The sequence below is a fragment of the Geothrix rubra genome, from assembly GCF_030268065.1.
GTDB lineage: Bacteria > Acidobacteriota > Holophagae > Holophagales > Holophagaceae > Geothrix > Geothrix rubra.
The window spans coordinates 1-189,087 of sequence record NZ_BSDD01000006.1; the positions used below are offsets into that span (position 1 = coordinate 1).

Below are 189,087 nucleotides of genomic sequence, written 5' to 3' on the forward strand. Positions count from 1 at the left end.
ACCAGGGGAACGCGCCGGAGTGCTTCAAGTGCCATGCGGCGGGTGCGAATTCGGACCTGAAGCCGGCCACGCCGGCCCCCGCCGGGACGGCCCCCGGTTGCTTCAACAACACGATGTGCCACGGGACCAACATCACCGGGCCCATCGCGGCCGGGACGAAGATCGGACCGGCCACGAACTGAGGTGGAGGTGAAGAACTTGCCAAATCCGAATGTGAGCCCTGAAAGCAGATAGCCACTCAAGCAGCAACCAAAACACCCACAAGGAGGACATCACATGCAGTTCACTCCCCTCAAGAGACTCGGCGGGCTGGTCTTTGCCGCCGCGGTCACCTTCGCCCTGGTCGGGTGCAAGGGTGATACCGGCCCAGCCGGCACCAACGGCACCAACGGCACCAACGGGACGAACGGGACCAACGGAACCAACGCAGTCATCACGGTTAACGCGGCGGCCCTGACGCCGGACCAGTGGTCCCAGCTGACGCTGAAGGGCCAGGTCACGAGCGTGACCATGGGCGGGAAGCCCGTCGTGAACTTCACCGTCACCGACGGCAACGGCACCCCCGTCCAGGGGCTGGGCTTCACCTCCCAGTCCAGCACCGCGCTCGCCCCCGGCCTCGCCAACATGGCGTTCACGGTGGCCAAGCTGGTGCCCGGGACCAACGGCAGCCCCAGCAAGTGGGTGAACTACATCGTGACGACGATGCCCACGACCACGGCCGCCGCGGCCCCGACCCGTCCTAGCACGGACAACACGGGCACGCTGGTGGACCATGGTGACGGCACCTACACCTACACCTTCTACCGCGACATCACCCAGGCCCAGGCCTTCCTGGACGCCGCCACCTACACCGGCAGCAACGTCCGCACCGATCTCGGCGACGTGAGCTACCAGCCCACCCTGACCCACCGCGTGGTGGTTCAGATCGGCGGCAACGCCCGTGGCACCAGCACCAACACCCCCGACGGCTCCAACAGCGGCGTGACGGGTGCCCCGATCAAGACCCCCGCCAACATCATCTACGACTTCATCCCCTCCACCGGCAAGCCGGTGGCCGCCACGGACACGCAGCGCCAGGTCACCGCCATCGGAACCTGCAACAACTGCCATTCCAAGCTGGCCTTCCACGGCGGGAACCGAATTGACACGCAGTACTGCGTGATGTGCCACAACGACCAGCGGAAGTTCGGCCGCGCCGCGGCCACGGTGGACGCCTCCGGCAACTTCACCAGCACCACCTACAAGTTCGCGGATGGCTCGGCCGCCGGCGATTTCCCTGTGATGGTCCACAAGATCCACATGGGCGAGGAGCTGACGAAGCTGAACTACAACTACGCCAACGTCCTGTTCAACGAGGTCACCTACCCGCAGGACCAGCGGAACTGCACGATGTGCCACACGGCCACCAACACGGCCACCCCGCAGGGCGATGCCTGGATGAACAACCCCAGCCGCCTGGCCTGCGGCGCCTGCCATGACCAGGTGGACTTCGCCAATGGCGTGAACCACGCGGTCATGCTCGACGACAAGAACTGCACCGGCTGCCATGCCCCCAACGGCATCCAGCTGGCCCACACCCCCGTCGTTCCCCCTGATGTCACGGGCTACGTCCCGGGTTCCCACACCAACGGTTCCGCCATCGCCGCCTACGCCAACCAGCTTCCGGCCGGCGCGCACCGCGTGACATGGGACCTCAAGAGCTTCACGATCGACGCCACCTCGCACCCGGTGTTCGTCTTCCGCTTCCTCGAAGATGGCGCCCGCAAGGACTTCAACACCTACGCGGCCGGCGCCATGGGTTTCTGGGACAACTACGTGGGTTCCCCCTCGTTCTATGTGGCGATGGGCACCACCCAGGACGGCATCACCGCTCCTGCTGATTGGAACACGACCGCGAGTGTGAACCTCTACCGCGTGTGGAACGGGTCCGTGACCACGGCCACCCTGTCCGCCCCGGATTCCAACGGCTACTACACCCTGACGATGACTGGAACCACCGTTCCCGCTGGCGCCACCATGGTCACCGGAGGCATCGGCTACACCTACGGCTACGGCCCCACGGCCATGCCGCTGACCCAGACCAACGTTCCGGGCTATTCCTATGACCCCGTGACCTACATCGGTGGCATCACGGTTCCTGCCCCGAATGTGAACAAGCTCGCGACCGGCTACACGGCCCGCCGCGCCATCGTCACCAACCAGAAGTGCAATGACTGCCACGCGGTGCTGGGCATCTTCACGGCCAAGGTCTACCACGCCGGCGAGCGCAACGATGCGCCGACCTGCACCTTCTGCCATAACGTCAACCGCGTCAACAGCGGCTGGGGTGTCAACATCAAGGATGCCGTCCACGCCATCCACGCCGGCGGCATGCGCGACAACAAGTACTCCTGGGAAGCCACGGCCGGTGACAAGTACTGGAACATCACCTACCCGGCCGTCCAGAACGACTGCGAAGCCTGCCACGTGCCCGGCTCGTACGACTTCAGCAACAGCACCAATGCGGCGGCGATCCCGAACCTGCTCTGGACCACCGTGACGACGGGAACCCCCGCCGCCACCGCCTACTCGATCCAGACCGGCAATGAGACCGTGCTCTCCACTGACAGCGTGATCTCGCCCTTCATCGACCCGGCGAATCCGAACCATGTGGCCAACGCTCTGCCGCTGGGCACCAGCTATGGCACCGGCTACAGCTTCAGCCTGGCCACGGGCACGCCCACCCAGGCGGCCGGCACCACGCTGGTCAACTCGCCGATCACCTCGGCCTGCTCCAGCTGCCACGACAGCAAGATCTCCATCGCCCACATGCAGGGCAACGGCGGCGCCTACTACGAGCCCCGCAGCACCGCCCTCAACAAGGTGGAGCAGTGCCTGATCTGCCATGGCGCCGGCAAGACCGCCGACATCAAGGCCATGCACATGAACTTCTAGCAGCCTGACATCCGGAGCGCGGTCCGCCGCGCCACCGGGTACGAACGGAACGGCCCGGGGGCTTCGCCTCCGGGCCGTTCGCTTGGTGCCCCTCGTCAATCGCCGGGCATGGTTGAATGGGGCCGGTGGGGAAAGCCCAGGAACGGACGGTTCCCTGCCGAATCGAGGAGTCCTTCCCATGATGAGAATCGCCCTGACGCTGACCTTCCTGCTGGCCGGTGGCGTCGGCCTGCATGGCCAGGGAGAATCCCCGGCCCCGAAGCCGGGAACCACGAAGGGGCCGGCCGCCAAGTCGAAGGCCGCCGAGGCCCGGAAGCAGTCCCGCATGAAGGCCAAGGTCGCGGCCGACGCCAAGCGGCTCGACCTCAACACCGCCACCAAGGCCCAGCTGGAGAAGCTGCCGGGGGTCACGCCGGCCTACGCGGACCAGATCATTGCCCATCGCCCCTACCTCACCAACGAGCACCTGGTCATCAACAAGGCTGTGCCCGAGAGCGTCTACTTCTCCATCCGGAGCCTGGTCACCGCCCGTCCGCCCAAGGCGGCCAAGCCGGCGAAATAGGCCGTCGCGACAACCATCACAACCCGCCAGGCCTCGCCCGGCGGGGGCCGGGATTCCGATAGGGTGGGGGGTGTCCCGGAGCCTCCCCTTGTCCTCCCTCCCCGTGTTCGACCCCCGGCAGATCCAGTCCCTCCTCGACCTGGGGGCGGAGCCGGCGCTGGTGCAGGAACTGGTGGATCTCCTGGAGGCGGATGTACCCGCGCGGCTGGAGGCCCTCGGCCAGGCCCTGGCGGAGGGGGACGCCCTCCGGGTCCTAGAGGAAGCCCATCACCTGAAGGGCTCCCTCGGCAACATGGGCCTCCAGCGCTTCGCGGACCTGGCCCGCAGGGTCGAGGAGGGGGCCCGGTCGGGGGCGCTCCCCGGGACCGCCCCCCTGGTGGCGGCGATGCCCGAGGCCTATCGGGAGGGCCTGGCGGCCCTCAAGGCGGCCTTTCCGGACTGACCTACCAGACGAGGCGTTCGTCCTGGCCCAGCAGGGAGAGGCGGGGGTCTCCCAGGGCCTGGAGTTGGGGCAGCATGGTCGCCCGGTCCCCGGGGGTGAGGTGGTAGATCCGCACGGGCACCGGCCGGTGCAGCTTCTTCAGCTCGGCGCCGAGCTTGGCAGGCGTGAGGTGCTTGGAAGCCTCCGCCAGCCAGGCCTGCTCGTTGGGAAAGCTGGCCTCGGCGATGACCAGCCGGAGGTTCTCCGTGGCATTCGCGACCTCCCAGATCCGATCGGTCTCGGCGGTGTCGCTGGTGAAGACGAAGGCATCCTTCCCGTCATCCACCTTATAGCCCACGCAGGGGACGAGGTGGTTCACCCGGATGGGGGTGATGCGCAACCCGCACACCTCGTAGGTGTGCTCGGGTTCGATCTCCGTGTAGCGGATGGTGGGATCGTTGGGGCTGGGGATCACGCTGAAGTCGGGCCACAGCTCGTCGTTGAAGAGATGGCGCCGCAGCACGTCCAGGGTCTCCGGAAGCGCGTGGATCTCCACCGGTTCCTGGGTGTGCCCGAAGATGTTCTTCGTGAAGAAGGGCAGGGTGCAGATGTGGTCCAGGTGGGAGTGGCTGATGAAGACATGGCGGATCCGCACCTGCTCCGCCACCGTGAGGGCGGGCGTGATGGAGCCCGCATCGATGGCCACACAGCCGTTAATGAGCAGCCCCGTCAGGCGCTCCCCGTCGGCCTCGCCCCCGCTGCAGCCCAGCACCCTGAGTTCCATCGTCCCTCGGAAGTTGAGCCATCATAACGGAAGTGAAAAAAAGAGGCACCCGAGCGGGTGCCTCTTCCGGGGACGAATTGCGGATCAGAACCGGATGCCGCCGTAGACGCCGACCTGGAGCTTGGGGGCCAGGGACTTCAGGATGTCCTCGGAGCCCAGGGAGTCGTTGTAGTCCTTCTTCGTGAGGGGGGCCGCCACCTCGATGCCGATGAAGGGCTTCACCAGCGGGGAAGGGAAGGCGTAGCCGGCGTTCACCCGGGCCCAGGGACGGCCATAGGTGGTGCTCAGGCCAGGGGTCGACAGCTTCTCGGAGCGGTACTCCACCCCGGCGCCTACGGCCACCAGGGCCTTGAAGTTGAACATGGCGCCCACGCCCCAGTACTCCTGCCCCAGCTGGGTCGAAGAGGTGACGCCGTTCACCTGCACATCCGTGTCGACCTTGGGCTGATAGACGGCCGTGACCTGGAAGAGGGCCGGGCCCAGATCGACGAGGGCATAGCCGAAGCGACCCGCCACCACCGTCTTGTCCTGGGGCTCGACCTTCATGAGGCCGATCTCGGTGATGCTGGGGTACTGCTGGCGGGAGACGTTCAGCCCCACTTCGAAGCTCTGGGCGGCGAGAGGGGCCACGAGGATCAGGGGCAGGAGCAGCTTCTTCATGGGGATCTCCAGACAGGCGGCTTCAACCCATCCTAGTCGAATTGGAGGCGGCCCGTCTCCCTCAGACCGGCCCATCGGCCCCAGGGTTGACCCTTCAGAACCGGATGCCGCCGTAGATGCCCACCTGGAACTGGGGGGCCAGGGCCTCGGAGAGCTCGCTGTAGCCGCCGCTGTTGTCCTTCCTGGACAGCGGGGCGGCCACCTCGAGGGCGAAGAAGGGGCTCACGATGGGGGTGGGGATGCTGAACCCGACGTTCACCCGGGCCCAGGGCCGGCCGAAGGTGGTGTCCCCGCTCCCGGCGATGGGGCTGGTGGTGCGGTACGTGAGCTTCTCCGAGCGGTACTCCACGCCCGCGCCCAGGTTCACCAGGAACTTCCAGTTCACCATGGCGCCCACGGCCCAGTACTGGTTCTCCAGTTCACCGACCTTGGTGCCCCCGGCCTTGAGGTCGCCGGTGGTCCGGTTGTGCCAGGTGGCGTTGAGCTGGAGGGCGGCGAGCTTCAGGTCCACGAGGTCCACGCCCCCCCGGATCGCGAAGCCCGTGGGGCTCACGGCGTCGTACTCCTGGCCGGTGCCGAAGGTGGCGACCTGGGCCTTGCCCACCTGCTTGTCGAGGAGCACGCCCACCTCCCCCCCCGCCAGAAGCGGCAGGGCGGTCAGCATCGGGATGAAGAGCGTCCTACCTCGCATCACGGCCTCCAGGGGGGATAAACGCAGAGATGCTGCATGATCGGTCCGTGGAGAGGGCGGGTCAACCTCCGGAAGGACTAGATGTTGCTACCCTCTAACCTCATGCGGGCCACCTTGCGCTACCTGCTCCTGGACGATTTCGACCCGGACACCGGGGAGCTCGCCCTGCGCGTGGCTTTCCAGCCCGGGGCCGAGTCCGGGCCCGAGCTGCTGCGGGTCCGTCTGCACCTGGGGCGGTCCGGGAATCCCCTCGATCCGCTGTCCCGGGAGCTCCGGACCCACGTCCAGATGCCGGTGCCCCCGCTCTGGGAGCAGGGCCTGAAGACCATCATCCACGCGGTGGAGGACGAGCTGGCGGGCCCGGAGGGCCGGAACCCCCTCCGGTACCTCTGGGTCCGGACCCAGGTGCTCCACCCCACGGATCCCGCCCGCTGCACCCCGAGCCATGCCGTGTCCCGCCAGGTGGAGATCCTGCGGGACTGGGCCCACCGCCTGGACCAGGATGGCCAGCCCCTGCGCACGGCGGAGTTCCTGGACCGGCTGCTGCTGCTCGCCCCCCGGGACCAGGCCAGCCTCTCCTACCTGGCCTCCTTCTTCCGCTCCCAGGGCATGGCCGAGGAGATGGCCTCCGTGGCCGAACGGTGGCTCAAGGTGGAACCCGGCAGTGCCGAGGCCCGGCTCCGGCAGGGCGAGGCCCTGCTGCGCCTGGGCCGCGCCCAGGAGGCCCGGGCGACCTTCGAGGCGGTGCTGAAGGCGCATCCCGTCCATCTCCTGGCCCACCTGGGCATGGCCCAGGCCCTGGGCCTGCTAGGGGGCAACCCCTTCCCCCACCTGGATGCGGCTCAGGAACTGGATCCCACCGCCACCGCCTCCGTGCTGCGGGAGACCTTCGATTACCGCCTGCTGGCCCCCCCCGGGGGCGAACAGTGCTACGGGCTGGAGGAACTCCCGGGCCTCCTGGGCGTTTCCGGCGCGGAGATCCAGGACTTCGTCCAGTACCTGGGCCTGCCCCAGACGGGCCCCGGTGGCGAGGTGCGGGAATCCGAGCTGGCCCGCTGGGCCGGGATCATGAACCGCTACGCCCTGCTGCCGGGCGGCCTGCACTGGACCGCGCCCACGCCCCGGCGCCTGCCCGAACTGGCCTGACCCCGGGCTTCCCTGAGAAGATGGGGCTCCGAGGTCCCGCATGGCCGTGCTGCTCCAGACCGATCTGCCCTTTCCGATCTTCCGCCGGGGGAAGGTGCGGGACGTGTACGACCTGGGGGATCGCCTGCTCATCGTGGCGACGGACCGCATCAGCGCCTTCGACTGCGTGATGCCCGAGGGCATCCCCGACAAGGGCCGCATCCTCACGGCCGTGGCCAGCTTCTGGTTCTCGGCGACGGAGGACCTGGTGCCCAACCACTTCCGGGGCAGCGCCTCCTGGCCCGCGGACCTGCTGCCCTACCGGGAAGGGCTCGAGGGCCGGGCGGTCATTGTCGAGAAGACCCGCCCCCTGCCCGTGGAGTGCGTGGTGCGCGGCTACCTGGCCGGCAGCGGCTGGAAGGAGTACCAGGCCGGCGGGGCCGTCTGCGGGGTGGCCCTGCCGCCGGGACTCCGGCTCGCGGACCGGCTGCCGGAGCCCATCTTCACGCCCGCCACCAAGGCGGAATCGGGCCATGACGAGAACATCCCCTTCGAGCGCATGGCCGAGATCGTGGGCGCCGACCTGGCGGCGCGGCTGCGGGACCTGAGCCTCGCCCTCTACCGCCGGGGGGCGGAGCTGGCCGCGCGGCGCGGGATCCTGCTCGCGGACACCAAGTTCGAGTTCGGGCTGAGCCAGGAGGGCGAGGTGCTCCTCATCGACGAGGCCCTCACGCCCGACAGCAGCCGCTACTGGCTGGCGGACGGCTGGCAGCCCGGCCGCAACCCGCCCAGCCTGGACAAGCAGTTCCTGCGCGACTACCTGGAGCGGCTGGAGGACTGGGACAAGCAGCCTCCCGCGCCGCACCTGCCGGTGGAGATCGTGGACGGCATCCGCGCCCGCTACCTGGACCTGGCCACCCGTTTCGGCGTCACGGTCTAGGCCCCGCCGCCTCCCCGACGATCGCCCAGCGGATGCGGGCGGGATCGAGCCAGCGCCCCAGGGCGCCGTTCAGGGCCCCAGGGGTTGCCGCCCCCACGGCCCAGGACCGGGGCGCGAGGCCATCCGCCTCCTGGAGGTCCCCGTCCAGCATGGCCTCGGGGTGCAGGGGCCGGACCCGCTGGGCCTCCGCCCAGGCCGTGCGGGCGCGGTCCAGGTCCGCCGCGGTGAAGCCGCGCCCGGCCAGGGCCGCCAGCCGATCCCGGAGGGCCGCCAGGGCGGCATCCGCCTGCTGGCCCGGGGCCCGGAGGGTGAACCGGAGGGTTCCGCCGGGCGAGTCGGGGGCGAGCAGGTCGGCCAGGCGCGGGTCGTTCCGCAGCAGCAGCAGGACCAGGTCCCGGAGGGACGGATCCAGATCCGCCGGCGGAGGGACGGCCGCCTCGACGCGCAGGGGCTCGCCCGGAGCCGGGATCCGCACGGGGGGGGGCGCGGCGGGGGCCGCGGGGACCGGCGGCTCCGGGGCGAGGGGCGCCCCGGTCCAGGTGCCCAGGCTGAGGAGGACGAGGGCCTTCGCCTGCTCCAGACCCAGGTCCCCCTCCAGGACGAGCAGGGCCCGCTCCGGGCGCAGCACCCGCCGGAGGAACGTCTCCAGGTCCGCGAAGGTGAGCTGGCCCAGCCCCTGTTCCGTGGCCGGGGGCGGCCCGTCCAGGCCCAGGGCGGTTCGCAGCCTGGCGTCCGGCGAGGCCAGCGCCGCCTCCTGGTCCCGCCAGCAGGCCAGGCGTTCCGGTTCGAGGGTGGCGGGATCCAGCACCGGGCGGAGGACCCGGTTCGCGAGGAGGCCCAGGGCCCGGTCCTGGTCCCGGCTCCGGGAGACCAGCTCCCAGGTGAGGGCCCCGGCGGAGAGGGTCCGCGTGAGCCGGATCCCGCCCTCGTCCAGGGCCCGGTCGAAGGCCGCAGGGCTGAGCTGGCCGGCCTCCCCCCGGTCCATCATCCGGAGGGCGAGGTCCGCCAGCCCTTCCTTGCCAGGAGGCAGGTCGCCGGGCCGCAGGGCCAGCCGCAGGCGGGCCCGGAACAGGAGGCGGCCCTGGTCCTCCCGGAGCATGACCCGGAGCCCTCCGGGGAGGGTGAAGGTCCGGGGAGGCGCCTGGGCCGCAAGGCGGGGCGCTCCGGTCAGGAGGAGGACGGCCGCCAGGGCCATCGGCCGGGAGGGCCTCATTTCGCGACCGGGGGGAGCTGGGCCGTCAGCAGCTTGAGGGTGCGTCGGCGCTCCTCCAGGGGCAGCATGCGGAGCTGGCGGAGGCCCTCCGCCACCAGCCGCTCCCGCTGGCCGGGGTCCTCGATGCGGCGGGCCGCGAGGGTTCGGAGCGTCTGGGCCATCTCGGCCTCCAGGGGATCCTGTCCCGCCAGGAAGGCGGGCTCGATGAGGGCGGTGGTGCGATGGGCGGGCTGGAGCCAGGTCTGGACCGCGGCCTGAACCGCCTCGGGCTCCAGGGTCCGGAGCCGCTGGGCTTCGGAGTAGAAGGACCGCCAGTCGCCGGATTCCGTCCAGGCCCGACCGAGGGCGCGGGCCAGGCGGCCAGGGGTGTCCTCGGCCAAGAGCTGTTCGGTGTCCAGCTCCGCCTCGGCCCGCTCCCACTCCTCGGGGCTGAGGGCCTCCTGCTGGAAACGGAGGAGCTCCGAGTGGAGGGCGCCCTCCAGCTCGGCCAGGCTGTGGCCCTCCGCGGGCCAGAGGTCGATGGTCAGCAGGCCCGGCTCCCGGGCACCGGGTTCGTCCATCCGGATCGCCACCCGGGTGGCGAGGCCCTTCTGCTGGACGAGCCGGACCGCCAGCCGCCCCGTGCGGCCACCGTCGAGGAGCTGGGCGGCCATCCGGAGGGCCAGGTGGTCCGGCTGGTTCCGGGCCGGGATCCGCCAGCCCACCAGCAGGCGCGAGGTCCCCCCAAGGGCCGCCTGGATGCGCCGGTCGCCCAGGTCGGAACGGAGGCCGGGGAGGACGGGGTCCTCGGCGGCCTCCGGGGCGGGCAGGGCACCCAGGGTGCGCGTGAGGATCGGGAGGGCGGTCTCCACGCCCACGCCCCCCACGAGCACGATGGTGAGGCGGTCCGGACCGCAGGCCCGGCGCGCGTAGGCCCGCAGGTCGGACCACCGGATGGCCTCGAGGCCGGGGATGTGGTCCACCAGGTTCCGTCCGTAGGGATGCCCCGGCAGGGCGGCGCCGCGGAGCAGCGCGAGCCCCTGGTCCTGGCCCGACCGGAGGTCCGCGATGAGCGCGGTCCGGGCCTCGAAGAACCGGCTGAGCTGGAGGCGCGCCAGACGGCGCGTCTCGGTGCGGGCCCAGAGCTCCAGATCCGCCACCGGCAGTTCCGTATCCGCCACCAGGGCATCGGCCTCGGCGGCGGCGGACTGCCGGCCTCCCGCGCGGGCGTAGACATCCGAGAGAGGTTCGGAGGACTGGAGGGCCGCGACCCGCTGCTGCAGGGCCTGGAGACCCGCCTCCAGGCCGGCGGCCTGGGAGGGGGCCGACGGATCCGCCTTGAGGCGGAGGCGCTCCAGGCGGAGGGATTCCTGCAGGCCCTCCTCCTGCTTCAGCAGGGCCTCCAGGGGCGTGGCGGCATCCCCATCCGGCACATCCTCCGGCCAGGTGTGCCCGTAGAGGGCCCGGGCCAGCAGGTCCGTGGCGCCCGCCAGGTTGGTCGGCTCCTCGGTCCGCCCGCCCCGGAACACCAGGGTGGCATGGAAGGCGGGCAGGCCCGGGCGTTCCACCACCAGCAGCCGGGCCCCGTTGGGCAGGCGCCGCTCCTGGACCTCGGCTGCACCGGGGGTCTGGCCCCGGAGGGGCGCCAGGACGAGGAGGGCGAGGAGCGGGGCGAGGGGACGCATGGCCCCCCCAGGGTAGCCGTTTCCGGAAGCCCTCAGCGGATGCGGATGGAGCCGTTGGTGGTCTCCAGGCGGATCTGCTGGGTCCTGCCGGGCACCTTCAGGTGGGCGCTGTGCTTCGAGGTCTCGATGGACTGGGCGCCGGGGACGCTGATGTCCAGGGACCCGTTGGCGTTCTCCGCCAGGATGTCCCCGGTGGCCTTGCCCAGGTCCACCTCGATGCTGCCGTTGGTGGTCTCCAGGTGGATGCCCTCCCCCCAGCCGTCCAGGTTGCGGGCCCGGATGGACCCATTGGTGGTCTCCATGCGGATGCCGCCGGCGATGTCCGCGAGGAGGATGCGGCCGTTGGTGGTCCCGCCCTTGATGCGGGCGAACAGCTGGGAGGCGTCGATGGTGCCATTGGTGGTGTCGGTCTCGACCTCGCCCTTCACGTTCCGCACGACGATGCCGCCGTTGGTGGCCTCACAGCGGGCGTAGCCCTCGAGGTTCTCGGCCTGGACATTGCCGTTGGTGGTCCGGAAGTAGCCGAGCACCTTCCGCGGGACCTGCAGGACCATCTCGCAGCGGGGACTGATGTAGAACCCGAAACTCCAGGAGGGCTGCTGGAAGACGGCCTCGATGTCGAGGTCCGCGCCCTTGTGCTGGACCACCAGCTCCACCCGGCGCTTCCCGCTGTCGCGGATGGTGGCGGTGAGCTGCACCTGCTCCCGGTCCCAGCCGGTGACGTAGATGGCGCCATTGCGGTTCTTCACCCAGAGCTTGGACCCGTAGGCCAGGGGCTCGGTGCGGGTCTCGGTGCGGCCATCGGAGGGCACGTCCACGCCGAAGGAGGGGGCCGGAGGCGCCGGCGGAGCCGGGGGCGGGGGCGGCGGGGGAGGTGCCTGGGCCAGCAGGGCACTGCCGACCAGCAACAGGGGCAACAGGCGACGGCGGGCGTTCATGGGCCACTCCGATGGGAAGAAAGATCCAGGGCGGGCCTGGGATGCCAAGTACACGCTCAAAGGGGAAAGCCGTTTAGTTATACCCTGGAAGGTCCCTGGAGCCATCCATGTCCGTCTACATCCTGTCCGCGACCCGCACCGCCGTCGGTTCCTTCGGGGGCGCCCTCAAGCCCCTCAACGCCGTCCAGCTGGGCGCCCTGGCGCTGACCGAGGCCATGGCCCGGGCGGGGGTGGCCCCGGGCCAGATCGGCGACGTGGTCCTGGGGAACGTCCTCCAGGCCGGCAGCGGCCAGAACGTGGCCCGCCTGGCGGCCCTCAAGGCGGGCCTGCCCCACGCCGTGCCCGCCCACACCCCGAACCAGGTGTGCGGCTCGGGCCTCAAGGCCGTGGCCCTGGGCGCGCAGTCCATCCAGATGGGGGATGCCGACCTGGTGCTGGCCGGCGGCACCGAGAGCATGTCCAACGCCCCCTACCTGCTGCCCAGCGCCCGCTGGGGCGCCCGCATGGGCCACGCCCAGCTCCTGGACAGCATGATCCAGGACGGCCTCTGGTGCGGCCACGGGGACACCCACATGGGCATCACCGCGGAGAACGTGGCCGCCAAGCACGGGATCACCCGCGAGGCCCAGGACGCCTTCGCCCTCCAGAGCCAGACGAAGGCCACCGCCGCCCAGGCCGCCGGCGCCTTCGACCGCGAGGTCTTCACCGTGACCCTGGCCGGCAAGAAGGGCGACGTGGCCTTCAACCGGGACGAGTACATCAAGACCGACGCCTCCGCCGAGGGCCTGGCCAAGCTCAGGCCCGCGTTCCGGAAGGACGGCACCGTGACCGCCGGCAACGCCAGCGGCATCAACGATGGCGCCGCCGCGCTGGTGCTGGCGGCCGAAACCGCCACGAAGGCCCACAGGCCCATCGCCCGCATCCTCGGGTTCGCCCAGGCCGGCGTGGATCCCGCGCTCATGGGCCTGGGGCCCGTCCCCGCCATCCGGAAGCTGCTGCAGAAGACCGGCGTGAAGCTGGCCGACATCGACCTCTTCGAGCTGAACGAGGCCTTTGCCGCTCAGAGCCTGGGCGTGCTGGCGGAGCTGTCGGAGATCGACCCCGCGAAGGTGAACCTGCGCGGCGGGGCCATCGCCCTGGGCCATCCCATCGGCGCCAGCGGCACCCGCATCCTCGTCACCCTGCTGCACCTGCTCCAGGACCAGGACAAGAAGCTCGGCCTCGCCGCCCTCTGCGTCGGCGGCGGCCAGGGGGTGGCCATGCTGGTGGAAAGGATCTAAAGACGGAACCGCGAAGGACGCGAATGGGCGCGAATAGGAAGTGGCATTCATTCGCGTCCATTCGCGAAATTCGCGGTTAAATTTTTTCATGATCACCCTCACCCACGTCGGCAAGCAGTACGACCGCATCCACACGGCCCTGGCGGACGTGAGCTTCGCCATCGAGCCGGGCGAGTTCGTCTTCCTCACGGGACCCAGCGGCGCGGGGAAGTCCACGCTGCTGAAGCTGCTCTTCCGGGAGCAGGTGCCGAGCAGCGGCGAGATCCAGATGGCGGGGCACCGCCTGGCCTCCATGCCCGAGAAGGAGATTCCGCAGCTGCGGCGCAAGCTGGGCGTGGTGTTCCAGGACTTCAAGCTGATCCGCAGCCGCACCATCTTCGAGAACGTGTCCTTCGTCCTGAAGGTGCTGGGCGTCAGCGCGGCGGAACAGAAGCAGCGCACCTTCCGGGCCCTGAAGATGGTGGGCCTCCAGCACAAGCTCAGCAGCTTCCCCCTGCAGCTCTCCGGCGGCGAGCAGCAGCGCGTGGCCATCGCCCGGGCCCTGGTGAACGATCCGCTGGTGCTGCTGGCGGACGAGCCCACGGGCAACCTCGATCCCGACCTGGCCCAGGAGATCATGGCCCTCTTCGAGCGCATCAACGGCCAGGGCACCACGGTGCTGGTGGCCACCCACGACCGCAGCCTCATCCAGCGCATGCGCAAGCGCGTCATCGGCCTCGACCACGGCCGCATCGCCTTCGACCAGCCCGCGCCCACGAGCCTCGTGACGGTGTGATGGAAGTTGGCAGTGGGCGGTAGGCGGTTGGCAGTAGGCTGAAGGACCGCACGCCGCCAACCGCCATCTGCCCACTGCCAACTGCCACCTGCCCACTCCAGAACCGGATCCCCATGGCCCAGCCCCTCACCGATGCCCGCTTCGTCACCTCCGCCTCCGATGTGCGGACGCTGGGCGTGTGCCACGCGGAGGTGGCCTTCGTGGGGCGCAGCAACGTGGGGAAGTCCTCCCTGCTGAACGCCCTGGCCAACCAGAAGCAGCTGGCGCGGGTGTCGAAGACGCCGGGTCGCACGCGGCTCATCAACGTGTTCCTCACGGGGCCTGACCGCTGGATCGTCGATCTTCCGGGCTACGGGTTCGCCACGGGGCCCGCCGCGGAGCGGGCCACCTGGCAGCGGATGGTCGAGGGCTACCTCACGGGCCGGGCCACCCTGCGCATGGTCTTCGTGCTGGTGGATGCGGAGGTGGGTCCCACGAAGCTGGACCACCAGATGATCGAGTGGCTGCGCGCCGAGGGGCTGCCCCATCGCATCGTGGCCACCAAGGCCGATCAGGTGAAGCCCAGCCGGGCCCTCAAGCAGCGCAAGGACGTGGCCGCGGACCTGGGCCTGCACAGCGCCGACATTGCCTGGGTCAGCGCCGCCAAGGGGAGCGGCATCGCGGAGCTCCGGCGCGAGGTGGCGGACCTGCTGGGGCTATAGCGCCTCCACCTTGCCACCCCGCCACACCATGAACGCGCCCTCGTGGGCCCAGGGCAGGGCGATGCCGTTGGCCTCCACCTCGTGGGTGTGGAAGTGGCCGGTGAGGAAGGTCGTTCCGGGGTGGGCCGCGGCGGCGGCCCGGAAGGCTGCCCGGGGAAAGGCCAGCCTGTAGGCGGCATTCGTGGTCCTCATCTTCCGCTCGAGCCAGGAGGACACGCGCCGGGCCAGGCGGGCGGGCATGAGTCGGAACAGCAGCCACAGGGGCCCGGAGCGGGACACGAGGTGCCACAGGCGGTACTGCCGGTCGGCCGTGTTGATGAGGTCGCCGTGCTCCCAGGCGAGGGCTTCCCCCTCCAGCCGGCCACCCATCCCTTCGCCCAGGAGGTCCAAACGGTCGGCATGGCGGTCGAGGAAGTACTCGCGGTTCCCCAGCCAGAGGCCCACCCAGCGCCCCGCCGCGCGCCGCGCGTCCACCCAGGCGAGGAAGGCCCGCTGGGTTTCGGTCTCCAGGCCGGGCAGGCCCACCCACACATCGAAGACGTCCCCCAGGAACAGCCAGTCGGCCTCCGGATGGGCCGTGGTGGCGGCCTCCAGCCCGGTCAGGGCACGGCCCCAGTGGGGGTCGGCCACGAGGACGAGGTCGCGGTCGGGGTGGGGGCGGGCCGGTGTGCCGCGCCGCCACCCGCTCCAGCCGAGCCGCCGCGTGAACACGAGGGGCAGGTAGGCCACCGCCAGGGCCAGTGCGGCGCCCAGGGTGTCCGCGGCCCAGTCCAGCCCGTCACAGTCGCGTCCGGGCACGAAGCGCTGGTGCCACTCGTCCGTGGCGCCGTAGAGGGCCACCAGGGCCACCACGGCGAGGTGGCGCTTGTACATGGGCAGTCCCGGCGAACTGGTGCGCAGGGCCAGGTCCAGGGTCAGGGCCAGCAGCCCGAAGACGGTGGCGTGGGCCAGCTTGTCCAGGGGAGGGGGAAGCTCGAGCCCACCGGGGTAGTGGGACTGGGCGCTCAGCCAGAAGATGGCCGCCGCCGCGGCGAGGGGGAGGAGCCAGGAGGGACGGAAGCGCATGAACCATCGAACCACAGGCCGCGGCCCATGGGCAGATCGTACCCACCGAATGCTTAACAACAATTAACTTGATCGCCCCAGATGGACGCCGATCATCGGGCTTGGAGATGCCATGCGCCTGTCCCCCCACGACCTCCAGATCCTCGACCTCGCCGCCATCAGCCCCGAGGGGAGGATCGGGTTCGGGCTCTCCGAGGAGGGGACCCTCCAGTTCCTGCCCGCCGGTCGCCCAGCCCCCGTGCCGGCGGGAGACGCGCTCCCCAGGCTGGACGACCTGGGCTACCTGCGTCGCGAAGTGAACCGCTCCTACGTCCTGACGCCCGAAGGCTGGGACGCCGTGAGGGAGGCGAGGCAGGGCCACTGAACCGGCCTGCCGGCGCGCCATCCGTGATTCCGATTCCCCTCGGAACATGAAGAAGGCCCGGCGGGTGCCGGGCCTCGTCTGGTAGTCCCAAGGGGAATCCCTCCGCGTCACCCCTGCACCTGCGCTTCCGGGGTGACGCTCCGGCCGCACGGCTGGCTGCGCACGGGCCTCCGCCTGCGGCGGACCCCGCCGGACAGCCCCCCGGGCTGCCCGGCGCTGGCCCTGCCTGCGCGCCATCCGTGATTCCGATCCCCCTCGGAACATGAAGAAGGCCCGGCAGGTGCCGGGCCTCGTCTGGTAGTCCCAAGGGGAATCGAACCCCTGTTTACGCCGTGAGAGGGCGTCGTCCTAACCGCTAGACGATGGGACCGCGAACCGAGTTTTGATTGGTTGGGGAGGAAGGACTCGAACCCTCACCTGACAGAACCAGAATCTGTTGTCCTACCATTAGACCACTCCCCAACGAGTGGAAGAATCAATGTAACAGGTACACGTCAAAAGACAAGGGGGGTTCCTCCCATGTAGGGTGGGGATCACTCGGCAGAGGGGCTTCCATGGCGGATCCAATCAAACTGGCCTACTTCATGGCGGTGAAGGAAGGGGCGAGCTATCTCGGCGGTCTGCTGGTGACGGACCCCTCGGGCATCCCCCTGGATTTCCGTTACACGGAGCCCATCACCCCCACGCGCCTGCAGAGCATCCTCTACGGGAAATCGCTGGAGCCGCACCTCAAGGAGGAGGTCATCCAGAAGACCCTCCTGAAGGAACTGAAGGCCGCGCCGGACCTCTTCATCCTCAGCGCCACCGAGCTGGCCGGCGGCTGGTCGGGGGATCCGCGGTTCCCCGCCCTGGCGGTGCAGAAGAGCCAGGAGCAGCCCCTGGCCAGGCCGGGGGACGCGTTCCGCGCGGGTCCGCGGGAGCTGTTGCTGCAGGTGGCCGAGGGGGCTGCGCCGTTGCGGGTGATCTTCGCGTCTTCGGTGGAGGCCGCCGCGCAGGAGCAGGCCGTGCAGAAACTGCTGGAGGCCGGCTACCACATGGACCTCACCGAGCCCCTGGAGCGGGTCGCGGCGGCGCTCCAGAGCCTCGTCGTGAAGGAAGGCTGATGCTGGGCAAGGTCCGGGATGCCGTGACCGACGCAGCGGAAACCCTGCGGCGGTTGTTCTCGGATCCCCCCGTCAGGGGCGTCCAGGCCGGACGGTTCGACGCCCAGGCCCGTGGCGGGGTGGCCCCTGCGGCGGCGGCGCGATCCGGCCTGGAGCCCCTGGCCGCCGCAGGCGCCGCCATGCCGCCCCTGGTCGAAGCCGCAAGGCTCCGGGAACTCGAACCTTTCCAGGCCCGTCTCCGTTCCGAGGAGGGCTGGGCCCGATGGGGGGCCGAGGCCACCGTGCTGAGGATGGCGCCGCTGGTCCCGGGGGTGGCGGACCGCGTGGCCGTGCCGCCGCTGCCGGCGCGGGCCGAGGTCCGTGGTCGGCACGATCCGCTGGCCCGGCCCGCCACGCGCCGGTCCGCGGAGCCGCTCCCCTCCCCGGCCTCCCGCCGGGTGGAGCCGGCCCTCGCCGGAGGGGGCTCCCGCCAGGGCCTGGAGGCCCTGCTCCAGCTCGCCGTGCCGGTGCAGGGGGAGGATATCCAGCGGCTGCCGAAGGGCCTCTGGATGCGCTACAGCCTCCAGATGGTGCGGGCCACGGGGGAGAACGTGCGGAACCTGGAAGTACTGGGGCTCTACCACCTGCCGCGGAAGGGGGTGGCGGACCTGCGGCACGACGCGCGGCGGGGACGTATCCTGGTGCGCCTGGAGTCGGAGGCCGTGAAGGCCCCCCGCGTTCCCTTCATCCTGGCCCGCCGGAAGGACGACGGCGCGCTGCTCAGCTGCTACCTGGAGGAACCGTGAATTCCAAGGGCGCCCGCAAGCCCACCGCCGCCTCCCTGCCGGCCACCTTCCCGGAGATGCCCACCGTGGTGCGGACGAAGGTCGAAGGCGAGGCGCCGTCGGAGGTCTCCGGCTGGGCGCTGGTGGCCTACGCGGGGGCCTCGCTGGGCCGGATCTTCCCCCTGGCCATGGGGGAGACCCTCATCGGCCGGGCGCCGAACGTGGCGGTGGCGCTCCTGGACAGCGAGGTCAGCCGCACCCATGCCCGCCTCCTGCTCGAGTCCGGGCCGGGGGGGACGCACCTCCACCTGGAGGACCTGGGATCCACCAACGGCACCCGTGTGAACGGGGAGACCCTGCATGGAACCGTCGAGCTGAAGTCCGGCGACCGGCTGGGCATCGGCACCCACGTCCTGAAGCTGGTGGCCATGGATCCCCTGGAACGGGCCTTCCACGAGACCCTGCTGGACCTCAGCACCAAGGATCCCCTCACGGGTCTCGCCAACCGGGGGAAGGCCCTCGCGGAATTCCAGAACCGCTTCGGCCTCAGCCTCCGGTACGACCGCCCGCTCTCGGTGGTGATGTGCGACCTCGACCATTTCAAGCGCATCAACGACACCTACGGCCACGGGGCGGGGGACTTCGTGCTCCAGGCCTTCGGGGAACGGGTGCGGGCCAACCTCCGGGAGGCGGACCTGGCGGGCCGCATCGGGGGCGAGGAGTTCCTGATGGTCCTGCCCGAGACCGACCTGGGAGGCGGGCGCCAGTTCGCCGAGCGCCTGCGGAAGGCGGTGGCGGCCCAGGCGGTGAACCTGCCCACGGGACCCCTCGAGGTGACCTGCAGCCTGGGCGTGGCCGAGCGGCTGGGGTCCGACATGGATCCCGGCCAGCTGCTGGCCCGGGTCGACGCCGCCCTCTACCTGGCCAAGACCGGGGGGCGGAACCGGGTCTGCGTCCACGCGCTTCTCGCCTAGGTCGAGGTAGACTCCAAGGGTCCATGCCCCTCGACCCGAACCTCTCCGAGACCACCGCCTGGGATCCGGCCACCCGCGCCGCGGGGGAGATCCCGTCCGAGCCGGGCGGCGGGGAGCGCGAGTGGGCCCTCATCCGCTACGTGGGCCATCCCCTGGGGGAGCTGGTGCCGCTGCCCGCGGCGGGGCTCACCATCGGACGCTCCCAGGAGAACCTGCTCTGGCTGGACGAACCCGAAGTGAGCCGGCGCCATGCCCGGCTCGACGTGGCCCCGGGGGGTGGGGCCGTGGAGCTCCGCGACCTGGGCTCCACCAACGGGCTCTTCGTGAATGGCCGCAAGGTGGAGGCCCTCCAAGGGCCGGCGGTCCTGGTCCATGGCGACGTGCTCCGCGTGGGCAGCCACGCCTTCAAGCTCAAGCGGCTCGATGCCCTGGAGCGCCGGTACCACGAGGCCGTCGTGGCGCAGACCACGGTGGATCCCCTCACGGGCGTCAACAACCGCGCCACGGTGCTGCACCAGCTGGAGAAGCACTGGGACCTGGCGCGCCGCCACCGCCGGCCCCTGTCCCTCATCCTCGCCGACCTGGACCACTTCAAGCGCATCAACGACACCTTCGGCCATGCCGCCGGGGACCAGGTGCTGCGCGTCTTCGGGGGCCTCCTGGCCGGCCGGCTGCGCGGCTCGGACCATGTGGGCCGGCTGGGCGGCGAGGAGTTCCTCATGGTGCTGCCCGAAACCACGGCGGCCATGGCCCTGAGCCTGGCGGAGGAGCTGCGCCGGAACCTGGAGCGGGAGCCGGTGGAGGTCCTGGGCCGTCCCCTGCTTCCCACCTGCAGCTTGGGCGTGGCGGAGCTGAAGCCGGGCGATCCGGACGGCGGGGCCCTGCTGGCGCGGGCCGACGCGGCGCTCTACCGGGCCAAGTCCGGGGGCCGGAACCGCAGCATCCTGGCCCCATGAACGCCCTCAGGCCCCCGGCGCAGATCGGCAGCGTCCGCCTCCGGGAGCCCCTGGGCGAGGGCGGCATGGCCCTGGTCTTCCGGGGTGAGGATCGCTTCCGCCCGGAGGTCCAGTCCGCCGTGAAGCTCCTCCGGCCTGAGGTCCATGCCGACGAGATGCTGGTCCGGCGCTTCCTGCGGGAGGGCGAGGTGCTCACCCGCCTTTCGCATCCGCACCTGGTGGAGGTCTACGCCTACGGCCGCAGCGGCGCCTGGCCCTACCTGGTCATGGAGCTGCTGCCGGGCGGCAGCGTGAAGGCCTGCCGGGGCGAGGCCCCGGCCCGGCTCGTCCGCCGCCTCGTGCCGACCTGCGGTGCCCTGCAGGTGGCCCATGCGGCGGGCGTGGTGCATCGGGACCTCAAGCCCTCCAACCTGCTCTTCGCCGCGGACGGACGGCTGAAGGTGACGGATTTCGGCGTCTGCTTCTGGGAGGGGGCCGAAGGCCGCACCCGGGCCACCCGCAGCCAGATGGTGGTGGGGACGCTGGGCTACATGGCCCCGGAGCAGCATGGCGATCCGCGCCGCGTGGATGGCCGCTGCGACGTGTACGCCCTGGGCGCCATCCTCTACGAATTCACCACAGGCCAGGCCTACGCCCAGGTCCAGCTGCCCCCGGCCGCGGCGCGACCGGGCTTCCCCCCGCGGCTGGCCGGGCTGATCCTGCGCTGCCTCCAGCCGGATCCCGCCCGGCGGACACCGGACATGGCCACGCTCGGACAGGAGCTGTCGGACTGGCTGGAGAGCGCCGAGGCCGCGGGCTGGGGCGAGGAGCCCCTTCCGGGCTATCGATTGGAGGACCGCGAGACCGCCACCGTCGCCGCGCCGCGCCGGGACGAGGGGCCGGAGGTCCGGCTGGCGCCCTACCTGGATGCCCTGGGCACCGGGCCCGTGGGCGTGCGCCGGGCCGCCGCGGAGGGGCTTCGGGCTGCCGCCCGGCCGGGCGACGGTCCCTGGCTCCTGGCGGCCCTCGGGGCCGCGCCGGAGGGCGCCCGCTTCGCCCTGGCCCTGGCCCTGGGGGACGTGGGCGAGGCCGGGGCCCTGGCGGCCCTGCTGGCCCTGCTGCCGGATCCCTTCGCCCAGCGGGAGGCCGCCGAGGCCGCCGCCGCCCTGGCCCTGCGGTCCGACCGCGCCGCCGAGGCCCTGGCCGCCCTGCGGGAGCCGGGACTGGGCGCCCCCTGGCGATGGGCGCCCCGGGCAACCCTGGGCGATGGGGCCTGGGTCGAGGCCCTCCGCGCCGCCTGGCCGGGCCTCAATGCCCCTTTGCGGCTGCAGGCCCTGGAAGCCGCCCGCCGCCTGCCGGAGGACCTCCGCGCGGCGGTCAAGGCCTTCACCCCCGGAGCCAGCGGCACGCTCCGGGCCCTCTGGGACGATCTCTGACGGAGCCCGACATGACGAACCCCATGCCCGCCTTCACCGCCCTCGCCGTCCGGGTCGAGGACCACATCGCCCAGGTCCACCTGGACCGCCCCGACAAGGCCAACGCCCTGAACGAGGCCCTGTGGCAGGAGCTGCGCACGGTCATGGCCTGGGCCGACGCCACACACGAGGTGCGGGTGGTGGTGCTGGCGGGGCACGGGAAGCACTTCTGCTCGGGCATCGACCTGGCCATGCTCATGGGCGTGCAGCAGGCCATCAAGGACGAGTGCCCGGGCCGCACCAACGAGAACCTCCGCCGCGCCATCCTCGACCTGCAGGACTGCCTCACCAGCCTGGAGCGCTGCCGCAAGCCCGTGCTGGCCGCCATCCACGGCGCCTGCGTGGGCGGCGGGCTGGATCTCGTGGCGGCGGCGGACCTGCGCTACTGCTCCGCGGAAGCCCACTTCTCCATCAAGGAGATCGAGCTCGGCATGGTGGCGGACGTGGGCACCCTCCAGCGGTTGCCGAAGCTGGTGGCGCCGGGCCTCGTGCGCGAATGGGCCTACACGGGCCGGAAGATCCTGGCCGAGGAGGCCCGGGCCTGCGGGCTGGTGAACCGCGTGTTCGACACGCCCGAAGCCCTGGCGGCCGGCGTGCTGGAGCTGGCGCGGACCATCGCGGCCCGCTCCCCCCTCTCCATCCGCGGCACCAAGGAGATGCTGAACCACGCCCGGGACCACAGCGTGGCCGACGGCCTGGCCCACATCGCCACCTGGAACGCCGCCATGCTGGTGTCCCAGGACATCCAGGCGGCGATGATGGCCAGCATGAGCCGACAGACGCCGGAATTCCGGGACTGAAGGGCGGGGGTCAGCGGGCCAGGAGGGACTGGAGCTCCGCCTTCAGGCGCTCGGCGGCCCGCACCTGGGCGGGTGTGGGGGCGACATCCGCCTGCTGGGTGAGCACGAGCAGGGTGCCCAGCTGGCCGTTGAGGGCCTTCAGCTTGTCCACGGGGATGAACCGGCCGGCCGTGCCCTGGGCCACCGCCCGGTGGCTCAGGGCCATGGCGGCCGCGAGGGTCCGGCCCAGGTCGTACTGCCGGGCCAGATCGGCGGCCGGGGTCGTGACGCGGGGATCCATGCGGACCAGGAGGGGCTGCTCGGAGACCTTCCCGTCCACCGTGAGGCGCACCCGGTAGTCGCCGGGGGGCACCAGGACCCCCTGGGGTTCCAGGGGCGTGTCCTCCGGCTCGGCGGCCATGGTGGGCTCGTGGCGGAAGGCGGGCGGGGCGGCCAGGCGCAGGTCCCACACGAAGCGGTGCATGCCGGCGGCGGCAGGCAGGGCCTGGGGCGGCCGGATCCAGAAGGACGGGACGTTCAGGGTCGTGGGATCGACGGCCTTGGGCCGGTCCTGGCTGTCGAAGGTGCGCAGGACCTCGCCCTGGGCGTCGAGGATCTCCAGCCGGACCTCCTTCGCGGGGGCCTTCAGCCAGAAGTCCAGCAGGGCGCCGTCCGGGGGGTTCTCGCCCGCGGGCTCCTCCGGCGGCAGGGGCGTGTCGGTGTTCAGGCTGGCGCGCCAGCGCAGGGCCGCCTGGGGCCGGAAGAGGTGGACCGGAGCGGCGGCCAGGTCCGGGGTCAGCTCGCGGAGGGGCGCCACGTCGTCGAGGATCCAGAAGGAGCGGCCGTGTGTGGCCACCACGAGGTCGTCGTCATGCACCACCAGATCGCGGATGGAGGTGGCGGGCAGGTTCCGCCGGAGGGACTGCCAGTGCTCCCCGGCGTCGAAGCTCACGTAGACCGACTGCTCGGTGCCGGCGTAGAGCAGGCCAGGCCGCACGGGATCCTCGCGCACGACGTTGACGGGCCCGTCGGCCGGCAGGCCGGCCACGACCTCCTGCCAGGTGGCCCCGCCGTCGCGGGTGCGCAGGAGGTGCGGGCGCAGGTCGTCCAGGCGGAGGGCGTTCACGGCCGCGTAGCAGGTGCTCGGGTCGAAGCGGGAGGCTTCCAGGCCTGCGATCTTGCTCCAGGGGGGCAGGCCCTTCGGCGTCACGTCCCGCCAGCTCTTGCCGCCGTCGCGGGTGACGTGGATGAGGCCGTCGTCCGTGCCGGCCCAGATCAGGTTCCCGTCCTTCGGCGAAGGCGCCAGGGCGTAGATGACCCCGCGCCGGCCGATCTTCGCCGCCGGCGTGCCCGCGTAGGTGCCCACGCAGGGGGGGGTGGGCAGGTCCGTGCGGGAGAGGTCCGGGCTGAGGACGTCCCAGGTCTGCCCGCCGTCGGTGGTCTTGAAGAGCACGTTGCCGGCCAGGTAGAGCGTATGCGGATCCACCGGCGAGAACATCAGGGGCATGGTGCGCAGGAAGCGCCAGCCGCCCTGGCGCAGCGGATCGGGGGAGACGTCCACGGTCTGCCCCGTGCGCCGGTCGAAGCGGGTGGCCTTGCCGCCGTAGATCAGGTCGGGGTGCAGGGGATCGGGCGCCACGTAGCCGTATTCCTCCACCCCCACGGGGTGCCAGTCGCGGAAGGTGATGGCGCCGCTGTCGCCGCGGCTGCGGATGCCCACGGACCCGCTCTCCTGCTGCCCGCCGTACACGCGGTAGGGGAACTGGCGGTCTGTGGCCACATGGTAGAACTGCGCCGTGGGCTGGTTGTACCAGCTGCTCCAGGTCTTCCCGCCATTCACCGTGAGCGTGGCGCCCTGGTCGGCGCCCAGGAGGATCTGCTGCGGGTCCTTCGGGTTGATCCAGATGCTGTGGTAGTCGTCCCCGCCGGGCGCGCCCTTGAGGGCCGTCCAGGTGCGTCCGCCGTCCGTGGAGCGGTAGGTGGAGGTGTTGGCGGCGTAGACCAGGTCCGGGTTCCGGGGGTCCACGCGGATCTCCGCGAAGTCGTCGCCCCGGCCGGAGACACGGCGTTCGGCGTTCACGCGGGTCCAGGTCCCGCCGCCGTCCTCGGAGCGGTAGGTGCCCCGGCCTTCCCGGGCCTCCACCTGGGCGTAGAGGCGGGAGGGCCGGCTGGGGGCCACGGCGAAGCCGATGCGGCCCAGGCCCTGGGCGGCGCCGGGCAGCCCCTTGCCGAGGGGGCGCCAGGTGGTGCCGCCGTCCGTGGACTTGTAGAGTCCGCTGCCGCCGCCGCTGAACTCGCCGTCCTCCCAGGGGGCCTGGCGGGCGGCCCAGAGGGCGGCGTACAGGGTGTTCGGGTTGGAGGGATCGAAGGCCAGGGCCACGGCGCCCGTGTCCGCGTCCTTGAAGAGGACCTTCTGGAAGGTGCGCCCGCCATCCAGGCTGCGGAACACGCCCCGCTCGGCGTTCGGGCCGTAGGGGTGGCCCAGCGCGGCCACGAAGAGGCGGTCGGGGTTCTTCGGGTCCACGAGGATCGCCGGGATCTGCTGGGCGTCCCGCAGGCCGAGGTGGGTCCAGGTCCGGCCGGCGTCCGTGGACTTGTAGATCCCGTTGCCCACGCTCAGGTCGGGGCGCTGGAGGCCCTCGCCGCTGCCGGCGTAGATCACGTCCGGGTTCGAGGGGGCCACGGCCAAGGCGCCGATGGAGCCCGTGGGCTGGCCGTCGAAGATGGGGGTCCAGGTCCGGCCGAAGTCCGTGCTCCTCCAGATGCCGCCGTTGTTGGGCGCCATGTAGAAGAGGCCCAGACGGTCCGGAACCCCCTCGGCGGCCACCGTACGCCCCCCCCGGAAGGGGCCGATGCAGCGCCAGCGCAGGCCCTGGAGCAGGGCGGGGTCGGCGGGCTGGGCCAGGGCCGGGGTCAGCAGCAGGGCGGCGAGCAGGGAGGGGCGGATCGGCACGGGGGCTCCGGGAGGGTCCTCCACCCTAGCCGGGGTCGGGGCCCGGATAAACCTCCTACGAAAACAGCCGTAGCCCCCCAAGGCTCTCTGACAACCAGGAGGATTCCATGTCCCTCAACCGGTCCCTGACCCGGCCGCTCGCGGCCCTCGCCCTTGCCCTGGCGCCCCTCGCGGCCCAGTCCGTGGTCATCCAACCCGCCAAGGCGGAGAAGGCCACGGAGACCCGCACGGTCCCGTTGGCCGCCGGCAGCACCCTCCGGGTGCACAACCTCAACGGCCATATCCGGGTGGAGGCCTGGGATCGGGCCGAGGTGCAGTTCACCGGCGAGTTCAAGCCCAGCAGCGAAGGCGAGCAGGTGAAGGTGGTCCTGGAACCCGCCTCCGGCGGATTGGACATCCGGGGCGAATATCCCAAGCACGACGGCTGGGGCTCCTACCGCGGGCCCCAGTGCCAGATGACCCTCAAGGTGCCCCGGGAGGTCCGTCCCACCCTGGACACCGTCAACGGCGAGATCAGCCTCACGGGCACCCGCGGGGAGGCCGCCCTCACCACCGTGAACGGGGCGGTCCGTGCCTCTGGCCTGGACGCGGCCCTCAAGGCGAAGACGGTGAACGGGACCGTCACGCTGGACCAGGTATCCGGGCCCCTGGACCTGGGGACGGTGAATGGCGCGATCAAGGGCTCGGGCCTGGACGGGAAGGGCGGGGGCATCAAGGCCGAGGCGGTGAACGGGGCCATCCACCTGCAGCTCGCGGGCCTCAAGGGGCGGCTGAAGGCCTCCACCATGAACGGGGACATCTCCTTCAGCGCCAAGGGCGCGGAGCAGGTGGAGATCAAGAAGCACCGGGTCAGTGCGGTCTTCCCCGGGTCGGACCAGGTCATCGAGGTGAGCACCGTGAACGGGGGCATCCGCCTGGACTAGACGGACGCCGTGACAATTGTCGGGGGCCGGCGATGCCGGCCCCCGTTGCGTTTGAGGCGGATCCGGACCCCCGCGGCTGTGACAAACATCAATTTAGGATTGACTGGTCCTAATACTATTCCATCCTTTCCTGGCACGAGGCTGGAGCCTCGGCTGCCCCCCCGGATGCCCCATGAGCGGAACGCGCCCCATCGTCCTGTTGAGTGTGCTGGCCAGCGTGCTGGTGGGGGTCTTCGTCGGCTCGGGGAGCTACACCTTCGTCTCGGCCCACGGCACGGCCTATCTCTCCAACGATCCGAAGGCCTGCGTGAACTGCCATGTCATGCGCGAGGAGTATGACGGCTGGCAGAAGGGCCCCCACCACGCCGTGGCCGTGTGCAACGACTGCCACCTGCCGCACGACAACGTCGTCCACAAGCTCTTCGTGAAGGCCAGCAACGGCTACCACCACTCGAAGGCCTTCACGGCCCAGGATTTCCAGGAGCCCATCCGCATCAAGCCGGGCAACGCCGCGGTCCTGGAGGCCAACTGCATCCGCTGCCATGGCGAGCTGGTGGACGAGATCACCGCCCACGGGACCCTGGGCATGCCCACGGATCCGACCCGGAAGGCGGATCTCTACGGCTGCGTCCAGTGCCACCAGGATGTGGGCCACGGGCCCACCCGCTGATTCCCGATTCCCCTGAAGTTCCGATCCCACGCCGGAGGAGGTCCCCGATGACCGACAACCCCACCCCCTTCTTCTCCCGTCCGCCCGTGCGGCTGGGCCTGGTCGCCGCGGGCGCGGCCGTGGCCACCGTGCTCGTGATGGCGCTCTACGCCAACATCGCCGCCCGCAAGGCGGAGGCACGCCAGACCAGCTTCCGGGTGGTGGACCTCGACGAGAAGACCGTCGACCCGGCCGTCTGGGGCAAGAACTTCCCCCGCCAGTACGACGGCTACCTGAAGACCGCCGAGAAGTACAGCACCAAGTACGGCGGCGCCGGCAGCGAGGCCTTCCCCGAGAGCAAGCTGAAGGAGGATCCGCGCCTGCCGGTGATCTTCGACGGCTATGCCTTCGCCATCGACTACAACAAGCGCCGCGGCCACGCCTACATGCTCAACGACCAGAACATGAGCAAGCGCGTGACCGAGCGGCCCCAGCCCGGCTCCTGCCTCCACTGCCACACCTCCAACACGGTGCTCTACCGCCAGGAGGGCCTCAAGTTGGGGGCGCCCGGCACCCTCGACGAGCCCTTCACCAGCGAAGACGGCCAGGCGCAGCTCATGAAGGGCTTCGAGGCCGTCTGCAAGCTGCCCTACGCCGAGGCCGCCAAGCTGGCCAAGCACCCCATGGCCTGCATCGACTGCCACGACCCGAAGACCATGCAGCTGCGGGTGACCAAACCCGGGTTCATCCGCGGCATCGCCGCCCTGGCCCAGAGCGCGGAACCCGTGCCGCACCTGCCCTCCATCGAGACCTGGCGCAAGGGCGACCGCAAGGCCGCCTACGACCCGAACGCCCTGGCCTCCCGCCAGGAGATGCGGTCCATGGTCTGCGGCCAGTGCCACGTGGAGTACTACTGCGGTCCCAAGACCACCCTCTTCTTCCCTTGGAACAACGGCCTGAAGGTGGAGCAGGAGGAGGCGACCTATGACAGCACCAAGTTCCCCGACGGCCACCGCTTCTTCGACTGGAAGCACCCCCGCACCGGCGCCGAGGTGCTGAAGGCCCAGCATCCGGAGTTCGAGATGTGGAGCCAGGGCATCCACGCCCGCTCCGGCGTCTCCTGCGCGGACTGCCACATGCCCTACGAGCGCGAGGGCGCCATCAAGATCAGCAACCACCAGGTGCGCAGCCCCCTCCTCGACGTCAGCCGCTCCTGCCAGACCTGCCACCGCTTCCCCGAGGCCGAGCTGAAGGCCCGCGTCGAGGCCATCCAGGACCGCACGAAGGCCCTGCTTGATCGCGGGGAGGATGCCGTGGTGGCCCTCATCAACGACATCCAGAAGGCCAAGCAGGGCGGCCTGGACGAGGCGAAGCTGCAGCCCGTGCTGGAACTCCAGCGCAAGGCCCAGTGGCGGGTGGACTACATCAACGCCGAGAACTCCATGGGCTTCCATGCCCCCCAGGAGGCGGCCCGCATCCTGGGCGAGGCCATCGACTTCGCCCGCCAGGGCCAGCTCGCCCTGCGGGACCTGCAGGAAGGCAAGGTGGCCGGGAAGTAGGCCGCTTCGAACGGGCGGGGAGGGGCGGCTTCGGCCGCCCCTTCGCCTGTCGCGGGAAAGGCTTGACGGATCCGGCCCGATTCCCGAGCCTGGAGCCCGAATCCACCCATCCTGGAGGCCCCTGTGGAGAAGCTCCCCCTCGCTCCGGCCCTGCTTCGCCTCATCTCGGAAGGCCGCTTCTTCAAAGTCGTCTTCGCCTGGCTGCTGCGCCTGGGGGCCCTGGGCGCCGTGCTGGCGGGCGTCTGGCTCTCCATCGGCCTCTGGAAGGATGGCGGGTCCACCACCCAGGCGGTCTTCGCCCAGCTGGTGTTCCAGATCGCCCTGGCGGCGGCCTTCTACCTGGCGGCCCACCTGGCCTGGCTGCGGGCCCAGGACGTGGCGGCCATGCCGCAGGTGGGCGGCGACGTCATCCTGCCCCTGGCCCGGCTCATCATGCGCCTGGGCGGGGAGATCTATGCGAGCCTCCTGGCGGTGCTGAGCGCCGGCGGGGCCTTCCTGATCTGGATCAGCGCCGGGGACGCCCAGAGCGGACTGGCGGGACTGGGCCCCCTGCTTCCTCTGGCCAGCGGCGAGCCCTTCCCGGCCGGCCTCAGCCTCCTGGCCGCAGGCCTCGCCTCCGCGGCCCTCGGCCTCCTGGGCGCCTACACGGCTTCCGAGGTCCTGGCGCTCCTCTGCGCCATCGAGCGCAACACCCGGGCAGGCGCCTAGGCGACCTTTGGGGTGTTAAATGATGTTAAGTCTTGGGGGCCGTTGCAGGCCTGTGACAATCGGCCTCCGTTCGGATCCAGGGTTTGGGAGGAGCCCCCTCCCATGACCCGATACAGCCTGGTTTTCCTGGATCCATCGACCGGCCGGCTGACCGAACTGCCCTGGCGTTTCGAGCGCCGGGAAGAGGCCGCCTCCAAGGCCGCCGAGCTGGCCCGGGCCCATCCGGACCGGTCCTACGCCGTGAGGATCCTCCCCGCCGCCTGAGCGGATCGGGGCGCTACCGGTACCGCGCGGCCATGTCCTTGAGGGTGGCGGCGAGGTGGCCGCGCAGCGCCTTCGGCTCGAGCACCTCGGCCTCGGCGCCGAACTGCAGGATGATCCGGGTGGGTCCGTTCAGCTCCGTGGCCAGGAAGCTCAAGATCACGCCGCCCTTGTCCTTCAGCACCTCCACCGAGGGCAGGGCGGGGGGGGCGTCCTGGAGGGCCCGGGGCCAGTGGGTGCCGCCCACCCGCACCCGGATGCGGAAGGGGGCCCCGGGGCTGAACCAGCCGCCGATCTGGTAGTCCCGGGCCTGCTCCAGGGGCCCCTTGTCGGTGACCAGGCCCCGCTTCGGCAGGGCCTTCGCCCCCAGGATGCGGGCCAGGCGGAAGTGCCGGGGTTCCTGCTTGGCGGGATCCCAGGCCAGGAGGAAGGCGCCGCCCGAGAAGACATCGTGGGTGAGGGTGAAGGGCACCACGGTGCGCGTGGTCGTTCGGCCCGAGGCGGCCTGGTACGCCAGCTCCAGCTCCCGAGGGCCCTCCGGATGGCCGAGGGCCAGCAGCACCTGGGTGAGCATCCGCGTGTCCAGGGCCTGCTGGTCGTCGGCGCCGCCGCGCACGCAGACGTGGGTCTGCAGCGCCCGGAAGAGGTCCCGGTCCCGGTTGCTGAGGTGGCTGTCGGCCAGGGCCCGCAGGCTCTCCAGCTGGTCGAACCACAGCTCGGTGGCGGTGCCCTCCAGGGTCATGAGGGCCACTTCCAGCGCCATGCGGGCGTGGGGGGTGATCTTGCTGTCCCAGTCCGGGGCCTTCTCCAGGGTGAAGTGGATGAGGGCCGGACGGCCGCTGCGGGCCTTGCCGAAGCGGGCGCCCTGGTCCTCCAGGAGGGCGATGGCGCGGTCCACCGTGCGCAGGGCGGTACCGCCCAGGACGCGGGCCAGGCCCTCCTTGGTGATGCCGCGCTCGCCGGCGTCGCGCACGGCCTCCAGCACGGCCTGGAGCCGCTCGGGCTTCACCAGGCCGCCGCCGTCGGGCCGGGGGGATTCGAGCATCCTGCGGGACGACCTGCGGACCATGGCGACCTCCCGGCCCCATCATTCGCCAGGCACTGTCCAATGGGAAGGGGGAATCGGGATCAGTCCCAGAAGCCGCGGAAGGGGACAGGGTCCCATTCAGGTGGGGGCGCCTCCCGGCCGCCCAGGAGGCGCCGCCAGCCGCTGGGCCGGGAGGCTTCCTCCCGGCCCAGCATCGCGTGGCTTCCCCCGAAGAGGGCGCTCCACAGGGCGGCGCGGACCTCGGTCCCGCCGAGGCGGTCCAGGGGCAGGCGAACGGCGGTCTCGTGGTCCCAGCCCAGGCGCCGGTTCAGGCGCTCGAGGCGGAAGAGCACCGCGCCCTGATCCAGGCCGCCATGGAAGGGGGTCGTCCCGATCACCACCTGTTCCCGCCCGTGGTAGGGGCCTCGGCCCGCCTCGGCGTTGAACAGGGGGCCGCCGAGCGCCGCCGCGGGCACCCGCGCCCCCGTGGCCTCCCAGGCCAGGCCCGAGGTGGCGGCGGCGAGCTCGGCGATCCAGTCCCAGGGGGTGCCGGTGTCCGAGAACTGGACGGCAGGCGGTTCCCCGTCGCCCAGGAGTCCGAGCGCCACGCCTTCCACCCGGTTCCGCAGCTGGGCGTAGGTGAGCGTGCCCCAGTCCGGGGCCGTGAGGGCCGGCCGCTCCTGGAGGCGGGCGGCGCGCTGGATGAGGAGCTCGCGGAGGGTGGAGGCCATGGCCGGCCAGTATCGCAAGACGAGGGGTCAAGGCCAAGCCGACGGACCTTCACCTGACAGGAACGTGAAAAATCATCCCCCCGGATCAACCCTCCGGATCGGATCCCGGTCCCAGGAAGCATCCCGTTCCGTCCCTTTCCGGAGCCCTGCTCCCTTGGAGGCCTGCATGCGTCTCACGCCACGTTCCCTGACCCTCCTGGCCCTGCCTGCGGGGCTCACCGCCCTGGCCCTGCTCACGGCCTGCGGCGGCAGCAGCTCCACCAGCGCGTCGTCCGGCACGTCCACCACGCCCACGGGCACCGCCTCGATCATCCTGACGGATGCGCCGTCGGACCAGTGGTCGGCGGTGGACGTGGTGGTCACGAAGATCACCCTGGTGAACAAGGCCGACCACACCAAGGAGGTGGTGGCCTTCCAGGGCAGCACGGCCAAGATCAACCTGGTGGACCTGGACAGCGTGGGCGAGCTCCTGGCCACGGCCCAGATCCCCGAGGGCACCTATGACGCGGTGCGGGTCAGCATCGATCCCAGCAGCGTCACGCTGGTCAAGAGCGACGGCACCGTCATCCCCTCCAGCCAGGTGAAGGTGGTGGGCGGCACGAACGTGTGGGTGCCCCTCAGCTCCGACCTCGTGGTGACCCAGGGCAGCAGCAATGCCCTCCAGCTGGACTTCGACCTGTCGCACCCGCTGTTCCTGGTGCAGCTGCCGGACGGCAGCTGGGTGATGAACCTCCAGATCCACCACAAGCCCAACGCCAACGGCATGATGGGCATGGCCCAGATGATGTTCCGGGCCCGCAAGGGCACGGTGGCCTCCGTGGGGACCTCCAGCTTCGTGCTGCACACGGACAGCGGCAACGACCTCACGGTGAACGTGGACAACGGGGCGAAGTTCATCGACGTGGACGCCCACGCCGCGGGTTCCTTTGCGGGTCTGGCTGCCGGGAAGAACGCCCTGGTCACCCTCCGCATGCAGGCGGATGGCAGCCTCTGGGCGGTGCGCGTGTGGTACTCCACCACGGCGCTGCCCCAGTGGACCCCTGAGGGCCATGTCTATGGCGTGGATCGCACCAACAACTGGATCGCCGTGAGCACCGACACTGGCGCCCCCCGTCGGATCTACGTGGACAGCGACACGGCCTTCACCTTCCGCACCGCCCTGAGCCTGGGCACGGGCCCCGCGGCCCTGGCCGACATCTGGGGCGGGTTCAAGGTCCAGGTGGAGGTGAAGGATCCCCTGCAGGCCCAGCTCCATGCCGCTTCCGTGAACGTGCAGCGGGCCGTGGACGGCGGCCGGATCACCGCCGCCGACACCAGCTCCTTCACCTACACCAACCCCTTCTTCGGCCTGAGCCGAACCTACGCCTACGCCAACGGGTTCGACTGGTGGTACCTGGGCCTGCCCGGGACGACCTACGCGGACACCGGGGCCTTCGCCGCGGCAGTCACCGGTGCCGGGGACGTACGGGTGCAGGGCCTGAGCGACCTCACCTGGAACACCACCACCTCGGCCTGGGATGCCGCCAACGCGATCTTCCTGCCCGTGCCCCTGCCCATCGGCGCCATCAGCACGTCCTACAATGGTGGCCAGCTGGGCTTCACCTTCACCAACTCCAGCGCCGCGACGCAGACCCTCACCGTGGGCCTGAACACCACCACTGGCCTGCAGCCTGCGGTGGTGGAGGTCCACAACCAGGCCGGAGTCATCACCGTGACGCCTCTGGATGCGAGCACCTGGAGCGCCAAGCTGGTGGCCCCCACGCCTGCCAAGGTGGCCGTGGTGCCCAAGCCCGATGGCACCTTCGCCGCCTACGCCGTGGCGATCTTCACCGGATTCTGACCAGCGGACCCGTTCCGCGACCTGCAAGCGGCGCCCACCGGGCGCCGCTTGTCCGTGTTGAAACACATTGATCGGGAACCCGCCCCCCGCCTGCGCGCATTGGAGGAGGCAACCCCCTCCTGCTGGTTCCGGAATCCGGAGTCCGAGCCGGATCCGATCCCTGTGCCCTTCCGCGAGGACCCATGCCCCGACCCCCCCGTCCGGCCGCGAGGCCACTCCGCCGGTGCGCCAGGATGACCCTGGCCGCCCTGCTCCTCGCAGGCCTGGGAATCCACGCACGCGCCGGCGCGCCGATCCAGGCCCCGCCCCTCGTCGCCCGGACGCTGGACGGCAAGCCCTTCAACCTCGCGGGATTGAAGGGGAAGGTGGTCCTCCTGGACTTCTGGGCCTCCTGGTGCGTCCCCTGCCGCAGGAGCCTGCCGGCCATCGACGGGCTCCAGTCCCGGTTCGGCGAAGGGACGTTCCAGGCGGTGGGGGTGGCCCTGGACACTGACCAGGGCGCGATCTACGACTTCCTCGACCAGACGCCCGTGCACTTCACCATCGTGCCGGATCCCTCGGGCCACCGTGCGGAGGCCTTCGGGGTGGTGGCCATGCCCACCAGCTTCCTCATCGATGCCGAGGGACGCATCGTCGCCCGGTTCGAGGGCGGCGAGCACCTGAAGGAGGAGGCAGACGCCATCGCCGCCCTCATCCGGACCGGGGAGAGCGCACCCGCGGCGGGCTACCGCGTGGCGCCGGGACTGGAGGCCAAGGGCGGCCTGAAGGCCTGGCAGCGGGGCCACCTGGCCGATCCCATCATGAACCTGGACGGCGACCGCCTGACGAGTGTGCTGCGGGAGCACATCCAGGCCAGCAAGGAGGGCGCCGCGGGTACCGGTGGCGCCGCAGGAGGCGGCTGTGGCTGCAACTAGGACCCTCCGCCGCCGCGAGGTGCGCGTCCTGCCGGGGATGCCCTGGCTCGTGGCGGGCCTCGGCCTCCTCGGGGGCCGCCCGCTCCAGGCCCAGTCCTCCGTGGAGCTGCGGTACCTGTTCTACGGCGAGTCCGATGGCCGCACGCAGGTCCAGAACCCGAACCTCCTCCTGCACCAGGAACTCGGCCCATCGCTCGGCCAGTTCGACCTCCTGCTCTCCCACGACGCCATCTCCGGGGCCTCGCCCAGCGGCGCCTACCCGACCCTGGACGTGACCACGACCACCTCGGCCTCGGGCACGAGCGCCACCAACGCCGCGGGAAAGATCCCCATGGTGCCCTACACGGACGAGCGGAACGGCCAGGACTTCAGCTACAGCCGGCGGATCGGCGCGCACCTGCCCACCCTCGACCTCTCGCACTCCGTGGAGAAGGACTACCTCGCCCGGGGCTTCGGCCTCTCCGATGCCTGGACCATGGCGGACGGCCGCGGGACGCTGCACTACGGGCTCTCCTGGGCCGACGACACGGTGGCGCCGGTGACCCAGACCCAGCGCTTCGCCAAGAAGACCCGGGGCTACGCCCTGGGCTGGACCTGGGTGCTGGGCCAGGACGACCTGGTGGATGTCTCCGCCAGCCGCATGGAGCTGAGTGGATACCTGGACGAACCCTACCTCGTGGTGCCCGTGGGGACCGGCACCGTCCGGGACCACCGTCCCGACACCCGCACCCGGGATGCCCTCTTCCTGAAGTACGGCCACTACTTCGACGACTGGGACGGCGCCCTCAAGACCACGTACCGCTTCTACCGCGACGACTGGGGCCTCCGGGCACACACGCTCGACCTCACCTACGACCAGCACCTGGACGGCGGCTGGGTCCTCTCGCCGCGGCTGCGGCTCTACAGCCAGAACGCGGCCGACTTCTACGGGGCCTCCTTCGCCGCCCCGCAGCCCTACGCCTCCGCCGACTACCGCCTGTCGGCCTTCCACAGCGTCCTGCTGGGCTGCTCCGTCTCCACGGATCTCCTGCCGGGGCTGACCCTCAGCCTGGGCGGGACCTACCAGATCCAGCAGGGCCAGGACCCGATCCTGCCGCTGGCGGGGGGGACCCTGGGAACCGCCTCGGCCGCCTTTTCCGGGCCCTCCGTCTCCGCCGCGGACGTGAACACCACCACCTTCACCGTGGGGCTGAAGTGGCAGTACTGACGGCTCCGGAGGCGCGCGTCCTCTACACCACGCGGTTCCCCCTCATGGGCGGCGAGGCCCTGATCCGCTTCGCCGACGACCGGGGCCCGGCCCGGGCCGAGCGGGCCGCCCGGGCGGCCGTGGCGGAGGCGCGCCGCATCGAGGCGAAGTACTCCCGCTACCGGGCCCAGAGCGTGGTCTCGGAGATCAACCGGGAAGCCGGTCGCGGGCCGGTGGTCATCGACGCCGAGACGGAGCATCTGATCCAGTCCGCGCTGGAGCTGTGGAGGGCCACCGGCGGCCGCTTCGACCCCACGGTGGGCGCGCTGCGCCGGGTGTGGGACTTCAAGGCGGCCCGGGTGCCCTCCGCCGCGGAGGTGGCGGCCCTCCTGCCCCTGGTGGAGGCCCGGGCCGTGGAACTCCGGCACGGCACCGTCGCGCTGGGGCGGCCGGGCATGGAACTGGACCTGGGCGGCGTGGGCAAGGAATACGCCGCGGACCGGGTGGCCGAGCGGCTGCTGGAGGAGGGCGTGGCCTCGGCGGTCATCAACTTCCTGGGCGATGTGCGGACCCTGGGCCGGCGCGGGGACGGCCGCCCGTGGCGCGTGGGCGTGCAGGATCCCCGCGACCGGGGCCGCTGTCGGCTGGTGGTCCGGGTCGGGGCCGAGGCGGGCGTGGCCACCTCCGGTGACTACGAGCGGGGCTTCATCGAGGATGGCGTCCGCTACCACCACCTCCTGGACGCCACCACCGGCTGGCCGGCGCGGGGCCTTGCCTCCGTGACGGTCGTCGCCCCCACCGCCTTCGATGCGGGCCGGCTGGCCACGGCCGCCTTCCTGCTGGGACCCACGGCGGGGCTGGACCTGCTGGAGGGCGCGACGGGCGTGGAAGCTGCCATGATCACCGAGGCGGGCGACCTGCTCGCCACCTCGGGCCTGGGCGCCATCGCGGACCTGGCCGGGTAGGAGGGTCCCATGGATCGCCGGATCATCCCGCTGCTGGCCCTGCTCTCCCTCCACGCCTGGGCCTTCGACCCGGCCGTGGATGTGGCCCTCGCAGCCGTTCCCGGGGGCCTCCGGGTGTCGGTGCCTTCAGGAGCCCACCTCAAGCAGCGCACGTTCAAGGTGATTCTCGCCTCGCCCCGGGGACGGTTGGCCGTGGGGCCGCTGCCGCCCCCTTCGGGTCGCGACGAGGCCGGGGACCCGGTCTGGCGCGGCGTGGTGCTCATCCCGCTCGAGGGGCACGGGCTTCCGGATCCCGTGCCCCTGGCTGTCACCTATCAGCCCTGCACCGAGGGGCCGGCGGGTGTCTGCTACCTGCCCCAGCACCGGACGGTGATGGCCCGGGCGGCGGACCTGGAGCCGGGGCCGCGCCCGCCCGCCAAGGCGCGGTGAGCGGCCCGGGGGATTCCTCCTAGGCCTCGTCGGCGCTGGGCCCGTAGAGGGCGGGCACGGGCACGTCGAGCATCCGCAGGTAGCCGGCCAGCTGGGCCCGATGGTGGATGAGGTGGTTCATCACGAAGCTGCGATACACCGCGATGCGGGGCATGGCGAGCAGCGTCTCGCCCTGGTTCTTGAGGGTCCAGACCACCTGGAGGTCCGCGTCGGGGGCCTTGGCGAGGGCCGCCAGCGCCCCCTCGACCCCGGCGTCCAGGGTGTGGAGCAGGCCTTCGACGGTGCTGCTGGGCTTCGGCTGCCGGGCCTGGGTCTCGGGCAGGCCGAGGTCCAGCTCCGTGAGGGTCAGGGTGCTGACGGTCCAACCCGGGATGCTGGCCAGGTGGTTGGCCAGGTCGCCCAGAGTGAAGGACTTGGGATGGGGACGGTAGTCGAACCGGTCCGTGGGGAGGCGCTCGATCACGCGGCGGAGGCCCGCCATCTCGTGCTCGAACTCGGGGATGAGGGTCTTGGCGATGGCCATGCGGGCTCCTTGTGAAGAGAGGGATAGCATGGCCCCTGATCCTGACAGCGTGGTGTCAGGAGGGTTCAGATCCTCGCCTTCCCGGTCCGGACCATGCCCAGGTAGTCCTCGAGGCCGCGTCCGGGGACGGCCTCGAAGGGGTCGAGGAGCTCGACCCCGCGGATCCGGTCCACCCGGAAGGTGCGGAGGGCCTCGCGCAGCTCGCACCAGGCCGCCAGGTGCCAGCGGTAGCCCCAGAAGATGACGCCCAGGGGCTGGAGCACCCGGTCCGTGGCGGTGCCGTCCGCCCGGATGTAGGCCACCCGCACCCGGCGCTGTTCCCGCAGCCCCTGGCGCAGCTCCCCGAGGAAGCGGGCGGTCTCGGGCGGCACATGGTGATCCGGGACGAGGAAGGGGAGGTCCGTGAGCGCCTTCCTCCGGCCCGGGGGCAGGACGCCCTCCACCTTCCGCACCAGGCTCTCGGCGGCCTCCCGCAGCGAAGGGTCCCCCCAGGCGGCCACGATGCGCGCGCCCAGGAGCAGCGCCTCGCCCTCGTCCGCGTTGAACATGAAGGGCGGCAGATCAAAGTGGCGGGGCAGGCTGTACCCCACGCCGGCCTCGCTCTCGATGGGCACGCCGGAGGCCATCAGGTCGGCGATGTCGCGGTAGAGGGTGCGCGCGCTGATGCCGAGCTCCTTCGCCAGGCGGGCCGCCGTGCTGATGCGGTCCCTCCGCAGGAGCTGCACGATCTGGAACAGGCGATCGGCTCGACGCACCGCGCACGCTCCCCCTCAGGCCACGCCGATGATCGCCCCCACGTTGAAGCTGGGGTGCCGGTCCATGAGGGGCCGGGGCGGGGGGATGCAGACGAGGTCGCGGAAGCCGGCGTGGTCCAGGGCCGCCATCCAGGCTTCCGGGGTGAGGAAGCCGTGGACCGGTCGCCAGCGCGGGTCCAGTTCCACGTCCGTGAAGCTGCGCAGGAAGGAGAAGACGAATTCGAGGTAGATGGGGTGGCCGAGGGAGGGTTTCATGCACTCCCCAAGCACCAGGCGGCCGCCGGGTTTCAGGCGGGACCGGAGCTCCCGCAGGACGGCCTCCAGGTTCCGGGCGACGTGGACCACGTTGATGGCCACGATGGCATCAAGGCCGGCGGGTTCGATCCCCTGCTCGTCCATGGACCGGTTCAGGTCCAGGGGGCGGAAGCGGAGGGGGAGCCCGGGCGCGGCGGCCCCGAGATCCCGCTGGGCCCGCCGGAGGAAGGCCGGGGCCACGTCCGTGAAGACGTACTCCGCGATGCGGCCGAGCCAGCCTTCCTCCGCGCCGCGCTGGGCCAGCAGCCGGGCGAAGGAACCCACGCCCCCGCCCAGCTCCAGCACGCGGCTCCCCGCGGGAAGCCCCTCCCGCAGCGCCAGGAGGGCCAGCAGGTTGTTGGGGTAGTACACGGGGTTGTCGTTGCGGAAGTAGGCGAGCCAGAGGGGGAAGAGCGCCAGGTCGAAGAGCAGGCCATCGCCCGGCCTCCCCTCCGTGAAGAAGGGCGGGATATGGGTGCGCACGCCGTCCAGCAGGTCGAAATTGGCACCGTGGCCGGGCGCGGCGGCCTCGGCCGCGGCCCGGATCCCCGCCAGGTCGAGGGTGGGCGAGTCTTCGAGGAAGTAGCGGCCATCCCGGAGCTCCAGCAGGCCCTCCTGGGCGAGGAAGGGGAGCATCCAGGCCAGGGGGACCCGCGCCTGGGCGGGCAGCCCGGCGCAGAGGCCGTCCAGGGTGGTCCCGGCCCGGAGGGCGGCCTCCCACCCCAGGTCGAGCAGCAGGGACAGGGCGGTGCCTGCGGTGTAGAGCTCAGAGGCCCGGTGCAGCAGGAGGAAGGGACGGTCCAGGACCGCCGCGATCTCGGGGCCGTGGGGGCCCAGCAGGCCCGGATCCGGCGGCGTCCCGAGGCTGCCCGGGATCTGGGCCGGCCCGAGGTCCATCAGTCCATCATTTCACTGATGCTGCGGCCCCCGTGGATGCGCAGGATGGCGTCCCCGAAGAGCGCGGCGGTGGACAGCACGCGGAGGCTGGGCAGGCCCTTGGCCCGCTCGGGCGGGATGGGGATGCTGTCGGTCACCACCAGCTCGTCCAGGTCCGCCGAATTGAGGGTCTCGATGGCGCTGCCGGAGAGGACGGGATGGGTGACGCCCACGCGCACGGTGCGGGCGCCGAACTCGCGCAGGATCCGGGCAGCCTCCTTGATGGAGCCGCCGGTGGCGATCTCGTCGTCGTAGATGATGGCGTCCTTCCCCTTCACGTCGCCGATGAGGGCCACGCTCTGGGCCTTCTCCGAGTCGTCGAAGCGGCGCTTGTCGATGATCGCCATGGGCACGGACAGCCGCTTGGCGAAGTGGCCCGCGAACTTGGCCGCGCCGGCGTCCGTGGCCACCACCACAGCATTGGAGAGGTCCTTCGTCCGGAAGTAGTTGGTGAGGATGGGCGTGGCCAGCAGCTGGTCTGCGGGCTTCCGGAAGAAGCCCAGGATCTGCGGGGCGTGCAGGGTCATGGTGAGCACCCGGTCGGCGCCGGCGGTCTCCAGCAGGTCGGCCACCAGGCGCGCCGTGATGGAGATGCGCGCCTCGTCCTTCTTGTCGCTGCGTGCGTAGGGGAAGTAGGGCAGGACGGCCGTGATCCGCGCCGCGCTGGCGAACTTCAGCGCGTCGATGAGGATCAGCAGCTCCAGCAGGTTGTCGCTGACCGGCGGGCAGGAGGTCTGGATGACGAAGACGTCCGATTCGCGGACGTTCTCCTCCACCTTCACCTTGATGTTCTCGTTGGAGAAGCGGGTGATCTTCAGCTTGCCCAGGGGCATGCCCATGTGGGTGGCGATGCCCTTCGCCAGGTCCGGGTGGCTGCTCCCGGAAAACACCTTCATCTCGCCGAACATGCTCGCCCCTGTCGCATCGTCGGTTCCAGTCTAAGGGATTCCAGCCGGGCCGTCCCGCGGTTCTCCCCGCGGCGGGAGCGGCCCCGCGCCGGATGGCCCCTGGATGCTGCGGTAACTGAGTCTGTATCACATGGATATCCGTTTTTCCGTTCCCCGGGACCTGGACTACGATGGCAGTCAGCCAGCGGCCGAGAGAGAGTGCGCCCACCGCTTCCCGCCCTGCGGAGGTCCCATGCGCCTGAACGAGCCGGTCACCCAGCGCGAGGTGTCGTTCGATCCGGAGGAGGTCCTGATCTCCAAGACGGATCTCCGCGGCGTGATCACCTACGCCAACGAAGCCTTCATCCAGGTCAGCGGCTACGGCCCCGGCGAGCTGCTGGGCCAGCCCCACAACCTCCTGCGCCACCCGGACATGCCCCAGGAGCCCTTCCGCGACCTCTGGGCCACCATCCAGGCGGGCCGTCCCTGGACGGGCATCATCAAGAACCGGTGCAAGAACGGCGACCACTACTGGGTGTTCGCGGACGTCACGCCGATCCGCGAATCCGGCCGCGTGGTCGGCTACATGTCCACGCGCAGCCGGCCGGACCCGAAGGATCGCGCGGAGGCGGAAGCCCGGTACGCCCGGCTGGCGAGAGGCGCGGATGTCGGGCCCGACCTGGCGGAACGCCTCGGGGGCGTCGCCCTGGCCACGCGGTTCAGGGTGATCTTCCTGGTGCAGGTCCTGGGCGGACTGGGCTGCCTTCTGTACGCGGGGCTCACGCGGGAGGTGGACGTCCTCCTCGCCGGCCTGCTCTGGCTGGCCACCGCCGCCATCGTCCAGGTCGAATCCAGGCGCATGGTGCGGAACCTCGGCTCGCTCACCCAGGCGATGGAGAGCTGCGACCTGAGGGTGCAGCTTCCCGTGAGGGGGGCGCTGGAACTCCGCAGCATGGCCCATGCCTTCAACGTCCTCAACGGCCGTTTCCGGAGGGTGATCCGCGACCTCGCGCGCATCTCCCGCACCATGGTGGGCCAGAACGCCGCGCTATCCAGCGCGACGGAGGAACTGTCGATGAGCCTGCGGTCCATGGCGGAGAACAGCCGCAGCCAGGGGGCCGCGGGCGAGGTCATGGCTTCCGGCGTCACGCAGCTTGCCGCGAGCGTGTCCGAGATCGCCTCCAGCGCGCGCCTCGTGGAGCAGCAGGCCAGCGAATCGGACCAGACCGCCGCGGAGGAGGAACGGGCCGGGGAGGACCTGTCCGTGGCCATGCAGGGCATCCGGGCCTCCACGAGCCAGATGGGGAAGGCCGTCACGGTGATCGGGGAGATCGCGCGGCAGACCAACCTCCTCAGCCTGAACGCGGCCATCGAGGCGGCGAAGGCGGGGCACCAGGGCGCGGGCTTCGCGGTGGTGGCCGAGGAGGTCCGGAAGCTGGCGGAGCGATCTGCCGAGGCGGCGCGGGAGATCACTGGGCTCATCGCGGTCTGCAACCAGACCGTGGATCGCGGCGGTGAGCTGGTGGGCGTGGCTGTGGGGGTCGGGCGCAAGGGACACCTCCTCGCGGATCGCCTGCTGGGCATGTCCCACGAGATCGAGCACGCCACCGAGGAGCAGACCAGCGCCAGCCTGGAGGTGGCGCAGCAGGTGGAATCCATCCGCCGGGCCCTGGAGTCCCACGTCCATGCCTCCGAGGAGATGAGTTCCGCCTCGCGGGAGATCGCCCGCATCACGATGGAGGCCCAGGCCATCTCCCAGCGCCTGGCCGATACGGTGAACCAGTTCCAGGTCTAGACCCGGCCCCCGCCGACCCGCTCGATGCGGGCCCCGACGCCCTGGAGCTTCCGTTCCAGGCCCGCGTAGCCGCGGTCGAGGTGAATCGTTCGCCGGTGCCCGGAGGGCAGGGCCGCCTGACTCGATGTCAGGTGGCCCAGGCGGGCGATCCTGCCACCAAGACCCTGCCTCCGCCGACGCGCTCGATGCGGGCCCCGACGCCCTGGAGCTTCCGCTCCAGGCCCGCGTAGCCACGGTCGAGGTGAATCGTTCGCCGGTGCCCGGAGGGCAGGGCCGCCTGACTCGATGTCAGGTGGCCCAGGTGGGCGATCCTGCCACCTAGACCCTGCCTCCGCCGACGCGCTCGATGCGGGCCCCGACGCCCTGGAGCTTCCGCTCCAGGCCCGCGTAGCCACGGTCGAGGTGGTAGATGCGGTCCACCACGGTCTCGCCCCGGGCCACGAGGCCGGCGATGACGAGGGCGGCGCTGGCGCGGAGATCCGTGGCCATGACGGTGCAGCCCGTGAGCTCCGCCGGGCCAGCCACGATGGCCGTGTGCCCGTCCGTGCGGAGGTTGGCGCCCAGGCGCTCCAGCTCCATGGCGTGCTGGAAGCGGTTCTCGAAGATGCCCTCGTTGATGACGCTGATGCCGGAGGCCTGGGTCATCACCGCCATGGCCTGGGCCTGCAGGTCCGTGGGGAAGCCGGGGAAGGGCTGGGTGCTGATGTCCTTGGAGTGCAGCTTCTGGCCGCACTCGCGCTGGATGCGGAGCTGCCGGCCCTCCTGGGATTCGCGCTCGGTGAGGACGCAGCCGGCCCGCTCCAGCAGGTCCAGCAGGGAGCGCAGGTGGTCCGGCTCGCAGCGGTCCAGCACCACGTCGCCGCAGGCCGCGGCCACGGCGCAGAGGTAGGTGCCGGCCTCGATGCGGTCCGGAATCACCGCGTGGGCGCAGCCGTGCAGGCCCGCCACGCCCGTGACCGTGAGCGTGCCCGTGCCGATGCCCTCGATCCGGGCGCCCATCTCCACGAGCAGCTGGGCCAGGTCCCCGATCTCGGGCTCCTGGGCGGCGTTGCGGAGCACCGTGGTGCCCTCCGCCAGGGTGGCGGCCATGAGGATGTTCTCCGTGGCCCCGACGCTGACCTTCTCAAAGGTGTGGTCGATGGCCCTCAGGCGGCCCTTCACCGAGGCGTGGATGTAGCCGTGACTGATCTCGATCACGGCGCCCATGCGCTCCAGGGCCTCCAGGTGGAGGTTCACGGGCCGCGCGCCGATGGCGCAGCCGCCGGGCAGGCTCACGGTGGCCTTGCCGAAGCGGGCGAGCAGGGGCCCCAGCACGAGGATGGAGGCGCGCATGGTCTTCACCAGCTCGTAGGGGGCCTTGGGATCCTCGCTGCCCGCGCAGGCCAGCCGGGCGGTCAACTCGAAGCCCTCGCCCTCGGCATCCAGGGTGGCCTCCGTGCCCAGGGCCTGCAGCACCTTCACCATGGTGCGGATGTCCGCCACCGCCGGCAGGTTGGACAGCACCACGGGATCCGCCGTCAGCAGGGCCGCCGCGAGGCAGGGCAGGGCCGCGTTCTTGGCACCCGACACACGGATGCGGCCCCGCAGGGGCTGGCCACCTTGGATCACCAGTCGGTCCATCGAATCTCCAGGCCTCCAGCGTAGCCCATCCGTTCCCAGGGCTTCCGGTTCCGGGGGAGGGGCCTCCGCGGAGGCCGCCGTGGAGCGAGGAGCCCCCGGTGGGGCCTGAATCCATCCAAGCCCGCAGTTCCGCTGGCGCATCCCCCGGGATGAAGCCAGGATTGGATGCATGAAATCATCAGCAGATACAAGACTGATGATGGTTAAAAAGATGTAATCAGATGTGGGCATCCAGGGAGCTTCCTTGGGCGGAATTCGAAGGTCTGGGGTCTGCCAGCTGCTCGGTCTGGTGGCTGTGGTCCTGCCCCTCCGGGCCGCCAATCCCGTCAGGCCCTGGAACGCCCTGGAGGCCCGGAAGGCCACCATCGGGAAGATCACGGTGGAGATCGGCGACGTCTTCGACCTCTCCAAGCCGGCCGAGAACACCTGGGTCGGACGGACGGCCAACCACCTCCACTCGTCCACGCGGGAGCAGGTCATCCGGAGGGTGCTCCTCTTCGCGGAGGGGGATCGGGTGCGGGCCCGGCGCATCTACGAGACGACCCGGCTCCTGCGGGCCCTCCCCTTCGTGCGGGACGCGAGCATCGATCCGGTGCTCCAGCCGGACGGGACCGTGGTGGCCCTGGTCCGGGTCCGGGACGCCTGGACCACCCAGGTGAACGTGGGCTATTCGCAGGTGGGAGGCCAGGCCTCCACGAACTTCGGGGTCGATGAACGGAACTTCCTGGGGACGGGCAAGAGCGTGGCCTTCGATCTGTCGAAGGATTCCGAGCGCAGCACCTGGGGGCTCGCCTACGGGGATCCCCAGCTCTTCGGAAGCCGGTGGACCCTCGCCGCCCACACCCAGTACCTCACCGATGGCTACGTGCGCAGCATCCAGCTGGAACGGCCCTTCTTCGCCCTCGACACCCCATGGTCCACCGGGGTGGTCCTGTCGCAGAGCCACTCCAGCCTCAGCCTCTACGATCAGGGGGTCCAGATCTTCCATGTCCCCTTCATCCAGAATGAAGTGCGCCTGACCGGGGAGCTGCTCCTCGGCGCCTCCGGGGACCGGGTCTGGCGGGGGGGCCTGCTCCTGAAGCGGGAGGACACCAGCTACGGGGTCATCACCCAGACCGGTCCCCCCGGGGCCCTGACGGCGCCCCTGCTTGCCAGCCGGCGCCTCCGGGGGGTGGCCCTCACGTTCTCCACCCAGAAGGACGCCTTCGACACCTTCGTGGACCTGCAGGGCACGGACAGTCCGGAGGACTACAACCTGGCCTGGATCGGGAAGCTGGAACTGGGGGTCTACAGCCGTTCGCTGGGCTCCACCCTGGCTGCCCCCTTTTTCCGGATCCAGACCGGGAGTGGATGGTCCCGTTCCAGCGATGACCTCACGCTCCTGGCCGCCTCCTGGGAGGGGCGGAACCCCCCGGGGGGGCTCGAGGACAGCCGCCTGTCCCTCTCCCTCACGAAGTACCGCAAGCTGACCGAGAAGCAGATCCTGGCGGGCCTGGTGGCCGTGGACCACGCCCGCCGTCCGGATCCCGAGCACTGGTACTACATCGGGGGCGACCAGGGCCTGAGGGGATATCCCAACCAGGTCCACCCCGGGGATGCCCGGTGGACAGCCTCCTTCGACTACCGGCTCCTGACGGATCAGCGGTGGTGGGGAATCGTGAGGATGGGGTACAGCGCCTTCGTGGACCTGGGGGCCATCCGCCGGCTGGATGGACAGGGCTGGTCCAGGACCTATGCCGATGTGGGCGTCGGGCTCCGGCTGGGGAACCTCAAGAGCTCCGTGGGCCGGGTCATCCTCCTGAGCGTGGCCGTGCCCCTGAATCGCGAGCCCTACCAGGCCCGCTGGCAGTTCACGGTCGGCAACGCCATGCGCTTCTGACGGGACCCGGAGGGCGCCGCCGGTTTCAGAGGAGGCGGCCCTGCATCGCCTGGCTGGGAACCGGTCCCCAGATCCGCCCGTCCTGGCTGTCGGGGCGGTTGTCGCCCAGGACCAGGTAGCCCTCGCCGCAGGCCTGCCGACCCGCGCCTCCGCGCTCGGGGTGGACCACCCAGGGCTCGTCCAGGGTGTGCCCGTCCACGCGGAGGTCCGGCCCGTCCCAGGTCACGGTCTCGCCCGGCAGGCCCAGCACGCGCTTGACGGCCTCGCCCTCGGGGCCGGCCACCACCCAGACCTCGCCCCGGCGGGGCGCGGGGCAGGCCCAGGCCCGCAGGACCCAGCGCAGGTCGCCGCTGTGCAGGGTGGGCTCCATGCTGTGGCCCGCCACGCGGACGGGATGGACCACGGCCAGGGGCGAGAGGGTCAGGGCCAGGGCGGCGACGGGGATCCAGGGCTTCATGGTCACGCCCCTAGGGTGCGGGCGGAGGGGGCATCGTTCCCGGTCAGGGCCGCACGGCCAGCCGCCGGCCCTGGCCGTCCGTGAGGGCCACTTCCTTGAGGCCGGCCGGGGGCGGCGCGAAGGGGGCGAGTTCGGCGGCGAGCCTCCGGGCCAGGGCCAGGGGGCCGTCCAGGCCCAGGTCGGAGAGGAGGCGGCCCTGCAGGGGCGCCAGGGCCCGATCGAGGGCGGCCTCCAGGTCGCGGAAGTCCACCACCACGTCGAAGCCATCCAGCCCCTGCCGTTCCGCCACGACCTCCACGGTGTAGTCGTGCCCTTCCCACCGCTCGGCGCTCCGGAACACCACCGACAGGGGGCGGGTCACGGCGGCTTCGAAGTGGAATTCGGGGGTGCCCAAGGCTGACTCCGGGTCGGGCCTTCAGTTTGTCATGGCCACGGCTACACTGTCCGTTCGAGCACGGCATACCTGACAAACGGGTGAATGAAATCCAGCGGACGGCCCCGCGCCGCCCCTGGCGTCACTGGATGCATCTGGGAGGGACCATTCCATGCAGGCCCTGGAAATCGCACTGTTCTGGATCATGACGCTGGGCGCCGGCGCGTTCTTCGTGTGGACCATGCGGAAGCGGCTGGCCACGCTGAAGGCGGGGCTCCCGGACAACCGCTTCGACCGGACCGGCGAGCGCCTCAAGGGCGTGTTCACCCTGGTCTTCGGACAGAAGCGGCTGCTGCGGGACCCGTACGCGGGCCTCTACCACGTCCTGATCTTCTACGGCTTCTGCGTCCTGTCCCTGCGCTCCATCGGCCTCGTCTTCGAGGGGCTCTTCCCGGTCTTCCACATGACCGAGGCCCTCGGCCGCTTCGGCCTCGGCTACCAGGCCACGAAGGACATCTTCGAGGTGCTGGTGCTGGTGGGGCTGGCCATGTCCGCCTTCCGGCGCCTGGTCCTGAAGCCCTGGCGGCTGGAGAACTCCGCGGACGCCTGGCTCACCCTGAGCCTCATCGGCGGCCTCATGGTCACGGACCTGCTGGCCGACGGCGCCTACATCGCCCTGAACCATCCCGCCTGGGCGGCCTGGTCCCCGGCCGGCACCTTGGTGGCCGGCTGGCTGGGCGGCATGAGCCCCTTCGGGCAGCTGGCCCTCTTCAAGGCCATGTGGTGGCTGCACCTGGCCCTCCTCTACGGCTTCGGCAACTTCCTGCCCTACTCCAAGCACTTCCACGTCTTCACGTCGCTCTTCAACATCTACTTCCGCGAGCTGGAGCCCAACAAGAACCTGAAGCCCATGGACCTGGAGGCCGAGCACTTCGGCATCAACCGGATCCAGGACTTCACCTGGAAGCAGATGCTGGACTTCTACACCTGCGTGGAGTGCGGCCGCTGCCTGGAGAACTGCCCCACCACGCTCACCGGCAAGCCCCTCCGGCCCAAGGACTTCGGCACCGACCTCCGCGACTACCTGAAGGCCACGCCCCTGGAGCAGATGGGCCAGGATCAGCCCGTGCCGGAGGGCCGCAAGCTCATCGGCGGTCCCGTGCCCGAGGGCGCCGTGTGGAAGCGGGACGAGGAGCATGCCCCCTGGAGCAAGGAGCAGCTGGAGGGCTGGATCAGCCAGGACACCATCTGGGCCTGCACCAGCTGCGGCTACTGCGAGTGGGCCTGCCCCCTGCAGATCAGCTTCGTGGACAAGCTCGTGGGCATGCGCCGCTACCTCACGCTGGAGGAGAGCGACTTCCCGGCCGAGGCCCAGACCGCCTTCAAGGGCATGGAGCGCCAGGGCAACCCCTGGAACCTGCCCCAGGCCGACCGCGCCAAGTGGGCCGAGGGCCTCGAGGTGCCCACGGTGGAGGAGAAGCCGGATGCCGAGTACCTGTTCTGGGTTGGCTGCGCGGGTTCGTACGACGCCGCGGGCCAGCGGGTCTCCAAGTCCCTCGTGAAGCTGCTGAAGGCGGCCGATGTCTCCTTCGCCATCCTCGGCACCGAGGAGTCCTGCACCTGCGAATCCGCCCGGCGCCTGGGCAACGAGTACCTCTACCAGTCGGCCACCGAGGCCAACATCGAGACCCTCAAGGGCCACGGCGTGAAGAAGGTCGTCACCAACTGCCCCCACTGCCTCAACACCCTGAAGAACGAGTACCCGGCCTTCGGGGGCGATTTCGAGGTGGTGCACGGCACCGAGCTGGTGGCGAAGCTGATCTCCGACGGCAAGGTGAAGCTGGAGCAGACCGTGGACGTGGACCTCACCTACCACGACCCCTGCTACCTCAGCCGCATCAACGGCCAGGTGGAGGCCCCCCGCGCCATCCTGGACGCCATCCCCGGCGTGAAGCTCACCGAGATGGAGAAGCACGGCGAGGCCACCATGTGCTGCGGCGCCGGCGGCGGCCGCTTCTGGCTGGAGGAGCACCTGGGCAAGCGGGTGAACCACGAGCGCTTCGAGCAGGCCCTGGAGACCAAGGCGAACACCATCGCCGTGGGCTGCCCCTTCTGCAACGTCATGCTGAACAACGCCGCCGGCGAGACCGGCCACGAGGGCGTCGCCACCACGGACATCCTCGAGCTGGCGGCCAAGGCCCTGAAGTAGCCTGGGACCTGGAATCGCGAAGGGGGCGCCCCGGCGTCCCCTTCGTGCGATCGGGGCAGGTCAGTGGCGGTCGGCGATCGCCTGGATGGCCTTCACGAACCTGCGGGCGGCCCCGGTGTCGAAGGGCGGCTTGCCGGCGTCGGTGAGCGCCTTGGTGGCCGCGTTGTAGTCCCGCATGGCCGCATCCAGGTCCTGCATGTCCTGGTGGGTGAAGGTGGAACCCTTGGCCGCCAGGTCGGCGAACGCCTTGTTCGCGGCCGGGTGCTCCTCCCTGGGGAGGGCCAGGAGCACGGCGGGCTCCATGCTCCGCACCAGGCCGACCGACAGGCCGAAGGCCACGCCCCTGACGCCGTGGGAGGTGTCCACCTGGATGCCCCTGGCGGCCAGGTCGGCCTTCACCTGACGGACCTTGCGGACGAAGAGGATCCCGGCGATCGCGAGGACCACGGCGAGGAACAGCAGGAAACCGCCGCAGCCGATGAGCCCCCATTTCAGGGCGGGGTTCATGGCCGGCTTCGGAGCCGGAGGCTGGCCTTGGTTCATGGAGGCTCCAGGCTGGGGCCCCCCAGCCTGCCACAGGGCCGGCACGTTGTCCAAAGGCCCCCGGACCGCCTACCGGCTGAACAGGTTCTTCATGACGTACATGGCCATCATGGGATTGGCGGCCAGGCGGCGCTTGAGGTAGTGGATGGCGTACTGCCACTCCTCGGCGAAGGGCACGTAGAGGCGCATCACATGGCCCTTCTTGACGAGCTCCTGCTGGAGCGCCGTCCGGGGCACGCCCAGGAGCATCTGGAACTCGAACTTCCCGGTGGGGACGCCCCGCTGCTCCAGGTAGGCCAGGCAGCGCCGCACCAGGGACTCCTCGTGGGTGGCGATCTCGGGGTAGTGGCCGTGGTCCAGCAGCAGGCCCACGTGCTCGAAGAGCTTCTCCTTCATCGCCGGCTTCTCCTGGAGGGCGATGTCGGCGGGCTCCTTGTAGATGCCGATGCAGATGCGGACCTTGCAGGGCTTGGCGTGCAGGTTCCTGATGTCCTCCGTCGTGCGGAAGAGGCGGCTCTGGAGCACGATGCCCACGTTGTCGAACTCGTCGCGGAGCTTCCGGAAGATCCGGAGGGTCGCGTCGGTGAAGGTGTGGTCCTCCATGTCCACGGTGATGTGCAGGCCGTGGGGCGCGGCGGCGGCCACCACGCGGTGGAGGTTGGCGTAGGCGTAGTCCTCGCTCTCGTTCATGCCCAGCTGGGTGGGCTTGAGGCTGATGGAGGCATAGGGGCGGTCCTTCAGGGCCTCGATCATGCGGAAGTAGATGGCCACCGTGGCCTCCACGTCCTCGCGCTTGAAGACCTCCTCGCCCAGCAGGTCCACGGTCGAGTAGAGCCCCAGGTCCTTCTTGAGCTGGTCCGCCTTGGCCACGCCCACCGCCAGGCTCTTCCCGGCGACGTAGGGCGCGGCGACGAACCGCACGAGCGGGGCGGGCATCAGGTCGATGAGGGTGCGCTTGAGATCCATGGGGGCTCCTTCCCGGCCCTCGTTCCGGCCGGGAAGATGTACCATATCGCAAGGCATCCGGCCCCGCCGGCGCCGGACCGGGAATTGGGATGCGGGTCACAGGGCCCGGCCTTCCGGCAAAAGCCTTGCCCCGCGTGGGCCGGCTTGCGAAATACTGAGCTACAGGTGTCCCCATGCCCCTCGATCCGCGCCTTCTCGAGATCCTCTGCTGTCCGGCCTGCCACGGTGACCTGGTGGAGCGGGTGGACGGGCTCCACTGCCAGGGCTGCGGGCTGCTCTATCCCATCGAGGACGGGATCCCGGTGATGCTGGTGGATCAGGCGAAGAGGGTGGGCCAGTGAGGCTGGACCGTTCGCAGGCCGAGACCCTCCTCCGCCGCATGGAGGGCCGCAAGGTGGCCGTCCTGGGCGACGTGATGCTGGACGAGTACCTCTTCGGCGAGGTGAACCGCATCTCCCCCGAGGCGCCCGTGCCCATCGTGCGGGTGGTGCGTGAGCAGGCCGTGCTGGGCGGCGCGGCCAACGTGGCAGCCAACCTCAAGGCCCTGGGCGCCGAGCCCCTGCTCATGGGCACCCTCCAGAAGGACGCCGCCGGGGACCGCCTGCTGGGCCTCCTGGGCCGCCTGGGCATCTCCATCTCCGGCCTGGTGCTGGACCCCTCCCGTCCCACCATCATCAAGACCCGCGTGGTGGGCCAGCAGCAGCAGATGCTGCGCATCGACCGCGAGGAGGCCGGTCCACCGGAGGCCGCGGTGCTGCTGGGGCTGCGGGAACGCCTCGCCCGGGCGGTGGAGGAGGCCTCGGCCCTGATCGTCTCCGACTACGCCAAGGGGGTGGTCTGCGAGCCGGTGATGGCGACGGTGCGCGAGCTCTGCGCGGCCCGGGACATCCCCTGGATCGTGGATCCCAAGCCCGCCCACAAGGCCCTCTACCGCGGCGCCACGCTCATGACGCCCAACACCAAGGAGGCCTCGGAGCTGGCCCAGCGCCCGGCCAGGAGCGACGCCGAGGCCGCGGAGGCGGGCCGCGCCATCCTGGCGGAGCTGGGGCTGAAGGGCCTGCTGGTCACCCGCAGCGAGCGGGGCATGGCCCTCTTCGCGCCGGGCGGTGACCACGGCGCCCCCTGGATGATCCCCACGGAGGCCCGGGAGGTCTTCGACGTGAGCGGCGCGGGCGACACCGTCATCGCCGCCTTCAGCGCGGCCGTGGCCTCCGGCGCCGACTGGCGCGAGGCCGCCATGCTGGCCAACGCCGCCGCCGGCGTGGTGGTCGCCAAGGTCGGCACCGCCACCGTCACCCCTGCGGAGCTCCTCACCCACTACCACGAGCAGGAGGCGAACTGACCTCCGGCCGGGCCCCGGGGATTCCACCGGGCTGGGGCGGATCGCCCCCCCGTCAGGTCAGTCGCGCAGCTCGATGGCGAGCAGGAAGCGGTCGCCCTTGGAGAGGCGCTCCTTCACCTGGGTGAAGTTCAGGTCGAAGGTCTCGGTGTCGCCGGGCTTCACGGTGCCGAGCTTGGTGCCGCCCGAAGCCACGCCCAGCAGGTTGCCGTCCTTGTCCAGCACGGCCACGGCGAAGCCGGGCACCTTGGGGTACTTCCCGGTGTTGGTGACCTCCACCTGGGCGCGGGTGCCGAACTCGGCGCCCTTGAAGATGTTGAAGAAGCCGGGCTCCACCTTCCGCCGGTTGAAGAAGATGCTCGTGACCTTCAGGCCGTCCAGGTTGACCGTCATGGGGAGGGTGCGGTCCCAGATGAAGGGGAAGCTCCCGCTGTAGAAGGAGAGGGGCTGGGCGGACGCTTCGGGCGCGGCGGCGGGGGCCGAAGCGGGCACTGGGGGAGGCGCCTGCGGGAGCGCCAGGAGCGCGGCGAGGATCAGGGGCTGCATGTCAGTTCTTCCCTCCGAACAGGCCGCCGAACAGGCTCTTCTTCGCGGAGCCGGGATCCCCGGCCGTCGGGAAGGCCTCGCCCATGGATGCCGCGGGCACCGAGGTCCGTTCCCGGCGCAGGCGGTCGAAGACCGGCCGCAGGCCGGGGACCTTGTAGGCTTCGAGCCAGTGCTCGCTGAACTGGCGCGCCACCAGATGCCCCTCCAGGATGCGTCCCTCCTCCACCCACTGCGTGAGCTGGGACATGGTCAGGCCCGGGTAGATCTCCTCGCCGATCTTCAGGCGGAGGAGTTCGGCCTCCGGCGTGCCGGGGACAGGCGCCACCGGGAGGGGCAGGGGGCCCGAGGAGAGCGTCTGGGCCGCAGCCAGGGCCCGGGTGGTGTCCGCCACGGGGCTCTGGCTCTGGGGCGCGGCCTCCAGCAGGTCGCCGGCCCGGAGGGCCACGGTGGGTTCCGACGCGCCGGCGGGGGCGGGGACCGCGTCCGAGGCCATGGCGGCCATCACCTCGTCCCGGGTGAACCGCACGGTCGACCCGGAGGCCGGCATGGCCAGGGGCGAAGCCGGGGGCGCCGGGGTTTCGGCCACCTCCGGCAGCGGCGAGGGTGGCGTGGGATGGGTGCCGCCCAGGGTCTGTTCCAGGGCGGAGAGGGTGGCTTCCAGGTCCATGGGGGAGGGCTGCTTGGGGCCCTTGGCCTCCCCGGCCATGGTGGCCACGTCGCCGAAGAGCTTCTCGATGGCGTCGCGGGCGGAGGTGTAGCCGGACAGGGTGGATTCCGTGATCTCGGGGGGCAGGGGCGGCAGGGCCGGGGCCTCGGGCTTCGCCTCGGGCAGGGCCTCCGGGGTCTCCACCAGCGTCTTCTCCAGGATCTCGGATTCAGCACCCTCCAGATCGCCCAGGGTGAGGGAGGGCGCCTCGAAGGCCTCCGGGGCGGCAGCGGCTTCGGCTTCCGGAGCCGCGGCCAGGAGCCGCTGGACCACGTCGCCGATGGGGAACACACCCTGGCAGGAGACACAGCGTGCGCGGCGGAGCGAAGGCTTCAGTCGCTCCGGCCGCAGGCGGTATCGGGTGGAGCAGCTCGGGCAATGGATCGCTTCGGCCACCTGGAACTCCTGGAATTTCACGAAGCATAACACCGGATAGCGCCAAGGTATGCTCGGAGGTCGGGAGGTCCGGTGCCGGGCGTGTTCATCACCATCGAGGGCGTGGAGGGCTCGGGGAAGTCCACCCAGCTGCTGCGGCTCTCGGAGCGCCTCCGCCACCTGGGCGTGCCCCTGGTGGTCAGCAAGGAGCCCGGTGGCACGGCCCTGGGAAGGGAACTGCGCCGCCTGCTGCTGGAGCCCCACCCCAGCGGGGAGGCCTGGTGCCCCGAGGCGGAACTGCTGCTCTTCTACGCGGACCGGGCCCAGCACCTGCACGCGCTGATCCGCCCCAGCCTGGAGGCCGGGAAGGTGGTGCTGGTGGACCGCTTCGAGGACTCCACCCGGGCCTACCAGGGCGCCAGCGGCGTCCCGGACTCTGCCCTCGACCGCCTGAGCGAGCTGGTATTGCGCCGGCTCCGGCCCCACCTCACGGTGCTGCTGGACATGGACCCGGAGACCAGCCTCCAGCGGGTGGAGGTCCGCAACCTGGCCTACGGGGCGGAATTCGCGGAGACGCGCTTCGACCAGGCCGCCCTGGACTTCCACCGCCGCGTGCGGGCCCGCTTCCTGGCCGTGGCCCAGGCCGAGCCCAACCGGGTGGCCGTGGTGCCTGCGCGCGACCCCGTCGACCAAGTGGAGGCCGCCATCTGGGTGCGCGTGTCGGCGCTGCTCCGCAGCGCCGGGTTCGCGGTGGACTGATGTTCGCGCCCGCCCTCCAGGGCCACCGGCCCATCCGCGAGCGCCTCCTGGCGCGGCTCCAGGCCGGGCGCATCCGCGGTTCGCTCCTCTTCGCCGGCCCCGAGGGCATCGGCAAGCGCCGCGTGGCCCTGGAGCTGGCCCAGCGGGAGATCTGCTTCCGCCGCACGGCCTGCGGGGCCTGCGAGGGCTGCCGCCTGTTCGAGGGGGACGACCTGCCCTACGAGCTGCCCAACCTCCTGCGGATCACGCCGGAGGGCAAGGCGGGCGTCATCCGCATCGACCAGATCCGCGAGGGCCTGGATTCGGCCAACCAGCCCCGCTTCAGCCGCGGGGTCATCGAGTGGGCCTCCCTGGCGCCACCGCCCAACTGCCACCGGTGGATCCTGGTGGAGGAGGCCCACCGGCTGAACGAATCCAGCGCCAACATCCTCCTCAAGACGCTGGAGGAACCGCCCCAGGACACCCACTTCATCCTGGTGACCCACCGGCCCGAGGCCGTCCTGCAGACCATCCGCAGCCGGTGCGAGCGGATCCCCTTCGCGCCGCTTGCCGGCCCGGAGGCCTGGGAGGTGGCCCTCCGGCACGGGTGGACGGACACCGACCGGGCCCGCTGGTCCGCCCTGGGCGAGGGCAGCCTGCGTTTCCTCGAAGAGGACGTCTTCCGCCGGGCCGAGGCCCAGGTGGAGGCCTGGCTGGCCCTGCTGGGCGGGGCCGCCTTCTCGGAGGCCGCGGGGCCCCTGCTGCCCGAGAAGGACGGGGGCGTGGCCCAGGGCGAGCAGCTCCGCCAGCCCCTGGAGCTGCTGCTGCGCCTGCTGGCGGACCTGGCCCGGATCCGCGCCGGGGCCCCGCCTGCCCTGGCCCCCTGGGGGGAGCGGCTCGCCGCCCTCGCCGCCGGTCCCCTGGATCCGCGCCCTGGACAGGAGGCGGCCCTGGAGGCCCTGCGCCACCTGCCCCGCAACCTCAGCCCCGAGCCCCTGCTGCGGGAAGTGGCGCTGGCCCTGCGGACGGCCTGAACCGGCTGTCGTGACCCCCATCACGGGGGCCGAGCCTAGAATGGATTCAGGAGAAAAAACTCCTGAACCGGAGGCCGCCATGTCCGAACCCCTCTATGGCCATGACCTGCTGAGGCTGCTGGTGGCGCGCGGCGGGGCCTGCAGCCTGGAGCAGCTCCGGGCGGATGCCGTGGGCGCCTACGGCTCCGAGGCCACCTTCTGCAACTGCCACGGCGACACCTTCGACCTGGAAGGCGTGCTGGGCTTCCTCGCCCGGAAGGGCAAGCTTGACCTGACCGACGGCCAGGTGCGGATGGGTCCCGCGCCCGCCTGCCAGCACTGAGGTCGCCAGTCGGTCTTGGTGCCCGGGGATGTTGCTAGGATCTCCGTGACCGCACCTCGCCCCTGGACCTCGTGAGCGCCACCCGGAACACCTCCCCTCCGACATCCTCCCACCGCTCCTTCCTGATCCGGCTGGGCGTGGGCATCGCCCTGCTCGACCTGTGCGTCCTCTTCATGGCCATGGCGTCCCTCCGCCAGAGCCTCCGCAGCCACCGGGAGCGGGCCATCGCCACGGCGCAGAACCTGGTGCAGGTCCTCGACCACTACGTGGGGGACACCATCGGCAAGGCCGATCTCGCCCTGTGGGCCGTGAAGGACGAAGTCGAGCGCACAGGCGGGGCCCCCCGCGACCTCGACGGCTTCCTCCGGCGGCAGCACGAGCGCGTCCCTGGGCTGCTGGCCCTCCGCACCACCGACGCCCGGGGGGTGGTCGTTCACGGCAGCGGGGAGGGGGCGGGCCAGGTGGTGAGCCTCGCGGATCGCGAGCATTTCCTCCGGCTCCGGGACGACCCGGATGCGGGCCTGGTGATCTCGAAACCCCTGCTGGGCCGGCTCACGGGAAGCTGGGTGATCGTCGCGGCCCGGCGCCTGGAGGGGCCGGGCCGCCGGTTCGCGGGCATGGCCCTGGCGGTGATCTCCCTGGACCAGTTCCAGCGGGCCTTCTCCGCCCTGGATGTGGGCCCGCACGGTTCCGTGGCCCTGCGGGACCTGGACCTGGGGCTCATCGCCCGGTACCCCGAGGCCGGAAGCGCGGGCACCGCCGTGGGGCAGAAGGTCGTGTCCCAGGCGTTCCGGGACTTCGCGAAGTCGGGACAGCGGGTCGGGATCTACCGGACCACCACGCCCTTCGACCAGGTCCAGCGCACGTTCGCCATCCGTCGGGTCGAGGGCCTGCCCTACTTCATCCTGGTGGGTGTGGCCGATCGGGACTACCTGGCCGGCTGGCGGTGGGAGGTGGCCCAGGAAAGCCTGGAGGTGGCGCTGATCTGGGGGCTGACCCTGCTGGGGTTCGCGCTCATCCGCCGCACCTGGCTGCGGCAGCAGGGCGTCCGGGTGGAACTCGAACGCCTGCTCGCCGAGGTGAAGACGCTCGGCGGCATGCTGCCCATCTGCAGCCACTGCAAGAAGATCCGTGACGACAAGGGCTACTGGAACCAGATCGAGGCCTACCTCAACGAGCACACCGACGCCGAATTCACCCATGGCATCTGCCCGGACTGCGCCCGGGAGGTCTTCCCGCACACCTCCGGGAAGAACACGGTGATCTAGCCTCCGCGCGGATCCCCGCGGACAATGGACCCATCGGGAGGCTCCATGCAGCTGCTGCGCATCAACCACCTGGGCATCGCGGCGCCGGGCCTGGACGAGGCTGTGGCCCGCATGGCTCGGCTTTTCGGGATGGCCGCGGACCACCTGGAGGAGGTGCCGGACCAGAAGGTGAAGACGGCCTTCTTCCCTGTGGGCGAGAGCACCCTGGAATTCCTGGAGAGCACGGATCCGGAGGGCCCCATCGGGAAGTTCCTGGCCAAGCGCGGCCCGGGCCTCCACCACGTCTGCTTCGAGGTGGACGACATCGACGCGATGGTGGCCCACCTCGTGGCCCAGGGCGTGCGCATGATCGACGCCCAGCCCCGGCCCGGGGCCCACGGCTGCCGCGTGGCCTTCATCCACCCGGCCGAGACCGGCGGCGTGCTGATGGAGCTGAGCCAGGGGGGGTAGACCTTGAACCGCGCCTTCATCAAGGATCCGGATGACGCGGGACGTCCGGAAGACGTGCCGGAGCGGCCGCAGAGCCCCCACCCCAACTACGTGACGCCAACGGGGCACCGCCAGCTGCAGGCCCTCGTCGCCGGGCTCGCCGCGCAGCGGGACCGTCTGGTCGAGCAGGGGAAGCTCGCGAATCCGCAGGAGCTCGCCCTGGTCCAGCGGGACCTGCGCCACTACGAGACGCGCCTGGCACGGGCCATCCCCGTGGATCCCCGGGGCAGGCCCGGGGACCGGGTCCACTTCGGGGCCGTGGTGGAGGTCTGCGACGAGACCGGCCAGGCTGGGACCTACCAGATCGTCGGGGAGGACGAGGCCGATCCCGCCCACGGCAAGATCAGCTGGGTTTCGCCCCTGGCGGAGGCGCTGTTGAACGCCGAGCCGGGCGAGGAGGTGGTCTGGCGCCGGCCGGCCGGCACCACGCGGCTGGAAATCCTCGCGATCCGCCCCGGCCCGGCGGAATGAGGGGGGGCCGGTCCTAGCCGGCGGCCCGGCGGGCCAGCAGCTCCCGCTGGGCCGCGCCGTTCGCAATGCGTTGGTAGGACGGGACCATGTCCTCGGTGACGAGTTCGAGCATGATGCGGTTTTCCACCCAGAACTCGTAGAGCTCGAAGAGGCGCACCTGGGGATTCGGACCCCGCCAGAAATGGCGAGTCCGCCAGCCCTCACGGGCGCCGATGCGCGCGATGGTGGCCCGGTCCACGGGGACCGAGACCAGGGCATGGAAGGGGACAGCCAAGGGGGCACTGCGCTGGGCGGCCTCCCCCATGCCGTCGCCCGCGCCGGGCACCAGGACGGTGGTTTCAGGGTAGACCTCGATGCCAGTGCCGAAGGCATCCTCGGCATAGGCCACCCAGGCGCCCGGGATCGGGCCGATGAAGGGACCGGCGTAGCCTCCGATCAGCTCGGCGAGGACCCGGGCGACGTGCTCCGGATCCCGGGCGGGAATCGAGATGTGATGGATCATCCTGCACCCCATTGGTCAGTTGACATGACCAATATGGTCAGGTAGACTTACCAAATGTCAAGCGCGAATCCCGCCCCGTCCCCCCGGCGCCGGGGACAACCGGACGCGACGCCGCTCCTCGGCGCGCTGCTCCGGTTGGCCCACCAGGCCATGAGCCAGGAGCTGGCCCGCTGGCTGGTCGAATCGGGCTACGTCGACCTGCAGCCCGCCCACAGCGCGGCCATCCAGGCCCTGTGGACGGAGCCCGGAGGGGCGCGGCTGACCACCCTGGCACGCAAGGCCCGCATGACGAAGCAGTCGATGGGCGCGCTCGTCGAGCACCTGGGCCGGGCGGGCTACGTCGAGCGTGTCGAGGATCCCGAGGACCGCCGGGCCTCGCTCGTGCGCCTCACCGCGCGGGGCCAGGCCTACACCAGGGAGGTTCGCGCCTTCGTCCGGCGCGTCGAGGCCGACTGGGCGAAGCGGGTGGGCGCCCAGCGCATGCGGGACCTGCGCGAAACCCTGGCGCTGCTGGTGGCCGAGCAGGCCTGAGGCGCGTCTCGGCGGGCGCTGGTCGCGGCTACCCCACCCACCCCAGGTAGCCCAACCAGATCGCCCGGCCGAAGAAGACGACGACGGGGGTGGCGAGGGCCAGGAAGCAGCCGAAGGGCAGCATGGTCTGCGATCCGGTGCGGCGGATCAGCATGAGGGGCAGCCCCACGGCGGCCCCCAGGGCCGCGCCGAGGAAGAGGATCCCCAGCATGGGGCCCCAGCCCCAGAAGGCGCCCAGCCAGGCCAGCATCTTGAAGTCGCCCATGCCCAGGCCGTCGGTCTTGCGGATCCACCTGTAGACGAGGTTCAGGAGGGCGGGGCCGCCGTAGCCGATGGCCAGGCCGATCAGGCTGCCCTTCCAGGTGAGGGCCTCGCTGAAGCTCGGCCAGGCGGGGGCGGGCTGGAGGCCGTTGTGCCAGAGGCTCGCGGAAATGAGGTCCGTGAGCCCGTGGGGTCCCATAACCACCACGGAACGCTCCGCCAGGAGGGCCTGGGGCAGGGTGAAGAGCACGCCGAGGGCCATGAGCGGGAACTGGAGGACATCCGGCAGGATCATCTCCGTGAGGTCCGTGAAGAAGAGCACCAGCAGGGCGAAGGCGCAGAGCACCCCCTTCAGCCAGACCAGGGTGCCGAAGGGGAGGATCCAGTGGGCCCCGCCGAGGATGAGCCCGCCCAGCAGCTCCACCAGGGGGTAGCGGACGGGGATCCGCCAGCCGCAGGCGGCGCACTTCCCCCGCAGCCAGAGCCAGCCGAGCAGGGGCACGTTGTGCCAGGGCTTGATGGCCGCGTGGCAGGAGGGGCAGTGGCTTCCCCGGGTGACGACGTTGCGTTCCGCCGGATCCTCCTGGGGGAGCCGGTGGATCAGCACGTTGCAGAAGGAGCCCGCCGCCAGGCCGAAGGGGGCCAGGAGCAGGCTGAGGGTCCAGGGGGGCAGGTCCAGGAAGGCCATGGGACCACGATACCGGGAGCTTCCCGGCCTTTCGCGGCAGAATGGAGGTGACGCCCTGGAGGCCCCGTGTTCCGTAGCCTGATCCTGTGCAGCACCCTGGCCCTGGCGGCCCAGCAGCCGCCCGCCCCCCCGGCCCAGGCGGCCGCCCCGGCCCCCGCGCCGGAGCCCGCCCCGAAGGTCCACCCCCGGGTCCGGATCGATACCAGCTACGGCCCCATCGTGGTGGAGCTGGATCCCGAGGCGGCCCCGGCCACCGTGGCGAACTTCCTCCAGTACGTGAAGGACGGCTTCTACAAGGGCACCATCTTCCACCGGGTCATCCAGGGCTTCATGATCCAGGGCGGGGGACTGACGGAATCCCTGGACGAGAAGCCCACCCGGGGCGCGGTCACCAACGAGGCCCCCCAGGCCTTCAAGGCCGGCCTGAAGAACACCCGCGGCACCCTCGCCATGGCCCGAACGGACAACCCCCAGAGCGCCTCCTCCCAGTTCTACATCAACACCGTGGACAACCCCGCCCTGGACTTCCGCGACTACACCCCGGAGGGCTACGGCTACTGCGTGTTCGGCCGCGTGGTGTCCGGCATGGACGTGGTGGACAAGATCGAGAAGGTGCATACCGAATGGCGCAAGGGGCAGTCCGGTGTGCCCCAGTTCCCGGTGTTCATCAAGGGGGCCACGCTCCTGCCCCCGCAGTAGCCGTGCCGCCACGCCCGCTTCTCCGGCCCCTCCTGGTCTGGATCCTCGGGGCCCTGGCCCTGGCCCTGGCGGTCCTGACCTGCTTCCTGCTGGCCCCCTTCCTGGGCGGGCCGGGGGCCTTCTGGGCTGTGGCCCCCGGCTACATCCGGGGCACGGCGGCGGCCTTCGGCATCCGGCGGCGCCTGGAGGGCTGGGAGTCCCTGCCGGAGGACCTCCGGTCCGGCGCCCGGGCCGCGGTGTTCATCGGCAACCACACCTCCCAGTTCGACCCGCCCCTGCTCATCTCCACCCTGCCCAGCCGCCCGGTCTTCGTGGCCAAGAAGGAGCTGGCCCGGGTGCCCTTCCTGGGCTGGGTGATCTGGCTGGCGGACTTCATTTTCATCGATCGCGACCGGCGCGAGTCCGCCCTCCGCAGCCTCGCGGCCGCGGCCCGGCGCATCCACGACGGGCAGAGCCTCGCGGCCTTCCCCGAGGGCACGCGGAGCGCCACGGGCGGGCTGCTGCCCTTCAAGAAGGGCGTCTTCGCCCTGGCCTTCGAGGCCGGCGTCCCCGTCGTGCCCCTGGCCATCCACGGCGGCCGGGAGATCCTGCCCCGGGGCACCTGGCGCGTCCGGGGCGGGACCTACCGCATCACCGTCGGCACGCCGCTGGAGACGGGGGCGTTCCCGGATGCCGAGGCCCTGCGGCAGGCGGCCGAGGCGGCCGTCCGCCGATTGCTGGAGGCTGGCGCCCTCAGTTGATGATCTTGATGGGCGGGGGCGGGCCCTGGGGCCGCTCGCGCTCCTTGGGGATGAAGATGCCGCCCAGGATCGAGGCGACGACGCTGGCCACCAGGGCGCCGAAGAAGCCGGCCCAGAAGCCGGAGACGCTGAAGGCGAGGCCCAGCCGGGACGAGAGCGTGCCCGCCAGCCAGAACACCAGGCCGTTGATGACCAGGCTGAAGCAGCCGAAGGAGCAGACCATGGGCACCAGGGCCACGAAGCGGAGCAGGGCCCCCACCGAGGCGTTGAGCAGGCCCAGGATCACGGCCACGGCGAGGAGGTCCACGAAGGCGCCGTGGCGGATGCCCGGAACCACGGCCGACGCCACCAGCAGGCCGAGGGCGGAGAAGAGGAAGCGGAGCAGGGTCTTGATCATGTCAGGGCATCCCGTCCTTCTCGTTGGCCTGGGTGATGACGCTGCCGGGGGGGACGCTGCGGGTGAGCCAGACGTTGCCGCCGATGGCGCTGCCCTTGCCGAGGGTGATGCGGCCCAGCACGGTGGCGTTGGAGTAGACGATGACGTCGTCCTCCACCACGGGATGGCGGGGGATGCCCTTGACGGGGTGCCCTTCCGCATCGAGGGGGAAGCTCTTGGCGCCCAGGGTCACGCCCTGGTAGAGCCGGACGTTGCGGCCGATGACGCAGGTCTCGCCGATGACGACGCCGGTGCCGTGGTCGATGAAGAACCGCTCGCCGATCTGCGCGCCGGGGTGGATGTCGATGCCCGTGAGGCTGTGGGCGTGCTCGGTGATCATGCGGGGCAGCAGGGGCACGCCCAGCTTCAGCAGCTCGTGGGCCAGGCGCTGGCTGGTGATGGCCAGCAGGCCGGGGTAGCTGAAGAGCACCTCGTCGGGGCTGGTGGCGGCGGGATCGCCTTCGAAGCCCGCCTGGATGTCCGTGGCCAGCAGGCGGCGCACTTCGGGGAGGCGGGCCAGGAAGGCGCCGGCCAGGGCCAGGGCGCGGTCCGCGCAGGCGCCGCAGGCGGGATCCGAGGCCATGAGGCCGCGCTCGATCTGCTCGGCCAGGCCATGCAGCACCCGGTCCAGGCGGGCGCCCAGGTGATAGCGGAGGGTGTCGGCCTTGAGCTCGGAGGCGCCGAAGTAGCCCGGGAAGAGCAGCGCCCGCAGCTCCTCCACGAGGCCCGCCAGGGCCGTGCGCGAGGGGAACTCGCGGCGGCCCAGGGGCATCTCCGTGAGGGCCGTCGAGGCCTCGGCCAGGGCCTCCACGACGGCGTGGAGATCGGGGGAGGGGGCGGGTTCATTCGGCATGGGAGTGAGGATACTCCCGGGCCGGGTCAGTAGGTCCAGCTCAGGCTGCAGCCGGTCTCCCTGGCCAGGCGTTCCGCCAGGTTGGGGTCGTGCTTCAGGCGCAGGTCGCGGCCGGCGCGCACGCGGGCCACGAGGCCCTCCTTCGAGCGGTATTCGAAGGTGACCGGGAGCTCGCCCCTGTGGTCGGCGAGGAGGGCGCCCAGGCGGGGCGGGCACTCGCCCACGGGCAGGCGCACGAGGACGCCGGTGAAGCCCCGGCCCTGGAAGCCCTCCAGGGGCTCGAGCTGGGTGGCGAACAGCTTCACCACCAGCTGCTCGTCCTCCTCCTCCGCATCGGGATTGCCGTTGCCGCCCCCGTTCGCGGTGATGGTCTCCACCCGCAGCTCGCCGGTGATGCGCAGCATGGACTCGGGCAGGGCCAGGTGGCCGTACTGCTCGAAGGGGCGGCGGTTGGCCTTCTTGGTGAGGGGATCCCACTTGCTGGCCATGAGCAGGACCTCCATCTTGCCGGTCAGGTCCTCCACCTGGAGGATGGCCCAGGGCTCGCCCTTCTGGTTGGTCTTGAAGGCCACGCTGGTGACCATGACGCCCACCGCCACCTCGTCGCGGTCCCGCAGGCGGCCGGCGGTGGCGTCCTCCAGCACCTTGGCGATGGAGCCGTGGGTGTGCACCTGCAGGGCGTCGGCGAACTCCTCCAGGGGATGGCCGCTGACGAAGAGGCCCAGCACCTCGCGCTCGGCCTTGAGGCGCTCCTTGCGGTCCCAGGGCTCGATGTCCTCGGGCACCCGCCAGTCCTCGCTGAGGCTGGCCATCTCCGCGTCGTCGAAGAGGCTGGTGAGGCCCAGGTCCGTGCCGCCGCCGCGGGAGGCGGCGGAGAGGGCGTCCGGCAGGCCCTCCAGCAGGGCGCGGCGGTTGGGCTCCAGGCTGTCGAAGGCCCCGGCCTTGATGAGGCATTCCCAGACCTTCCGGTTGGCCTTCTGCAGGTCGGTGCTCTTCATGGCATGGAAGAGATCCTTGAAGCGACCCTCGGCCTTCCGGGCCTCCAGGATGGCCTCCAGGGCGGCGTCGCCCAGCCCCTTCACGGCCGCGAAGCCGAAGCGGATCTGGCGGTCGCCGGTCACGGTGAAGTCGAGGCCGGAATCGTTGATGTCGGGGCCCAGCACCTCGATGCCGCGGTCCCGGCAGTTCTGCACGTACTTGGCCACGTCGTCCGTGCGGCCCGACTTGGTGGAGAGCAGGCCGGCCATGAACTCCACGGGGTAGTTGGCCTTGAGGTAGGCCGTCTCGTAGGCCACCAGGGCGTAGGCGGCGCTGTGGCTCTTGTTGAAGCCGTAGCCCGCGAAGTACTCGATGAGGTCGAACAGCTCGGAGACCTTGGCCTTGTCGTAGCCGCGGTCGGCGCCCCGGGCGATGAAGGTGTCCTTCTCCTTGGCCATCTTGGCCTTGTCCTTCTTGCCCATGGCGCGGCGCAGCATGTCCGCCTCGCCCAGGGAGTAGCCCGCCACCAGGCTGGCGATCTGCATCACCTGCTCCTGGTAGAGGATCACGCCGTAGGTGGGGGCGAGGATGGGCTCCAGCTGGGGGAAGAGGTAGGTCACCGGCTCGCGGCCGTGGCGGCGCTCCACGTAGGTGGTGCCCATGCCCGCGCCGAGGGGGCCGGGGCGGAAGAGGGCGTTCAGGGCGATGAGGTCGTCGAAGCGGTCCGGCCCCAGCTGGCGGAGGAGCTGCTTCATGCCGCCGGACTCGAACTGGAAGACGCCGTCCGTGTCGCCGGCGGAGAAGAGGTCGAAGGTCTTCCTGTCGTCGAAGGTGCGGATGGCGGCCATGTCCGCCGGCGCGCCGCGCCGCAGGGCGATGACGCCCTGGATCTTGGCGATCTGGGTGAGGGTCTCCAGGCCGAGGAAGTCCATCTTCAGCAGGCCCGCCCGCTCGGCCTCGGTCATGGTGTACTGCACCATCACCGTGTTGTCCTTGTCCTTCGAGAGGGGCGCGAACTGGGTGAGGTCGTCCGGGGCGATGATGACGCCGGCGGCGTGGACGCCGGTGTTGCGGGCCAGGCCCTCCAGGCGGGCGGAAATGTCGAGGATGTTCTTCACCTCGGGATCGCTCTCGTAGAGCTCCCGCAGCTTGTCGCTCTTCTCCAGGGCCTCGCCCACGGTGATGGGCTTGCCGGGCTCCTGGGGCACCAGCTTGGTGAGGTTGTTGGCGAAGGCGAAATCCTTCTCGAAGACCCGCGCCACGTCCTTGATCACGGCCTTGGTCTTGAGCTGGTTGATGGTGACGATGTTGCTGACGCGGTCCTGGCCGTACTTCTCGGTGACGTAGTCGATCACCTTCTGGCGGCCGTCGCGGCAGAAGTCGATGTCCACGTCGGGCATGGAGATGCGCTCGGGGTTGAGGAACCGCTCGAACAGCAGGTCGTACTGCATGGGGTCGATGTCCGTGATCCGCATGGACCAGGCGACGATGCTGCCTGCGGCGGAACCGCGACCCGGCCCCACGGGCACGCCCATCTCCCGGGCCTTGCGGATGAAGTCCCAGACCAGGAGGAAGTAGCCCGGGAAGCCCATCTTCAGCACGGTGTCGAGCTCGAAGGCCAGCCGCTCGCGGTACTTCTCCTCGGCGTGCTTGAGCTGGCCCCTCTGCCAGAGGGGTCGGCACTCGGCGACGCGGGCCTCGAAGGTCTCCTTCGCCACATGGACGAAGTAGGACTCCAGGTCGAAGCCCGAGGGCACTGGGAAGTTGGGCGTGACCGGTTTGCGCGTGATGGGGAAGTGGTCCACCTTGGCGGCGATCTCCAGGGTGCGCTCCAGGTACTCCGGGTGGTCCGGGAACACCGCGCGCATCTCCTCGGGGGTCTTCACGAAGAACTGGTCCGTGGAGAACCGCATGCGGCGCTCCTTGGCCTTGGTGGTCTTGGTGCCGATGCAGAGCAGGGTGTCGTGGAGGTCCGAGTCCTCGTGGTTGAGGTAGTGGGCATCGTTGGTGGCCACCAGGGGGATGCCCAGCTTCGCGGCCAGCGCCTGCTGGAAGGGGATGATCTCCTTCTCCTTGTCGAAGCCTTGGTCCTGGATCTCCAGGTAGAAGTCCTCGCCGAAGAGGTCGCGGAAGTCCCGGGCCACGCGCTCCGCCTGGTCCAGCCGGTTCTGCAGGATGCGGGCCTGCACCTCGCCGCCCAGGCAGGCCGACAGCGCGATGAGCCCCTCGCTGTGCTCGCGGAGGAGGTCCTTGTCGATGCGGGGCTTGTAGTAGAAGCCCTCGGTGAAGCCCTTGGAGACCAGCTTGCTCAGGTTCGCGAAGCCCGCGGGGTTCTTGGCCAGCAGCACCAGGTGGTAGCCGGCGTCCCGGGAGCCGCTGGGATCCACGCAGTCCTCCAGGCCCTCCTCGCCCGTGGTGTTCCTCGCCTCGAGCTTGCGGTCGAAGCGGGTCTTGGGGGCCACGTACACCTCGCAGCCCAGGATGGGCTTGACCGCCCAGGTCCCGCCCTCGTCCTTCGTCTTCTCGCAGGCGTCGAAGAGCTTCATCATCCCGTACATGTTCCCGTGGTCCGTCACCGCCACGGCAGGCATGCCCGAGGCCTGGCACTTCTTCACGAGATCGGGGATGCGGGTCAGGCCGTCGAGGAGGGAGTACTCGGTGTGCAGGTGCAGATGGGCGAAGCTCATGGGCCCATTGTGGGGCGGGGCGGGGTCTGGCGGGCAAGTGCCGCGCGATCATCCCGATGCGAAGGCCGGGCGGGCGGGGCGCCGGGTCAGGCCTGGCCCAGGAGCCCCTGGAGCGCGGCCCGCAGGCCGGATTCCGTGAGGGGCGGCTCCACCCGGGCGTGGGGGCCCTCCGTCTGGGGCCCGCCCACCTGGATCCACCGGGCCCGGCGGCGCAGCAGGTCGTCCTCGCGCCAGACGGCGAGGATGCTGGGCTCCCGCGCCCAGACCAGGACGCTCGGGTAGGGCCCCTCCCGCGGGGGGACGGTGCCCCAGACTTCGATGTCCGCGCCCCAGCCGCGCAGCCAGGCCTCCACCCGGGCGGCCTCCACGGTGCCGTCCACGCCGATGGCCACGGTCCAGCCGGCCAGGAACCCACCCAGGCCCGGCCGCGTCTCCTCGTCCCGCTCCACCCAGCCCAGGCGATGGCCGCCGGGCAGGGGGTGGCTCCGCAGGCGGTAGGGCGTGCCGTCCTGGGCCACCAGGCGGTCCTCGGCGTCGGTGGCCCGCACGCGCTCGGCCCAGCCTGATCCGAAGAGGGCCTCCATGGGCTCCGAAGGACGATCCGTGCGGAAGGGGCCGCCGGGGACGAGGTCCTCCCAGGCGTCGGCCTCCGCTTCGGCCAGGATGAGCCGCTCGCGCAGCGACTCGGTGACGAGCCACTGCCAGGAGGTGCCGATGGCCATGGCCAGGATGAGCATGCTGAAGCCGGAGAGGCGGATCTTCAGGTTGAAGAGGCTCTCGGCCGCGATCTCCACCACCACCGGCAGGGCCACGCCCAGGAAGCCCAGGAAGAGCCGCCGGCCCATGGGATCGCCCTCGAGGCGGGCCTTCAGGGTGGCCCAGATCAGGGCGCCGCAGCCCACCAGGTAGGTGATGTCGGCCGCATGGTGGAGGGGCGGGTCCAGGGGGTGGAGGGGCGGCAGGGCCAGGTTGCGGAAGAAGTTGGGGATCATGCCCAGGGCGATCCAGAGGGGGAAGCGCGGGGAGAGGTGCCGGGGGAAGAGGCGCACCACCGCCAGGCAGAGGGCGATGAACCCGAAGCAGACCAGCAGGCTCTGGGCCCGCTCCAGGGTGTCGAGGCGCAGGGCCGCGTCCGCCTCCATGGCCAGGGCCCCGTGGCGGAGGCCCACCAGCAGGCAGGTGACGGAGAGCCAGCCCATCATGCGGTCCCGTCGCGCCAGGGCGTCCGCCCCGTAGGCGACGGTCAGGGCGAAGAGGGCCCCGGCCTGCAGGGCGTCGAGAAGGGTCCAGTCCAGGAGCTGCATGCGGAACCGTCCGGCTGGTGGGAGGATGGGAAGTCCGTCCAGCCTAATCCAAACCGGTCCGAGCTCGTAGCCGCAAACATCCTGGAGCCCCCTGTGATCGCCTTCGAGAACCTGGAAGTGCGCTACGCCGCTGCCGCGGCGCCCGCCCTGAAGGGCCTGACCCTGTCCCTCGACCGGGGCATCGTGGGGCTCCTCGGCCCCAACGGCGCCGGCAAGTCCACCCTGCTGAAGGCGCTGCTGGGCCTCCTCCGGCCCTCGGCCGGGGGGGGCACCGTCCTCGGCATCCCCCTCGGGGCGCCGGAATCGGCCCGGCTGCGCGGACGCATCGGCTACATGCCCGAGTACGACGCCCTCATCGAGGACGCCACGGCCTACGAGCAGGTGGCCTTCTGGGGCGAACTCTCCGGCCTCGCGCCCGAAGCCGCCCGCGACCGGGCCCACGAGGTGCTCTACTTCGTGGGCCTGGACGAGGCCCGGTACCGCCCGGTGAGCGGCTACTCCACGGGGATGCGCCAGCGGGTGAAGCTGGCCCAGGCCCTGGTCCACAGCCCCGAGCTGGTCTTCCTGGACGAGCCCACCAACGGCCTGGACCCCGACGGCCGCCGCCGGATGCTGGACCTGGTGCTGCGGGTCCACGCGGAGCTGGGGACGGGCGTCATCCTGGCCTCCCACCTGCTGGGCGATGTGGAGCGCGTGGCCGACCAGCTGGTGATCCTCGACCAGGGCCAGATCAAGGCCGCGGGCTCCATGGCCGGCCTGCGGCGGGCCCTGGCCCGGCGGGTGGAGCTGCGCTTCCTGGACCCCCTGGACGCGGCCCAGGAGGCGGCCCTGGCGGAGCTGGGGGCCGTGCTGGAGAGCCGGAACGGCCTCTACGACCTGGAGCTGGCCGAGGCGGATCCCCCGGCGGTGTTCCGGTGGGCGGAGGCGATGGGGGCCACCCTGATCCAGCTCACCCCACGCCACGACCGCCTGGACGAGGTCCTCCTGCGGGCCCTCCATCCCGCCACCGCCACGACGGGAGCCTGAGCCATGCCCATCTACGCCCCCACGCTGCCCCCGGCGCCGGACCTCAATCAGGGCCAGCCGCCGGCCCTGGTGCTCATGCGGTTCGACCTGGCCCGGCTCTGGCGCCAGAAGATCGGGCGCTTCTTCGGCTTCGCCTTCCTGATGGTGCTGATCGTGAAGCTCACCGTCATCTACGTGAAGTACCTCCTGGACACCAACGCGGCCCTGCGGCCCATGCAGGACTTCGCCAAGGCCGTGCTGTCCCAGGGCGCCGAGTTCCAGGCGGGGCTGCTGGACCCCGCGAGCTACCTGCTGTGGTTCCTCGTGGCCCTGGTGGGCGGGGGCCTCGTGGCCCGCGACACGCTCTACCGGGTGCGCCCCCTGATGTACGCCCACCCCGTCTCGCCGCGGGACTACCTGGTGGCCAAGCTGGGCTTCGCCAGCGCGCTGCCCTTCGCGGTGCTCCTGCCCTTCGTCCTCCTGCCCTGGGCCATGTCCCTGATGGTGGCGGGACTCCACGGCCCCGTCTGGCCCACGGCGCCGCTCCGGCTCCTGCCGGCGGTGGCGGTGCTCTCGCTCCTCATGGGGGCCATGGCCGTGGGGGCCTCCGCCATGGCCGCCACGCCGCGGGCGGGCGTGGGCTGGGTGCTGGGCCTGGTGCTGGGGACCTCGGCCCTGGCCTCCCTGGTCCAGGGGCTCACGGGCTTCGTCGGGGCCCAGGCCCTGAATCCCGTGCTGCTGGCCCAGACCTGGCCGCAGCTGTTCGTGGGGATGGACCGGCCCTTCATGGGCTGGTTCCCCGCCGCACTCGGCACCGCCTTCCACATCGGCCTCTGGACCTTCGTGGCCGCGCGCCGGACCCTTCCCTCGGAGGCGGTGATCTGATGATTTCCCTCGACCGCGCCTCCCTCCGCTACGGCCCCATCCTGGGCCTGAGCCCCACCACCTTCGAGCTGCCGGACGGTGGCGGCATCACGGGCCTGCTGGGGCCCAACGGCGCCGGCAAGTCCTCCCTCCTTCAGCTGCTCTCGGGCCTGCTGCCGCCGTCGGGCGGCGAGGTGCGAGTCTTCGGCCAGGCTCCCTTCCGCAATCCCGCCGTGCTGGCGCGCCTGGGCCTCGTGCCGGAAGGCGACCGCCTGCCCTCGGGGCTCCGCGCCGACCGCTGGCTGCGGATGATGGGCGAGCTGTCGGGTCTCTCCGGCGAGGCGCTGAAGGCCGCCCAGGCCCGCGCCCTCGAGACCGTGGGCATGGCCGACCGGGCCCACCTCACCTTCGCCCGCATGTCCAAGGGCATGCGCCAGCGCATCCGCCTGGCCCAGGCCCTCCTGCACGGCCCCGAGCTGCTGATCCTGGACGAGCCCTTCAACGGCCTGGACCCCGAGGCCCGCCTGGGCCTCATGGACCTGCTCCGGCGCCTGGCGGGAGAAGGGGTCCGGGTGCTGGTCTCCAGCCACATCCTGTCCGAGATCGCCCAGCTCACGGACCGCATCCTCCTGCTCTTCCGCGGGCGCCTGCTCGCGGAGGGCACCGTGACGGAGATCCGCCAGCTGCTGGATCGCCACCCGGTGGAACTGCGGCTCACGGGCGAACCCCTGGACCTGGCGCGCTGGGCGGTGGAGCAGCCGGAACTGGCGGCCCTCCGCATGGAGGAGGGCGCCGTCGTCCTCTCCGTGCGGTCGCCCCGGGACATCCTGCCCCGGCTGCAGCAGGCCGCCGCCGCCGGGCGGATCCCCCTCCGGGCCCTCGATCCCCTGGACCTCAACCTCGATGCCGTCTTCCAGTACCTCACCAAGGATCACGCCTAATGCTCTCCGGGGGTTCCTCGCTGCGCGAACACCCCCGGGCCCCCCGCCCGGGCCAGGCGGAGCCTGTCCCGGGCAAGTAACTGTTTGAGGCCCTACGAGGAACCCATGAGCCAAGCCGCCCCGTCCCCCCTCGCGACGCTCCGCGCCACGGCCTTCGGCTACGCTCCGCGCCTCCTCCAGGGTCGCGGCTGGGCCGTGGCCGCCCTCGTGGCCGTGCCGGTCGGCATCAGCCTGGGCGTCTTCACCTTCAGCCGCCTCCAGGGGCTCGACTCGGATCCGGCCGAGGCCCTGCGGATCTTCCACGACGGCCTCGTGAAGATGATGCTGCCCATCATGGCGCTCGTGGCGGCGCCGGCGGGCATCCGCGAGGACCTGGAGCAGCGCACCCTGCCGCTCCTCCTGGTGCGTCCCGCGGCCGTGTGGGCCTACCCCCTGGGCAAGGGCCTGCCCTGGTTCCTCTGGGGCGCGGCCTGGCTGGTGCTCGGCGCCCTCGGCCTGCAGGTGGTGGGCGGGGATCCCTCCCTCCTGCTCGGGCGCATCGGCGCCCTGGTGGGGGCCTGGTGGGGCGAACTGGCCCTCATGACCCTCGTCGGCCTGCTCTTCAAGCGGGGCACGCTCTGGGGCGCCCTCTACTTCTTCCTGTGGGAGCCGCTGCTGCGGATCTTCCCGCCCTTCCTCCAGCGGCTCACCTTCACGCACTACATCGAGAGCCTGGCCGGCAGCCGCGCTGCCGAGGTGAAGACCCACGAGCTGCTGGCTCAGGAGCAGGTGACGACCCATCCCGCCGTGGCGATCCTCGTGCTGGTCGCCTTCGGCGCCCTCTGCTGGGCCCTGGCGGGCTGGAAGCTGCACCGGACGCCCATCGGGCTCGCGGGGAGCGAGGCGGAAGGCTGATCCGCCCCGCCCCCCCACCGGCCCCTCAGGGGACGAGGATCAGCGCCCCCCGCGTGGCCCGGGACTCCAGCAAGGCGTGGGCGCGACCCGCCTCCCGCAGGGGGAGCCGATCGTGGACGTGCGGCCGGACCTTCCCGTCGGCGTGGGCCTGGAACAGGTCCGCGGCGGCGGCGCGCAGGTCCGCGGGACTGGCGATGTGGTGGAAGATGCTGGGCCGCTGGAAGGCCAGCGAACCCCGGCGCCCCAGGTCCGCGGCGTCCACAGGGGGCACGGGGCCGCTGCTGCGGCCGTACGAGGCCAGCAGCCCGAAGGGGGCCAGGCTGGCCAGGGAGGCGGTGAAGGTGTCCTGGCCCACGGAATCGAATACCGTGCCCGCCCCCACGCCGTCCGAGAGATGGCGGACCTCCGCGGCGAGGCCGTCGTAGGCGCCGCCGCGGGGTACGACCACCGTGGCCTGGGCGCCTTCCGCCGCGACCATGCTCGCCTTCTCCGGGTCGCTCACCACGCCGATGACCTTCGCCCCCTCCCGGGCCAGCCAGCGGGTGAGGAGCAGCCCCACGCCCCCGGCCGCGGCGTGGACCAGGGCCCAGGGGCCACGGTCGGCCCGCCACACGCGACGGACGAGCATGTGGGCGGTCAGCCCCTTGAAGAGCAGGGCGGCGGCGTCCTCGTCGGACAGGCTGTCGGGAAGGGGGATCAGCCGGTCCGCCGGATGGTTGCGCGCTTCGGCGTAGGCACCCGTGGGACCGTCCACGTAGCCCACCCGCTGGCCCATCCGGAGGCCTGTCACGCCCGCTCCCAGCGCCTCCACCACCCCGGCGGCCTCGAAGCCCGGAACGGCAGGCAGGGGCACCGGATAGGCCCCGCTGCGGTGGTAGACATCGATGTAGTTGACGCCGATGGCCCGGTGGCGGATCCGGGCCTCGCCGGGCCCGGGGTCGGGAAGCGGCGCCTCCACCCATGCGAGCACCTCGGGGCCCCCGGTGGCCTGGATCTGGATCTGATGGTTCACGGCTGCCTCCAGTTGTTTGAAATTTATCAAACAATGCATCCATGGTGGCCCGGCCGCGGGGGGCGTCAAGCAAATTGTTAGATAATTGCCTAACTATTTGACTCCTTGGACCTGCGCTGCCATCTTCGGACCATGCGAGTCGTCCAGCAGCCCGAGCGCGACCAGTTCGACCTGGCGGCGGTGCTCTACGCGCTGAGCGACCCCACGCGGCTGGAGCTGGTCCGGCGCCTGGCCCAGGATGGGGAGCGCGCCTGCGGGACCTTCGACGTCTGCGCCACCAAGGCCACCCTCAGCCACCACTTCAAGGTGCTCCGGGAGGCCGGGCTGATCCACACCCGCGCGGAGGGCGTCTACCGCTTCATCAGCCTGCGGAGGAGGGACCTGGACGCGCGGTTCCCCGGGCTCCTCAAGGCGGTTCTCAAGGCGGCCGGAGCCCCTGGGCGATAGACTGGCGGGATGGATGCAACCTTCCGCACCGTCACGTCCGAGGGCACCGAGATCCTGGTGGAGACCCTGCCGCAGGTGCGCAGCTGCGCGCTGGGGTTCTGGGTGCGCCGGGGTTCGCGCCACGAGGGCGCCGCGGAGGAGGGCCTGGCCCACTTCCTCGAGCACACAGTCTTCAAGGGCACCGAGCACTTCCCCACGCCGGACGAGCTGGCCGCGGCCACGGACCGGCTGGGGGGCCACGTGGACGCCTTCACGGGCAAGGAGGTGGCCTGCTTCTACGGCAAGGTGCTGGCGGACCAGCTGCCGGACCTGGTCCGCCTGCTGGGGGACCTGGTCACCACGCCCCGTTTCGATCCGGAGGAGCTGGCCCGGGAGCGGAGCGTCATCCTGGAGGAGATCGCCCAGAGCGAGGACCAGCCGGACGACTGGGTGAGCGAACTGTTCTACGGGCGCTTCTGGGAGGGCTCGCCCCTGGCCCATCCCATCCTGGGTCGGCCCGAGCAGGTGGCCACCTATGGCCCCGCGGAGGCTCGGGCCTTCTTCGAGGCCACCTACCGGCCCGAGAACCTGGTGATCACCGCCGCGGGGGCCCTCGAGCCCGAGCCGCTGATGGCGCTCCTGCGCCCGGTCCTGGACCGGCTCCCGCGGGGGACGGCCCACGGCGCAGGCGGCCCCAGCACCCCCCGGCCGTTCCTCCTGAACGTCCCGCGCAAGGACCTGCAGCAGGTGAACCTGGTGCTGGGATTCCCGGCGCCTTCGCACCAGAGCGCCGACCGCGCCGCGGCCAACCTCCTGAGCCACGTGCTGGGCGGCGGGGCCGCCTCGCGGCTCTTCCTGGAGCTGCGCGAGCGCCGGGGCCTCTGCTACCAGGTGGGCAGCTACCTGAGCCCCTACGCCGACACGGGGGCCCTGCAGATCGCCGCCAGCTGCGCCGCGGCCCAGGCCCGCGAGCTGGTGCAGCGGGCCATGGCCGAGTGCGCCCGGGTGCGGGAGCGCGGCGTGGAGGCCGACGAGCTTGACCGCGCGAAGCTGCAGGCCCGAACCAGCCTGGTCTTCAGCCAGGAATCCAGCAGCAGCCGCATGTTCAGCCTGGCCCACCAGGCCATCCACCAGGGCCGCCTGCAGAGCCTGGACGACCAGATGGCGGAGATCGAGGCCGTCACCCTCGCGGACCTGGCGCGGGTGGCCCGCGAGCTGCTCGAGCCTGGCCGCATCGGTCTCAGCGCCCTCGGCACCCGCAGGGGCGGGGAGATCCGACCGAAGGACCTGGTGGCCTGAGTCAGAGGGCCCGGGCCATCCGGCGCACGGCTTCGGCCAGCTCGCGCTCGTCCAAAGCGGAGAACCCGAGACGGAGGTTGGGCCTCGGGCGGTCCTGGAAGTCGAAGCGGCGGCCGGTGTAGAGGCCGACGCCCGCCTCCCGCGCCCGCGTCGCCCAGGCCTCAATGTCGATGGCAGGATCCACGGACAGCCAGAGGCTCATGCCGCCCGCCGGGAGGTCGAAGGCCACCGCCCCGCCCAGGTGGCGGCGGAGGGCCTCGGCCAGGACCTCGCGCCGGGCCTCGTAGGTCCGGCGCATCTTCCGGGCGTGGCGCTGGAGGAGCCCGTCCTCCAGCAGCTCCGCCACGGCCCGCTGGAGGACGGGGTCCCCCTGACCGTCCGTGGTGGCCCTGCGGGCCGCCAGGGCCTGGACGAGGGCCTGCGGGCCGGAGACGAAGCCGAGGCGGAGGCCCGGCGCCAGGATCTTCGACAGGGTCCCCAGGTAGACCACCACGCCCGCCGGGTCCTCCCCGGCGAGGGGCAGCACGGGCCGGCCCTCGAAGTGGAATTCGTTGTCGTAGTCGTCCTCCAGGAGGGCGATCCGGTGGCTCGCCGCCAGTTCCAGGAGGCGCAGGCGGCGCGCCGCGCCCATGGTTACGGTGGTGGGGAACTGGTGGTGGGGGGTGAGGTAGGCGGCGCGGAGGGGACCCTTCGCCAGGGCCTCCGCCAGCGCCTCCACGCGCAGGCCCGCCGCGTCCACCGGCACGGGCACCAGCTCGGCCCCCGCGGCCCGCAGGGTGGCCCAGGCCGCGGGGTAGCCGGGATCCTCCACGGCCACGCGGTCCCCGGGGCGGATGAGGGTGCGGGCCACCAGATCCAGGGCCCCCTGGCTGCCCCCGGCCACCATCAGGCGGTCCGCGGAGACGGCCAGACCCCGCATCTCGGAGAGGAGCCGGGCCAGGGCGGCGCGGAGGCGGGGCTCGCCGCCGGGATCGCCGTAGCCCAGCAGTTCCGGGTGGCCCAGGGCCCGGCGGTAGGCCCGGGCGAGCAGCTCCGCGGGTACGAGGCGGAGGTCCGGCACCCCGCCGCCGAAATCCAGCCCTCCCTGGCCTGGGCGGAGGCGGGTGGGGGTGGGCGATGCCAGGTCGTAGCCTGGCCCTGTCCCGGTCCGGGCCCTTCCCGGCGGGGGCTCCGGCAGGCCCGGGGCCACCCGCGTGCTGCGTCGCTCGGAGACGATCCAGCCTTCGGCCTCCAGCTCCCGGTAGGCGGCCAGCACGGTATTGCGGTGGACGCCCAGGGTCGCAGCCAGGGTCCGGGAGCCGGGCAGGGCGTCCCCGGGGCGCAGCCGGCCCCGGCGGATGTCGCGCCGGACGGCCTGGGCGATCTGCTGGAAGACCGGCTGGTGGGCCGTTCCGGACTGCAGGGCGATGGGGAAGGTCCAGGGGCGCATGGTCTAGTTGTAATGACAGAAATGGATCTTTTCAATGGGCCATCTTCCCCGAATCCTGGCAGCGGCCCCGTTGGCCGCCGGAGTCCCCATGCGCACCTCCAAACCCCACCCCGAACTCGCCCCCAAGGGTTACCAGGGCTTCCTCCAGGTCGTCGGATACCTTCGCGCCTCGGGCCTGGAATCCGGTCTCCTCCACCTGATCGAAGTCCGGGCCTCCCAGCTGAACGGCTGCGCCTTCTGCATGGACATGCATGCCACCGCGGCCCAGGAGGGCGGCGAGTCCCAGCGGCGGCTGAACCTCCTCGCCGCCTGGCGCGAAGCGCCGCTGTTCACCCCCCGCGAGCGGGCCGCCCTGGCCTGGACCGAGGCGCTCACGGAACTGGGGCGCCACGCCGTGGACGATGCGCTCCACGCGGCCACCCGGCAGCACTTCTCCGAGCAGGAGCTGGTGGACCTGACCTACGCCATCGCCCTCATCAACGCCTGGAACCGCCTGGGCGTGGCCCTGCAGCCGGACCTGCCCGGGGTGTCCGCATGAGCGCCCCGGCCATCGCCTACCGCCAGGACCGGACGCCCGCCCTCGAGGCCATCCGGGCGCTCTACGCCGCCGCGCCCCTGCGGCGGCCCATCCACGACCCGGCGCGCATCCGGCGGATGTTCGAGGGCTCCAACGTGGTGATCTCCGCCTACGACGGGGAGCGCCTCGTGGGACTGCTGCGCGGATGGACCGACTTCGCCTTCGACGGGTACGTCTGCGACCTGGCCGTCCACCCCGCCTACCAGAAGGCCGGGGTCGGGAGGGCGCTCCTGGACCGGGCCCTGGCCCTCGGCGAGGGCGTCCAGTGGGTGCTGCTGGCCTCCCCCATCGCGAAGGACTACTACGCCCACGTGGGCTGGGAGAAGGTGGAGAACGGCTGGAAGCTGAGCCGGGACGGATGGAATCCCGGATCCATGGAGGCCTACCAGGCCCAGCATGCGGAGCTGGCGGCGAAGGCGTGAGGCAGCCTTCGACCTACTTGGGGGGCATGGCAGTTCCCCAGTAGCAATCCCGGAACAGGGGATGGAGATCCTTGTGGGCCGCCATGGAGGCCATCTGCTCGACGGACTGGGTGGTCAGGAACTTCCAACGGAAGTTCGCGAGCAGGGACTTCATGAACACGGCGAAGGTCTTGTCGCCCATTTCCTTATGCAACGTTGCGAGTAACAGCCCCCCCTTCTCGTAGAGCAGGAAGGTGCGGGCCAGGTAGGAGCCCCGCGGGTCATTCAGCCAGCGCAGGCGGTTGGCGAAGGGGATGGGAGATTCCCCAGCATAGGGCGCGGAATCGTTCCGCCACCGGCTCAGCAGGCCCTCGTAGGCGGAGTTGCCCTGGTTCTTCATGCTTCGGATGGCCAGCAGGGAGGCATAATTGGCGAAGGATTCCGTGATCCACTGTTCCTCGTAGGAGGGCATCTTAACCAAGTGCCCAAAATACTGGTGGGCGATCTCGTGGGCGAACCGCTGGTTGATGCCCTTGATGAAGAACTGGCTGATGAAGTCGGTGTGGCTGTTGAAGGCCTCGTTAGTAATGATCATCATCCCGGGCGGTGCCTGGCCGAAGCCCCAGGAATTCACCTGGATAATGTTGAATTCCGGGAAGGGGAACGTTTCCAGGATCGACTCGTAGTAGCGGATGGTCTGCCGGGCCAGGTTGAGGAGCTGCTCCTGGCGACCCCCGAGGTCGGCGTAGGTCGCGATCCGTACGGTGAGCCCATCCTTGGTCTCCTCCTTGAGGGTGTAGGCCCCTGCGAAGGCGGAGAAGAACTGGACAGGCTTGTCGATGCGGACCTCGAGCAGATTCTCACCGCCCTTCACCTCGCGGCGGACCGTGGTGCCGCAGGCGATCGGGACATCGTCCTTGGGTGTGCGAAAGGTTGCGTGGACGGTGTAAGACTGTCCCGAGAGATCGGGCTGCGGGAACCAGGGAGCAACGCCGAGCTCCCAGTAGTTGTCGCCATTGGGGTGGAGAAGGATCTGCCCGCCATATTCAAAGGTCAGGTCGAAGGGATGGCCGGCCGGTTGCGGTTGGGCCAGGGCCACGAGGATGCGGTCGTGCCGGTGGACGAATGGAAGCTCGCGGCCCTGCCCATCCAGCACGCGCCTGACCTGATATACGCCGCGCTTGAAGGCCGGATCCAAGGTGCTGTACAGGTTTAGGGGCACCACCCTCAGGTTGTCGACACTGGCAACCAGAGTCTCCTTGACCCACAGGTCAGCCTGGCTCTTTCCGGCGTGCAGATCGATGTCGACATGGGTGAGGTTCACGGCGGCCGTCATAGGTGCCTCCCAGGACCAGCCGATGGGCTGCTCCGAGATCACCACCCGGCGGAGCCCGTTGTAGAACGTCGGCTGGTAGGGATCACCGACCATGACGAGCTGCTCCAGCATGGAATAGCCGGGGTCGTAGCTGTAGACGAAGGGCGCGTCCACTCCGGAGGCCTCCACGCGGACGGTGGGTTGCTGGGGCGCATCGGCCAAAGCCACGGCGAAGTCCTGGCCGCGGTCGCCGAGGCCATCCCGGTTGAAGAAGGCCCACTCCCGCTCGAAGTCCTTCACGGGAACTGCTCCCAGAGGCCCCTGGGGTGGCACAGGTTCCGTCCCGGCAAACCAGACCGTGAATCCGGTGAGGGCCTCGGTCAGGATCAGGCCGCCATCCGATTCAGCAAGGATGGCCTTCGAGTTGGTCTTGGTGAGGTTGTGGCCGTGATTAGACCGGAGGACGGCCCACTCCTTCGGGGAAGTCGCGGTATAGAGGAGGGATCCCCCGCCGTGGAAGTAGTAGCCCACGAGGCGGTTCTGGGACATCAATGGTGTGACGGTGCCCGTGGCGGCGACCAGCACCAGGTTCCCGACCTTGAACTGCCAGTTGCGGACCTCGGTCGCGGACCCGAATTGCGGCTGTCGGCTGTAGAGGTCCGCATGCTGGATCAGCGGGAACGTACCCTCGACGGGGCCGGTGGCCTGGAGTGCCAGTACGGCGGCAAGAAGGAAATATCCAAGTCTGAACATGAAGCGACTTCCCATCATGAAGGGTTCTGCCAAGGGTGGAGGATTCCCCACTCTACCGGATTCCCCGGCGAGATGGGATCGGGAGGGGCAACGGTACACTGGCTCCGATGACGAATCCCTCCCCCATGCCCTGGGATCGCCCCGCGCCGGAGCGCGCGGGACTGCCCTCGGCCTGGTCCCTGCTGCCGGAGGACCTGGCGGCCCTGGGCTGCCCGGGCAGCGCCCTGGAGACCTTCCGGCGCCTGCACCGCCCCTGGACCTGGGAGGACGGGGCGCCGCGGCTGGGGCCCGCCATCCGGCGCTGGCTGGAGGGCGTGGCCGACCTGCGCCTGCCGGGGATCGCCGAGCGCCAGGCCTCGGGGGACGGGTCCACCAAGCTGGCGCTGGAACTCTCCGATGGGAAGCGCATCGAGGCTGTCCACATGCCCCGGAAGGTGCGGAATCCCCGCGTCACCTACTGCATCTCCAGCCAGGTGGGCTGCGCCATGGGCTGCACCTTCTGCGCCACCGGAAGCATGGGCATCCTGCGCAACCTGCAGCCCGGCGAGATCCTGGGCCAGGTGATGACCCTCATGCGGGACCTGGGGCCGGAGCGGGGGCACGACCTGACGCTGGTCTTCATGGGCATGGGCGAGCCCCTCCACAACCTGGACCACCTGCACCGGGCCCTCCGCCTGCTCTGTCACCCCGCGGGCCTGGGCCTCTCGGCCCGGCGCATCACCGTGAGCACCTCGGGCCTGGTGTCGGGCATCGAGCGGCTGGCGGGGATGGAACCCCGGCCCCTGCTCGCCCTCAGCCTCAACGCCACCACGGACGGGGCCCGCAGCCGCACCATGCCCGTGAACCGGGTCTGGAACCTGGCCCGCCTGCGCCAGGCCCTCGACGCCTGGGGCCTGAAGCGCGGGGAGAAGTTCACCTTCGAGTACGTCCTGCTGGCGGGCGAGAACGACACGGAGGAGGACGCCGAGCGCCTGGCCGCCTGGCTGGGGGACCTGCGCCACCACCACAACCTGAACCTCATCCCCATGAACGAGCACGGCGCCAGCGCCTTCCGCGAGCCCGGCGAGGACCGCGTGCAGGCCTTCTCCGACTGGCTGAAGGCGCGCGGCTGCTTCGTCACCGTCCGCCGCAGCCGTGGCCGCGACGTCCAGGGCGCCTGCGGCCAGCTGGTGAAGGAGAAGTAGCTGTACGCCTGAAAGGCGGAACACAGCGTTCCGCTTTTATCTTTGCCCCGACCCATCCGCCCGTTGAATGATGGATCATGCGCATCCCGGTCCACCAGCTCCCCCACGGCCTCGGCCTCGACCTGCCGGCCTATGCCACGGCCCACGCGGCGGGCATGGACCTGCGGGCGGCGATCCCGGAGGGCGAGACCTGGGAGCTGGCGCCGGGCCGGCGGCGGCTGGTGCCTACGGGGCTGGTGATGGCCATCCCCCCCGGCTTCGAGGGCCAGGTGCGGCCCCGCTCCGGCCTGGCGCTGAAACATGGGGTCACGGTGCTGAACGCCCCGGGCACCATCGACGCGGACTACCGGGGCGAGGTGCAGGTGCTCCTGGTGAATCACGGCGAAGAGCCCTTCCTCCTGCGCCGGGGGGAGCGCATCGCCCAGTTGCTGGTGGCCCCCGTCGCCGCCTGGATCTGGGTGCCCGAGCCCAGCGTGGAACTCCTGGGCGACACCGATCGAGGCGGCGGCGGCTACGGGTCCACCGGCCGATGACAGAAGCGCCCGGCCGGGGCCGGGCGCTTCGTCTTCACGACCAGCTCAGTAGCCGGCCTTCTTGGGGTAGGCGGGCCGGGGCGTCGCCTTCACGGGATGCTTGACCAGGGAGGCCTCCACTTCCTGGATGGCCCGGTCGAGCTGGGGATCCTTGCCCTGGGCGAGCTGGGCGGGGTCGTCCATCACCTCGATGTCGGGATCCACGCCGTGGCCCTCGACGATCCACTTCCCCTCCTTCGAATAGATGCCGAAGGTGGGCACGGTGACCGCGCCGCCGTCGATGAGGCCGGGGGCGCCGCTGATGCCGATGAGGCCGCCCCAGGTGCGCCGGCCGATGAGGGGGCCGAGGCCCGCCTGGCGGAAGTACATGGGGAAGGCGTCGCCGCCGGAGCCGCTCCAGCCGTTGATGAGCATGGCCAGGGGTCCGTCGTGGGCCACAGGGGGCCACTGCCAGTTCATGCCGTCCCGCACGCCCCAGTAGTTCAGGACCTTCCGGCCCAGGAGCTCGATGAAGCGGTCGGGGATCTGGCCGCCGCTGTTGAAGCGCTCGTCGATGACCAGGCCGGGCTTGGTCCACTGGCCGCGGAACTGGCGGACGAGGTCGTCCTGGCCGCCGATGCCCGTGTCGGGCACGTAGACGTAGCCGACCTTCCCGCCGGTGGCCTTGTCCACGTACCGGCGCTGGGCCTCCACCCAGTCCAGGTAGCGGAGCCGCGCCTCGCTGGGCACGGTGTCCACCTGGATGTCGTGGGCGCCCTCCAGGGTGGGCTTGTCGTTCACGGTGAGGAGCACGGTCTTGCCGGCCAGGCCCGCGAAGGCGGCCCAGGGGTCGGTCTTCGGATCCAGCGGGACGCGGTTCACGGCCAGGAGGTAGTCGCCCTCCTTCACCTTCAGGCCGGCCTGGGCCAGGGGGGCCTTGGCCTGGGTGTCCCACTCGGCGCCCCGGAGGATGCGCTTGATGCGGAAGGCCCCGTTCTCCAGGGAGAAGTCGGCGCCCAGCAGGCCCACGCCCAGCCTCGGCCCGGTCTCGAGGTCGCCGCCGCTCCGGTAGCTGTGGGAGGAGTTCAGCTCGGAGATCAGCTCGCCGATGACGAAGTTCACGTCTTCCCGGGTGACGCAGGCGTCCAGCAGCTTCCCGTAGCGTTCATGCATGGCCTTCCAGTCCACGCCGTGCATGCCGGGATCGTAGAATAGGTCGCGCTCCTGGCGCCAGGCGTCGTCGAAGATCTGCCGCCATTCGGCCCGGGGATCGACCTGCATCATCAGCTCGCCGGTGGGGAGCTTCTTGTCCATCTTCTGGTCGGGTTTCAGGTCCACAATGGCGAAGTCGGCCTTCTTGTTCACGAGGACCTTGCTGCCGTCGGCGGAGACGGTGGCCCCGTCCACATCCGGCAGGACGGTCTTCTCCTCGCGCTCCTTCAGGTCGTAGGTGTAGAGGGGGGTCTTCGCCTCGCCGCCCATGGTCATCTGGGCCGCCCGGCGGTAGACCACCTTGCCCTTCACGGCCGCCAGGTCCGCATAGTAGCCCGGTGCCGGGGGCAGCAGCACCATCCGCTCCTCCATCCCGTCCAGGTCGATGTCCACGGCCTTGGGCGTCTCCTGCTTGGCTTCGCCCTTGCCGTTCCCGTTCTTGGTGTCGCCCTCCTTCTTCTCCTCCTTGGCCTTCTCGTCCTTGGCGGCGTCGGCGTCGTTGCGGGACGCCAGCGGGGAGGCCACGTCCTTGCGGAGCGGCAGGGCCGCCAGCTTCGACGTGGCGGAGTACACCCAGGTGTTGTCCAGGTCGCTGTAGGTGGGGCTGAAGTGCTGGCCGGTGGTGAGGAAGAGGTAGTTGCCCTCGGGATCGAAAGTCACGTCCCCGGCGTCGTAGAAGGGCGAGGTCACCTCGTGCCGCTTCCCCTCCTTCGTGTCGTAGAGTACGACCACGCTGTTGCGGTTCTCGGTGTCGCGGACGTAGGTGAACCAGCGGCTGTCGGCGGACCAGCTGACGCGGAAGCCCTCCAGGTTGCCCTCGTACATGAACAGGCCCTTGTCCACCGCGGCGACCTTCCCCGTGGCCACGTCGCAGAGGTTGATGCGCATGGCCTGGTCGGCGAAGACCACGTGCTTGCCGTCGGGGGACCAGGTGATGTGGTAGCGGAAGCCGGGGCCCATGTGGGTGACCTGGCGCTCGGTGCCGGAGCCGTCGGCGGGGCGGACCCACAGCTCGTACTCGCCGCTGCGGTCGCTGAAGTAGGCCAGTTCCCTGCCGTCGGGCGACAGGGCCGGGAAGCGCTCGCCCACGCCCGGGGTGCGGGTCAGGTCGAGGACGTAGCCGCGCTCGCCGGGCACGGAGAAGAGGTCGCCCCGGGCCTCGAAGACCGCCCGCTTGCCCTGGGGGGACAGGGTGACGTTGCGGATCAGCCTGGAGGCGTTCTCCTCGCGGGGCTTGAGGGTGGCCATGTCCGTGGCGACCTCGACCTTCACCTCCACGAGCTTCTCCGAGGGGAGCTCCACCCGGTACAGCCGCCCGCCGGCCTCCAGGACGATGTCCGAGGGCCCGATGGCGGGGAAGTGGACGTCGTATTCCTTGAAGAAGGTGACCTGCTTGAAGGCGCCGGTCTTCAGGTCGTAGGACCAGAGGTTGTTGCGCTTGTTGGCGTCCCGGTCGGACAGGAAGTAGAGGGTGTCCCCGTGCCACATGGGCTGGGCGTCGTTGGAGCCGCCCTCGGCGTGGGGCAGGCGGCGGGCGGTCTTCTGCTCCAGGTCGAAGAACCAGATCTCGGAGGCCATGCCGCCCCGGTAGCGCTTCCAGGTGCGGAAGTCCGTGGAGATGGGCTGGTAGGCCAGGGTCTTCCCGTCCGGGGAGAGGGCGCCGAACTCGCCGTAGGGCATGGGCAGGACCGTCGGCAGGCCCCCCTGGGCGGGGACCTCGAACAGGCGGTTGAAGCGGTCCCGGCCCGAGAGCATGCCGGAGGCGAAGAGCAGGGACTTGCCGTCCGGGGTCCAGTCGAGCACCCGGTCGGGCATGGGGTGGTGGGTGATGCGGGTCGGCACGCCGCCGTCCACCGGCATGACGTAGATGTCCTGGTTGCCGTCGTAGTCGGCGCTGAAGGCGAGGGACCGGCCATCCGGGGAGAACCGGGCGAAGGTCTCCTCCCCCTTGGGGGTGGACAGCCGGTTGGCCAGGCCGCCGGTCTTGGGCACCACCCAGATGTCGCCCGCGTAGGTGAAGGCGATCTGGCTGGCGGAGACATCGGGGTAGCGCATGAGCCGGGCATCGATCTCGGCCTGGGCCGAGGAGGCCAGGACCAGGGCGCAGGCCAGGGAGGTGAGGAGGCGCATCGAATACTCCAGGTGAGGGTGGGGAGAATCCAGGCTACGCCGGAGGGGCCGGGAAGGTTGAGCCCGGCCCCGGGGCGGGGCGGTAGAATGGAGCTCCTGCCGGCCGGCTCCGGGTCATCCCTCGGGGCGGCGGAGTTCGTGGGGTGAGTCATGGGACGCACGGCGTGGATCCAGACGGGAATGGCGATGCCGGTCCTCCTGGCCCTGGCGGCCTGCCGGCCCCCGCAGCCGGCCCTGCCGCCACCGCCGCCCCTGTCCCTGAGCCTCCAGCCCGCGGAGGCCACGGTGACGGCGGGTCACGACCTCCAGTTCGGCCACCGGATCACCAGCGGAAGCGGCACGGGCGTGGATTGGCGGGTGCTGGAACCCGGCGGTGGCACCGTGGACGCCCTGGGCCGCTACCAGGCCCCTGGCCGGGCCGGCGTCTTCACCGTGGAGGCCCGGCCCCAGGCCGATCCGGCCCGCGCCGTGCGGGCCCGGGTGACGGTGGTGCCGGCGCCGGTCGGGACCATCTCGGCGCCCTCCACGGTGGCCCCGGAGGCCACGGGGCTCCGGGCCGGCGTGCCGGTGCAGCCGGGCTGCCGCTTCGCGTGGACCCTCACGGGCGGCACCCTCCTCTCCGGGGCGGATACGGACACCGTCACCTTCCTCGCCGGCGAGGGCCCCAGCCTGGTCCTGGCCTGCCGGATCACCAACGCCGCCGGGGACAGCCTCCGCTCCTCCGTGGAGATCCCGGTGGCCCGGCCCCTCGCCCTCCACATCGGACCGGCCAAGGCCACCCTCACCGTGGGCCAGTCCATGAGGTTCGGCTACACCCTGGAAGGGAACGGCGGCTCCGAGGTGATCTGGAGCGTGGATTCCCCCGGGGGCGGCACCGTCGATCCCGCGGGCACCTACCACGCCCCGGCACGGCCCGGGACCTACACGCTGCAGGTGGCCTCCCGGGTCCACCCGGAGGCCACGGACCGGGCCCAGGTGCGGGTCGTGGCCGCGCCGAAGGCCGGCATCACGGCGCCGGACGCGGTGAAGGCCGGGGCCGCGGGGCTGGTGGCCCGGGTCCCGGAACAGCCCGGGGCCAGGTATGCCTGGGAGCTCCAGGGCGGCACCGCCACGGCCGGGACGCAGGGCCCGGTCCTCACCTTCGCCGCCGGGGACGGGCCCACCCTGACCCTGCGCTGCACCGTCACCAACGCGGCCGGGGACACCGCCTCCGGCACCCTGCAGATCCCCGTCACCCGCTGACCAGCCGGGGCCCGGCCAGACGTGGAGGCTCCAGGACTCCTATCCATATCCATCCTGGATACAGGGCTTTACGGAAGCGCTCCCTGAGGGATCGGGTCGCGGTCAGTCCCGCACCCAGTGGCAGGTGTAGCCGCCGGGGTGCTTGAGGAGGTAGTCCTGGTGGTAGTCCTCGGCCTTCCACCAGGGGCCCGCGGGAACGATCTCCGTGACGACGGGGCGGGGCCACTTGCCGCTGGCATCCACCTCCGCCTTCACCCGCTCGGCGGTGCGGCGCTGGGCCTCGTCGTGGTAGAAGATCGCGCTGCGGTAGGAGGTGCCCAGGTCGTTGCCCTGGCGGTTCAGGGTGGTGGGGTCGTGCATGCGGAAGAAGAAGCGCAGCAGGGCCTCGAAGCTGGTCTTCGTCGGGTCGAAGCGGATGAGCACGGCCTCGGCATGGCCCGCGTGGTGCTCGTACGTGGCGTTCGCCACGCTGCCGCCGGTGTAGCCCACCTCCGTGGCGATCACGCCGGGCTGCTGGCGCAGGAGGTCCTGCATGCCCCAGAAACAGCCGCCGGCCAGGGTGGCGATCTCCTCTTTCGGGGCGGGCTTCGGCGCCGCCGCGGCCCGCCCGAAGAGGGGCAGGAACCGGCCCAGGCCCTCCTTCTCCAGGTCGTCCACGGGCACGAAGCGCAGGGCGGCGGAGTTGATGCAGTAGCGCAGCCCGCCCCGGTCCCGGGGACCGTCATCGAAGACGTGGCCCAGGTGGGAATCCGCCTGCTTCGAGCGCACCTCGGTGCGGACGATGCCGTGGGAGAGGTCCCGCTTCTCGACGACCTCCTCCGCCGCCAGGGGCTTCGTGAAGCTGGGCCAGCCGCAGCCGGAGTCGAACTTGTCCTTCGAGGAGAACAGGGGCTCGCCGCTGACGACATCGACGTAAATGCCCTCGCGGTGGTCGTTCCAGTACTCGTTGCGGAAGGGCGGCTCGGTGCCGGCCTCCTGGGTCACGTGGAACTGCTCCGGCGTGAGCCGCTGCCTGAGGGCGTCCTGGCTGGGTTTCCGGGTGTCGTTCAAGGGAGCCTCGTTGGTCGGTGGGTTCGTGCCGGAGCGGGTGGCGTGGACGCCGGCCAGCACCATCCCGATGCCCGCCAGCGTCACGAGGAGGGTGGTCCCCCATTTCATGCCCACGTTCATGGTACAGGTCCCCCCCGCGGACTTGGATGCCGGCCGAGGACCGGGTGGTACAGCCGGCTCTGAATCCCCCTGGAACGGCTCAGTGTCCGCCTTCTCCGGCGAGCTTCCGGGCCAGGTCGCCCACGACGGCCTTGGCGTCGCCGAAGAGCATGAAGGTCTTGTCCAGGAAGTAGAGCTCGTTGTCGATGCCGGCGAAGCCGGGGTTCTTGGAGCGCTTGATGGCATAGACGGTGCGGGCTTTGTCTGCGTCGATGATGGGCATGCCGTAGATGGGGCTGGTCTTGTCCGTACGGGCGGCAGGGTTCACGACATCGTTGGCCCCGATGATGAGGGCCACGTCCGCCTGGGGCATGTCGCCGTTGATCTCGTCCATCTCCACCAGGTCGTCGTAGGGGATCTCGGCCTCGGCCAGCAGGACGTTCATGTGGCCCGGCATGCGGCCCGCCACCGGATGGATGGCGAACTTCACCGTGATGCCCCGCTTCTTCAGCAGGTCGTAGAGCTCGCGCACCTTGTGCTGGGCCTGGGCCACCGCCATGCCGTAGCCCGGGACGATGACCACGAGGCTGGCCTGTTCCATGATCTGGGCCGCGCTCTCGGTCGTGTCGGCCTTGTAGACCTTCTCCTCCCCGCCCTCGGCCTTCTGCTGGGCCTGGCCGAAGGCGCCGAACAGCACGTTGGTGAAGGACCGGTTCATGGCCTTGCACATGATGATCGAGAGGATGAGGCCCGAGCTGCCGTCCAGGGCCCCGGCGGTGATGAGCAGCTTGTTGTTCAGCACGAAGCCCATGGCCACGGCGGACAGGCCCGCGTAGGAGTTCAGGATGGAGATGACCGTGGGCATGTCCGCCCCGCCGATGGGGATGATGAGCAGCACGCCGAAGGCCAGGGAGAGCAGGACGATGAGCCCGAAGGCCAGGGGTCCCCAGGCCGCGAGGGGATTCAGGACCAGGGCCACGCCCAGGCCCAGGGCGACCGCGAACAGGAGGAGGTTGACCAGGTTCTGGAAGGGGTAGGTCACCGGCCGCTGGGGGATCCAGGCCACCTCCTGCAGCTTCCCGGCGGCCAGCAGCGAGCCCGTGAAGGTGAGGAAGCCCAGGAGGATCTCGGCCACGAGGGCCACGACGATGAAGGGGGCCAGGGCCTCGGCATTGCGCTGCCCGTAGTAGAGGAAGTACTTCGCGGTGCCCACGAGGCCCGCGGCCAGGCCGCCGAAGGCGTGGGAGAGGGCCGTCCGCTGGGGGACAGCCGTGAGGGGCACCAGGGCCAGCGGGTAGCCGATGGCTGAGCCGAGCACGAACGCCCCGAGAATCCACCAGTAGTGGGTGCCGCCCGTGGCGGCCACGCCCGCCAGGGTGCCGGCCACGGCGAGCAGCATGGCGGCGACGCCCGAGAAGACGCCCTTGCGGGCCGTCTCGGGATCACTCATCCACCGCAGCGAGAGGATGAAGAGGGCCGTGGAGACCAGGTACAGGAGCTGGACGAGGGTCTCGGCGCTCATCTGGAGGCCCCTCCATTCACGTCCCGTTTCTTGAACATCTTCAGCATCCGGTCCGTGATGAAGAAGCCGCTGACGATGTTCGTGGTGGAGCAGACGATGGCCACGAGGCCCAGGACCGTGATGAAGGTCGGGGCCTCCTTTCCGGCAGACACGATGATGGCGCCCACCACGGCGATGGCCGAGATGGCGTTGGTGAGGCTCATGAGCGGCGTATGCAGCAGGCGCGACACCCGCTGGATGACCATGATCCCGATGAAGGTCGCCAGCATGAAGACGAACAGGGCGCCCATGAGGTCGAGCTGCCCGTGCCCGCCGCCCGCGGGGTGGGGCGGTCCCTGGACCGCGGTGGTAGGTGTCCCTTCGCGCACGTCGTCCTCCTTCCGATCAGGCCTGGAGCGCCTTCAGGGTGGGCCCGTGGAGGACCTTTCCCTCGTGGGTGATCGCGCAGCCCTTCTGGAGGTCGTCGTCCCAGTCGAGCCGGAACGCCTTCCCGTCCTTGTCCCAGAAGGCCATGACGAAATTCAGCAGGTTCTTCGAGAACAGGGTGCTGGCGGCGCGGGGCACGGTGGCGGGCAGGTTCGTGGGCGCGAGGATGGTGACGCCGCCGGTCTCCACCCGCTCGCCCGGCTTCGAGAGGACGCAGTTCCCGCCGCCGTCGGCCCCCAGGTCCACGATCACCGAGCCGGGCTTCATGGCCCGCACGGTGGCCTCGTCCAGCAGCTTCGGGGCCACCACGCCGCCGATGAGGGCCGTGGTGATGACCACGTCCACCTGCGCGCAGTGCTCGGCCAGCAGCTTGGCCTGCCGGGCCTTATCCTCTGCGGAGAGCTCGGCCGCGTACCCGCCGCCGGCCTGGGCGCTCTGGGCCAGCTCGATGCCCACGTACTTGCCGCCCACGGATTCGATCTGCTCCTTCACCTCGGGCCGCACGTCCGTGGCGGTGACGGCCGCGCCGAGGCGCTTGGCGGTGGCGATGGCCTGGAGGCCCGCCACGCCCGCCCCGATGACGAAGACCTTGGCGGGGAGGGTGGTGCCGGCCGCGGTCATGAACATGGGGAAGTAGGCGGGGAACTCCACGGCGGCCAGGAGGACGCCCTTGTACCCGGTGATGTTCGCCTGGCTGGAGAGGGTGTCCATGGCCTGGGCGCGGGTGGTGCGGGGGATGCAGTCGGTGGAGAAGGCGGTGACGCCCCGCGCCGCCAGGCGCTTCATCGCGTCGAGGTTCCGCGTGGGGAAGAGCGAGGCCAGGAGCAGGGCCCCGGGCTTCAGCAGGTCGGCCTCGTGGGTCCCGTCCGGCCGGGCCTGCGGGGCCTGCACCTTCAGCACGAAGCCGGCCTCCCCGAGCAGGGCCGTGGCGTCCGCGACGATCCGGGCGCCGGCCGCCTCGTAGGCTGCGTCGGGAAACCCCGCCGCAACGCCGGCGCCGGCCTCGAGGGCCACCTCCGCCCCCGCCTGCACGAGCTTCCGGCAGGCGTCGGGGTCCAGGGCGACGCGCCGCTCACCCCCCCTCGTCTCCTTCGGAACAGCGATCTTCATGGTCCCCTCACGATCTCCGGCTCCGGCTGGGCCGGCTCCGGGCGGGTCACTCGTGGAATGGTCTCCAACGTGGCATGGCCGGTCTGCAGGTGTGCCGACACGATACACCGGCTCGGGGGGGCCCGCGCTACCCTTCGTGGATGACGGATGGTGCCGCTCCCCCGGTCCCCCCCTCCCCGGCCCGGGGCCGGGGCGTGGGCCTGCTGCTGGTGGCGGCCTCCGGCCTCTGCTTCGGGATACTGCCCATCTTCAACCGGCAGGCGGCGGCCCTCGGTCTCGGCGTGCCCACCTTCCTGGCGGTGCGCTTCCTCGTGGCCGGGGGCGCCCTCTGGGCCTGGCTGGCGCTGCGGGGGCCGCGGGCCCGCCTGCGGGGCGGACAGGTGGCCGGGTTCGCGGGGATGGGTCTCCTCTACGTGGTGGAGAGCGGCCTCTACTTCGCCAGTTCCCGCCGCATCCCTGTGGCCCTCACGGCCCTCCTGCTCTACCTCTACCCGGTGCTGGTCGCCCTCTGGGAGTGGCTGGCGGGGCGCCACCGCCTGGAGGGGCGGGACCGCGTGGCCCTGGCGGCCTCCCTCCTGGGCACGGCCCTGGCCGTGGGTTCGCCGGGGCGGGGCACGGATGCCCTGGGCCTCGCCATGGGGCTGGCCACGGCCTTCGGGTACACGGCCTACATGCTGCTGGGGGCCCGCCTGCAGAAGGGGGTGCCGGCGCTGGTGGCCAGCGCCTGGATCATGGGCACGGCGGGCGTCCTGTATCTCGCCCTGGCCCTGGCCGCCCACCGCTGGGAGCCCGTCCTGGCCCTGAAGGCCTGGAAACCGCTCCTGGGCCTGGCCGTGGTGGGGACGCTGCTGCCCATCCCCATGCTGTTGGCGGGCATGGCCCGCATCGGCGCGGCGCGGGCCTCGGTGGTGAGCACCCTCGAACCCCTCGGCGCCTGCCTCTTCGGGGCCCTCTTCCTGGGGGAGCTGCTGCGGCCCTGGCAGTGGCTGGGGGCGGCCCTCATCCTGGGCGCGGTGGTGCTGCTCTCGGCCGAACGCTCGGCGGAGGAGCCCCTGGCCGAGCGCTGACTACCGCCGCCGCGTGCGGGGCGCGGCGGGCACCGGCGGCAGGGGGATGGTCACCTCCGCCTCCGGGTCCCGGCGGGTGCCGAGGAAGCGGCGGGTCGCCACGGATTCCAGCAGGGCCTCGAAGCCGTCGGCGGGCAGGGGACGACCCAGGAGGAAGCCCTGGAGGCAGTCGCAGCCCAGCAGCTCCAGCATGTCGCGCTGGCCCTCGGTCTCCACGCCCTCGGCCACCACGGTGAGCTTCAGGCTGTGGGCCAGCTGGATGACGGCCCGGACGATGTGTTCCGACGACATCTCCGGCGGCTCGGCCTGGAGGGCCGCGATGAAGGTCTGGTCCAGCTTCAGGGTGGTGATGGGCAGGCGCTGGAGGTAGCCCAGGGAGCTGTAGCCCGTCCCGAAGTCGTCGATGGCGATGCGCGTGCCGATCTCCCGCAGGCGATGCAGGGGTTCCACGTCCTCGTGGCCCTGGCGCATGACCAGGCTCTCGGTGAGCTCCAGCTCCAGCCGCTCGGCGGCCAGGCCCGAGTCCTCCAGGGCCTTCACCACGCAGGTGTCCCAGTCGCCGTGGGCGAACTGGAGGGCCGAGACATTCACGGCGAGGAGGAGGGGATCCGGGGTCGAGGCCTGCCAGAGGGCCATCTGGCGGCAGGATTCCCGCAGGGCCCATTCGCCGATGGGCAGGATGAGGCGGTTCTCCTCGGCCAGGGGGATGAATTTCACGGGGGGCACAGGCCCCAGGAGGGGATGGTTCCAGCGCAGGAGGGCCTCGGCCCCGGCCAGCCGGCCGTCCATGAAGAACTGGGGCTGGTAGTACATCTGCAGCTCGCCGTTGCGGAGGGCATCCCGCAGGCACTGCTCCAGCTCCTGGCGCTCCAGGGAGTTCTGGCTGAGGGTGGCGGTGAAGCACTCGATCCGGTCGCCGCCCCGTTCCTTGGCGCGGTACATGGCGGATTCGGCGTGGACCTGCAAGGACTCGGCATCCAGGCCGTCCGAGGGGAAGGCGCATACCCCGATGCTGGCGCTGAGGTTCACCTCGCGGGCGCCGGCGAGGAAGGGCGGCTGGAGGGCCTCCAGCAGCTTCTGGGCGGCCCGGGTGGCGCCCAGGGCGTCCTTCAGTTCCGGCAGCAGCACCATGAAGCGGTCGCCGCCCATGCAGGCGAGGGTGTCCTCCTGGCGGAGGGTGCCCTGCAGCCGTCGCGCCACCTGGCGCAGCACCTCGTCCCCGCCGCCATGGCCCAGCAGTTCGTTGACGCGCTTGAAGCGGTCCAGGTCGAGGTGGAGGACGCCCACGGACCCGCGGTGCCGGTGGGCCTGGAGCAGGGCCTGGGTCAGCCGATCGGAGAAGCGGCGGTGGTTGGGCAGGCCCGTGAGGGCGTCCAGCTGATTGAGGTCCGAGAGCCTCCGTTCCAGCTCGGCGATCCGTCCTTCCGCCTTCCGCAGCCGACCCTCCGCATCGAGGCGGTGGATCTCGCGCAGGAAGCCCTTGAGGTTCGGCCCTTGGGGGTTCGGCAATTCGGCTCCGGGATTCTGCAGCCAGGGTAAACCCCCCGGAGGAAACCGGCCAGTCGGAACGGCACCGTGGCATGCTCATCACCAGGAGGTCCCCATGGCCGGGCGCTTCGAAGAGCACGTCGCCACCGCCATCCTCGGCATGGACACCCTCTGGGGTGGGGATGTCATGAACCCCTCCGGGCTGGGCCGCTTCATCGCCGATTCCTGGTTCTCGGACGCCCCCCTTCCCGCCGCCTACACCCACCCGGCCGCGGCCCGGCTGCGGGAGACCGGTGGCGTGTCCGCGAAGGCCCCGGACCGGGCGGCCCTCGAGGCCTACCTCGGGGATGTGGATGTGCGCGGCGCCATCGCCGCCCTGGCCGAGGACGCGCAGGGTATGCCGGGTCTGCGGAGCCGCTATGTGGCGGGCCTCGCCCTCAGCTTCGAGGTGATGTGGGACCTGGCCATGGAGCTGCTGGGGAAGGGCGAGCCCGTGCCCTACGAACGCTGCGTGCGGGCCTCCACGGGCCTACCGCCCTCCCCCTCGCGGCCCGAGGAGAAGCGCCGGGCGGTGCGGGAGCTGCTGGCCGAAGCCGGTCACCCCTCCACCGGCGAGGCGGACCTCCTGGCCGCGGTGGACACCTGGCGGGCCCTCCGCCGCGTGCCCATGGCGTCCGTCCGTTCCGTGGGCGCGGCCTACATCGCCCGCTACGCGGCCCTGGCCGAGCGGCACCTGCGGCCCCACCTGCCGGCGGAGCTGCGGGACGTGCCCATGGACAACATCGAATTCCTGCCCATCAAGGACGCCTGGTTCTCCGGCTCCATGAACTACCTGGGCCGGGCCCGCCGCCCCGACGGCCGGCCGGAGTACGAGGCCACCTACGAGATCAACGCCTCGCTCGAGATCACCGTGCCGGAGTTCGAGCAGCTGGTGACCCACGAGGTGGTGCCCGGCCACGTGACCACCTTCGCGTTCCTGCAGGACCGGTACTGGCGGGGGCGGGTGGGCTTCGAGGCCTCCGTGCTCACCATGAACACCCGTGCCGCCACCCTCTTCGAGGGCATCGCCAACAACGCCATCCTCATCGCCCACGGCGTCACCCGCGTGGACCAGGTGCCCGACCCGGACCTGCGCCTCGGCCTCCTCCTGGCGCTGCTCCAGGACGACGCGAAGAACCAGGCCTCGTACCTCCTCTGGCACGACGGCCTCCCCGAGGCCGAGGTCGCCGCCGCCCTGCGCCCCGACTTCCTCGTGTCGGAGGAGCGCGCCGCCAAGTTCGCAGGCCCCTGGGGGAGGCACCCCCTCATGGGCCGCATGTACCTGCCCTGCTACCGCGCAGGCACGGACCTCGTGGCCCGCCTCCTGCGCACCCACGCGCCCGAGCGCCTGCTGCCCGCCCTGTACGGCTGCGCCGGCCTCGTGGATGCCACCACCATCGAGGACGCCCTGGCGGGGGAGGCCGGGTGAAAACGGACCCTAGTAGAAGACCAGGCTTCCGTTCCTCAGCTTGTGCACCAGCACATCCAGCGGGATGAAGAAGATGCGCAGGGCCCGGTGGTACCGACGACGGTCACCCCTCGACCGGAGCGCGCGCCGTTCCGTGCCGGTCTGCCGGCTGTAGTTGAGGGGATCCTGCCAGGTACGTCGGTCCATCGTCCCTCCGCTCCTTCCCGGAAATATAGGCTGAAGGGGAGGCAGTGCCGAGGAAAAAGGAGCGCGGGCCGGAGGCGGGGGACCCGGGGGTGCGCCCGGCCGGGGTCAGGCTGGGCAGCCTTCGGGACAGGCCCGCCGTGGCCCCCCCAGCAGGCGGAGCGCGTGGGCCGTCACCTCGCGGGGGCCGATCGATTGCAAAGCCCAGCAGCCCCAGTCGCATTTCTCCTCGTACCCCCGGTCGGGCTGGAAGCGGCAGCCGACGCAGGGCTGGCGCGGCACGATGAACGCATTCGAGGTCATCGAGTAGTAGGCTTCCGGGATCTGCTGGGCCTGCAGCACGAGGGTCGGCGTGCCGAGGAGGCCACCGACGTGGGCCAGGCCGCTGTCCCCGGAGATGATCAGGGCGGCGTGGCGGCAGACATTGGCGACCCACGCCGGTGCCTGGCCCCAGAAGTAGTCCACACCCAGCACCTTGCACCGCTCGGGCTGGCCCGGCGCGTCGAGGGCGATGACGTTGAAGCCGGCCGCGGTGAGGTCCCGGGCCACCAGGCGCCAGTTGTGGGCCTCCCAGGTGCGGTTGATCCGCGTCGCGAACGGGGCGAGGACCACATAGGGGCCGGGCAGGTCCGGCGGGACCGTGAAGAGGCGGAGGTTGAGCGGGGGCTTCACGGGCTCGACGCCCAGCTTGCGGGCGTACCACTGCTTCGGATCGTGTCCCCCCCGGAGCTTCTCCCGGTAGTCGGATTCCGTGTCCCCGAGCTGCAGGCTTCCGGCCGGGGGCGGGTGGTGGGCCGCGGGCATGACCTGCAGGCCGGGGATATCGATGAGCTGCATCCACCCGAAGTGGTCCCGCAGGTACAACGCGATGGGCGGGCGATCCAGGGCCAGCGAGAACCCGTTGAGCCCGTACAGCGAGCACAGCAGGTCCCCGATGCCCAGTTCGAGCTGGACCACGTGATGGACACAGGCCGGCGCGACCCCTTCGTTCACGGGGAACCGCCGGGCCTAGGCGAAGGTGGTGCCGTTCCAGACCAGGTTCACCAGCGGCGCGAAGACGCTGTTGACCACGACGTCAGGCCGGTAGAGCAGGCTGAGCTCATCGCCGAGCCGGGTGGTGCCCGGGACGAGTCCCGTGACGTTGGTGAGGCGTGCCCACCCCCGGTCGCCGCTGCTCACCGGCAGGGGCAGGGGCGAGGCCGGGTAGAAGCCGGCCTGGGCCAGGATGGGGGCCACGGAAACGAAGGTCGCACCGGCGAGGGGGGTCGTGGTGCAGGTGGTGGCGGTGCAGGCCAGGGCATCGTAGTTGCCCGGGGGGACCGCCACGCTGCCGGGATTGAGCACGTTGGCCGCGATCACGAAGGGCGTGGCGGAACCGGTCGGCCGGATCAGCGCCAGCGCGTCCGTGGCCGGGGCGACCAGAGCCGCGGAGGTTGCCAGGGTGAGGGTACGTCCCAGGTAGTAGAGGACATCCGTGGGGGCCGTGACGCCGGGCGCGGCGGGGGGCAGGGAGATCACCGGCTGGCCCTGGATGGGCAGGAGGGCCCCCAGGTTGTGGAGGGCCTTCAGGGCCGCCTGCACGGCCGACTGGAAATCGCTCCGGACCAGGAAGGTCAGGGGCAGGCTCGCCTGTGCCGGGCCGGCCGGGCGGTCGTTCGGGAGCTGCACCATGGCCAGGGGCTGCAGGTTGCTGACCCAGCCCAGGGGCTGGGCCGGGCCGGCGACGCCGAGGATGCCCGCCAGGGCCTGCTGCCGCATGGTCGTTTCGTGGAGCGTGGCCAGCAGGTTGAGATAGCCGCCGATCTCGGTGATGTTCCGGGGCGGCGGAACGCGCGAGCCGATGACATCCCCCTCCAGCGCCAGGCGCCGCAGCAGGATGTTCTGGGCCTCCATGGCGTCGGGCGAGGTGGCGTTCTGGAGGACCCCCATCAGGGACTGCACCACCTGCGCGGTGAGGGCGGGATCCACGTAGTAGGGCAGGTTGCTGGGGGCCGAACTGCCTCCGCCCCCCGGCAGCAGGGTGCCCACGCCGAAGCCGGCCCCGGTGCCCGCGGAGCCGCCGGGACCCGTCTGCCCGCCGGGCACGGTCCCGGTCCCGGTCGGCACTGTCCCGCCGCTGGACCCGGACCCGGACCCGGAACCAGACCCGGCTCCGCTCCCTGCTCCGGACCCGGCTCCGGACCCGGCTCCGCTCCCGGCCCCCGTTCCGCTTCCAGTGCCCGCGCCGGTTCCAGAACCGGTTCCTGCGCCCGTTCCGGACCCGGCACCGGTCCCTGAACCTGCTCCAGTCCCGGTTCCGGTGCCAGTCCCGGTTCCGGCCCCAGTCCCTGTTCCGGTCCCGGTTCCAGTTCCGGTTCCGGTCCCGGTTCCAGTTCCGGTTCCGGAGCCGCTGCCGGTCCCACTTCCGCTGCCCGATCCCATGCTGCCTCCTGCGGTGTAGGTGAACTGGTCCGCGGGCGTCGTCGCGGACTGGCCGCCCGGCGTGAAGACCGTGACATCGACGACACCGGTGCCCGTGGGGGCGGTGGCCGTGATGGTGGTGTCGTTCACCACGGTCATGGCGGGCACATTCGTGACGCCGAACCCCACGTCGGTGGCCCCGGTGAAGTTCAGTCCGGTGAGGGTCACGGAGGTGCCCGGGGGGCCGCTGGTGGGGCTGATGGCGCTCACCACCGGCGCCGCCGGCGTGTAGGTGTACTGGGCCGCGAGGACGCTGGGGGAGCTGCCCTGGGGCGTCGTCACGGTGACATCGACGGCGCCGCTGCCCGCCGGGACGATCACACCGATCTGCGAGTCGCCGTACACCTGGAAGTTGCCGGCCGACACGTCGATGGTTCCGAAGGTCACGCCCGTGGCGCCCGTGAACCCGGTGCCGTAGATGTTGACGACGTTGTCCCCGGTGGGCGGTCCGGCATTCGGTTGGAGGCTGGTGATGGAGGGAGTGGCCATGGGGCGTCTCGCGGAGGGGAGGAGGGGGGACGAAGGCCTGCCTGGCACTGGGGTGCGGAGGTTCGCGGGACTAGCTTCCCGAGCCCGAGCCGGAGGTGCTCCCTGAGGCGCTGCCGGAACCGGACCCGCTCCCGGATCCGGACCCGGAGCCGCTGCCGGAGCCCTTGCCGGTACCGGACCCGGTGCCGGAGGCTGGGGTCTGGGTGGCGACCTGGGTGTTGGCGTTGTTTCCGAGCGGCGGCTGGCTGGAGTTCCGCACCGACGAGGCCGCGGAGGATCCCGCCGTGCTGTTGCCGTACATGGCGCCCACGATGTTGCCGACGGTGGCCACCGCCTGGGACGTCAGGTCCTTGGTCGTGTTCAGGGCGTCCTGGCGCGCGGCATTGGCCAGGGTCTGGCCGTTCTGGATGAGCGGGGCCAGCTGGGCGGCTCCGGTCAAGGAGGTGCTGAAGTCCTGCTGGGAGGCTGCGGCCTGTCCCATGGACTGGAGCAGGCTGGTGTTCGGCGTGGGGGCCGTGATCAGGTTGTTGATGAGCGGCGGCAGGTTGGTCAGGGAATTCGGCGCCGTGACGCCCGTGGTGAGGGGCGGGGTCGTGGTGGGGACCTGGACCATGCCGATGCCGGGCGCGGTGTCCGGGGGCGAATCCTGCCAGTTCCAGAACCGCGTGAGGTCGATCTTCTCGGCGGAAGAGCAGTGGCCCAGGACCGCCTCGCCGAGGACGCCGCGGGTGGGCAGGGCGATGGTCGAATGCGGGGGCACGAAGCTGGCCTGCTGGTAGGCCAGGAGCGCCTGCTGCAGCTTGGCCGGATCCAGGCCCATCCCCTCCGCCACGTCCTGCGGGATGATGAAGGGCATGATCAGCGAGTTGCCGAACACGCCGAGCACCTTGTTCTGCACGCAGTTCAGCAGGGGCACCAGCTGGCTGGCGTCCTGGATGCCGCCGCTCGGCACGCCGATGGTGTAGCCGTCGAGCAGGATGGCCCGCTCCTCCGCGGTCATGGACAGCCACACGGCCTTCGAATACAGGGTGGTGTTGCGGACGATGTGGTGGATGGACCGCTCGATCTCGAGGATCTCGTGGTACCGCAGCACCGGAGCGATCTGGATCGCCGGGAGGGGGAACGGCTGCGGCGGGAGCACCGTGTTCGAGAGGGGATCGTTCGCATAGGTCTCGTGGGGCTGGGCGGGCAGGACGTTCCCGCCGCTGTCCAGCTCCTCGATGGCGGCGTAGAAGTAGCTCACCTGGGGGCCCCCCAGGCTGGATTCCAGGTCGTTCGACATCAGCGTGACCGTCGATCGGTGCACGGCGTCGGCGCCCATGGCCGCCTGCATGGCCGAGGCCTCCCAGGTGGCATTCCCGCCGAAGATGGACTGCAGATTGGCCAGCGCCTGCAGCTCCGCCGACCAGAGGGTGTAGCTCACGGTCCTGAAGGCGCGGGTGATCTCGAACCCGATGATGTCGGACCGGTTGAGGGAGGGCAGCAGCGCCAGGCTTCCCTGGAGGGTGCTGCTGGAGGTCTGCCGCTGGCTGAGCAGCCACGCCAGCAGGTCCTCGCGGGAGGTGAAGGTGTCGGGGGGGATCGCCGGAGGCTGCCCTGAGGCGGATGGGGAGAGCTGGACCGGGCCCACCCGGGTGTTCCGCCGGGTGACCGCCGACACCGATACGGTCTCGCAGGAGAGGAAGGAACCGGTGATCCGGAACTGGATGACATCCTCGGCCACGCCGTTCTCGCCTTCGACCATCGCGGACGGATCGGCGACGAACTGGCTGAGCAGGGTCAGGCCGTGGCCGTACCGGCGGGGCACGGCCGCCTGGAGCACATCCAGGTGCTTGATGATGGCGGCGTAGCGGTCCAGCACGGCCTGCCGGGTGGCGGGAACGGTGGCCTCCGTGAGCACCAGCGGCTGCCCCGGCGGCATGAATCGGACGATCTGCATCGGCACCAGGCAGGTCAGCGTGAGGCCGTCGATGCCGGTGGTGACGTCGTACATCCGCAGCACTTCCCAGTACTGCATGGTCAGGGCATGGGCGTGGTTGTGGTTGCTGATGGTCTTCGTGGTGACCCCCATGCTTTCGCTCGAGGAGGCCAGCCGCATGCCGGTGCGGTTGGCGGTACGACGGGCATTGGCCTGGTTCTCGGCCGCCGAGTGGGTGGTCTGCGAGGCCTGCTGGGTCGTGTCGCGCTGGCCCTGCAGCCATTGGCTGGAACTGCCGGACGAACTGGAGGAGCCGCCCCCGCCGGAGAGGAGGATGATGCTGCCTCCCCAGCTCGAGCTGGAGCTGTCGGTCTGGAATTGGCTGCCGCCGCTGGCGGCCTCCTTGAACGCGGAATCGAAGGTGGCATGGGTCGAGGTGTCGGCGAGGGCGACCTGCGTCATCGCCTCCTCCTCCGAGAAGAACTCGGTCTCGAACACCGTGGACGTGTCCCGCCGCTCGAAGACGGCCACCTGCTGCTGCTCCCCCGGCGCGAGGGGCAGGGAATAGACCAGGTCGCCGAGGCCGAGGCCCATGAAGTTCCACCGTTGCGACATCCACAGCACGTAGCCCAGGCCCAGGGAGGCGGCCATGGGCACGGTCTCGTCCGCGGTGAAGGTCCCGCTGGTGTCCAGGCCGGCGATCTGGTCCCGGAAGCCGTCGACCGAGAGGGGCTGCTCGACGGGCACGCGGTCGATGTACGTCGTCGTGGTCGTCGTGCCGCCGCCTCCCATGGCCGCGCCCTTGGCCTGGGTCGCGTAGATGGTCAGGGGCAGGAAGTTCCGGTCCCCGAGGGGAAACCGCTCGACTTCGTTGACGATGCTCATTCTGGGTTCGACCAGACGGAAGAAGACGCCCCAGGGAAAGGAGTCGACCGTCCTGCTGGCGGCAAAGGACTGGGAGCAGACGCTGCCCTGCTCGCCGATCTGGACGCTCGGGAGGTTCGAGGGCGGCGGGGCGGGGGCCGGCGCACCGGGGGCGGTCGAGGGGGCCAGGGCGGCCAGGGCCGCGAGGATGCTCACCGGCAGCGGCTGGATGGCCTGGCTCAGCAGGACGACGCCGATGACGCCGTTGGCCGCGATCTGGGCGGCGGGGATGGTCACCTGGGCGTTGCTGTTCGCCCCATGCACCACGAGGGACAGTCCCGCCGTGGGCAGGGTCGCGCCGGCCGGCAGGGGGAGGGTGAACCCCCCGTCATCCCGGGTGAGCACACTGGCGACCGGGCCGTTCGCGCCCACGCTCTGGGGGTCGAACTGGATCTGGACGCGGGCCGCGGCGGAGCCGTCGGGCTGGTGCAGGGCCCCGATCAGGGCCTGCGGCAAGGTCGGCACCTGGAGCTCCTTGAGGATCTGCCCGAGGCTGGCCTTGATCTGGGACATGCCGAGGTAGACCCGGCTCACCGCCTGGGTGCGCAGGGGCTGCAGGGCGGCACCCAGGGCCGTGCCGCGGTCGCCGAACGGGTCCAAGCTCAGCGGGATGCGCTGGCGGTTGATGGCCGGGGCGATCGTGGCGGCAGGGATCGCCGCCCCTGCGGCGGCCGGTCGGATCGGCTGGCCAGCCGGGACACCGCTCGGGTTCTGGGGATCTTGTGCCATGACCGCCTCCCTTTGTCTTCGGACCTGCCCGGTGGGTCCCGTGCCTTCCCGTGCTTGCGAAATCGCGAACCAGCCACCTTGGTGCAGCATAAAATCAAAAACACAAAAACAGACTGAAAAACAAGAACAGCGGATGTTATAAAACGGCAAAAAATCGGTGTCAACAATTTAATATCAGGGCCGCTAGCTCCCGTCCTGACAGGCATTTGCCCCGGCGGATCCGGACGCCCCGGGCCCGCCCCGGCCCCCGGTCCCATCTCCCGGCTCCGTCCCAGGAGACGGTCTGGCAGGATGCTCCCGGGGGCCTGGCGACGGTGGAACGGATGGACCTGATCTCGGGCATGGGCCTCCCCGGCGGCCGGGCGGTCCTCGCCTACCTGGGCGGCGGTGCGGCCATGCTCTGGGTGCTGGCCCGGGCCCGGCGCTCCTTCTGGCTGATCTCCCTCCTGGCGCTGCCCGGGACCCTCTGCCACGAGCTCTGCCACTGGACCGTGGGCCGCCTGCTCAATGGCCGTCCCGTCCGCTTCACGGTGGTCCCGCGGCGCGAAGGGCGCGGCTTCGTGCTGGGGGCGGTGGCCTTCTCGAATGTGCGTTGGTACAACGCCTTCTTCATCGGGCTGGCGCCCCTCCTGCTGCTTCCCGGGGCCTACGGCCTCTTCCTCTGGCGCCTGGGGCACGCCGGCGCCTTCGGATGGCCTGAGCTGGGGCTGGTGTTCCTCCTGGCCAACCTGGTCTTCGCGGCCGTCCCGTCCGGCCAGGATCTCCGCCTCGCCGCCCGGTCCCCGTTCGGCTGGCTGCTCCTGGCCGGGGCGCTGGCCTGGGGGTGGGGGCGCCTGACGCGGAAGGGGGCACCGGCTGGCATGGATCGCGGCGGGCCCGCCGCTTCCGGTCGCTGGACCGCGGGGAGGGTCAGGGGGCTCCGGCCCGGATGCATTCCTTCGCGCGCGGAGTCATGGCGCGGCTGACCAGCAGTTCCACCTTGGGCGCCACCATCACCTTGATGCGGCCCACCGAGGCGGGGCGGATGCCCTTGACCATCTTGGGGCGGAGCAGCAGGTGGCGCTGGATCCGCAGCAGGCCGTCCTCCGGAAAGGCCTGCTCGACCTCCGCGAGCGCGGCCCAGCGCGTCAGGTAGCGGTTCTGGCCCCGGCAGGCCCACACGCGATCGTTCTCCAGCTCGAAGTGGGTGACGAGGTCCAGCTCCATGTAGATCTCGCCATCCCCGGCCCGGATGGGGAAACGGACAGGCGGCGGCAGGAGGGTCTTGAGCTCGGAGGGGCTGAGGGGGCGGACCAGGCGATCCCGGAGGCGCTGCAGGCACTTCTCGAGCCGGTCTTCGAACACGGGCTTCAGCAGGTAGTCCACCGCCGCGAGTTCGAAGGCGCGGACGGCATAGGAGGAGAAGGCCGTCACGAAGACCACGGGCGGTCCGTCGGGGACCTCGGCCAGCACCTCCATCCCGCTGAGGCCGGGCATCTGGATGTCCAGGAAGATGACATCCACCGGCTCCGGGTCCTTCAGCCAGTGGAGAAGGGACACGCCGTCCCCGAGCTCGCCGACCACCTCGCATTCGGCTTCCTTGAGGAGGCGGGAGAGGCGCTCCCGCGCCAGCGGCTCGTCATCGACGACCAGGGTTCTCAACGGTTTCATGCCAGCATTCTACTTGGGTCGCCTCCAGCCGGATGCAGGCGAGGGTGCCCTGGCCCGAAGGGCCGATGGTCAGGGTGGCATCCGAGCCGAAGTGGAGGGAGAGCCGGGACCGCAGGTTCTTGACGCCGATGCCGCCGCCCGCCACGGCCTCCTTGAAGGGCATTCCGGAATTCCAGACCTCCAGGAGGACGGCTCCCCCCTCGAGCCGGGCCCGCAGCACCAGGTCCCCACCGGGCACGCTCGGCGCGATCCCGTGCTTGATGGCATTCTCCACCAGCGGCTGGAGGAGGAGGGGCGGGACCTCGAAGGCATCCAGGGCCGGGTCCCACTCCCAGGTGACCCTCAGCCGCGGGCCCAGGCGGATGGCCTCCAGGGCCAGGTAATCCGCCACGACCTTCCGCTCCTCCCGGAGGGGCAGGCGCACATGCTCCGAGGCCTGGAGGAGGTTGCGCAGGAGGTCGGAGAGGTGCCGGATGGCCCGCTCGGCGGCCTTGGCGTCCTTGTGGACGAGCTCCGCCAACCCGTTCAGTGCATTGAACAGCACATGGGGGTGGATCTGGCTCTGGAGCAGCCGGTTCTTGGCGATCTGGGCCTCGGCTTCGGAGGCCTCCCGGCGCTCCTCGGAGTGGGCCCGGGCCGCGATCAATCCACCGACGATCATCATGCCGGGGCCCACCAGCGAGGTGTAGAGGTTGATGACCTTGCCCAGGCTGAAGTGCACGCCCCCCTTGGCCAGGAGCCAGCCGTCGAAGAGGGGGAGCAGGACCGCAGCCGTTTCACAGGTGACCAGCGAGAGGACGAATCCAAGGATGAACCGCCAGGGCGGGGCCATCCGCCTGGGCAGGATCCAGGGCAGGGGGGCCAGGAACGCGAAGGCGCCGATGTGGGTGAGGGGCGCCGACAACGCACTGGCCCACCACCAGGGGGCGTCGAGGCGGTGGGCCGCCCAGAGCCCGTAGGCCAGGAATCCGACCCACAGGAGGTAGGTGACACCCATGACGCGCCAGTTCCTGGCCAGGGGGAACCAGGCCTTCCACGGGTCGGATTGTTCGAAGATCGCATCGCTCCAGGTCTCGGCTGCCTCCAAGGGGCGGTCAGTCGAGCGTCGTGAAGGACGTGGTGAGGGAGGGTTCCCAGCGCTCACCGGGGCGCCTCGGATCCTGGCCCTGGGTGGGGGCCGGGACGGCCCGGTTCAGCGCCGCGCTCATGCTGCTGGACTGCTGGATGGATTCCTTCCGGAAGGTGAGGCTGGTGTTCATGGGAGCTCCCAGGTAGCGCCTCGGGGCGCAACCCAGGTTTTGAACCCTGAGGGGACGGGGACCAACCGCTTTCCATGAACGGTATGTAAGCACACCTTCAACCGTTGGGCCCTCACGGCACCACCATTCGGGGATTCCGGCCCCTGCTGGATCAGGGGATGCTCTCCTGGAACGAACCCTCGAGAAAGCGCCCGGTACATGCCGCCTTCACCCTCCTGCCAAGCCGCTGGATTTTTCGTCCTCCGCAGCCCGGCCCTGCCGCTGGATGCGCTCCGCCCCCGAGCTTCCGCGCCAGCGGCGGGAGACGGCGACCTGGAGCGGGATCGGCGCACGCTGCTCGAATGCCTCCGGACGCGGGCGCGGCAGGCCGGCGTCCGGGAGGCCCTCGCCCTGGCCTCGCCGGATCTCGCGGGACGGGTGGGGGCCTGGCTGGACGGCGCGCTGGAGGGCGCCGACGCCCGCGGGGTGGAGCGGTCCCTCCTGAAATACCTGAGCCGCATGAGCCATCGCGCCACGCCTTTCGGCCTCTTCGCGGCCGTTTCCACAGGCACGTGGGGGGTGGCCAGCCGCCTCGAGGTGGGCCCGTGGCTCGACTGCCGCAAGGCGGTGCGGCTGGACTGGGGCGTCCTGGAGCGCCTGGTGGACCACCTGGAGCGGGACCCCGCCCTCCGGTCCGGGCTGGCCTTCCGCCCCAACACGAGCCTCCATGCCTTCGGGGGCTGGTATCGGTACCTGGAGCGCCGGGAGCAGGCCGGGCACGGGCGGACCTACCACCTGGAGGCCGTGGAGGCCACGCCCCACCTCGACTTCGTGCTCGGGCAGGCCGAGGCGGAGCTCCCCCTCGAGGAACTGGCGGTCCGCCTGGCCCGCCATGCCGGCGTGGCCCCGGCCGCCGCCCGCATGTTCCTCGACCGGGTCGTCGAGGCCCAGGTGCTCTGCAGCGCCCTTCACCCGCCCCTCACCAGTCCCGACCCGGTGGGCCATGTGGCGGCCCTGCTGCGGGCCCGCGCGGCCACGGCCCCCGCCGCCGCGCCGCTGGCCGCCCTGGGTTCGCAGCTGGAAGCCCTGCAGGGGGCGCCCCTCGGCTCGCATCCGGAGGGCTACCGCGCCCAGGTGCCGGCCCTGGAGCACCTGGAGATCCCCTCCGGCACCCGGGACGTGCTGCAGGTCGATCTCTACCGGCCCGCGCCGGAGCTGACGCTGTCGGACCGGGTCCGGCGGGCCCTCGAGGAGGGGGCCGAGACCCTCCGGCGCCTGACGCAGCCCCCGGTCGAAGGGCCCCTGGACCGGTTCCGGACGGCCTTCACCGCGCGGTACGAGGCACGGTGGATGCCGCTCCTGGACGTGCTCGACGAGGAGAGCGGGATCGGCTTCGACGGGGCGCCGCCCATGGACGAGCCCCTGCTGGAGGGCCTGCCCCTCCAGCGCCCGGTCCCACCCCGGGGGCTGACGCCGCGGGACCACTACCTGATGGCCCGGCTGTCCGCGTGGCAGGGCGGGCGGGTCTGGGAGCTGGGGGCCGAGGATCTCGAGGCGCTGGCGAACCCGGATCCTCCGCCCTTCCCGTCCTCCTTTGCCGCCCTGGCCTGCCTGGCGGCCCCGGATCCGGCAGCCCTGGACCGGGGGGCGTTCCAGTTCTGGATGGAGCATTACTCGGGGCCCACGGCGGCGCGGTGGCTCGGGCGGTTCGCCGCCGGCGACCCCGGCCTGGAGGAGGCGCTCCGGCACCACCTGCGGAAGGAGGAGGCCGCGCGCCCCGAGGCGGTGTTCGCCGAGGTGGTGCATGTGCCCGAGGGCCGCATGGGCAATGTGCTGGCCCGGCCCGCCCTCCGGGACTACGAGATCCCCTTCCTCGCCGCTTCAGGGGTGTCCGAGGAGCGGACCCTCCCGCCGTCGGATCTCCTGGTGACGGTGCGGGGCGGCCGGGTGTGGCTGGCCTCGGCCCGGCTCGGGCGGGAGGTGGTTCCCCGCCTCTCCTCGGCGCACAATTTCCAGCGCGGGCCCGCCGTCTACCGGTTCCTGGCGCACCTGCAGGACCAGGACGGCCGCCCGGGCGGCTGGTCCTGGGGGGCCCTCGCGGACCAGCCCTTCCTCCCGCGGGTCGTCCGCGGGCGGCACGTCCTCTGCCGGGCCCGCTGGCGGGTGGAGGCCCGCGAGCTGAAGGAGGCCCAGGCGGATGCCGGCCAGGGCGCCTGGGGGGCCCTCCAGGCCCTGCGGGCCCGCCGGGGGCTGCCCCGCTTCGTCCAGCTGACCGATGCGGATCACAGCCTGCGGGTGGACCTGGACCAGGTCCTCGGGGTGGAGACGCTGCACCAGCTCGTGGCGAACCGGCCCGCCTTCACCCTCACGGAAGGCTTCCCGGACCCCGACCAGGCCCTGGTCAGCTCGCCGGAGGGACGGTTCGCCCACGAACTGGTCATCCCCTTCGAGGCCGCCCCCGGGACCCGACCGGGAGGCCGCCCGCTTCCGCCGCGGTTCCCGGAGCCCGACGCACGGGCCTTCGCGCCGGGCTCGGAATGGCTCTACCTGAAGCTCTACTGCGGACCGGCCACCGCGGACCGCCTCCTGGTCGAGCTCGATCCCCTGCTCCGGGCCACCGGGGCGGAGGGGCTCTGGGACCGCTGGCACTTCCTGCGCTACCGCGATCCGGAGCCCCACCTGCGCCTCCGCTTCCACGGCCTCCCGGACCGGCTCCTGGCGGGCCTGCTGCCCCGGATCCACGGCCACCTGGAGGGGCCCCTGGCCCAGGGGCTCCTCTGGAAATGGCAGGTGGACACCTTCGCGCCTGAGCTGGAACGCTACGGCGGCCCGCTGGGCTTCGCGCTGGCCGAGGCGTGGTTCCACGACGACAGCCAGCGGACCCTGGACCGGCTGGTGGCCGGCTTCCCGCCGGAGGCCCGCTGGCGGGCGGGGCTCCGGGACACGGATGCGATCTGGGCGGCCCTGGGGCTCGACCTTCCGGCCCGGAACGCCCTGGCCCTGGCCACCCGCGAGGCGTTCCGAAAGGAGTTCGGGGATACGGGAACGGGAAGCGCCCAGGCGGGAGCCAGGTTCAGGGGCCTGCGCCGGGAGCTGGAGGCGGACTTCCCCCAGCCCTCCGGGCCGCCTCCCCGGGAATTCCAGCGCCTGGCCCGGCTCCGGGAAGCCTTCGACCAGGGCCTGGTGCCGGCGGACCGGGCCACGGTCGCAGGGAGCCTGGCGCACATGCACCTCAACCGCCTGCTCCGGGCGAATCCCCGGGAGCACGAGTGGGTCCTCATGGAATTCCTGACCCGCCTCTACGGATCGCGCCTCGCCCGCCCCCCGGAGGCCTGAGGGCCGCCAGGCGGCGGCATCGGGATCCCCCCGCCTGCATCATCCGTTCGGACAGGAAAAACCACCGTTCGGGGGAAGAATCCGGCCGGATCCCGGGAAAGGCCTAGGCTTCGCTCCATGCAGGGTTCATGGGGAGGCTCTTTTGTTGACGGCGGGCCCAGGCACAGGAGAAGGCATGCCTGATGAATTGATGAGCCACGAGGCCGACGGCCAGGAACTCGTTCATGTCGATCAGATCCATGATTTGCGGGACTGGGCCATCTACTTCAGCGTCTCCAAGGAGAAGCTCAAGGCGGCGGTGGCCGCCGTGGGTCCCCGGGTCGAGGACGTACGGCGCTACCTCGGAAAGTAGGAGGGCGGCATGAGGCGCTACGGCGATCCCGCAGGCGATTCCCGCATCCGGGCGTTCGAATTCAGCGCGGACGGCATCACCGTCGAATTCCAGGATGGGGCCATCTACCGGTATGACCACGCGAACACCGGGCTGGCGAACATCCAGCAAATGAAGCAGCTGGCCCTGAGCGGCAAGGGGCTGAACCGGTACATCGACCGCTACGCCCGAAGGAACTACGCCCTGCGGCTCCGCTAGCCACACCGGGACCGGGGGGCCTGCGTCCTACTCCACGCCGGCTCCCGGGGCGGGTCCCGCCTGCTGGCGCAGCCTGGCCATGTCCCGGGTCGGGGCGCTGCCGAAGTAGCGCCCGTACTCGCGCGAGAACTGGGAGGGGCTCAGGTACCCCACCCGGCGGCCCGCGGTCCCCGCATCAAGCATCGTCATCAGCATGAGGCGCCGGGCCTCCTGGAGCCGGAGGGCCTTCTGGTACTGCAGGGGGCTCATGGACGTGATGGCCTTGAAGTGCTGGTGGAAGGAGGAGGGGCTCATGTGGGCCAGGGTGGCCAGCCGCTCGACATCCAGGGGCTGGTCGAAGTGGCCCTGCACCCAGGCCACGGCCTGGGCCACCCGCTGGATCCGGCTCTCCGCCTGGCCGATGAGGGCGACCCGCGGCCCCAGGGGGCTCCGCAGGAGGCGGAGGATGATCTCGTCGAGCACGAGCGGGGCCAGCAGCTCCGCCTCTCCCGGTCGCCCCATGAGATCCATGAGCTGCACCATGGCGTTCATGACCCCGGCGTCAGCCCGGTCCACGCAGATGGCCCGGCCCGCCAGCCCCTTGGGCAGGCCATGGGGGAAGACCTTCGGGGCGAGCGCCGCGATCCGGGCCGGATCGAGGTCCACCCGCAGGCCGAGGAAGGGGGCGGCTGCGCTGGCCGCCGTCACCTGGGCCGCGATGGGGACGTCCACGGAGTAGACCAGCATGCGCGAGGCGTCGTACTCGAACAGGTCCCCCCCCAGCAGCACCCGCTTCACCCCCTGGGCCACGACGCAGAGCGACGGGCGGAGCACCCCGTGCGCCAGTTCCCGGTGGACGCGGGAGGTCCGGGTGACATGCACCCCGGGCACCCGCAGGTCGAAGCTGCCGTCGCTGGGGGCATGGGCCCTGAGCAGGTCGGCGAGCCTGGCCAGGTCGGGGGCGGGCCCGTCCGGGGCCGCGGCGCGAGGGGAGCTGGGATCCTGGGTCATGGCACGTCCGGTGGACTGTCGCATGCTGGGGTCTTCCTGGCTCAGCGGCCCACCAGCTTCTGGAGATGTTCCGGGTAGCGGGCCCCCTGCAGCTCGACCTTCGACGTGGCCGCCTCGATGCTGGCGAGGTCTTCCGCTGTGAGGGCCAGGGCCGCGGCCCCGAGGTTCTCCTCCAGGCGGTGGAGCTTGGTGGTGCCCGGGATGGGCACGATCCAGGGCTTCCGGGCCAGCAGCCAGGCCAGGGCGAGCTGGGCGGGTGTGGCGCCCTTCTGGGTGGCCAGGGTGCGCAGCACCTCCACCAGGGCGAAGTTCGCCTTGCGGGCCTCGGGGGTGAACCGGGGCACGACCTGGCGGAAGTCGGTGGGGTCGAAGGTGGTGGTCTCGTCGATCTTCCCGGTGAGGAAGCCCTTGCCGAGCGGACTGAAGGGCACGAAACCGATGCCGAGCTCCTCGAGGGTGGGGATGACTTCCACCTCCGGCTCGCGCCAGAAGAGGGAGTATTCGCTCTGGAGGGCTGCCACCGGCTGGACGGCGTGGGCCCGGCGGATGGTCTTCACGCCGGCCTCGGACAGCCCGAAGTGCTTCACCTTTCCGGCGGCGATCAGCTCTCTCACCGCGCCGGCCACGTCCTCGATGGGCACCTCGGGGTCTACCCGGTGCTGGTAGAAGAGGTCGATGGCGTCGACCCGGAGGCGCTTCAGGGAGGCCTCGGCCACGGCCCTGATGCGCTCGGGCCGGCTGTTCAGGCCGCCCGGGTTCTGGCCCGTGACCTGGTCGATGGCAAAGCCGAACTTCGTGGCGAGGACGACTTGGCCCTTGAAGGGGGCCAGGGCCTCGCCGACCACCGCCTCGTTCGTCCAGGGCCCGTAGACCTCCGCCGTGTCGAAGAAGGTGACGCCCCGCTCCACGGCGGCGCGGATGAGGGCGATGGCCTCCGCCTTGTCCACGGCGGGGCCGAGGCCGAAGCTCAGGCCCATGCAGCCGAGGCCGAGGGCGGAGACTTCGAGTCCATGGGTTCCGAGGGTGCGCGTCTGCATGGTCGGGCTCCTTGATGAAGTATGGCGGGGTCAGGGGCTGGGAATGGCCGGCCGGGTTTCCGGCGCAGCCCCGTCCAAGCAGCGGCGCGCGACGGCATCCCCCGGCTTGAAACGGGTCGCCTGCGGCCCCACGGACCCCACGCGGCCGACGATCTCGTGGCCTGAAACGTTCGTGGGCCTGTCTGTTTCTCCCGGGTGATGACGAAGGCGATCCTCCCGGGTGCTCCGAAGGGCGGGCGATCGGGAAGCGGGTGTCCCGCTCCGGTTGGGGTCTTCCAGGGCGGCCGATGGAGGAGGTGGGTGGCCGTGGGAAGGTGCGCTCGGAAGGTCCCGCCGGGAAGCCGGGACCTCCCGGGGGCAGGAAGAAGTCTAGGCGTCCCGGCTCCCCCGGGCTTGCCTGGAACTCCGAACGTTTAGCCGGATCCTCCAACCCGCCCCGGTGGGGGCAGGGCGGATCCCAGCGCTGGCAACAGGGGTCCGGGCAGGGCCTTCGGGGTCGCCACCCGACTCCGGGCCCGATCCAGGCGTGGACTTCGGAACGCTCCCGGCGGGGCGCAAGTTCCTCACAAATAAAGGGAAACGGCCGGTCGGCGGGATTTCACCGTCAAATCCAATTTTTGAGTTTTCTGGACGTTTCTTGTTGTAATGAAGAACGGCCGTCCCCGGAGACCCCCATGCCAAATATCGCCTCGGTGCTCAAGGAAGAGATCCTCCGTCTGGCGCGCAAGGAGGTCAAATCGGAAACGGAGGCGTTGAAGAAGGCCTCCGCCCACTACCGTTCCGAGATCGCCGCGCTCAAACGGCGGGTCACCGCGCTGGAATCCCAACTCGGCCGACTCTCGAAGAAAGCCTCGAAGGCCGGGGCGGAAGAGGGCCCCTCCGCGGGTCCTTCCGGCGCGCGGTTCAGCGCCAAGGGCTTTGCGTCCCGCCGGCAGCGGCTCGGGCTCTCGGCCGCGGACATGGGGGCCCTTCTCGGGATCTCCGCCCAGACCGTCTACAACTGGGAGAGCGGGAAGACCCGCCCCCGCCCCCAGCAGCTCGAAGCCTGGGTCGCGGCCCGGGGCCTGGGGAAACGGCGCATCAAGGCCCAGCTCGAAGCCATGGCCGGCAGGACCGAATAGCCACCCCACCCGGGCCCAGGGGTGCCTTGGGAGGAAGGCCGAACGGAATCATTTCGGCCGTGGGTTCCCCTGGCCACCCACGACCCGGATCGAGGGCGAGGAGCCGGGACGGGTTTTCTGCACCGTTTCTACACGGATGACCCAGGATGGCCCGGAAGGAAGAGTGCAAAAAGAAACCCACTGATAAATCAGTGGGTCTGCTGGTAGGGCTAACGGGATTCGAACCCGTGTTATCGCTGTGAAAGGCGACAGAATGGCATGATCTGACACGCATAGACTCATATTAAAGAAAATCGAACATCAAAAAAAACAATTACTTACGCAATGTGATGCCTGACGGTGTCTGCGCGTGTCAGAAGCGATTTGCAGGATATTTTGGAGAAAAGGGGTGTCAGACTGGTCCCGTAACGGAGCCAAAAATGGCGCAACGGAAACGCCTCGCCAAGATCGACAGCCCCACGGCACGCGCGACCCTGGAACCCCGCAAGACGCCCTACTGGCGGCCCCTCTCGCTGGGCCGGGCCATCGGCTACGCCAAGGGCAAGCGGGGCGGATCCTGGGTGGCCATGGCGCACATCAAGCAGGCGAAACCCGCACGACGCCAGATGGTGCTGGGCGTGGCCGACGACCAGCTCCCCGCCGACGGCCTGCAGGTGCTCAGCTACGACCAGGCCTTCAAGAAAGCGCTCACCTGGTTCGAGGACGAACTCCGCCGAGCCAAGGGGCTGGATGTCCCCACAGGCCCCTTCACCATTGCAGACGCATGCAAGGACTACCTCGCCGATTTCGAGCTGCGCTCCAAGAAGTCGCTCCAGAGCACGCGGGCCACCATCCAGGCCCACATCCTCCCGAGGCTGGGGAAGATCGAAGTGAACGACCTCTCATCCACACGCATCGAGAAGTGGCTGGCGGAGCTCGTGTCGCTCCCCCCGCGGGTCCGGACTCGGAAGGGCGCACCCCAGCAGTACAAGGAACCCAGGAACGACGAGGAGTCCAGGCGACGGCGCATGTGCACCTGCAACCGCGTCTACACGATCCTGAAGGCGATCCTCAACCGGGCCTACCAGCGAGGTCATGCGTCCAGCGACAGGGCCTGGAAGGCCGTGAAAGCCTTCCGGAAGGTGGAGTCGGCGCGCATCAACCATTTGGAGCCTGTCGATCAGATCCGCTTGGTAAACGCTTGCCCGCCCGGGTTGAAGGAACTGGTTCAGGCAGCCCTGTTGACTGGGGCGAGGTACGGGGAATTGGCGCGGTTCCAAGTTCGCGATTTCAGTCGATCCTCCCAATCCTTATTTGTCGAGTACGCCAAATCCATGAAACCGAGACATATCCCCTTGACCGAAGAAGGGATGGCCTTTTTCGAAGCTTTGACTGCCGGGCGGAAGGGAAATGAGCCCCTCTTGGTCAAAGCCAACGGGGAGCCCTGGGGCAAGAACCACCATGTTCGGGTTCTGGAGGAAGTCTTCGAACAGGCCAAGATCCGGCCGGTGTTGACCTTTCACGAACTCCGGCACACCTATGCGGTCACGCTGCTTAGGGCCGGGGTGGATCTTCCGGCTGTGGCCAAGCTCCTCGGGCATGCCGACACCCGGATGGTGGAGAAGCATTACGGGCACTTCACGCCGGATTGGGCGGCCAGTGTGCTCAGGGACAAGGTGAAACGGCTCGGGATTGCGGGTGGCGAGAAGTTAGCCAGCCTGAAGATTCAGGGAGCATGATTTGTTGCTTCTGTGCGACATGGGAATGTGGCATCCGCCAGGGATGTCGCGAACCTATTCCCATATTTTTTCCGGGCAGTCCTTTGCTCGCTGAGTTGATAGGCCAAGAGGGCTAAGAAGATTATGGCTCTCGGGAATCCACACCTGCTGTGGGTTTTCTTGTTTTCAAGATCAGGATGTTGCGACGCCTCAGGGAGGTATCCCAGTGCGGGATTACGAGGGCAGACACCTGGCTCCGCGCATATCCTGTGGTGGATTTTGATTATCTAATTTGTATATCTGGGGTTGTTCTCCGTTGATAGACTTCCCTGAGATCGAGCCGCCTGGAGGTGGTTCGGTCAATGCTGAATTCGAAGACCTCTATTTGAAATTCAGGCAGGTCGAGGTCTGCCATCTTCACAAGATAGGTGAAGTTGCTGTAGAGCGTCACAAGGGCGAACACGGTTGGATGAGAATAGCCAAGCACAACTGTGTGGCCATCACTTGGCATGAAGGCGCTAGGTCCGTACGGAAACGATTGGACGAAGCGGGTATCCACTGTGACATCCTCAGAGCCTTGAAGCGGTTCATGAACGATCTCGTTCCCTCGGATGTACTCCCGTAGGGGGGTGAACTCCGGCTGGAGTACATATTCAGCTCCTTTACACACCGCGAGGAGGTTGTATGCAATCTTGGCAATCGCCCTGTGATTCTCGTCTGGGCAAACTTGAACCTCGACGGCAACAACTCCTGGTGGAGCCGGTTCAACCTTCAATTGGCTCCCCTGGACTTGTGTGTAGATTTGCGACCAAACACGAGTGAGTACAGCAATGAACTCTTCGCCCTCGGCCTGGCTCGCGGCTCGGATATACAGGTCCTTATGCCGGTGAAGGACAATGCGAGGGTCCTTGGACTTGATTGGGTCTCCGACCTTAATAAAGACCTTATTGATGGCCCCGTTTCCGATTTTCTTATCGACCAAAGAAATCAGTACTCGCATCTCATCGGGATCACTTCCTGCAAACGCAATCCGAGGAGGTACCGGCTCGGGTTCCTTTTCGAGGCGGATCTGGGGGAGAATCTCGACTTTCATTCGGTTGGTAATGCGAACATCCTCCCAGCGCCCTTCCGGTGAGACACGAAGGTTGTCACCCCCCAAGTAGGCCGGGAAGGATTCGGGCAAGGCGTTGCCGACCCTTGCTAGGGAGAATATCGAACTCTCCGCAAGACGTTGGTCAATGGTTGAGAAGCCTGTATTACAGTCCTTGCAAACAAGGTTTGTGATGAGGTTCCCCCCGAGGGACTTTTGAACGACATGTTCCTCGGAAGGGGAGCGGTGGTTGCCGCAGTAAATGCAAAGGATTTGCTCCATTTTCTTCGTGTCGGAGCGTTTCATTCTGGCCTCCAGCGGTGAGATTCCTAGCTCCGCGGTTTAGGATTCTCGCCCCATTTCCAGTGGGGCAGGGAGGTCCTATACTTGGCCCTCTCCGTGTGGTTGGTGTGCCAGTGGGTTGGGCCCCTGAGCATCAAGGTCCCATCTGATACGCCAAGCTCGCCATTCACCTTCGCTTAATCGGTAGCGAACGATATTGCCTTCGTGGAGGCCATTGAGTTCGGTTTGGACGACGGCATAGAACCGTATGCGGTCATCCTGGGCCACCCCGTTGGCGAAACGCTGGAGCAGTTCTTGGGCCTGAGGCGGGGACATGGCTTCCTTAACGATCTGCTGAACGGCCTGTCGGAGGATCTCTCGGTAACGAAGTCGGAAGGGGTCCGGCTCTCCAAGAGCCTGCTGAACCACCTGGTATTCCTTGCAGGATCGTTCGTAGGCCCAGATGAAGACGTCGCGGAGCAGCTCGATCCGATTGAGTTCGTAGATGGCCAGGATCCCGTCGGTATAAGCGTCTCCAGGGACACCCGCAAAGGAGATGGGGCAGAGGTTTTCACGGATGAATGGAATGTTCGCCGCCAGCCGCGAAGTCCGCTTGTTCACATCGATGAAGGGCTGAAGATAGGGAATGTGGACCAGGGCGAAGAATGCCTGCTCGAAGGGGTCCTGGATTTCTTGGGCGGTGTAAAGGAACTGCCGGAAACATTCCTCAATGAGGCTGGGTACTTCCATGGGGCGATAGGCCGTCCCCAATACGCCCACAGCCCCTACGCGCAACCGGCCGCTGTCTGCTGGATCGCCTAAGAGATTCTCGGAAAGCAAGGCATGCAGGTTCCGAAGAGTGTGGAGGTTGAAGCTGATCTGTTCCGCCTGCTCGACTAGGTACTCGATGGCCGCCTTGTGGTTCAGGATCATTTGGGTTTCTTTGATATCCTTCCCCTCGGCCTGTTGGCCTGCCCGTACGAGCTGGGCTGTATCCAATAACGAGTAGGTGTTCCCCTCCAGGCGGCTTGAGTTGAAGGACAGATCGATCAGGAGGCGTTCCAGGATCTGGCGGGCGTAGGTTCCGGCCTTCGGCTCGATCACCCGGGGTTGACCTAGGCTCTGCAGGTGGATTCTGGTCTTCTCCGACAGGTAGAAACTCTGGTTGGGGCGGTAGGCCTCTAGGAACTCTCGTTGGTATCCGATTGGGGTGCGAAGAGATAGAGGTTTTCGGATGTCCTCCCGCAGGATCGCTGATGCAGCAGAGAGCGGCGGGTAATCTTCTGGGATTGGTCTCGCGGGGGCGGGGGCTTGGGGTAGGGGGATAGCCAGGTAATAGCGTGCGCCCCTGGTCACCCCTTCCATCCGCAGCTGCTTGGCTTTGACTAGCGTGCTTAGGAGTTTTTGAGCTTTTCGGCGTTTTCCTGCCAAATCAGGCAGGTTCAACACATCCTTAAGCGCAAGGCCATTCTGAGCCCCGGCTGCCGCTTCGAGGATGCTCTGGATTAGGGGATCTTGGGTGAGGGGTGTCATGAATTGCACCAATTGATCCCAGTATTGTGCCGAATTGAACCTGGTCAAGGTGTAATTTGATGCTGTGACTAAAAGATGTTAAGTCGGTTAACTTCGGATTGAACCGGGCCTTGGGAATAATGGGGGTGCAATTCTATTGGGATGGCCAAGATTGCACCAACGGCACAAAGGAGGGGGTGCGTGTCTATTCCCCTCCACCCCCAGGTGTATGTCTTCGCCGCTCCCGGCAAGCCTCAAGACGGCCCCCTAAAGGGACCCCCGACTTGAGGCCGCTACGCTTTGCCGGAATCGGCGAAGACAAAAGGGGGGCTGCCATGAGGGGAATGGGTAGGTTTGGAAATCCTGCAAACCCCTGAAACCACCGTCTTCTTGGTCGGCCGAAGGGAAGGTTTTTCACCCAGCTTTTTTCAAATGGGCAATCTAGGAAGAAGGAGTGGGCCCATGATCACCTTCGATCCCCAAGACGAACGGAGGCCTGCGCTTCGCCTGGAGCGAACAGGTCGTGATGGCGATGAGGGCACGGCGAAACGGAAGCCCGAGCATCAACCGGAACAGCCCCAGGAAGCCCTGGGCAACGCCTTGTCTGAGATCTCTGTGTGCCAAGCATCAGTTCCACCAGCACCTAAATAGCCTCTCGGGCCAACTCCCGCACTCACTCACTTCTCTGCTCGGGTTCACCTGGTAAAGAAAGCACCGGGCAAGGAGGGGGACTCTCCTGAAGCTGCAGGTGGTCACCGTGGGCAGGAGAGGTTCGTTCAGCCGTGAATGCTGTTCACGATTCGTGAACAGGGACTGCTCCTGAACAAGGAGCCCGGACGTCCGTGGGCCAATATTCGGGAGGGATTAAGAAACGGGGCCACCCACGATCGCGAGTGACCCAGTTCTGCAAGATTGGGTCATCGCTGAGAAAGTTTGAGTCAGCGAGAGCCCTCGCAGGCACTACATCTGGTTGGCTGTGTAGCGTTTCGTAAGCTGGTCGTGTAGGCCGTGCGGGCGATCGAAAGATCGAACCCTCTGGGTGGCAAGTTCGGCGTGGCGCGTGACTGTGGCGCCCGATGGGCGAAGCCCTGTCTTTCGACAGTTTGGCGATGGTGCATTCGCGTGGCGCGATGCGGTGAACAGAACAGGAGATGCAACATGAACGAACGAAGAATCCGATCAGCACTGGTTTCCGGAGATGCCAGAACCGTGGTGCATGCCCGGATCGGGGCGGATCGATGCGAGGTCCTGGATGAGCTGGCCAAGCGCCAAGGCGTGTCCCAGACCCAGGCGCTTCGAAACCTGCTGGACGATGCGCGGGAGCGGATGGCCGAGGAGAATTTCGGGCCGAGGCTTGATGCCCTCGCACGAACTCTGACTGGCGTCGTCGAGCAGCAGGCCCGCCACGCGACCAGGATCGAGGCCGTGGTGGCCATCATCCGCAAGGTGGAGGAGGGCCAGGCCGAGCGGGAGGCCCAGATCCTCCAGACGCTGGCGGTGCTGACGAGCCTTGCCCAGCACATCTACGCCTACCTGATGGGTGTGGTGGAGTCGAGCCCACGGGCGGCGGACATCACGGCCTCGGGAAAAGCGAAGCTCCAGACCCTCCGTGGAGAGGGCTGAGATGGCCATCATCAAGCCCGGCTTCCGGCCGGGATTCCGGGGGCGCACATCCCCTCCCAGCCTGGGTCGGCGTGCATACTACCTGGCGGCCCAGCAAGGCCGGGATTCGGCGCGTCTCCTGGGCATGGAGGGGCAGGAGCTCACCCCAACCCAGGGCATCGAAGCCATGGGCGGGGAGATGGCGCCGTACCACGAGATCATCGTGGCGCCCTCCGAAGCGGAGTGCCGGACGATCCTCGAGCGGAATCCCTCCAATCCTTCGAGGGCGGCGGAGGAGGCTGGCCAGCGCCTAGTCAGGGCCTATGCCAAGGGGCGCCCTTACCTCCTCGCCATCCACGAGCAGGATGGGCGCTTCCACTTCCACATCGCCGTTCGCGGGAGCATGCCCGAGCAAGCCCTGGGGCGCCACGGATCCATGCAGAAACATTGGGATCGGGAGATCTTCGGGGACGAACTACTGATCCAGGACTGGGAGGCCCACCAACGGTTCAGGGCGGAGAAGGTCCGGCTCCAGGAGGTCATTCGGGAACAGAAGGAAAACGAACGCCAGCGCCGGGAGGCCGTGAAGCGGGCCGAACCCGGACGCAAGGCCGAGGCCGCCCGGCCCTTCGAGCGGAAGACTCGGCTGCTCATCGAGCGGCGCTTCCTGACGGAGACGGCCGCGCTGCGGGCCCGCTACGAGTCCCGGGAGATGTCCGGCAGCCCACGGCACCAGGCGGAGCTGGAACAGGTGGCGCATCGGCGCACCGGGGCCCTGCGTCGGCTGGAGAGGCGTGAGACCTCCCGGGAGCTTGGCGTGGCCAAGGCCCGTCTGAGTAGGGCCGTGGACCGGGGCGGCCGCGTGGTGCAGCGCGGGACTCGGGCGGAGGGCCGTGTGGGACGCATGGCCCTGGACAAGGCCGTGAAGGAACTCGGGGTCCCTGCCCCTTTCCGGAAAGTGAGCCGTGCGGGCTTGGTGTTGGCTCAGGAGGCGGCCCAAGCCACACTGCGGGCTTCCCTGGAAGCGGCCAAGGCCGCTGCCAGGAGCGGAGTCCACGTGGGCCAGGCCTCCGTGAAGCTGGCCACAGGCCTGGCTGCGGCTTTGCCGACCGCCGGGGCCTCTCTGAAGGTGGCAAGTAACGAGGCAGGCCGGGATCTGGCACAGGCAGGCAAGGAGCTGGGCCAGGGGGCCACCCGCGCCGGAGTCGAACTGGGCAAAGGGGCTGGCCACGCCGTGGCTGCAAGCGGCCGGGAGCTGCTGCCCCAGGAGGTCCAGGCGGGCGTCCAGATGGCCGCAACATCAGCCCGGACGGCTACCGGTGCCACCAAGGATCTCCTCACACTCTCTCCCCTCTCGCTGGGCAGAACCTTGGCGGGAGGAGCTACGGACCTGGGCGCCACGGCGGCTCGGAGCGCTGGCCTGACAGCCAACCTCCCCGAGCCGGTACGCCGGGCCCTGCAAGTGATTGGATGGCTTCCCATCGTGGGGAGCGTCTCGAAGGTTGCCGAGATGGCTGCTGAAACTACGCAAACCGTTGCTAATGCCGCATCTCGCGGAGTGGAGATAGACCGATGAATCACCTGATCCTCAACCTGCTTCGTGCCTGGGAGGCGTTCGGGGCAATCACCTCTGCATTCCTGGGGCTCCTTGGTCTGCTCTGGTGCGGCCTGCGTTGGGCCTGGGTAGAACGGGAGCGCCCACTGATCCTTCTACGGGATCGTTTCCACTGGTTCACCCGGTGGTTGCTTTTGCACCGCCGTTCTCCGAAAACCCTTCCAATCAGTGCGGGGCTGCTCGCCCTGGGCCTGGGTATGTCGTGGGCCGTGGAGAAGGAGTCCTTCGTACGTGGGGTGTTCCAGAACGGCCCACTTTTCCTGGGAGCCCAGGCGGCACTGGTGATCCTGGCGCTGGTGCTCTGGATCACCTGGAACCGCGAGCCAAGGTATGTGAAAGCGGGCGAGGGACGCGCGGATGCCCGTTTCCGCGACGTGTCCGAGGAATGGGGTGCCCGCGTCATCGAGGGCGGAACCACCCACACCGACAAGCGCCCCATTGCGGAGCTGCTGGTATACCGCAGTCCCTCGCGTTTTGCACACCGCGTCGTGACGGAAGGCCAGCACAGGGGCTGCCACCTCACCCTGGTGTCCTTCCGCTGGGGCATCCTCTCCGGACACGTCTTCGTGGTGGGGCCGCAGGGCTCGGGCAAGACCGCCAGCCTCTACGCGCCGCTCATGCACTCGTCTCTGGTGCCATGGGTGTATCAGGACTCAAAAGCCGAGCTCCCCTTCCGCGACGTGTTTCCAGATCGGCCCGTGTTCGGGCTAGATGTGCGCGGCCACGCCACCCGAAGCGGTGTCTGGAATCCCCTTGAGGAGATCCGGTCCGCGGAGGACTTCGATCTCCTGGTGGACTACATATTCCCCAAGAACCCGAAGGACCCCAACGGCTGGGTCCGGGACATGGCCCGAGTGATCTTCGGGGCAGTGCTGCGTTCGAAGCGCTGGGAGAGCATCCAGCAGATCGCCCTCGCGCTCCGGGAGACACGCCTGGAACCCTTCCTGGCGATGCTTGACCCCATCTACCTGGACACGATGAAGGAACCCAAGAGCCAGGTGCCCGTGCTCCAGGATCTCGTGGTGACCCTGAGCCGCTGGGAAACTGTGCGCGTTCGCAGCATCACCGAAGGGCGCAGCACCGTCACCCTGGACGACTTCATCGCCCGGGGCGGGTACATCATGAACTGCGAGGACAGCGACGCGCTGAAAGGCCCCGTGCATGTGTTCTGGGCCATGCTGTTGGGGCGCTTGCGCAACCGACCTGAGGGCGCATCGAAGATCCTCCTTCTGCTGGACGAGTTCGGCGATTGCGGACGGATCAACAACATCCAGCGGGCCCTCGTGCTGCTGCGATCCAAGGGCGTCTCCATCGTGGCGGGCATCCAGAACCTGGGACTGCTCCAGGATGTGTATCCCCAGGACTGGAAGGCCGTCATGGAGGGCTTCGGTACGCGCATCTGGCTGGCCCGGAACCTGGAAGATGAGCTGCGGGAGCGGCTCTCCAAGGCCCTGGGGAAGTTCACCCGCCGCGTTCCTCCCGCCAACATGAACGCCAAGGAGACGGAGAAGGAGGCCGACCTCATGCCCCTGGATGCCTGGGGCCACTGGTCCGAACTGCGGGTGGCCCTGGGGCGCCTGCATGGCTTCACTTACTGGTTCCCCGTGCCCATTGAGATCCCGCGCACGCCCCTGGGCGAGGTGCTGCCTGGTGGCGATCCCTGGGCGGATTCCGAGGCGGAAGCCAAGGCCGCAGCTCAGGATGCAATGAAGGCAGTGGAACTATCCGATTGGTGCATCCAGATGCCCTCTGCGCCGCAGATTCGGGTCTCAGATCCAGAACCGCCAACTACCCCTGACATGGTCCCCGAGGAGGATTGGCTGTGAACCGGCAACATCAGCTTTCCCGAGGCGACAGGATGATCGAAGTGGGCTTGGCCTGCCGGCAGGGATGGTCGGTCATTGTCCAGGACCTCCTGGCAGAAGGCCTCAATGACGAGGAAATTGCCACGCTGCTGAGGCAGCGGAACGCATGGGTAGAGGAAGCCCATGAGATGAAAGCTGAGGGCTATCCCTACGACGAAATCGTGTTCCACCTGACAACCTTGAAGGCGTCCTGGGATGACGTGGGACGAGCACTCATGGCGGTTGGCATTTCACCGGCGGACACGCTGAGAGTTGTATTCCCTTGCACAGATGGATACGACCACTGGCCTTTGGTTCGAGCAGCGCTCCTGGATGGACCTGAGAATGCAGATTACGGTGAGGCCCGGGGCGTGCTGGAGTTCTACCTTCTGTCCGAGGAGGAGATCCTCGGGGCGCTGGATTTGGAGGTCCTCCAACGCGAACAACTCATTCACCGACTGGAGTTGCGGGATTAAGGTCGGGGACTCAAGTGGGGTATTGGAGGCTGCGGCTTGGCCTTAATCTATGGCCGCTGAATCCTCGCGTAGCCGCCGAAATGCCTCTGATGCCATCCACGTAGACACAATCTTCTGGAATGGCAGATCATTCATGTAACGCACGAATATTTCTTCATTCTGATCTAGACGCTCGACGAACAGAGTTTCTAACAGGCTTTTGAATACGAGTTCGAACTTGTCTCCCGGGTTGACAGCAGCCGCCTGACGCAAGCCGTCGTCGGCCATCGCCGCTTCGACAATCTGGTCGAAGAAGAGCTGATCCGCCTGGTTGAAGTCGGTCCCGAAGCGCTCGTTCACAAGATCAATAAGCTGGGATAGCGGCACCGACTGTGGTCGGATTACGCCACTGCCAATCTCCGTCGGTCCTTCGAGGCGCCGAGCTTCTCCGCCCTGCAGCGAGATTGATCCCTCGCTGATCTTCTGCAGGCGGTAATAGTCGAGCCGCACATCGTTGTCGAACTCATAGGCCGGGCCGCTTTTACGGCGCGGCAGCTTAGCCACAAGGTGGCGGAGAAACACGTACAACCGTTCGAGGTCGGAGTCTTGGTACGGGATCACTTGGCTTAGGAAGCTATAGATGTTTAGAAACGCTTGTAGCTTGCCGTGCAATAGTTCCGCTTCTTCCTCATTGTCCGATTGGCGTAAGGTGAAGCGTGACACCGCTTGGTCGAGGGCCGCATTCATACCCTGGTGATCCATCGCGCTTTGCCGCTGTTTAGGCTTGAAGTATACGAGACAGAACCGCTCGACCTCTTCATCAAGGTAGATCCCCGACGCGTCAAGCTCGCCCTTGATCGCATACATACGTGCAGGGTCGGCTTGCTCGCCCATCTCTGCGCCTTCGTAGTAGACCTTGAAGGCCTCACGGATCTCCTCACGGTCATTTACGAAGTCGAGAACGAAGGTGTCTTCCTTTAGTGGATGAGTCCTGTTCAGGCGCGATAGCGTCTGAACGGCTTGGATGCCCGCAAGTCGCTTATCCACGAACATCGTGTGTAGCAGCGGCTGGTCGAACCCGGTTTGGTATTTCTCCGCAACGAGCAACACTTGGTATTCTTGGGACGCGAACTTCGCGGGCAACTCTTTCTCAGAGATGCCTTGGTTCATGACTACTTCGGTGTAGGTGATTCCGGCGAGCTTATCGTCTTGCACCGTTCCCGAAAAAGCCACAAGCGACTTTATGGCGTAGCCCTTCTTCTGGATGTACTCATCAAAACTCTGCTTGTAGCGCACCGCTTCCAAGCGTGAGCCCGTCACTACCATTGCTTTGGCACGGCCACCAATCTTGTGCTGGGTGACGGCCTGGAAGTGCTCGACCATCACCTCAGTCTTTTGAGCGATGTTATGCGGATGCAGCTTCATGAAGCGCGCTAATGCCTGGGCTGCCTTTTTGCGTTCGACGTTGGGGTCGCCCTCGCAGGCCTTAAGTAGCTTGTAGTAGGTCGCGTAGCTCGTGTAGTGTTTAAGCACGTCGAGAATGAACTGCTCCTCAATAGCTTGCCGCATTGTGTAACGGTGCGCGGGCTGCCCATCGCGGCCAAACACGGCAAACGTCTTGTGCTTGGGTGTGGCTGTAAAGGCGAAAAAGCTCAGGTTCGACTGACGGCCGCGCTTGGCCATGCTGCGGAAGAGCTCCTCCATATTTTCGCGGCCTTCTTCGATCGCGCGTTTCTTCGCTTCGGTTCTAAGGACTTCGCCGCCGAGTACTTCCTTAAGGTCGGTTGCCGTCTCACCGCCCTGTGAGCTGTGGGCTTCGTCGATAATCACGGCACAACGACGGGTGGCCAGCGTACCCGTGCCGCTCTCGCCCCGCTCCTCGGCCAGCTTGAGCAACTGCTGTGAGACGAATGGGAACTTTTGCAGTGTCGTGATGATCACTGGCACCGCGTTCTCCAACGCTTCAGCCAGCTGCCTTGAGCTCTCATCGATCCGCTGTACGACACCGCGTTTGTGCTCGAATTGGTAGATCGTGTCTTGAAGCTGCTGGTCGAGCACCACGCGGTCAGTCACCACGATGACACTGTCAAAAACGCGTTGGTTGGCGGCGTTATGGAGGGACGCGAGCCGGTGAGTCAGCCAGCCGATAGTATTGCTTTTGCCGCTGCCCGCCGAGTGCTCGACGAGGTAGTTGCACCCAACACCCTCACCCCGCGCAGCCTCCACCAGCAGGCGTACCGATTGAAGCTGGTGGTACCGAGGAAAGATCATCGACTCTGTCTTGACCTTGCGACCTTGGTCGTCTCGCTTCTCGTCGATTTGCAGATGGATGAAGCGAGCAAGCAGGTCGAGCAGGCTATCTCTCTCCAGCACCTCTTCCCAGAGGTAGGCTGTGCGGTAGGTTCGCCCAGCCGGATCGGGCGGATTGCCGGCGCCGCCGAAACAACCCTTATTAAAGGGTAGGAAGTGCGTCGCCGCACCCGCTAGGCGGGTGGTCATCAGCACTGACTCGGTATCCGCGGCGAAGTGCACCAGTGTGCGTCGCTTGAACTCGAAGATCGGTTCCCGTGGGTCGCGGTCCTGCTTGTACTGATTGCGTGCATCCTCGACCCACTGACCTGTGAGCGGATTCTTCAATTCCACCGTGACGATAGGGATCCCATTCAGGCTCAGCGTCACATCGAGAGACTTCTCGGAGCGCGGGGAATAATGAAGTTGCCGGGTCAACCCTAGTCGGTTGGCGGCGTAACGTGCTTCCAGTTCCGGGTTCAGCTCGTGCGCGGCCTTAAAGAACGCCGCGTGGAGCGTCCGCCCGTAGCACTTGAAGCCGTGGCGAAGGGTCGCGAGTGCACCGTTCTGATCCATCCATTTGCACAGATCGCTAAGAATCTGCTCTCCGGTCTTCTCTCCGTGCAGCGCCTCAAGCCTGCCCCACTCCCTCGGCTGGGTCTCGCGAATGAAGGCGAGCACCGTTTCGGGGAAAATCGCGCGCTCGCGGTCAAAGCCATCACGTGCGATTGGCAAGTAACCATTCTGGATTAGATGGGATTCAATGACCGTCTCGAAGGCTCCCTCGGAATGACGACCATGGTTCATACCGGCATCCTTGCGAGCTTCTGCTCAAGCCACCACATGGCAACAGGGCTGTAGGGCGTGATCTCGTTATTACCGGCAATGAACTTGTCACGTTGCTGCATAACTCGATCTCGGGGTACAGGGCCCCCGATTTGCGCCTTCTCGCGCCTCCACCATTCCAGCACCGCATCGAGGATGCGCTTTCGATTGTTCTTCAGAAACTGGAGATTTAAGTTCAATACTTGGTCAAGCTGATCATTAAACACGGCTTCATTCGAGCGGATCGAGCCATCCAATTCGTATCGGAGGCGAGTCTCGATGTGGTGCGTCCCCTCTGCAGGATTCCACTGGAGATCACTGTCACCCTTCCGAGTGTCACAGTGCTGGAGATGCCATGGTTGCCCCTCACCACCAAGACAGGCACTGAGCAGATTCCGGTAGTTTAGCTGCTCACTCGGGTGGCGGGATTGACATCGCCAGTGCTCGATCTTCATGGCAGTCGACTCGTTGTAGACTCGGCCCATGCAATAGCAGCAGAGGCCACGTTGTTCGGTAACTAGGGCTCTCCGAAGGTCATCTTTCGCATCATAGTTGTCATAGTCGCAGTGCGGTGTTTGGCGATGCGCCGTCAAGCTCACCGGTGCAGGACCCTTGACGATCCGCCTCACTGTTCGCCCTCCATGAATTCGAGGAGGGTCCTGATCCGAGTGACCTCGGGATCATCCTCACCGATCTTCCTGATAAGTTGGAGTAGTAGATTTCGGGCACTTCCATACCGCTGATTTCCAATAGCCTTCGAGATCTGAGAGAGCAGCTCGTCAATCTCGTGCGCTCGCTGGTTGGTGTCCATGATCTCTTCGAGCACACGGCTCGAATCCACCCCAAACGAGTGAGTTGGCGAGTAAACCTTACCATCGGCGATTATCTGTATCCGGCCATGCTCGACCTCCCCAATGACCTGTGGTGAATGTGTTGTCGCGATAAATTGGCAGCGAGGAAACGTCGCAGTCAAATTGCGAACGATCTGCCTCTGCCATTTGGGGTGCAGATGCAAGTCGATCTCATCGATAAGTACCACTGCATCCCCGTCAGCCAGCGGATCTGCGAGCGATGGGTTAGCCTGCGACAAGCGCCGCGCGAGGTCCAATACCAAGGCCAGCACACCTCGCTCGCCATCTGATAGCTGGGAAACGTCAAGCGTAATCCCGCCTTTGCTGATTACGAGCGGCGATGCGCTCTCTTCCCCGGGTCGAAGGTTGGCGTAACTTGGCAGAAATCGTGTAATTGCGGATTGCAAAACCTCAAGGTGTCGCATCGCTGCTACACGTTCGCCGCCGAGTACTTTCTGGACACGCATCCAAGCCCCAAATTGCGCCACGTACATCGGTCGAGGAGCTAGTGCCTCCGCGTAGGCGGCCAATCTATCCCCTGCTGCCCTCGAATTCGACGTGCTCGCATTGGATGCCACGGAACGATTGGTTGAATAATAGATGCAATTTGGGGCAATCGCTGTCGATCTCGCGGCCTTTTTGAGATTGGCTAGAGACGGCACGTATGCATCGGAGTCCGATACTCCGTGTGATCCCTCAAGTTCACGGAGTAGCGTTCTTGCTCTGTCAGCCAGCCGTTCGGAGTTCAGGATCTCGCGTCGAAGGTGGTCAAGATTCTCGGTGTCATCTGCGGCAAAGCTCTGGCGCCACTGACGCCGGGTAAATCGAAATTCGTCGTGGCCGATGGCCAGGGAGAGTTCGGCATCCAGGAAGGGTAAGCCCGTTCGAATATCATCGACGGTAAATGTCATCGCCTTGGCGCGCGACTCAGTAATCGAAGGTAAAATTCTCGAGGCACAGATGCGTAGGGCGTCCAAAATCGTACTCTTGCCTACACCGTTGACACCGACGATGAGGTTGAATCCAGGCTGGAAGCGAAACTCGGCTGTCTCGATCGCTCGCAGGTTAGCCAGTTTGAGCGAGGTAAATCTCACGTCATGGCCTCCAGGTTGATTTGGCCTGTTACGGCCGCGGCGATTAGTGCAGCTCGGCGTTCCTTGAGCAAATTTATCGTACGTTCGGTCGCCCCTCGGAGTTGGTCAAGCCGCGCATTGCTATCATCAATGTATTTGACGATGGCAAGTTGCTCCTCGATTGGGGGAACACACACCTCGAGGCGCCCAAGAGCTTCCGTTTCCATCTTCCGTGTGCCATGTGCAGCGGAGTCGACGAGAGACACAAGGTGGGATTCCAGGCCCCAGAAGAAGTTGCGCAGAAAGTGCGGAGCGAGTGACGGGCGACAACGCAACGCCTTCATGTCCTGGTTAATTGTGACTTGCCGAGTAGTCGTGGCCGTCGGAAAACTATGCACGAGGATCATCCCGCGCACGACGATTAGTACTACGATTGGGTCGATTAAGCGAAGCGCACTACCCTTGAGCGCCTCGAGTGACACGTGATCCTCGGTGTCCGTAATCTCCTCTTTTTTCATGTCTTTGGGGGATACCCAAGGAATGTCGCCGTCCCAGAGTTCCGGCTTTCCCGTGTTTGGGGTGGCACCACCGAAGATATCGACGAGAAAGCGTAGTGGAACCAATTTCCAATGTGCCGGAATCTCACCGAGCCAGGGGAGGCCGGATTCGCTTAGAGGAACGTGGGAGTCGAGGCCGCGAGTGACAGCGCGGGTGATAAGGCCTCGACGCTTCTCGGCCAACAGCCCGAGCACCCGCTCCTTCGCCGCCACCATCGCATCTAGCCGGGCCGTCTCGCGGTCGAGGTAGGAGGCGATGGCACGTTGTTCACAGGTAGGTGGATAAGGGACCCTTAAATTGAAGTACGCTTCGGTATCGAGATTCTGAATTCCAGTGGTCTGCTTTATGGCTGGTACGTTGAAGTGACCTGAATACAAGGTCGCATGAACATAGGTCCAGTATCGCGGCCACATTCCTGTGGCGATAGGCAAGCGTCCAATGAAATTAGAGCAAACGGCAGCGAAGGTGTGGCTGAATTCAACAACACATCCGACTGGTTGGTTGTCACCACCACCCGATTTTTCGATCAGCAAATCACCCGGTCTGAGGAGACGACGGCCCCGCTCTTTTGCCTCGATTGCGCGAAGTGTCGGTGGTGCATCGACTACCGTATAGCGGTTCCGGTCAAAGTCGGCAACACGAACACAAATCAGATCGTCTATCCCGTTTGGTTCGTTGCCCCACGTTCCCCCAATTAATCCAGAGACGGACCATTTGATCCGATTCACTGACCAGTGAACGGGCGTAGGCATCGGCCAATCAAGCGTACTCGGGGTCCCTTGCTGGCGATCGGCTGTGGTCACTCCGTCACCTCCCGCAGCAGCCGCAGAATCTCTTCCTCTGCCTGCTTCAGCTCGGCGTCAATCTCCTCCAAAGGACGCGGCGGCGTGTAATTGTAAAAGTGGCGATTGAAATTGATCTCGTAACCAATCTTGTCCTTGGTTCGGTCCATCCAAGCGTCAGGTACATGTGGACGCACCTCACGCTCAAAATATGTTTGGATATCGTCCTTGAGTGGCACGTTCTCAAAGTCACGAAGATCGGCATCCGGCTCATAGCCGTTGTCCAGGCCCTCCTTAGAAACCGGTTCGGCCTCTGGGTCCTTCTGCGCGAAAACGCTTCGGAAGAGAATTTTTTCTTGTTTTTTCCAATTTGATTTACGCTTGTGTAGCAGGTTCTCGATACGGCCCCACACAACGTTCCAGTCACTCTGGGGTTCACGGCCCAGCGCCGTGTCGATGGCTTGCACGTCATCGAGTAGATGCGGGCAAGCGTCGAGGAAGCGGGCCTTGTCATCTAGGGTCATCTGGTAACGCAGGCGAAGGGGGCGTTCAACGGTTACACGGGTGTAGCCGAAGTCAGCGTTGTCGAAAATTTTGGAGGTTTTGTCATCCTCCTGTCGACCGTATTGCTTAACGATTTCTGCGATTTGATCGTTGTTGATGTGTCGACGCTTGTCGCCAAGGCTGCGCTTGTTATCTTCGCTACCACCAGCGGTCCATACGTCGCGCGAATCCAGGAGCTGAACCTTACCTTTGCGGCGCCTTTCTTTTCGGTTAGTTACGATCCAAACGTAGGTGCCTATGCCGGTGTTGTAGAACATTTGCTCGGGTAGAGCGATGACGGCCTCGAGCCAATCGTTCTCGATGATCCACTTTCGGATTTCGCTCTCCCCCGAGCCTGCGCCGCCCGTGAAAAGCGGTGAGCCGCTAAATACGATGGCGAGACGTGAGCCGTGCTTTTGTTCCTCCGGGCGTAGTGGCTCGAACTTAGCGATCATATGCTGCAGGAAGAGCAGTGAGCCGTCGTTTACACGGGGTAGCCCAGCGCCGAAGCGGCCGTTGAATCCGCGCTTGTTACACTCCTGTTGAATCTCTCTTTGCTGCTTCTTCCAATCCACGCCGAAGGGCGGATTGGTAAGGAAGTAGTCGAAAGTTTCATTTTCGAACTTATCTTCGGTGAAGCTGTCTCCGAAGCGTACGTTGTTGCCAGCACCGTTATGGTCCACTTGCTTCATCAGCATGTCTGAGGCAGCTGTGGCAAAGGCGCGCTTGTTGTAATCCTGCCCGTAGACGTAGAGCTTCGCCGCACTATGATGCTCGCGAAGATAATTTTGTGCCTCGGCCAGCATGCCGCCGGTGCCGCATGCAGGGTCGAGTAGCTTGCGCACGGTGCCCGGCATGGCGAGTAGCTTGTCGTCGTGGATGAACAGGATACTCACCATCAGCCTGATAACCTCGCGTGGCGTGAAATGGTCACCCGCAGTCTCGTTAGCCAGTTCGTTAAAGCGTCGGATGAGGTGCTCGAAGATCAGCCCCATCTGCTCGTTCGGCACCGTGCCCGGGTGCAAATCCACGTCGCAGAACTTGGAGACTACGAGGTAGAGGATGCCTGCCTCGCGCATCCGCTCGATCTCATTCTCGAACTCAAAAAAGTCGAAGATGTCACGCACATTCTTCGAGAAGCCCTTGATATAGCTGACCAGGTGCTTCTCGATGTTATCCGGGTCCCCCTTGAGCTTCTCAAAGTCGAGCGGTGAATGGTTGTGGAAGCGCTGGCTTGCGGTGCTGTTTAAGTGGGTGTCTAGCGCGTCGCCTTCGAGCTTTCCGCCCTTGCGTCGTTCGTACTCTGCCAAAACCTTTGTCTTGGTAGGTGCTAGCACGCAGTCGAACCGACGGAGCACAGTCATGGGAAGCATGACTCGCTCGTACTGTGGGGGCCGGTAAGGCCCACGCAGGAGGTCAGCGATCTGCCAGATCAGGTTCGAGAAGTAGTTGTGATCAGGCATCGCTCAGGCCACTCCTGTTAGGTATTGGTATCTCACGGTACCCTCGATTGACGCGAGTGAGGTCACTCATAGAACGCATGTCGGCTCAGGCTGGCGAGGTCTAATCCTCAAGATTGGGCCAGAGAGCATTCAACCAGCTGAGCGGCAGTTTGCCTGACGGCTCTCTGTGGCTCGCTCCACCTATTGGTTGGCAGAGGATGTATTCCTTGTTTGTTATTCTCTCGGGCTGGCTGGCATTGGGAAGTTCGAGGTGGAAAGGACATGAGCTGGAGATCGGCCTGGCCGTCATGTCTGGAAAGGGTGGACTCCGCAGACCCGGCGGGAGGTTGGCATGAGAGAATTACCTCAGGATGGAAGTGGGGCGGCAGGCAAGGGATCTCTGCGATAGATTGATCGTAGAAACAGATTTATATGGAGAGAGCTTTTCTCTTACCTGAGTTGTCTGAATGAATCGGGAATGACACCAGGGCAGGAGTAGTTCCCGACGCAACTTGGGAAAGGCCCTCCCAGAGATGGTGGGTCAGGGGAAACCTCAGACATTTCTGGGCTACATCCTATGCAGACGGTAGAGGATGCTAATTTATTTTATGTGCCCGTAAGTGTTGAAATTTTTTAGGCATGATTTCTTAAGCTTACTGGGCCCGCCTGCTTAGGCAGAGTGCGGGCCCAAGCTTAATGTAAATGGATCGAAATGTCAAGAAAAACGTAAGTGTTGAAAACGGGTTGGTAGGAGTCCCTGGCTGGCTTGATTTGGGCCAGGCCAAGCCCTACCGTGTCACTGTTCCGCTGATCGTTCCGTAGCTGGGTGCGAACAGAGGTGCAATCAAGTGATTAGGAGTATTGGACAATAGTTTCGCCATGAACCTGATTAGAAGGCTGTCTGGCAGGACGTGATCTCACGGTCGCCTCCGTCGCTGGATCGCATTGGGGCAATTTCCTGCCAAAGCGGGCCCATTGGGGTCCAGCCGGAGGCTTACTTGATCGACGGTGATTATCCAGCCCCGAGGTATTGCCGTCATATCTGGAGGCCATAATGGCCATCACCCCGCACGAGCGTCCCACCCTGTGGCTCTTCCTTCCTGACGGGAAGATCCCTCCCGGAAAGAGGTTGTACCTCTTCCTCGCGGACGACAGCCACACCATCGGCCGACCGATTCAGAAGCCCCGCCCGGGGTGGGTCGGCGATCTGGTCCCGATCGCCGAGGTCATTCCTACGCCGGCTGGGCCCCTCCGGGCCTACTCCCGCGAGGAGTTTTGTCGGTTGACCGGGATGAGCCTCCGCACCTTTGGGCGCGAATGGAAATCGGGTCGCCTGGTCGCCCGCAAGATCGGTGGGAGGACCGTTGTGACCTTCGAGGATGCGATGGCCTATCTCCGTGGGCTCGCCCGCGCCAATGCCGAGGATGTTCTCCTGATCTCTGAGGAGATGCCGCTCGACGAGGCCTGCTGATGGCGCCCTGTCCCATCTGTGGTCATGAGGACGTGATCTTCAGCGGCAAGCCGAAGTTCGAGGTGGAGGGCCGGCCCACGGCCCTCTGCCCCCACGCGGAGGCCCATGCCCGCGCAGGGAAGGCCTGTGCTTCCGTGCGGTACTTCGCGGATACGGGCGAGCTACTGGCTCCGGCCTCCCATCGCCCGTGGGAGATCCTTTATGCCGTAGGGGTGGCCATGGGGGTGGATGAGGAGGGGCGCCGCTTCGGCGCCCCCTTCCTTCACGACCACTGCGGAATCCGCGGCCTGAGGAAGGCTGAGGCGCAGGCCTTGTCCGCAGATCCACAGGTGGCGTCGCATCTTCCCAAGCTGAAGGCGATGGACCAGGCTGAGCGGGAAGGGTGGCCGGTGCTGATGGCGCCGCTCTTTGACGACCGGGGCCTCTGCGGCCTGGAGATCCGGATGTTCGCCCCTCCGTCCTCGCCCAGGCCGGGCGAAGCGCACCACCAGGAGGGTGGGCGCTTGATCCGAACGGTCGGTGCTCGGGGGCTCTATCTCACGGAGCCCCAGTCCAGCCCCCGAGCGGTGGTGGTCTTTGAAGGCATCTGGGATTGCGTGGCCGCCGGGTGGGACGCCTTCGAGCGGGATTCGAGGGAATTCACGTTCGCCGGGGTCACGGCGAACACCTCGTCCTCCCTCATCCGGGCGGCCCTTCGGACCTACTTTCCGGGCGTCCCGGTCGTGGTCATCGGAGACCGGGACCGGGCCGGAATCCAGGCCATGTCCAGACTGCGCAAGGCCTTCCCGGCGGCCGTGCTCCAGGGCGTAGGGACCTCGGACCAGGGCTGGCCGAAGGACTATCGGGAAGCGGATCCCGAGGCACGATGGCAGGGGCTGCTCACGGGGGTGGAGGCCGGGCTAGAGGAGTGGGAGCGGCGGAAGTTGGACGCGGACCCCGACGGCCGCCCGACCATCCTGGTTCGCCCCCCAGAGCACGAGGTCGTGGCCCAGGCATGGAAGGCTGTGTCGGGTCGAGGCGAAGTGTTCCGGCGGGGGGACCGTCTGGTGCATGTGGTCCACGGCACCGGGGAGAAGCAAGGCAAGGTCCGGATCCCATCTGGGAACCCGATGGTGGTGGAGGCCTCGCAGTACTGGCTCCGCGAGCACCTGAGCAGGGTTGCCAAGTTCCAGAGGTTGTCTGCGGAAGGCCAGGTTGCCGATGTCATGGTCCCGGACTGGCTGCCGCATGTCCTGCTCGCTTCTGCTCCCACGGCAGATATTGAAGCCCTCAGGGCCCTTGTCGAGACTCCCGTCTTCCTCGGATCGGGGGCCATCCTCTCCGAGGAAGGGCTGGACGAGGATTCCGGCCTCTACCTGATCGAGCGGGGAGGGAAGCTCGAGGTCCCGGAAGCCCCGGATCTCCGGGCAGCCCAGCGAGCTGCCGAGCGGCTGCTCGAGGTGGTGGCGGACTTCCCCTTCGCTTCGGAGCCGCACCCGGATGCGTACCGGGCGGCCTGGCTGGCCCTGATCCTGACCGGGTTCGCGCGGTATGGCATCCCAGGGCCGATCCCGTTCGTGGCGCTGGATGCGAGCGTGCCGTCGTCCGGGAAGAACCTCCTGGCTGATGTCGCTTCCCTTATCGTTCAAGGTCGGACCGTGGCCCTCGCATCGGCGCCGAAGGATGGGGTGGAGCTCCAGAAGATTCTCCTGGCCACCCTGAGGCAGGGGCACCGGATGTTCTTCCTGGATGAGGTGCCGAACCCCTTCGGATCCCGGGAATGGAATGGGCTGGTGACCGCCTATCCCGACTACCAGGGGCGTCTGCTGGGACTGAGCACCATGCTCGAGGTGCCGCAACTGACGCTGTGGATGGTGGCCGGGAACAATCTGACGCTGGCCCCCGAAGTGTCCAGGCGGTGCCTCCGGATTCGCCTCGAGCCGATGGTGGAGCATCCGGAGAATCGCAGCGGCTTCCAGCACCCGAATCTCCGGGCCTACGTGAGGGAGCACCAGGCGGAATTGGCCGCCGCGGCCTTGACCATCCTCAGGGCCTACCATCTGGCCGGGTGCCCGGATCCTGGGCTTCCCACCTGGGGCTCGTTCGAGGCCTGGTCGGATCTGGTGCGCAATGCGGTCTGCTGGGCCACCGGATGGGATTGCGATACGCGCATGGTGCTTGCGGATCACGCGGACCTGACGCGGGGAGATTGGCGCGTGTCCCTGGGGATCCTGCGGTCCGAGTTCAGCACACGCGCCTTCACGGCCGACCAGGTGCTGGCATGGTGCGAGCGGGGCGAGGGCGCGGCGAGCGAGCTTCGCGCGGCCTTGGACGGCCTGCACGCCAATCCCAAGGGGCTTTGCGGCCGGAGCCTGGGCTGGATCTTCCGGCGCCACGAGAAGGTCGTGGTGGACGGGTATTACCTGGCCAGGCACCCGGGAAGGCACAATGGCTCGACATCCTGGGTTCTCCACCCGGTCGAGGCTAGGGACCGATTCGCCGCGGCTTCCTGAATCCAGGGAATTCGGGGGTTTCAGAGCTTTCCTCGACGCCCTACCGGCAAGTCCTTGACCCCCTGATGGGCCGCCAGCGTTGGCGTTCCTCGGGGGGTCGAACTCTGTACCCGGATGCAGATCCGCGTCTCCGGGCGGGTGGATTAGTGTCGGAACGGGTCGAGACGTGCTTTGCAGGAAATTTTGGAGAAGTTGGCCCTGTCGAAATTTGGACGCCGATAAAAAACAAGAGCCTCCTAGATTTCTCTAAGAGGCTTTTGGTAGGGCTAACGGGATTCGAACCCGTGTTACCGCCGTGAAAGGGCGGTGTCCTGACCCCTAGACGATAGCCCCATGGGGTGGAACTGGTGGGCCCAGCAGGACTCGAACCTGCGACCAACGGCTTAAAAGGCCGCTGCTCTACCGACTGAGCTATAGGCCCGTGCCGGTGGCTCCAGGTGGTGCGCCGGGGGGCGCGCTGCCTGAAACGGCAGGAGGATCAGTGTGCCTGTGAACCGCAGGCCGGTCAACCCAGCAGGGTCTCGAGGAAGGTGCCGGGGTAGACGCAGCCTTCGGTGCGGTCGGGGCCGGTGCTGAGGTAGGCGATGGGGACTTCCACGGCCTCGGACAGGGCCTCCAGGTAGGCCTGGGCCTGGGGAGGAAGCTGCCGGTGGTCGGTGAAGCCGCGGGTGCTGGCCCAGCCCTTGAAGCGCTTGACCTCGGGCTTGAGGTCCGCCCACTCGGCGGCGCAGCTGGGCAGGCGGGTGGTGACGCCGCCCTCGCCGGTGCGGTAGCCCACGACGAGACCCACCTCGTCCAGGCCGTCGAGGACGTCCAGCTTCATGATGGCCAGGCCGTCCACGCCGTTGGTGCGGCAGGCATGGGCGGTGATGGGGGCGTCGAACCAGCCGCAGCGGCGGGGGCGGCCGGTGGTGGTGCCGAATTCCCGGCCGGCTTCCCGCAGGCGGTCGCCGGTGGCGTCCAGCAGCTCGGCGGGGAAGGGGCCGGCGCCGACGCGGGTGGTGTAGGCCTTGGCGATGCCGAGCACCTTGTCCAGGGCCTTGGGCGGCAGCCCGGTGCCCGTGAAGAGGCCCCCCAGGCTGCAGCTGCTGGAGGTGACGTAGGGGTAGGTGCCGTGGTCGATGTCGAGCAGGGTGGCCTGGGCGCCCTCGAAGAGGATGCTGTCGCCCCGTTCCCAGGCGGCCAGCAGGTGGCCCTGGGCGTCCCCGATGAAGGGCAGGAAGGGCTCGGCGGTCTTCAGGGCGCCGTCCACGATGGCCTGGAGGGTGGGGAGCCCTTCGCGGTCGCCGAGACGCAGGCGCACTTCCTCGAAGCCGGGGCGGATGCGGTCGGCCAGGACCTCCGGGTGGCGGAGGTCGCCCAGGCGGATGCCCATGCGGGAGGCCTTCATCTCGTAGGCGGGCCCGATGCCGCGGCCGGTGGTGCCGATCTTGGAGCCCAGCTTGTCGGCGCGGGCCTCGCGCCAGAGGTCCAGGGCGATGTGGTGGGGCAGGATGAGGTGGGCCTTGTCGGACAGGAGCAGGCGGCCGGCGAGGTCGAAGCCCCGGGCCTTGAGGCGGTCCAGCTCCTGCTGGAAGACCTCCAGGTTCAGCACCACGCCGTTGCCGACCACGAGGAAGCAGCCCGGGTGGAGGGCGCCGCTGGGCACCTGGTGCAGGGCGATGCTCTGGCCGTCCACCACCACGGTGTGGCCGGCGTTGTTGCCGCCCTGGAACCGGACGACCTGGCGGAACCGGGGGCTGAGCAGGTCCACGACCTTGCCCTTGCCCTCGTCGCCCCACTGGAGGCCCAGGATCGCCAGATTGGTCCTCGCCTGGCTCATGTTCGCGTCCTCCCGGCCCTCCAGAATACCGGCGCGGGCGGCTTATTCCCAGCTCAAACCCGGACGGGACACGGGGACGGGATGGCGCTACCCTGTTGGACCGGCCTGGACCATCCCGGCTCCGGAGCCGTTAATGACCCGGAAGGGTGTCCCGTGTTCGAGAAGTTCACCGAAAAAGCCCGCCGTGTGATGTTCTTCGCCCGCTACGAGGCGAGCCAGTTCGGGGCGGAGAGCATCCAGAGCGGCCACCTGCTCCTGGGCCTCCTCCGGGAGTCGGAGAAGACCAGCACCCAGCTGCTGGAGCGCATGGGCGTCCAGGTGAGCACCTTGCGGGAGCGCCTCGTGGCGGCCCTCACGCCCAAGGACAAGAAGATCACCCCCAGCAGCACCAGCATCGACATCCCCATGGAGGAGGAGGTCAAGCGCATCCTCCAGCACGCCACGGCCGAGAGCGCCAAGCTCAACCACAAGCACGTGGGGGCCGAGCACCTGCTGCTGGGGATGCTGAAGGAGGAGACCTGCCTGGCGGGCCGCCTGCTGAAGGAGGCCGGGGCCGACCTGATCGCCGCCAAGGAGATCCTCCTGGAGAGCACCAAGGAGGAGAAGATCGCCAAGAAGAAGAAGGAGCACCCGCTCCTCTCCGAATTCGCCCGGAACCTCTCCGAGATGGCCGAGCGGGGCATCTTCGACAACCTCATCGGCCGGGAGCAGGAGGTCGAGCGGATCGTCCAGATCCTCAGCCGGCGCCGGAAGAACAACCCCATCCTCCTGGGCGAGGCGGGGGTGGGCAAGACCGCCATCGTGGAGGGCCTGGCCCAGAAGATCCACGAGGGGGCGGTGCCGCCCAGCCTGCAGGACAAGCGCATCTACGCCCTGGACCTCAGCCTGGTGGTGGCGGGCACCAAGTACCGCGGCCAGTTCGAGGAGCGCCTGAAGTCCATCATCGCCGAGGCCAGCAAGGATCCCAGCGTCGTGCTCTTCATCGACGAGATCCACAGCCTCATCGGCACGGGCGCGGCCGAAGGCAGCCTGGACGCCGCCAACATCCTGAAGCCGGCCCTCAGCCGGGGCGAGATCCAGTGCATCGGCGCGACGACGCACAAGGAATACGCCAAGTACATCGACAAGGACCGCAGCCTGGTGCGCCGCTTCCAGCCCGTCACGGTGAACCCCCCGGACGAGACGGAGAGCCTCCGCATCCTGGAGGGCATCCGCAGCCGCTACGAGCTGTTCCACCGGGTGCGCTACGCCGCCAAGACCATGGAGGCCTCGGTCTACCTGTCCAACCGCTACATCACGGACCGCTTCCTGCCGGACAAGGCCATCGACCTCCTGGACGAGGCTGGTGCCCGGGTCAAGCTGCGCGTGGGGCCCGGCGGCGGGGGCGGCGAGGCCCTGCAGGCAGAGGAGGAGCTGCACCGCGTCATCAACGAGATGAACGAGGCGGTGCTGAGCCGGGATTTCGAGAAGGCCGTCCTGCTGCGCCAGAAGGAGCTGCAGCTCCGCGAGGAGATCCAGAAGGACCGCACCGAGCTGTCGGACGAGGACTATGCCCGCTTCCCCGAGGTCACCGAGCAGGACATCGAGGAGGTCGTGGCCAGCTGGACCGGGATCCCCGTGACCGCCCTCAAGGGGGACGAGAAGGCGAACCTCGTGAACATGGAGGGCCGCCTCAACGAGCGCGTCATCGGCCAGCCCGAGGCCGTGAGCGCCGTGGCCCGGGCCGTCCGCCGCGCCCGGACGGGCCTCAAGAACCCCAACCGGCCCATGGGCTCCTTCCTCTTCCTGGGCCCCACGGGCGTGGGCAAGACCGAGCTGGCCAAGACCCTGGCGGCCTTCCTCTTCGGCGACCCCAAGAAGATGATCCGCTTCGACATGTCCGAGTACATGGAGAAGCACGAAGTCTCCAAGCTGCTCGGGGCCCCTCCGGGGTACGTGGGCTACGAGGAGGGGGGCATGCTCACGGACCGCATCCGCCGGAACCCGTACTGCGTCCTGCTCTTCGACGAGATCGAGAAGGCCCATCCCGACCTGATCAACATCCTGCTGCAGATCTTTGACGACGGTCAGGCTTCGGACGCCTTCGGGAACCTGGTGGACTTCAAGAACACCATCATCATCATGACGTCCAATGTGGGCAGCCGTGAGCTGTTGTCGGAGAAGAACCTCGGCTTCGTCGAGCAGGACGGCCGTCCCGACGCCAAGGCCGGCGACGCCATGAAGGTCCTCAAGCGGACCTTCCCCCCGGAGTTCCTGAACCGCATCGACGAGATCGTCGTGTTCAACCGCCTGGGGGACGAGGAGCTGCGCAAGATCGTCCGCCTGCTGGTGGAGGATCTGAACGTCACCCTGCTGAAGCACAAGCTCACCGTGACCCTCACGGACGCCGCCTGCGACCACCTGGTGAAGACCACCCTCCGCGACCGCGCCTACGGGGCCCGGCCGCTGCGGCGGGCCATCCAGAAGCTGGTGGAGGACCCCCTGGCCGAGCTGATGGTGGGCCAGGAAACCGTGCCCTCCGGCCTGGTGAACTTCGATCTGGTGGACGGGCACCTCGTCCCCACCCTGTCTGAATCCGGAACCGTGGCCCCTGGCCAGGAAGCCCATCTGGTCGGAGTGCCTGAATGACGCAGCTGAACAGCGACCGGAACCGGGTCCGGCCCCGGTGGCGGAGGGGCCTGCTGCCCCTTCTTCTCGTGGCGGGATGCGCCTTCCCCCTCGCGGCCCAGGACCTGGAGCCGATCGTCAAGATCGAAGTCGTGGGGGCCCAGAAGCAGACCCCGGAGACGGTGATCTTCAAGTCGGGCCTGAAGGTGGGCGAGGATGTCCGCGACGTGGACTTCACCGCGGTCCTGGAAAAGCTATGGAAGACCGGCTCCTTCGACGACATCAAGCTCGAGCTGGAGAATGCCGACGGCGGCAAGAAGCTGGTGATCCGCATCAAGGAACGGCCCCTGATCAAGGAGATCGACTACCGCGGGGGCACGGAGATCGGCATCACCTCCATCAAGGACAAGATCAAGGAGAAGAAGCTCACCATCAACCCCGACACGGTCTACGATCCCGACGCGGCGCGGAAGATCAAGAACCAGATCGTGGACATGGCGGGCGAGAAGGGTTTCCGCAACCCGGTGGTGGACGTGACCCTGGAGCCCATGGGCCCCGGCGTCGCCCGCCTGGTCTTCGACATCAAGGAAGGCGGCAAGGCCCGCATCTACACCATCAAGTTCCGGGGGAACAAGGTCTTCACCAGCTCGCACCTCCGGAGCGTGATGGAGAAGACCCGCCAGCACTGGATGTTCAGCTGGATGACGACGCACGACCTGCTGGTGGACAAGAACCTCGACGAGGACCTCGACAACATCAAGAAGGCCTACTGGAAGATGGGCTACAAGGACGTCTTCGTGGGCAAGCCCACCATCGAGGTGGAGGACCGCACCACCGCCAAGCAGAAAAAGAAGAACGAGAAGCGCCTCAAGGAGGCCAAGTCCCCGAAGTACGACCTGCGGGCCACGCTCACCATCCCCATCATGGAGGGCGAGAAGTACTACGAGGGCACCTTCAAGGAGGAGGGTGGCAAGCTCTTCCGGCCTGACTTCTACCGGGGGAAGTACGCCGAGGTGAAGCGGGACAACAGGTCCTTCCTCCGGAAGTTCTTCAACATCAAACCGAGCCTCGAGGACCCCAAGCCCGACGCCAAGCCCGTGCCCTTCGACCTGGACGCGGTGAACCAGACCGTGGACAAGCTGAAGGAGGCCTACAGCGACCAGGCCTACATCCTCTTCCGGGCCGAGAAGAAGTTCGACATCCGGGAGGAGAAGGGCCTGAAGTTCGTGGACACCACCCTCAAGCTGGACGAGGGCGAGCCCTACACGGTGCGGCGCATCGAGTTCGAGGGGAACACCACCACCAAGGACAAGGTGCTCCGCCGCAGCATGCTGATGCGGGAGGGCGATCCCTTCCGGACCAACATGTTCAAGGACTCCCTGCTGTCCATCAGCCAGCTGAGCTTCTTCGACGTGAAGACCTCCGAGCCCAAGGTGGACCTGGTGCTGGACAAGCCGCAGGTGGACATCGTCGTGCGCGGCGAGGAGGCCGGCGTCAACGAGCTGCTCTTCCAGGGCGGCTACGGCTCCCTGTTCGGATTCTCCCTGGGCGTGAGCTTCTCGACGCGGAACCTGGGCGGCGGCGGCGAGACCCTGTCCGTCAGCTACAACGGCGGAAAGTTCGCCAAGAGCATCTCCGTGGGGTTCACGGAGCCCTTCGTCTTCGACCTCCCGTATTCCTTCTCCACCTCGGTCTCCAACGGCACCGCGGACTACGACGCCTCCCGCGTGGGCATCGCCAACGCCTACAAGCAGTTCACCCGGAGCCTGGGCGTGTCCGTGGGCGCCCGCCTGAGCAACTGGATACCGGACCGGCCCTGGGCCTTCTTCACCACCTACTCGGCAGGCTACAACTTCTCCCTCATCCGCATCGAGGGCGGGCGCAACTACTACTTCCGGGACATCAGCAACCAGCTGACCTCGACCTTCAGCCAGAGCCTGACCTACAGCACCGTCAACCACCAGTTCAAGCCGACGGCAGGCACCCGCCTGGGGTTCAGCCTGGAGTACGGCGGCTGGCAGTTCGGGGGCGACCGCCCGTTCCTCCGGGCCACCTGGGACTTCGCCAAGTTCGCCAATGTCGCCGACCGCCACATCTTCGGCATGAACGCCAGCTACGGCTACCTGCAGAACCTGGGCGTGGAAGACCTCCCGATCTACAACATGTACCGCCCGGGCGGCGAGAACAGCATCCGCGGCTACCGCTACGGACAGGTGGGCTCCATCCTGCTCGACAACAACGGCTACGCCGTGGTGGTCGGCGGCAACAAGCAGTTCGTGGCCAACTTCGAGTACCAGTTCAAGGTCGCCGAGCAGTTCCGGCTGGTGGCCTTCTACGACATGGGCAACGCCTGGGCGCCGGGCACCAAGATCTTCAGCCACGAGAACATCAGCTACCGGGACATCTACACCGGCAACTACCTCACCTACACCAACCCGACCCTGCTGCGCTCGGCGGGCCTGGAGTTCCGGTTCTTCCTGCCCATCAGCCCCGCGCCCCTGCGCCTGATCTGGTCGCGCAAGCTGAACCCCTATCCCTTCGACACCGACGGCCGGAACGATTTCCAGTTCTCCATCGGGACCACCTTCTGAGCCGACCGCTTCTGGGCTGCGGGGGGGAACGCCCCGCGCTAGAATGGCCTTTTCCCCCTGGAGTCATCCCATGCGCCGTCTGATCGCCCCCCTCGTGGCCGCCGCCCTCTGCCTGCCCCTCGCGGCGCAGGAGTCCCCGGCCCCCCGCTTCGCCTTCTTCAGCATCAACCAGCTGGTCCGCTCCTCCAAGAAGGCCGCGGCCGTGTTCTCCGAGCTGGAGATCACCGGCAAGAACCTGCAGGAGAAGCTCCAGGCCAAGGGCGCCGAGCTGCAGAGCCTCCAGCAGCAGATCAACTCCCCCAGCATCGATCCCGCCAAGCGCGAGGAACTCCAGAAGAAGTACCGCGACCTGGAGTTCGACGCCAAGAAGATGCAGGAGGACAGCCAGCAGGAGTACCAGAAGGTCGAGAAGAAGGTGGGCGACCAGATCACCCTCATGGCCAAGCCCATCGTCGAGCAGCTGGCCCAGGAGCAGCACCTCCAGCTCATCTTCTCGGACCAGGCCGTGCAGGTGCTCTCCTGGGCCGACCAGACCTGGCTGAAGACCTTCACGGAGGAGGTCGCCAAGCGCCTGGACGCCGCCCCGGACGCCCCTGCCGCCAAGCCCGCCCCCAAGCCGGCGCCCACCCCCAAGAAGAAGTAGGACCGGCGCTCCGGCGCCCGCCCTGCCCATGAGCCCCGCCCGCAGGCTGCTGCTCCTGCTCACCGGGATCAACCTGGTGAACTACCTGGACCGCTACGTGGTGGCGGCCATCCTGGAGCCCCTCGGGCGGGAGCTGCGTCTGTCCGACGCCCAGCTGGGCCGCCTGACCTTCGTGTTCATCGCGGTGTACATGTGCGCCGCGCCGGTCTTCGGCTACCTGGCGGACCGCTTCCACCGCCCCCGCCTCGTCGCCGGGGGCGTGGCCCTGTGGAGCCTCGCCACCCTGGGCGCGGCCTTCGTCCATTCCTATCCGGCCCTGCTGGTGACGCGCTCCCTCGTGGGCGTGGGGGAGGCCGCCTACGCCAGCCTGGGCCCGGCCATGCTGGCGGATGGTTTCCCCGAGGCCGACCGGGCCCGGACCTTCACCTGGTTCTACCTGGCCATCCCCGTGGGCTCCGCCTTCGGCTACGGCCTGGGCGGCCTGGTGGCGGGGGTCTGGGGCTGGCGGGCCTCCTTCCTCGTGGCGGGTCTCCCGGGGCTGCTCCTGGCCGTCTGGATGGCCTTCCAGTCCGATCCCCAGCGCGGGTTGATGGATGCCGCCCCGGATGCCGATGCCGCCCTGCCGTACCTGAAGCGCCTGCGGCATGTCTTCCTCAACCGGATCTGGCTCGCCTGCACCGCCAGCTACGTGGCCTACACCTTCGCCATGGGCGGCCTCAGCACCTGGGGACCGACCCTCCTCCAGCGCCGCTTCGCGGTCTCCACGGCCCGGGCGGGCGTGGTCTTCGGGGCCCTGGCGGTGGTGACGGGCATCCTCGGCACCTTCCTCGGCGGCTACCTGACCGACCGGTGGCAGCGCCGCTGGCCCGATGCGGGCGTGATCCTCTCGGGCCTCACCCTGGTGGCCGCGGCTCCCCCTGTGGCCTGGGCCCTGGCGACGGGCCGGCTGCAGGCCGCCTACGCCCTGTTCTTCGTGGCCATGTTCCTGCTCTTCGTGAACACGAGCCCCGTGAACGCCCTCACCGTGAGCTGCCTCCCCGCCAGTGTCCGGGCCACGGGCGTGGCGGTGAACGTGCTCCTCATCCACCTCCTGGGGGATGCCATCAGCCCCGAGCTGGTGGGCCAGCGGGCGGACACCCTCCACGCCCTGGGCGCCGCCAGCGGGGACGCCCTCGCCCGGGGCATGGGGCTGGTGATCCCGGCCATCCTGCTCAGCGGCGTGGCCCTCTGGTGGGCCCGCCGCGGGCGACCGGCCGAGGGCTGAGGTGGCCGGCGGGAGAGGCGCGGCGCGGCCCCTGGCCCGGCTCCTGGCCGGCAGCTGGTTCCGCTCCCTGCGTCGGGAAGGGCCCGCGATCCCCCCCGGGCCCGTCCTCCTCCTGCTGAACCATCCGAACGGCCTCCTGGACCCCCTGGCCGTCGAGGCGCTCCTGGAGCCCGCCCCGGGCTGGCTGGCCAAGGCGACCCTCTGGCGCATCCTGCCCCTCCGGCCCTTCCTGGCGATGTTCAAGGCCATCCCCGTGACGCGGCCCAAGGACGGCGGCGCCACGGCCGAGTCCATCGGGGAGAGCTTCCGGCGGGTCCACCAGGTCCTGGCGGGGGGCGGGTCCGTGGCCCTGTTCCCGGAGGGGATCAGCCACACCGGCGCCGACCTGGCGCCCCTCAAGACCGGCGCGGCGCGCATCGCCTTGTCGAGCCCCGTCCCGCCGCGCCTGGTCCCCGCGGGACTGGTCTATGGCGACCGGGCCCTCTTCCGGCACAGCGCCCTGCTCCGGACCGGCCCCGAGATCCCCTGGGGGGACCTGCGGCCCCGGGGGACGGACCCGGAGGCGGTGCTGGAACTCACGGCGCGGATCCGGGCCGCGCTCCTGCCCCTCACCCTCCACGGGCCCGAGGCCGGTGTGCTGGCCCTCGCCCAGGAGGTGGCCTGGCTGCTGGCGGAGGCACCGGGCAGCCGGGCGGACCTGGAGGCCCTGCGCCGACGGGTGAAGGTGCTGCTGCCCCGGCTGGAGGCGATGGCGGCCGAGGAGCGGACGGCGCTCCAGGCCGAGGTCCAGGCCGCCCGCGACTGGCTCCGCGACCACGGCGTCCGGCCGGACCAGGTGGGCCATCCCTATCCCTGGGAGGAGGTCCGCCATTGGCTGCCCCGGGCGGCGCTCAGGCTCGCCGTCGGCGTCTTCCTGCTGCCAGCCGCCCTCCTCTTCTGGCCGCCCTACCGGCTGGTGGGCTGGGTGGCGGCACGGGCCACGGACGAACTGGACGTCACGGCCACCCTCAAGCTGCTGGGGGGCGTCCTCCTGTTCCCCCCCTGGACCCTCGTGCTCGCCCTCGGGGCGGGCCACTGGCTGGGCTGGGCCGGGGCCGGGCTGATCCTGCTGGCGGCCCTGCTCGCCTTCCTGTCCCTGCCCCTGGGTGAGCGACTGGCCGAGGACCTGCAGGCCGTGCGAGGCTTCCTCCGCCGCCGGGACGGGGCCGTGCCGCACCTGCTCGAGGCCCGGCGGCGGCTGCTGGCGGCGTTCCCGGAACTGGGAATGTGAAAGGGCGGGGCCGGAGCCCCGCCCTTTCATGGCATCGTGCGTCGATCAGTGGCCGAGAACGGTGATCTGTTCCGGGGCCTGGAAGATCATGGGCTGCGGCAGGGCCGCGGGGGTCACGATCGGGAGCGCGGCACTCTGCTGGGTGGGATCCACCACCAGCCCCGTGCCCAGCCAGTAGACCAGCTGGCGCTGAGCCAGGGTGATGGCCACCGGGTTGGCCGGGTTGATCAGGAAGGCGTGCGCGATGCCCGTCTGATCGAACTGGAAGTAGCCTTCCGTCGGGGCGCTGGCCGGCAGCGAGGTCGCGGCCGCAGTGACCTTCGGCGTGGGGCCGGGGTTCAGGCTGAACATGAAGGGCGTGCCCACGACTCCGGACGCGTGGGCGGTGGAGATGGAACCACCGACCAGGTAGGCGCCGCCGGCGGTGTAGGCCAGCTGGGAGAAGTTGGGGCCGATGGCCGCCGCGGCCGTGGTGCCCAGGACCGCACGGCCACCCAGGGCATTGGCGAAGTAGCGGGTCTGGGCATTGGGAATGACCAGGTCGCCGTTGGTGGCCGTCCCGGTCGTGGCATCGAAGGCCGTGGAGGTGGCCTCCTGCATCACGACCCGTCCCGAGAGGCGGCTGGGGAGCCCTGGCGCGAGGGGGCTGGTGAGGGTGGCCGGGTCCATGGGATCCAGAATGGTCTGGGTGACCAGGAAGAACTGGTGATAGGTGGGGGTGTTCTGCGCGATGCCGGCGGCCGCCAGGCCAGCGGTGACCGACGGCGCGAAGGCGGGGCTGGTCTGGCCCAGGTAGGCGTATCGGCCGCCGGGGTTGTTGAAGAAGCCCTTCATGTCGTTGTTGAGGGTGGCCTGGGTGTAGGGATAGCCGGTGGTGCTCAGGGTCGTGTTGGAGGCCAGGTAGCCGGCACCGGCGATGGCCCCCTGGCTCACGCCCACGAACTTGATGTTGCTCGGGGAGGTGGTGATGTCAGGCGTGCTGGCGGCCAGGCCGTTGGCGGCCAGCGCGGTGCTGAGACCGCCGGTCTTGAGGACGAATTCCAGGCGGTTGAGGTTCACGACGCACTGCTGGAAATTGGTCCGCAGGGCGAGGGGGGCGCCGATGGCCATGAAGTCCTGCCCCCACTGGGTGCCGCTGGTGTGCGTGGGGACGGCGTTCTGGCCGTGGAGCGGCAGGTCGATGGCGATGAGGGCATAGCCCTGGGCCGTGAGGGTGCCGGCCAGGGCGATGACCGTCTCCTTCTGGGAGGTGATGCCGTGCTGGTAGATGACGACGGGATAGCCGTTGGCCGGACGGGGCACGGTGACGGGGTCGGGCGCGATGTAGACGAAGTTCACGTTCCGGTCCGTGTGGTAGAACCCGGTGAGCTTCCCGGTTCCGTCACGGAAGGCCTGGGCGACGCCGGCGGCCGGGTTGTAGGCCGGGAATCCGCCCGAGGTGGCCCCGGTCAGGTCCATGGTGGCGGCATTGGCCGCGACCACCACGGGATCCACGTTCAGGTCACCGCTGGCGAAGGTCCCCAGGGCCACGAGTCCCACGCTGGCGGGAGCCGCGGTGGCGGATCCCACGACGGCCGTCCAGTAGGCGTCCGGGGTGGGGAGGGGGGACGTGGCACCTTTCACCATGAGGGTGGAGGGCCCGAAGCCGGACACGGCGTTGGACCAGGTCTTGCCGCTCAGGCCACCGAGGGTGGCCCCGGCGGCGAAGGCGCGCAGCTCGGCTTCGACGGGCACGCGGGTGGTCGGGGCCCCGACCGGATCCGGGAGGATGAACCCGGCGCCGGTGGTGATGAAGCGGGCCAGGACGGAGATGTCGGCCCGGCTGGTGATCGTGGTGGTGGCGGAGGCGGCGATGGCGTCGTCCATCACCTTCGCGTAGCCGGAGAGGAGGATGTTGCTCCCGCTGGTGACGTTCGCCCGGATGGGTTCGAGGGCGGCGAGGGCACCGGTGAGGGGCACCGTGGACTTCAGCGCCTCGAAGTAGGGCGTGGCGGAGATGGCGCCGCCGGTGGCTGCATCCTTCACCCGGTTCGTGACCACATAGGCATACCGGGTGCCGGGCAGCAGCGGGAAGTTCGGGTAGAGGAAGAGGTCGGTCCCGCCGGCCGCGTACTGGTAGGTGAACATCCCGGAGATGTCGGCGAAGCCGAGCGGGCTGTTCTCGGTTCCCGCGGCATCCGGCGTCAGCTGGAAGACCTTGATGTTCGCCGCCGTGACGGTGCTGGGGGTCACCGGGCCGGCGAACCGGATGTAGATGGGCGCGTTCAGGCCGGAGACGGCGTTGGTGCCTCCCATCTCGTGGAGATTGACGTAGGCCAGGGCCTCAGGCGGCGTCATGGGCTTGTTCGGAGCCCGGCCGGCGAGCGGATCCGGGGCCGTCGCCGTGGCCAGGATGTTCGGGAGCGGCACGACGCTGTTCGCGGGATCGAACAGCACGGTGTTGGCGCTGGGCGTCGACGAGGTGACGGGGACGGGGGCGTTGGAATCGCCGCCGCCGCTGCAGCCGAGGGCGAGCGCCAAGGGCAGGCCCAGAAGCACCAGGCTCAAGGATCGACGCATGGATAGACCTCCAAGATGGGGGGGAAGAAGGCAGGGGGGATGAGTTCCAAGACGATAGGACCGTCCCGGGGGGAATTCCAGGGAAAAGGAAGGGGCCCCGTCCGGGGCCCCTTTGGCGATGAACCGGGTATCTATTCGGTGACCGCGAAGACCACCTTGTCGTTCTTGAAGCGGGCCGGGGTCAGCAGATCGATGGTGGCGGTCTGCTTGTCCTCGCTGATGGTCAGCTTGTAGTGCTGGTCCTTCAGGTAGGAGCCGGGCACGACGTTGACCTTGCCGATCTTCTTGAGGCCCACTTCCGAGGCCTTGATGGTGATCGTGTGGCCCGAGCGCAGGTCGAGGCTCTGGGTGAAGACCTCGTCCCGCCAGTTCTTGCCGGCGCGGTCCTTGGCGAAGATGGGGATCTCGATGATGCCCTCTTGCTTGAGCTTGTCCCGGTCCCCCACGAGGTAGTGGATGGAGTTCAGGGAGGCCAGCTGGGTGGCGTTGTCGGCCTGGAGCTTGGTGCGCTCCTCGATGAGGTTGGCCCGCTCGGTCTGGAGACCGGCGATCTCCTCCTCGATCTTCTGCTTCTGGTTCTGGAGGTCCTGCACGTCCTCCTGGAGCTTCTCGCTCTGGGCCACGGCCTCGTCGCGCTCACCCTCGATCTTCTCGCGCTCCTGGCGCACCAGCTCGTTGGGGGTGATCTTGGCCCTGCCCTGGGCGACCCAGGTGCCGTACACGCCGTTGGCGTAGAAGTGGTAGACCTCGAAGCCCGGGGCCATCTTCTCCATGATGTTGACGCGGCTCACCAGCTTCTTGGCCTCGGCCTCGGAGAGTCCCTTCTTGCGCAGGAACCGGATGGCCATGCCGTAGTGGCTGTCCCCGGGTCGGGCGATGTCGGGCTTGGGCAGCTCGGCCTTCAGCTTGGCCAGCTTCCCGTTGAGGTCCTTGATCTCCTTGTCCTTGTCCAGCACTTCCTGGAGCAGCGCCTGGTAGGAGCTGTTCTTCTCGTTCTTGATCCGCTCTTCCAGGGCCTTCTTCTGCTCGTCGGTGAGCTGGAGGGTCTCGGTGTTGGGCTTGATGTCGTTCACGCCGGCCTGGGCCAGGCGCTTCTGCTGCTCGGCGCCTTCCTGGCTGAGCTGCTGGCTGGTCTTGTCGGCCTCGGCGGCCTTCTGGGTGAGCTCGCGGATCTGCGGGTCCTCCCGCTTGCAGGCGGGCATCACCAGCAGGAAGGATGCCGTCATCAGGGACAGCATCAGGGACGATCGACCGAATCGGATCATGGGCTCCTCCACGGGGGTGTGATGCTCGGAAACTAGAAGGGGAACTCCCCACCTTAGACCTCAAGCCTAGGGCTTGGCAAGGATTCCGGCGTCATCCGAAAGGTCTAGGAATCCTTAGGGCTGCTATACTTCTCGGCTCCTCCGAGGCCTCCGGGGGATCGCGCCGGGAGTCCAGCATGGCCAAGCAGGGTCATCACCTCTTCACGTCCGAAAGCGTCACCGAGGGCCATCCCGACAAGATGGCCGACCAGATCTCCGATGCGGTCCTCGACGCCGCCCTCAAGGACGACTCGCGCAGCCGCGTGGCCTGCGAGACCCTCCTGACGACCGGCCTGGTGCTGGTGGCCGGCGAGATCACCACCGATACCTACATCCCGGTGGCCCAGCTGGTGCGAGACGTGGTCCGCGACATCGGCTACGACCACCACGACAAGGGCTTCGACTTCAACACCTGCGCCGTGATGACCACCATCGACCGCCAGAGCCCGGACATCGCCATGGGCGTGGACACCGGCGGGGCGGGCGACCAGGGCCTGATGTTCGGCTACGCCTGCCGCGAGACGCCGGAGCTGATGCCCGCACCCATCCACTACGCGCACGCGCTCACCCGGAAGCTCGCGGAGGTCCGCAAGAATGGCCAGCTCCCCTGGCTTCGGCCCGACGGGAAGTCCCAGATCACCGTGGAGTTCGACGGGGACCGGGTGCGCCGCATCCACACCGTCGTGATCTCCACCCAGCACGACGAGCACATCACCAACGCCACCATCCGGGACAGCGTCATCAAGCAGGTGATCGAGGCCTCCCTGCCGGCGGAGCTGCTGGACGCGGAGACCATCTACCACGTGAACCCCACCGGGCGCTTCGTGGTGGGCGGGCCCATGGGCGACACGGGCCTCACGGGCCGGAAGATCATCGTGGACACCTACGGGGGCAGCGGCCACCACGGCGGCGGCGCCTTCTCGGGGAAGGACCCGAGCAAGGTGGACCGCAGCGCGGCCTACATGGGCCGCTACATCGCGAAGAACATCGTGGCCGCAGGCCTGGCGGACCGCTGCGAGATCCAGCTGGCCTACGCCATCGGCGTGGCGGAGCCCGTGTCTATCGCCGTGGACACCTTCGGCACGGGCCAGGTGTCGGACGAGGCCATCGTAAGGGCTGTCCGGGAAGTCTTCAGCTGCACGCCCCGGGCCATGATCGAGGCCCTGGACCTGCGCCGCCCCATCTACCGCGCCACGGCGGCCTACGGCCACTTCGGCCGCGACCACTTCAGCTGGGAGAAGACGGACAAGGTCGAGGCGCTGCGCCGGGCGGCGAGGTAGGCCGCCGGCGGCCGCGACCCCTCCAGCTGGGAGAAGACGGACACCATCCGACCGCAGCAAAGCGGAGGGAGGATAGGGCCGCGCGGGCGAAGACCGTGCGGGGGCGCAGCCCTGAGGACCAGAGGTCCGAGCCAGGGTCGAGGCGCTGCGCCGGGCGGCTCGGTAGGCCACCGGCGGCCGCGACCCCTCCAGCTGGGAGAAGACGGACACCATCCGACCGCAGCGCAGCGGAGGGAGGATAGGGCCGCGCGGGCGAAGACCGTGCGGGGGCGCAGCCCCGAGGACCAGAGGTCCGAGCCAGGGTCGAGGCGCTGCGCCGGGCGGCGAGGTAGCCGCCCTTCGCCGGTAGCCGGAAGGCTCTACTCGGCGGCCTCCACGCGGTTCCGGCCGCCCTCCTTCGCGCGGTAGAGGGCCTCGTCGGCGTACTTGAGGAGGTCCTCGGCGCTGGGGACTTCGCCCTGGCCGTCCCGGGCGGCCACGCCCATGCTGGCGGTCTTGCGGATGGTCACGCCGTCGTGGGTGTGGTCCAGCTCCGCGAACTTCTGGCGGAGGGTATCGGCCACCAGGACGGCGGCGGCGAGGTCGGTGTGGGGCAGCACCAGGGTCAACTCCTCGCCCCCGTACCGGGCCGCCAGGTCCGTGGTGCGCACCCCGGCCTTGAGCATCCGGCCGATGCCGCGCAGCACCTCGTCGCCCATGGCATGGCCGTAGGTGTCGTTCACCTGCTTGAAGTGGTCGATGTCGATCATCACCACCGAGAGCGGGGTCTTGTAGCGCCGCGCCCGCTGGACCTCCTGGTCCAGCTTGGTCATGAGGTGCCGGCGGTTGGCGAGGCCCGTGAGGGCGTCGGTCACGGAGAGCGCCTCCAGCTGGGCGTTCTTCTCCCGCAGCTCGTCCTGGAGCAGCTTCAGCTTGGTGTGGATGCGCACCCGGGCCAGCAGCTCCTTCTCGTGGAAGGGCTTCGTGACGTAGTCGGAGGCCCCGCGCTCCAGGATCTCGGCCTTGCGGTCGAGGTCATCCTCGGCGGTGAGGATGATGACGGGGATCTGCTCCAGCTCCTTGCGGCTGGCCTTCAGGCCCAGGAACTTGAGGCCGTCGAAGCCGGGCATCACCAGGTCGCAGAGGACCACGTCCGGGGGCTGCTCCATGATCATCTTGAAGGCGGTGAGGCCGTCCCCGGCTTCCATGAAGTGGGTGAAGATCCCGTCCTTCATGAGCACGGCCTTGATCTCGGCGCGGATCATGGTGTTGTCGTCGACGATGAGGATGCGGCCGGCCATCTCAGACTCCCTCGCTGGCGATGTGGACCCGGCGGACCCAGTCGGTCCAGGCGGCAGGGTCCAGGGGGCCCGGCTGCGACGGCGGCAGATGGCGGCGCAGGCCGCGGCTGCGGCCCAGGGCGGGGGCGGCGAGGGCCGCGGGCAGGGCCTCGGCGGCCTCCGCGCAGGCCCGGGTGCCCTCGGCGGTCTGGCAGACCAGCAGCCAGTCGTGGCCGGCCTCCAGGCTGAGGCGCACCCGGTCGGACCAGGTCCAGTCGGCGCAGCCGCCCATCTCCAGATCGTCCGGCAGGAAGCGGCCCGCCACGCCCCAGGGGTTGGCTGCCACGGAGCCCCGGTGCAGGCTGGCGGGCAGGTTCCCGGAGGCCGGCGTGCGGAGGTGGGCCACCATCACCAGGCGGTCCGCGTGGGCCAGGGGCACGAAGGCCGAGGCGTTGCGGTCCACCCGGCCGGCGTCGGCCAGCTCCGGCAGCCCCTTGTGGCTGTCCAGCGCCGTGCCCCCGAGGCCCGGGAAGTGCTTGAGGCAGCCCCGGACGCCGGTGCCCTCCAGGCCGTGGAGGAAGGCCCCCACGGCGGCGGCGGCCTCGGCGGGATCGGCGCTGGCGGCCCGATCGCCGATGCCGGCCTCGGGGTGGCCGTCCCACAGGTCGAGCACCGGGGCGAAATCCACGTTGAAGCCCAGGAGCCGGAGGCCCTCGCCCCAGAGGCGGCCCCAGTGCCCGCAGGCGGGAGCGCCGCCGCGGGTCCAGATGTGCCGCAGGGGCGGCGTATCGCCCACCCAGGGGCGGAGGCGGCTCACGGGGCCGCCCTCCTGGTCCAGGGCCACGGCCAGCGGGAGCTCGTCACCGAACCGGGCCTGGAGCCCGTCGATGAGGGCCTTGCAGCGCCCGGGGCCGCGGGCGGGATCCGGGTCCAGGTTGCGCGCGAAGAGGATGATCCCCCCCGGCGCGAAGTCGAGATCGGCGGCGGAGGCATCGAGGCCCCTGAAGCCAGTCCAGAGAAGCTGCCGGGCGGAAGTCATGCCTTACCTTACCCGCAGGGCCAGCTCCAGGTGGCGCACCAGCAGCTGGAAGGAGGGGTCGGTGGGCGAGAAGGCGGAACGGTCGATGAAGCCGAGGTAGAGCCAGGCGGTGCCGCCTAGGGGGATGCCGTGCTCCTCCAGGTAGCCCAGGCCCGGGCGCGGTCTCGGGGGGCCGGGCAGGCGGGCGGGCAGGGGGCGGGGCCCCCGCTGCACCAGGCAGACCGGGCCGTCGCCGTCCCCCTGGTAGCAGGCCAGGCCGTCGGGGGACCAGCGGGCCTCGATGCGATCGAGGAAGGGGCCCAGCGCCGCCGGGAGGGCGTCGGCATCCTGGGCGCGGGCGGTGAGGTCGCAGAGCTCCAGGGCCTCGCGCTGGACCTCCCGCAGCTCCCGGGTGCGCGCGTAGATCCGGGCCTCCAGCTCCTCCCGGTAGGCGGCCAGCTTCTTCAGGAGCCGGGCGTGGTCCAGGGCGCGGTCGAGCACCACCTCGATCTCCGCCATCTGGAAGGGCTTCTGGATCAGGTCGTAGGCGCCCTGCTTGAGGGCCTGGATGCTGTTGTCCAGGGTGGCGAAGCCGGTCACGAGGACGCAGAGGGTCTCGGGGAACCGCTGGCGGATGGCGGACAGGAGGTCGAGCCCCGAGGCCCCGCCGGGCATGTTGAGATCGGTGACCACCACCGAGAATTCCCGCTGGGCCATGCGCTCCAGGGCCCCCTCGGCGCTGCTGGAGGCCTCGATGGTGTACCCGCGCTTCGCCAGGGCCTCTCCGAGGGTCTCCCGGACGACGGGGTCGTCATCCACGAGGAGGACGCACTCGGGGATCACGGGTTGCCCCAGGGACGGCTGGCGATGCGCTCGTAGATCCGGGCCTCGATGAAGATGCGCAGGATCTCGGGATCCAGCAGGTTCACCGAGGCCTCCTGCTCCAGGATCTCGAGGCTGCGCTCCACGCTCACCGCCGCCTTGTAGGGCCGGTCGGCCGCGGCGAGGGCGTCGAAGACATCCGAGACGGCCATGAGCTTGCTCTGCACCGGGATCTCCGGATCCTTGAGCTGCCGCGGATAGCCCATGCCGTTGAGCCGCTCGTGATGGGCGTAGGCGATGTCCGGGACGCCGGCCAGCTCGCTGGTCCAGGGGATCTGGCGGAGGAAGCGGTAGGTGTGGGTCACGTGGCTCTGGATCTCCTCCCGCTCCTGGGCGGAGAGGCTGCCCTTGCGGATGCGGAGGAGGTCCAGGTCCTCGGGCTCGATGAGGGGACGGTCCGGTCCGGTCCAATGCTGGTAGCTGAGCCCCGCCACCTGGTCCAGTTCCTGGGCGGCGTCCTGGGGCAGCACCGTGGGCTCGTTGCAGCGGCGGATCAGCTCCAGGAGGTGCCGGGCCTCCTCCTCCTGCTGGCGGGTGAGGTCCTTCATCCTGTCGGGGTCGAAGGGGATGCCCCGGCTCCAGGCGTCGAGCATCCGGTCCCGCATGGCCTCGAGGGTGCGCTGGTGCAGCCGCTGGAAGATGCTCTCCAGGCGCTCGCCTTCGATCTTCTTGGCCTTGACCAGCACCTGCTCCCGCACGCCCACCTTGCCGAAGTCGTGGAGCAGGCTGGCGTACCGGATCTCGCGGATCTGGATGGGCGTGAAATGCTGGCCGCCGTAGGGGCCGTTGGGGGTCTCGTTGATGGCCTCGGCCAGGCCCACGGTGAGATCGGCCACGCGGCTGGAGTGGCCGGAGGTGCTGGGGTCGCGGGCCTCGATGGCGGTCACGGAGGCGTTCACGAAGCCCTCGAAGAGCCGCTCGATGTCGTTCTTCAGGCCCAGGATCTCCTGGGTGCGGGCCTCCACCATGCGCTCCAGGTTCTTCTGGTACTCCTCGTTCTCCTGGCGCAGGCGGTAGTGGTCCAGGGCCCGCTCCAGGCTGGCCTCGATCTCCGCGAGCTTGAAGGGCTTCTGGATGAAGTCGTAGGCGCCCCGCTTGAGGGCCTGGATGGCCGCCTCGGTGGTGGCGTAGCCCGTCATGAGGATGCCCATGGTGCGGGGATCCTCGTCGTGGATGGCCCGCAGGAGCTCCAGCCCCGACAGGCCGCCGGGCATGTTCAGGTCCGTGAAGACCACGGGGAAGTGCTTCTCCCGGACCCGGTCCAGGGCCTGGTTGCCGCCCTGGGCGCCTTCCGCGCCGTAGCCCTGGTCCGCCAGGGCCTCCACCAGCAGCTCACGGAGGTCCGCTTCGTCGTCCACGATGAGGATGGGGATGGGAGGGGTCAACGGCACAGCAGCTCCACAGGCACCCACCTTCATCGGCCGGGGCCCGGCTGAAGGCAAGTTTCAGCCCCCCTCCCCAGGCGGGGCCGGGGGTTATTGGACGGCCTGGGCCTCCACCGCCAGCTCCCCGTCGCGGAGGAGCAGCCGGGCGAGCCCCCCGGGCCGGAGCTCGCCCTTCAGGACCAGGCGGGACAGGGGGTTGACCACCACCTGCTGGACGAGGCGCTTGAGGGGCCGGGCGCCGAGCTGGGGGTCGGTCCCCGCCTCGGCCAGCCAGGCGAGCGCCTCCTCCGGCACCTCGAGCTCCAGCCGCTGGGACCGGAGGAGCTCCTGGACCCGCTTCATCTGGATCCGCGCCACGGCCACCATGTCCGCCTGGCCCAGGGGGTGGAAGACCACCACCTCGTCCAGGCGGTTCAGGAACTCGGGGCGGAAGTGGCCGTGCAGGGCCGCCTGGACCGCCGCCTGGGCCCGGTCGGGGTCGCCCCCGGCCTCGAAGATGGCCTGGCTCCCCAGGTTGGAGGTCATCAGCACCACGGCGTTGCGGAAGCTCACGGTGCGCCCGTGGCCGTCCGTGAGCCGGCCGTCCTCCAGCACCTGCAGGAACAGGTCGAAGATCCGCGGGTGGGCCTTCTCCATCTCGTCGAGGAGGATCACGGCGTAGGGGCGCCGGCGGATGGCCTCCGTGAGCCGGCCGCCCTCCTCGTAGCCCACATAGCCGGGGGCCGAGCCGATGAGCCGGGTGGCGTCCGCCTCGTGGGTGAACTCGCTCATGTCGATGCGGATCATGGCCGCCTCGTCGTCGAAGAGGAACTCCGCCAGGGCCCGGGCCACCTCGGTCTTGCCCACGCCCGTGGGCCCCAGGAAGAGGAAGCTGCCGATGGGGCGCTTGGGATCCCCCAGGCCGGCGCGGTTGCGGCGGAGGGCGTCGCTGATGGCCGTCAGGGCCGGGTCCTGGCCCACCACGCGCTCCCGGAGGCGATCCTCCATGTGAAGCAGCTTCTGGACCTCGCCTTCCATCAGCCGGCTCACGGGGATCCCCGTCCAGCGGCTCACCACGGCCGCCACGTCGGGCTCGGCCACCTCCAGGCGGAGCATGGCGCGCTCGCTGGGGTTGGCGGCCGCGAGTTGCTTCTCGAGGGCCGGGATCTCCCCGTACTCCAGGCGGGAGGCCCGCTCGTACTCGCCCCGCGTCTTGGCCTGGTCGAGCTCGATGCGCAGGTCGTCCAGCTTCTTCTGGAGGGTCCGGGCCCCCTCGATGACCTTCTTCTCGTTCTCCCACTGGGCGCGCAGGCGGCCCAGCTCCTCGTTCAGTTCGGCCAGCTCCTTCTCGAGGTCCGCCAGGCGGGCGCGGCTGGCGGCGTCCTTCTCCTTGGTGAGGGAATGCCGCTCCAGCTGCAGCTGCATCTCCCGGCGCTCGCGGACGTCGATCTCCGTGGGCCGGCTGTCGATCTGCATGCGCACGGCGCTGGCGGCCTCGTCCATGAGGTCCACGGCCTTGTCCGGCAGGAAGCGGTCGGCGATGTAGCGCTGGCTGAGCTGGGCGGCGGCCACGAGGGCGGCGTCCTGGATGCGCACGCCGTGGTGCAGCTCGTACCGCTCCTTCAGGCCCCGCAGGATGGAGATGGCGTCCTCCACGGAGGGCTCCTCGACCATCACGGGCTGGAAGCGCCGCTCGAGGGCGGCGTCCTTCTCGATGTGCTTGCGGTACTCGTCCAGGGTGGTGGCGCCGATGCAGCGCAGCTCGCCCCGGGCGAGGGCGGGCTTCAGCAGGTTGGCGGCGTCCATGCCCCCGGAGACGGCCCCGGCGCCCACCAGCAGGTGCAGCTCGTCGATGAAGAGCACCACCTGGCCCTCGGCCTTCTCCACCTCCTGGATGACGCCCTTGAGGCGCTCCTCGAACTGGCCCCGGTACTGGGTGCCGGCCACGAGGGCGCCCATGTCCAGGCCCATGACCCGCAGGCCCTTCAGGCTCTCGGGGACGTCGTTGCGGGCGATGCGCTGGGCCAGGCCCTCCACGATGGCGGTCTTGCCCACGCCCGGCTCGCCGATGAGCACGGGGTTGTTCTTGGTGCGCCGGGAAAGCACCTGCAGCACCCGGCGGATCTCCTCGTCGCGGCCGATGACGGGGTCCAGCTTCCCGGCCTCCGCCTGGGCCGTGAAGTCCTTGGCGTACTTCTCCAGGCTTGCGAACCGCTCCTCGGCCTTCTCGTCCTCCACCCTCGAGCCCTTGCGGACCTCGCGGATGGCGGCCTCCAGCTTCTTCCGGTCCAGGCCGAAGCGGTCGAGCACCTTGCGGGCATCCGTGTGGGCGTTGGCGAAGGCCAGCAGGAGCGCGTCCGTGGCCAGGAAGCGGTCCCCCAGGCCCCGGCCCGTGTCGCTGGCCACCTCCAGGAAGCGGCGGAAGCCGGCCCCGACCTGGGGCTCGGCCCCCCCCACGGCCCGGGGGAGCGCGGCCACCAGGTCCTCGGCGGCGTCCAGGAGCCCCTGCGGGGATTCCGGGGCCAGTCCGGCCCGCTCCAGGAGGGGGCGCAGCCCGGCCTCAGGGGCCAGCAGGGCCAGGAACAGGTGCTGGGGCAGCAGCTCCGGATGCTGGTCCGCCAAGGCCCGTTCGCGGGCGGCCACCAGGGCGTCGTTGGCTTTCTGGGTGAAGGGGAGGAGGGACATGGCACACCTCGGATCCAGGATGATTCAAATATGATGTGAATGCACTAAAATTTTCTTCAAAAATTTTAGATATCAAACTGAGGTATGGATTCCGATCAGGAGACCTTGACGGAGGCTGATGGTAGACCTATTTTCTGAGAAGGTTAATTAACCGGAAGGTTTCATGGCCGCCACGGACCCCCTCAACGCCACCTTCGCCGCCCTGTCGGACCCCACCCGCCGGGCCATCCTCGTCCGGCTGTCCGCCGGGGAGGCCACGGTCAAGGCCCTCGCCGAGCCCTTCGACATGAGCCTCCCGGCCATCTCCAAGCACCTCCGGGTGCTGGAGCGGGCGGGCCTGGTGACCCGGGGGCGGAATGCCCAGTGGCGTCCCTGCCGCCTGGAGGCGGGGCCCCTCCAGGAGGCCTCCGCCTGGCTCGGGCAGTACCGCGCGTTCTGGGAGGCCCGCCTGGACCGCCTGGAGACCTACCTGCGCGAACTCCAATCTCAGGACCGCCCCGACGGGCCATCGCGGCCCTGAAACCGCGGTTCCCTCGCCATCCCACCCACCGGGCCCACGCCCTTCCCGGAGCCACGCCATGCGCGTACCGACCGAACTCCTCCTGAACCGCCTCCTCGACGCCCCGCGGGAGCGCGTCTTCGAGGCCTGGACCGATCCGGCGCACCTGCAGAAGTGGTGGGGTCCGGAGGCCTTCTGCAATCCGCGCTGCGAGTGGGAATCGCGGGCGGGCGGCGGGATCCACGTGGACATGCGCGGGCCCGACGGCACCGTGTACCCCATGGGCGGCGAGGTGGTGGAGGTGGTGCCTCCGGAGCGGATCGTCTTCCTGACCCGCGCCCTGGATGCCGCGGGCGAGGCCCTATTCGAGTCCCGGAACGTGGTGACCCTCTCGGAGGAGGGCGCGAGGACGCGCCTCAGGCTGCAGGTCATCGTCTCGAAGATCCGGCCCGAGGCGGCGCGCCATCTGGCCGGCATGGAGCAAGGCTGGGCCCAGAGCCTCCTGCGCCTGGACGCCCTGGTGTGGGAGCCCCTCTCCGATCGCGAGCTCGTGGCCCAGCGCTGGGTGCCCGCCACCCCGGCCCAGGTGCAGGCCGCCTGGACGGATCCCCGGCGCCTGGCCCGCTTCTGGGGTCCACACGGCTTCCGCACCACCTCCGAGGTCTGCGAGCCTCGGCCCGGCGGCGCCTGGCGCTTCGTGATGCACGGGCCGGACGGCAAGGACTACCCGAACGAGTGCGCCTTCGTCGAAGTGGGGGAGGACCGGATCGTCATCGACCATGTCTCGGCGCCCCGGTTCCGCATCACGGTGACGTTCACGGCCGAAGGCGCGGGAACCCGGGTCGTCTTCCGCCAGGCCTTCGAGGATGCCGCCACCTGCCGGCTGATCGCCAAGTTCGCGCTGCAGGGCAACGAGGAGAACCTGGACCGCCTGGCCGCGGAGGTGGCGGGCTGAGGTCCGCCCGACACTTCAAGCCAGGCCCCTCCGCGCGGCTTCGCGCCGCAGCGCGGGGTTGAGCCGGAGGGCCGTCGCCGCCCGGGCCCGGGCCTCGTCGGGCCGGCCGGTCCTCCTCAGGCGCTCGGCGTCCAGGAGCTGGGCCCAGCCGTCCCAGGGCCGGGCCGCGGCGGCCGCCCGGAGGGCCGCTGCGGCGCCGCGATCCAGGGGCAGCCTCAGCTCCCGGGTGGCCTCCAGGGCCAGGGCCCCCCAGGCGACCTGGAGGTTGAGGTTGCGGGGGGCGGCGGCCACCGCCTGCGCCTGGAGCGCCAGGGCCTGCCGGGCCAGGCTGGTGTCGCGGGTGGCCCGGGCGCTGAGCAGGTGCTCGCGGGCACTGGCCGCCAGGGCCTCGGCCTGGCCGGGCCGGCTGGCGAGGGCCCCCCCGATCGCCTTCCGGGCCTCGGCCAGATCGGTCGTGGCCCCGCGGCCCTGATCCAGGTCCACGGCGGCGCGATCCAGCAGGGTCGTGGCCAGGCCCAGCTGGGCCTGGAGGGAAGAGGGCTGGAGGGCCAGGCCCTTCCGGTGGCAGCGGAGGGCCTCCGCCAGCGCCAGACGGGGATCGGCGCCGGTCCAGGCCTGGTACTGGGCCAGGGTCTGGTAGGCCGCACCCTCGCTGAAATCGTGGCCGACCCAGGGGCGGAGGGCGGAGGCGGTCTCCAGGAGGTCGGCGGCGGCGCTGACTTCGACGGCGGGGTCCCTGCCGGTCTGGAGCAGGCGCTCGCCTCGCAGGGCGTGGAGGTTCCCGAGGGCATCCAGGAGGTAGTCGTGGAGGCGCGGCTGCTGGAGCGCCCTCTGGAGCCCGGTTTCCGCCCGCGCCAGGAAGGGTTCGGGATCCCGGCCACGGGCCATCTCCCGCTCCGCCCGGTTGCGCAGCACGGTCGCCCAGTTCACCCAGAGGGCCGCCTCCGAGGGCCGCAGCTTCAGGGCGGCCTCGGCATCCGAGGCGGCGGCATCCAGCTCGGCGCTGGGATCCTCGCCACGGTTCAGGAGGTGGGTGGCCCAGCGCCGGTGGATGGCCGTGCTGAAGCTGCGGGCCCGCCAGCTGTCGGGATCAACCGCCAGCGCTTCCTGGACGGGCTGGAGGGCCCAGTCGCGGTCCGCAGAGGTGGCCTGCCCCTGGTCCAGCTTCAGGCCCAGGAGCACGAAGCGGCGCTGGGCCTCCTCCACCAGGGGTTCCGGGGCGCTGCGGGCGCGATCCTGGGCGGCCATGAGGCTGGCGCCTTCGAGCGCCAGCTGGGCCAGGGCCTCCTCCCGCCTGCCGGCGGCGAGGAGGTCCATCGCCATCTCCTTGCGGGTCTCGGCCTCCAGCAGCCAGGGCTCCGGAAACCAGGGCTGGCGGGCCTGGGCCTCCCCGGCCTTCTGCAGCGCCTCCGCGAAACGCCCCTGGACGAGGGCGAGCAGGCCCTCGGCGTAGGCCGAGCCCTCCAGGCTGCGCCCCTTCGCCTCCCGCAGGAGGGCCAGGGCGGGGCCGCGGAGCGTGGGTTCCAGGTCCCGGCGGCGCTCCTCGAGGGCCTGGCCGTGCAGGCCTTCGAGTTCCGTCACGTAGAGGCGCGCCAGGGTGGTGCCGAGGGCCTGGGCGGCGTCGGGGTCCCTGGGCGCGGCCTTCCGGGCGGCCTCGAGCTGGGTCCGGGCCTTCTCCAGATCGCCGAGTGCGAGGTAGCCGCGGCCGAGGGCCAGCCGGGCGGGGCCCTGCGCCCAGCGTCCCTGCCGCTCGGTCTCCGCCTGGAGGCGGGCGAGCTCCGCCCGCAGGTCCCGCAGCTCGCGGCTCGCATCATGCCGGGGCAGGCTGCGCACCTGGAAGATGCGGCTGTCGAGGCGTTCCACCTCCTGGGCCAACTGCTGGGCGAAGCGCACCTGGGAGCGGGCCAGGAGGGTGGAGGAGAGCCCGTAGGCCGCCGCCAGGAGGAGGAAGGCGAGGAGGGCGGCCACCAGGCGGTTCTTGCGGAGGAGCTTGCCCGAGCGGTAGGCCAGCGAGGGCCGCCGCGCGAGGATCGGATCGCCATCGAGGAACCGGCGGAGGTCCTCCCCGAAGGCCCGCGCGGAGTCGTAGCGCCGCGCGGGGTCCTTCTCCAGGGCCTTGAGGATGATGGTCTGGAGATCCCGCGGCACTTCCGGGGCGAGCCGGGCGGGCGGCACGGGCTCGTCCTCCGCGATGCTGCGCAGGAGGGCCAGCGGCGTCTCGCCGCGGAAGGGCGGCACGCCGGTGAGGCACTCGTAGAGCAGGGTGCCGAGGGCGTACACGTCCGAGCGCCGGTCCACCTTGTCCGCGCGGCCCAGGGCCTGCTCGGGGCTCAGGTACATGGGCGTGCCCATGATGGCGTGGGTATGGGTGCGCGACGCGCTGTCGAGGTCCCGGGCCACCCCGAAGTCCATGAGGTAGGGGTGCCACCCCCCCTCCTCCTTCTGCAGCATCACATTGCCGGGCTTCACGTCCCGGTGCACGATGCCGGCGCGATGGCAGGCATGCAGGGCCTCGGCGGTCTGGAGGAGGATCTCCACCTTGGCCCGGAGATCCAGCCGGTCGCGGGCCTCGCGCAGGGTCGGCCCGTCCACGAACGGCATGACGAGGTAGGGATGGCCATGGGCCTCGCCGGCCTCGAAGATGTGGCAGACGTTCGGGTGTTCCACCTGGGCCTGGGCCCGGGCCTCCTGGAGGAACCGCTCCGTGTCTTCCGGCTCCAGGCGCTTGAGGAACTTGAGGGCCACGGTCCGCTGCAACTGGCGGTCGAAGGCCCGGTAGACCACACCCATGCCGCCCTCGCCGACGACCTCCAGGGCCTCATAGCGGCCGCCTTCGCGCAGGGGGAAGCGGGCCAGCAGCTCTTCGCGGCCCAGGCCGGGCGCCGGAGCGCCGGAATCCCGGCCGGAACCGTCGGCACGCCAGTAGCCTGTGGCCTCGTCGCCCGGGTCAGGGTGCGCCGCGGTCCAGTCCGCCCCCGTCCCCCGGGAGCCGGAGGGTGGGGTCGGAGGGTCCTGGATGGGGTCGGCCATGGGGATGGCCCCCAGGATAGTCGCCCCCGGTGCGCAGGCCATGGGCGATCCGGCCCGGCCAGGCCGAGGGGTTACCGGGCGCCCGCAGGGACGATGCCGGCCCGGACGGCGACCTCCTCCGCCAGGGCGAGGCTGGCGGTGAGACCGGGGGACTCGATGCCGTAGAGGTTCACCAGGCCCGGGATGCTATGCACGTCGGTCGCCTGGAGGAGGAAATCCGGCGCCGGTTCGGCCGGGCCGTGGATCTTCGGCCGGATGCCGGCGTAGGCGGGCTGCAGCGATCCGTCCGGCAGGCCCGGCCAATACTTCCGGACCTCGGCGTAGAAGCCGTCGGCCCGGCGGGGATCCACGTCGTAGGTCTCACGCTCGATCCACTCCACGTCCGGGCCGAAGCGCGCCTGGCCCGCCAGGTCCAGGGTGAGGTGCACGCCCAGGGCGCCTTGGCTGGGGATGGGGTACACCAGCCGCGAGAAGGGCGCCTTCCCGGAGAGGCCGTAGTAGTTGCCCTTGGAGAGGAACTGCGGCGGGACCGTTTCCGGCGGCAGGCCCTCGAGGCCCCGGGCCACCCGCTGGGCGCCCAGGCCCGCCGCGTTGAAGACCCGCTCCGCCAGCACCGTCATGGGCTCCCCGCCGCCCACCCGCACCTCGATCCCCGACCCCGTGACCCGTCCGCCCGTCACGGGGCTCCGCAGCACCACCGTGGCGCCGTGGGCTTCGGCGTCCAGGGCCAGGGCCCGCATGAGGCCGTGGCTGTCCACGATGCCCGTGGTGGGCGAGTGGAGGGCCGCCGCGCAGCGCAGCTCCGGCTCCAGCCCATGCACCGCATCGGCCTCCAGCCAGTCCAGGCTCACGCCGTTGGCCGCGGCCCGGGCCTGCAGGTCCCGCAGGGCGTCCAGCTGGTCCGCCTGGGCCACGATGAGCTTGCCAAGCCGCCGACAGGCCACGCCGTGGGCCTCGCAGAAGGCGTACAGCAGGCGGTTGCCGGCCACGCAGGTCCGGGCCTTGATCGATCCCGCGGGGTAGTAGATCCCCGCGTGGACCACCTCGCTGTTGCGGGAGCTGATGCCCGTGCCGATGCGGTCCTCCGCCTCCAGCACCAGCACCTCCTGGCCGGCCCGCGCCAGGGTCCGCGCCAGCGCCAGGCCCACCACCCCGGCCCCGATGACGACGCACTGGACCCGTTCCATGACGGCCTCCCGGGGGATTATGGCCCGGCAGGCCTGTGACGGTTTCAATGATCTCCACGAAGGGCACGGAGGGGAGAGACGAGGGCACGAAGATAGCCGCCGGCCCCGCGGGAGGCGAGCCGCCTTCGTGCGTCCGCTGGGCGGCCTGGTGTCCTTCCGGGAGGGCGTGCTCTATTTCGTGGATTCAGCCCACCCTCGGCCCCGCCGCCGCCACCTCCGGGGCGACCTCCGCCTCGAACTTCTTGAAGTTCTCGATGAAGCGGGCGGCGAGGGAGCGGTAGCGGGCCTCGTACTGGGCCCGGTCGGGCCAGCTCTCGGCGGGGTACATCACGCCGTCGGGCACGTCGGGGCAGTGCTTGGGCACGTCGAAGCCGAAGACGGGATCCCGGTAGCACGCGGCGCCGTCCAGTTTCCCCTCCAGGGCGGCGTTCAGCAGGGCGCGGGTGTGCTTGATGCTGATGCGCTTGCCCACGCCGTAGGGGCCGCCGGTCCAGCCGGTGTTCACCAGCCAGCAGGTGGCGCCATGGCGCAGCATCTTGCGGCGCAGCAGCTCGGCGTAGACCGCCGGGTGGTGGACCATGAAGGGCCCGCCGAAGCAGGGGCTGAAGGTGATCTCCGGCTCCCGACCCAGGCCCGCCTCGGTGCCGGCGAGCTTCGAGGTGTAGCCGCTGATGAAGTGGTAGAGGGCCTGTTCGGGGCTCAGGCGCGCCAGGGGGGGCATGACGCCGCTGGCATCGCAGGTGAGCAGCACGATGTGTTTCGGGTGCGGGCCCATCTTGGACAGGACGGCGTTCTCGATGAAATCCAGGGGATAGCTGGCGCGGGTGTTTTCGGTTCTGGCGTCGCTGTCGAGGTCGATGCGCCGGGAGGCGGGATCGTAGACCACGTTCTCCAGGATGGTGCCGAAGCGGCGGGTGCAGGCGTGGATCTGGGGCTCGGCCTGGGCGTTCAGGCCGATGACCTTGGCGTAGCAGCCGTCCTCGATGTTGAAGACGCCGTTGTCGCTCCAGCCGTGCTCGTCGTCGCCGATGAGGCCCCGGGTGGGATCGGCGGAGAGGGTGGTCTTGCCCGTGCCTGAGAGGCCGAAGAAGAGGGCCGAGGTGCCGTCCTTGCCCACGTTGGCGCTGCAGTGCATGGAGAGCACGCCCTGCAGCGGCAGCAGGTGGTTCATGACCGTGAAGACGGACTTCTTGATCTCTCCGGCGTAGGCCGTGTTGCCGATGAGGCAGAGCTTCTGGTCGAAGTTGAGGGCGATGGTGGTGGGCCCGGGCGTCTGGTCGATGGAGGGCGTGGCCTGGAAGCCGGGAATGGCGAGGATCGTGAACTCCGGCACGAAGCGCTTGTACTCCTCCGTGGAGGCGGGCTTGATGAACATGTTCCGGGCGAAGGCGGAGTGCCAGGCCAGCTCCGTGACGATGCGGACGGGCAGGCGGTAGTCGGGGTCGGCGCCGCCGTAGCAGTCCTGCACGAACAGGTCGCGGCCCTGGAGGTAGCCCTGGAGGCGGGCGAAGAGGGCGTCGAAGGTGTCGGGGGCCATGGGCCGGTTGTAGGGCCCCCACCAGACCTTGGCCTCGCTGGTGCCCTCGCGGACGATGGCCTTGTCGGCGGCGGCCCGGCCCGTGTGCTGGCCCGTGTCGGCGAGGAGGGGCCCCTGGTGGCTGATGCGGGCCTCGCCCCGGAAGATGACCTCCTCGTAGAGGGCCTCCGTGGGCAGGTTCCAGTAGACCTTCCGCAGGTTCGAGAGGCCCAGCTGGGCCAAGCCGTAGTCGGCCTTGAGGACCGCGGCCTGGTCCTCGGCGGGCGTCTTGAGGTTCAACAGATTGTTAGGCATGCCCAACTCCGGGGGGAAGGCTTCACCGCCAAGGCGCCAAGGCCGCCAAGGAAAACCCTTGCCTTGCGAGATCTCTTCTTGGCGCGCTTGGCGTCTTGGCGGTGGATCATTTCTTTCATCACATCCAATCCCGGACGAGCTTGCGGTCGCCCAGGTAGATCTCGTTGGCGCTGGTGGGATCCAGGGCCCACTTCATGCGCGCCACGGCCTCCTGCAGCTCCTTCACCGTCCCGGCGAAGGAGAGGCGCAGGTGGCCCTCCATGCCGAACTCCTTCCCGGGCACCGTCACGACGAGGGCCTTCTTCAGGAGGAAGTTGGACAGCTCCACGGAGTTGTTGGAGTAGGCCCGGAAGTCCACCAGGGCGTAGAAGGTGCCCTCGGGCTTGCGGAGCTTCACGCCGTTGAAGGTGCGCAGCTCCTGCATCAGCACGTCGCGGTTGTTCTGGATGGTGAGCCGCAGGCTCTCCACCACGTTCTGCACGCCAACCAGGGCGCCCTCGGCCGCCACCTGCATGGCGGGGCTCACGCAGCTGGTGGTCTGGGCCTGCACGTTGGTCATCACGCGGACCAGCTCCCTCGGCGCGATGGTCCAGCCCACGCGGAAGCCGGTCATGCCGTAGAGCTTGGCCACGCCGTTCACGATGATGAGCTTCGTGGACTCGCTGTCCGCCCGGGTGAAGGCGGTGCCGGGCTTCGGGCGCAGGCCGTCGAAGACCAGCTTCTGGTAGATGTCGTCGAGGATGAGGTAGATGCCCTTCGTCTCGCAGAACTCCACCATCCGGCCCACGAAGTCGTCGCTGTACACGGCCCCGCTGGGGTTGTTGGGGCTGTTGAGGATGATGGCCTTGGTGTTCGAGCCCACGGCCCGGACCACCTCCTCGAAGCGGGGGTGGAAGCCGCCGTCCTCGGGCGTGACGATCACCGGGATGGCCTGGCACATCCGGATGATCTCGGGGTAGCTCACCCAGTACGGAGCCAGCACCACGACCTCGTCCTGGGGGTTGCACAGGGTGAAGAGGATGTTGAAGAGGCACTGCTTCGCGCCGTCGGAGGCGATGACGTTCTCGGGGGATACCAGGCGGTCGTAGGTCTCCTCGGTGTACCGGATGATGGCCTTCTTCAGGGAGGGCAGCCCGTCGGTGGGCGTGTACTTCACGTCCCCGGAGGTGAGCCGCGCCGCGCCCTGGAGGATGGCGTTGATGGGGGCCTTGTTCTTGGGCTCCCCGATGCCCAGGTTGATGACCGGCTCCCCCTTCTCCCGGAGGATGCGGGCCTCCTCGTTGAGCCGGAGGGTGGGCGATTCGGCGATGGAACGGGCAAGTTGGCTGAGGCTCATGGCACGTCCTGGAATGACTGGGGCTTGGGAAGGCCTTATTCTGGTCCCTTCCCGCGCCAAATACCAAGCGCCCGTGCCACCCGCCAGGATTCCAGTCTCATGTCCACGCCCATGATGCAGCAGATCGCCGGTCTCAAGCGCGAGGCCGGGGACGCGGTGCTGCTCACGCGGATGGGGGACTTCTACGAGATCCTGGGGGAGGACGCCGTCCGCGCCGCGCCCGTGCTGGAGATCGCCCTGACCCTGCGGGGCAAGGGGACGGACTCCGAGACGCCGATGTGCGGGGTGCCCCACTTCGCCCTCGATTCGTACCTCCCGAAGCTGCTGGCGGCGGGCTTCTCCGCGGCCATCGCCGAGCCCACCGCGAAGGCGGAGGAGGTGAAGGGCCTGCTGCCCCGCGCCATCAAGCGCATCATCACCCCCGGCACCTGGCTGGACGACGATGCCCGCTGGCTTTGCGCCCTCCATCGTTCGGGCGCTGCCTGGGGCCTGGCCCTCCTCCAGCTGGCCTCCGGTGCCCTGCGGGTGCTGCCCGGCGAGGGCGAGGAGGCCCTGCGGGCCACCCTGGAACGGATCACCCCCCAGGAGCTGATCCTGGCCGAGGGCGCGGCGGACGTGCCGGACCTGGAGGCCGCCCGCACCCGGCTGCCCGCCTGGCGCTTCGAGGCCACCCGCGCCCGCCAGCAGGTGCTGGCCTTCTTCGGCTGGCAGCATCTGGAGGGCGTGGGCCTCGATCCCCATCCGGCTGCCGTGGGCGCCCTGGCGGCCCTGCTGGACCACGTGGAAGCCACCCAGAAGGGCCGCCCCGCGCATCTCCAGGGCGTCAACCTGGAGCTGGGCGCCTCCGGGCCCCTGCTGGACGCCACCAGCGCCCGGCACCTGGAAGTCTTCGCCAACGGGCTGGACGGGGGCAAGGCGGGCACCCTCGCCGCCCTGCTGGACCAGTGCCGCACCCGCATGGGCTCGCGGCTGCTGAAGGCCTGGCTGGAGCAGCCCCTGCGGGACCGCGCCGCCCTGGAGCGCCGTTGGGCCCAGGTGGCCTGGCTCACGGAGGACCGCCGCCGCGGGCCCCTCCAGACGCTCCTGTCGCGCGTGCCCGACCTGGACCGGCTCCTGGGCCGCGTGGCCCTGGGGCTGGCCGCGCCGCCGGAACTCGCGCAGCTCCGCGAGGGCCTGGCCGTCCTCCAGAAGCTGCCCGAGCTCCTGAAGGACGAGGGCTGGGCCCCCGAAGTGGCGGACCTGGGCCTGTGGCCCGCGGAGACGCCCCTCTGCGGGCCCCTGCTGGCCGAGCTGCAGCGCTGCCTGGCGGAGGCGCCGCCCCTGGACCTGGAGAAGGGCGGGGCCATCCGCGACGGGGTGGACGCCGAACTCGACGAGGTGCGCCGCCTGGCCCGGGACGCCAAGCAGGTGATGCTGGAGCTGGAGGAGGAGGAGCGCCGGGCCAGCGGCATCCAGAGCCTGAAGATCAAGTACAACCGGGTGTTCGGCTACTACTTCGAGATCACGAAGGCCAACCTGGGCGCGGTGCCGGCCCATTTCCTCCGCAAGCAGACCCTGGCCAACGCCGAGCGCTTCACCACCGAGAAGCTGGTGGCCTTCGAGCAGCGGCTGCTGAGCGCCGAGGGCGACCAGGTGCGGCTGGAGACGGCCCAGTTCCAGCGGCTCCTGGCGCTCGTGCTGGAGGCCCGCGCCGACCTCACGGCCCTGGCCCGTGCCACGGCCGCCCTGGACCTGCTGGCTGCCCTGGCGGAGCGGGCGCGCCTCTCGGGCTGGACGCGGCCCGAGCTGGGCGAGGAGCGGGACCTGGTGCTGGTCTCGGCCCGCCACCCCATGCTGGAGTCCCGGCTGGGCCGCGAGTGCATCCCCAACGACCTGACCTTCACCGCGGCCCAGCCCATGGCCGTGGTGACGGGCCCGAACATGGGCGGGAAGTCCACGTTCCTGCGCACGGCGGCCCTTCTGGTGGTGCTGGCCCAGACGGGCTCCTTCGTGCCCGCGGAGCTCATGCGCTTCGGGCTGGTGGATCGCATCTTCACCCGCATCGGCGCCTCGGACCAGCTGGCCCGGGGCCAGTCCACCTTCATGGTGGAGATGACGGAAACGGCGCGGATCCTCAACCAGGCCACCTCCGCCAGCCTCGTCATCCTCGACGAGATCGGCCGCGGCACCTCCACCCGCGACGGCCTCGCCCTGGCGGAGGCCATCGCCGAGGCCCTGCGCGACCTCAAGGGCGGGGCTCCCCGGACGCTCTTCGCCACCCACTACTTCGAGATGACGAAGCTGGCCGACGATGCCCGCGTGCAGAACCTCCACGTGGAGGTGCAGGAGTGGGAGGAGCAGCTGCACTTCCTCCACCGCGTGGCGCCGGGCCCGGCGGACCGCAGCTACGGCATCCAGGTGGCCCGGCTGGCGGGCCTGCCCCGGCGCGTGATCCAGCGGGCCCAGCGCCTGCTGGCCCAGGCCCCCGAGGCGCCGCCGAAGGCCCCCACGCCCCTGCAGCCGGTCCTGCCCCTCTTCGAGCCCGAGCCCGATCCCCTCCGCACCGAACTGGAGGCCCTGGACCTCAGCCGCATGACGCCCCTGGAGGCGCTGAACTGGCTGGCGATGCGGCAGGGGCGGGGCTAGTCCACGACTCCCAGGCTGTGGAGCTCGGCCCTCAGCGCCTCCGGGCCGGTGTAGGTGATCCCCCGCATCCCGGCGGCGCGAGCGCCCTCGACGTTCCCGGGAAGGTCGTCGATGAAGACGCAGGCTTCCGGCGGCAGGGCTAGTTTCGCCAGGGCGTCCGCGTAGATCTTCGGGTCGGGCTTCATGGCCCCCACCTCGTAGGAGAGGGTCACCGCGTCGAAGAGGGGGAACACCGCCGTGGGGCGGATGCCGTGCTCGAAGTGCCAGGGGTTGGTGTTGGAAAGCAGCCCCAGGCGGTAGCGGGGCTTCAGCGTTCGGACCAGTCGCCAGACGGGCTCGATGGGCGTGAAGATCTCCGAGAAGGCCCGGACGAAGGCGGCCTCCGGGAAGGCGTGGCCGCAGAGCGTGGACAGGCCGGCCAGGAAGGCCGCGGAACCGATCTCGCCGGATTCGTAGGCCCGGGGCAGGTCCGACCCTTCGATCCGCCGGGCCAGCGTCTCGGGCGGCAGTCCGCAGAGGGGGGCCAGGCCCGCCAGGATCCGGCGGTTGTCGAAGGTGCAGAGGACGTTGCCGAAATCGAAGATCACGGCCTCGAGGGCGGGTCCGCGGGGGGCTGGGGCGGTCGGGGGCATCCTGGCGTCCTCCACTTCAATGTCTCGCATTCCCGGGCGGCCGGCGTAGACTTCCGCCATGCCCCTGCCCCTGAGCAAGCGCCGTCTGCGTGCCGCGTGGATCGTGGCCGTGGCGGTGGACGCCATCCAGATCCCCGTGGAGGCCACCGGGCTCCTGGGCTGGATCGTGGGCGCGGGCCTGGACGTGGTGACCATGGCCGTCCTCTGGGCCCTGGTGGGGTTCCACTGGGCCTTCCTGCCGTCCTTCCTCACGGAATGGATCCCCTACCTCGACTACGCCCCCCTCTGGACCCTGGCGGTGCTCATCGCCACCCGGGGCCGGGGGCAGGATTCCATGCCCGCACCCACCCTTCCACCCCACCCCTGAAGGAGGTCCCCCATGCAGGTGAACGTCGGAAGTGCCGACAAGGCTGTGCGCATCGTGATCGGGCTGGCGCTGCTCAGCCTGCTCTTCCTGCTGGAGGGCAAGGCCCGCTGGTTCGGCCTCATCGGCATCGTGCCCCTGCTGACGGCCTTCACGGGCTTCTGCCCGCTCTACAGCCTGTTGGGCGTGAACACCTGCCCCAGGAAGTAGGGCCTCAGTCCACCGCGGCGCCCCGGAACTCGTCCTGGTTGTGCCGGGTCTGCTCCTCCATGAGGAGCTGGGAGAGCTCCTTCTTGAGGGCGTTGAACTCGGCGGAGGCCACGTCCCGGGGGCGGGGCAGGGTGATGCGGAGGTCCCGCTTGACGGTGCCGGGGCGGTAGGTCATCACCACCGTCCGGTCCGCCAGATAGAGGGACTCCTCGATGCTGTGGGTGACGAAGAGGATGGTCTTCTTCAGCTCCATCCACAGCCGCAGCACCTCGTCCTGGAGGTTGCGCCGGGTGAGGGCATCCAGGGCGCCGAAGGGCTCATCCATGAGCATGATGGGCGAATCCAGGGCCAGCACCCGGGCGATGGCCACGCGCTGGCGCATGCCGCCGCTGAGGTCCTTGGGGTGGCGCTTCCGGAAGTCGTGGAGGTGGAGCAGGGTGAGCAGCTGGTCCACCTTCTCCCGGATGGCGGCCTTGGGCTGGCCCTTGATCTGCAGCCCGAAGGCGATGTTCTGCTCCACCGTCATCCAGGGGAACAGGGCGTATTCCTGGAAGACCATGCCGCGGTCGGGCCCGGGCTCGGTCACGGGGGCCCCCAGGATGTCGATGGTCCCGCCGGTGGGCAGGGAGAAGCCCGCCACGGCGTTCAGGAGGGTGGACTTGCCGCAGCCGGAGGGGCCCAGCAGGCAGACGAACTCGCCGGGGGCGATCTCCAGGTCGATGTCCTTGAGGGCCGCCACCTCCTGGCCGCCGGTGCGGAAGACCTTCTGGACGCCGCGGATGGAGATGTGGCTGGATCCGTTCGGGACGCCCATCAGCTCTGCTCCAGGCCGCGGTGCCAGCGCAGCAGGCGGGCGCTGAGGCGGCTCATGACGGTGTCGATGGCGAGGCCCAGGAGGCCGATGGTGAACATGCCCGCGATGATCTTGTCGGACCAGAGGTACTCGCGGGCCTCCAGGATGCGGTAGCCCAGGCCATTGTTCACGGCGATCATCTCGGACACGATCACCACGATGAAGGCCGTGCCCATGCCGATGCGGGCCCCCGTGAAGATGTAGGGCGTGGCCGCGGGGAGGATGATGCGCGTGAACTGCGTGAACCGCCCCGCGCCCAGGTTCCGGCCCACCCGCAGGTAGATGCTGTCCACGTTCTGCACCCCCGTCACCGTGTTCATCAGCACCGGGAAGAAGGCCCCGATGCTGATGAGGAAGATGGCCGGGGGGTTGCCCAGGCCGAACCAGAGGATCGAGAGCGGGATGTAGGCGATGGGCGGGATGGGCCGGAGCACCTGGATGAGGGGGTTGAAGAGCCCGTTCACCAGCTTGCTGTAGCCCATGGCCAGGCCCAGGGGCAGGGCCAGGCCCGCGCCGATGAAGAAGCCCACCAGCACCCGGTACAGGCTCCCCATGGCGTCCTGGGGCAGCTCGCCGGAAAGGAGCCAGCGCCAGTACGGGCCCTGGGCCGGGTCGAAGGGATCGAGCGGGCGCAGGTAGGCCCACCAGCGGGTGAGCACCTGCATGGGGGAGGGCAGGATGGTGGCGTTCACCCAGCCCTTGGAGGACAGCAGCTGCCAGAAGGCGATGGCCGCCAGGGGGACGAGGATGCCGGACAGGGCCTTCCAGAGCTTCTGGGGCATGGACTACTTGACCCCCAGGTCCTTCTTGGCCTGGGCCAGGAGGTCCAGCTTCACCCAGTCCGCGGCCTTGGGCGGGGCGGCCATGCGGCCCACGCCGTACTGGGACATGAGGTCCGTGGTGACCTGCACATGGGCCAGGGTGATGTCGTAGGTGAAGGGGGAGTTGCTGATGGCGTCCCGGTAGTCCTCGGAGGAGATCTGGTTCTTGAAGAGGTTCTCGCGGACGTACTTCTCCGCGAAGGCGGGCTCGTCGATGAACTTCTTGGTGGCCTCCACGAAGCACTTCATGAAGCGCAGGGCCACGTCGCGGCGCTCCCGGTAGAGCTTCTCCGTGATGACCAGGGCGCGCTCGGGCTCGCCCATGGGCGTGTCGTAGGGCTTCATGAGCTCCACGCCGAACTTGCGGTTGATGGCCTGGGAGGCGTAGGGCTCGGACTGGCACATGGCGTCGATGTTCCTGGCCATCAGGGCCTGGTTCAGGTCGGCGAAGGGCAGGTAGAGCACCAGCACGTCCTTGCCCGGCCGGTCGGACCAGGTGAGCTTGTGCTGGGCCAGCTCGGCCAGGAGGAGCAGCTCCTGGGCCCCGCCCCGGGCCACGCCCACCTTCTTGCCCTTCAGATCCTCGATCCGCTTGATGCCCAGGTCGGGGCGCACCACGATGCGGGCGCCGCCCTTGGCGAAGCCGGCCACCACATAGATCGGGACGCCCTGGGCCCGGCCCGCGATGGCCGCATCCAGGGCCGCGGCGCTCGCGTCGATCTCGCCCGCCACGATGGCCGGATTGATGTCGATGCCCTTGGGGAACATGCGCTCCTGGATCTTCAGGTGGTACTTCGGGGCGATCTCCTTCATGTAGGACACCGCGCCGTAGTGGGCGAACTTCAGGTTGCCCAGGCGCACCAGGTCCTGGGCCGCCAGCGCCAGCGCCGACAGGAAGAACAGCGAGAGAAGGGCTTTCGCGCGCATGTTGGACTCCGGGGAGATGGAAGCCATTCTAGGCCCAGTCTCCCCGGGGGGTTCCCGGCAATGTCCGCCCTGCAGTGGGCTGGAATGTGTCTCAGCGCCGGCGCGCCACGAGCAGGTACTCCCGCCCCGCGCGACGGGGGTGGCTCCGCGTGGCCTCGGCCAGGTGCAGCACCTCGAAGCGGGGCTCCGCGAGCCGCCGCAGGTCATCCCTGGGGATCGCATGGGGCGGGCCGGGCCGTCCCTGCACGTCGTGGAAGGCCACGGCCAGCCACAGGCCGCCGGGGCGCAGGTGGCCCGCGCAGGCCTCGGCATAGGCCGGCCGCCGGTCGGGGTCCATGGCCACCAGGCAGGTGTGGTCGAAGATCGCGTCCCAGGGCCCCAGGGCCGTGGTGAACCAGTCCTCCTGCGCCCAGCGCACGGCGTCGCCGTAGCGGGCCCGGGCCCCCTGGACCGCCAGCGGCGCGAAATCGAGGCCCGTGACCTCGAAGCCGAGGGCCGCCAGGGCCGCGGCGTCGTGGCCGTAGCCGCAGCCCGGCACCACCACCGAGGCCCCGGGGGCGAGGCCGGAGGCGGCCGCCAGCGCCAGCGCCTCCGCCAGGACGGGCGTGGCCTTGGCCATGTCCCATTCGGGCCGCGCGCCGGCCTCGTAGTGGCGGTTCCAGTGGTCGGGATGGGAGGTCATGGCTCCAGCATGCCGCAATCGGCCCCCCCCCCCTCAGAGACCCTCGATTGCCTCCGCTCCCACGAAGGTCGCCAGTCGCGCCAGGGCGTCCTCCAGGCCCCGCTTCCGGGCTTTCGTGGCCTTGATGCCGGGCTCCCACCAGAGGCCCTTCACCTCCAGGAGGTTCCGGTCGCGGTGGGCCTTGGCGTCCAGGCGGCCCACCAGGCGCTCGCCTTCCAGGATGGGCAGCACGTAGTACCCGTACTGGCGCCTCGGCTCGGGCACGAAGGCCTCGAAGCGGTAGTCGAAGCCGAAGCGGCGCAGGGCCCGGGCGCGGTCCCGCAGGATGGGGTCGAAGGGGCAGAGCAGCCGCGTGCGCTCCGGGGCCTCGGGCAGCCGCTGCAGCCGGGCCTCCCAGTCGGCCAGGGCGAAGGCGGGACGTACGGCACCGTCGGCATCCTCCACCTCCACCGGGACGATGCGGCCCGCCTTCGCGGCCGCCAGGCACCAGGCCCGGGCCTCCGGGGCCTCGACGCTTTCCCAGAAGTCCGCCAGCTCCTTCGGGGTGAACACCCAGAGCCGCTCCGCCGCCGCGGCGCAGGCCCATTCGAGGTGGGCGGCGGGCTCGGGACAGGGCAGGGCATGGTGCTCCGGGAACACGCGCTCCGTGAGGTCGTAGAGCTTCTGGAAGCCCTCGCGCCGGGGGATGGCCAGCTCGCCCGCGCGCCAGAGGAAGTCCAGGGCCGCCTTCTGGGGCTTCCAGCCCCACCAGGGCCCGCGCTTCTCCGGATGCTCGAAGTCGGAGGACTTCAACGGGCCCTCGCGCTCGATGCGGGCCTTCACGTCCGCCACCACCCGCTCTGCGTCCGTGCCGCGGAAGTGGTGCTGCCACCAGGCGTGGGCGTGGATGCGCGCGCGGTCACGCGCGAAGCGCGGCTTCCAGTGGGCGAACCAGGCCGTGGGGATGGCCGAGGCGTCGTGGGTGAAGGCCTCGAAGAGGCTGCGCTGCTCCTCCAGGAGCCTCCTGAGGTGCTCCGGCCGGTAGCCGTCCAGGCGGCTGAAGAGCGTGAGGTCGTGGGCCCGGGCCAGCACGTTGATGGTGTCCACCTGCACGAAGCCCAGCCGCTCGACGAGGGCCTGCAGCGAGGGCCCCGTCACCCGCCGGGACGGATCCGCCAGGAGGCCCTGCGCCCCCAGCAGCAGGCGGGCGGCGTCAGGGGCGGCAAGGAGGGGGAGGGGGCGGGCCATGGCCTCCAGGCTACAGCCGGAAGCGCTGGACCAGCACCCGGAGCCCGTCGGCGACCTTGGACAGGTCCTCCGCGGTCCGGGTGATCTCGGTGACGGTGGCGGCCAGCTCCTGGGTGGCGGCGGCGTTCTCGTCGAGCCGCCCCCGGGTCTGGTCCATGAGGGCGCCCACCTCCCGGCCCGTGGTCTCCTGCTCCCGGCTGAGGCCGGCCACGTCCTTCACCTGCTCGGCCACCTCCCCGATGCGCGTCTGGATCGAATCCAGCCGCTGGAGGGTGTTCGCCACGCTCTCGATGCCCCGGGACACCGCCTGCTCCGTCAGGTCGGTGAGCCCCCGGATCTCGGCGGCGGCCGCGGCGCTGCGCTCGGCCAGCTTGCGCACCTCCTCCGCGACCACGGCGAACCCCTTGCCCTGGGCGCCGGCCTTCGCCGCCTCGATGGCCGCGTTCAGGCTCAGGAGGTTGGTCTGCCGGGCGATCTCCTGGATCACCTGCACCGCCTGGAGGATCCGGACGGTGGCCTCCCGGATGGCCTCCATGCCGCCTTCGGATTCCTTCCCCGCCCGGGCCCCGTCCTCCGTGTCCCGGGCGGCGTCGCGGGTCCTCGCCTGGGAGGCGAGGGCGTTCTGGTCCAGCTGCCGGATGCTCTCTCCAAGGCGTCCCAGGGCCTCCTGCACCCCGGTGCCCGCCTGGCGGAGGTCCTCGCCGACCCGGGCCGTGTCCTCCACGGTGTGGTGGATCTGCTCGGCGCTGGCGGCCAGCTGCGTGGCCCCGGAGGCCACGGCCTGGGAGGCCGATTCCACCTCCCGCAGGGCGCCGTTCAGGCGCTCGACCATGCCGTTGAAGGTCCGCGCCAGCGCGCCGATCTCGTCCCCGTCCCCCGTCTCGGCCCGTGCGGTGAAGTCCCCTTCCGCCACGCGGGTGAGGGAGCCGCCCAGGTCCGCGAGGGGATGCAGGATGACCCGGCGGACGACGACGACGAGGATCACTCCCATCAGCACCAGGGTGGCGAGACCCACCGCGATGGCCGACCCCTGGAACCGGCGTTCCTGCTGGACGATCCCGGCGGTGGAGCGGGAGATGCCGAACACCGCCACGAAGTCGCCGACCTTCCGCCCCTCGAGGGCCGTGACGCCCAGGGCCTGGTGGCAGGTCTGGCAGCCTTCCTGGAGGCGGCCCGGGGTCACCACGTACCTCCATGCCGCGCCATCCGGCCCCGTATAGCTCCCCGTGTAGCTGTCGAGCCCAGGCTGGGCCTGGAAGGCCTGGACGGCGGCCCGTTCGATCTGCCCCTCCGGGCCCGGGGACAGCTGGTCCAGGAGCACCCGGTGGTAGGTCATCCCCTCCTTCCGGCAGTAGGCCTCGGCCTCCCAGTGCAGCATGTACCGGGAATTGGTGCCGATGGCCCGCAGGTTGTCCTCGAAGTCCCGCTGGGTCCGGTCCGTCTGGGCCCGGCCCACCAGCAGGGTGAGCCCGCCGAACAGCGCCACGAGGGTGAGGCCCACCGGCAGGAAGAACTTGAGGGTCAGGCTTCGGTTTCGCACGGGCGCTCCTGGGCGGGCACCCATGTATCGACAGGAGGGGGTTGTGAAATTAATTGCACGACCAATAGGTCATTTGATTGTCGGCCACAACCTCGCAAGGTGTTGGTTTATCAGATCCTGGCCGCCAGCTCGGCCCCCTGGCGGATGGCGCGCTGGGCGTCCAGCTCGGTGGCCAGGTCGGCGCCGCCGATGAGGTGGACCGGGCGGTCCAGGACCCGCAGGGGCTCCACCAGCTCCCGCTGGGAGAGCTGGCCCGAGCAGTTGATGACGTGGTCCACGGCCAGGCAGCGGGGCTCGGCGCCCTCGCCCTCGCGGATCCACAGCCCGTCGTCGTCGATGCGGACATAGGTCACGCCGCCGAGCATCTTCACCTTGAGGGCCTTCAGGCTGGCGCGGTGGATCCAGCCGGTGGTCCTGCCCAGGTTCGCGCCCATGCGGTCGGTCTTGCGCTGGAGGAGGAACACCTGCCGGGCGGGCTTCGGCGGCTCGGGCCGCTCGAGCAGGCCCCCCCGGTGCGCGTGGGCGCCGTCCACGCCCCAGGCCTGCAGGTACCGGGTGGTGTCCGGACCGTGGTCGCCTTCCACCAGGAACTCCGCCACGTCGAAGCCGATGCCCCCGGCGCCGATGATGGCCACCTTCTCGCCCGCCTTCCGGCGGCCCAGCAGCAGGTCGGGGTACGAGATGACCTTGGGATGGCCGATGCCGGGGATCTCCGGCTGGCGGGGCACCACGCCCGTGGCCAGGACGATCTCGTCGAAGTCCGCCAGGAGCTCCAGGGTGGCCCGCTCGCCCAGGCGCACCGTCACGCCGGCCTGCGCCAGGCGCCGGCCGAAGTAGCGCAGGGTCTCGTAGAACTCCTCCTTGCCGGGCACCCGCTTGGCGATGTTGAGCTGGCCGCCCAGTTCCGAAGCGGCCTCGAAGAGGGTGACCAGGTGGCCCCGCTCCGCCGCGTGGCTGGCGAAGCTCAGCCCGGCGGCGCCGCCGCCGACCACGGCGAGGCGCTTGGGCGCCACGGTGGGCTCGAAGGTCAGCTCCGTCTCGTAGCAGGCCCGGGGATTCACCAGGCAGGTGCAGCGCTTCTGCCGGAAGACCATGTCCAGGCAGCCCTGGTTGCAGGCGATGCAGGTGTTGATGTCGAGGGCCCGGTCCTCCTCGGCCTTCTTCACGAACTCGGCATCGGCCAGCAGGGGCCGGGCCATGCTCACCATGTCGGCGCAGCCCGAGGCGAGGATCTCCTCGGCCACCTCCGGCGTGTTGATGCGGTTGGTGGTGATGAGGGGGATGCCCACCTCGCCCTTCAGCCGCTTCGTCACCCAGGCGTAGGCCCCCCGGGGCACCATGGCGGCGATGGTGGGGACCCGGGCCTCGTGCCAGCCGATGCCCGTGTTGAGGATCGTGGCCCCGGCGGCCTCGAGGGCCTTGGCGAGCTGGACCACCTCCTCCCAGCTGCTGCCGTCGGGCACGAGGTCCAGCATGGAGAGCCGGAAGATCACGATGAAGTCCGGGCCCACGGCGGCGCGGACGGCCTTCACCACCTCCAGGGGGAAGCGCATGCGGTTCGCGTACTCGCCGCCCCAGGCGTCCGTCCGGCGGTTGGTGCGGGTCGCGATGAACTGGTTGATGAGGTAGCCCTCGCTGCCCATGATCTCCACGCCGTCGTAGCCCGCCTTCCGGGCCAGGGCCGCGCAGGCGGCGTAGTCGCGGATGGTCCTGCGGATGCCGCGCTCCGAGAGGGCCGAGGGCTTGAACGGGGTGATGGGGCTCTTGAGGGCCGTGGGGGCGACGCTCAGGGGGTGGTAGCTGTACCGCCCGCCGTGGAGGATCTGCAGGGCGATCTTCCCGCCCGCCTGGTGGACGGCCTCCGTGACCACGCGGTGCCTGCGCACCTGCCAGGGCCAGGAGAGCTGGGCGCCGAAGGGCGTGAGCCGGCCCCGCAGGTTGGGTGCGATGCCGCCGGTGACGATGAGCCCCACGCCCCCCCGGGCCCGCTCGGCGTAGAAGGCGGCCATCTTGGCGAAGCCGTCCTTGGCCTCCTCCAGGTTCGTGTGCATGGAGCCCATGAGCACGCGGTTGCGGAGGGTGGTGAAGCCCAGGTCGAGGGGTTCGAGCAGGTGCGGATAGGCCACGGGCGCTCCGGAGGATGCCCGGTCAGTGTAGGGCCAAGACCGGCCTACCCTGCGTCAGGGCTCCGTCTTCTCCACGACCAGGGTCATGCGCGTGACCACGGCGGCGATGGCGCCCACCGCCGCGAAGACCGGCAGCAGCGCGGCGCCCACCAGGCCCAGGGTGAGGGGGATCTCGATGAGGGTCTTCCCCTCCTCGTTCTTCAGGGTGATCCGCCGGATGTTGCCCTGGTGGATCAGCTCTTTGATTTTGTCGAGGACCTTGCCACCCTCGAGCTTGAACTCCTCGGTGCGCGTGCGGTCACCGTCCATGGCTCCTCCTGTGCTTGAGGGTTACGGCCCGGGCCCGGGGCGGCTTACGCCTTGGATTCCCGCCGGCGCAGGGCCACCTCGGGGAACATCTCCTGGGCGCAGTCGGGGCAGATGCCGTGGGAGAAGTCGGCCTCGGAGCGCTCGGTGATGTACTGCTCCAGCTGGTTCCAGTAGCCCCGGTCGTCCCGGATCTTCTTGCAGTGGGCGCAGATGGGGAGCAGGCCGGAGAGCTGCTTCACGTTGCCCAGGGCCTCGGACAGCTCCTCGTTCCGGGTGCGCAGTTCCCGGGTGCGCTGCGCCACGATGGCCTCCAGCTCGGCCTTGCTGCGGGCCAGGGCCGCCAGCCGGAGCCGGAAGATGCCGTACATGCCGGTGAGGGCCGCCAGGATCGCCAGGGTGGCGGCCCACCAGCGCTTCCACCAGGGGGACAGCACGGTGAAATCGAGGCCCTCGGCGGGCCCGAAGGCGCCGTCGCCGTTGGCGGCCCGCACCTCGAACCGGTAGCGGCCCCCCGGCAGGGCCGGATAGCGGACCGTGCGGCCCTCCGCCTCGTGCCAGTCCTCCTCGAGTCCCTGCAGGCGCACCTGGAACCGCAGGGCACGCTCGTTCACGAAGGAGGGGGCGGCGAAGTGGAACTCCAGGGTGGCCTCGCGGGAGGGCACGGGGCCCAGGCCCTCGAAGGGAGGGGCCAGCCGCCGGGCGCCGCGGACCACCTGCAGGATGCGGGCCTCGGGCGGGTCGATGGGCGCCTGGGGGCCCCCGGCGTCGTAGCGCACCAGGCCGTTGGCGGTGCCCACCCAGATGTCGCCACCCTCGGCCAGGAGGGAGAGGATCGCGCAGTCCTCGCTGGCCATGCCCTCGTCCCGGCCCAGGTGCACGGGCGGGTCCAGCCGGTCCAGGCCCTGGTCCGTGCTCACCCAGGTATGGCCGAGCCGGTCCACCTGGACGGCGTAGATGAGGTTGGTGCGGAGCCCGTGCCCCTTGGTCCGCTGCTCGAGGATCCTGAGGTGCCCGTTCTCCAGGCGCACCCGGGTGAGGCCGTGGGGCTCCTGGTAGTGGATCCAGGCGCTGCCGTCCGGGAGGAAGGCCGCCCCGTACACGGTGAAGGTCTGGAGGCCGTCGCGGTTCGTGAAGAAGCGCCACCGGCCTTCCGGCTCCCGCACGAGGAGTCCGGCCGTGGTGCCCACCCAGAGCCGGCCCTGCGGATCCTCGCTGAACTGGTAGGCCCCCAGGCTGCCGAGGCCCGCCACGGCCGGACCGGCCTCCTGCACCAGCCGCCGCCGCGCCGGATCCCAGCGGAGGACGCCGTGGCGGGTGCTCCCCAGCCACAGGCGTCCCTCGCGGTCCTGGAAGACGGTGTTCACTTCCCGGCCGAGGTCCCCCAGCGGGGCCACCTCCGCCTGGTGCTGGCCGGGCTTCAGCCAGAGCGTGGGCCCGACGGTGGTGACCATCCAGAGGGTGCCCGCCCGGTCCTCGGTCAGGGCCTTGATGCGCCGTCCCCCGGTGCCCGGGATGACCTCGAGGCCCTCCGGCCCGAGGCGCGCCGCCCCGCCGTCCGTGGCGACGAGGAGCCGCCCCTGCCGATCGTGGGTGATGAACCAGACGACCTCGCCGAAGGCGCCGTGGGACAGCGTGTAGTTCCGCACCCGGCCCTGGCCCTGGAGGCGGGCCAGGGCGGGTCCGAGGACCCACAGGGTCCCCTCCCGGTCCCTGAAGACCGTGCGGACCCAGCGGAAGGGGAGGCCCACGGCGGCATCCAGGTACTCCGACCGGTCCCCCATGAGGTGGAGGGCCCCGTCCTGGGTGGGCAGCCACAGGGATCCGTCGCGGTCCAGGAAGGGGGTCCCGCTGGTGGTGAGGGCGGCCTTGAGCCGTCGGGACTCGTCCTGGAACCGGGCTCCCCCGGGGGGCAGCATGAACAGCCGGAGACCCGCGCCCGCCCAGAGCCGCCCCTCGCCATCCTCGGCCACCAGGCTGACGCCCCCGGCCGACAGCCCGTCGGCCGGGCCCCAGCGGCGGATGGAGCCGTCGGGGTAGAAGGCCTGGATGCCCTCGGGGCCGGCCAGGTACAGGGCGCCGCTGTGCGATCCCTCCGCGAGGGACCCGGCGCTCCCCTGCATCGGCTCGGGCAGGGGCTTGAAGTGCACGCCGCCCTCCTGGCGGTAGCGCCCCTTCCGGGTGGCGACCCAGATGCGGCCCTGGCGGTCCTGGGCGATGAAGGTGGGGACGGTGCCCACGGGCTCCGTCCCGAAGACCGCCGGTTCGAAGCGGCCGTTCCGGAAACGGACCAGCCCGCGCAGGGTGCCCACCCAGACGCCGCCTTCCGGGTCCGGCAGGATGCGGGAGACGTAGGCGGAGGGGAGGCCGTCCTCCAGGCTCCAGTGGCGGCACTGGCCCCCCTCGTAGCGGAGCAGGCCGTTCTCCGTCCCCAGCCAGAGGAACCCGTCCCGGTCCTGGGTCAGGCAGAGCACCGCCCCGGAGGGCAGGCCCTGCTCAGGGCCGAGGATGGCGAAGGGACGCCGCCCCCCGGCCTGGGCGGGGAGGGGGAGTGCCGCCAGCGCGGCCATCAGGAGCGGCAACAGCCATCGCGTCGAGCACATCTTCCAGACCAGCATACCCGTCTCATCGGCAGGGGATGGCCGGGCCCCCAGGAGTGGACGGGTCGGGTCCCGGTCCATTGCTGCCTAGTCGGGTTTTCCCCGGGGGGTTCAGGCCGGCACGGACTCTGCCGATGCGGAATCCAGGCATCTTGACTGTGTTTACATCGACCGGCTATCCAGGGGAAGGTCCACCCCGCCCCGCGCCCACCCACGAAACCTTCGCAGGAAGCCCCTTGGCGATGCCCTACCCCTCCCTTCCCGGTTCCTCCGTCCCCCGCCGACGCGGGGGTCGCCCGTGAACAACCTCCAGGGTCTCATCCAGAGCATCAGCCTTTCGGACGTGGTCCAGCTGCTCCACATGAACCGCAAGACCGGGGTCCTGCGCCTCCAGAACGGCCGCTTCAGCGGGGCGCTGCACGTGAGCAGCGGCGAGGTGGTGCACGCGGAGGCGGGCCAGACCATCGGCGAGCTGGCGGCCTTCGAGCTCCTGACCTGGGACCGGGGCGAATTCGAGTTCGCCACGGGCCCCGTCAAGCCCGTGGGCAGCATCCGCCGCTCGGTGCCCGACCTGCTCATGGAGTCCGCGCGCACCCTGGACACCCGGCGCCGCCTGAAGGGCTACTTCCCCACGCTGGATGCGGTGCCCTGGACCTTCCTGCCCGAACCCGCCCTCACCTCCGGCCTGAACCTGTCGTCCGAGGCCCGGAAGGCGATCCCCCACTTCGACGGCTACCACGACTTCTACCAGGTGATGGCCGCCACCCAGCTGAACGAGGTGGCGGTGCTGGAAGCGGCCTTCGCGCTCCTGGAGGCGGACCGCCTCAAGACCTTCGAACCCTCGGTGCCCCTCACCATCAGCCCCCTGAAGGCGCGGCTCTTCAGCAAGGCCGATCATGTGGAGGTGGGTGTCATCCACGAGTCGCGCTGGCGGGGGCTCCAGCCCTACAGCCACGGCCTCATCTCCCAGGTGCGGATCCAGTGGCGCGGCGGGGTGGCCCACGAGGCGGTGCGGTTCAATGCCGATCTGGCCGACGGGGTGATCGCCGTGCCGGAGGCCTTCCTGCAGAGCTGGGGCATCGGCCAGGGCGCGCTCGTGATGGTCCGTCCCGCCCGCTGAATCCCCGCGAATCCTCCCTTCCACCCCTTCCGGAGCAGGCCATGGCCCACACGATCGCCGATCTCTTCTACGAGGCCTGTGCCTTCCAGTCCGCCGACGCCCTGGCCTTCCGGCGGGGCAGCACCTATGTGCCCATCTCCCACAAGGAGCTGCAGGCCCGGGTGGAGCGCCTGGCCCTGGCCCTGGAGGCGCGCGGCCTGAAGGCGGGCGAGCCCGTCGCCCTGATCTGCGAGAACCGGCCGGAGTGGGCCGTGGTGGACTACGCCTGCGCCATCTCCGGCCTGCCCACGGTGCCGCTCTATCCCACCCTGAACGCCCCCCAGTCGGCCTTCATCCTCAAGCATGCGGAGACCCGCATCGTCTTCTGCTCCACGCCGGAGCAGGCCCGGAAGGCCCTCACCGCCAGGGGGGCCGACAGCGCCCTGGCCACGGTGGTCCAGATGGACGGCATCCCGGTGGATCCGGCCGTGGTCCCCTTCGCCACCCTCATGGCGGAGGGCGAGGCCCTGGAGGCGCGGCGGCCGGAGGTGCGGGCCTGGGCCCGCCAGCGGAAGCCCGAGGACCTCCTGACCCTCATCTACACCTCCGGCACCACCGGCGATCCCAAGGGGGCCATGCTCACCCACGGGAACCTCGTCTCCAACGTGGAGCGCACCCTGGAGCTCATCCAGATGAAGCGGGGGGACCGCTGCCTGTCCTTCCTCCCCCTCTCCCACATCCTGGAGCGCATGGCCGGGCACTATTCCATGATGCGCATCGGCGCCAGCATCTACTACGCGGAGAGCATCGCCACGGTGGGGGACGACCTCCAGGCCACCAAGCCCACCCTCATCATCAGCGTGCCCCGCATCTACGAGAAGATCTACGCCCGGGTCCGCGAGGGCGTGGCCTCCAGCAGCTTCCTCAAGCGGTTCATCTTCCACTGGGCCATGTGGGCCGGGGAGATGTCCGTGCCCTACCTGTACGAGAAGCGGAACATCCCCCTCTGGATCCAGTTCCAGCTCTGGTGGAGCCGGCACCTGGTCTTCCACAAGATCCTGGCGAAGACCGGCGGGAACATCCGCTTCGCCATCAGCGGGGGCGCGCCGCTCTCGCCCAAGGTCATGGCCTTCTTCTGGGCCATCGGCCTCCCCATCACCGAGGGCTACGGCCTCACGGAGACCAGCCCCGTCATCTCCTTCAACCGCTTCGGCGAGGTGGCCCCCGGCAAGGTGGGCCGCCCCATCTACGACACCTGGCAGGGCCGCCCCTACGTCAAGATCGCGCCGGACGGCGAGATCCTCTGCCAGGGGCCGAACGTGATGAAGGGCTACTGGAAGAACCCCGAGGCCACGGCCGAGGCCTTCGACGCCGACGGGTACTTCCGCACCGGGGACATCGGCGAGCTCGACGCCCGCGGCCTGCTGAAGATCACGGACCGCAAGAAGGAGATCATCGTCACCAGCGGCGGCAAGAAGGTCGCGCCCCAGCCCATCGAGGAGCTCCTCAAGACCGACAAGTTCATCACCCAGGCGGTCCTGCTCGGCGACCGGCGCAACTTCATCTCCGCGCTCATCATCCCCAACTTCGACAGCCTCTACCGCTGGGCGCACCAGCACAAGATCGCCTACAGCAGCAGCCGCGACCTGGTGGCGCGACCCGAGACGGTCCAGATGCTCATGGAGCGGGTGGAGCTCATCAACCAGCACCTCTCCAACTTCGAGCGCGTGAAGAAGATCGCCGTGCTGGACCACGAGCTGAGCCTGGAGACCGGCCAGCTCACCCCCAGCCTCAAGGTGAAGCGCCGCGTGGTGAACGAGATGTACGCCACCCTCATCGAGTCGCTCTACAAGGAGGCCTGATCCCGGGCGTTCAGGCCCCCGAGGGGCCCTTCAGCTCGACGACATTGCCTTCCGGATCCTGCAGGTACACCGAGGGCCCCCGGCCCTCGGCCCCGTAGTTGTCGTGGACCTCGCTCAGCGCCACCCCGTGGGCGGCGAAGCGGGCCCGCAGGGCGGCTTCGTCGAAGGGCTCGATCCGCAGGCAGAGGTGGTCCAGGTTCCGGCCCTCGGAGCCCGGGGCCGCCCCACCGGGGGCTCCCAGCTTTCCGGAGACGGAGATGAGGTCGAGCATGGAGCGCCCGGCCCGCAGATGGACGAGGCCCAGCTCCGGTACCTCCCGGTCCAGGCCGAGGCCGAGGACGCGGGTGTAGAAGTCGGTCATGGCCGCCAGGTCGTTGGCGCGGAGGACGGCGTGGTCGAGGGCGAGGATGTGCATGGCCGGCGGATCCCTGTCGATTCCGCCAGGATATCCGGGCCGCGGCTCGGGGTTCCGGTCAGAACCGGAGGCCGGCGTAGATCCCGATCTGGTTCTTGGGCGCCAGGCTCTTGAGGAGGTCGGCGGTGCTGCCGAACTCGTTGCTCTTGGAAACCAGCGGGAAGTCCGCTTCCAGGCCCATGAAGGGCTTGACGCCCGGCGTGGGGAAGGCGTACCCGAGGGTGAGCCGCGCCCAGGGGCGGTTGTAGGTGGTGCTGTCCGTGGTCTCCTTGAGCGACTCCGAGCGGAACTCCACGCCCAGGCCCACGGCCACCACGGCCTTGAAGTTGAACATCACGCCGGCGGACCAGTGGCTCTCCTTCAGGTCTCCTTCGCCGATGGGCGCGCCGCCGAGCGATCCCTTGAGCCGGGTGCTGGTCTCCGGCTGGTAGCCGGCGGTGACCTGGAACAGGGCGGGGCCCAGGTCCACCAGCGAGTAGCCGAGGCGGAGGCCCCAGACGGTCTTGGTGTCGGCCTCGACCTGCAGGGTGCCGCCCGGCACCACGTCGGTGTGGGCCGACGCATAGGCCTGCCGTCCTGCGAAGACGCCCACTTCGACGTCCTGGGCGGCCACCGGCAGGGCCAGCAGGAAGCCGAGCGCCATTACGGTCTTTTTCATGGTTGCCTCCATGGTTTTCTAAAGAGAAGACGGAGGCATGCTGCGCCGACACCGGGGCGGCGTCAAGGGATCCTTCCGCTCAGCGGCCCTCCACCCGCCAGAGGGCCAGCTCGTCGCCCGCCTTGGGGACGGGCAGGAGGCCGTTCTCCACGGCGCCGTCGTCGCTCTCGGGCTCGCAGAGGTAGGCCGCCACGGCGGCCAGGGGCTGGTCCATGGGCACCAGGGACCAGCCGGGGGGCACCGGGCGCGGGCCCCGGCGCCAGGAGACGGCCAGCTCGCCCACGGCGGCGGCCTCCAGGATGGCCCGGCCGCCCTCGGAGCCCAGGGACTCCACCACGGGCACGGCCACCTCGAAGGTGCCCAGGGCCTCGCGCAGGGTGAGGCCGTGCAGCCGCAGGTGGGCCGCCACCGGGGGCGGCACCAGGTAGGCCTCGGGGCGCTCCACCACCGTGGTGCCCACGAAGCGGGCGAAGTGGGGGAGGGTGACGGCCGAGGGCGCCCCCTCCAGGGTGCGGGGCGTCCGGGTGAGGATCTCCACGGGCCGTTCGCACACGTCCAGGCGGTAGCGCACGGCCATGCGGTCCCGCGGCGTGCGGCTCTCCGCCACGGTCTGCAGCACCTCGTCCCGGTGGGCCGCCACGTGCCGGAACGTCTCCAGCATGAAGGCGTAGGCCGTGCGCACCCGCTCCGAGAAGGGGATGTACGAGTAGCACTCCAGCAGCAGGTCCATGCGGCTGGTGAGGCCCCGGTAGTTGCTGCCGAAGCGGGGATGGTGCGGGTAGGTCATCCAGCCCTCGCGCACGGCCGAGGCGGGGTCCGCCTCGCCGTCGGCGTCCAGCACCCGCTCGTCCTCCACGAAGTTGCCGTACCAGCCCGCGTCGAGGCCGTGGTTGGCCTTGAGGGCGGCGGTGACGGGGGGGAGCAGGCGCTCCCGCATGTAGCGGACGGGTTCGCCCCGGCCCGTCTCCTCCGTGTGGGGGATGTCGTAGGTCATGGAGAAGCGGTGCACCGAGCCGTTGGTGGCGTGGTTGTCGAGGGTGAGGTCCGGCTCCCAGGCCTGGCAGACGCGGGTCTGCAGGAGGCGCATCTCCAGTCCCTGCATCCGCAGGTAGTCGCGGTTCAGGTTGATCTTCGATCCGTTCTCCCGGGTGCCCACACCGCTGTCCGGGCCCAGCTGGCCCGAGAGTTTGGGCAGGTGCAGCCGGCGGTTGCCGGGGTCGATGGCGTCATTGCCGTCGGGGTTGAAGAGGGGCACCACCACCAGGGTCATGGCCGAGAGGATCTGGTCCGCGTCGAGGCCGGGCTTCCCGTCCAGCAGGTCGCGCACGAGCATGAGGCAGCCCTCCTTGCCCTCCACCTCCCCCGCGTGGATGCCGCTGATGACCAGCACCACGGGCAGGTCCAGGCTCCGGGCCTCGGCCGGCGTCTTCGCGCCGCGGGCGGAGAGCACCAGCAGGGGCAGCTCGCGGCCCTGGGGGCTCACGCCGAAGGTCTCCACGTGCAGGCGGCGGTCGCCCCTGGCCTGCAGCCCGGCCACGAAGGCCATCACGTCCGCGTGGCGGCTGGTCTCCTCGTAGCGGGTGGCCTCGGCGCGGGTGAGCAGGGGCATGGGACCTCCAGGCGGGAGGGGCATTGTCCCACGGGCCCGGTCAGCGGAACTCGGCGCCGGTGAGCTCGGCCCGGAAGAATTCGCCTTCGCGTTCGAAGCGTTCCGTGCCGGACCACCAGCCCACGCGGACGCGGGTGGGGATGGTGAGGCCCTGGAAGGTGCCCTCGGCCTCCATCACGCCCCCGAAGGGGACTTCTCCGAAGGGCCCGCCACCGGGGTTCCCCCAGCGCGCCAGGCGCACCTCCTGCAGGCGGCCATCGGCATCCGGGGTCAGATCCAGGTCGCCTGGTTCCCCGTCCACCCTCACCCGGGCCCGCAGTCCGGCATCCGCCTCCGTCCAGGTCACCGCCGGATCCGCCAGGAGGGAGGGCAGCCAGATGGTCTCGGCCCGCAGGCGGCCGCGGGCGGAGCGCGTGATGTCGGCGCCCTCGGCCCGCAGGAAGGGGATCAGGCCGAAGAGGGCCCAGCGCATGGTGCCCCGGCCGTCCAGCAGGCGGTCGGAGCCGCGGATGGGCAGGCCCTTCATCCGGACGCGGGCCGCCCACACCATGCCCCGGTCGCGGACGATGACCTGGTCCGCCTCGAAGGGGTGCCAGTCCCCCAGCCGGATCGTGCCGGTCATCGCCAGGCGCACGGCCCGGGCCAGCGGGGCCCCCGGGGCCAGGGCGTGGCCCAGGAGGCGCTGCGCGCCGGCCGGCAGGCCCGCCAGCAGCGCCGGGTCGAAGCGCTCCACGGCCGCCGGCGCCTCGCGCCACAGATCGTCAGGGCTGATGGGCTTCGGCATGGCCCCTCCCGCCGGGGTTCAGGTGATGCGCTTCAGGACCTGCCGTCCCATGTGGGAGAGGTGGAGGCGGCCCGGACCGGTCTCGCGGACGAGGTCGTGGCGCTCAAGCCAGGCGACGTCGGCCTCGGTGGCGCCGGCCTTCAGGAGGTGCTCCCGCGCCACGTCGGGGTGGTGGGAGGCCACCATCTTCAGGAGCCGGAGCTGGAGGGGGGAGATGGCATCGGTCATGGCTGGCTCTGGTGGCGCCGGTAGCTGGGGCGGTGCAGGTCGCTGATCTGGACGGTGACGTTGAGCCGCATCCCCTCGGCGCTGCGGGGAAAGGCCCGGACCAGCACCGGCAGCAGGGCGTCGCTGAGGGCGGCCTTCACGGCGTCGCTGCGGCCATCCATCACCTGCACGTCGAGGGTGACGAAGGCGCGATCCGGCGCGCCATCGGCCACGCGGAAGATCCCATGGCGGATCACGCGGCTCTTGATGTCCGCCTCGGCGAAGAGGCCCGTGGCCACCAGGGTGTGGTGGAGCTCGGCCAGCAGGTCGGGCCAGTCCGGCTCGTCCAGCAGGTTGTCCGAGGCTTCCAGGATGCAGTGGGGCATGGGGCACCGCCGTGCCCCCAGTCTACCGCCGGGACGCGGGCTTCCGCGCGACGATGCGCTTCCCCTCGGCCTTCCAGTACCCGCCTTCCTCCGCAAAGCAGACGTTCTCCAGGTCCGCCACGCGGTCCTGCAGATGGGCCTGGGCGTCGGCGACGGCCTGGTTGTACGCGGCCGGCGCGATCTCCTTCAGGCAGAAATCCAGGAACACGCCGGCGCCCAGGTCCCCCAGGCTCACGCCGTACTCCTCGGCCACGAACCGGCGGATGGATTCCCGCAGGCGCTGCTCGGTGTCGGGGGAGAGCCGGATGTCCATGGGGCCTCAGGGGTGCCTGTCGTCGTCGGTCGCATCCCCGCCCGGGTCCCCGGCCTTCGGCTTCGCGAAGCGCTGGGCCCGGAGGTGGAAGTCGTCGGTGAAGGTGCGGCGCACGGGCGGGGGCGGGGTGGCCTCGACCGCGATCCGGATGCGGCGCAGGCGCCAGAGGGCCCAGCCCACGGGCAGGAGCAGGAGGAAGGGGTACTCCAACAGCACCCGCAGGGGCGTCAGGCGGAACTGGTTGGGGCGCAGGCCGTCGGCCACGTAGTTGTCCAGCACCCAGATCTCGTCGCCGGGCGCCAGCTCGGCGGCCTCGGCCTTGAGCATCGTCAGCTCCCGGTCCCGGTCGCCCTCCTTCACCGTCACGAGGTCCGCGATCTGGCTCTGGGGATCGCGGTCCACCCGCACCACCCGCACGTGGGCGGCACCCGGCCCCTGCCAGCGGCAGAAGGGGTTCATGGCCAGCAGGAAGACCTGCACCAGCCCCACCCAGACCACGGCCAGCACCACCCCCCAGAGCGCCACCAGGGCGCTCCAGCGGACAGCGGGACGGGCGAAGATGGACATGTCCGCAGTATCCCAGCTTCAGGGCCTTCCGGCGGCACTCCCGATGCGCCCCAGGAAGTCCCGGAGGGCCTGGGCGGCGGCGTCGGGCCGCGTCTGCAGCAGCCAGTGGGGGCCCTGGAGGCGGGCCGCGTCCAGGCCGGGCAGGTGGGCCTTCAGGTGCCGGACGGCGGCGAGGGGCACCAGGCGGTCGTGGGCGGCCACCAGGGCCAGGACGGGCACCTGGATGCGCGCCAGCAGCGCCGTCTGGTCCACGTCGATCACGGCCAGCAGGCGGTCGCGGAGGGTGGCCTTGGGTACGGCCGGCAGCACGCGCCGCACCCGGTCCATCAGGGGCCCCGTGGCCCAGCGGCCCAGCAGCAGGAAGCGGACGGCTCCCACGGGCAGCCGCAGGGGGGGCAGCAGCCGCAGCAGGGGTGCCGTCCAGGCCAGGCCCGGCCGCGGGTTCCGGGCGAAGGTCCCGCAGAGCACCAGGGCCCGGAGGCCCTCGGGCCGCTCCGCCGCCAGGGCCAGGGCCACGGGGCCCGAGAAGGATTCCCCCAGCAGCACGTAGGGCCGGTCCTGGGGCAGGAGCGTCCGGGCATGGTGGATGCACGCGGCGTAGGACACCAGGGCCTCGGGGTAGCGCACCACCCGCGCCTCGAAGTCCGGGACGGCCGCCAGGAAGGGCTCGAACATCACGCCCGTCCCATCCAGTCCGGGCAGCAGGACCAGCAGCGGGCGTTCCTCGGGGGGCAGGGACATGGCCCAGTATCCCAGGTCGGGAGGCGGGTAGAGTGGACGCTCTCCCCGGGAGCCCCATGGCCTCCTCCCCCCGCCGCCCGTCCCTCGGCCGCGACGTTCGCCTGCTCTTCCTGACGCGGATCGTGCGGATGGCCGCCTACGGCTTCCTCTCCGTGGTGCTGGCCCTCTACCTGGCCGGGCTGGGCTTCAGCGAGGGGCGCATCGGCCTGCTGCTCTCGCTCACGCTGGCGGGGGACGCCCTCGTGTCGCTGGGGATCACCCTCCATGCCGATCGCCTGGGCCGGCGACGGATGCTCCTGGCCGGCGCGGCCCTCATGGTGGGCGCGGGGGTGCCCTTCGTCCTCAGCCGGAGCTTCGGGGTGCTGCTCGTGGCGGCCACCCTCGGCGTCGTCAGCCCCTCGGGCAATGAAGTGGGTCCCTTCCTGGCCCTGGAGCAGGCGGCCCTGGCCCAGGTGCTGCCGGAGGCGCGCCGCACGGCCGTCTTCGCCTGGTACCACCTCGCGGGTTCCTTCGCCACGGCCCTCGGCGCCCTGGCCGGTGGCTGGGCGGCCCAGGCCCTCCAGGGCGCGGGATGGACCCCGGTGGCCAGCTACCGGGCCGTGGTGGCCGCCTACGCGGCGGCCGGATTCCTCCTGGCGCTGCTGTTCCTCCGGCTGGGCCGGGCTGTCGAGGCGCCGCAGCCGGTGGCCCCCGGGCGCTGGGGCCTGCACGGGTCGAAGGCGGTGGTGCTGCGCCTCTCCGCCCTGTTCTCCCTGGACGCCTTCGCGGGGGGCTTCGTCATCCAGAGCATCCTGGCCTACTGGCTGCACCTGCGCTTCGGCGTGTCCCCGGGGGCCCTGGGCTCCATCTTCTTCGCCGCCAACCTCCTGGCGGGCCTCTCCTCCCTCTACGCCGTGCGGCTGGCGGCCCGCATCGGCTACATCCGCACCATGGTCTTCACGCACATCCCCTCGAACGTGCTGCTCATCCTGGTGCCCCTGATGCCCAGCCTGGCCCTGGCCGTGGCGATGCTGCTGCTGCGTTTCAGCATCTCCCAGATGGACGTGCCCACGCGCCAGGCCTACACCATGGCCGTGGTGGCCCCGGAGGAACGCTCCGCGGCCGCCGGGATCACCGGCATCGCCCGCACCACGGGCGCCGCCCTGTCCCCGGGGCTGGCGGGACCCCTGCTGGCGGTGCCCGCCCTCCTCGGGGTGCCCTTCTTCCTCGCGGGTGGTTTGAAGATCCTCTACGACCTGCTGCTCTATCGCAGCTTCAAGGCCGCCGACCTGGGGGCCTCCGCCGCGGGGGAGCAGGATCGGCGGTGAGTGCCGGTCGGCCTACATGGCCACGAGCTTCGGCTTCACCAGGCGCTCGAAATCCTTGTAGGACATGCGGATCAGCTCGGTGTGGGTGCCGGCGTTGAAGGCGATCTCGGGATCGGCGGCCAGGTGCGGATCCACGAAGACCTCCAGGCCGTAGAGGTTGCCGAAGGGCGGCATGGCCCCCACCTCGCAGCCCGGGAAGTCGGCGGTGAACTCGCGCTCGTTGGTGAGCTCGATGGTGGTGGCCCCCGTTGACCGGCGCAACCGCTCCAGGTCCACCTTCCGGTCCGCGGGGAGGACGGCCAGGGCCGGCCGGCCGTCCAGGTTCACGACCACCGTCTTGGCCATCTCCTTCCCGGGGATGTGGGCGGCGCCCGCCACGGAGGTGGCGGTGAAGGCCAGGGGGTGCGGGATCACGATGTGCGAAACCCCGTTGGCTTTGAGGAATTCCTTCACGTTGGCCACGGTCATGGCGGCCTCCTTGGGTTGAACGCGCCCCAAGGATGGGTCCGTGCCGGGGCCGGTGCCACCGGGCCGGGCCTTGGAATAAACGGATGGCGTCGAACTAGTTGATGTACCAGAAGCTGCCGTCCGACACGCAGATGATCGTCCAGTAGCTGTAGGCGAACGTCACGGAGGGGGTGGGGGCGAAGGTCGTGGCGCTGGTGGTGCCGGTTCCGTCCTGGATCATCCCGCTGGCGGTGCCCAGCGTGAAGTGGTTGCCCCCGGCCATCACGTAGATCATCCGGCCCGCGTTGGCGGTGGGGTCCGGGAGGGTGACGGTCGGCGTGCCCGTGCTCGTCACGACGATCATCCGGTCGCTGGCGCCCACGGTGTAGGAGCCTCCGGACACCACATGCACGGCCGTGGGTCCCGAGGACCCCTGGGGGATGGTGAAGTTCAGCACCGCGGCGCTGGCGGTGCCGGAGTTGGTCACCGATGCGGAGGAGCCGGCTGCGCCGGTGGTGGTGGTGCCCACCGTCACCGTGGCCGCTGTGCCGGCCGGTCCCTGCGCGCCGGTGGCCCCCGTCGCGCCCGTGGGTCCGGTCGCCCCCGTGGCGCCCGTCGCCCCCTGGGGACCCGTGGCCCCCGTGGGCCCCGCCGGGCCCGTGGCGCCCCGGGCCGCCAGCAGGGCCCAGGTGGTGCCCGATCCGGCGACATCCAGGGCCGGGTCCACGTTGAGGTTGGCCGCGAGGGCGATGTAGCTCGCGCCCCCCTCGGAGACGGTGTCCCCGACGGTGTAGGCGGTGCTGCCGCTCCAGGCCCCCCGGAAGGAGACCGGCGGGCCCTGCGGCCCCGTGGGGCCCTGGAGCCCCTGCAGTCCCTGGGGCCCGGTGGCGCCGGTGGCCCCCGCGGGGCCCGCCAGGCCCTGGATGCCCGGGATGCCCTGGATCCCCTGGAGGCCCTGCGGACCCTGGGCGCCCTGGAGCGCGAGCACCGCCCAATGCCCACCCGAGCCGGCCACGTCGGCCGCCGGATCGAGGGCGGTGTTGGCCGTCAGCGCGACGTAGGAGGATCCGTTCTCGGACACCGCGTCCCCGAGGGCGTACGGGGCGCTGCTGCTCCAGGCGCCCTTGAAGCTGGTGGGCGGCCCGGCCGGGCCCTGGGGGCCGGTGGCACCGGTGGCCCCCGTCGGTCCCGTGGCGCCCGGGAGGCCCATGGGACCCTGGGGTCCCGTGGCCCCGGTCGCGCCGGTGGGACCGATGGGCCCCTGCGGACCGGCAGGGCCGGGCGCGCCGGCCACGGTGGCGGGCGACCAGGCGGAGCCGTTGTAGACCAGGGACTGGCCCGCGGCGGGGGCGGTGGTGGTGTCCAGGGGCACGCCATTGAGGCG

Annotated in this window: 164 protein-coding genes, 4 tRNA genes and 1 pseudogene; 79 read left to right on the plus strand and 90 right to left on the minus strand. The window is 69.6% G+C overall.

The annotated features are described in order from the left end of the window. From QSJ33_RS13980 to QSJ33_RS13995, 4 genes are all read left to right on the plus strand, one after another. Positions 1-182, plus strand: a 182-nt coding sequence (locus QSJ33_RS13980) for a hypothetical protein (protein ID WP_285727243.1), incomplete at its 5' end; no start/stop codon positions are given. Positions 183-276: 94 nt separating this feature from the next. Continuing rightward, positions 277-2,934 carry an OmcA/MtrC family decaheme c-type cytochrome gene (locus tag QSJ33_RS13985; protein ID WP_285727245.1) on the plus strand — a complete coding sequence of 886 codons (2,658 nt, stop codon included), beginning with the start codon at positions 277-279 and terminating at the stop codon, positions 2,932-2,934. 178 nt (positions 2,935-3,112) lie between these two features. Continuing rightward, positions 3,113-3,496, plus strand: coding sequence for a ComEA family DNA-binding protein (locus QSJ33_RS13990; RefSeq protein ID WP_285727247.1), 384 nt, complete (start codon positions 3,113-3,115; stop codon positions 3,494-3,496). Between the two features lie 88 nt (positions 3,497-3,584). Then, positions 3,585-3,938: an Hpt domain-containing protein gene (locus QSJ33_RS13995; protein ID WP_285727249.1), complete on the plus strand. Its 354-nt coding sequence runs from the start codon at positions 3,585-3,587 to the stop codon at positions 3,936-3,938. A gap of 1 nt (position 3,939) precedes the next feature. On the opposite strand, the gene QSJ33_RS14000 is transcribed toward QSJ33_RS13995, so the two are convergent. The 3 genes from QSJ33_RS14000 to QSJ33_RS14010 all read right to left on the minus strand — a co-directional run bounded on the left by QSJ33_RS14000 (position 3,940) and on the right by QSJ33_RS14010 (position 6,052). Continuing rightward, positions 3,940-4,701 carry an MBL fold metallo-hydrolase gene (locus QSJ33_RS14000; protein ID WP_285727252.1) on the minus strand — a complete coding sequence of 254 codons (762 nt, stop codon included), beginning with the start codon at positions 4,699-4,701 and terminating at the stop codon, positions 3,940-3,942. Between the two features lie 84 nt (positions 4,702-4,785). Further along, entirely contained in the window at positions 4,786-5,361 is a 576-nt protein-coding gene (locus QSJ33_RS14005; RefSeq protein WP_285727254.1) for a hypothetical protein, read from the minus strand. Between the two features lie 94 nt (positions 5,362-5,455). Continuing rightward, positions 5,456-6,052 (minus strand): hypothetical protein, encoded by a 597-nt coding sequence (locus tag QSJ33_RS14010; protein ID WP_285727256.1) that lies wholly within the window; start codon positions 6,050-6,052, stop codon positions 5,456-5,458. Between the two features lie 81 nt (positions 6,053-6,133). Between QSJ33_RS14010 and QSJ33_RS14015 the strand changes: the two genes are divergently transcribed. Continuing rightward, entirely contained in the window at positions 6,134-7,198 is a 1,065-nt protein-coding gene (locus QSJ33_RS14015; RefSeq protein ID WP_285727258.1) for a tetratricopeptide repeat protein, read from the plus strand. Positions 7,199-7,238: 40 nt separating this feature from the next. Continuing rightward, on the plus strand, positions 7,239-8,117 hold the full coding sequence (locus tag QSJ33_RS14020; protein WP_285727260.1) for a phosphoribosylaminoimidazolesuccinocarboxamide synthase: 879 nt from the start codon (positions 7,239-7,241) through the stop codon (positions 8,115-8,117). Here the strand turns inward: QSJ33_RS14020 and QSJ33_RS14025 are convergent. The 3 genes from QSJ33_RS14025 to QSJ33_RS14035 are packed head-to-tail and all read right to left on the minus strand — an operon-like array spanning position 8,107 to position 11,932. Further along, on the minus strand, positions 8,107-9,312 hold the full coding sequence (locus QSJ33_RS14025; protein WP_285727262.1) for a peptidase M16 family protein: 1,206 nt from the start codon (positions 9,310-9,312) through the stop codon (positions 8,107-8,109). The two genes, QSJ33_RS14020 and QSJ33_RS14025, sit on opposite strands and share 11 nt — an antisense overlap. Positions 9,313-9,326: 14 nt before the next feature. Beyond that, complete coding sequence (locus QSJ33_RS14030) at positions 9,327-10,994, minus strand: M16 family metallopeptidase (RefSeq protein ID WP_285727264.1); 1,668 nt, start codon at positions 10,992-10,994, stop codon at positions 9,327-9,329. 32 nt (positions 10,995-11,026) lie between these two features. Continuing rightward, complete coding sequence (locus QSJ33_RS14035; RefSeq protein ID WP_285727266.1) at positions 11,027-11,932, minus strand: DUF4097 family beta strand repeat-containing protein; 906 nt, start codon at positions 11,930-11,932, stop codon at positions 11,027-11,029. Positions 11,933-12,039: 107 nt separating this feature from the next. Between QSJ33_RS14035 and QSJ33_RS14040 the strand changes: the two genes are divergently transcribed. The 3 genes from QSJ33_RS14040 (at position 12,040) to yihA (ending at position 14,688) form a co-directional block, all read left to right on the plus strand. Continuing rightward, complete coding sequence (locus tag QSJ33_RS14040; RefSeq protein ID WP_285727268.1) at positions 12,040-13,212, plus strand: acetyl-CoA C-acetyltransferase; 1,173 nt, start codon at positions 12,040-12,042, stop codon at positions 13,210-13,212. 88 nt (positions 13,213-13,300) lie between these two features. Continuing rightward, the gene (gene ftsE, locus QSJ33_RS14045) at positions 13,301-13,987 is read left to right on the plus strand and encodes a cell division ATP-binding protein FtsE (RefSeq protein ID WP_285727274.1); all 687 of its coding nucleotides are present in this window, start codon (positions 13,301-13,303) and stop codon (positions 13,985-13,987) included. Between the two features lie 113 nt (positions 13,988-14,100). Further along, entirely contained in the window at positions 14,101-14,688 is a 588-nt protein-coding gene (yihA, locus tag QSJ33_RS14050) for a ribosome biogenesis GTP-binding protein YihA/YsxC (protein ID WP_285727276.1), read from the plus strand. On the opposite strand, the gene QSJ33_RS14055 is transcribed toward yihA, so the two are convergent. Further along, complete coding sequence (locus tag QSJ33_RS14055) at positions 14,683-15,753, minus strand: VanZ family protein (RefSeq protein ID WP_285727278.1); 1,071 nt, start codon at positions 15,751-15,753, stop codon at positions 14,683-14,685. The two genes, yihA and QSJ33_RS14055, sit on opposite strands and share 6 nt — an antisense overlap. A 112-nt stretch (positions 15,754-15,865) precedes the next feature. On the opposite strand from QSJ33_RS14055, the gene QSJ33_RS14060 reads away from it, so the two are divergent. Continuing rightward, positions 15,866-16,117 carry a hypothetical protein gene (locus QSJ33_RS14060; RefSeq protein ID WP_285727280.1) on the plus strand — a complete coding sequence of 84 codons (252 nt, stop codon included), beginning with the start codon at positions 15,866-15,868 and terminating at the stop codon, positions 16,115-16,117. A gap of 295 nt (positions 16,118-16,412) precedes the next feature. On the opposite strand, the gene QSJ33_RS14065 is transcribed toward QSJ33_RS14060, so the two are convergent. Next, positions 16,413-16,487, minus strand: a tRNA-Glu gene (locus tag QSJ33_RS14065). Positions 16,488-16,504: 17 nt separating this feature from the next. Next, positions 16,505-16,579: transfer RNA gene (locus QSJ33_RS14070), tRNA-Gln, on the minus strand. A gap of 92 nt (positions 16,580-16,671) precedes the next feature. Between QSJ33_RS14070 and QSJ33_RS14075 the strand changes: the two genes are divergently transcribed. Genes QSJ33_RS14075 through QSJ33_RS14100 form a run of 6 tightly spaced genes read left to right on the plus strand, consistent with a single transcriptional unit; the run spans position 16,672 to position 22,168 of the window. Next, on the plus strand, positions 16,672-17,220 hold the full coding sequence (locus tag QSJ33_RS14075; RefSeq protein ID WP_285727282.1) for a hypothetical protein: 549 nt from the start codon (positions 16,672-16,674) through the stop codon (positions 17,218-17,220). Next, positions 17,220-18,005 (plus strand): hypothetical protein, encoded by a 786-nt coding sequence (locus QSJ33_RS14080; protein WP_285727284.1) that lies wholly within the window; start codon positions 17,220-17,222, stop codon positions 18,003-18,005. Before QSJ33_RS14075 ends, QSJ33_RS14080 begins: the two co-directional genes overlap by 1 nt. Then, positions 18,002-18,958 (plus strand): GGDEF domain-containing protein, encoded by a 957-nt coding sequence (locus QSJ33_RS14085; RefSeq protein WP_285727286.1) that lies wholly within the window; start codon positions 18,002-18,004, stop codon positions 18,956-18,958. Before QSJ33_RS14080 ends, QSJ33_RS14085 begins: the two co-directional genes overlap by 4 nt. Positions 18,959-18,981: 23 nt before the next feature. Next, on the plus strand, positions 18,982-19,914 hold the full coding sequence (locus QSJ33_RS14090; protein ID WP_285727288.1) for a GGDEF domain-containing protein: 933 nt from the start codon (positions 18,982-18,984) through the stop codon (positions 19,912-19,914). Further along, positions 19,911-21,329 carry a serine/threonine-protein kinase gene (locus tag QSJ33_RS14095; RefSeq protein WP_285727289.1) on the plus strand — a complete coding sequence of 473 codons (1,419 nt, stop codon included), beginning with the start codon at positions 19,911-19,913 and terminating at the stop codon, positions 21,327-21,329. The genes QSJ33_RS14090 and QSJ33_RS14095 overlap by 4 nt, the downstream gene beginning before the upstream one ends. An 11-nt stretch (positions 21,330-21,340) precedes the next feature. After that, the gene (locus QSJ33_RS14100; RefSeq protein WP_285727291.1) at positions 21,341-22,168 is read left to right on the plus strand and encodes a crotonase/enoyl-CoA hydratase family protein; all 828 of its coding nucleotides are present in this window, start codon (positions 21,341-21,343) and stop codon (positions 22,166-22,168) included. Positions 22,169-22,178: 10 nt separating this feature from the next. On the opposite strand, the gene QSJ33_RS14105 is transcribed toward QSJ33_RS14100, so the two are convergent. Further along, positions 22,179-25,100 carry a VPS10 domain-containing protein gene (locus QSJ33_RS14105; RefSeq protein ID WP_285727293.1) on the minus strand — a complete coding sequence of 974 codons (2,922 nt, stop codon included), beginning with the start codon at positions 25,098-25,100 and terminating at the stop codon, positions 22,179-22,181. 107 nt (positions 25,101-25,207) lie between these two features. Between QSJ33_RS14105 and QSJ33_RS14110 the strand changes: the two genes are divergently transcribed. From QSJ33_RS14110 to QSJ33_RS14130, 5 genes are all read left to right on the plus strand, one after another. Then, positions 25,208-26,023 carry a DUF4097 family beta strand repeat-containing protein gene (locus QSJ33_RS14110; protein ID WP_285727295.1) on the plus strand — a complete coding sequence of 272 codons (816 nt, stop codon included), beginning with the start codon at positions 25,208-25,210 and terminating at the stop codon, positions 26,021-26,023. A 172-nt stretch (positions 26,024-26,195) separates the two neighbouring features. Next, complete coding sequence (gene nrfH, locus QSJ33_RS14115; protein ID WP_285727297.1) at positions 26,196-26,693, plus strand: cytochrome c nitrite reductase small subunit; 498 nt, start codon at positions 26,196-26,198, stop codon at positions 26,691-26,693. Positions 26,694-26,740: 47 nt separating this feature from the next. Then, positions 26,741-28,231 (plus strand): ammonia-forming cytochrome c nitrite reductase subunit c552, encoded by a 1,491-nt coding sequence (locus QSJ33_RS14120; RefSeq protein ID WP_285727299.1) that lies wholly within the window; start codon positions 26,741-26,743, stop codon positions 28,229-28,231. A gap of 123 nt (positions 28,232-28,354) precedes the next feature. After that, entirely contained in the window at positions 28,355-28,939 is a 585-nt protein-coding gene (locus tag QSJ33_RS14125; RefSeq protein ID WP_285727301.1) for a hypothetical protein, read from the plus strand. 102 nt (positions 28,940-29,041) lie between these two features. Then, positions 29,042-29,203 carry a hypothetical protein gene (locus QSJ33_RS14130; RefSeq protein ID WP_285727303.1) on the plus strand — a complete coding sequence of 54 codons (162 nt, stop codon included), beginning with the start codon at positions 29,042-29,044 and terminating at the stop codon, positions 29,201-29,203. Between the two features lie 13 nt (positions 29,204-29,216). Here the strand turns inward: QSJ33_RS14130 and QSJ33_RS14135 are convergent, their stop codons facing one another. After that, positions 29,217-30,269, minus strand: coding sequence for a helix-turn-helix transcriptional regulator (locus QSJ33_RS14135; protein WP_285727305.1), 1,053 nt, complete (start codon positions 30,267-30,269; stop codon positions 29,217-29,219). A 59-nt stretch (positions 30,270-30,328) separates the two neighbouring features. Further along, positions 30,329-30,958, minus strand: coding sequence for a hypothetical protein (locus tag QSJ33_RS14140; RefSeq protein ID WP_285727307.1), 630 nt, complete (start codon positions 30,956-30,958; stop codon positions 30,329-30,331). Between the two features lie 166 nt (positions 30,959-31,124). On the opposite strand from QSJ33_RS14140, the gene QSJ33_RS14145 reads away from it, so the two are divergent. The 5 genes from QSJ33_RS14145 to QSJ33_RS14165 all read left to right on the plus strand — a co-directional run bounded on the left by QSJ33_RS14145 (position 31,125) and on the right by QSJ33_RS14165 (position 36,292). Continuing rightward, positions 31,125-32,798, plus strand: a complete 1,674-nt coding sequence (locus tag QSJ33_RS14145; RefSeq protein WP_285727310.1) for a DUF4382 domain-containing protein — start codon at positions 31,125-31,127, stop codon at positions 32,796-32,798. 233 nt (positions 32,799-33,031) lie between these two features. Then, positions 33,032-33,712, plus strand: coding sequence for a redoxin family protein (locus QSJ33_RS14150; protein ID WP_285727312.1), 681 nt, complete (start codon positions 33,032-33,034; stop codon positions 33,710-33,712). Continuing rightward, positions 33,699-34,919, plus strand: a complete 1,221-nt coding sequence (locus QSJ33_RS14155) for a DUF3570 domain-containing protein (protein ID WP_285727314.1) — start codon at positions 33,699-33,701, stop codon at positions 34,917-34,919. The genes QSJ33_RS14150 and QSJ33_RS14155 overlap by 14 nt, the downstream gene beginning before the upstream one ends. Further along, positions 34,907-35,863: an FAD:protein FMN transferase gene (locus QSJ33_RS14160; RefSeq protein ID WP_285727316.1), complete on the plus strand. Its 957-nt coding sequence runs from the start codon at positions 34,907-34,909 to the stop codon at positions 35,861-35,863. The genes QSJ33_RS14155 and QSJ33_RS14160 overlap by 13 nt, the downstream gene beginning before the upstream one ends. Positions 35,864-35,872: 9 nt before the next feature. After that, positions 35,873-36,292 carry a protein-disulfide reductase DsbD domain-containing protein gene (locus tag QSJ33_RS14165; RefSeq protein ID WP_285727319.1) on the plus strand — a complete coding sequence of 140 codons (420 nt, stop codon included), beginning with the start codon at positions 35,873-35,875 and terminating at the stop codon, positions 36,290-36,292. A gap of 19 nt (positions 36,293-36,311) precedes the next feature. On the opposite strand, the gene QSJ33_RS14170 is transcribed toward QSJ33_RS14165, so the two are convergent. From QSJ33_RS14170 to QSJ33_RS14185, 4 genes are all read right to left on the minus strand, one after another. Further along, positions 36,312-36,815 carry a DinB family protein gene (locus QSJ33_RS14170; RefSeq protein ID WP_285727321.1) on the minus strand — a complete coding sequence of 168 codons (504 nt, stop codon included), beginning with the start codon at positions 36,813-36,815 and terminating at the stop codon, positions 36,312-36,314. A 65-nt stretch (positions 36,816-36,880) separates the two neighbouring features. Then, entirely contained in the window at positions 36,881-37,570 is a 690-nt protein-coding gene (locus tag QSJ33_RS14175; RefSeq protein ID WP_285727323.1) for a helix-turn-helix transcriptional regulator, read from the minus strand. Between the two features lie 15 nt (positions 37,571-37,585). Continuing rightward, complete coding sequence (locus QSJ33_RS14180; protein WP_285727325.1) at positions 37,586-38,761, minus strand: class I SAM-dependent methyltransferase; 1,176 nt, start codon at positions 38,759-38,761, stop codon at positions 37,586-37,588. Further along, positions 38,761-39,708: a ribose-phosphate diphosphokinase gene (locus QSJ33_RS14185; RefSeq protein ID WP_285727327.1), complete on the minus strand. Its 948-nt coding sequence runs from the start codon at positions 39,706-39,708 to the stop codon at positions 38,761-38,763. Before QSJ33_RS14185 ends, QSJ33_RS14180 begins: the two co-directional genes overlap by 1 nt. Positions 39,709-39,940: 232 nt before the next feature. On the opposite strand from QSJ33_RS14185, the gene QSJ33_RS14190 reads away from it, so the two are divergent. After that, positions 39,941-41,482 (plus strand): methyl-accepting chemotaxis protein, encoded by a 1,542-nt coding sequence (locus QSJ33_RS14190; RefSeq protein WP_285727329.1) that lies wholly within the window; start codon positions 39,941-39,943, stop codon positions 41,480-41,482. Positions 41,483-41,800: 318 nt separating this feature from the next. Here the strand turns inward: QSJ33_RS14190 and murA are convergent, their stop codons facing one another. Further along, positions 41,801-43,102, minus strand: coding sequence for a UDP-N-acetylglucosamine 1-carboxyvinyltransferase (murA, locus tag QSJ33_RS14195; protein ID WP_285727331.1), 1,302 nt, complete (start codon positions 43,100-43,102; stop codon positions 41,801-41,803). Between the two features lie 244 nt (positions 43,103-43,346). Between murA and QSJ33_RS14200 the strand changes: the two genes are divergently transcribed. Further along, on the plus strand, positions 43,347-44,981 hold the full coding sequence (locus QSJ33_RS14200) for a BamA/TamA family outer membrane protein (protein ID WP_285727333.1): 1,635 nt from the start codon (positions 43,347-43,349) through the stop codon (positions 44,979-44,981). 25 nt (positions 44,982-45,006) lie between these two features. Here QSJ33_RS14200 and lepB read toward each other — a convergent pair whose 3' ends face one another. Both lepB and QSJ33_RS14210 read right to left on the minus strand, forming a co-directional pair. Continuing rightward, positions 45,007-45,438 carry a signal peptidase I gene (lepB, locus tag QSJ33_RS14205; RefSeq protein ID WP_285727336.1) on the minus strand — a complete coding sequence of 144 codons (432 nt, stop codon included), beginning with the start codon at positions 45,436-45,438 and terminating at the stop codon, positions 45,007-45,009. Positions 45,439-45,481: 43 nt separating this feature from the next. Beyond that, positions 45,482-45,832, minus strand: coding sequence for a 6-pyruvoyl trahydropterin synthase family protein (locus QSJ33_RS14210; protein ID WP_285727338.1), 351 nt, complete (start codon positions 45,830-45,832; stop codon positions 45,482-45,484). Between the two features lie 151 nt (positions 45,833-45,983). Here QSJ33_RS14210 and QSJ33_RS14215 point away from each other — a divergent pair, with 151 nt between their 5' ends. Beyond that, positions 45,984-48,020, plus strand: a complete 2,037-nt coding sequence (locus tag QSJ33_RS14215) for a (Fe-S)-binding protein (RefSeq protein WP_285727340.1) — start codon at positions 45,984-45,986, stop codon at positions 48,018-48,020. 60 nt (positions 48,021-48,080) lie between these two features. Here the strand turns inward: QSJ33_RS14215 and QSJ33_RS14220 are convergent, their stop codons facing one another. After that, positions 48,081-48,563: a hypothetical protein gene (locus QSJ33_RS14220; RefSeq protein WP_285727361.1), complete on the minus strand. Its 483-nt coding sequence runs from the start codon at positions 48,561-48,563 to the stop codon at positions 48,081-48,083. Positions 48,564-48,632: 69 nt separating this feature from the next. Further along, the gene (locus QSJ33_RS14225; protein ID WP_285727363.1) at positions 48,633-49,529 is read right to left on the minus strand and encodes a proline dehydrogenase family protein; all 897 of its coding nucleotides are present in this window, start codon (positions 49,527-49,529) and stop codon (positions 48,633-48,635) included. Between the two features lie 173 nt (positions 49,530-49,702). Between QSJ33_RS14225 and QSJ33_RS14230 the strand changes: the two genes are divergently transcribed. Both QSJ33_RS14230 and rfaE1 read left to right on the plus strand, forming a co-directional pair. Next, positions 49,703-49,870, plus strand: coding sequence for a Trm112 family protein (locus QSJ33_RS14230; protein WP_285727365.1), 168 nt, complete (start codon positions 49,703-49,705; stop codon positions 49,868-49,870). Beyond that, on the plus strand, positions 49,867-50,871 hold the full coding sequence (gene rfaE1, locus QSJ33_RS14235) for a D-glycero-beta-D-manno-heptose-7-phosphate kinase (protein ID WP_285727367.1): 1,005 nt from the start codon (positions 49,867-49,869) through the stop codon (positions 50,869-50,871). The genes QSJ33_RS14230 and rfaE1 overlap by 4 nt, the downstream gene beginning before the upstream one ends. Before the next feature lie 57 nt (positions 50,872-50,928). Here rfaE1 and QSJ33_RS14240 read toward each other — a convergent pair whose 3' ends face one another. Together QSJ33_RS14240 and QSJ33_RS14245 are read right to left on the minus strand one after the other, a co-directional pair. Further along, the gene (locus QSJ33_RS14240; RefSeq protein WP_285727369.1) at positions 50,929-51,414 is read right to left on the minus strand and encodes a hypothetical protein; all 486 of its coding nucleotides are present in this window, start codon (positions 51,412-51,414) and stop codon (positions 50,929-50,931) included. A gap of 1 nt (position 51,415) precedes the next feature. Continuing rightward, complete coding sequence (locus tag QSJ33_RS14245) at positions 51,416-52,516, minus strand: zinc-ribbon domain-containing protein (RefSeq protein WP_285727371.1); 1,101 nt, start codon at positions 52,514-52,516, stop codon at positions 51,416-51,418. A 72-nt stretch (positions 52,517-52,588) separates the two neighbouring features. On the opposite strand from QSJ33_RS14245, the gene tmk reads away from it, so the two are divergent. From tmk to QSJ33_RS14275, 6 genes are all read left to right on the plus strand, one after another. Then, positions 52,589-53,254 carry a dTMP kinase gene (tmk, locus tag QSJ33_RS14250; RefSeq protein ID WP_285727373.1) on the plus strand — a complete coding sequence of 222 codons (666 nt, stop codon included), beginning with the start codon at positions 52,589-52,591 and terminating at the stop codon, positions 53,252-53,254. Beyond that, the gene (locus QSJ33_RS14255) at positions 53,254-54,267 is read left to right on the plus strand and encodes an AAA family ATPase (protein WP_285727375.1); all 1,014 of its coding nucleotides are present in this window, start codon (positions 53,254-53,256) and stop codon (positions 54,265-54,267) included. The genes tmk and QSJ33_RS14255 overlap by 1 nt, the downstream gene beginning before the upstream one ends. 79 nt (positions 54,268-54,346) lie before the next feature. Further along, positions 54,347-54,589: a DUF2492 family protein gene (locus QSJ33_RS14260; protein WP_285727377.1), complete on the plus strand. Its 243-nt coding sequence runs from the start codon at positions 54,347-54,349 to the stop codon at positions 54,587-54,589. Positions 54,590-54,660: 71 nt separating this feature from the next. Further along, positions 54,661-55,857, plus strand: a complete 1,197-nt coding sequence (locus QSJ33_RS14265; RefSeq protein ID WP_285727379.1) for a PDC sensor domain-containing protein — start codon at positions 54,661-54,663, stop codon at positions 55,855-55,857. A gap of 45 nt (positions 55,858-55,902) precedes the next feature. After that, on the plus strand, positions 55,903-56,307 hold the full coding sequence (gene mce / locus QSJ33_RS14270; protein WP_285727381.1) for a methylmalonyl-CoA epimerase: 405 nt from the start codon (positions 55,903-55,905) through the stop codon (positions 56,305-56,307). A 3-nt stretch (positions 56,308-56,310) separates the two neighbouring features. Continuing rightward, on the plus strand, positions 56,311-56,817 hold the full coding sequence (locus tag QSJ33_RS14275) for a GreA/GreB family elongation factor (protein WP_285727383.1): 507 nt from the start codon (positions 56,311-56,313) through the stop codon (positions 56,815-56,817). Between the two features lie 13 nt (positions 56,818-56,830). Here the strand turns inward: QSJ33_RS14275 and QSJ33_RS14280 are convergent, their stop codons facing one another. Then, positions 56,831-57,319: a hypothetical protein gene (locus QSJ33_RS14280; RefSeq protein WP_285727385.1), complete on the minus strand. Its 489-nt coding sequence runs from the start codon at positions 57,317-57,319 to the stop codon at positions 56,831-56,833. A 54-nt stretch (positions 57,320-57,373) separates the two neighbouring features. Between QSJ33_RS14280 and QSJ33_RS14285 the strand changes: the two genes are divergently transcribed. Beyond that, positions 57,374-57,850: a MarR family winged helix-turn-helix transcriptional regulator gene (locus tag QSJ33_RS14285; RefSeq protein WP_285727387.1), complete on the plus strand. Its 477-nt coding sequence runs from the start codon at positions 57,374-57,376 to the stop codon at positions 57,848-57,850. Between the two features lie 28 nt (positions 57,851-57,878). On the opposite strand, the gene QSJ33_RS14290 is transcribed toward QSJ33_RS14285, so the two are convergent. After that, a complete protein-coding gene (locus tag QSJ33_RS14290) occupies positions 57,879-58,799 on the minus strand; it encodes a prepilin peptidase (RefSeq protein WP_285727389.1) in 921 nt (306 codons plus the stop codon). 96 nt (positions 58,800-58,895) lie between these two features. On the opposite strand from QSJ33_RS14290, the gene QSJ33_RS14295 reads away from it, so the two are divergent. Both QSJ33_RS14295 and QSJ33_RS14300 read left to right on the plus strand, forming a co-directional pair. Beyond that, positions 58,896-59,498, plus strand: a complete 603-nt coding sequence (locus QSJ33_RS14295; protein ID WP_420801412.1) for a peptidylprolyl isomerase — start codon at positions 58,896-58,898, stop codon at positions 59,496-59,498. A gap of 2 nt (positions 59,499-59,500) precedes the next feature. Beyond that, complete coding sequence (locus tag QSJ33_RS14300; protein ID WP_285727393.1) at positions 59,501-60,238, plus strand: lysophospholipid acyltransferase family protein; 738 nt, start codon at positions 59,501-59,503, stop codon at positions 60,236-60,238. On the opposite strand, the gene QSJ33_RS14305 is transcribed toward QSJ33_RS14300, so the two are convergent. The 4 genes from QSJ33_RS14305 to QSJ33_RS14320 form a co-directional block, all read right to left on the minus strand. Continuing rightward, complete coding sequence (locus QSJ33_RS14305) at positions 60,231-60,635, minus strand: phage holin family protein (protein ID WP_285727395.1); 405 nt, start codon at positions 60,633-60,635, stop codon at positions 60,231-60,233. The genes QSJ33_RS14300 and QSJ33_RS14305 overlap by 8 nt on opposite strands. Position 60,636: 1 nt before the next feature. Then, positions 60,637-61,527 (minus strand): serine O-acetyltransferase, encoded by an 891-nt coding sequence (locus QSJ33_RS14310; RefSeq protein ID WP_285727397.1) that lies wholly within the window; start codon positions 61,525-61,527, stop codon positions 60,637-60,639. A 26-nt stretch (positions 61,528-61,553) separates the two neighbouring features. Then, complete coding sequence (gene dnaE / locus QSJ33_RS14315; protein ID WP_285727399.1) at positions 61,554-65,192, minus strand: DNA polymerase III subunit alpha; 3,639 nt, start codon at positions 65,190-65,192, stop codon at positions 61,554-61,556. Positions 65,193-65,278: 86 nt separating this feature from the next. Next, on the minus strand, positions 65,279-66,496 hold the full coding sequence (locus tag QSJ33_RS14320; RefSeq protein ID WP_285727401.1) for a 7TM diverse intracellular signaling domain-containing protein: 1,218 nt from the start codon (positions 66,494-66,496) through the stop codon (positions 65,279-65,281). 93 nt (positions 66,497-66,589) lie between these two features. Here QSJ33_RS14320 and QSJ33_RS14325 point away from each other — a divergent pair, with 93 nt between their 5' ends. The 4 genes from QSJ33_RS14325 (at position 66,590) to QSJ33_RS14340 (ending at position 70,200) form a co-directional block, all read left to right on the plus strand. Next, the gene (locus QSJ33_RS14325) at positions 66,590-67,522 is read left to right on the plus strand and encodes an ABC transporter ATP-binding protein (protein ID WP_285727403.1); all 933 of its coding nucleotides are present in this window, start codon (positions 66,590-66,592) and stop codon (positions 67,520-67,522) included. A gap of 3 nt (positions 67,523-67,525) precedes the next feature. Continuing rightward, the gene (locus tag QSJ33_RS14330) at positions 67,526-68,386 is read left to right on the plus strand and encodes a hypothetical protein (RefSeq protein ID WP_285727406.1); all 861 of its coding nucleotides are present in this window, start codon (positions 67,526-67,528) and stop codon (positions 68,384-68,386) included. Further along, positions 68,386-69,306 (plus strand): ABC transporter ATP-binding protein, encoded by a 921-nt coding sequence (locus tag QSJ33_RS14335; RefSeq protein ID WP_285727409.1) that lies wholly within the window; start codon positions 68,386-68,388, stop codon positions 69,304-69,306. Before QSJ33_RS14330 ends, QSJ33_RS14335 begins: the two co-directional genes overlap by 1 nt. Before the next feature lie 105 nt (positions 69,307-69,411). Further along, positions 69,412-70,200: a hypothetical protein gene (locus QSJ33_RS14340; protein WP_285727411.1), complete on the plus strand. Its 789-nt coding sequence runs from the start codon at positions 69,412-69,414 to the stop codon at positions 70,198-70,200. 25 nt (positions 70,201-70,225) lie between these two features. Here QSJ33_RS14340 and QSJ33_RS14345 read toward each other — a convergent pair whose 3' ends face one another. Beyond that, positions 70,226-71,212 carry a quinone oxidoreductase family protein gene (locus tag QSJ33_RS14345; protein WP_285727413.1) on the minus strand — a complete coding sequence of 329 codons (987 nt, stop codon included), beginning with the start codon at positions 71,210-71,212 and terminating at the stop codon, positions 70,226-70,228. A gap of 132 nt (positions 71,213-71,344) precedes the next feature. Here QSJ33_RS14345 and QSJ33_RS14350 point away from each other — a divergent pair, with 132 nt between their 5' ends. Both QSJ33_RS14350 and QSJ33_RS14355 read left to right on the plus strand, forming a co-directional pair. After that, on the plus strand, positions 71,345-71,659 hold the full coding sequence (locus QSJ33_RS14350; protein WP_285727414.1) for an ArsR/SmtB family transcription factor: 315 nt from the start codon (positions 71,345-71,347) through the stop codon (positions 71,657-71,659). A gap of 9 nt (positions 71,660-71,668) precedes the next feature. Further along, on the plus strand, positions 71,669-72,937 hold the full coding sequence (locus tag QSJ33_RS14355) for a M16 family metallopeptidase (RefSeq protein ID WP_285727417.1): 1,269 nt from the start codon (positions 71,669-71,671) through the stop codon (positions 72,935-72,937). A gap of 1 nt (position 72,938) precedes the next feature. Here QSJ33_RS14355 and pdxR read toward each other — a convergent pair whose 3' ends face one another. After that, complete coding sequence (gene pdxR, locus QSJ33_RS14360) at positions 72,939-74,366, minus strand: MocR-like pyridoxine biosynthesis transcription factor PdxR (RefSeq protein ID WP_285727419.1); 1,428 nt, start codon at positions 74,364-74,366, stop codon at positions 72,939-72,941. Positions 74,367-74,454: 88 nt separating this feature from the next. Between pdxR and QSJ33_RS14365 the strand changes: the two genes are divergently transcribed. Together QSJ33_RS14365 and QSJ33_RS14370 are read left to right on the plus strand one after the other, a co-directional pair. Next, entirely contained in the window at positions 74,455-74,904 is a 450-nt protein-coding gene (locus QSJ33_RS14365) for a carboxymuconolactone decarboxylase family protein (protein ID WP_285727421.1), read from the plus strand. Further along, positions 74,901-75,365 carry a GNAT family N-acetyltransferase gene (locus tag QSJ33_RS14370; RefSeq protein WP_285727423.1) on the plus strand — a complete coding sequence of 155 codons (465 nt, stop codon included), beginning with the start codon at positions 74,901-74,903 and terminating at the stop codon, positions 75,363-75,365. The genes QSJ33_RS14365 and QSJ33_RS14370 overlap by 4 nt, the downstream gene beginning before the upstream one ends. Positions 75,366-75,378: 13 nt before the next feature. On the opposite strand, the gene QSJ33_RS14375 is transcribed toward QSJ33_RS14370, so the two are convergent. After that, positions 75,379-77,412 (minus strand): M1 family metallopeptidase, encoded by a 2,034-nt coding sequence (locus QSJ33_RS14375; protein ID WP_285727425.1) that lies wholly within the window; start codon positions 77,410-77,412, stop codon positions 75,379-75,381. 125 nt (positions 77,413-77,537) lie between these two features. On the opposite strand from QSJ33_RS14375, the gene rlmN reads away from it, so the two are divergent. Both rlmN and dut read left to right on the plus strand, forming a co-directional pair. Further along, positions 77,538-78,596, plus strand: a complete 1,059-nt coding sequence (gene rlmN / locus QSJ33_RS14380; RefSeq protein ID WP_285727428.1) for a 23S rRNA (adenine(2503)-C(2))-methyltransferase RlmN — start codon at positions 77,538-77,540, stop codon at positions 78,594-78,596. A 77-nt stretch (positions 78,597-78,673) separates the two neighbouring features. Next, on the plus strand, positions 78,674-79,129 hold the full coding sequence (gene dut, locus QSJ33_RS14385; RefSeq protein ID WP_285727430.1) for a dUTP diphosphatase: 456 nt from the start codon (positions 78,674-78,676) through the stop codon (positions 79,127-79,129). A 45-nt stretch (positions 79,130-79,174) separates the two neighbouring features. Here dut and QSJ33_RS14390 read toward each other — a convergent pair whose 3' ends face one another. Continuing rightward, positions 79,175-82,450: a S41 family peptidase gene (locus tag QSJ33_RS14390; protein WP_285727433.1), complete on the minus strand. Its 3,276-nt coding sequence runs from the start codon at positions 82,448-82,450 to the stop codon at positions 79,175-79,177. Between the two features lie 150 nt (positions 82,451-82,600). Here QSJ33_RS14390 and QSJ33_RS14395 point away from each other — a divergent pair, with 150 nt between their 5' ends. Continuing rightward, the gene (locus tag QSJ33_RS14395) at positions 82,601-83,692 is read left to right on the plus strand and encodes a hypothetical protein (protein WP_285727436.1); all 1,092 of its coding nucleotides are present in this window, start codon (positions 82,601-82,603) and stop codon (positions 83,690-83,692) included. A 102-nt stretch (positions 83,693-83,794) separates the two neighbouring features. On the opposite strand, the gene QSJ33_RS14400 is transcribed toward QSJ33_RS14395, so the two are convergent. The 4 genes from QSJ33_RS14400 to QSJ33_RS14415 form a co-directional block, all read right to left on the minus strand. Further along, positions 83,795-84,850, minus strand: a complete 1,056-nt coding sequence (locus tag QSJ33_RS14400) for a bifunctional methionine sulfoxide reductase B/A protein (RefSeq protein WP_285727438.1) — start codon at positions 84,848-84,850, stop codon at positions 83,795-83,797. Positions 84,851-84,941: 91 nt separating this feature from the next. Continuing rightward, positions 84,942-86,363 (minus strand): NAD(P)(+) transhydrogenase (Re/Si-specific) subunit beta, encoded by a 1,422-nt coding sequence (locus QSJ33_RS14405; protein ID WP_285727440.1) that lies wholly within the window; start codon positions 86,361-86,363, stop codon positions 84,942-84,944. After that, entirely contained in the window at positions 86,360-86,653 is a 294-nt protein-coding gene (locus QSJ33_RS14410) for an NAD(P) transhydrogenase subunit alpha part 2 (RefSeq protein WP_420801413.1), read from the minus strand. The genes QSJ33_RS14405 and QSJ33_RS14410 overlap by 4 nt, the downstream gene beginning before the upstream one ends. A 94-nt stretch (positions 86,654-86,747) precedes the next feature. Next, entirely contained in the window at positions 86,748-87,899 is a 1,152-nt protein-coding gene (locus QSJ33_RS14415) for a Re/Si-specific NAD(P)(+) transhydrogenase subunit alpha (RefSeq protein WP_285727444.1), read from the minus strand. Between the two features lie 194 nt (positions 87,900-88,093). On the opposite strand from QSJ33_RS14415, the gene QSJ33_RS14420 reads away from it, so the two are divergent. Continuing rightward, on the plus strand, positions 88,094-88,966 hold the full coding sequence (locus QSJ33_RS14420) for an EamA family transporter (protein ID WP_285727446.1): 873 nt from the start codon (positions 88,094-88,096) through the stop codon (positions 88,964-88,966). On the opposite strand, the gene QSJ33_RS14425 is transcribed toward QSJ33_RS14420, so the two are convergent. Beyond that, positions 88,967-90,475: a putative bifunctional diguanylate cyclase/phosphodiesterase gene (locus tag QSJ33_RS14425; RefSeq protein WP_285727448.1), complete on the minus strand. Its 1,509-nt coding sequence runs from the start codon at positions 90,473-90,475 to the stop codon at positions 88,967-88,969. It lies immediately after the preceding gene. A 94-nt stretch (positions 90,476-90,569) separates the two neighbouring features. On the opposite strand from QSJ33_RS14425, the gene QSJ33_RS14430 reads away from it, so the two are divergent. Further along, positions 90,570-91,922, plus strand: coding sequence for a hypothetical protein (locus tag QSJ33_RS14430; protein WP_285727449.1), 1,353 nt, complete (start codon positions 90,570-90,572; stop codon positions 91,920-91,922). A 9-nt stretch (positions 91,923-91,931) separates the two neighbouring features. On the opposite strand, the gene QSJ33_RS14435 is transcribed toward QSJ33_RS14430, so the two are convergent. The 4 genes from QSJ33_RS14435 to QSJ33_RS14450 form a co-directional block, all read right to left on the minus strand. Continuing rightward, entirely contained in the window at positions 91,932-92,108 is a 177-nt protein-coding gene (locus QSJ33_RS14435; RefSeq protein WP_285727452.1) for a hypothetical protein, read from the minus strand. A 105-nt stretch (positions 92,109-92,213) separates the two neighbouring features. Further along, complete coding sequence (locus tag QSJ33_RS14440) at positions 92,214-93,098, minus strand: glycosyltransferase family 9 protein (protein WP_285727454.1); 885 nt, start codon at positions 93,096-93,098, stop codon at positions 92,214-92,216. Positions 93,099-93,113: 15 nt separating this feature from the next. Beyond that, positions 93,114-95,054, minus strand: a complete 1,941-nt coding sequence (locus QSJ33_RS14445) for an IPT/TIG domain-containing protein (protein WP_285727456.1) — start codon at positions 95,052-95,054, stop codon at positions 93,114-93,116. Positions 95,055-95,124: 70 nt separating this feature from the next. After that, a complete protein-coding gene (locus tag QSJ33_RS14450) occupies positions 95,125-98,625 on the minus strand; it encodes a hypothetical protein (RefSeq protein WP_285727457.1) in 3,501 nt (1,166 codons plus the stop codon). A gap of 323 nt (positions 98,626-98,948) precedes the next feature. Here QSJ33_RS14450 and QSJ33_RS14455 point away from each other — a divergent pair, with 323 nt between their 5' ends. Then, positions 98,949-99,590 (plus strand): hypothetical protein, encoded by a 642-nt coding sequence (locus QSJ33_RS14455; protein WP_285727459.1) that lies wholly within the window; start codon positions 98,949-98,951, stop codon positions 99,588-99,590. On the opposite strand, the gene QSJ33_RS14460 is transcribed toward QSJ33_RS14455, so the two are convergent. The 3 genes from QSJ33_RS14460 to QSJ33_RS14470 all read right to left on the minus strand — a co-directional run bounded on the left by QSJ33_RS14460 (position 99,535) and on the right by QSJ33_RS14470 (position 101,534). Next, positions 99,535-100,275 (minus strand): LytR/AlgR family response regulator transcription factor, encoded by a 741-nt coding sequence (locus tag QSJ33_RS14460; RefSeq protein ID WP_285727461.1) that lies wholly within the window; start codon positions 100,273-100,275, stop codon positions 99,535-99,537. The two genes, QSJ33_RS14455 and QSJ33_RS14460, sit on opposite strands and share 56 nt — an antisense overlap. Next, positions 100,244-101,272, minus strand: a complete 1,029-nt coding sequence (locus tag QSJ33_RS14465; RefSeq protein WP_285727464.1) for a sensor histidine kinase — start codon at positions 101,270-101,272, stop codon at positions 100,244-100,246. Before QSJ33_RS14465 ends, QSJ33_RS14460 begins: the two co-directional genes overlap by 32 nt. A 97-nt stretch (positions 101,273-101,369) precedes the next feature. Continuing rightward, a complete protein-coding gene (locus tag QSJ33_RS14470; protein ID WP_285727465.1) occupies positions 101,370-101,534 on the minus strand; it encodes a hypothetical protein in 165 nt (54 codons plus the stop codon). A 198-nt stretch (positions 101,535-101,732) separates the two neighbouring features. Here QSJ33_RS14470 and QSJ33_RS14475 point away from each other — a divergent pair, with 198 nt between their 5' ends. The 3 genes from QSJ33_RS14475 (at position 101,733) to QSJ33_RS14485 (ending at position 105,438) form a co-directional block, all read left to right on the plus strand. Beyond that, the gene (locus tag QSJ33_RS14475; protein ID WP_285727467.1) at positions 101,733-104,849 is read left to right on the plus strand and encodes a lantibiotic dehydratase; all 3,117 of its coding nucleotides are present in this window, start codon (positions 101,733-101,735) and stop codon (positions 104,847-104,849) included. Between the two features lie 175 nt (positions 104,850-105,024). Further along, positions 105,025-105,201 carry a DUF3606 domain-containing protein gene (locus QSJ33_RS14480; protein WP_285727469.1) on the plus strand — a complete coding sequence of 59 codons (177 nt, stop codon included), beginning with the start codon at positions 105,025-105,027 and terminating at the stop codon, positions 105,199-105,201. 9 nt (positions 105,202-105,210) lie between these two features. Next, entirely contained in the window at positions 105,211-105,438 is a 228-nt protein-coding gene (locus QSJ33_RS14485) for a hypothetical protein (protein WP_285727471.1), read from the plus strand. A gap of 27 nt (positions 105,439-105,465) precedes the next feature. Here QSJ33_RS14485 and QSJ33_RS14490 read toward each other — a convergent pair whose 3' ends face one another. From QSJ33_RS14490 to QSJ33_RS15610, 3 genes are read right to left on the minus strand one after another with little or no spacing between them, the layout of a single operon-like run. Further along, positions 105,466-106,452 (minus strand): AraC family transcriptional regulator, encoded by a 987-nt coding sequence (locus QSJ33_RS14490; protein ID WP_285727473.1) that lies wholly within the window; start codon positions 106,450-106,452, stop codon positions 105,466-105,468. A 17-nt stretch (positions 106,453-106,469) separates the two neighbouring features. Then, the gene (locus QSJ33_RS14495; protein ID WP_285727475.1) at positions 106,470-107,465 is read right to left on the minus strand and encodes an aldo/keto reductase; all 996 of its coding nucleotides are present in this window, start codon (positions 107,463-107,465) and stop codon (positions 106,470-106,472) included. Between the two features lie 30 nt (positions 107,466-107,495). Further along, positions 107,496-107,744, minus strand: a complete 249-nt coding sequence (locus tag QSJ33_RS15610; protein WP_420801414.1) for an alcohol dehydrogenase catalytic domain-containing protein — start codon at positions 107,742-107,744, stop codon at positions 107,496-107,498. Between the two features lie 395 nt (positions 107,745-108,139). Between QSJ33_RS15610 and QSJ33_RS14500 the strand changes: the two genes are divergently transcribed. Together QSJ33_RS14500 and QSJ33_RS14505 are read left to right on the plus strand one after the other, a co-directional pair. Further along, positions 108,140-108,586 (plus strand): helix-turn-helix domain-containing protein, encoded by a 447-nt coding sequence (locus QSJ33_RS14500; protein WP_285727477.1) that lies wholly within the window; start codon positions 108,140-108,142, stop codon positions 108,584-108,586. 419 nt (positions 108,587-109,005) lie between these two features. Then, positions 109,006-110,304: a tyrosine-type recombinase/integrase gene (locus QSJ33_RS14505; RefSeq protein WP_285727479.1), complete on the plus strand. Its 1,299-nt coding sequence runs from the start codon at positions 109,006-109,008 to the stop codon at positions 110,302-110,304. 262 nt (positions 110,305-110,566) lie between these two features. Here the strand turns inward: QSJ33_RS14505 and QSJ33_RS14510 are convergent, their stop codons facing one another. Beyond that, a complete protein-coding gene (locus tag QSJ33_RS14510) occupies positions 110,567-111,679 on the minus strand; it encodes an HNH endonuclease (RefSeq protein WP_285727481.1) in 1,113 nt (370 codons plus the stop codon). 75 nt (positions 111,680-111,754) lie between these two features. After that, positions 111,755-113,188 (minus strand): Fic family protein, encoded by a 1,434-nt coding sequence (locus QSJ33_RS14515; RefSeq protein WP_285727487.1) that lies wholly within the window; start codon positions 113,186-113,188, stop codon positions 111,755-111,757. Positions 113,189-114,376: 1,188 nt separating this feature from the next. Here QSJ33_RS14515 and QSJ33_RS14520 point away from each other — a divergent pair. The 4 genes from QSJ33_RS14520 to QSJ33_RS14535 all read left to right on the plus strand — a co-directional run bounded on the left by QSJ33_RS14520 (position 114,377) and on the right by QSJ33_RS14535 (position 118,704). Continuing rightward, on the plus strand, positions 114,377-114,790 hold the full coding sequence (locus QSJ33_RS14520; protein WP_285727489.1) for a hypothetical protein: 414 nt from the start codon (positions 114,377-114,379) through the stop codon (positions 114,788-114,790). 178 nt (positions 114,791-114,968) lie between these two features. Next, positions 114,969-116,345 (plus strand): hypothetical protein, encoded by a 1,377-nt coding sequence (locus QSJ33_RS14525; protein ID WP_285727491.1) that lies wholly within the window; start codon positions 114,969-114,971, stop codon positions 116,343-116,345. 236 nt (positions 116,346-116,581) lie between these two features. Further along, entirely contained in the window at positions 116,582-118,210 is a 1,629-nt protein-coding gene (locus QSJ33_RS14530) for a type IV secretory system conjugative DNA transfer family protein (RefSeq protein WP_285727493.1), read from the plus strand. Positions 118,211-118,242: 32 nt separating this feature from the next. Continuing rightward, the gene (locus QSJ33_RS14535; RefSeq protein ID WP_285727495.1) at positions 118,243-118,704 is read left to right on the plus strand and encodes a hypothetical protein; all 462 of its coding nucleotides are present in this window, start codon (positions 118,243-118,245) and stop codon (positions 118,702-118,704) included. 42 nt (positions 118,705-118,746) lie between these two features. Here QSJ33_RS14535 and QSJ33_RS14540 read toward each other — a convergent pair whose 3' ends face one another. From QSJ33_RS14540 to QSJ33_RS14560, 5 genes are read right to left on the minus strand one after another with little or no spacing between them, the layout of a single operon-like run. Then, positions 118,747-121,779 carry a type I restriction endonuclease subunit R gene (locus QSJ33_RS14540; RefSeq protein WP_285727497.1) on the minus strand — a complete coding sequence of 1,011 codons (3,033 nt, stop codon included), beginning with the start codon at positions 121,777-121,779 and terminating at the stop codon, positions 118,747-118,749. Beyond that, on the minus strand, positions 121,776-122,426 hold the full coding sequence (locus QSJ33_RS14545) for a retron system putative HNH endonuclease (RefSeq protein WP_309564094.1): 651 nt from the start codon (positions 122,424-122,426) through the stop codon (positions 121,776-121,778). The genes QSJ33_RS14540 and QSJ33_RS14545 overlap by 4 nt, the downstream gene beginning before the upstream one ends. Then, complete coding sequence (locus QSJ33_RS14550) at positions 122,423-123,742, minus strand: AAA family ATPase (RefSeq protein ID WP_285727500.1); 1,320 nt, start codon at positions 123,740-123,742, stop codon at positions 122,423-122,425. The genes QSJ33_RS14545 and QSJ33_RS14550 overlap by 4 nt, the downstream gene beginning before the upstream one ends. Then, a complete protein-coding gene (locus QSJ33_RS14555; RefSeq protein WP_285727502.1) occupies positions 123,739-125,082 on the minus strand; it encodes a restriction endonuclease subunit S in 1,344 nt (447 codons plus the stop codon). Before QSJ33_RS14555 ends, QSJ33_RS14550 begins: the two co-directional genes overlap by 4 nt. Continuing rightward, positions 125,079-127,067, minus strand: coding sequence for a type I restriction-modification system subunit M (locus QSJ33_RS14560; protein ID WP_285727503.1), 1,989 nt, complete (start codon positions 127,065-127,067; stop codon positions 125,079-125,081). The genes QSJ33_RS14555 and QSJ33_RS14560 overlap by 4 nt, the downstream gene beginning before the upstream one ends. 1,033 nt (positions 127,068-128,100) lie before the next feature. On the opposite strand from QSJ33_RS14560, the gene QSJ33_RS14565 reads away from it, so the two are divergent. Then, positions 128,101-128,517 carry a MerR family transcriptional regulator gene (locus QSJ33_RS14565; protein ID WP_285727505.1) on the plus strand — a complete coding sequence of 139 codons (417 nt, stop codon included), beginning with the start codon at positions 128,101-128,103 and terminating at the stop codon, positions 128,515-128,517. 134 nt (positions 128,518-128,651) lie between these two features. Continuing rightward, positions 128,652-131,009 carry a toprim domain-containing protein gene (locus tag QSJ33_RS14570; RefSeq protein ID WP_285727507.1) on the plus strand — a complete coding sequence of 786 codons (2,358 nt, stop codon included), beginning with the start codon at positions 128,652-128,654 and terminating at the stop codon, positions 131,007-131,009. Positions 131,010-131,267: 258 nt separating this feature from the next. Here the strand turns inward: QSJ33_RS14570 and QSJ33_RS14575 are convergent. The 3 genes from QSJ33_RS14575 to QSJ33_RS14585 all read right to left on the minus strand — a co-directional run bounded on the left by QSJ33_RS14575 (position 131,268) and on the right by QSJ33_RS14585 (position 132,831). Next, positions 131,268-131,342, minus strand: a tRNA-Glu gene (locus tag QSJ33_RS14575). A gap of 12 nt (positions 131,343-131,354) precedes the next feature. Beyond that, a tRNA-Lys gene (locus QSJ33_RS14580) sits at positions 131,355-131,430 on the minus strand. Between the two features lie 84 nt (positions 131,431-131,514). Next, the gene (locus QSJ33_RS14585) at positions 131,515-132,831 is read right to left on the minus strand and encodes an adenylosuccinate synthase (RefSeq protein WP_285727509.1); all 1,317 of its coding nucleotides are present in this window, start codon (positions 132,829-132,831) and stop codon (positions 131,515-131,517) included. A gap of 153 nt (positions 132,832-132,984) precedes the next feature. On the opposite strand from QSJ33_RS14585, the gene QSJ33_RS14590 reads away from it, so the two are divergent. From QSJ33_RS14590 to QSJ33_RS14610, 5 genes are all read left to right on the plus strand, one after another. Continuing rightward, a complete protein-coding gene (locus QSJ33_RS14590) occupies positions 132,985-135,459 on the plus strand; it encodes an ATP-dependent Clp protease ATP-binding subunit (RefSeq protein WP_285727511.1) in 2,475 nt (824 codons plus the stop codon). Then, positions 135,456-138,029 (plus strand): outer membrane protein assembly factor BamA, encoded by a 2,574-nt coding sequence (gene bamA, locus QSJ33_RS14595; protein WP_285727513.1) that lies wholly within the window; start codon positions 135,456-135,458, stop codon positions 138,027-138,029. The genes QSJ33_RS14590 and bamA overlap by 4 nt, the downstream gene beginning before the upstream one ends. A gap of 70 nt (positions 138,030-138,099) precedes the next feature. Next, positions 138,100-138,672, plus strand: coding sequence for an OmpH/Skp family outer membrane protein (locus tag QSJ33_RS14600; protein WP_285727515.1), 573 nt, complete (start codon positions 138,100-138,102; stop codon positions 138,670-138,672). Between the two features lie 28 nt (positions 138,673-138,700). Further along, on the plus strand, positions 138,701-139,936 hold the full coding sequence (locus tag QSJ33_RS14605) for a spinster family MFS transporter (RefSeq protein ID WP_285727517.1): 1,236 nt from the start codon (positions 138,701-138,703) through the stop codon (positions 139,934-139,936). A gap of 1 nt (position 139,937) precedes the next feature. Beyond that, a complete protein-coding gene (locus QSJ33_RS14610) occupies positions 139,938-141,206 on the plus strand; it encodes a 1-acyl-sn-glycerol-3-phosphate acyltransferase (protein WP_285727519.1) in 1,269 nt (422 codons plus the stop codon). Positions 141,207-141,251: 45 nt separating this feature from the next. Here QSJ33_RS14610 and QSJ33_RS14615 read toward each other — a convergent pair whose 3' ends face one another. Both QSJ33_RS14615 and QSJ33_RS14620 read right to left on the minus strand, forming a co-directional pair. Beyond that, on the minus strand, positions 141,252-143,765 hold the full coding sequence (locus QSJ33_RS14615; RefSeq protein WP_285727522.1) for a hypothetical protein: 2,514 nt from the start codon (positions 143,763-143,765) through the stop codon (positions 141,252-141,254). A 131-nt stretch (positions 143,766-143,896) separates the two neighbouring features. Beyond that, a complete protein-coding gene (locus tag QSJ33_RS14620; RefSeq protein ID WP_285727524.1) occupies positions 143,897-145,030 on the minus strand; it encodes a hypothetical protein in 1,134 nt (377 codons plus the stop codon). A gap of 176 nt (positions 145,031-145,206) precedes the next feature. On the opposite strand from QSJ33_RS14620, the gene metK reads away from it, so the two are divergent. Next, positions 145,207-146,349, plus strand: coding sequence for a methionine adenosyltransferase (metK, locus tag QSJ33_RS14625; protein ID WP_285727526.1), 1,143 nt, complete (start codon positions 145,207-145,209; stop codon positions 146,347-146,349). 359 nt (positions 146,350-146,708) lie between these two features. On the opposite strand, the gene QSJ33_RS14630 is transcribed toward metK, so the two are convergent. From QSJ33_RS14630 to QSJ33_RS14650, 5 genes are all read right to left on the minus strand, one after another. Beyond that, positions 146,709-147,629, minus strand: a complete 921-nt coding sequence (locus QSJ33_RS14630) for a diguanylate cyclase (protein WP_285727528.1) — start codon at positions 147,627-147,629, stop codon at positions 146,709-146,711. A 1-nt stretch (position 147,630) separates the two neighbouring features. Then, a complete protein-coding gene (locus QSJ33_RS14635) occupies positions 147,631-148,647 on the minus strand; it encodes a glycoside hydrolase family 3 N-terminal domain-containing protein (protein WP_285727530.1) in 1,017 nt (338 codons plus the stop codon). 3 nt (positions 148,648-148,650) lie between these two features. After that, positions 148,651-149,469 (minus strand): response regulator, encoded by an 819-nt coding sequence (locus tag QSJ33_RS14640; protein ID WP_285727531.1) that lies wholly within the window; start codon positions 149,467-149,469, stop codon positions 148,651-148,653. Then, positions 149,466-150,899, minus strand: coding sequence for an HD domain-containing phosphohydrolase (locus QSJ33_RS14645; protein WP_285727533.1), 1,434 nt, complete (start codon positions 150,897-150,899; stop codon positions 149,466-149,468). The genes QSJ33_RS14640 and QSJ33_RS14645 overlap by 4 nt, the downstream gene beginning before the upstream one ends. An 84-nt stretch (positions 150,900-150,983) precedes the next feature. Further along, positions 150,984-153,557 carry an ATP-dependent Clp protease ATP-binding subunit gene (locus QSJ33_RS14650; RefSeq protein WP_285727535.1) on the minus strand — a complete coding sequence of 858 codons (2,574 nt, stop codon included), beginning with the start codon at positions 153,555-153,557 and terminating at the stop codon, positions 150,984-150,986. A gap of 163 nt (positions 153,558-153,720) precedes the next feature. Between QSJ33_RS14650 and QSJ33_RS14655 the strand changes: the two genes are divergently transcribed. Further along, a complete protein-coding gene (locus tag QSJ33_RS14655; RefSeq protein ID WP_285727537.1) occupies positions 153,721-154,077 on the plus strand; it encodes an ArsR/SmtB family transcription factor in 357 nt (118 codons plus the stop codon). Positions 154,078-154,135: 58 nt separating this feature from the next. Beyond that, positions 154,136-155,011 carry an SRPBCC family protein gene (locus tag QSJ33_RS14660; RefSeq protein WP_285727540.1) on the plus strand — a complete coding sequence of 292 codons (876 nt, stop codon included), beginning with the start codon at positions 154,136-154,138 and terminating at the stop codon, positions 155,009-155,011. Between the two features lie 15 nt (positions 155,012-155,026). On the opposite strand, the gene QSJ33_RS14665 is transcribed toward QSJ33_RS14660, so the two are convergent. From QSJ33_RS14665 to QSJ33_RS14680, 4 genes are all read right to left on the minus strand, one after another. Beyond that, complete coding sequence (locus QSJ33_RS14665; RefSeq protein ID WP_285727541.1) at positions 155,027-158,083, minus strand: serine/threonine-protein kinase; 3,057 nt, start codon at positions 158,081-158,083, stop codon at positions 155,027-155,029. Positions 158,084-158,112: 29 nt separating this feature from the next. After that, entirely contained in the window at positions 158,113-159,228 is a 1,116-nt protein-coding gene (locus QSJ33_RS14670) for an NAD(P)/FAD-dependent oxidoreductase (RefSeq protein ID WP_285727543.1), read from the minus strand. Between the two features lie 184 nt (positions 159,229-159,412). Then, on the minus strand, positions 159,413-161,059 hold the full coding sequence (gene pckA / locus QSJ33_RS14675) for a phosphoenolpyruvate carboxykinase (ATP) (RefSeq protein WP_285727545.1): 1,647 nt from the start codon (positions 161,057-161,059) through the stop codon (positions 159,413-159,415). 118 nt (positions 161,060-161,177) lie between these two features. Beyond that, entirely contained in the window at positions 161,178-162,395 is a 1,218-nt protein-coding gene (locus tag QSJ33_RS14680; protein ID WP_285727547.1) for a pyridoxal phosphate-dependent aminotransferase, read from the minus strand. 99 nt (positions 162,396-162,494) lie between these two features. Here QSJ33_RS14680 and mutS point away from each other — a divergent pair, with 99 nt between their 5' ends. Then, complete coding sequence (mutS, locus tag QSJ33_RS14685) at positions 162,495-165,020, plus strand: DNA mismatch repair protein MutS (RefSeq protein ID WP_285727550.1); 2,526 nt, start codon at positions 162,495-162,497, stop codon at positions 165,018-165,020. On the opposite strand, the gene QSJ33_RS14690 is transcribed toward mutS, so the two are convergent. After that, entirely contained in the window at positions 165,017-165,652 is a 636-nt protein-coding gene (locus QSJ33_RS14690; RefSeq protein ID WP_285727552.1) for an HAD family hydrolase, read from the minus strand. The genes mutS and QSJ33_RS14690 overlap by 4 nt on opposite strands. A gap of 58 nt (positions 165,653-165,710) precedes the next feature. Here QSJ33_RS14690 and QSJ33_RS14695 point away from each other — a divergent pair, with 58 nt between their 5' ends. Next, positions 165,711-166,019, plus strand: coding sequence for a hypothetical protein (locus tag QSJ33_RS14695; RefSeq protein ID WP_285727554.1), 309 nt, complete (start codon positions 165,711-165,713; stop codon positions 166,017-166,019). A gap of 12 nt (positions 166,020-166,031) precedes the next feature. Continuing rightward, positions 166,032-166,226 (plus strand): YgaP family membrane protein, encoded by a 195-nt coding sequence (locus tag QSJ33_RS14700; protein ID WP_285727557.1) that lies wholly within the window; start codon positions 166,032-166,034, stop codon positions 166,224-166,226. Between the two features lie 4 nt (positions 166,227-166,230). Here QSJ33_RS14700 and QSJ33_RS14705 read toward each other — a convergent pair whose 3' ends face one another. From QSJ33_RS14705 to QSJ33_RS14745, 9 genes are all read right to left on the minus strand, one after another. Next, positions 166,231-167,040: an ABC transporter ATP-binding protein gene (locus QSJ33_RS14705; protein ID WP_285727559.1), complete on the minus strand. Its 810-nt coding sequence runs from the start codon at positions 167,038-167,040 to the stop codon at positions 166,231-166,233. After that, the gene (locus QSJ33_RS14710; RefSeq protein ID WP_285727562.1) at positions 167,040-167,861 is read right to left on the minus strand and encodes an ABC transporter permease; all 822 of its coding nucleotides are present in this window, start codon (positions 167,859-167,861) and stop codon (positions 167,040-167,042) included. The genes QSJ33_RS14705 and QSJ33_RS14710 overlap by 1 nt, the downstream gene beginning before the upstream one ends. A 3-nt stretch (positions 167,862-167,864) precedes the next feature. Beyond that, complete coding sequence (locus tag QSJ33_RS14715) at positions 167,865-168,827, minus strand: ABC transporter substrate-binding protein (RefSeq protein WP_285727564.1); 963 nt, start codon at positions 168,825-168,827, stop codon at positions 167,865-167,867. A 91-nt stretch (positions 168,828-168,918) separates the two neighbouring features. Continuing rightward, positions 168,919-169,509 (minus strand): methyltransferase domain-containing protein, encoded by a 591-nt coding sequence (locus QSJ33_RS14720; protein WP_285727566.1) that lies wholly within the window; start codon positions 169,507-169,509, stop codon positions 168,919-168,921. Positions 169,510-169,542: 33 nt separating this feature from the next. After that, positions 169,543-170,736 carry a winged helix-turn-helix domain-containing protein gene (locus tag QSJ33_RS14725; protein ID WP_285727568.1) on the minus strand — a complete coding sequence of 398 codons (1,194 nt, stop codon included), beginning with the start codon at positions 170,734-170,736 and terminating at the stop codon, positions 169,543-169,545. Positions 170,737-170,746: 10 nt separating this feature from the next. Continuing rightward, the gene (locus tag QSJ33_RS14730; protein ID WP_285727570.1) at positions 170,747-172,276 is read right to left on the minus strand and encodes a methyl-accepting chemotaxis protein; all 1,530 of its coding nucleotides are present in this window, start codon (positions 172,274-172,276) and stop codon (positions 170,747-170,749) included. Between the two features lie 110 nt (positions 172,277-172,386). After that, complete coding sequence (locus QSJ33_RS14735) at positions 172,387-174,402, minus strand: NADPH-dependent 2,4-dienoyl-CoA reductase (protein ID WP_285727572.1); 2,016 nt, start codon at positions 174,400-174,402, stop codon at positions 172,387-172,389. Positions 174,403-174,456: 54 nt separating this feature from the next. Next, the gene (locus tag QSJ33_RS14740; RefSeq protein WP_285727574.1) at positions 174,457-174,711 is read right to left on the minus strand and encodes a DUF4342 domain-containing protein; all 255 of its coding nucleotides are present in this window, start codon (positions 174,709-174,711) and stop codon (positions 174,457-174,459) included. A gap of 44 nt (positions 174,712-174,755) precedes the next feature. Beyond that, positions 174,756-177,326: a ligand-binding sensor domain-containing protein gene (locus QSJ33_RS14745; protein WP_285727576.1), complete on the minus strand. Its 2,571-nt coding sequence runs from the start codon at positions 177,324-177,326 to the stop codon at positions 174,756-174,758. Positions 177,327-177,606: 280 nt separating this feature from the next. On the opposite strand from QSJ33_RS14745, the gene QSJ33_RS14750 reads away from it, so the two are divergent. Then, positions 177,607-178,428 carry a DUF4388 domain-containing protein gene (locus QSJ33_RS14750; RefSeq protein ID WP_285727578.1) on the plus strand — a complete coding sequence of 274 codons (822 nt, stop codon included), beginning with the start codon at positions 177,607-177,609 and terminating at the stop codon, positions 178,426-178,428. Positions 178,429-178,469: 41 nt separating this feature from the next. After that, positions 178,470-180,269, plus strand: a complete 1,800-nt coding sequence (locus tag QSJ33_RS14755) for an AMP-dependent synthetase/ligase (protein ID WP_285727580.1) — start codon at positions 178,470-178,472, stop codon at positions 180,267-180,269. Between the two features lie 10 nt (positions 180,270-180,279). Here the strand turns inward: QSJ33_RS14755 and QSJ33_RS14760 are convergent, their stop codons facing one another. From QSJ33_RS14760 to QSJ33_RS14800, 9 genes are all read right to left on the minus strand, one after another. Continuing rightward, the gene (locus tag QSJ33_RS14760; protein WP_285727582.1) at positions 180,280-180,684 is read right to left on the minus strand and encodes a VOC family protein; all 405 of its coding nucleotides are present in this window, start codon (positions 180,682-180,684) and stop codon (positions 180,280-180,282) included. A 58-nt stretch (positions 180,685-180,742) separates the two neighbouring features. Further along, positions 180,743-181,342 (minus strand): hypothetical protein, encoded by a 600-nt coding sequence (locus QSJ33_RS14765; protein ID WP_285727584.1) that lies wholly within the window; start codon positions 181,340-181,342, stop codon positions 180,743-180,745. Positions 181,343-181,421: 79 nt separating this feature from the next. Next, on the minus strand, positions 181,422-182,951 hold the full coding sequence (locus QSJ33_RS14770; RefSeq protein WP_285727586.1) for a M14 family metallopeptidase: 1,530 nt from the start codon (positions 182,949-182,951) through the stop codon (positions 181,422-181,424). A 40-nt stretch (positions 182,952-182,991) separates the two neighbouring features. Then, positions 182,992-183,735 carry a DUF6544 family protein gene (locus QSJ33_RS14775; protein WP_285727588.1) on the minus strand — a complete coding sequence of 248 codons (744 nt, stop codon included), beginning with the start codon at positions 183,733-183,735 and terminating at the stop codon, positions 182,992-182,994. An 18-nt stretch (positions 183,736-183,753) separates the two neighbouring features. After that, on the minus strand, positions 183,754-183,963 hold the full coding sequence (locus tag QSJ33_RS14780; RefSeq protein WP_285727590.1) for a hypothetical protein: 210 nt from the start codon (positions 183,961-183,963) through the stop codon (positions 183,754-183,756). Then, positions 183,960-184,328 (minus strand): 5-carboxymethyl-2-hydroxymuconate Delta-isomerase, encoded by a 369-nt coding sequence (locus QSJ33_RS14785; protein WP_285727592.1) that lies wholly within the window; start codon positions 184,326-184,328, stop codon positions 183,960-183,962. Before QSJ33_RS14785 ends, QSJ33_RS14780 begins: the two co-directional genes overlap by 4 nt. A gap of 22 nt (positions 184,329-184,350) precedes the next feature. After that, positions 184,351-184,641, minus strand: a complete 291-nt coding sequence (locus QSJ33_RS14790) for a DUF2164 domain-containing protein (protein WP_285727594.1) — start codon at positions 184,639-184,641, stop codon at positions 184,351-184,353. Positions 184,642-184,647: 6 nt separating this feature from the next. Beyond that, positions 184,648-185,208, minus strand: coding sequence for a hypothetical protein (locus QSJ33_RS14795; protein ID WP_285727596.1), 561 nt, complete (start codon positions 185,206-185,208; stop codon positions 184,648-184,650). Between the two features lie 18 nt (positions 185,209-185,226). After that, positions 185,227-185,949 (minus strand): alpha/beta fold hydrolase, encoded by a 723-nt coding sequence (locus QSJ33_RS14800; protein WP_285727599.1) that lies wholly within the window; start codon positions 185,947-185,949, stop codon positions 185,227-185,229. Between the two features lie 56 nt (positions 185,950-186,005). On the opposite strand from QSJ33_RS14800, the gene QSJ33_RS14805 reads away from it, so the two are divergent. Further along, positions 186,006-187,256 carry an MFS transporter gene (locus tag QSJ33_RS14805; protein WP_285727601.1) on the plus strand — a complete coding sequence of 417 codons (1,251 nt, stop codon included), beginning with the start codon at positions 186,006-186,008 and terminating at the stop codon, positions 187,254-187,256. Positions 187,257-187,268: 12 nt separating this feature from the next. On the opposite strand, the gene QSJ33_RS14810 is transcribed toward QSJ33_RS14805, so the two are convergent. Next, positions 187,269-187,724, minus strand: coding sequence for an aminoacyl-tRNA deacylase (locus QSJ33_RS14810; protein WP_285727602.1), 456 nt, complete (start codon positions 187,722-187,724; stop codon positions 187,269-187,271). A gap of 94 nt (positions 187,725-187,818) precedes the next feature. Next, positions 187,819-189,087, minus strand: a pseudogene (locus QSJ33_RS14815) (hypothetical protein); the annotation flags it as partial.

Coding starts and splice junctions, on each gene's coding strand:
- QSJ33_RS13985 (WP_285727245.1), top strand. CDS start 277: ATGCAGTTCACTCCCCTCAAGAGACTCGGCGGGCTGGTCTTTGCCGCC.
- QSJ33_RS13990 (WP_285727247.1), top strand. CDS start 3,113: ATGATGAGAATCGCCCTGACGCTGACCTTCCTGCTGGCCGGTGGCGTC.
- QSJ33_RS14000 (WP_285727252.1), bottom strand. CDS start 4,701: ATGGAACTCAGGGTGCTGGGCTGCAGCGGGGGCGAGGCCGACGGGGAG.
- QSJ33_RS14005 (WP_285727254.1), bottom strand. CDS start 5,361: ATGAAGAAGCTGCTCCTGCCCCTGATCCTCGTGGCCCCTCTCGCCGCC.
- QSJ33_RS14010 (WP_285727256.1), bottom strand. CDS start 6,052: ATGCGAGGTAGGACGCTCTTCATCCCGATGCTGACCGCCCTGCCGCTT.
- QSJ33_RS14015 (WP_285727258.1), top strand. CDS start 6,134: ATGTTGCTACCCTCTAACCTCATGCGGGCCACCTTGCGCTACCTGCTC.
- QSJ33_RS14020 (WP_285727260.1), top strand. CDS start 7,239: ATGGCCGTGCTGCTCCAGACCGATCTGCCCTTTCCGATCTTCCGCCGG.
- QSJ33_RS14025 (WP_285727262.1), bottom strand. CDS start 9,312: ATGGCCCTGGCGGCCGTCCTCCTCCTGACCGGAGCGCCCCGCCTTGCG.
- QSJ33_RS14030 (WP_285727264.1), bottom strand. CDS start 10,994: ATGCGTCCCCTCGCCCCGCTCCTCGCCCTCCTCGTCCTGGCGCCCCTC.
- QSJ33_RS14035 (WP_285727266.1), bottom strand. CDS start 11,932: ATGAACGCCCGCCGTCGCCTGTTGCCCCTGTTGCTGGTCGGCAGTGCC.
- QSJ33_RS14040 (WP_285727268.1), top strand. CDS start 12,040: ATGTCCGTCTACATCCTGTCCGCGACCCGCACCGCCGTCGGTTCCTTC.
- ftsE (WP_285727274.1), top strand. CDS start 13,301: ATGATCACCCTCACCCACGTCGGCAAGCAGTACGACCGCATCCACACG.
- yihA (WP_285727276.1), top strand. CDS start 14,101: ATGGCCCAGCCCCTCACCGATGCCCGCTTCGTCACCTCCGCCTCCGAT.
- QSJ33_RS14055 (WP_285727278.1), bottom strand. CDS start 15,753: ATGCGCTTCCGTCCCTCCTGGCTCCTCCCCCTCGCCGCGGCGGCGGCC.
- QSJ33_RS14060 (WP_285727280.1), top strand. CDS start 15,866: ATGCGCCTGTCCCCCCACGACCTCCAGATCCTCGACCTCGCCGCCATC.
- QSJ33_RS14075 (WP_285727282.1), top strand. CDS start 16,672: ATGGCGGATCCAATCAAACTGGCCTACTTCATGGCGGTGAAGGAAGGG.
- QSJ33_RS14080 (WP_285727284.1), top strand. CDS start 17,220: ATGCTGGGCAAGGTCCGGGATGCCGTGACCGACGCAGCGGAAACCCTG.
- QSJ33_RS14090 (WP_285727288.1), top strand. CDS start 18,982: ATGCCCCTCGACCCGAACCTCTCCGAGACCACCGCCTGGGATCCGGCC.
- QSJ33_RS14095 (WP_285727289.1), top strand. CDS start 19,911: ATGAACGCCCTCAGGCCCCCGGCGCAGATCGGCAGCGTCCGCCTCCGG.
- QSJ33_RS14100 (WP_285727291.1), top strand. CDS start 21,341: ATGACGAACCCCATGCCCGCCTTCACCGCCCTCGCCGTCCGGGTCGAG.
- QSJ33_RS14110 (WP_285727295.1), top strand. CDS start 25,208: ATGTCCCTCAACCGGTCCCTGACCCGGCCGCTCGCGGCCCTCGCCCTT.
- nrfH (WP_285727297.1), top strand. CDS start 26,196: ATGAGCGGAACGCGCCCCATCGTCCTGTTGAGTGTGCTGGCCAGCGTG.
- QSJ33_RS14120 (WP_285727299.1), top strand. CDS start 26,741: ATGACCGACAACCCCACCCCCTTCTTCTCCCGTCCGCCCGTGCGGCTG.
- QSJ33_RS14130 (WP_285727303.1), top strand. CDS start 29,042: ATGACCCGATACAGCCTGGTTTTCCTGGATCCATCGACCGGCCGGCTG.
- QSJ33_RS14135 (WP_285727305.1), bottom strand. CDS start 30,269: ATGGTCCGCAGGTCGTCCCGCAGGATGCTCGAATCCCCCCGGCCCGAC.
- QSJ33_RS14140 (WP_285727307.1), bottom strand. CDS start 30,958: ATGGCCTCCACCCTCCGCGAGCTCCTCATCCAGCGCGCCGCCCGCCTC.
- QSJ33_RS14145 (WP_285727310.1), top strand. CDS start 31,125: ATGCGTCTCACGCCACGTTCCCTGACCCTCCTGGCCCTGCCTGCGGGG.
- QSJ33_RS14150 (WP_285727312.1), top strand. CDS start 33,032: ATGACCCTGGCCGCCCTGCTCCTCGCAGGCCTGGGAATCCACGCACGC.
- QSJ33_RS14165 (WP_285727319.1), top strand. CDS start 35,873: ATGGATCGCCGGATCATCCCGCTGCTGGCCCTGCTCTCCCTCCACGCC.
- QSJ33_RS14170 (WP_285727321.1), bottom strand. CDS start 36,815: ATGGCCATCGCCAAGACCCTCATCCCCGAGTTCGAGCACGAGATGGCG.
- QSJ33_RS14180 (WP_285727325.1), bottom strand. CDS start 38,761: ATGGACCTCGGGCCGGCCCAGATCCCGGGCAGCCTCGGGACGCCGCCG.
- QSJ33_RS14185 (WP_285727327.1), bottom strand. CDS start 39,708: ATGTTCGGCGAGATGAAGGTGTTTTCCGGGAGCAGCCACCCGGACCTG.
- QSJ33_RS14190 (WP_285727329.1), top strand. CDS start 39,941: ATGCGCCTGAACGAGCCGGTCACCCAGCGCGAGGTGTCGTTCGATCCG.
- murA (WP_285727331.1), bottom strand. CDS start 43,102: ATGGACCGACTGGTGATCCAAGGTGGCCAGCCCCTGCGGGGCCGCATC.
- lepB (WP_285727336.1), bottom strand. CDS start 45,438: ATGAAGCCCTGGATCCCCGTCGCCGCCCTGGCCCTGACCCTCTCGCCC.
- QSJ33_RS14215 (WP_285727340.1), top strand. CDS start 45,984: ATGCAGGCCCTGGAAATCGCACTGTTCTGGATCATGACGCTGGGCGCC.
- QSJ33_RS14220 (WP_285727361.1), bottom strand. CDS start 48,563: ATGAACCAAGGCCAGCCTCCGGCTCCGAAGCCGGCCATGAACCCCGCC.
- QSJ33_RS14225 (WP_285727363.1), bottom strand. CDS start 49,529: ATGGATCTCAAGCGCACCCTCATCGACCTGATGCCCGCCCCGCTCGTG.
- QSJ33_RS14230 (WP_285727365.1), top strand. CDS start 49,703: ATGCCCCTCGATCCGCGCCTTCTCGAGATCCTCTGCTGTCCGGCCTGC.
- QSJ33_RS14240 (WP_285727369.1), bottom strand. CDS start 51,414: ATGCAGCCCCTGATCCTCGCCGCGCTCCTGGCGCTCCCGCAGGCGCCT.
- QSJ33_RS14255 (WP_285727375.1), top strand. CDS start 53,254: ATGTTCGCGCCCGCCCTCCAGGGCCACCGGCCCATCCGCGAGCGCCTC.
- QSJ33_RS14260 (WP_285727377.1), top strand. CDS start 54,347: ATGTCCGAACCCCTCTATGGCCATGACCTGCTGAGGCTGCTGGTGGCG.
- mce (WP_285727381.1), top strand. CDS start 55,903: ATGCAGCTGCTGCGCATCAACCACCTGGGCATCGCGGCGCCGGGCCTG.
- QSJ33_RS14280 (WP_285727385.1), bottom strand. CDS start 57,319: ATGATCCATCACATCTCGATTCCCGCCCGGGATCCGGAGCACGTCGCC.
- QSJ33_RS14285 (WP_285727387.1), top strand. CDS start 57,374: ATGTCAAGCGCGAATCCCGCCCCGTCCCCCCGGCGCCGGGGACAACCG.
- QSJ33_RS14290 (WP_285727389.1), bottom strand. CDS start 58,799: ATGGCCTTCCTGGACCTGCCCCCCTGGACCCTCAGCCTGCTCCTGGCC.
- QSJ33_RS14305 (WP_285727395.1), bottom strand. CDS start 60,635: ATGATCAAGACCCTGCTCCGCTTCCTCTTCTCCGCCCTCGGCCTGCTG.
- QSJ33_RS14310 (WP_285727397.1), bottom strand. CDS start 61,527: ATGCCGAATGAACCCGCCCCCTCCCCCGATCTCCACGCCGTCGTGGAG.
- dnaE (WP_285727399.1), bottom strand. CDS start 65,192: ATGAGCTTCGCCCATCTGCACCTGCACACCGAGTACTCCCTCCTCGAC.
- QSJ33_RS14320 (WP_285727401.1), bottom strand. CDS start 66,496: ATGCAGCTCCTGGACTGGACCCTTCTCGACGCCCTGCAGGCCGGGGCC.
- QSJ33_RS14330 (WP_285727406.1), top strand. CDS start 67,526: ATGCCCATCTACGCCCCCACGCTGCCCCCGGCGCCGGACCTCAATCAG.
- QSJ33_RS14335 (WP_285727409.1), top strand. CDS start 68,386: ATGATTTCCCTCGACCGCGCCTCCCTCCGCTACGGCCCCATCCTGGGC.
- QSJ33_RS14340 (WP_285727411.1), top strand. CDS start 69,412: ATGAGCCAAGCCGCCCCGTCCCCCCTCGCGACGCTCCGCGCCACGGCC.
- QSJ33_RS14350 (WP_285727414.1), top strand. CDS start 71,345: ATGCGAGTCGTCCAGCAGCCCGAGCGCGACCAGTTCGACCTGGCGGCG.
- QSJ33_RS14355 (WP_285727417.1), top strand. CDS start 71,669: ATGGATGCAACCTTCCGCACCGTCACGTCCGAGGGCACCGAGATCCTG.
- pdxR (WP_285727419.1), bottom strand. CDS start 74,366: ATGCGCCCCTGGACCTTCCCCATCGCCCTGCAGTCCGGAACGGCCCAC.
- QSJ33_RS14365 (WP_285727421.1), top strand. CDS start 74,455: ATGCGCACCTCCAAACCCCACCCCGAACTCGCCCCCAAGGGTTACCAG.
- QSJ33_RS14370 (WP_285727423.1), top strand. CDS start 74,901: ATGAGCGCCCCGGCCATCGCCTACCGCCAGGACCGGACGCCCGCCCTC.
- QSJ33_RS14375 (WP_285727425.1), bottom strand. CDS start 77,412: ATGTTCAGACTTGGATATTTCCTTCTTGCCGCCGTACTGGCACTCCAG.
- rlmN (WP_285727428.1), top strand. CDS start 77,538: ATGCCCTGGGATCGCCCCGCGCCGGAGCGCGCGGGACTGCCCTCGGCC.
- dut (WP_285727430.1), top strand. CDS start 78,674: ATGCGCATCCCGGTCCACCAGCTCCCCCACGGCCTCGGCCTCGACCTG.
- QSJ33_RS14390 (WP_285727433.1), bottom strand. CDS start 82,450: ATGCGCCTCCTCACCTCCCTGGCCTGCGCCCTGGTCCTGGCCTCCTCG.
- QSJ33_RS14395 (WP_285727436.1), top strand. CDS start 82,601: ATGGGACGCACGGCGTGGATCCAGACGGGAATGGCGATGCCGGTCCTC.
- QSJ33_RS14400 (WP_285727438.1), bottom strand. CDS start 84,850: ATGAAATGGGGGACCACCCTCCTCGTGACGCTGGCGGGCATCGGGATG.
- QSJ33_RS14405 (WP_285727440.1), bottom strand. CDS start 86,363: ATGAGCGCCGAGACCCTCGTCCAGCTCCTGTACCTGGTCTCCACGGCC.
- QSJ33_RS14410 (WP_420801413.1), bottom strand. CDS start 86,653: ATGGGCGCCCTGTTCGTCTTCATGCTGGCGACCTTCATCGGGATCATG.
- QSJ33_RS14415 (WP_285727444.1), bottom strand. CDS start 87,899: ATGAAGATCGCTGTTCCGAAGGAGACGAGGGGGGGTGAGCGGCGCGTC.
- QSJ33_RS14430 (WP_285727449.1), top strand. CDS start 90,570: ATGGCCGGGCGCTTCGAAGAGCACGTCGCCACCGCCATCCTCGGCATG.
- QSJ33_RS14435 (WP_285727452.1), bottom strand. CDS start 92,108: ATGGACCGACGTACCTGGCAGGATCCCCTCAACTACAGCCGGCAGACC.
- QSJ33_RS14445 (WP_285727456.1), bottom strand. CDS start 95,054: ATGGCCACTCCCTCCATCACCAGCCTCCAACCGAATGCCGGACCGCCC.
- QSJ33_RS14450 (WP_285727457.1), bottom strand. CDS start 98,625: ATGGCACAAGATCCCCAGAACCCGAGCGGTGTCCCGGCTGGCCAGCCG.
- QSJ33_RS14455 (WP_285727459.1), top strand. CDS start 98,949: ATGGACCTGATCTCGGGCATGGGCCTCCCCGGCGGCCGGGCGGTCCTC.
- QSJ33_RS14460 (WP_285727461.1), bottom strand. CDS start 100,275: ATGAAACCGTTGAGAACCCTGGTCGTCGATGACGAGCCGCTGGCGCGG.
- QSJ33_RS14465 (WP_285727464.1), bottom strand. CDS start 101,272: ATGGGTGTCACCTACCTCCTGTGGGTCGGATTCCTGGCCTACGGGCTC.
- QSJ33_RS14470 (WP_285727465.1), bottom strand. CDS start 101,534: ATGAACACCAGCCTCACCTTCCGGAAGGAATCCATCCAGCAGTCCAGC.
- QSJ33_RS14475 (WP_285727467.1), top strand. CDS start 101,733: ATGCCGCCTTCACCCTCCTGCCAAGCCGCTGGATTTTTCGTCCTCCGC.
- QSJ33_RS14480 (WP_285727469.1), top strand. CDS start 105,025: ATGCCTGATGAATTGATGAGCCACGAGGCCGACGGCCAGGAACTCGTT.
- QSJ33_RS14485 (WP_285727471.1), top strand. CDS start 105,211: ATGAGGCGCTACGGCGATCCCGCAGGCGATTCCCGCATCCGGGCGTTC.
- QSJ33_RS14490 (WP_285727473.1), bottom strand. CDS start 106,452: ATGCGACAGTCCACCGGACGTGCCATGACCCAGGATCCCAGCTCCCCT.
- QSJ33_RS14495 (WP_285727475.1), bottom strand. CDS start 107,465: ATGCAGACGCGCACCCTCGGAACCCATGGACTCGAAGTCTCCGCCCTC.
- QSJ33_RS14500 (WP_285727477.1), top strand. CDS start 108,140: ATGCCAAATATCGCCTCGGTGCTCAAGGAAGAGATCCTCCGTCTGGCG.
- QSJ33_RS14505 (WP_285727479.1), top strand. CDS start 109,006: ATGGCGCAACGGAAACGCCTCGCCAAGATCGACAGCCCCACGGCACGC.
- QSJ33_RS14510 (WP_285727481.1), bottom strand. CDS start 111,679: ATGAAACGCTCCGACACGAAGAAAATGGAGCAAATCCTTTGCATTTAC.
- QSJ33_RS14515 (WP_285727487.1), bottom strand. CDS start 113,188: ATGACACCCCTCACCCAAGATCCCCTAATCCAGAGCATCCTCGAAGCG.
- QSJ33_RS14525 (WP_285727491.1), top strand. CDS start 114,969: ATGGCGCCGTACCACGAGATCATCGTGGCGCCCTCCGAAGCGGAGTGC.
- QSJ33_RS14530 (WP_285727493.1), top strand. CDS start 116,582: ATGTCGTGGGCCGTGGAGAAGGAGTCCTTCGTACGTGGGGTGTTCCAG.
- QSJ33_RS14535 (WP_285727495.1), top strand. CDS start 118,243: ATGATCGAAGTGGGCTTGGCCTGCCGGCAGGGATGGTCGGTCATTGTC.
- QSJ33_RS14540 (WP_285727497.1), bottom strand. CDS start 121,779: ATGAACCATGGTCGTCATTCCGAGGGAGCCTTCGAGACGGTCATTGAA.
- QSJ33_RS14560 (WP_285727503.1), bottom strand. CDS start 127,067: ATGCCTGATCACAACTACTTCTCGAACCTGATCTGGCAGATCGCTGAC.
- QSJ33_RS14565 (WP_285727505.1), top strand. CDS start 128,101: ATGGCCATCACCCCGCACGAGCGTCCCACCCTGTGGCTCTTCCTTCCT.
- QSJ33_RS14585 (WP_285727509.1), bottom strand. CDS start 132,831: ATGAGCCAGGCGAGGACCAATCTGGCGATCCTGGGCCTCCAGTGGGGC.
- bamA (WP_285727513.1), top strand. CDS start 135,456: ATGACGCAGCTGAACAGCGACCGGAACCGGGTCCGGCCCCGGTGGCGG.
- QSJ33_RS14600 (WP_285727515.1), top strand. CDS start 138,100: ATGCGCCGTCTGATCGCCCCCCTCGTGGCCGCCGCCCTCTGCCTGCCC.
- QSJ33_RS14605 (WP_285727517.1), top strand. CDS start 138,701: ATGAGCCCCGCCCGCAGGCTGCTGCTCCTGCTCACCGGGATCAACCTG.
- QSJ33_RS14615 (WP_285727522.1), bottom strand. CDS start 143,765: ATGCGTCGATCCTTGAGCCTGGTGCTTCTGGGCCTGCCCTTGGCGCTC.
- QSJ33_RS14620 (WP_285727524.1), bottom strand. CDS start 145,030: ATGATCCGATTCGGTCGATCGTCCCTGATGCTGTCCCTGATGACGGCA.
- metK (WP_285727526.1), top strand. CDS start 145,207: ATGGCCAAGCAGGGTCATCACCTCTTCACGTCCGAAAGCGTCACCGAG.
- QSJ33_RS14630 (WP_285727528.1), bottom strand. CDS start 147,629: ATGGCCGGCCGCATCCTCATCGTCGACGACAACACCATGATCCGCGCC.
- QSJ33_RS14635 (WP_285727530.1), bottom strand. CDS start 148,647: ATGACTTCCGCCCGGCAGCTTCTCTGGACTGGCTTCAGGGGCCTCGAT.
- QSJ33_RS14650 (WP_285727535.1), bottom strand. CDS start 153,557: ATGTCCCTCCTCCCCTTCACCCAGAAAGCCAACGACGCCCTGGTGGCC.
- QSJ33_RS14655 (WP_285727537.1), top strand. CDS start 153,721: ATGGCCGCCACGGACCCCCTCAACGCCACCTTCGCCGCCCTGTCGGAC.
- QSJ33_RS14660 (WP_285727540.1), top strand. CDS start 154,136: ATGCGCGTACCGACCGAACTCCTCCTGAACCGCCTCCTCGACGCCCCG.
- QSJ33_RS14665 (WP_285727541.1), bottom strand. CDS start 158,083: ATGGCCTGCGCACCGGGGGCGACTATCCTGGGGGCCATCCCCATGGCC.
- QSJ33_RS14670 (WP_285727543.1), bottom strand. CDS start 159,228: ATGGAACGGGTCCAGTGCGTCGTCATCGGGGCCGGGGTGGTGGGCCTG.
- pckA (WP_285727545.1), bottom strand. CDS start 161,059: ATGCCTAACAATCTGTTGAACCTCAAGACGCCCGCCGAGGACCAGGCC.
- QSJ33_RS14680 (WP_285727547.1), bottom strand. CDS start 162,395: ATGAGCCTCAGCCAACTTGCCCGTTCCATCGCCGAATCGCCCACCCTC.
- mutS (WP_285727550.1), top strand. CDS start 162,495: ATGTCCACGCCCATGATGCAGCAGATCGCCGGTCTCAAGCGCGAGGCC.
- QSJ33_RS14690 (WP_285727552.1), bottom strand. CDS start 165,652: ATGCCCCCGACCGCCCCAGCCCCCCGCGGACCCGCCCTCGAGGCCGTG.
- QSJ33_RS14695 (WP_285727554.1), top strand. CDS start 165,711: ATGCCCCTGCCCCTGAGCAAGCGCCGTCTGCGTGCCGCGTGGATCGTG.
- QSJ33_RS14700 (WP_285727557.1), top strand. CDS start 166,032: ATGCAGGTGAACGTCGGAAGTGCCGACAAGGCTGTGCGCATCGTGATC.
- QSJ33_RS14705 (WP_285727559.1), bottom strand. CDS start 167,040: ATGGGCGTCCCGAACGGATCCAGCCACATCTCCATCCGCGGCGTCCAG.
- QSJ33_RS14710 (WP_285727562.1), bottom strand. CDS start 167,861: ATGCCCCAGAAGCTCTGGAAGGCCCTGTCCGGCATCCTCGTCCCCCTG.
- QSJ33_RS14715 (WP_285727564.1), bottom strand. CDS start 168,827: ATGCGCGCGAAAGCCCTTCTCTCGCTGTTCTTCCTGTCGGCGCTGGCG.
- QSJ33_RS14720 (WP_285727566.1), bottom strand. CDS start 169,509: ATGACCTCCCATCCCGACCACTGGAACCGCCACTACGAGGCCGGCGCG.
- QSJ33_RS14725 (WP_285727568.1), bottom strand. CDS start 170,736: ATGGCCCGCCCCCTCCCCCTCCTTGCCGCCCCTGACGCCGCCCGCCTG.
- QSJ33_RS14740 (WP_285727574.1), bottom strand. CDS start 174,711: ATGGACGGTGACCGCACGCGCACCGAGGAGTTCAAGCTCGAGGGTGGC.
- QSJ33_RS14745 (WP_285727576.1), bottom strand. CDS start 177,326: ATGCTGGTCTGGAAGATGTGCTCGACGCGATGGCTGTTGCCGCTCCTG.
- QSJ33_RS14755 (WP_285727580.1), top strand. CDS start 178,470: ATGGCCCACACGATCGCCGATCTCTTCTACGAGGCCTGTGCCTTCCAG.
- QSJ33_RS14760 (WP_285727582.1), bottom strand. CDS start 180,684: ATGCACATCCTCGCCCTCGACCACGCCGTCCTCCGCGCCAACGACCTG.
- QSJ33_RS14765 (WP_285727584.1), bottom strand. CDS start 181,342: ATGAAAAAGACCGTAATGGCGCTCGGCTTCCTGCTGGCCCTGCCGGTG.
- QSJ33_RS14770 (WP_285727586.1), bottom strand. CDS start 182,951: ATGCCCCTGCTCACCCGCGCCGAGGCCACCCGCTACGAGGAGACCAGC.
- QSJ33_RS14775 (WP_285727588.1), bottom strand. CDS start 183,735: ATGCCGAAGCCCATCAGCCCTGACGATCTGTGGCGCGAGGCGCCGGCG.
- QSJ33_RS14780 (WP_285727590.1), bottom strand. CDS start 183,963: ATGACCGATGCCATCTCCCCCCTCCAGCTCCGGCTCCTGAAGATGGTG.
- QSJ33_RS14785 (WP_285727592.1), bottom strand. CDS start 184,328: ATGCCCCACTGCATCCTGGAAGCCTCGGACAACCTGCTGGACGAGCCG.
- QSJ33_RS14790 (WP_285727594.1), bottom strand. CDS start 184,641: ATGGACATCCGGCTCTCCCCCGACACCGAGCAGCGCCTGCGGGAATCC.
- QSJ33_RS14795 (WP_285727596.1), bottom strand. CDS start 185,208: ATGTCCATCTTCGCCCGTCCCGCTGTCCGCTGGAGCGCCCTGGTGGCG.
- QSJ33_RS14800 (WP_285727599.1), bottom strand. CDS start 185,949: ATGTCCCTGCCCCCCGAGGAACGCCCGCTGCTGGTCCTGCTGCCCGGA.
- QSJ33_RS14805 (WP_285727601.1), top strand. CDS start 186,006: ATGGCCTCCTCCCCCCGCCGCCCGTCCCTCGGCCGCGACGTTCGCCTG.
- QSJ33_RS14810 (WP_285727602.1), bottom strand. CDS start 187,724: ATGACCGTGGCCAACGTGAAGGAATTCCTCAAAGCCAACGGGGTTTCG.